This window comes from Agrobacterium vitis, from assembly GCF_014926405.1.
Lineage (GTDB): Bacteria > Pseudomonadota > Alphaproteobacteria > Rhizobiales > Rhizobiaceae > Allorhizobium > Allorhizobium vitis_H.
Window position 1 is genome coordinate 1,381,044 of record NZ_JACXXJ020000005.1, and the last position, 230,686, is coordinate 1,611,729.

Below are 230,686 nucleotides of genomic sequence, written 5' to 3' on the forward strand. Positions count from 1 at the left end.
GAAACCCGGTCATAGGGCAGACAATCCCAGGCGGGCAAGGTCAGCACCGGAATATCAGGCGCACAGAAGCCGAGCATCTGCTCGATATCGTTCATCCGGCTGGAATCCGATAGAAGATAGGCGACAGGCCTGCCCTGCCGCGCCAGTTCCGCCACCAGAAAAGCGTCCATGCCATCAGGCACAGGCGAGAGGGTGACAGCGGACGCAGCCGCTGCCGTCTTCTTTGCATCAAACAGGGAAATCATTTTTCGGTCACAGCACTCGCATCAGGCCTGGACGACAATGCAATGGCCAAACCATCGACAGGCGAAAAATCAGGTCGTGTGGCGGCAATGCGATCAAACAACGGAATCTGCATATGAACAGGCACAGGGGCAGCACCATTGATCCAGCTGATCAGGTCATTGTCTTCTTCGGCCATGATCAGTTCGAGATCATCCAGCTCAGCATCGTTGAGTGCACTGATCTCGGCTTCAGCAAACTGGCCGAGCATCAGGTCCATCTCCCTGATACCCCGATGCCAGCAGCGAAACAGAATACGCCTGCGGCGGGGATCGAGATCGGCGCTGCTGCGAACCAGACCAGTCATGTCATTCACCTTCCTGTTGATGCCGAACCTCTTGGCTTCGCATCGAATTTTCTCGTAGACCGGTTTTCACAAGTCATGACGGAGCAAGCAGTTCGTCACTCCCCCGCCTTCGCTCGGCGGTCCTCGCCTCACTGAAAACGCACTGCACCTGTCGGCTCCATCCCTCTTCTCCCCATCGGGGAGAAGGTGCCAGCAGGCGGATGAGGGGGCGGCGAAGCCGAGAACCCGGTGCTTCCTCACAACATCGCCCCACCGAAAAACCGGTTCCCACTTTTCAGTCCGATGCTTTTCTCTTCGCATCGGATATGCCTGAAAACCGGTTCCCACTTTTCAGTCCGATGCTTTTTTCATCGCATCGGATATCTCTGAAAACCGGTAGCCACTTTTCAGTCCGATGCTGTATACCCGCTCACAATTGCCTTGTCAGCCTTGCAATGCGCCTCATCACACGGCATTTTGCCGCCATCATGCGTCCATCCCTGCTCGATCCCCTGTTTGCCTCCGTTTCCATCCTGCCGGGCGTTGGTCCGAAGCTGGCGCAATTGCTGGCGAGCCTGCTGGGCCGCGAAGATGCCGAGGACGCCCGCGTCGTCGATCTGCTGTTCTTAAGCCCGCATCGCCTGATCGACCGGCGCAATCAGCCAGGAATTGCCCGTGCTCCGCAAGGCGCCATCGTCACCGTGACGGGCCGGGTTGATCGCCACACGCCTGCGCCTAAGGAAAATCGCAACGCGCCCTACCGGGTTTTCCTGCATGACGAGACCGGTGAATTAGCGCTGACATTCTTTCGCGCCAAGGGCAATTGGCTGGAAAAAGCCTTGCCGGTCGATGAGATCATCACGGTTTCGGGAAAAATCGACTGGTTCAATGGCCGCCCCTCGATGGTCCACCCGGATTTTATGGTCAAGGCCAGCGAGGCGGCAGCCATGCCGCTGGTCGAGCCGGTCTATCCGCTAACGGCGGGCCTTTCGCCGAAAGTGCTGAAAAAGGCAATCGACCACGCGGTGGAGCGCCTGCCGGACTTTGCCGAATGGATTGATCCGGCACTGGTGACAAAACAGGTTTTCGACGCTGTCAAACCAAGTTTTGAGCGTTTGCACAGCCCCCGCGACGAAAAGGATGTGGACCCGCAGGCCCCGGCCCGGCGCAGGCTGGCCTATGATGAATTTCTGGCGGGCCAGGTCTCTCTGGCACTGGTGCGTCAACGCTTGCGCAAGGTGGCGGGAACACCGGTTCGCGCCACGGGCGAGTTGAGCGGAAAAATCCTTGCCGCCCTGCCCTTTACCCCCACCAACAGCCAGAAGGACGCTGTTGCCGATATCTTGAAAGATATGGAAAGCGATAGCCGCATGTTGCGCCTGGTGCAGGGCGATGTCGGCGTGGGCAAGACGCTGGTGGCGCTGCTGGCAATGGCGGCTGTGGTGGAAAACGGCGGCCAGGCCGTGCTGATGGCGCCGACCGAAATTCTGGCGCGCCAACATCACGCCACGCTGTCAAAAATGGCGGCTGCTGCCGGAATTGCCGTCGATGTACTGACCGGACGCACCAAGGGCCGCGAGCGCGAAGCGGTGCTGGAGCGAATCGCCTCCGGCGCCGCGCAAATCGTCATCGGCACCCATGCACTGTTTCAGGATTCGGTCAATTATCACAATCTCATGCTGGCCGTGGTGGATGAGCAGCATCGCTTTGGTGTGCACCAGCGGCTGCGACTGACAGCCAAGGGCGTTTCGCCACACATGCTGGTCATGACCGCGACGCCCATTCCGCGCACGCTGGTTCTGGCCGCCTTCGGCGATATGGATGTCTCCAAGCTCACCGAGAAACCGGCGGGGCGCAAGCCGATCCAGACCGTGACCGTGCCGGTGGAGCGAATCGGCGATATCGTTGACCGGCTCCAGGCCGCGATTGCTTCCGGCAAGAAGGCCTATTGGATCTGCCCTCTGGTCGAAGAGACCGAGGAATCGGAACTGATGTCGGTGGAGGAGCGCTTCGAGGTGCTGAAAACCTGCCTCAAGGCGCCCATAGGCCTCGTGCATGGCCGCATGAAAGGCGAGGAAAAAGACGCCGCCATGCTGGCTTTCAAGAGCGGTGAAACACGGCTGCTGGTAGCAACCACAGTGGTGGAAGTCGGCGTGGACGTGCCGGACGCGACAATCATGGTGATCGAACATGCCGAACGCTTTGGCCTAGCGCAATTGCACCAGCTGCGCGGCCGGGTTGGGCGCGGCGCGGAAGCCTCCTCCTGCATTCTTCTTTATAAAGGCCCGCTGGGCGAAACCGGAAAGGCCCGCCTGTCAATCCTGCGCGACAGCGAGGATGGCTTCCTGATTGCCGAAGAAGACCTGAAACTGCGCGGCGAAGGCGAGTTGCTCGGTACCCGCCAATCCGGGACGCCCGGCTTTCGCATCGCCAGCCTGGAACACCACGCCGACCTCCTGGAAATCGCCCGCAAGGACGCCGCCTATCTGCTGGAACGCGACCCCGACCTGACTTCGGCACGCGGCGAGGCGGTGCGCACATTGCTCTACCTGCACCGCCGCGATGAGGCCGTCCGGTTCTTGCGGGCTGGATGAGGAATGACAAGGTAGGCAAACAGGTTTGAGGCACTGCTCATCCGTCGGATTTCGCTTGCTTTTCACCCGGCAATCGCGGCTAGCTGTCATTCTCAACACGGAGGAAACGACAATGGCTAAAGGTCAGGTACGCGGCAACAAGGAAACGCGAAAGCCGAAGAAGGACAAGACGGTTGATAAAGTCGTAGCGCCCACGCTCGGCTCACAGGTCAAGAACAGCGAATCCTCGACAAAAAAGAAATAAGTGCGGAAGGCTTAGCCAAGGCCCGGCAGGACGAACGCCAGTTCTTCGCAATTTATACGTCGCCTTCACCCAAGTTGGCCAGTCGCCACGATATCCGTTTGCGGCGACTGCCTGGCCACAAGTGGCAATCTCGAAGAATTTTGCTCACCGCGTTCCAATGGACACGTGAAAAAACGGCATTGACTTTTCTCGAAAAAAGAACATAAAGAGAACAAAAGAGAGAGGATAGTATCATGTCTGACGCTGAAAAAATTATTGTCGTGCAGTTCAAAAAGAACCGCGCCGGTATTGTGCCGGGCGATATGCGCCAAGCGTCAAGTGTGGCTTCAGCAGAGAAAATTGCTGGTGCGATGGCCACTCGCTATATTGGCGTTGCCGCATACGCAGTCACAATCGATGAGGAAAATGGAAGCATGACGAACCCACGCCTGCTGGTATCGCACGGACAGATCTCTGACTTGATTCCAGACTGATCGAGCAGCGCATCAAACCAAATTTTTAAAAGATCTTGATGTCATTTCCGCTTTTGAGGACATGACATTGGTCATCCCAGAATCCATTTCTCAAAAACGCGCCTTAGTGGGCGGCAGTAACGCCGAACTGAAAGCACTATTCGGCTGGAATTCCGACGCGATGGCCGCGCTTTATACTAAAAAAGCCGACCGTAAGAAACTCTCACAGGCGGCGGCAACGAAACTGAACGGGACCATCCTATCCCCTCACCCTGAACCACAAACCCCTCACCTTAAAAATGAATGAGTAATTTCAGAGCCTTACAAAGTAAATTTTAGAGATTGGCGACCCCTGCAGGACTCGAACCTGCGACAACCTGCTTAGAAGGCAGGTGCTCTATCCAGCTGAGCTAAGGGGCCGGTGTTGGCCCGTATCACGGGCCAGGGGGCTGCAGCAGATGGGATTAATGCGTCCAGGGCTGCAGGCGGCTGAAGCGGAAATTGTCTGTGTAGGAAACCGACTGGCGGCGTGGTTCCTTTGGCTGGATGACGCGGTAATCGATTCCATTGCGCTGAGCGTAGGCTTCGGCCAATTCCTGCGTTTCAAACGTCAGCTTGACCTGCTGGAGCATGTCGCCGGAGCTTGTATAGCCCATCATCGGGTCGATCGTCCGAGGTTCGGATGCATCGAATTCAAGAACCCATAGATGGGTCTTTGCTTTTCCAGATTGCATGGCTGTTTTTGCAGGACGGTAAATCTTAGCGGACATAATTCCGATTCCTCATGAAAACGAAGAGACTATATCTCTTCCCTTCCTCGCCGTCATCTTCCAGCGAAAGGATTCGCCGGAAGAATGGTCGGAGTGGAGAGATTCGAACTCCCGACCCTCTGGTCCCAAACCAGATGCGCTACCAGACTGCGCTACACTCCGTGACCGCCGAATGATGGGGAGATACACGGTTCACTCTTTAATCGCAACAGGAAAAACTCAAAAAAACCGTCTTTTCGATGATTTTGTTCGCAACGTTATGGAGGGGGTGCAATTCCCTGTATTACCATGCTGCCGGGACCGATCCCCAGCGCCTGTGCCCGCCCACCGTTCAGTTCAATCACATAGCGAACCGGACCCGGCGAAGGTATCAAGTCCTCGGAATAGGGTTTTGTACGCGCCGCAACACCGGTCACCACGCCTTTTTCATCAATAAACAGCATATCCAGCGGTAAAGGCGTGTTTTTCATCCACATCACCACATTGCGGCTGTCGCCAAAATCGAAAACCATGCCATCATTCGGGCCAAGCTTGGTACGGCCCATCAGGCCCTGCTCGCGTTGTGCAACGGAGATCGCGTATTCCATCTTCAGACGAAGCTGCTGACCGGTCGGTGTCTGAATGACAGCTGGCCCTTTGAGAAATTGCTCAGCCAGAGCCGGGGATAGCGAGAGTGCAATATAGAAAAAAAGCGCCCAAAAGGCGCTTCTAGAAAAAACCAGCATTCCCATCACTCACAATACGGGACAATCAATGCGCCATAACATGCGGCGCAGGGTTATCCGGGTGAATTTCTGCCGCCATCAGGCCTTTGTCGCCATTGCCGAAGCGTACCAGCACTGTCTGTCCGGGCCGCAATTCTGTCAAGCCGAATCGACGCAGCGTTTCCATGTGAACGAAAATGTCCTCGGTGCCCTCGCCCCGCGTCAGGAAGCCGAAGCCTTTGGTGCGATTGAACCATTTGACCAGAACCCGCTCCAACCCACTCGATGGCGTCACCTGAACGTGGGTCCGCACAGGCGGCATTTGTGAGGGATGCGTTGCCGTCGACTGGTCCATCGACAGAACACGGAAGGCCTGATAACCCCGATCGCGCTTATGGATCAGCGCGACGATCCGCGTTCCTTCCAGGATGGTCTGGTAACCGTCCCGGCGCAGGCAGGTCACATGCAGCAAGACGTCCTGCATGCCATTATCCGGTACGATAAAGCCAAAACCCTTGGCAACGTCGAACCATTTCACCACACCGGTGATCTCGACAAGATCCAGGGGCTCTTCCGAGAGCCCGCTGAATTCCACGAACTCTTTCGCTGAAATTCTATCCGCCATCTCTAAACCGCCCCTCGACACGCCAAACATGGATAACGCTTACTGATTCCCGAAGGCTAGATTAACATTTTGTTAATACTGTTGCGCAAGCCCTAGTTTCAGTTATTCGCATCTGCTTTTTCGCGCCTGGAGCTTGTTCGAAACTGACGAGTGCAGATTTCCCGCTTTCCCCTTTATCTATTCAGTCAATTTTCTTTGGGCCGGTCATTTTCTCTCATGATGTCATTTTTTTCAGGCACGGCCATGACAATGCTTGAAGCTGTCGCCCTCAGGCGACATATGCGGCATGCAACAGGGAGAATTTCAAAATGCGCTATCTTCACACAATGGTCAGGGTCAAGGATGTCGACGCCTCCCTGAAATTCTATTGCGAATTGTTCGGCATGAGCGAGGTTCGCCGAATCGACAATGAAAAGGGCCGTTTCACGCTGATTTTCCTTGCCGCCGACGAAGACAAGGCCAAAGCCAGCCAGGACATGGCCCCTTGTCTAGAGCTGACCTATAATTGGGATGCCGAAGACTATGCGGGTGGGCGCAATTTCGGCCATCTTGCCTATGAAGTGGATGACATCTACGCCATTTGCCAGAAGCTGATGGATAATGGCGTGACGATCAACCGCCCGCCCCGCGATGGCCATATGGCGTTCGTGCGCTCTCCAGACGGTATTTCCATCGAAATCCTCCAGAAAAACGGCGCATTGGCACCAACAGAGCCTTGGCTCTCCATGCCCAATACCGGCACCTGGTAGTCGTACCCGCCGCACGTCTTTCCGTGTAACACACTCATCTCCGATGCCGCCGTGATCGCGGCGGCATCATGCCTGACGCAAGCTCATTGTGTCACGATCGCTCCAACCATAGACACTGCCCACCATCGACAGGTCCGGGCGGTCTCGTCAAGGAGAGCGACATGATGTCCCCAAACCGTCTGTTCGGGCAAAAGCCTTGGACTGCCAATTCCATGCTTTTCAAGTGTGCGCCCAGGCTTTTTATGGGTGCGAATGGCAAGCCAGCGTCAACAAGTATTGCCGTCGTTTTCGGCCTTGCCTTGCTGGCGGGCTGCGCGACCACGAAAACTCCACCTCCCATCGTGGAACAAGGCGCGATTGGCGATGCCGATGTCGTTGAAACGGCAGCGCATCCAGCCAGTGTCTCGCCGCCGCCCAATAAGGGTGGCTTATACCGCGATCCCCTCGTCAATACCGGCCATCGCAAGCCCGGGACGGCGTCTGGCGCTGCTGGAGCCAATGGCAGCGCCACTCTCTCCTCCGGACCGTCAGCCGAACAGGTTGTGGCGATGAACCAGTCCAGACCGGAGCAAACGGCATCGCCAAACTCATCCGGGCTCTATTCCGCATCCCATCCATCAGATGACGGCGCGGCATCGGCCAGTAGCCCGGCAAATAGCATTGTGCCGCCGAACATGCCTGTTCGTCCGTTCCAGGCCACGGTAAACAGCGTTTACAGCGTGCAAAAGCCGTTGGAACAGACACAACCACAAACACAACCTCAGACGCAGGCCAATCAACCGATAGAGCCTGTGGTCGCCCCTACCCCGGCCCCAGTTGTTGTCAAGCAACGCCCGGCCTCAAAAGCGGAAATTCTCGCAGGTCTCGCACCAAATCCGAAGAAGGTTCGTACGGCGCCAAAGGCGCAACAGACAACGATGCCACAACAACAGATGTCACCGGTACCAGCCCAGTTGCAGACGAGCCTGCCGACCGCAGCACCCGGCATGGCCAGTTCGGCGGGAGTTACCGAAATGGAAAAAATCGAGGGTGCGCCTGGGGCTCAGGGCATGACGAAGGACAGTTTCATCAAGAAATTCCTTGCCAAAATACGCAAATGACGGGCTGACTGGCCCATTTTTCAGGCTGTCATTTTTCCGTAAAATTTTGGATTTCAGTGCTTGCCAGCCTCCAAACACGTGATTATAAGGGCGCCACAGCACGCGCCCTTCGTCTATCGGTTAGGACGTCAGATTTTCATTCTGAAAAGAGGGGTTCGACTCCCCTAGGGCGTGCCACTGCTTAATTCCCCAACATGTTTCAAAAATAACGATCGTTTCAAAGATAACGATGGAAATGTTTGGATTCGACCCCTGCACATTACAGCAGCTTTTCGAAGGGTGGGCGCGGAGCATCGACGGTTCTCCACAGGACGAGGAAAATTCGGCAGCAAAGCTGAAAAATTCGCTTGCAGCTCCAGTCGGTTCGCACTAAGAGAGCCGCACGCAACACGCGCCCTTCGTCTATCGGTTAGGACGTCAGATTTTCATTCTGAAAAGAGGGGTTCGACTCCCCTAGGGCGTGCCACTGCGTTTCCCCGGAAAACTCGTTTCTACATCCTGCTTATTGAAGCGGAAAAGACTGCGCGACCTTAGGTCAGCCAGCTGATAGATCGCATGAAAAAAATCACTGAGCCTACGGAAAAAGCTCATTTTTTCGCTTGCCATGAATCATCCGCCTGCCTATAAGCAGCCCCACAGCACGCGCCCTTCGTCTATCGGTTAGGACGTCAGATTTTCATTCTGAAAAGAGGGGTTCGACTCCCCTAGGGCGTGCCACTGACCCTTCCCGATATTGATGTTTATATCGTTGCCAAGCGCAGCGTGAGCTTTACGTTCTCAGCTTAATCGAACCGCTCTGGCGTACTGTTGTTCGCCGCGCTCAAAACGCTGGTGCTGCATCCAGAATTCGGATCTGGATACGACGCGTGCCTTGCCAGAGTTCTGCCCCAAGGCAGCCGGCGACATGCACGGCGTCGCCTCGGCGGCCGAGCAGGAGATCACCGAGCGGTGTTTCCTTGGCGCGAAAGGCAATGCCGTCGATTCGGCTGCCATCCGGCGCTTCCAGTGTGACCTTGACGTGGCTGGTGCCAATCAGCCGAGAATCGCGAATGCGGTGGGCTGGGATGGCAAAGATCGGCTGGGAATGGCCGGAACCATAGGGTCCGGCGGTTTCCAAGAGGTCGATCAACGCAAGCGTCGCACCGGATGCGCCAACCGCACCATCGATCTTCAAGGCCCTGATGGCGGAAAGCGCCATGACCTTTTCCTGCGCCTGTTCATCAAAAAACGCCCGCAACTTGCCGAGATTGCCACGCTCTACCGTCAGCCCTGCGGCCATCGCGTGGCCGCCGCCCTTAACCAGCAGGCCATTGTCCACCGCCGCACGCACCATCTTTCCCATGTCGAAACCGGCAATGGACCGGCCGGAGCCTGTCCCCTTGCCTGATCCATCGAAGGCAATGGCAAAGGCAGGCCGTTGGAATCGCTCTTTAAGACGGGCCGCCAGCAGCCCGACAATGCCGGGATGCCAGCCTTCCCGGGCTGTAAGAATCACGGCGGCATTCTCGCCGGTGCCATATTCCGCCATGGCCTCGGCTTCTGCCTCGGCCAGCATCTGCGCTTCCATCGCCTGACGTTGGCGGTTCAGATCATCCAGTTGGGCAGCGATTTCATCGGCCTCGGCAGCGTCGTCCAGCGTCAGCAACCGGCTGCCCAGCGCCGCATCGCCGATCCGGCCTCCGGCATTGATTCTTGGCCCAACCAGGAAGCCAAAATGATAAGGCGTCACCGGGCCGCCAATCCCGGCGATCTTCAGAAGGGCTGCAAGACCGGCATTTTGCTGATGGCGGGCGGCAATCAAGCCTTTCACCACATAGGCGCGGTTCAACCCTTTCAACGGCACGACATCGCAGACCGTCGCCAGCGCCACCAGATCAAGCCAGGCCAGCAGATCGAGCGAGCGAGCGGCACCATGACCAGCCTCGCGCAGCTTGCGCAGCGTTCCCACCAGCACCATGAACACCACGCCCGCCGCGCAGAGGTGGCCCTTTCCTGACAGATCGTCGCTCCTGTTGGGATTGACCAATGCCAGACAGGCGGGCAAATCCTGGCCCATCTGGTGATGGTCTATCACCACCACATCCACGCCTCGGCGTCTGGCCTCCTCCAGTGCATCGTGGCTTGTCGAGCCGCAATCCACCGTGACGATCAATTGCGCGCCGCGCTCGATCAACTGACCGATGGCACCAGCATTCGGGCCATAGCCTTCGAAAATCCGGTCGGGGATATAGATTTCGGCCTCAATGCCAAAATGCGCAAGAAACCGCCACAAAAGCGCCGACGAAGCAGCACCATCGACATCATAATCGCCAAAAATCGCCACGCGCTCAGAGCGCATGATTGCCGCCACCAGCCGGTCGGCGGCCTTGTCGCCATCGGTCAGGCTGGAAGGGTCGGGCATCAGATCGCGAATAGTCGGATCGAGAAAGGCTTGCGCATCGGCAACCGCCACACCCCGCCCGGCCAGCACCCGCGCCACCAGATCGGGGATGCCATGCACCTGCGCAATCGCCAGCGACCGGTTCAACCCGGCCTGATCCAGCCGAGACACCCAGCGCTGACCGCTAACCGAGGTCTCGACATTCAAAAAGGCGCGTTCGATCGGGTCAGCGGGTTCAAGCATTGATGAAGCAACTCGGTTATCGCCGCTCCACAGTCTGGAGCTAAGCTGTTTTCGGCCGCTCGATGCGGATCACTTGCGGCTCACCCAGCAGATAGCCTTCCTCCTTGATGGCGGCAACGGCCTGGCGCACGGATTTTTCCAGTGTGGCGTGGGTGACAAGGATGATCGTCTTGGTTTGATCGGCGTCAGACGATGTCTGCGAGTGCTGGACAATCGATTCGAGCGAAATGTTGTTTTCCGCCATCTGCGTCGCAATGCTGGCGAAAACGCCGGTGCGATCGACCACGGTCAGGCGGATGAAGTAGCCGCCTTCATGCCGGGTCATCTCGGCCTGAACATAGGGTTCCAACAGATGCGCCGGGCGGCCCAAAACCGGAACCATCTGCGCACCGGGGCGGCTTTTGGCGATATCGGTAATGTCACCCAGAACGGCGGATGCCGTGGCATTGCCACCCGCGCCAGGGCCGACCATCAGCAATTCGCCGAGAATATCGGATTCCAGCGCCACCGCATTCGTCACGCCATCGACCTGGGCAATCACCGAATCGAGCGGCACCATGGTCGGATGGACGCGCTGTTCGATACCGGTGGCGGTCTTTTGCGCCACGCCGAGCAGCTTGATTCGGTAGCCGAGATCGCGGGCGGCGTGGATGTCGTCGATGGAAATATTGCTGATGCCTTCAAGATAGATCTCGTCTGCGGCAATTTGGCTGCCAAAGGCCAAAGTGGTCAGGATCGACAGCTTATGCGCCGTGTCATTGCCCTCGATATCGAAGGTCGGATCGGCCTCGGCATAGCCCAGGCGCTGGGCTTCAGCCAGGCAATCGGCAAAGCTCAGGCCCTCCTTTTCCATCCGGGTCAGGATGTAATTGCAGGTGCCGTTCATGATGCCGTATATCCGCGAGAAATCATTGCCGGTCAGCGATTCGCGCAGCGTCTTGATAACCGGGATACCGCCCGCGACAGCAGCTTCATAGTTGATCAAGAGGCCCTTTTCTTCCGCCAGCTTGGCCAGTTCCACACCATGGCGGGCCAGCAGCGCCTTGTTGGCAGTCACCACATGCACACCACGACCGAGGGCTGCGCGCACAGAGTGTTCGGCTGGTCCTTCCGCGCCGCCGATCAGCTCGACGAACACATCGATATCGGCCTTTTCAGCCATCTCGACCGGGCTGTCGAACCAGGCGATACCGGCAAGATCGACACCGCGATCGCGGGTCTTGTCGCGCGCCGACACCGCAGAAATGGCAATAGGCCGACCGCAGGCGACGGTGAGCGCTTGGGTGCGGGTTTGCAAAATACGCGCCAGTGACGCACCAACGGTTCCGAGACCCGCAATGCCGATCTTAAGGGCATCAGCCATGAGACAATCCTGATATGCTTTTCAATATTCGGAAAAGAGCGGCCACGAATGGGCCGCTCCGATAAAAACTCAACGGTGAGCGTTGAGCGATACGACATTGTGCAGGGTGTCGTCCGCTGTCGACAGGAACCGCTTAAGATTGCGGGCGGCCTGGCGGATACGGTGCTCGTTTTCGACCAGCGCGATGCGGACGTAATCATCACCCTGTTCACCAAAGCCAATGCCCGGCGCAACAGCCATATCGGCCTTTTCCACCAGCAGCTTGGAGAATTCCAGCGAACCGAGATGGCGGAATTTTTCGGGAATTTTTGCCCAGGCAAACATCGTAGCCGCCGGTGGCGGCACCTCGAAACCGGCCTTGCCAAAGCTTTCGACCAGCACATCGCGGCGGCGCTTATAGATATTGCGCACTTCGGCAACATCCGTGCCATCGCCATTCAGCGCATGGGTAGCGGCCACCTGGATCGGCGTGAACGCACCGTAATCCAGGTAGGATTTCACCCGGGCCAGGGCGCCGATCAGCCGTTCATTGCCGACGGCAAAGCCCATGCGCCAGCCGGGCATGGAGAAGGTTTTCGACATCGAGGTGAATTCCACCGCGACATCCATGGCTCCAGGCACTTCCAACACCGATGGCGGCGGGTTGCCATCGAAATAGATCTCCGAATAGGCGAGATCCGAAAGCACGATCAAGTCATGCTTTTTGGCAAAGGCGATCACGTCCTTGTAGAAATCCAGCGAGGCGACACGCGCCGTCGGATTGGACGGATAATTGATAATCAGCGCCAGAGGCTTCGGAATAGAGTGGCGCACCGCACGCTCCAGCGGCGGGAAGAAGGTTTCATCCGGCTCGACCGGGATGGAGCGAATCACACCGCCGGTCATCAGGAAGCCGAAGGCATGGATCGGGTAAGTCGGATCGGGGCAAAGGATCACGTCGCCTGGCGCGGTGATCGCCTGCGCCATATTGGCAAAGCCTTCCTTCGATCCCAGCGTCGCGACAACCTGAGTTTCGGGGTTGAGCTTCACATTGAAACGGCGGGCATAATAGGCGGCCTGCGCCCGGCGCAGCCCCGGAATGCCCTTGGACGAGGAATAGCGATGGGTGCGCGGGTCCTGAACGGCCTCACACAGCTTATCGACAATGTTCTGCGGGGTCGGAAGATCGGGATTGCCCATGCCGAGATCGATGATATCAGCGCCACCGGCTCGCGCGCTTGCCTTCAAACGGTTGACCTGTTCGAAAACATAGGGCGGCAGACGCCGAACTTTGTGAAACTCTTCCATCTCAGACCTCGTTGAACCGCAGGCTCCCCGCCTTGCGGACGATCCGTTTTCCACTGCAGCATCCCCGAAAACGGATCTGGCAAATCGGGGTGCCGTGACAATACCGCAAATTGCAATGATTCGCGGTAGATTTTGGCCAGAAGCACCCTGCCCTGTCCCTCCCGGTCATCGGTTCCGGGGCACATTCGACATGGTAGAATGCAACTGTCACATTGCATTTGCTTTGCGGCCAAATGCCATGCAAGGCAAGGGCTATTTTACAGGCAGGCGGTACGGCTTGTCTTATTGGCCCTGAACCTGTCCGTTGGTCTTGGCGAGCTTGCGCATTTCCTCGACGCGGCGCTCGTATTCGGCCTGGCTGATCTGCCCGGTCTTGCGCAGATAAGAGAGCGAAGACAGGCGCTTACCCATGTCCTTCGCCTCGTCATTGCTCATCTGCACATTGGCCGCGGTCAAGGGCCGTGAAAAATCCGGATAACCATCCGGCGTCGTATAGGCCGCGGCGGCGGGATCGGCCTTGTCGGTCACGGTTACATCGACATGGCCCGGGCGCACCGCAGATTGTGAGCCGGTTGTGCTATTGCAGCCGGCCAGCGCAAGCAGGCAGGCAACGCCAGATCCAACCACACCGGCTTTTGCCAGGCGCAGAGCCGGCTTCATACACGAAGACTGCCCAACCAAAGAGACGATCGAAACCATATTCAAACCCAACCAAATCCGCCCGGCACCGGGAAAAACAGCAGCGCAAGCCGTGTGATTATTCTCACGATGCTTTTCACAGCGCAAACGTGAATAACCTGCGACAAAACGCGCAAACCTTGTAAAACATGTGAGTCAAACCACACCCACACCTTTCATCTGTCTGGAACTTGTAGTCATTTTCAGGCAGGATAGGCAAATATAAAAAAGAGAAGAGCCAAGGGGAGATGGCATTGACCACAGCATCGAAGGACCAAGGTCGCGCCGGTCAATCCCGTCCCGCGTCCGACGCGCCAGAACGCGGGCCGGAAACCAGCCAAGACACCGGGCCGAAAACCAGCAAAACAGCAAACAACGCTGACGGTTCTGAATCCGAAAAGGCCGGTTTCAATCAAATGGGTTTCGACCCTTCCCTGATCGATCCCTATATCGTCAAGGACCCCGAAGCGCTGGCCGTCAATCTTGCCAAGGCGCTTGAAAACCTCGGCAAGGCGGCCTCCTCCTGGATCGCGCCGCGTGAAAAGTCTGGTCTTGTCGATCCGGTGGCGGAGCCCGCCGTCGAACTGGTCAAGACCCTGTCAGGCGTGGCGGAATACTGGATGACTGATCCGCAGCGCAGCCTGGAGGCGCAGACGCATCTGATGACCTCCCTGTTCGGCGTCTGGATGAAGAGCCTGAGCCGCCTTTCCATGCCCGCCCAAACACCTCCACCACCAGAACCGATCAAGGACAAGCGATTCGCGGATGCCGACTGGCAGCGCAACCCGTTCTTTGATTTTCTGCGCCAGGCCTATCTTGTCCTGTCCGACTGGGCCGAGAAACTGGTGGAGAATACCCAGGGCATGGACGAGCATGCGCGCCATAAGGCGCTGTTCTACGTCCGGCAGATGACGGCGGCGCTGTCGCCAGTCAATTTCGTGATGACCAATCCGCAGCTTTACCGCGAGACGGTCGCCACCAGCGGTGCCAATCTGGTCAAGGGCATGAAAATGTTTGCCGAGGACATGGCCGCCGGTCAGGGCGAATTGCGGATGCGCCAGACCGACACCAGCAAATTCGCGCTGGGCACCAATATGGCGCTGACGCCGGGCAAGGTCGTCGCCCAGAGCGATGTCTGCGAGGTCATTCAATACGACCCAGCTACCGACAAGGTGCTGAAGCGGCCCCTGCTGATCTGCCCGCCGTGGATCAACAAATTCTATATTCTCGATCTCAACCCGGAAAAGAGCTTCATCAAATATTGCGTCGACCAGGGCCACACGGTCTTCGTGATTTCCTGGGTCAATCCTGATCAACGCCATGCGGGCAAGGACTGGCTGTCCTATATTCGCGAAGGCGTGGATTTTGCCCTCGACACCGTTGAGAAAGCCACCGGCGAAAAGAAGGTCAATGCCATCGGTTATTGCGTTGGCGGCACTCTGCTGTCTGCTGCCATGGCGCTGCATGCCAAGGAAGGCAATAGCCGTATTGCCAGCGCCACATTGTTCACCACCCAGGTGGATTTCACCCATGCAGGCGACCTGAAAGTCTTCGTGGACGAGGAACAGGTGAGCGGGCTGGAAGAGAAGATGCGGCAGAAGGGCTATCTGGACGGCTCGAAAATGGCCTCGGCCTTCAACATGCTGCGTTCGTCCGAATTGATCTGGCCCTATTTCGTCAACAATTACCTGAAGGGTCAGGACCCGACCGCCTTCGATCTCTTGTACTGGAATGCCGATTCGACCCGGATGGCGGCGGCCAATCACTCCTTTTACCTGCGCAATTGCTATCTGGAAAACAATCTGGCGCGCGGCAAGATGCAGTTGGATGGCAAGACCCTGTCGCTGAAGGACGTGAAAATCCCGATCTACAATCTCGCCACCAAGGAAGACCATATTGCCCCGGCGAAATCGGTGTTTGTCGGGTCGGCGTGCTTTGGCGGTCCCGTCACCTATGTGATGAGCGGGTCGGGCCACATCGCCGGCGTGGTCAATCCGCCCGACAAGCGCAAATACCAGTTCTGGACCAATGGCAAGCCAGAGGGCACATTTGAGGATTGGGTGGCAGGGGCTGAGGAAACCGCCGGCTCCTGGTGGCCGCATTGGCAGAAATGGATTGAAGGATTGGACAAACGCCGCGTGGCGGCCCGCAAACCGGGCGGCACCGCGCTGAATGCCATAGGGGATGCGCCGGGCGCTTACGTGCTGGAGCGCGTCTAAGATTGGCCGGACGATAGAAATCCCATGATGTTCGATCCACCATTGGTCGCGGCCACTTTGGTGCGCCGTTACAAACGCTTTCTCTTCGACGCCGTGTTGGAAGACGGCAGCGAAATCACCGGATTTTGCGCCAATACCGGCTCGATGCGCGGATTGACTACGCCCGGCTCCCGTATTTACCTGTCGCAAAGCGACAAGCCGGGCCGGAAGTATCGCTATGGGTTTGAGTTGATCGAAGCCGATGGCACATTGGTCGGTGTCAATACCAGCCTTCCCAATCGTCTGGCGCAGGAGGCGATCCGCGCCGGTCTGGTCAGCGATCTCTTACACTATCCGCAGATCCGCACCGAGCAGCGTTATGGCGAGAACTCCCGGATCGACCTTCTTTTGTCGGGGCCTGGCAAAGCGGATTGCTATGTCGAAGTGAAGAACGTCCATTTCATCCGTGAAACAGGACTGGCGGAATTTCCAGATAGCGTCACCACGAGAGGTGCAAAACATTTGACCGAAATGGCCAAGCTGGTGACGGCAGGCAAGCGGGCGGCGATGCTCTATGTGATCCAGCGGCAGGATTGCGATGTCCTGGCGATCTGCGCCGATCTCGACCCCGCCTATGGCCGGGCCTTTACCGCCGCCATAAGCCAGGGTGTCGAGGCCTATGCGGTGAAATGCGCAATCACACCGGGCGGGATCATTCCGTCTTGCAGCGTTCCCGTGCGGCTGACCGTTTGACGACATCATGATTTGACTACACCATGAAATGAATGGCCGTCAGCGCAATCGCCGCCAGCGCCAGGATGGAAAGGCTACCCGCCGCCAGCACCCTGCCCCCGGACGCCAGCAGGCTGCGCAGATCAACCTGGAGACCAAGCGCCGCCATCGATAGAGTGGTGAGAAATCCCGACAGATGCTGCGAAGGCTCCAGCAGGACATGCGGCAGGACATCCAGGGATCGAGCCACCATCAATGCCAGAAAGCCGACGATGAACCAGGGCGCCAGTTGCGCAAAGCTGACCTTACGCTCATTTTTGAACCCGGACCCCATTTCCATACCTCTGGCACTCATCTCCAATCCCAGCAGGCCCAGTCCCAGCAGAACAGGCCCCAGCATCATCACGCGGATCAGTTTGACCAGCGTGCCGACTTGCAGGCTGACCAGCCCGAAGGACGCAGTGGCTGCAAGCACTTGCGGAACGGCATAGACCGTCATGCCCGCCAGAATTCCGTAATGGCGGGGGTCCAGACCGGCTTGAAAAGCCACCAGCGGCAGCAGAAGCACAACAAGAATACCAAGCACCGCAGTAAAGGCAATGGACGACGCTACCTCGTCGGCATCGGCGCCGATCACCGGGGCTGCCGCCATGATCGCCGAATTTCCGCAAATCGAATTGCCGCAGGCAACCAACAAAGCCAGCGGATGCGGCAATCCGATAACACGCCCAATCACATAACTGCTGACCAAGCCGCAACAGACCACGGCAATCACAAAAGCTATCAGGGTGAACCCGCTCCCGGCGATCTGACTAATGCTGACCGATGCGCCCAAAAGAACAATGGCAAGTTCCAGCACGGTTTTTGCGCAGGCATGAATGCCTTTGTTCACGACCTGCGGCAGGACAAACAGGCTTTTGACCAGGGTGCCGAGTAAAATGCACCAGACCAGGGCATCGACAGGCGTCAGCCCCGTGACACGCTGAACCGTAAAGGCGAGAGCATAGCCTCCCAAAGCGACAACGCTGGACAGGGCAATCCCAGGCGCAAGCGAGATAACGGGGCGAAACAGGCGCATTTTCATACCTTTCCATCGGTTGGCCTGTTTTGCATGGGAAATTCATTTTACTCCAACGCATAATTGACTACAGTTCATGCAGAATAATTTCACAATCGAGATCACCATGACACTTGAGCAATTGACCATTTTCCTTGCCGTTGCCGAGCGTCAGCATGTCACTCGGGCGGCAGAGGCAATCGGCCTGACGCCGTCCGCCGTCAGCGCGGCTATCCGCGCCTTGGAGACCAATCACGATGTCCTGCTGTTTGACCGGGTTGGACGGGGTATAGAACTTACCCAGGCAGGCCGGATCTTCACCGATGAGGCCCGCGCAACGCTTGATGCCGCAAACCATGCGGCATTGGTGCTGGCCGAACTGGGTGGGTTAAGCCGGGGCAAGCTGACCATCCATGCCAGCCAGACAGTGGCCAGCCATTGGCTGCCACGCAAAATGATGCAGTTTCATGGCCTTTATCCGGATATTGAACTGGCGCTGACCATCGGCAATTCCGCCTCGGTCGCCGCCGCCGTCGAGACGGGCAGCGCGGAACTGGGCTTTGTCGAGGCCGAAATACCTTCTGATATATTGACGCATCTGGTGGTCGCAGAAGACGAAATGGTCATCGTCGTCCCCTGCGGCCATCCGCTGGCTGATCCCGCGGCGGATCTGCCAGCGGCGATTCTGGCCACGCCCTGGATCTTGCGGGAGAAAGGTTCGGGTACGCGCGCCTATTTCGAGCAGGCATTGAAGGCGATGGAGATAGAGCCGTCATCGCTGACCGTGGCCTTGACCTTTCCATCCAATGAAGCGGTGCTATCGGCGCTTGGGGCGGGCGGCTGCGCCAGCGCGCTGTCTCGGTCGGCAGTGCAAGCGCTTGTGGCGAGCGGCATATTGCAGATTGCTCCGATCCCACTTCCGCCTCGTCATTTCACCGCCCTTAGCCACCGTGAGAGGCGCATCAGTGGCGCGGCCCGTGCCTTCCTGCAAGGAGCCACTGACTGCAATTGAAGGTGACCTGGATATAGCAGGCCGGAAGCGGTTAAGAATTGATCGTACTCTGCGGATCGTGATGGACGAACAACCTTTGCCTGCGGTATGTAAAAAACTGAAATTGATTGCGGGATGATAGTGGAATGGTAAATTACATCGACGCGGCAACCGCGCCGCTCAAAAACACCGGTGCGATCCGTCTTTATGGCGCGGATGCTTTCGAAGCGATGCGCAAGGCTTGCCAGGTCACAGCCCGCTGCCTGGACGCCCTGGCCCCGATGGTGAAGCCCGGCGTTACCACCAATGAAATCGACAGGTTTGTCTTTGATTTTGGCATGGATAACGGTGTTCTGCCTGCAACCCTGAATTATCGCGGCTACCGGCATTCAGTCTGCACCTCGATCAACCATGTCGTCTGCCATGGTATTCCCGATGACAAACCTTTGCGCGAAGGCGATATCGTCAATATCGACGTGACCTATGTGGTGGATGGCTGGCATGGCGATTCCAGCCGGATGTATCCGGTCGGCGAAATCAAGCGCGCCGCCGAACGTCTGCTCGAAGTCACCCATGAATGCCTGATGCGTGGCATAGAGGTCGTCAGGCCGGGAACGCGCACCGGCGCGATCGGTGCGGCCATCCAAAGCTTTGCCGAGGCGCAGCGCTGTTCCGTGGTGCGGGATTTCTGCGGCCACGGCGTTGGGCAACTGTTTCACGACAGCCCGAATATCCTGCATTATGGTCGGCCCGATGAAGGCCCGGAAATACGCGAGGGCATGATCTTCACCATCGAGCCGATGATCAATCTCGGCAAGCCGCATGTAAAGGTATTGGCCGATGGCTGGACGGCGGTGACCCGAGACCGGTCGTTGACGGCGCAGTATGAACATACCGTCGGTGTTACCTCGTCCGGCTGCGAAATCTTCACACTGTCGCCTGCCGGGCTTGACCGTCCGGGCCTGCCTCCCTTGCAAGGCTGAGCAATGAACAAGCCTCCGCGCTTTAACGTCGACGAAACCGCCTCCTCGTCCTTCCTGCCGGATCAGGACGAGAGCTTCGATTACGAGCAGGACGAACGCGGTTTTTTTGCCGAACAGGTCCAGAAGCCGAAGGCGATGAAAAAGGCGCCGGACACCAGTGCCAAGCGGCCCGAACATTACCATGGTCACCGTGAACGGCTGCGCCTGCGGTTTAAGGAAAAGGGCGACGAGGCGCTGGCCGATTACGAAGTGCTGGAACTGCTGTTGTTCCGGCTGATCCCACGGCGTGACACCAAACCAATTGCCAAGGCCCTGCTGGACCGGTTTGGCAGCCTTGCGGGAGTATTTGGCGCAAAGCACAGCCTGCTTCAGGAAGTGAAAGGCGTCGGCGAGGCCGTGGCGCTTGATCTGAAGCTGATTTCATCGGCAGCGCAGCGGATGCTGAAAAGCGAATTGAAGGGCAAGCAGATCCTGTCCTCCTGGTCGAGCGTGATCGACTATTGCCATGCCGCCATGGCCTATGAAACCACCGAACAGTTCCGCATCCTGTTTCTCGACAAGCGCAATACGCTGATCGCCGATGAAGTGCAGGGCCGAGGCACGGTTGACCACACGCCCGTCTATCCGCGTGAAGTGGTCAAACGCGCGCTCGAATTATCCGCCACGGCCATTATCCTCGTGCATAACCACCCAAGTGGTGATCCGACCCCATCGCGCGCCGATATTGAGATGACCAAGACCATTATCGATACGGCCAAACCTCTCGGCATCACCGTGCATGACCATGTCATCATCGGCAAACAGGGCCATGCCAGCCTGAAAGGCCTGCGGCTGATCTGAGCTTGATGTTCTAACCGTATCAGCTTGAGACATCCGCTATCTTATTGTTAAGCTTGACTGTTCAGCCTTCGGTAAACCGTGTCCGCTACACCTTGTTATACCAAGCCAAGGACGGACCAGATGAGCATTTCCGGTATTTTGAACAGTGCAACATCCGGCATGTTGGCCCAGCAGACGCGGCTGACCAATATTGCCAGCAATATCGCCAATGCCGATACACCCGGATATCAACGGCTGAACACCACTCTTTCGGCCAGCGGCTCAGGCGTTGCAGCAACCACAACCCGCTCCACGGATGCGCCCGCAACGCAAGACACCTCAAATGTCGATCCCTTGCGTGAGATAACCGACATGATCGGTGCCGAAAACGGTTTCGCCGCCAATGCGAAAGTGTTCGAGACCGGTGCCGATATGTGGGACATGCTGATGAGCGTCAAACGCGACTAGCTCTTTGTTTTACGCATTTCCGAACGGAAAACCGCTTCACACTTTTCCTGGAAATGCTCTTGTTTTACGCATTTCCGGACGGAAAACCGCTCACACTTTTCCTGGAAATGCTCGCCCTCACCCACCCCAATATTGCCGGGCGGCAAGGCCGAGAGAAATCAGGCCGAAGCCGATCAGCAGCACGGCGGAGCCGCGTTGAACCCAGATCGTGAAATGGTCCGGCAATCGGCTTTTCAGCCAGACGACGGCGCCGCACAGCGCAAACCACCAGATCAGCGAGCCGAGAAACACGCCTGCAACCAGAAAGAACGGGCTGACTTCGCCGGTATCGGCGAGACCCGCGCCTGCAAATAATGCTGCGAAACCGAAGATCGTCGCAGGATTGGTAATCGTCAGCCCGAAGGTGGACATGGTGGTGCGGATAAAATCGCTGGCCTTGATCTGTGCTGCCGGTCGCGGTGGTCGCGCTGCAAGCATGCGGATACCAATCAGCAAAATCAGCGTGCCGCCGATCAGTTTCAGCGGCAGCGATATTTCAGCCAGAAGATCCTGCATGGCGGCAAATCCCGCTGCGGCGGCAATGGCGAAGACCATATCGCCGATGGCAGCCCCAAGCCCGGCGGAGACCCCATGCCAAAAACCGCGCTCCATGGTGCGGTTGATACAGAGCGTGCCGATTGGCCCAATCGGTGCGGCCACGGCAATGCCGAGCAACACGCCCTTGAGCAGCAGGATAATCAGCATGTTTTTCTCCGTCACAGAGGCCTTATCCGTGACGGATGAAAGCAGAAACAGTCATGTACCGGCAGCGCGGCGAGCCTTGACGAGGCATAACGTCGAGAACCCCATTCGGTTCGCGAATTATGCCGTGCCAGCACTGCAACGGCCCAAAAGCGCGGGCAAAGAGCTCGGACCAAAGACGCTGTACTGCATAATTCCTCAAACCGGAACCGAATAAAGGAAAAGCTGGAACCGCAATTCCAGCGCGTAACAATGCCGAAGCAACAACCAAAATTTTATAGAATTCCCGTCTTGCGAGATGCCAGCCGACCATGCAACGGTTTTGCCTGTTAAAACATGCCTCCCGAAAGGCTGCAGCAGTTTCGGGAAAAAGACACGCGAAAACAAAAACCTATGGCATATCGGGTGAATCCCGAATCATGCAACCCGCTATAGGGAAGAGAATCGGCACAGGTGAGGAAGCAATATGGCAGAGAGACAAAGCGCACCACCAGCGGGCGAAAATAGCGGTGATATGGCGCGTCGACTGCGCTCCATTTTCAGCGGCTCCATCGGCAATATGGTCGAATATTACGATTTTTACGTCTATTCTGCCTTTTCCCTGTATTTCGCACCCGCTTTTTTTCCCAATAGCGATCCGACTGCGCAATTGCTCAACAGCGCCGGTATTTTTGCTGTCGGCTTTATCATGCGGCCTGTCGGCGGGTGGTTCTTCGGGGTCTATGCCGATAGCAAGGGGCGTAAATCGGCACTGACGCTTTCGGTCCTGCTGATGTGTTTCGGGTCGCTGCTGATCGCGGTCACGCCGGGCTTTGCGACGATCGGTTATGCCGCCCCCGCCATCCTGATGCTGGCCCGCATGTTGCAGGGCCTCAGCCTTGGCGGAGAATACGGCACCAGCGCCACCTATCTTTCCGAAATGGCGACGAAAGAGCGGCGTGGCTTTTATTCGAGCTTCCAATATGTGACGCTGATCAGCGGACAGCTTTGCGCCATTCTGGTCTTGTTGCTGCTTCAAAAGCTGCTGCTAACGGGTGAGGAGCTGGAGGCCTGGGGCTGGCGCATTCCCTTCGTCATCGGCGGCGCACTGGCGATTATCGCCCTCTTCTTACGCCGGAACATGGCCGAAACGGAACAATTCCAGCGGGCCTCAGAAAAGGTGCGGACCAATCCACTGCGCGAACTGATGAAATATCCACGGCAGGTCTTCACGGTCATTGGCCTGACCCTGGGCGGCACTGTCGCCTTCTACACCTATACGACCTATATGCAGAAATTCCTTGTGAACACCGTGCATCTCAGCAAGGACGATTCGACACTGGTGTCGGCAGGCGCGCTGTTTTTCTACATGTGCCTTCAACCCCTTGTCGGATTGCTGTCCGACAAGATTGGCCGCAGACCGATCTTGATCGCCTTCGGCGTACTCGGCACGCTTTGCACCGTGCCGCTGCTAACCACGCTGAGCACCGCTTCCAATGCGCTGGAAGCCTTTTTCATCATTGTCGCGGCGCTGGTTATCGTATCAGGCTATACTGCCATCAACGCAGTGGTGAAGGCGGAACTATTTCCAACCGGGGTTCGGGCGCTGGGTGTTGGCCTGCCCTATGCACTCACCGTGTCGATCTTCGGTGGCACTGCCGAATATGTCGCATTATGGTTCAAGCAGGCTGGCCATGAAAGCTGGTTCTACTGGTATGTGTCGGGATGTATCGCGGTCTCGCTGATCGTCTATGCCGTGATGCCGGATACACAAAAAACCTCCCATATCGACAGAGAAGCAGTGTGACCGGCGGGCTTCAAACCTCCAGGAATTGCCTGAAAGGCTATGAAAAACCCCGCCCGGCATAGCCTGGGCGGGGTAACCAGAGGTTGGGGGCCGACGATCCGGCTCCGATAGGGGGGGGCGAAACCCTCACATCAGCCCCACTCACGAACGAGTGGCGAACCGATAAGTTCCACCTCATTCATCTAGGATTTCCTTAATGATCCTGTTTTATTTTAGCAGAACTTAAAAGCCACGGCTCTTTCGAGATTTTTGGATCGATTATACGATTTGAAATGATCGTAGCGACATGCAACCACGCTTCGCGCACCGGCCGCGATAACCACAATCATGCCTCATGCGGGAGGAGGCCCATCATGACCAAACCGAGCTTTCGGTTCACCCATTACGATCTGAAGGAATTACGGGCGGGCACCATTCTGGAAGTCCAGTTGAATGCCATCAACAATGTCCGACTTATGACCGCCAGTAATTTCCAGCGCTTCAAGGAAGGGCTGGATTACAAATTTGCCGGCGGTGTCGCCAAGAAGGCCCCGGTCAAAATCGTCGTTCCCGAGCAAGCCCATTGGCACCTGATCGTTGATATGGAAGGCCATCATGGCCTGGCGGAATCCTCGGTGAAGATGGTCGCACCGCCAGTGAAATCCAAAAAGGCGAGCTGACACCGCTATAGCATCGAACTCAAGCGCGCGCAGCCCTCAGCACCTCATAGGCCGACTGCATATCGACAAAGCGGGCCGCGCGCCGTGCTTCTGCTTCCATATCGCTGCCCCAGTGCTCGTCCGTCCAGTTCTCGTCCAGATGGGCGAGATCCCAGGCGTCGAACAAGGTCAACTGGCCATCGGCCAGCGCCAGCGCCAGAATGGCGGACCCTGTCAGAGTCGTCATCACGTGCAGGCTGGCGAGCGCCACACCATCGCGATAGCGCTGCAATGCCCGATCAAATGCCTCGATTGCGTCCGATGGCTGGGGTTGGTAGATGATGCCGCTGGTCTGAAGAACCCGTGCCCCATGTGTGTCGGCTAGCCAGTCCAAAACTGGATCCCATTTAACACTCTGACGCTCCACCAGCTCCTGAGGCGCATCGGCCCGGTAGCACAGCATGTCATTGCCGCAGAACCGGACAATATCGTCCAACACCTCTTGAGTATTGACGCTGACGGCATCAAGCGCTGTATTGACCAGCCGGGTAACCGGCATCGTCGCGGGATCGATGAACTCACCTTGCTCCTGCCATTCGCCAGCAACCAACGCAGCCAAAGGCTCGGTCGGCAGCACGAGGGCGTTGCGGGCTGGTGTCTTGACCGTCTTGCCATCCAGAAGCACTGCATGACCGTCCTGCCCCGCTGCAACGGTCACGTCTTTATAAAAGCGCTTCGGCAAGGGCTTTTTCATCTGGATCTGCGCCCGGCGTACCGGATCAGGATCGCTCAATTCAGGCGTCAGGCCCTCGAAAATATCACGCATTATGGGTCACCCCCAAAATATGGGCAAGAAGCGCGTCAGCCCGATCTACGACGAAATGCGCACCGCTGGCCTTCAACTGATCGGTGCTGGCGCTGCCCCAACTGACGCCGATTGCCTTGACGCCAGCGCTTCTGGCCATTTGCATATCGTAGATCGCGTCACCGATCACCACGGTATCTTTCAAATCCATCCCGGTTTCGTCGCAGCACTCCGTCACCATGGCCGGATGCGGTTTTGACGGACAATCGTCCGCCGTGCGCGACACAGTGAAATAGGACTGAAAACCGTGGGCGTCGAGAACATAGTTCAAGCCGCGCCGGGATTTGCCGGTCACAGCACCGATCAGGATCTCGTCTTCCGCAGCCAGCCGCTCGATCAACGCGCGGATACCGTCAAACAGCGGTTCGCTATAGCCGGGTGCCTGGCGCACTTCGGTAAACAGCGATTTGTAATGGTCCCGCATGGCCACCGCTTCGTCATCGACATGCTGCTTGCCGTCGATACGGGCGATGGCGATATCCAGCGTCAGGCCCATGATGCTTTTGGTCGCAGCAAGCGTCGGCTCCGGCTTGCCGAAAGCAAGAAACGTACGGCGCATGCTCTCGTGAATGGTCCCAGCGCTGTCGATCAAGGTACCATCGCAATCGAACAGGACCAGTTTCATGCAAAGTCACCGCCATTTTCCATGTCCAGGCCCAGAAGGTTCCAGGTCTGCACCATATGCGGTGGCAAGGGCGCGGTGATGCGCAGGCGGCCGCCATCGGGATGGGGAATATCGATATGGCGGGCATGTAGATGCAGCCGCTTCTGGACGCCGCCGGGGAAATCCCAGTTGGGATCGTCGATATAATATTTTGGATCACCGATGATCGGATGGCCGATATGCAGGGCGTGGAGGCGCAGCTGATGGGTACGGCCCGTATAGGGCTCCATTTCCAGCCAGGCGAGGCTTTGCGCCGCTGTTTCCAGCACGCGGTAATAGGAAACCGCGTGATCGGCACCGTCTTCGCCGTGGCGGGCGATGCGCATGCGGTCGCCGTCTTCGGTCTGTTCCTTGACCACCCAGGTGGAGATCTTATCGTCATGCTTGCGCGGCACGCCCTTGACCAGCGCCCAATAGGTCTTCTTGGTGTCGCGTTCACGAAAGGCTGCCGTCAGTTTCTGCGCGGCACCACGGGTGCGGGCCACTACGAGCACCCCCGACGTATCCCGGTCAAGGCGGTGCACAAGGCGCGGCTTTTCGCCCTTCTTACTGGTCCAGGCTTCAAGCATCTGGTCGATATGGCGGTTGAGGCCGGATCCGCCCTGCACGGCCAGACCGGCAGGCTTGTTCAGGACGAAGACTTTTTCATCCTCATGCAGCAGCATGCGCGCCAGCAATTCACCATCGCCAGCGTGTTTCAGATCATGGGAGGCAATCGGCCCGGATTTCGGCGTCTTGGCATCGACATCCATCGGCGGTACACGCACCACCTGGCCGGGCTGCACGCGGGCGTCGGTTTTCACCCGGCCGCCATCGACACGGACCTGGCCGGAGCGCATCAGCTTTTGCAAGGGGCCGAAACCGAGGCCCGGATAATGGATCTTGAACCAGCGGTCGAGGCGCATGCCCGCCTCGTCTGGACCGACGGTAATATGTTCTATGCCTGCCATAAGGACGTCTTTCGTTCCCTTGGGCGCGCGCGCGCCAAACCCTGTCAATTCTATTATGGGCTGGCTTTACCCCATTTCTGCGCCCGTGTGAAACCGCGATTGTGAAAAAACGCCTGAAACAGACAGGCCATCAGAAAAGCCAGCGGCCCACTGCAAGTCCTGCAAACACCGCGCCGACCCCAAAGCCGATACTGGCCGCCACATAAAAGGCCGGCCAGAGAAGGTCACCGCGTTCCGCCAGGCTGACCGTATCCAGCATGAAGGCTGAAAACGTGGTGAAGCCGCCGAGCAAGCCGGTGATCAGCAACATGCGCAGATCGGCAGACGCATCAAACTTGCGGGCGATCATTTCGGCAAACAATCCGATGCAGAAAGACCCGATGATATTGACCGAAAACGTACCCCAGGGAAGAAACGGACCGAATAGCCTGATTGTGACGATGCCGATCCAATATCGCAACACCGACCCGACCGCGCCGCCAAGGGCAACATATATCACGTCCTTCATCGTTTTCCGGGCCTCGCTTGTTTCCTGCATCTCTTTGTGCGTCACCCGGCAGGACGGGCAAAGAAAAAATCAACGCAGTTTACAGCTTTCCCGGCATGTTTTTCTCAACACAAACCGCTGGAATCCGGTCGGTCTTTAAAATGCGATTCATTTATTTAAGTCACGATAGAATTTGTCGTGATGAAATGACAACAGCTAAACAGATCATGTGAGTGCCATGGTTCAAGTCCTTTCGGTTTCGGCCACCACGGCCGGCTATATCTCGGATACGTTGAAGCCGGTGCAAAAGCCGGGCCGCTCAACGTATGTCGAACAGATCAACCGGCAGATCAGCGTCAAAAAGGCAATCGCCAAGACGCAAGGCATCAACCGCACGGCCATCGAAACCCTGCGGGATAGCTCGGCCATCGGCTTGCACTTCATGAAAGCGGGTGAAAACAAGCAACCCCGCGCCAGCCTGGAAGAAACCAAACAGGCCTATCAGGAATCCGAGGATGCCGGTCTCAAAGCGTAATCAAGCCTGAAAGCGTGATACCGAACCCCGCGTGCCAATTGTTCCGTGGGGCCTTACCGGAACAACATCACACAGTCCGCGTTTGTCATCGACGCTGCATGCTGCTGCGCGAGTGCGCATAAGTTTCGCAGGATGCAGCGTATAGACCTGGCGCATGATGCCCTCAACCGATCTGGTTAAAGGGATGATGCTGCATAAAGGAGGTTCGCGATGCATAAGGACGCTAAAGCCCGTAACGCTGTCGAACATACGGAAAAACCTATTCCTGCCGGAACGAAGTCTGGCGACACCGGACAAGCGGCTGATAATCTTCCAGCCGGACCGCATTCCAAGGAACATTTGATCGACCGGGAAAAAACGCCCGGCAGCGGAACCCTGCCGGGACAACAAGATGGACCCAATGTCGATGCTGGAACCGGTTGATGCAAGGCTCCGAAAACGCAAGTCCGCAAGTCTCGAATGGTGAGTGAAGACGGACGATTATCGAAATGAACTGGCGCCGCGTCCATTGGCGCGGCGTTTTACCTGCCGCGTATCGTCACCACAGGCATCGCCAGTTCGAGCGTACCAGCCTTCTCGAAGGTTAACGTTACCGGTATAGTCTGGTTCGCCTTGAAGGGCATCTGCACACCCATGAACATCAGATGGTAACCGCCCGGTTCCATTTTCAATGTGGCGCCTGGGGCAATGGCAAAACCATCTGGTATTTTTCGCATTTTCATGATCGTGCCTTGCATGACCATTTCATGCAATTCCACCCGCATGGCACGCGGCGATGAGATTGCAATCAGCTTATCTTCCACGGAGCCGGTATTGGTGATCGTCACGAAACCACCGCCGACGGGTTGACCTGGGATCATCGCTTTCAAATAGCCATCGCTGATCTTAAGCGATCCAAGTGTCGCGGTAATCGCCTGGGCGGGCGCGGCCATATCGCCCTTTGCCGTCATGGCGGCATGATCCATTTCTTCTGACGCAGCCCCGCTGGCGGCAAGCATGATGACAATGGCTGAAGCTAAAAATGTCTTGGTCATTATTGTCTTCCTCTCTCCCAAGTCTGCCGGCGGCAATCTCCGTTGCGCCGAAAGCACTTATCTGGAACCTGAGCGAATTGGCGAGGGAAAGCAAGAGATCTCCGCGCCCGGTGCCCTTTCCGCAGGCTGTATAATAATATTGCTTTATCACGGTCATTGGACGTGCATTTGCCCTGGATCAAACAACGCTGCGCTGCGACAAAAATTTGGCTGAGAACGACCGATGGCCCTTGCCAAGAGCCCCCCACTCCGGATAATTGCGCGATCACCTTGTAGGGAGAATCCGGTTCAGTCCGGTGCCGAAGGAGCAACCGCCCCGGAAACTCTCAGGCAAACGGACCACAAGGCGTAAACTGCACTCTGGAGAGAGGCTTGATTGTAAAACCAAGCCGCGCCGAAGGGATAACAATCTCAGGCAAACGGACAGAGGGGGCTCATGAACCGGCACAACCGTGCCTGAATTTGAGCCTATGCGCGATGCGCATGACAGTGGAGACGCCTCTTGGACGACCATCTCGCCCTCAAACGCACCCCCCTTTATGATCTTCACCTGTCGCTTGGTGCCCGCATGGTGCCATTTGCTGGCTATGACATGCCGGTGCAATATCCCGCTGGCGTGTTGAAGGAACATCTGCACACCCGCGCCAACGCTGGCCTGTTTGATGTGTCCCACATGGGGCAAGTGCGGCTCAAGCCAAAATCTGGTAAGGTGGAAGATGCAGCACTTGCGCTGGAAACGCTGGTTCCGGTGGATATTCTGGCCCTCAAAGAAGGGCGTCAGCGCTATGGCTTTTTTACCAATGAAGATGGCGGCATTCTGGATGATCTGATGATCACCAATCGCGGCGATCATTTGTTTGTGGTGGTCAATGCGGCCTGCAAGGATGCTGATATTGCCCATATGCGGGCGCATCTTGCGGAGAACTGCACCATTGAGGTTTTGGAAGACCGCGCCCTTCTGGCGCTGCAAGGCCCGCGTGCTGAGGCTGTTCTTGGTGAGCTTTGGGCTGGCGTCTCCGGCATGAAGTTTATGGATGTGCGCGAAATTCCGCTTTTGGATACGCTCTGCATTGTCTCGCGCTCTGGCTATTCCGGTGAGGATGGCTTTGAAATCTCCGTGCCTGCTGAGAAGGCCGAAGCGCTGGCCAAAGTGCTGCTGGATCATCCGGATTGTCAGCCGATTGGCCTTGGCGCCCGCGATTCCCTGCGGCTGGAAGCTGGCCTTTGCCTCTATGGCAACGACATTGATACCACCACCAGCCCGGTGGAAGGCGCGATTGAATGGGGCATTCAAAAAGCCCGCCGCGCAGGTGGTGATCGTGAAGGTGGATTTCCCGGCGCGCAGCGCATTCTGGCGGAATTGGCCAACGGAACCTCACGCCGCCGCGTTGGCCTGAAGCCCGAAGGCAAAGCCCCCGTGCGCGGCCATTCCAAACTGTTTGCTGATGCAGAAGGCAAGGTTGAGGTTGGCGAAGTCACCTCCGGCGGCTTTGGCCCCACGGTCGAAGGCCCCGTTGCCATGGGCTATGTGCTTGCCGATCACACCAATGTTGGAACCCAGCTTTTTGCAGAGGTACGCGGCAAATATCTGCCTGTAACTGTTGCCACCCTGCCGTTTATTACGCCCACCTATAAGCGCTGATTGTTGAGCGATGAGCAAGGTTTTACCCCCCTCTGTCCTGCCGGACATCTCCCCCTCAAGGGGGGAGATTGGGTGGGGGTGGCCTGTTCGTCCCAATTTCAGCGTCGGAATGCTATCCTCTTGTGATGCCGCCAAAGATTTAAAACAATCAGTGACATCCCTGATCTCCCCCCTTGAGGGGGAGATGGTCGGCAGACCAGAGGGGGGTATCCCACGGCACACCATTTCCATTTCCAAACCCATCCCAGCTCCCGAAAAGGACCTCCCATGTTGAAATTCACCTCTGAACATGAATGGCTGCAAATTGAAGGCGATATCGCCACGGTTGGCATTACCGCCCACGCCGCTGAACAGCTTGGCGATCTGGTGTTTGTAGAGCTGCCAGAAGTAGGTAGCACGTTTGCAAAAGACGGTCAGGCCGCAACGGTTGAAAGCGTCAAGGCAGCGTCCGACGTTTATTGTCCGCTGGATGGCGAAGTGACCGAGATCAATCAGGCGATTGTCGATGATCCATCGCTGGTTAATTCCGATCCGCGTGGCGCTGGCTGGTTCTTCAAGCTGAAGCTCGCCAATCCTACTGACGCCGAAACCCTCCTGAACGAAGCCGCTTACAACGAGCTGATCGCATGACCACGCCCACAGAATTTCAGTTTACCGATTACCAGCCCTACGATTTTGCCAATCGCCGCCATATCGGCCCCTCTCCGGCTGAAATGGATGAGATGCTAAAGGTCGTGGGCTATGACAGCCTTGACGGGCTGATTGCCGCAACCGTTCCCGCCTCAATCCGCCAATCCACGCCGCTGGTGTGGGGCAAAGCGATGAGCGAGCGCGAAGCGCTGGACAAGCTGCGCGAAACCGCCAACAAGAACAAGGCTTTGACCTCACTGATCGGTCAGGGTTATTACGGCACCATCACGCCGCCAGTGATCCAGCGCAATATTCTGGAAAACCCGGCGTGGTACACCGCCTATACGCCTTACCAGCCAGAAATCTCCCAAGGCCGATTGGAAGCCCTGCTCAACTTCCAAACCATGATCTGCGATCTGACCGGGCTGGATGTGGCCAACGCATCCTTGCTGGATGAGGCAACGGCTGCGGCCGAAGCCATGGCCATGGCAGAGCGCGTGGCAAAATCCAAGGCAAAATCCTTCTTTGTCGATGCCAATTGCCATCCGCAGACCATTGCTGTGATCCAGACCCGCGCAGAGCCTTTGGGCTGGGGCGTCGTGGTCGGCAATCCCTTCACCGACCTCAACCCCGGCGAAGTGTTTGGCGCGCTGTTTCAATATCCCGGCACCCATGGCCATGTCAGCGATTTTACCTCGTTGATCAACGCGCTGCACAATGCCCAAGCCATTGCCGCTGTGGCAGCTGATCCACTGGCGCTGCTTTTGCTGAAATCCCCCGGTGAAATGGGTGCCGATATTGCCATCGGTTCCAGCCAGCGCTTTGGCGTTCCCGTGGGTTATGGTGGACCACATGCTGCCTATATGGCGGTGAAGGATGCCATCAAGCGGTCCATGCCGGGCCGTTTGGTGGGCGTATCGGTGGATTCGCGCGGCAACCGCGCCTATCGCCTGTCGCTCCAAACGCGCGAGCAGCACATCCGCCGCGAAAAGGCCACCTCCAACATCTGCACAGCCCAAGTGCTGCTGGCGGTAATGGCCTCGATGTATGCGGTGTTCCATGGTCCGCAAGGCTTGAAGGCCATTGCCCAGCAGGTGCATCAAAAAACCGTTTTGCTGGCAAAGGGCTTGGAAAAGCTTGGCTTTACCATTGAGCCGGAAACCTTCTTCGACACCATCACGCTGGAAGTGGGCCATATGCAGGGCCTGATCCTGCGCGCAGCCGTGGCTGAAGGCGTCAACCTGCGCAAAGTCGGCACCACAAAAATCGGCATCTCGCTGGATGAGCGCACGCGCCCTGCCACGCTGGAAGCCGTTTGGCGTGCCTTTGGCGGCAATTTCGCGGTGGGTGATTTCACCCCGGATTATCGCCTGCCCACCAGCCTGCTGCGCACCAGCCAGTATCTGACGCACCCGATCTTCCACATGAACCGCGCGGAAAGCGAAATGACACGCTACATCCGCCGCCTGTCAGACCGCGATCTGGCGCTGGACCGGGCGATGATTCCGCTTGGCTCCTGCACCATGAAGCTGAACGCCACAGCCGAAATGCTGCCGATCACCTGGCCGGAGTTTTCCGACATCCACCCCTTTGCCCCAACAGATCAGGCCTTGGGTTATAAGGAAATGATCGACGATCTCTCGGAAAAGCTCTGCGCCGTCACGGGCTATGATGCAATTTCGATGCAGCCAAACTCCGGCGCACAAGGCGAATATGCGGGTCTTCTGACCATCCGCAACTATCACCTTGCCAAGGGCGATACGCGCCGCACCGTCTGCCTCATTCCAACATCGGCCCATGGCACCAACCCGGCATCTGCTCAAATGGCAGGCATGCTGGTGGTTCCGGTGAAAGCGCTGGACAATGGCGATGTGGACTTGGCCGATTTCCGCGCTAAGGCACAACAGCACTCCGCAAACCTGTCTTGCTGCATGATCACATACCCCTCCACCCACGGCGTGTTTGAAGAAACCGTGCGGGAAATCTGCGAGATCACCCACGCCCACGGCGGGCAGGTCTATCTCGATGGTGCCAATATGAACGCCATGGTCGGCATTGCTCGCCCCGGCGATATTGGCTCGGACGTTTCCCACCTCAACCTGCACAAAACCTTCTGCATTCCGCACGGCGGCGGTGGTCCGGGCATGGGTCCTATTGGCGTCAAAGCCCATCTCACCCCTTACCTGCCCGGCCATGTGGAAACCGATGGCCGCCCCGGTGCTGTTTCAGCCGCCCCTTATGGCTCGCCGTCCATCCTTCCCATCAGTTGGTCCTACTGCCTGATGATGGGTGGCGAAGGCCTCACACAAGCCACCAAGGTTGCCATTCTCAACGCCAATTACATCGCTGCTCGCCTGACCGGGGCCTATGATGTTCTCTACACCTCGGCTTCTGGCCGGGTGGCGCACGAGTGCATCATCGACACCCGCCCGCTGGCCGACAGCGCTGGCGTAACAGTCGATGACGTTGCCAAACGCCTGATAGACTGCGGCTTCCACGCCCCCACCATGAGTTGGCCGGTGGCTGGCACGCTGATGATCGAGCCAACAGAATCGGAAACCAAAGCCGAACTGGACCGCTTCTGCACAGCCATGCTGGCGATCCGCGAAGAAGCCCGCGCCATTGAAGATGGCCGGATGGACAAGACCAACAACCCGCTGAAAAACGCACCGCATACGGTGGAAGATCTGGTCGGCGAGTGGGATCGTCCCTACAGCCGCGATCAGGCCTGCTACCCGCCGGGCGCGTTCCGCGTGGACAAATACTGGTCTTCCGTCAACCGCGTGGACAATGTCTACGGCGACCGCAATCTGGTGTGCACCTGCCCGCCGATGAGCGAGTATGCGGAGGCTGCCGAGTAAGAAACTGCACAGCTTAACGACCCTGCCGCCCCGCTTGCTCGGGCGGCAGGAACCATGCTGTATGCAGCCAATTTTACCGCCAAAAGATGCGACTTTTGGTTGTTCTCGAACTGATTTTCACTGAATTCGAAATTATCCCTTCGGTTCGAGATTTAAAAATAAGCTGTTATACCTACCAATTATGTTATAGTAAGCACTTCGTATCATCGACTATCCGCCTACCGGCGTCTTATGTGTAAGCGACAGAATAGGAAGATCCATTGACCCGTTTTCTCACCAGCCTTGCCCTTGCCTCTGCCCTGATCCTCTCTGCTAACCAGGGCTTTGCCCAGGCACCGAACAGCGATCGTTGCGTTAAGGGCGGCATGAGCGATTGCCAATCGAAGCCTGGCAAACCAGTACAGAAGAAAGCTGCCAACCACGAGCGCACGCATCAAAACAAGCTGCCTCCTCAAAAAGCGGCAAAACAGCATCGCGGCAAGTCCGTCGATCCGATGACGACCTGCGGTGTGGGTTCTAAGGCTCCCTGCAAGCCGCAGCGGCCATAAATTCAAGGCCTTCACCGAAAGTGGAGGTTTGAACCGCGACAGCGCCATGCGTTAAAACGCACAAAGGACGCTGTAACACGTTAAATCTACTGCATAATTTTCTCCTCCCATTTAAGGAATGATGCAGTAGAAGCGGCTTTTCTATAAGTTAGCAGGCTCTACTAAAAAGGTCGACAAATTCGGAGCTTTGTCGGCCTTTTCCTATGAAGGAATACCAAGCGCGATCTTCAACGCCTCCAGAGTTTGTCAGGGAAAAGTGGAACCCGGTTTTTCCGAAAAGACAAACGAAAACAAAAGAATCTGGAGTTCGCCTGGTTCAGTGTGAGCCTGACAGACTCCAGGTATCAGCCCCTCTTCCACCAAAGCGGATCGGTATCGGCGACGACGATATCATGGGCGTCAGCCTGCCCCAGCCAATCGGCCACCGATCTGCCCTCTACCACAAGGTCACTGCCGATATCGCAGAGCGGCTGAAGGACGAAAGCTCGCTGCACCATGCGCGGATGCGGGATCGACAGGTGATCCTCCTCGATATTTTGGTCACCATAGAGCAGAATATCGATATCGAGCGTGCGCGGTCCCCAGCGCTCCCGACGCTCGCGTTTCATCACCCGCTCAAGCTCCAGACAAACCGAAAGCAGCGCGGAGGGCGGCAATGTGGTGCTGACCAGCGCGCAGCTATTGAAGAAATCCGCCTGATCCAGCTTTCCCCAGGGCGGTGTACGATAAAGGCGCGAGACCGCCAACACCGTGCAATCCGGGCGCTCATCCAGGGCTTTCAATGCTGCTGCCATGGCATGCGCGGGATCGCCGATATTGCCACCCAGCCCGAGCGCTGCGATCACTGGGGCGCGCTTATCGATGATGGTCAACGGAAACCTCGACATAATCGAGCATGCCAGTAATCGGCGCGCTCGGCTTGCGCACAGTGATTTTCGCCCGCAGGATCTGTTCGAACCGATCACAGAGCGATTTAGCGATATCCAGCGCCAAAGCCTCGATCAGATAGCGCCGTTTGCCGGTGACGATCTCTTCAATGAGGTTGAAGGCCACGCCATAATCCACCGTTCCGGCCAATTCATCGGTTTCCAGCGCCGAGGAAAACCGCAGCTCCAGTTCGGCATCGATGAAAAACCGCTGCCCCAGAAATTTCTCCTGCTCATGCAGGCCGTGACGGGCGAAAAACCCGCAATTCTTCAGGGTGATTGTATAGGTGTCAGCCATCGATCCGTCCTTCCCGCAGCCGCGCCTGCGCGGCGGGCCCGTCATCGGGGGCCATGGTTAGCATTGCATCCGCCACTGCCAGGGCATCGCGATTTGTCCTTACATCATGTACTCTGAATATGGCAGCCCCCTGTAGTCTTAGCAGAACCGAGCTTGCCGCCGTTGCCGCATCACGCCCCGCGGCGTCGCGCCCGGTCAACGTGCCGAGGAAGCGCTTGCGCGACGTCCCCACCAACAGCGGATAGCCCAGATCGAGCAATTCATTGCAACGCGCCATCAGACCGATATTGGCCCCCACGGTTTCCTTGGCAAAGCCGAAGCCGGGATCGAGCACAATCGTCTCTGCTGCTACATCTGCATTACGGGCGATAGCAAGCGAGCGTTCGAAAAACAGCCGCTGATCGGCAATCGGATCGGCCAGCACGTCGCGGCCCCGGCCGGTATGCATGATGCAGAGTCCTGCCCCGGCTGCGGCAGCCACATCGGCAATCTCCGGCTCGCGCTGCAAACCATACACATCGTTGATGATATGGGCACCGGCCGCCAGCGCCAGCCGCGCGGTCTCGGCCCGATAGGTATCTACCGAGATCAGCGCATCGGTTTCGCGTGCCAGAGATTCGATGACCGGCAGGATGCGGTCCTGCTCCTCAGCGGCGGAGACGGCATCTGCCCCCGGCCTCGTCGATTCGCCACCGATATCGAGGATATCGGCGCCATCCTCGAGACATTGCAGCGCAAAGCGCAGGGCCTCGTCACGGCTGGAATGGGCGCCGCCATCCGAAAACGAATCCGGGGTGACGTTGACGATCGCCATCAGGCGGGCCTGAGACCCGAGCGTCAAGCTGCGGCCATGGGCCAGACGCCATTGCTGAGTTGAGATCTTCACGCGGTTTCCTCATGCCTTGCAGAAAAGACCGTTGCCGAGACGGCGCAGGACGCCATATACAAGGCAACAAGACTGGCCGTAACACTTTATGCCAGCTGCATATTTCCTTAAATCCGGTCGGGTTCGGGGATTTATGCGGCCTTTCCTTGAAACGGCTGAAATTCGCAGTGAAGATCACCTTGAAAAACAAGGGTTGTTCAGAATGGCTGGCACATCAGGTCGATGTCGGCGCTGTATGCCCCAAACCGGGACCAAGTTCAATGTCGTGGATACGTTCAATGGTCAAAAGAAAAGGCACTCTGGTTTGTGCCGCGCTCGTCTCCCGCGTGATCGTCTCCGGCGTGGTACTCGTTGTCATCGGCACGGCAGACATGGCGCAGGCGGAAACCATTGTCCGCAAATCAACCGTCTATTTCCCGATTGGCGGGCGGACAGCGACTGATCTCGACCACGAACTGGAGCGCAAGGGGCCGCACACGGTCAGCACCGGAACCCGCCACCCGGGCGCGACCCGCATCCGTTTTGGCGGCACCATGGACTATGTTCGTCATCGGGGCAGCTGTGCGATTGGCAATATCAAAGTGACGGTATCGATCAAGGTGATTGTGCCACGCTGGAAAAACCGCGGATCGGCCAATCCGCAACTGGGATTGATCTGGGATACGCTATCGGCCGATATTAATCGCCACGAATCCCGCCATGCCGAGATCGCCGTGCAGCACGCCCGCGACCTCGATCAAAAGTTAAAGGCTCTGCCCAGCGCCACCACCTGCGAAGAGCTTCAGGAAGAGGTCTCAGTGCTGACCGATCAGGTCACGCAGGAACACGACGCCGACCAGTTGCGGTTTGACCGCATCGAAGCGGTTAATTTCAACGACCGGATCATGAGGCTGTTGAAATATCGCTATACGAAAACGAAAGCCCATCACGACTGATAGAGCAGAAATCCTCCATGTATTCCTGTGAGAAGTCACGCGTTTCTCACAGGGGAAAACTGGATGAGTGGATTAGCCCTGGCGCTCCGGCACATGCACCACAAGACCGGCCAGCGCCGGGCCGATCTTGATCTGACAGGAAAGCCTGGAATTGGGCCGCACATCAGTGGCGAAATCCAGCATATCCTCTTCCATCGGCGCCGGACCGCCGGTCTTTTCCACCCAGGCCTCATCCACATAGACATGACAGGTGGCGCAGGCGCAGGCGCCGCCGCATTCGGCATCAATACCGGGAACAGAATTGCGCACGGCATTTTCCATCACGGTCGAGCCATCGGCGGCATCAAGGTCAAAGCGGGTGCCATCAAAGGCGACAATGGTCAACTGGGTCATGGGATCTATCCGGGGCTTGAAGAGCACGCCGTGCGCAACAGTCAGCACGTCACGGCGATGAAGACAAAGACGACACTCTGACCGGATGAACAAGGCCGCTGATATCAGCGGCCGGCGCAGCCGTCAGGCGCGCAGTCTTCTGACAAATCCGCAGACCAGTCAACCGGTGCATAGCAACCTGTAAGCCTTGACTGGCGCGGACACATCACGACGGTTCAGATACGGCAAAGCTTCAGAATGAAATGCTCGGCTTCAACCACAGTTGCGGTAATCGCCGCAATCCGGGCTGCATCGGGGCCTTTGCCTTCGACTTCGGCAGCAGCTTCTGCCACCTTGAAGGCACCGACGGCACTGGCCGCACCCTTCAGGCGATGGGCGATGGCAACCGGATCAGCGGACGCGTTGGCGAGACCCTGCAGACAGCTGCGCGCCTGCTTTGCAAACATCTGCAAAACCTCGATTTCCAAGGCCTTATCGCCCATGGTCTGCGTGGCAAGATGGACCAGATCGATCGGTCGTGCCTTGGACGGGCTCAGTCCGGATTGTACTTCTGGAGCTTCGAAAGCGATATTGACGGCAGCCATGACCCTTAAGATCCTTTTTGTTATGATACGGTTCTCATATTCAGGATGGTTGTCAATCGTGGGATTGGGGTTAAATTCGGGCCAGACGGCCGCGGATATTTATCCTTATGGTTAATTTCCGTTAAAGGCCGTCAGATTATGTGTTTTCGCGGCCTGAGATCCTTTAAATTGTGTTAATAAGCTTGATATCTCTTTGGGATAAGCCGTGCCGTTAATTGTAACAGTATCTGGAATGTGTCACTACGGAACGGGTAGAAAGGCAGATTTAGCCTTAGGCTTTGCTGCTAGACCCTGTAGTGCTATGGATGACCATTGCAGGCCAGGGAATTGAGCGCAAATCCGGCGAGATCTGCCGAAATTCAGTCCGGATGGCCGGGAAAACCGGCCAAATGGGTGCGGGGACTGGATGATTAAGGTGTTAGCCGCGTTTGCCGGGCCTTATAAGCAATCCGGTCGGGCAATGCGGCCTGAGTAGGCGTAAGCGAGGCGTACCTATGGCGACCAAAAAGACAAGCGAGTCGATTGACGATAGCGCTTTCCAGGCCCTCGAGGCAGCCCTGAGGATCGACTTCGAGGAAGAAGACGATACGCCAGTGCGTGGCCCCGCGCCTGTAGCGGCGGAGGCAAAAGTGTCCGACACACCGAGACAGACCAGGCCTGCACCACGGACCTCCGCGCCGCAAGCGGATACGACAGCCAATGAAAAAGAGCGGCTGCGGGCCGCGGCCCAGGCAAAAGCTGCCAAGGCTCCAAAGCCTGCTTCCGCTACGACCGCCGATCCTGCGCCTAAGTCCCCTTCCCTTGCCCCTGCCAACGATGCGTCCCGCCGCAGCTCATCCGCCGTGTTGAAATCGCTTGATGCCGGATCGATGGGCGGCGCGTTGCGCAATGCCACCATCGTTTCGATTCTCTGGGGCGCCGGTGGCCTGGCTCTGTCGCAATTGCTCTATGGCTCCCAGATCTGGAGCGGCGGCGCTGCCGCCATTTTCGCCAATCCGGGCATTATCGCCATTCTCGTTGGCACTGTCCTGCCGATCTTCGTGTTCTTTTCCTTTGCCATCATGATGTCGCGGGCGCAGGACATGCGCAACGCCGCCCGCTCCATGGCAGAAGTCGCCTTGCGCCTGTCCGAGCCAGAAACCGTCGCCTCCGAGCGTATCATGTCGGTCGGTCAGGCCGTGCGCCGCGAAGTCTCGGCGATGAACGAGGGCATTGAGCGCACCATCGCGCGCGCCACCGAGCTGGAAACCCTGGTTCATTCCGAGGTGACCGCGCTGGAGCGCAGCTATACCGATAACGAGCTTCGGGTTCGCAGCCTGGTTCAGGAATTGTCCGCAGAACGTGACGCCATCGTCAACCATGCCGATCGCATCCGCTCCTCCATCGTGGGTGCCCATGACCAGTTGAAGGAAGATCTGTCGCTGGCGACAGAAGAAATCGGCATTCGACTGGCGACATCAGGCGAGGCTTTTGCCTCGATGATCGATATGCGCGCCGCAACGATCATGGAGAAATCCAACACCGCCGCCACGACGCTTGGATCGCTGCTGACCGCCAAGACCGACGAAATGGTCCAGACATTGGGTGCCGCCGGTTTCTCGCTGTCGAGCGAATTCGACAACCGTTTGCAGGCCCTCACAGGCTCGATGTCTACTCACGGCGAAGAAATCCTGCGCCAGTTTGAAACCCGCGCCTCGACGCTTGACGCCAATACCGAAAAGCTCAATGCGGCACTCAACGATCGCGCTCGTCAGTTGAACGAAACGCTGGTCGCCCGCACCCGCGAAATTGCCCAGAGCTTCACCCAGGGTGAAGCGTCGATCAGCGGCAGTCTGGATAGCGCGCTGTCTCGCCTCAACGCCTCTCTTGAGGAAAAATCGGTTTCGTTCCGCCAGAGCTTGCAAACCAATGCCGAAGATGCGCTTGTTGATATCGACATCCGCTCCGGCCTGTTTGAAGACCGGATGCAGGCGACGATTGGCCAGATCAACGCCACGTTCGACGACCGGATGACTGAATTCGCCACCGCGTTCGATCAGCGTGCCGGCACGCTCGACAGCAAGTTGAGCGAAAGCCTGCTTCGGATCAACGAGACCATGGCGGGTGGCTCGGAAACCATTGATGGCATCCTGACGACCTCGATCGACCGCCTCGGCAATACGATGACCGACCAGTCTTTCGCGCTGGCCGCAACCCTTGGCGGCAACCAGGAAGCGTTGACCGAAGCCCTTTCCAGCCATTCGCGGGAACTGGCGGACGCCCTCGAGCGGCGCCGCCGCGAACTGGACGAAACGATTTCCAACGCCCAGAGCCGCATCGACCAGATCATGGCCGAACGTGGCACAGCCTTGACCGAAGCCCTCAACACCAGCCAGACCCGTTTTGACGAAACGCTGGGCAGCCGCTCGGAAGCGGTGATCAACCAGCTCACTGGCAGCCATGATCGCATTTCCGACCTGCTGCAAAATGCCTCTTCCGGCATTGTCGAAGCTGTCACCTCGTCCGAAACCCGTCTTGCTAACACGCTGGACCGCAAGGCACAGACGATCATAGAGGCCGCCGATGGTGCCGACGCCCGCATCGAGGCCGCTCTCAGCGACAAGGCCGATGCGATCCGTGCCGCCTATGAAACAAACCATGAGCGGCTGACATCAGTTCTCGATGCCAAGGTCGAGCAACTCGAACAGACGGCCCTTGCCGTCGATAGCCGTGTCGAGGCTGCTTTTGGCAACAAGGCGGATGCGATCCGTGCGGCCTATGAAGAAAGCGAGGCGCGCCTTACCCGTACGCTCGACGGCAAGGTTGACCAGATCACCGATGCAGCGACCGAGGCCGATATGCGCATCGAACTTGCGCTCGGCAACCGCATGGACACAATCCGCGCCGTCTATGAAGACAGCGAAAGCCGTTTGGCCAGCACAATCGATGCAAAGCTTGGCGCTCTGACCGAGACACTCGGTAATGCCGATAACCGCATTGAACAGGCGTTTGGCACCAAGGCCGATCAGGTTCTCTCCGCCTATGAGCAAAGCGAAGCGCGCCTTGCCCGCACACTCGACAGCAAGATTGACCAGATCAGCGACGCAGCCTCCGACGCCGACATGCGCATTGAACTGGCGCTCGGCAACCGTATGGACACGATCCGCGCCGTCTACGAGGAGAGTGAAAGCCGCCTTTCGAACACCATTGATGCCAAGCTTGGTGCCCTGACCGAGACGCTTGGCAATGCAGACGTTCGCATCGAACAGGCGTTCGGCACCAAGGCCGATCAGGTTATCTCCGCCTATGAGCAAAGCGAAGCGCGCCTTGCCCGCACGCTTGACAGCAAGATCGAGCAAATCAGCGACGCTGCCTCCGATGCCGACATGCGCATTGAGCTGGCGCTCGGCAATCGCATGGACACGATCCGCGCCGTCTACGAGGAGAGCGAAACACGCCTTTCCGGCACAATCGATGCCAAGCTCGGCGCTCTGACCGAGACACTCGGAACTGCCGATAGCCGTATTGAGCAAGCCTTCGGCTCCAAGGCTGACCAGCTCCGCGCCGTCTACGAAGAGGGTCAGGCCCGCCTGACACAGACTCTTGACAGCAAAGTCGACCAACTCAGCGATGTGGCGGCAGAAGCCGATATGCGCATCGAGTTTGCACTGGGCAGCAAGGTCGATTCGATCCGCTCTGTCTATGAAGATAGCGAAGCGAGACTGGCTGGAACCATTGACGCCAAACTTGGCCAGTTGATCGAAACCGTCGGTTTTGCCGATAGCCGTGTGCAGCAAGCACTTGGATCCAAAGCCGACCAGATCCGTGAAGCCTATGAGGCAAATCACGGTCGTCTGGCCGAAATGCTCGACAGCCGTATCAATCAGGTCATGGATACCGCCACGGAAGCCGATCTGCGCATGGCGCTCGCCTTCGGCAACAAGGCTGATGATATCAGGGCCGCCTATGAAGAAAACCAGGGCCGTCTTGAACAGTCACTGGAAGCCCATTCCAGCCGTTTGACGGAAACCCTTGGGCAATCCACCGACCGCGTCGAGCAGGTCTTTGGCCGCTCGACCGACCGGGTTGAGCAAGTCTTGGGGTCTGGCGTCTCGCGGATCGAGAGTGACATTACCGGCAGTGTTTCGCGGCTGGAAACCACCTTCGAAGACAATCACAATCGCCTGCGCCAGACGCTGGACGAGCGTGGCAATGCTATCACCAATGCCTTGCAGAATGCCCGGAGCGGATTGGAAGAAACCCTCAACGAACAGGGCATGGCCATCGGCGCCTCGATCGCCGCCAGCGCCGGCATGCTGGAAATGTCGCTGGAAGAGCAGCAGGACAATCTGCGCTCCACCATCGACGCTTCAAGCCGTGATCTTCAGGACAGGCTGCGCGGTTCGGCTGGTGCCATCGCCGGAGAATTCGGTCAGGCTGCCCGCGAAATCAGCCGCACGGCAGAAGAGTTCTCCACACGGGTCGAAGGCTCGCTGGACGGCGTCGCCAACCGGTTGTCCGAAACCGGCACCCGGATCGAGACCAGCCTCGGCAGTCTCGAACAGCGTATTCAGGGCAGCCTCGAAGGCGTCGACCTCAAGGTCAGCAATGCCGGTGACAATGTTGCCGCCAAACTCTCCGAAAAAGTCTCCGATCTGGAGCGCGTCACCACGGATGCAACCCAGCGTATCGAGCAGACACTCGGCGATGCCACGCAGCGTGTTGCCGACACATTTGACAGCCGCACGTCTGTTATCGATGAGCGCCTGTCGACCATGGACCGCGCGCTGAATATCGGCTTGCAGAATGTGAACAACACCATCGAGGGCAAGGCTGCGGGTCTCGCCTCATCATTGCGCGAAGCCGTTATCGGTGCCACCCGTGAGATTGACAGCGAGGCGCAGAAATCCGCCGAATTGCTGGGCCGGACAGGCCAGGAATTCTCCGAGACCATGAATGCCCGCAATGAGGAATTCACCCGTTCGGTTCGCGAACAGGCGGAAGACCTGACACGCCGGATCTCCGACACCCAGAACCGGCTTGCCGGTCAGGGCGCACAGATTGCCCAAAGCTTCTCGGATGCTGGCGATGCCATCGTCAGCAAGGTTTCGGCAGCCGAAGCCACCATCACTGCCAAGGCAGGCGCTATCGCCGGGACGTTGACCGATGCCGAAAAGGCCTTGGAAGAGCGCGCCACGGCAATCCGCGCGGCGCTGTCGGCAACAACCGGCGATATGACCGACGCTCTCGACAGTGTTGATAAGGCGCTGGACGCTCGTGGCAATGCCATTCGCACCACGTTGGACGAGCGCACCCGCGAGCTGAATTCGATGCTGTCCGGCCGCACATCGGAATTGGCGCGCCTGATCGAGGAAAAAGCCAAGCCGACCGTCGAGCAATACGCCCAGGTTGGCCGCGATGCCGTCGAACGGATCGCCCAGGCTGCCGACCAGAGTGCGCACAGCTTGCGCCAGGAAAATGCCAAGCTGGCCGATGCTCTGGCAGCCCGTGCCGCCGAAGCCGCTCGCCAGATGAATGCTGCGGAAAACAGCCTGACATCCAGCGCTGGCGAGATGATCGACCGCATCAGCGAAACCAACCAGACGCTGCACGCCGTCGTCGAACAGGCCGCCCAGTCCATGGCCAATGCCGACCGCCAGTTTGGCGCAACGACTGACCGCCTGGCCGCGACCACCCACAAGGCCGCCGATGTCTTGGCGACGTCTGGCCGGTTGCTGGAAAGCAATCTGGAGCGGCTGTCGAATGTCTCCAACCAGGCCCTATCTCAGGTGACGGGCATTGTCGGCCGGTTCGGCGATCATGCGAAAGTGCTTGGTCAGGCGTCCGAATTGCTCGGCGCGGCGCAGTCCAACCTTGCAGGCACGCTCGAGGAGCGTCAGCAGGCTCTGCGCGACCTTTCCATCGGCATCGTCAAGCGGTCGGAAGAGATCGAGAATACCATGAAGTCGCTGGCCGGCATGGTCGATGGCGCCTTCAGCCAGGCTGAGCAGCGCTCCAGCCAGGTAGCCGGAAACCTGCGTCAGGGGATTGAGACATCCTTTGCGGATATCGGCCAGATCCTCGGAGAAACCGAACAGAAAGCCAAGTCCGCCGCGGGCTCCATGCGCGACTCACTGCTTTCGGCTGGTGAAGATGCCACCCGCGCCATTGAGCGCACCTTGGGTGACGCAGAAAAGCGCTCCAGCGAGTTGGCAAACCGCCTGCGCGGTGGCCTGTCTTCATCGCTCGCCGATGTCGACCGTATTCTGGCAGAGGCCGGCCAGAAATCCGATGGCACCGCCAACCAGATGCGCGAAGCCGTGCGGTCGGCTGTCGAGGATGCCCTTGGCCGCTTCTCCGGCGCCACCGACGAGATCCGTCGTTCGGCCCAGGAAATCCGCCAGGAACTTGACCTGACCCGTACCGAACTGAAGCGCGGCGCCTTCGACCTGCCGGAAGAAGCCAAGGAAAGCGCCGGCGCCATGCGTCGTGCTGTTGCCGAGCAGATCAAGGCCTTGCAGGATATTTCACAACTGGTGGGTCGTAGCGCCCAGCAGCTGGAAATTTCCACGCCAGCGCCTCGCGCTGCCGCGCCTGCCCCTGCTGCTGTTCAGCCGCAACCGGCTCGCCCAGCACCGACTGTTCAGGCCCAGGCTCCAGCCCCACAGCCCGCACCAGCTCCTGTCCCTGCCCGTCCGGCAATTTCGGCCGCGCCAGCCCCTCAGCAAACCCCACGCCCTGCCGTCAGCCCTCTTGGCCTGCGTGGCAGCCTGCAAAGCGAACAGCCAGCATCGGCTGCGGGCGAAGGCTCCGGCGGCTGGATCAGCGACCTATTGCGCGGCGCTTCGCGTGAGGAACAGACGATCACCTCGCCTGCCCGCGCCACTCGCCCAGCTGGGGAAGCTCCGCGCAGCAATGACAGCCGCAACCCGCGCCATATGGTCGAATCGCTGAATTCACTTTCGGTCGATATTGCCCGGGCCATCGATCACGATGCCTCGGTCGATCTGTGGCGCCGCTACCAGCGCGGCGAGCGCGACGTCTTCACCCGTCGCCTCTACACGCTGAAGGGCCAGCAGACCTTTGATGAAATCAAGCGTAAATACGACCGCGAACCGGAATTCCGCACTGCCGTCGACCGCTATATCGCCGATTTCGAAAAGCTGCTGTCCGACGTGGCCCGTACCGACCGCGACAAGTCGATCACCCAGTCCTACCTGACGTCCGACACCGGCAAGGTTTATACCATGCTCGCGCATGCGGCAGGCCGGTTTAGCTGAGAGCGATTGAATGCCTGAATATGAACAAAACCCCGGGGGCAACTCCGGGGTTTTGTATTTGTAACGCTCAAATAATTTAGCGGCAGGCTCGAATGTCATCCCTGCCGAACGATAGCGCCAATGACATTGACGACAAGACGTGCTGCGGTCAAAGCGGAGAGGTTATCAATGTCAGCGGGAGGATAGAGTTCGACAAGATCGAACCCGGCAATTCTGCCCCGCTTGCTGATCCCCCCGATCAGGTCGATGACCTGGGTATAGGTAAGACCGCCAGGCGTTCGAGCCGCCACACCCTGTGTTCCGGCGTGCAAAATTGACCCCATTAGCGGGGTAATCGGCGTCCAATTTTGACCCCCTTCGGATTTATCTGACCATCCGTCTTTTGACGGCGGATGGAGAGGGAGTTGAAGCGAGTGGATACGATTGCGCGCGTCCGGCGGGCCTTTCATGTTCAAGGTTGGTCGATGAAGAAGATCGCCCGTGAACTGCATGTTTCCCGCAACACGGTCCGCAAGATATTGCGCAGCGACGAGACCGACTTCTCCTACGAGCGCGAGCGGCAGCCTTTGCCAAAGACGGGGGCCTGGCAGGCGGAGATCGAGCGGTTTCTTGCGACGAACGAAGGCAGGCCATCGCGCGAACGGCTAACGCTGATCCGGATTTACGAGGAGCTTCGAGCGCTCGGATATGACGGCAGCTATGATGCGATCCGCCGTTACGCCAAGGGTTGGGCGAAGAACCGGGGATCAGCGACGGCGCAGGCCTATGTGCCGCTCTACTATGCACCCGGCGAAGCCTACCAGTTCGACTGGAGCCACGAGATCGTGCTGATCAACGGCACGACGACGACCGTGAAGGTTGCTCATGTCCGGCTCTGCCACAGCCGCATGATGTTTGCACGTGCCTATATGCGCGAGAGCCAGGAGATGGTGTTTGACGCCCACGACAAGGCGTTTGCCTTCTTCCGTGGTACCTGCACGCGTGGCATCTACGATAACATGAAGACGGCGGTGGAGGCGGTGTTCGTGGGCAAGGAGCGGCTATACAATCGCCGCTTTCTGCAGATGTGCAGCCACTACCTTGTTCAGCCTGTCGCCTGCACCCCGGCGTCTGGTTGGGAGAAGGGCCAGGTCGAGAACCAGGTTGGCCTGGTGCGCGAACGCTTCTTCACGCCGCGCCTGAGGGTTAAGAGCCTTGAGGAATTGAACGTTTGGCTGCTCGACAAATGCGTCGCCTATGCCAAAGCGCATAACCATCCGGAACAGGCCGACCAGACGATCTGGCAGATGTTCGAAGCCGAACGCAGCAGCCTCGTCCCCTATGTCGGTCCGTTCGACGGCTTTCACTGCGTTCCGGCCTCGGTCTCGAAGACCTGCACGGTCCGTTTCGACAATAACAAATACTCGGTCCTCTCAACGGCTGTCGGCCGCCCGGTCGAAGTCCACGCCTATGCCGACCGGATTGTGGTCAAGCAGGATGGCACGGTCATCGCCGAACATCGGCGCAGCTTCGGCCGCGGCGAGACGGTCTATGATCCCTGGCATTATGTGCCTGTCCTGGCCCGTAAACCCGGCGCTCTTCGCAATGGCGCGCCGTTCCGCGACTGGGTAATGCCGGCGGCGATGGAGAAGGTCCGCAAGCGATTGAAGACAGTCGATGACGGCGATCGGCAAATGGTCACCATTCTCGGATGCGTACCGGGCGACGGTATCACGACCGTTGAGGCCGCCTGCCAGGAGGCGCTTGATCAGGGCGTCTGCTCGGCTGCCGTCATCCTCAACATACTGGCGCGGCGTCGTGATCCTGCTCCGGCTGCGCCCCTGCAAATCCCCGATGCACTGCGGCTGACCCATGAGCCGGTCGCCGATTGCGCTCGCTATGACAGCCTCAGGAGGGCAAGCTGATGGAACGCACACAGGTTCTGGAATTGATGAGCACCTTGAAGCTCTACGGCATGCGCAGCGCCTATGACGAGGTCATGGGCAACGGCATCAAGCGCCAGCATGAGCCGCCGCGTATCGTTGGCGATCTTCTGCAGTCCGAGATCGCCGAGAAGCAGGCCCGCTCCATCCGCTACCAGCTCAGCATCGCCAAGCTGCCGCTCGCCAAGGATATCGACGACTTCGACTTCACCAACACGCCCGTCAATGAAGGCCTTGTCCGCGACCTGGCCACCGGAGCCTTTGTTGCCGATCAGCGCAATGTTGTTCTCGTCGGAGGCACGGGCACCGGCAAGAGCCACCTGGCCATCGCGATCGCCCGCGCGCTCATCCGCAACGGCACACGCGGGCGCTTCTACAATGTCGTCGACTTGGTCAATCGGCTGGAGACGGAGACGCGCAGCGGCAAGCAGGGCCGGACGGCGGACTATCTCAACCGCCTCGACTTCATCATCCTCGACGAACTCGGATACCTGCCATTCGCCCAGGCCGGCGGCCAGCTTCTGTTCCACCTGATCAGCAGGCTCTACGAGCGCACATCCATCATAGTCACCACCAACCTGGCATTCGGCGAATGGCCAACCGTCTTCGGCGACGCCAAGATGACCACCGCGCTCCTCGACAGGCTCACCCATCACTGCGAGATCGTCGAAACCGGCAACGAGTCCTGGCGCTTCAAAAACCGCTCTCAAAGCTAAAGCCGAAGAGCCCCATCACCCGCACCTGTTTCGCCCTCTGCAACCCCGGCCAGCGCCGGGCGATCCAGGTGCTGATCGTCAACACGGGGGTCAACATTGGACGCCGATATGGGGTCAACTTTCCGCGCCGATTGACAACGATTTCGGGTTTACGCCCGCCGGAAAGCCATTCGGGAAAGCCAAGAAATGAAGGTCCATTGCTCATTTACTAGATCCTGGTTCAATGCCCTAAGGAGCAGCCGTCGCGAGGATTTGCAGCATTGCCACGAAATGGCTTGTTCGAATGCCTTTGGGATTTTGTGTAGCGTCGACAATCTGCACGACGACCAAACGTTTTTGAGGGATAATTGCTATAGCCTGACCGCCATAGCCGGATGCCAGCGCCGCTCCTTCGCCGAATACGGCAGGGTTCAATGTCCACCAGAGATAGCCATAGCCCATGCTTCCCCGGTCGGTTTGGGAGTAAGGCTTTGTGGAATCCTTCACCCATGATCCGGGAATCACCTGCCTGCCGTTCCATCTTCCGCCATCCAGATAAAGCTGACCAAAACGAGCGGCATCCCTGGCGCTGAGACTGATCGGGAAAGCAGGATGCTCCGATTGAGCAACCTTTACATAGTGGCCGTCACGCGTCGAGAAATCCTCCATGCCGAGCGGCGCAGCGATGCGCTGCGCAAAGCTGTGGAAAATATCCTCGCCCGTCTGCTGGCGATAGATCGTGCCGAGGGCATTGAAATCCCAGTTGTTGTACCACCAGAACGAGCCCGGCGCATGGCTTCCACGCTCTGGCCGTTTGCGCCGCATCTCGTCGGTTTCGGAGGCTGCCGGATGATAAATTCCTGATCTCGCCATCAGCAAGTCACGGATAGTTGCTTGTTTTTCTGCCGCGGTAAGGGCGGGAGGCTTGTCATCAATCTTCAGATTTTCAAGCGTGTTCTCAAGATTTATGCGGCCCTCGGATATCGCAATTCCGTAAAGCGCACTCAACAAGCTCTTGCGGATCGACGCCACGTTCACTTTGCGCGAAACGTCACCCCAACGCGCAATAGCCTTTCCATCCTGAACCACCATAACGGCTGTCGGTTTCAACCGAGTGGAATAATCTTGAGCGGCTTTCAGCCTGTCGACCTTCCATCCAGCTAACGCCGGATCAATATTCTGCCAAGGCTGCGCATGGGCACGTTCCAGGGAGAGCGCCATTAACAGACACAGGAAGACTTTGAAAAGTAACCGTTTGAGCATCCAGATCAGCTTTCGCACTCATCGCGGAAATTCTATACGTATTTTGCTTTCAATGCTTGAGTGCAGATTTCTATCTTTTCCGCCGTCCAAAAGCAAAACCCGCCTTGCGGGCGGGTTTTGTCTGCATTGTCTTGATGATCTGACGACCTCAAACGAGCCGGCTTTGCTCCAAAGCCGCTTCTACAAAGCTCTTGAACAATGGATGCGGGTCCAGCGGGCGGGACTTGAGTTCCGGGTGATACTGCACGCCGACGAACCATGGGTGATCGGGATATTCCACCGTCTCCGGCAGAAGACCGTCAGGCGACATGCCTGCAAAGACCAGACCGCAGTCTTCCAGCCGTTGCTTGTAATCCACATTCACTTCGTAGCGATGGCGGTGACGCTCGGAAATCTCGGTAGAGCCATAAATGTCGGCAATCCGCGAATCTTTCTTCAGCGCAGCCTTATAGGCTCCGAGACGCATGGTACCGCCAAGATTACCCGCAGCAGAACGCTTCTCAAGCTCATTGCCCTTCATCCATTCGGTCATCAGGCCGACGACCGGCTCTGATGTCTGACCAAATTCAGTCGAGGAGGCCTGTTCGATGCCTGCCAGGTGACGGGCTGCTTCCACCACGGCCATCTGCATACCAAAGCAGATGCCGAAGTAAGGAACCTTACGCTCACGCGCAAACTGCGCGGCCAGAATCTTGCCTTCCGAACCGCGCTCACCAAAGCCACCGGGTACCAGAATACCGTGAACTTTTTCGAGGTAAGGAGCCGGGTCTTCCTTCTCGAATACCTCGGATTCGATCCACTCAAGCTTGACCTTCACGCGGTTGGCAATACCGCCATGGTGAAGCGCTTCGATCAGCGACTTATAAGCATCCTTCAGGCCGGTATATTTGCCGACGATGGCAATGGTAACCTCGCCTTCCGGGGTGCGGATGCGGTTGGAAACCTCTTCCCAGGCATCGAGGCGTGGCTTGGGAGCCGGTTCGATGCCAAAGGCGGCCAGGACTTCATTGTCCAGACCTTCCTTGTGGTAGGCCATGGGTACGTCATAGATATTGGCAACATCCAGCGCCTGAATAACCGCCGACGGGCGGACATTGCAAAACAGCGACAGCTTGCGACGTTCCGGCTCAGGAATCTCGCGATCCGCACGCACCAGCAGAATATCAGGATGAATGCCAAGGGCCTGCAATTCCTTGACGGAATGCTGGGTCGGCTTGGTCTTCAACTCGCCAGCCGCTGGAATGTAAGGCATCAGCGTCAAATGCACATAGATCGCATTGCCGCGTGGCAGCTCGTTGCCCAGCTGACGAATGGCTTCCACGAAAGGCATAGCCTCGATGTCGCCCACTGTGCCGCCGATTTCGCAGATCACGAAATCATAATCGCTATTGCCCTCAACGATGAAGTCCTTGATCTCGTTGGTGACATGCGGAATGACCTGAACCGTTGCGCCGAGATAATCGCCGCGACGTTCCTTGTCGATAATGTTCTTGTAGATCCGTCCGGTGGTGATGTTATCGGTCTTGGTCGCCGAGCGCCCCGTAAAGCGTTCGTAATGGCCAAGATCAAGGTCGGTCTCTGCGCCGTCGTCGGTGACGAAGACTTCACCGTGCTGAGTCGGGCTCATGGTGCCCGGGTCAACGTTGAGATAGGGGTCCAGTTTGCGCAGCCGCACACGATAACCACGTGCCTGCAACAAAGCCCCGAGTGCCGCAGCCGCTATTCCCTTACCAAGAGAGGAAACCACGCCGCCAGTGATGAATACATATCGCGCCATGGGATTCACCGGATACCGTTTCGATTCTGATTCCGCCAGCGTTATTTTTCATGCCGACGACAATACACACAAAGAAAAACCGGCGGACTGTTTAAGCCCGCCGGAGCGAAGACGAACGAGACCGATCAGTTGCCGGTCGGAACAGCGCCGGGCTGGGCCGGTGCGGGCGTTGTCGCAGCGCCATTAGCAGGAGCCGGAGCGGTCGCCGGTGCGCCAGGCAGCTGGTCAAGAATATTGCCGGATGGTGCCTGCTGGCCAGCCGGAATACGATTGAGAATATCGGTCGGCTTTGCCTCGAAACGCGAGAGAATGCCAAGTCCGAGCGAGGTGATGAAAAACAGCGTCGCCAGGATAGCCGTTGTCCGGGTCAGGGCATTGGCCGCGCCGCGTGCCGACATGAAGCCTGAGCCGCCGCCGATCCCAAGCCCGCCGCCTTCGGACCGCTGGATCAGCACGACGCCGACAAGCGAAATCACGATTATGAGGTGAATGACGATCAGTACGGTCTGCATGGACGATCCATCCTGCCCACGTAGGGCCAAGTCAAAACAACATTCGGCGGCTCTCTACACGAGGAGCCGCCGCAAAGAAAGCCCTTTTCAACAAAGATCAGGCTGTCAAATCCGAATAGACACCGTATATGGCAAGGAAATCAGCGGCTTTCAAGCTTGCGCCACCAATCAGCGCACCATCCACATTGGCGACGCCCATCAGTTCCCTGGCATTCGACGGCTTGACGGAGCCGCCATAAAGGATTCGCATTTTAGCCCCCTCATTGCCCAGCCGGCGTGTCAGCTCGGCCCGCATGAAAGCGTGGGCCTCGGTCACGTCTGCGACAGTCGGCGTCACGCCGGTGCCGATCGCCCAGACGGGCTCATAGGCAATGACCGTATCTTCGGCGAGCGCTTCGTCCGGCACGGAACCGGAGAGCTGACGCTTGAGAATATCCAGCGTCTGCCCTGCTTTGCGCTGATCGGCTGTCTCGCCGATGCAGATGATGGCCGTCAGTCCCGCCGCATGGGCCGCAACCGCTTTGGCGCGCACCAGATGGTCGGTTTCCGCGTGATCGGTACGGCGTTCGGAATGACCGACAATCACATGGGTTCCGAAGCAATCGGCGACCATTTCCGCCGAAATATCGCCGGTATGGGCGCCAGATGCATTTTGATGGCAATCCTGCGCGCCGATCAGCAGCGGGCTGTCGTCGCAGAGCGCGGTTGCCACGTAAAGCAGGGTGGCCGGCGGGCAAATCAGACTGTCCACGGTCTCGCTGAGCGGCCCTTTCACGCCTTCGGCCATCGCCTTGATCTGATCCAGCGCGTCGCGGGTTCCGTTCATCTTCCAATTGCCCGCAACAAGCGGACGTACATCTGGTGTCATATTGATCCAACCCACCCTTATTCCATGTTCCTGTTCAGCTGGAGGTCGCTTTTTTGCGCCTCAACCGACACCCGGGAAACCATAAACAATACTCTTCCACATCTAGACACCCTATAAAAGGACGTGGCGGCAAAAAAGGCAAGTTGCAATGCAGCATGCCGTTAATTCATGCAGAGTACACTTTAACCCTGTAATTATAGGGGTAACTACAGAAAGAGATTCGGGGCCGCTGGCGGATCGGAATCGGTATTGGCAAGACTTTTAAATTGTTCCGATGTTTCTCGATAACGGCGCTTCTCCAAAGCACCGATTCGGCGTATGCGGAAAGCTTGTTTCCCCTTAGTCAACCGGAGAGCCGCAATGGCCACCGTATCTCTTGAAGCTATCGACCGGCAAATCGCCCGAGGCTTCAAGGCGTTGCGGTTCAGCCCCGCCGTAGAAGCGGAATTTCTTCAGGAATATGTCGCCAATCGAGTCAAGCTGACACCATTCTGGGCGGTAATCGGCACACTTATTTACGACGCCGTTTTCATCGGCGACGCGACGATGATGGCCGATGTGTTCGACAAACTGCTGATCGTACGCTTCGGAATATTCACGCCTTTCGCAATTATCAGCGTGCTTGCCGTCAGGCGCTGGCGCACGGCCCTTAATTACGAACTTCTGTCGCTGGGAATAGGCACGCTCAGTATTCTCCTGCCGATGTCGGTCACAATCTACAGCCAAAGCCCATACATGTTCGTCTATCAGAACGGCAATGTGGCTGCTTTCCTGTTTTTCGTCATTGCGCTGCGGCCACGGTTTCATATCGTGGTGATTGGCCTGACGCTGATGTGCGGCGTGCTGTTGAAAACCGCAAAACTGAACGGCTCATTCGACGATATCACTTATAGCGGGTTGGTCAGTTTCTACATCACGATCGCGATTTTCCTGGCGCTAGGTGCCTATTTTCTCGAACACACTGATCGAATGAATTTTCTCAACAGGCTGCGTGCTGGCCTACTGCAAAAGCAGTTGGAGCATAACGCCGCCCGTGATGAGCTGAGCGGCCTGCTGAACCGTCGCTCGCTGGTACAGGTCGCGACCGACTTGTGGAAAGGCAGATCACCGGCAACACATGTTTGCGCCATCATGCTCGATATCGATGATTTCAAACTTTACAACGATGTCCACGGCCATCTGGAAGGGGATGAGTGTCTGCGCACCGTCAGCCAATGCATTCGCGACAATGCCGGTGAGAAAGGCTTCGCCTTCCGCTACGGCGGCGAGGAAATGCTCGTTTTGCTACCGAATGCGGATGTCGATGCCGCCTGTGCAATAGCAGAAGCCATCCGCCGGGCAATCGAGTGCATGAACATCCCGCACTTGGGCAAAGGCAGGGGCCAGGTGACAACGGCCAGTCTGGGCGTAGCGGAGGGCCCTACGGCAACGGTTTCGTTGGAAGACCTGCTGAACCGCGCCGACGCGGCCCTTTACGAGGCAAAGCGCAGCGGGCGCAACCGCGTTTGCGTGAGCGGGTCAAAACAGCTCGATCTGGAATTTGCCAGGGAAAATTAAAACCCTGCCTTCTCCAAATGACAGACCAAAACAGCAGATTCTAGCGAATTAGCCAGTTGAGCACGGCGCGCCAGTCGGTCATGCGCACCGGCGTGCCGTGAGAACCGGTCAGAAACAACGTGAAACGGGTTGGATAGCCGGTCCGATGCAGGCGCTCGTACAACGCAATCTGGTCGCCAGCGGCATAGACACTATCGCGGCTGCCGTGCGTGAACCACATCGGTAGCTTATGTTTGAAAGCCGCACTGGCGGTAAAATCCGGATCGCTGGCCCCGCCCAGAATGGCCATGCCTGACAGTTTCGCAACGATTCGTTCGTCACGGGTCAGGCCCCAACAGATGAAACTGCCCATGGACGCGCAGGACAACACCACTGGACGGCCGCCGGAATGGGCCGAGGCATAATCGATCAGGGCGGCAATCTGCGTTACCCCCGATTGGTCGAAAGAGCGCACGGAAGGTGAGTAATAGGTGCCGCCATTGTCATTGGCGAGATTTTTCAGCCGGTTGAAATTGCCGCCGAATTTGTAGTCATCGGCCCCAAGGCGGCGGTCCCCGCCCCGGCCATGAATGAAAATCACCGTGAAGGCCGCACCATCAGCAGGTCCGGTCCTCGTCACATCCAACTTGCCGGCATCACCGAGATCCAGCGTCTCGTCCTTTTGCTGGTGACGTACACCAAGCGAGACGTAGGCGGATTTGACCCGGCGCTCGGGAATTTCGTCGCGGCCATTGATGTCGCGCATTTCCTGATAGTCGATGGTCTGGAAATCGCCCTTGTCGCGGCTTTCCAACACGGTCTGGCCGGAAAACAGCTCGTCCTTGAAAGGTTTGAGGCTAACGGCAGGCGCACTCGTTGCAGGCAAAGAGCTGGCAACCGAGCAGAGAGCGGCCAGAACCACGGGGGCGAACAAATGAACTGTGGACATCCGCATCGGGATCAGGTCTCCTTAACGGCGCAGCCTTGCCACGCCGTCACGAGAAACGCAAAAGTTTTCCTTGAAAATAGGCTGAATGGACATGGTTTGACCAAGTGAGACATAATTCTCCCGCTTCCTTGCCGCAACAGGCAACAAAGGGAATGGGCGCGCATGGACACAATCGGTTGATTGTTGCTGAGAATATGCGCTAATCAGGAACAAACCGGAAACTGCGCCGAAAGCGCCAGGGACGGACGAGCGTAGGCCTAATAGCAAGACAGAATTCTTCACGGCGCTCCGCTGAAGACCACAAGCAAATGACAGACAAGATCATGGACGATAACAACGACCTTTTCGCCGCCCTGCCGTCAACGCCTGCCAAGGCTGCGAAGACGCAGAAAGGTGCTGCCGATGTGACGGCTGCTGGTAGGGCGCCTGTTACTGCCGCCCAACCGGAAACCCCGGCCAAGGCAGTGGCTTTCGGCTCAGCCACGCCCGCCTCCACCGGCAATCCCGACGATTATGGGGCGTCCTCCATCCGTGTTCTGGAAGGGCTGGAGCCGGTGCGGATGCGTCCCGGCATGTATATCGGCGGCACGGACGAAAAAGCGTTGCACCATCTATTTGCCGAGGTGATCGACAATTCGATGGACGAGGCGGTGGCTGGCCATGCCAATTTCATCGATGTCCATCTGGATGCCGAAGGCTTCCTGACGGTTTCCGACAATGGTCGTGGTATTCCCGTCGAGTTGCATCCGCAGGTGCCGGGCAAATCCACCCTTGAAGTGATCATGACCAAGCTGCATGCGGGCGGCAAATTCGATGGCAAGGCCTATGAGACTTCGGGTGGCTTGCACGGGGTCGGCGTATCCGTCGTCAATGCGCTGTCTGATCTGCTGGAAGTGGAAGTGGCCCGCAATCGCAAGCTCTATCGCCAGCGGTTTTCGCGCGGCGTGCCGCTGGGCGGGCTGGAAGAATTGGGCGATGTCCATAATCGGCGTGGGACGCGGGTGCGCTTTCACCCCGATCCGCAGATATTCGGTGATCACGCGAAATTCGATCCGGGCCGGATTTTCCGCATGGCCCGCTCCAAGGCCTATCTGTTCGGCGGCGTGGAAATCCGCTGGTCCTGCGATCCGGCAATCCTGACCACCGGCGGCGATGTCCCGGATAAGGCGGTGTTTCACTTCCCCGGCGGGTTGAAGGATTATCTGGCCGCGACCCTGGGCAAGGAATTTACCGTCACCCGCGAAATCTTTGCCGGCAAGACCGAAAAGACCGGCGGCCACGGCGCGATGGAATGGGCGATCACCTGGTATGGCGGCGATCCGCAGGTTCATTCCTATTGCAACACCATCCCGACGCCCGAAGGCGGCACGCATGAGGCCGGGTTGCGCATTGCGCTGACCAAGGGCTTGAAGAATTATGCTGAACTGACCCAGAACAAGCGTGCCCAGCAGATCAGCACCGATGACGTGATGATTTCGGCAGTCGGCATGTTGTCGGTTTTCATCCGCGAACCGGAATTCGTCGGTCAGACCAAGGACAAGCTGGCGACGGTCGAGGCTCAGCGGCTGGTGGAAAACGCCCTGCGCGATCCTTTCGACCATTATCTGGCTGACAATCCGAATGAAGCCGCCAAGCTGCTGGACTGGGTGATCGAGCGGGCCGAGGAACGGTTGCGGCGGCGCAAGGAAAAGGAAGTCAACCGCAAGACGGCGGTGCGCAAGCTGCGCCTGCCCGGCAAGCTGGCGGATTGCGCCCAGAACACCGCCGAGGGTGCGGAACTGTTCATCGTCGAGGGCGATTCGGCTGGCGGCTCGGCCAAGCAGGCCCGCAACCGCTCCAACCAGGCCATTCTGCCCTTGCGCGGCAAGATCCTCAATGTCGGCAGCGCCAGCCGTGAAAAGCTGATGGCCAACCAGCAGATTGCCGACCTGATCCAGGCGCTCGGCTGTGGCACCCGCACCAAATATCGTGATGAAGACCTGCGCTATGAGCGTATCGTCATCATGACCGATGCCGATGTGGACGGCGCCCATATCGCTTCACTGCTGATCACCTTTTTCTATCAGGAAATGCCGGAACTGATCCGGGGCAATCATCTCTATCTCGCCGTGCCGCCGCTCTACGTGATCCGTCAGGGTGCAAAGACGGTCTATGCCCGCGACGACGCCCACCGTGCCGAACTGATGGAAACCACATTCAAAGGCAAGAAAGTCGAAATCGGCCGCTTCAAAGGTCTCGGCGAAATGATGCCAGCGCAGTTGAAGGAAACCACCATGGACCCGGCCAAGCGGATGCTGCTGAAAGTCGAGATCGACGACGTCGATTTCGAAGGCACCCGTGATGCCGTGGATGCATTGATGGGGACTAAGCCGGAAGCCCGATTCCGGTTTATTCAGGAGCGGGCCGCCTTTGCGGAAAACTTGGATATTTGAACCGTAACGAAGTGTTTTTTCGCTTAGCGATTCAAACGACTGGATTTTCCAGACGTTTTTCCATGAAAAGGCTGAGCGGATCGGGACGATATGAGCCGAAGGGAGGGATTTCCTGAAAACCGGCTTTTCGGTAAAGACCGATCGCTTCCGGCTGGCTAATACCCGTCTCGAGGCGCAACGCTTCAAGGCCAAGCGTTTTTGCCTGGTCTTCCAATGCCGCCATCAGCTTCTTGCCGAGAGACAGGCCTCTTGATCGGGGATCGACAAACATCCGCTTGATCTCCGCCGTGCCATCTCCAGCCTCGACAATGGCGGCGCAGCCCACCACCTGCCCTTGATGGCGCGCCACGAAGAAATGGACATCAGGCTTTTCCAAGGATGAAACATCCAGAAGATGGTTGCTTTCCGCCGGATAGAGTGCAGCCATATAAGCATCGGAGAGATCCAGCAGCCGGATCACGTCGGGCTGGCGGGGCGGTTCAATGGTGATTGCCAAAAGAGGATTGTTCACGGACATCTGTCGATCCTGAGAGGCACCAAACCGGACAAAAACGATTATATGTTATAATTTTTTGTCCGAGGGCCGATTGGTCTTGGTTGCGCCAATCTTGTTGCGTTACTGATAACTTTACTGACTGGAAGGACGAGCCGATGCAAGCCTCACTCGTGATCATGACCATTCTGGGATGCAATGACAGCGTCAGCCAATGCCAGTATATCGCCACCGCCGAGCAGCGCTGGGTTTCGGTGGAATTGTGCAATCGCGATTCGGAAAATGTGCTGGGGCAATATTCCAATGTGAATTTCCCCAGCGTCGTTGCCTTTTGCCAGCAACAGACTGTGACACCTCCCCAGACGACCGTCACAGCGGTCCCAGCAACGCCAACCGATCCTGTGCCGGAAGCTGAAAAGCGGTCTCTGGCAGACCGTGCCATCAACAGTGTAAAACAGGTTCTGCCCGGCAAGGAGGATATCAAGATGGTGTTCACCACCCCGGTGCATGTGGTCACCGATACCTATGCCTGGGCCGCGAAAAAACTGACCAAATAACCCGAAACGACCTCATCCCGGAAGAAATCAGGCGGCATCGACCACAAGATGCGCGGCATATTGGCGGGCCTGTCGACGCTCGTCCTGATGAAGCATGGTTTCCACCAGATCCAGCAATTGCCGCGCCGCCTCGCTAGATGCCAGCTTGCTGCCCTTGGCGAGAAGCGGCTGGCAAATGCTGCCGATTTCACCATGGGTCGCCGTCTGCACGGCATTGCGCCAAAGCAGCACAGCCTCAACGAACAGCGGCGCGATTGTGTGCTCAAGACCGGCGGACAGAAGCAGCGCCCGCACAGCATGCATGCGGCCCGTAGCCAGAATCGAGCGAACCCGGCGCTCCTGTAAGCCACTCAGCGATTCGATGGCGCTGGCAAAGAAATCGACCTTGCCCCGGCATAGCAGTTCGATCAGCAAGGCGGGCGTCAATTGGCCATTGACGCGCATCTGCTCGACAAGATCAGGAATTTCATCGAAGCTGACCTCACCGGCAATCACCGCGGCTGCGCTGACGCCAATTTCGCGGTTCAGCCGTGTGAGTTTGCTTTCTCCAAGGGAAAACCGCAGCAGGCCGGAGGCAGCAAGCGCCTGACTGGCCTGTGAAACCAGCAGGTGCCTCGCCCGGCTCGGCAAGTCCAGGCGCTCCAGCAATACGCCCCTCACCGCCTCATGCGCGCCGTGGCGCTCGGCCAGTCGCAGCAGACTGAAAGGCGAAATAGCGGCAGTGGGGCTATCGAGCAGCACCAGGCATTCCGGCACGTCGCCAATCTCGCTGAGGGCGGCGGCAACGGCAGAGGAAAGCTGGGGACGCGCCGCAATGAAGGCGCGTGTCATACCGCTGCCTCGACCAGCCAGATCGACCAGGTCACGGTCTTGCAGCACGGGCGAGCAGAGAATGACCCGCGAGGCGATCTCCGGCTGGTCTTCACATAGGGACACCAGGATAGCGCGAGGCGCTTCAGCCGAACAGGCCAGAGCCTCAGCCAGTGCCAGCCGCACTTTGGGTGAGGGATCGTCCAGAAGATAGGTCATGGCGACATAGGTGGAGCGCCGATCGTCTTCGCTCATTGGCGAATAGATATAGGCCCGGCCCAGCGCATTGGCGGCCTTTGCCCGGTCGCACGCCTTTGCGGTTTCTGACCAGCGAAAGAAAGCCTTTACAAGCACTGACAACCCCAATCAAAACAAAACCCGACCCATTGCCATTATGGTATGCGAGAAAAGTTTAAGATTGGTTCACCATGTCGATTAACCATGATGATCGGAAGGATCAGCGTTTGCTTTTCTTCAAGGAAAAACTTTGCCAGGTGCTATTGCTGATCGAGACAGAAGAAGGGACCTCACCCGATGCCCCGGAAGCACTGGTTGACGCACTGGTTTTTGGCAGCACCGATCCAGCCGCAGTGTATTCCAGTTGGCGGCATCAAAACCCGTCGTCCACCCTGCCCGTGCTGTTTCATCTCTCTGCCCGGCTGGACCATGATGACTTCACGGCCCTTCTCGCCCAGCTGATAGCGTTGAAGCCGGATGGGTTGCTGTTGACGAATGCCGCAACAGCCGCCGACAGCCAGCGGCTGGATGCGCTCTTGCGGGTCGAGGAGGCAAGAGCCGGGCTTGCCGATGGCAGCACACCCTTCATTGCCCTTCTCGGCGGCGACCCTTCCGGCTTTTTCCAGGCATCCGCCATTGCCGCCAGTTCGGCTCGGTTGATCGGCCTTGGCTTGGATGAAGGAGCGGTCGTCACCGCCATCCAGGCCGAGACGCCGCGCCATGCCCAGCCCGTTCTGGAAACCTGCCGCAGCCTTGTGCAACTTGCCGCCGCCAGCGCCAATCTGCCTGCCATCATCCATCCGTTCAGCCCAGAGGATACTGACACCGCAGCCGATCTGGTCAAGCGAGGCTTCAGCGCCCTGATGGGCGACAGCAGCACAGCGGTCACGATGATCCGTGCCGCCTTGCCGCAAAAATCAGGCCTTTGAGGGCCGCACCATCTGAAACACTTCAGTCACCGCCGCATAGTCCAGATAGCCCAGCCGTGACAGGGGTTGCACCAGCGTCACATCGAACCGGCCATCGCGCATGGCGCTATCGGCCAGATGAATGCCGACGACTTCGCCGAACACCACGAAATTCTCGCTGGGTTCGCCCGAAAGCGTCTTCGGAGAAATCACCTCGGTAACCTTGCATTCCAGCACGGCATAGGCTTCATCCACATAAGGTGCGTCCACCAGCCGGGCCATGACGGGGGTCAGCCCGGCAAGTTCGAATTCGCTCGTGCCATAAGCTGCCGGTGCCGAAGACCGGTTCATGGCCTCGCCTAAGTCGCTGCTGACGAAATTAGCGGTGAAACAACCGGTTTCCTCCACATTACGCAGACTGTCCTTGCGGCCAGCCGAGGAAAACATCACCATTTTCGGCTTGTCGGAAATGGCGTTGAAAAACGAATAGGGCGCCAGATTAAACGATCCATCCCGGCCTTTTGACCCGATCCAACCGATCGGACGTGGCGAGACCACGGCCTTGAACGGATCATGCGCCATGCCATGGGCGTTGGTCTTGGTTTCGTAAAACATCAATCCGTGTCTCCCATCCAACTGACCACGTCATCTATGCTCGGACGCGGGCGCTCGACAATCGGAAATGTCGTGGACCCCATGTGAATAAAGCCCGCCACCTTCTCGCCCGGCTTGATGCCCAGCAAGGGAAACGCTTTTTCATCGAAGGCAAACCATTCGGACAGCCAATTGGCGACATAGCCATGGGCGTTGGCCGCCATCAACAGATTGAGGCACACGGCACCCGCCGACATGACCTGCTCCCATTCCGGCACCTTGGGATGCGGTCCCGCCGTGCTGATCACCCCGATCACCACTGGGGCGCGGGTAAAGCGGGCGCGCTCGACCTTGATCATCTCCTCATCCAGCTCCGGCTTTTTCTCCAGCGCCATGGCCAGCAGCGCCTCGCCGATTTCAACCCGCTTATCGCCGCGATAAACGATGAAGCGCCAGGGGGCGATCTTGCCGTGGTCGGGGACGCGCACCGAAAGCTTTAGGATAGATTCAAGTTCTAATCTGGAGGGACCGGGCTCGCACATCTGAAAAGCCGGAACGGAACGACGGGTGGCCAAATAATCGAGAAGGGTGATATGTTCGTACATGTTAACGTCTTTTCCTTGAAGATCGGCGGAGCCTTGAAGAAAGTCAGATCAGTGGTCGTGAAAGCCCGCCCTGCGAAAGCGTTGGGATTTCTCGCCCGAGGCGCTAAAAACTGGAGTGTAAATCTCAGGAAGTTGCAAGCCTTGAATTTGCCTTGGCGGTCGGATTGTAGTACCAGCCGATTAACACGCCAATCATTGCGGTTGAATCGGTCGGGCATTCATATGATATCTTTTTCCTGCCGTCTTCCCCTGATCCTCGCGGCCTCGCTGCTGGCGGCAAGCGCCGGACCCGGCATGGCCGAGGATGCATTTAAATCGTTCAAGCAATTGGACAGCACGGTGAAAATGCCAAAGCTGAGTGCGTTTTCGACGCCGATTGCCCCTGCCCCTCAGTCCCATTCCAAGCTTATCCGGTTTGAAGCAAAGCTCGACAATGACGGCCAGCCCTTGCAGCAAGGCCTGGAATGGCGGGTCTATAGCCCGATTGCCGGCAGCGATGGCAAATTGCCAATGGTCGCCAGCAGCCAGGGCGGCTCGGCGGAACTGCAATTGGCGCCTGGGGATTATTTCGTCAACGTCTCCTTTGGACGGGCGGGCGTTACCCGCAAGCTCGATGTGCCTACCGACGGCGAAGTGCAAAAGCAGGTCATGGTGCTGGATGCTGGCGGCATGGTGTTGAATGCCGTTTCCGGCCCCGATACCCGGATCAAGCCCTCCAAACTGAAATTCAAAATCTACGCAGGCGATGGTCCTGAGGACAATGATCGCGGCCTGATCATGGACAATATCGAGCCCAACACGCTCGTCAGCCTCAATTCCGGCACCTATCACGTCGTCTCGCAATATGGTGAGGTCAATGCGCTGGTGCGGGCTGATATCAAGGTCGAGGCGGGCAAGATCACCGAGGCGACGCTTCAGCACCGCGCCGCCCAGATGAATTTCAAGCTGGTCTCGGAACCGGGTGGCGAAGCGATTGCCGATACCGCCTGGTCGATCCTGACCTCCTCCGGCGATGCCGTGGCGGAAAGCGTCAGCGCCTATCCGGTTCTGGTGCTGTCGGAGGGCAATTACACTGCTATTGCCCGCAACAAGGACCGGATCTACCAGAAGGAATTTCAGGTCAAAGCCGGGGTAAACGCCGATGTCGAATTGCTGCTGAAAGACAGCCAGCAGAATGTTCAGCAGCAGGCCGGATACGACACCAACTAAATCCCCTCATTCCGCCTCGACAAAATCCAGGCCGATATCCAGCACCGGCGCGCTATGGGTGATCCAGCCGACCGATAGCAAATCGACGCCGCTTTGCGCTACAGCCCTTGCCGTTTGCGGTGTGATGCCGCCGGAGGCCTCGGTGATGGAGCGGCCTGCAACGATTTCCACCGCCTCGCGCAATTGCTCTGGTGTCATATTGTCGAGAAGCACGGCATCGACGCCAATCTCCATCGCTTCACGCAATTGATCCAGCGTATCGACTTCCACTTCGATCTTGACCATATGCCCGACACCGCCCCGCGCCCGCAGGATGGCCTGAGTGACGCTGCCAGCAATGGCCACGTGATTGTCCTTGATTAGCACGGCATCGTAGAGCGCGAAGCGGTGGTTCATTCCGCCCCCCATCCGCACTGCATATTTCTCCAGCGCCCGCAGGCCCGGGGTGGTTTTGCGTGTACAGGCCACGGCGGCCTTGGTGCCGGAAACAGCGTCGACGATTTGGCGCGTCACCGTGGCGATGCCTGAGAGATGACCGAGAAAGTTCAGGGCTACCCGCTCGCCGGTCAGAAGGCTGCGGGAGGAGCCGGAAATCGTTGCCAGAACATCGCCCGCCTTGACGGCAGCGCCATCGTTGACATGGCAGGTCATGACCAAGCCGGGATCGACCAGTTCGAAGGCGATGGCACTGGCATCAAGCCCGGCAATCACCCCGTCCCGGCGGCTGGCGATCTGCACCGTCGAACGATGGTCGGCCGGGATGACCGCCATGGAGGTGATATCGCCGGCCAGTCCCAAATCCTCCGAGAGGGCATTGCGCACCAGTGGTTCAACGATGACACGTGGCAGGGAATGAGAAAACATGTCAGGCGCTCCGGGCATAGGGCTGCAAGGCAGGGGAAACGGTGTCGTGGGCAAGGGAAAGGGAAAGGGAAAGGGAAAGGGCATCATCCAGCGTCATCCGCTGGCGCAAAGGGTCTGGACAGGACTGTGGAAAATCGGTCCTGGCATGAGCGCCTGCGCAATGGCGCCGCGCATGGGCAAACACGGCGACCAGCAGCGCCACCACAGCCGGATCGCTGGCTGGACCGCCTGCTTCAACGAGTGGCAGAATATCCGCTATTGCCGCCTGCAAGCCGCGCTCATCGCGCAAGACGCCAAGCTTGGCCGAGACGATCGCCCGAACCGGCGCAATGTCATCGGCAGGCGGCACGGTTTGCGATCCGGAAGGCATTATCTGAGGGGGCGACATGCGCGCTACATCTTCTGCGACCCGCATACCCATTACCGCCGCCTCCAGGAGCGAATTGCTGGCCAGACGGTTGGCACCATGCAGACCGGTGCAGGCCACCTCGCCTGCCGCCCAGAGACCGGCAACCGAGGTTCTCCCGAAACAATCGGTCTCCACACCGCCCATGTGATAATGCGCGGCGGGGCGCACCGGGATTGGTTGCGACGACGGATCGATGCCAGCCGCCCGGCAGAGCGAGTCGATGGCCGGAAACCGGCTGGAAAAACCGTGGCCAAGCGCCTTTCGGGCATCGAGGAAAACCGTGCCTCCCCTGGCCCGTTCCGCGCTGATCGCCCGCGCCACCACGTCACGCGGCGCAAGTTCGGCTCCGGGGGTGGAGGCCATAAACCGCTCGCCGCGCTCATTGATCAGCACAGCGCCTTCGCCGCGCACGGCTTCGCTGACCAACGGCTGCGGATAAAGGGGAACATCCAGCGCCGTCGGGTGAAATTGCACGAATTCCATATCCGACAGAACCGCACCGGCACGGGCGGCGAGCATGATGCCCTGTCCGTAATTGCCGGAGGGATTGGTGGTGGAATCATACAGCCCGCCGAGGCCGCCGGTGGCCAGCACCACCCGAGAAGCGGCAATCTGCACCGGTCCTGACGCCGAGGCGCAGAACAATCCGTTGATCCCGCCTGCATCGACAAGCAGGCGGCGCACCTGAAGTCCGCTCATCACCGAAATCGATGGCGTCGCCAGCACCGCTGTCGCCAAGCTGCGCATGATTTCCGCGCCGGACCCGTCACCCCCGGCATGGACGATGCGGCGGCGGCCATGGGCGGCCTCCAAGCCCAGCGCCAACTCACCCTCGGCATTCCGGTCGAAACGGACGCCGAACCGTTCGAGCATGGCAATCGCCGCAGGGGCCGCGAATGTGATCATCTCAACGATATCAGGATCACAAAGTCCATCACCTGCCGCCAAGGTATCCGCCGCATGCAGCGCCGCGCTGTCATCACCCCCCATGCTGGCGGCAATGCCGCCTTGCGCCCAGGCGCTGGAGGTTTCCGCACCCAGCGCAGCGCGGGTGACGATGGTGACAGGATGCGGCGCGAGGCAGAGAGCCGTTACCAGACCGGCCAAGCCGCTGCCGATCACGACGATCCGATCTTCTGTAGTATCCAGCCTGCTCATACCGCTAGCATCCTTTCAACCGCCCGGCGCGCGGCATCGGCAATGGCGGGATCGACGGTCACTTCCTGCCGGTTTTCCTCCAGTGCCTGACGGATATTGGCAAGCGTAATCCGCTTCATATGCGGGCATAGATTGCAGGGCCGCACGAAATCCACATCGGGATGATGGACGGCGACATTGTCGCTCATCGAGCATTCCGTCAGCAGCACCACACGGGCCGGTTTGTGATTGGCGACATAATCCGACATCACCGCCGTCGATCCGGCGAAATCTGCCGCCGCAACCACATCCGGCGGACATTCGGGATGGGCAAGCACGACGACACCGGGATTGGCCTCGCGCAGCTCGGCAATATCGCCTGCGGTGAACAGTTCGTGGACTTCGCAATGGCCGTGCCAGGCGATGATTTCGACATTGGTTTCGCGCGCCACGTTGCGAGCCAGATATTCGTCCGGAATCATCAGCACTTTCGGCACGCCAAGGCTTTCGACCACCGCCTTGGCATTGCCGGAGGTGCAGCAGATATCGGAGGCCGCCTTCACCGCCGCAGATGTATTGACATAGGTGATCACAGGCACGCCGGGATGGGCGGCACGCAACAGGGCAATATCCTCAGGCGTGATCGAATCAGCCAGCGAACAGCCCGCTGCCATATCCGGAATCAACACGGTTTTTGTCGGGTTGAGCAGCTTGGCGGTCTCGGCCATGAAATGCACGCCCGCCAGCACGATCACATCCGCATCAACCTCCATGGCCTTGCGGGCCAGGGCCAGACTATCGCCAACAATGTCGGCAACGCCATGGAAAATCTCCGGTGTCTGATAGTTGTGAGCAAGGATAACGGCATTGCGGCGCTTTTTCAGCTCCAGAATCGCTGCGATATCATCCTCGAAAGACATCCACTCGGCCATCGGGATAACCCTGGAGACGCGATCATAGAGCGTTGATAGTGAAGGGGCGGTATTCATCGGCTTTCCCTTTTCTACTCATTTTGAGTATATCCTCAAGCCAAGAGTTATTCTCGATTGGAGTTTATGTCAATCGCGCGACAATTATTTTTATGGACGGGACAAAACGACCCCTGATGCACATCCACACGGAATATTGCACCTCATTAAATCATTTAATATCAGTGATTTATGACCTAGACAGCGGCAGTTTCGAGCCGGACAAGGCGCGCGCTTCCAACACGGCATGACGATAGCGGAAAAGTTTGGCCGGGCGTCCGCCCGTCTCGCTTGCCATGTCGCCGGTCTCCTCGATCAGCTCTTGCTGGTCGATCTGGCGGCGGAAATTCGGCTTGTGAAGCGTGAGGCCAGCCAGCGCCTCGACACAGCGTTGGAGTTGCGAGAGCGTAAAGCTTTCCGGCATCAGCTCGAACACGACTGGCCGGTATTTGATCTTGGCGCGCAGGCGCGCAATGCCGGTCGCCAGAATGCGGCGATGATCGCCAACCATCACACGGCCCGAGGCTTCAGCAGCACCGGCTTCCTGCACCAGACCGGCCTCATACATCAGCTCATAGCGCTGCAACACCAGATCCTCGTTCCAATCCATGCCATTCAGCCCGAAGGAAAAATCGAGACGGCGCTGGCGATGTTCGCGCCGGCTGCTATCGGCCACTGCCCACTCCTGAAGAGCATCGAGAATGCGGGCCAAACTCTGCGGTGGGCCGTTGCGGCGGTCTTCCCAGGGGAAATATTCGTACCAGCCATGCCAGCCGGGCCGTCCGGCGCCGGGCGCGGCCTGTTCGCGCACCAGCCCCAGATAACTGATCGAGATCGTCCGTCCACCGCCTATATCCGTGTCACGATCCCGGTCGGCAAAGGTGTAGAGCTGCTCCAGATAGCCGACCGGATGCCCGGTCTGATCCTCGATCCATTCCCGCAAACCGCCTTGCAAGCTGCGATGGCCAAGCTCGAACGGACCGGATGGCAGGGCATCGCCCCCTCGCACCGTCATGACCCGAGGTTCGTCCCCGGTCACAGCCGTCAAGACGGCAATCAGTTCGGCATGGGCAATGGCATTGAGCAAGGTGCTGGTCCTGCGTGGGATTGGCGAGGGAATAACGGCTACGATGTCGCTGGACAGGCTTACAGAAAACTCTCTTTCTTTTCAATTGATTGACTTCTGAATATCAAACCATTGACGTAGCCGCTCCTTTTTTCTCGAAAAATTGGCAAGCAACCAACTCACAAACCAAACTATCTAAAAGCATTTTTTTGAGATTCAAAGCTCGGCATTTTTCCCATCTATTATCCGATAACAAAATACCAGATCTTTATCGATGTAATTCTACAGTACAAATATTGGATTATTATATGATAGAGAAATTTATATTTTTAACTTTTGTAATGACATCGGTTTTGATGTCATCAGCTGCAAGCCGGGCTGAAAATTGCCCAGCCGCAATCAACGAAGCAGACATCCTACAGGCAGAGGAGAGATGGGGCAAAGGATTGGTCGAAATTGGCGCAGCCGAAGACGCAAGAACGGCGGCAAAAAAATTCATAGCCGACACCTATGGCTATCAGGAAGGAACCGTCCTGTTCAAGCCGACCAAGGCTTCCGTGGTCGAATTTCGCGATACACCGGAAGACGCGCTATCCTATTTCGTCACCGGAAGGCTGGCGGAAGACCACGGATTTGCGCTGACACCCTATACGAATGTGCGGTTTGAAAACCACGCCATCATCTACGACTGCAAAACAGCAATCTCCATGGGCAATTACTACTTTACCGCCAAGGACGGTTCCGTGACCAAAGCCGACTACACAATGGGCTTTATCAAAACCGCAGATGGCCATCTGAAAATCAATATCCAGCATTCATCGCTGCCATACACGCCGAGTCATTGACGGCTATTCACAAGGGGCGGAAACACCCGCCCCTTGCTTTGGAAAACCCTTAAGCCAGCTTCCTGGCCGCCCGCTTGCGCTTCACATCCGGCGGTGTGGCCTCATCGACCAGGTTGGAGATGGCCTCATCCAGCGTCATCGACACCTGATCCTGGCTGCCGAGCCGGCGGATATTGACCGTGCGTTCTTCCGCCTCGCGCTTGCCGCAGACGATGATGACAGGCACCTTGCCGACCGAATGCTCACGAACCTTGTAGTTGATCTTCTCGTTGCGGAAATCGGTTTCCACTTCGAGACCGGCATCGCGCAGCTGTTCAGCTACGTCGCGGCCATAGTCGTCAGCCTCGGAGGTAATGGTCGCCACGACCACCTGCAAGGGCGCAAACCACAGCGGCATGTGACCGGCGAAATTCTCGATCAGAATGCCAAGGAACCGCTCCATCGAGCCGCAAATGGCGCGATGGATCATCACCGGCTGGGTCTTTTCCGAATGCTGATCGATATAGAAGGCACCGAAGCGTTCCGGCAGATTGAAGTCCACCTGCGTCGTGCCGCATTGCCATTCACGGCCAATCGCGTCCTTCAAGGTATATTCGAATTTAGGACCGTAGAACGCGCCCTCACCCGGTAGAATGCCGGTCTTGATGCGCCCACCGGACTGCTCTTCGATGGCCTTCAACACTTCGGTCATTACGCTTTCGGCGCGATCCCAAAGCTCATCGGAGCCAACGCGCTTCTCCGGGCGGGTCGAGAGCTTGACCACCACTTCCTTGAAGCCGAAATCCTCATAGACCGACAGGATCAGATCGTTGATGCGCAGGCATTCCGCCGCCATCTGCTCTTCGGTACAGAACACATGCGCATCGTCCTGCGTAAAGCCACGCACACGCATCAACCCATGCAAGGCGCCAGAGGCTTCGTAGCGATGGACGAGACCGAATTCCGCAAGGCGAACAGGCAGTTCGCGGTAAGACTTCAATCCATGCTTGAAGATCTGCACGTGGCCAGGGCAGTTCATCGGCTTGAGCGCAAACACACGCTGATCGGCCTCCGGGTCATTCGGATTGGTAAACGCATGGGCGGATTTCACCGCAAACATGTTTTCCTGATACCAGCCCCAGTGCCCCGAGGTTTCCCAGAGCGATTTGTCCAGCACCTGCGGCGCGTTGACTTCCTGATAGGTATTGGCCAACCGGCGGCGCATATAGGCGGTCAGCGACTGGAACATTTTCCAGCCCTTGCCATGCCAGAACACCACGCCTGGGCCTTCTTCCTGGAAATGGAACAGGTCCATTTCGCGGCCCAGCTTGCGGTGATCGCGCTTTTCGGCTTCCGCCAGGATATGCAGGTAATTGTCGAGCTGTTCCTGCTCGGCAAAGGCTGTCCCGTAGATGCGCGTCAGCATCGGATTGTTGCTATCGCCGCGCCAATAGGCACCGGCCACCTTCATCAGCTTGAAGGCCGTGCCGATCTGGCCGGTGGAGGCCATATGCGGTCCACGGCAAGGATCGAACCAGTCGCCCTGATAATAGATCTTGATATCCTGATCTTCAGGAATCGCATCGATCAGTTCGACCTTGTAGGACTCACCCTTGGCGGCAAACACTTCGCGGGCCTTTTCACGCGACCAGACTTCCTTGCGGAACGGCTGATTGCGCTGGATGACTTCCTTCATCTTCTTTTCGATCTTCGGCAGATCATCCAGCGTGAAAGGCTCTTTGCGGGCAAAATCGTAATAGAAACCGTTTTCGATCACTGGGCCGATCGTCACCTGCGTATCGGGCCACAATTCCTGCACCGCTTCGGCGAGAACATGGGCCGTATCGTGACGGATCAACTCCAGCGCCCGTGGATCGGTGCGGGTGACGATTTCGATCTTACCGTCAATGACCGGGTCGGCGAGATCGCGCACAACGCCATCGAGCGCAATGGCCACGGCCTTCTTGGCCAGCGACTTGGAAATCGATTCGGCGACATCACGACCGGTCGCGCCAGCCGCGAAGCTGCGCACGGAACCATCGGGAAATGTAAGGGAAACGGTGTCGGACATGTTTAAAGGCTCCTGATCCAGTCCCGCCAACCAATGCGGGTGGTAAAAATGACCGGCGCAATTGGCCGGGATTGAAGCGGCTGAATACTGAAATTCGTCTTTTCAGTAAAGCTTATTCCGCATGGATATCGAAGCGCCAAAACCTGAGCGCCTCAGGCGAAACGCTTTGCAGAAAAGCCTTAAAGCCAGCTTCATCCACGTGACGGCGCAAAACCGTGACTACATCCTCTATCGCATCAGGCGTCGAGAGATTGTGATTGTGGCGAAGCGCCATGACTTCCGCCATCATCTCCTGGGGCGAGTTGAAGGGCAAAACGGGTTGATGACAATCCCAATGGCTGACGAACAGCGCTCTTGCACCAACAGAAAGCAGATCCGCAAAGGCCAGACCCTGCGCCACAGTCAGGCGGCGGCGAAAGACAAGCAAAACAGCTTCCAGCGTCGTATAGGCCCTGTGCGTCGTCCCCAGCATGGCTTGGTCTCGCACCTCGACCAGAATACTCTCAAAATCACGAGATGCCTGACGGTATTCTTCCGGTACCGTCATGAAACATGCCCTGAAGGATGCTTGCGTCCAAACGTCCACAGGCTCCAGACCTGCCAAAACCGAAAGCGGGCGCCAAGGGTATGCGGCACATCATCCACGCCCCAGGTGCCGCCGGGGCCGCAGCGCCCGACCCGAAACAGGGTGAGCCAGCCGCCACTCCACAATCCATGGCGGGCGATGGCCTCGTAGCCATATTCCGAGCAAGTTGGAGAATGGCGGCAATGACTGCCCACCAAGCTGGAGAGCGTCAACTGGTAGAGCCGGATCAGCCCCATGCCCAACATCCGGTCCGGTGTCTTGCGAAAAGGTCCGTGATAATTCCGGCCTCTGTGGCGCGGCCTTTCGTCCTCCTCATCGTCGAGGTTTTCGCAGTGCTGGCACATCGGCGAGACAATCCTAGCCAGCCAGCGCCGATTGGCGGGCCTCGACCTGATCGAGACAATCGCAGAGCGCATCCAGAATCAGCATAGTTGAGGCATGGCGGGCCTTGTAATCCTTCACAGGCATCAGGTAGCGCAGATCCTCAAACCGGCCTTGCGGCCCCTCGCCGCCTTCCTTCAACATATCAAGCATATCGGCCCGGGCCTTGCGGATCTCCGTAAAACTGGCGCCCACCACATGGCGTGCCATGATCGATGCAGAAGCCTGCCCCAGCGCGCAGGCGCGCAATTCCTGCGAAAAATCAGTGACTTTATCGCGGTCCACAGTTACAAAAGCCTTGAGACGTGAACCACACAAGCGGGAGTGCTTTTCAGCCACGGCATCGGCATTGCTCAATGCACCGACGCGGATGATATTGCCGGCAAATTCCAGGATTTTGGTATTGTAAATATCATCCATCGCCAAACTTTGCTCCAAATGCCCGCCCATACGCAAAAACCGACCTGTTGGATTATCCATATTTACGCAACACTGTGTCGCGTTTTGGCGTATGTCGTGATTGTGCGGGTTCTCTATATATCACATCGTATGTCGGTGTAGAAACATCAAGGCGAAAACTTTGAAACACGCCCACGAGGATTGGACTTGCCATTATGGCTCGAATTACGCAATTAAAGCCTGGATCGTCGAAAAGGGCTTCTGCCAGTATGAGTGACCGGGAGAGTAATGGCATGGATGCCACAGTGAAAAAAATGTCGCCTGAAACGTCCCGCCCCAGCCGCGAGGAAGCCGAAAACGCCGTGCGCACATTGCTGCGCTGGGCTGGCGATGATCCGAGCCGGGAAGGCTTGCTCGACACGCCAAAGCGTGTTGCCAAAGCCTATGGCGAATTGTTTGGCGGCTATAATGTCAATGTCGAGGACGTCCTCGGCACGACATTCGAAGAGGTTGGCGGCTATAACGACATCGTGCTCGTGCGCGACATCCCGTTTTTCTCGCATTGCGAGCATCACATGCTGCCAGTGATCGGCAAGGCGCATGTCGCCTATTTGCCGAATGGCCGGGTGCTGGGCCTGTCGAAAATCGCCCGCGTCGTCGATCTCTTCGCCCGCCGCCTGCAAACCCAGGAAACCATGACGGCGCAGATTGCCGATTCCCTCGTTCAGTATCTTCAGCCACGCGGCGTTGCCGTCATGGTCGATGCCGAACATATGTGCATGGCAATGCGCGGTATTCAGAAATCCGGCTCCACGACACTGACAACCACCTTTACCGGTGAGTTCAAGACCGACGTCGCGCAGCAGGTACGTTTCATGACCATGGTGCAAAACCGCTGATCGCCTCAGCGCTTGCCGCATCGCCGTTTTGATGGAATACAATGAAGCACTGCATTGCTGCGGTGCTTTATTTTTGCTTTTTGCGGATGGATGGAATGATCAGCTTTGCAGCTCCTTCGACGGACAAAACCCTTCTGGAAGGCGCTGGCCTGTTGACGCCAAAATTCGATTCTCATGGCCTACTGACCGCCGTTGTGACTGACAACCGCGATGGCGAACTGCTAATGGTTGCCCATATGAATGCCGAGGCCCTGGCGCTGACCATCGAAACCGGCCTTGCCCATTATTACAGCCGCTCACGCAAGAGCCTCTGGAAAAAGGGCGAAAGCTCCGGCAACATGCAGAGCGTCAAGGAAATTCGCGTCGATTGCGATCAGGATGCGATTTGGCTGAAGGTCGAGGTGTCCGGCCATGACGCCACTTGCCATACCGGTCGCAGATCCTGTTTTTATCGCTCCGTTCAGCTTGCCGATGGCGAGGCGAAAATGGTGATTACTGACGACCACAGGCATTTCGATCCTGCGCAGGTTTATGCCGGCCAGGACCAAAAATAGACATTTGCTATTTTAAACATCAAAAAGTCTTTACAGAAACGCTTTGGTAAACAAGGCGGCGCAGACTACCCCGGAAATACCGCATTTGAAGGCAGAGTAAATCTGCTGCATGCTCTCAAAACAGAGTTGGTGGACATGAAAATGCGGGCGGGCGTTACGACGTCGACGGGCACTTGAAGCATGCCGTACATGGCAGCGCCGTGCATCGGACGTGATGCACCACTGTATGGTTTCTGACCTGAGCCAACGGCGGCTTTATGCAATGCAGTTGGGGACTGTTCGGTCGAAAGGGTGTTCTGGAAATGTTGAACTGGAATTTAAGAGGTCAAGGGGCCGGTCGGTCCGCAAAGCCAGGAAACCCATCGGGCGGAAGCACTGTCGCCGAATTGCCACCGCCGGTCGTCAAGCCTAAAATCGCGCTTGCCCTTGGTGGTGGTGCTGCCCGTGGCTGGTCACATATTGGCGTTTTGCGCGCGCTGGATGAGGCTGGCATCGAAGTCGGCATGGTAGCGGGAACCTCTATTGGCGCGCTGGTCGGCGGCTGCTATCTGGCGGGAAAGCTGGACGAGCTGGAGCAATTTGCGAGATCCCTGACCGTCCGGCGCATCGCGGCCCTTCTCGACCTGACCATTGGCGGCGGCGGCCTGTTGGGCGGCATGCGCCTGACGAAACGCATGCAGGAACACCTGGAAGGCCTGACCATCGAAGATCTGCCGCAGCCCTTCGTGGCGGTTGCTTCCGAACTGACGAGCGGCCACGAAGTCTGGATCGATGGCGGCAATCTGGTCACTGCGCTTCGCGCTTCCTACGCATTGCCCGGTATTTTCGAGCCGGTGCGTTGCAACAACCGGACGCTGGTCGACGGCGCGCTGGTCAATCCCGTGCCGGTATCGGTCTGCCGCTCCTATGAGCAGCCGCTGGTGGTGGCGGTTAACCTCCACTACGATCTTTATGGTCGCTCCGCCGTGGTCAAGCACAAGGTCGGCCCGATCGGCCCGGATACCGGCGCGGTAAAACAGCCGAATCGGCTGGGGCTGACCGGCGTGATGGTGCAATCCTTCAACATTATCCAGGACCGGATTTCCCGCGCCCGGTTGGCAGGCGATCCGCCCGATCTGGCGCTTCATCCGCGTGTCAACGATATTGGCCTGTCGGAATTCCACCGCGCTGGTGAATGCATTGCACGCGGCTATGAAGAAACCATCGCCCGTATCGCTGAAATCCGCCGGATGCAGGAAGCTGTGATGCGATAAAGCATCGGACCGAAATATGGAAACCGGTTTTCGGTCCAAAGCTGTGGTGGCATTCTCTCCCCTCACATAAAAAAGCCTGCCCGGACAAACCAGGCAGACCCACTATTCACGCAGAGAACTGGCTATTTATCGCGGAATGTCCGCGCCCAAAACCAGGCACGACACCGGCCTTATCCAGCGATATAGGCCTTGATGTGCTCGGCCTCCAGCTCCACCTCACGGATGCGTTGCTTGACCACGTCACCGATCGAGACGATGCCAATCAACTTGCCGCCATCTTCCACCGGTACGTGACGGAAGCGTTTGCTGCTCATCATTTCCATCAACTGGTTGACGGTGGTCTCTTCGCTACAGCGAAACACATTGGCGGTCATGGCTTTGGATACCGGCATGGACAGGGCCTCGACCCCGCCTTTACCGATGGCCGATGCGAGATCGCGCTCCGTGAAAATCCCGACGATCCGGTTTTCCATGCCGACAACCACCACCGCACCGATCTTATTGTGATGCAAGACCTTGGCGGCCTCGGCCAAACTGACCGTCGGACCAACCGTAATCACATCACGACCTTTTTCGCTGAGAATATTCCTTACTGTCACAGACATATGCGCCTCCTCCTGGCAAATCTCCGGGCATTCAGGATTGGGCGCCTTTCCTCCTCCCGGATCGACGCCCCCTGATCAGGAATGCTGCCTGCATTTGCTAGAGAACGCAACCAATTGGATGCATCGACACAGCTTTTTTTAATCGTCCGCCGTTTTTTGCCCGATTGGGCGGCGGTCAAACAGCGCAAACCCAGAAAACCCAGGGCGAAACCACCCAGATGCGCGTCCCACGCGATGGCCGCGCCCGGATCACCAACCAGCGGAATCCCGAATGCGATGATCACGTTGCCGGCCAGGAACATGATAATGAAGACAAGGACGGTGCGCTCAGACAGGCTGGCCAACACGCTCAACCGGGGTGGCAAGGCATCCTGTTCGCGCAGCCGCAGTCCGGAGCGTCCGGGGCCGAAGGCAAACCGGCAGGCAGCTCCCATCAGGCCGGAAATGACGCCGGAAGCGCCGATCAACAGGCTTGCATCCCCCCAGTTCAGGCAGACATGCGCAACAGCGCCAGCGGCTGACGTCGCCAGCCAGAACAACCAGAACCGCACTGCGCCAATGCGGCGCCAGACCGGCGTGCCGAAGGCTGCGAGCCAGAGACCGTTGAAGCCGAGATGCTCGATACTGCCATGCAGCAACGAATAGGTGAACGGTGTCCACAGCCAGGCCAGATCCTGGTTGGAAAAATCATAGACATAGCGCACCGGCGAAAAGCCGAATTCCACCATGATCCAATTGGAGATTTCATCAGACAGAATCCAGCCGGTCAGGGCATAGATCATCACCAGCAGCATCAGCGCCAGAAGAATGCCGCCCGGCATGTTGAACACCGGTTCGCGTCCACTGGTCGCCGGATCGAGTCCCTCGCCCAGCGGGTCGTCCCCATCTTCAGGCTCGCGGTCCCATTGCCCCTTCGGCCTGTCGTCCATGCATCTCTATTCCTTGTGACCCGTGAGCATCAGCATATAGCGAGAGATCGGCAAAAGGAAATGCAGGAGATCGCCGCTGTCAGAAAACTGTTGCACACAGACCTTAAGCAATCGCCAGCAAGACGGCTTCAGTCCACCAGACCGACGATTGACACGGAAAATTCACAGCTATTAATCTACCACCTTGACGAATAACGTCCGCCGCTGCGCGCACATCTGCGAAAGCCCAGAAAACACAGCCAGAAAACTCGGCAGATCAGCAGCAAGCTCTCGTTATCGCAGGGTTTCCGAAGCCCCAAGAGCCAAAGCCCCAAGAGAAAGGCCATCCATGAAAAAACTCTCTTCAATCGCCGCTTTCGCGGCTGTCCTTTCACTTGCAACAGCGCTGACGCCAGCCTTCGCCGATGGCCTCACCCTGCCCCCAGTTCCAGCCGGTGTCGGCCATGCCGATAGCGCGCCGCCACCGGCAGGCGTTATGGCCTATGTGGATACCGGCGCCACCAACCAGCGCGGCGATGCCTGCCATGCGACACCACAGACCAATGCCGGCGTGCGGGTTCTGTCCGGTTTCCTGGAGCTTTGGACACCTCGTACGCCCTTTGTCGATGCAGATCAGGAAGCACCGGCCAAGGATGGGTGCCCGGCGATTGCCAAATCGGACTGGAGCGGCATTCCCGGCAGCCCGACCGATGGCGTCAAGAAGCTCCCGCAATTACATGAGCAGAATCTCGCTTATTCCATCAAGGTGACTGGCGAACATACGCCGGAACGCGATCTGGCCGCCTATCTCGATGACCGGCGCGGCAAGAATGTCAGCATTACCGATGGTCTTGGTCCCCTGGCCGATGCCTGGCGCCAGGGCGTGCGTCAGACCACGACGATCACCGGCATGCCCGCTGACGCGACCACCGTCAAATATGACGACAAGGGCAATAATCGCGGTGTCGGCTCGAAGGATAATAAAGATCTCGGCAAGGCCGTCGATCTGATCGAGGCGGGCAGTGCCGATGGTTCAACTGAGCCTGCCAAGCGCTATTACAAATATGCCCGTCCCTACCGCGCCAGCGACAAGGTGCGGATCGTGCCGCAATTGGAACTGGCCAAGAGCGACAAACCGGCCTCCGACGGAGGGTTCCCCTCCGGCCATACCGCCGAAGCCTGGCGCGATGCGCTGGTGATGGCCTATCTGGTGCCCCAGCGTTACCAGGAAATGTTGACCCGCGCCGCCATGCTCGGCGAAAACCGCATTCGCGCTGGCATGCATCAGACCTTCGACGTGCTGGGCGGGCGGGTGTTGGCCACCGCCATCGTTGCCTATAATCTAAACCGGCCGGACTATACGCCGATGCGCAGCGAAGCCTATCAGCAGAGCCAGACCTGGCTGATGAAGCAAACCGGCGCAAAAGACGGCCAAGCGCTGCTGGCGACGGCCCATGCTCTTCCGAAATCGACGGATGCCTATGCCGATTACGCCTGGAACAAGCAATTTTTCGAACCACGCCTGACCTATGGCTACAAGCAGATCGGCGATCCATCCTTGGCGCCCAGCGTGCCCAAGGGTGCCGAAGTGCTGCTGGAAACCCGCCTGCCCTATCTTAGTGCCGATCAGCGCCGGGTCGTCTTGAAAACCACGGAAATTGCCTCCGGCTATCCAATCATCAATGATCCGGAAGGCTGGGGTCGTCTCGACCTGTTCCGCGCCGCAGATGGCTACGGAGCCTTCGACGGCGATGTTACTCTTGTGATGGACGCTACCAAAGGTGGCTTCAACGCCGACGACACCTGGAAAAACCCGATTTCCGGCAAAGGCAAGCTGACCAAGCAGGGCAGCGGCACACTGACGCTGTCAGCCAACAACAGCTGGAGCGGCGGCACGGTGATCGAGGACGGTCGCCTTGTTGCACAATCACCGACTGCCTTTGGCAAGGGCGATGTGTATCTTGCTGGCGGCACGATGGACATTGCCTCCGCGCCTCTGACCGTGACCGGCACCCTGACGCTGCGCAAGGATGCGACCCTGGAAATTACCTCCACCAAAGCCACGAAAGCGCCAAGCCTTGTGGTCAACAAGACGCTGTTCATCGACGGTGGAAAACTGGTGGTCAAACATGACGGTCAATGGAAAGCCGGACAGACCATAAAGTTGATCACTGCCACCAGGATTGCTGGAAAATTCGGCGCTATCGAAGTTGATGGCCATAAGGTCAAGGCGGTTTACGGTAAGAAAACCATCTCCCTGCGCATCGAAGGATAAGCCCAATAGCCGGTAGCCTGTCAGGTTCGCATAGAACCAGGCAGGCTACCGTTTCCTTTGTTTTCGCTTGTCTTTTCGAGAAGACCGTTTCATTTCTCTCAGGTCCTATCTTTAGCTTCAGCCCCTGAAGATCTGTGGACAGATCGGTGAAGAGCAAAACACTCTGTTAACGCATAGCGCCTAATATTTCAGGCGACTCAAAGCGTTGAAGAATCGTTGCATGTATTCCTATAATCAGGCTCCCAATAGCGGTTCAGCACGTCCCCCGGTTCAGCGGGCGTTTCAGCGCGTCTCCGTGAGTCTTGAGGGTCGGCTGATGGTGCCGAGCGAGGATGAATATGTCTGCCTGACGGTGGATATGTCGCCGGGAGACGTCCGGGTGATCTGCGCTGCCCGCCCCGTGCCGGGCGAAAGGATCATTGCCTATATCGACCATATCGGCCGCATCGAAGGCACCGTGATCAAGACCACCGATGATGGCTTTGTCATCAGCATTGTTGCAACGGAGCGCAAACGCGAAAAGCTTGCTGCTCAATTGACCTGGATTGCCAACAAGCACGAACTGGGCCTGCCGGAAGACCGCCGTCATGACCGACTGACACCAAAGCAACCGCGCACCGAACTGGTCTTTGATGACGGACGCAAATATAGCTGCCGGATCATGGACCTGTCCCTTTCAGGCGCGGCGATCGATATCGATATTCGCCCACCCCTTGGCACTGCGGTACGCCTGGGCAGCATGCGTGGCCGCGTCGTGCGCCACTTTCTTGAAGGCGTTGCCATCGAGTTCACCACCCTGCAATCCCGCGAGGCCCTGACAGAGTTTCTGTAGGACCCGTCAGGTTCATATTAAGCCGCACCGCCGCTTGATAGTAGCTGTCCTTTCGCGACATCGGGATTCACTTCGCCCTGGCAGTTTCGAGCATGCGCAGAGGATAGAGCCCTCGGCTTTCTGTTGCCTTCCAAATCTCCTGCGTCATCTCGCTCATCCAGCCAAGACGAAAAGCGCTGTATATTTTCCAGCCTTATGCCTGATCCCAATCCCGTTCATCCATCATTCACCAAAACCCATGCATTTTTGGAGGAATTCGAGTATCTCCTACGGTCTTTTGGTGAGAAATCCCTTTTTGGAACCACTCGACATCGACGTTCGCCTAAAGTATTGGGACAACGATGCGCCCTTTCGGCACAACACGCCACAATCTTCCTGGCGTGCCTCTTTTTAAATTTTCGATATTTTTCAAATAGATAATAAGCTTGCTTGCAATACTGACATAGCCGTCCATGCCAGACCGCCTTGTCAATTCCCATAGAAAACAGGAGTAAATTGCCTAAAATTTTATTTTAATTTTATACTTATTTTCTTCGATTTTGTACTTATTACTACCTTCCAATTTTGCCAGACAGCAAAGTATCACTGTCATTGTACTCCCATAACGGGGAGACACCCAATGACGAACAAGAAGACGACAACAGGTTTCGCCATCATCGCCGCTATCGTGGCATTCGCCAGCGCACAAGCGGCTTTTGCCGGCCAGCCTTCGATGAAAATCAATGGCAGAGCCAGCCAGCCGATAGGCCATTACGAGTTCTGCCAGCGTTACGCCAGCGAATGCCGCCCCTCCGGCAGCGACAGAGGTCCGCAACAGCTGACGCCCGCGCTCTGGCAAGACATTCTTGCCGTGAACTACACCGTCAACACCACGATCAAGCCGGAAACCGATATGGATCTTTACGGTGTCGAGGAATGGTGGGAATACCCAACCGTTGCCGGCGACTGCGAAGATTACACCTTGCTCAAGCGCCGTCAATTGATTGCGAAAGGCGTGGACGAATCCAACCTGCTGATAACAGTGGTGCTGCAACCGAATGGCGATGGCCATGCCGTACTGACCGTCCGCACCGATCGTGGTGATTTCATCCTCGACAACATGCGCAACAAGGTACTGCTCTGGTCGGATACGGAATATACATTCCTGAAACGCCAGTCCTCCGACAATCCGGGGCAATGGATGAAGATCCAGGACGGGCGCGCCGCAACGGTTGCCGCCCTTCCGAAAAACTGACCGCCAAGGCGAGGACGCGACCGCATCCACGACGTCTGGCAGATATTGGCCCCGGTCGTCCCCGCATCTCCGTCCGACCAAGGCCAAGAGCCGGTTCCGCTGCCACGGAGCCGGCTCACTTTTTTGAATATTGCAGACGGGCGCAAGGGCACCATTAACGTGCCATTAACCATGCCCTGACCATGCTTCTACGTGCGACTCGGGTCCCGTCTTTCAGGTTGTTGGCCAATGCCTCACCCATGATGACGTGGAAGGGTTGCGCAGCCAAGAGAAGGCCAGTCAAAGCATGGACCAAGCCGTCAAGTTACCCACAACCAACATTGAGAAGCCCCTGATTTCCACCAGGGCGTTGACGGTTTGCTTTGTGGGTCTCGCCCTTCTCCTGGTCTTTTCCCTGGCGCTGTTTCTCGGCAGCGACTGGATTGGCCGGGCGCTGACAAGTGATCGGCGCAGCGAGAGCACGACACCACGAGCGATCACCATTGGCCTTGATCGTCTGCGAATTGAAGACAACGCCATAAGGTTCCAACGCCAGCGCCACGATGGCGCTCTAGCCCGCGTGGATTTGGCCCTGACATGGCCGGAAATGCGTGGCTACAGTCAGGCTGACCGGCTACGTTTCGACGATATCAGCCAATCGAACGATTTGATTTTCCTCCAGATTTCCCAGAGCACCATGTCACGCGACATGTCAGGCCGGATCGAGCCGATCTACAAACAATTGTTCGAAGGAGCGCCGCAGCCAGGCCCCTTTGGCCTGACCGGCCACCGCTTTCGGGCGGGCAGCGGCTATGACGGCGAAATTCTCTATACGGCACCACGGCCGGGTCGCCCGGACTTCGCCATCCGCTGCCTTTCCCCCGATCAAGCCGGACTGCAACAGGACGGCCCAGCCGTCGACACCTGTCAGCGCGACCTCAACGCCGGTCACGATCTCAGTGTGCTTTACCGGTTCTCGCGCCAGAAATTGGCCGACTGGCGGCAAATTGATACCGCCGTCGAAGCATTCGTCGCTTCCCGACTGACCGTGTCGAGTGAGTAGATCCGAACCTTGTCCAGACTTGGCGCAGATTTTTATGGGCATCGGCAAAATTTTAGAAAAATGCAGCAGGGACCGGCAACCTGTTGTTCATCATAAACCACTTGGTAACGCTGTGGTGTTAGCGTCAGGAAATATGTCGCTGGGGGGCGGCCAAAGCAAGAATTCATACGCATAGCACCAGACCGGGCATGTTGCCCCGACCCTATGCGTGATCAGGGCTGGAATTCAGGAAAGAGTGCAGTGGTGAATATGCGAGTTGCTAGCCTCCTTGGTCGAAACATGATTGTTCGGCCTGTCATGCGTGTCTCTCTCACCGTGGCTCTGGTCTGTGCCACGTTGGTGGCTCCGGCTCCTGAGGCTGCTGCTGCATCGCGCTATGCCGACATTGTCGTGGATGTGAATAACGGCAAGGTTTTGCGCGCCACCGATGCTGACAGCCTGCGTTATCCGGCATCGCTCACCAAGATGATGACCCTGTATCTGGTTTTCGAAGCGCTGGAGAAAGGCCGGATCCGGTTGAATTCCTCTGTTCCCGTGTCGGCCCATGCTGCCTCCGAGCCACCATCCAAGCTTGGCCTCAGGCCCGGCGGCAGCTTTACCGTAGAGCAAGGCATTCAGGCCCTCGTCACCCGCTCCGCCAATGACGCGGCCACTGCGTTCGGCGAATATCTCGGCGGCTCCGAGGCCCGGTTTGCCCAGATGATGACATCCAAGGCGCGCGCACTTGGCATGTCGCGGACCACCTATCGCAATGCGAATGGCCTGCCAAACTCCGGCCAGATGACCACGGCCCGCGATCAGGCGCGGCTGGGCATGGCGCTAAGACAGCATTTTCCGCAATATTACGCTTACTTTTCCACCCGCAGCTTCACCTATGGTCGCCAGGTAATCGGCAATCACAATCGCCTCATCGGCTCGGTGCGCGGCGTCGACGGGATCAAGACCGGCTTTACCAATGCCTCCGGCTTCAACCTCGTCACCTCCTTGCAGATCGACGGCAAATCCGTGGTTGGCGTGGTGTTGGGTGGTGCCTCCGGCGCCGCACGCGACAACCAGATGCGCAAACTGATGGCAACCTATCTGCCGGAAGCATCCCGTCGTGGTGGCGCAAGCCCGCTTATTGCCCGCCAAAGCACCGTACCTGAGCCGATGGCACCTGTTGCCCGCGAAACCGCCGTTGCACCGCAATTGCCTCAATCCGGCGTACCCGTGCCCGGCGGACGCTATGACACGGGAAGCCTGAGCGAAACAGCTTATGCCGGTGGCGGAGGCGCCAATGATGCGGTTGCCGCTCTTGCCAAGCAAGCGGAGGCAAGCCAGGCCCCGGAAACGGAATCGGCTCCCATGCCGCAGACCCGCAAAAGTGCGTCGCGCCACTCCAAGTCATCTGGCCCCAAACCGCCAGCCGATGTCGACAACACAGTCACCTTCTCCACTAAGGCCCCAACTGCGGCACCTTCGGGCTGGACCGTCCAGATCGGTGTTTCGGATAGCCAGGAAGCTGCGATGGACCTGCTGAAAAGCGCCCGTGCCAAGAGCGGTATTTCACTCAAGGGTGCGCGACCTTTCGCCATGGCCTATGGCGAAGGAGCATCCCAGGTTTATCGGGCCCGGTTCGTCGGCTTCGATGATCAGAAGTCTGCGGTCAATGCCTGCAATCGCTTGAAAAAGGCAGGCGTCAGTTGCTGGGCCGCAATGCAGTAGTCACTCTGTCTTACCGTGGCCTGCGCAGGTGTTTGCGCAAGGTCCGGTCAGTTCACCTCGAAATGTAATGCGTACGAGGATGTAATCATGGCAAGCAATGAAAACCACCTGAACACCGGCCAGGTCGTTGACCAGGCAGTTGATCGCGCAGTTGGCAGTGATCCGGCATTTCGCTTCAACCCGCGCGCTGGCCTCAACCCGCTGCATGAAGCGGCGATAAGGCTGGCCGATGGCATCAACAAGCCGCGGGCCAAGACGCGGGATCTGATGAACCTGCTCCTCTGCCACGGCGCGCGTGCCTGGCGCTATTCTCAGCCGGAAGCAAGTATTCACCTGCATCTGCACCCGCATTCCCGTCGGGTACCGGTAAAGCTACGGCTGCGGTAAAACCATAGGCCCCGAACGAGCAAGTTTGAGCAGGTCACATGTCCGCTGCCTCGGCGAACATGACCAAGAATTAATCCAATCTCACTCGCTGGTGAATTGGATTTGATCGGATTAAGCGCGAGGATCTCCTTCACCGGCTAACGAGTTTTTCTCGCCGGTTTTGTTCCTGGAGGAGTGAACCCATGTCTTGCACTGCCAAGTCTCGCATTGCCAAAATTTCTCTTGCCGCCGTTCTCGCAACCGCCGCCATGACTGGCATCAGCCATGCAGCCATGTCTGCCGCTGACAGGGCGCTGGCAACAGATCACAATCCCCGCTTCATGATCAGCACGCCGGATGAGATCGAAAAGCATGACACATTTCAGGACTTTCTCGGATCTTTGACGCCGACCAGCCCTGAGGCTCGCGAAGTCCAGGCCGCCATTCGCGAAAATCCGGTTCTGCGCAGGCAATTGCTGTCACAAAGTGTTGAGCTCAAGAATGTGATTTACGCTGACGAAGCATCCGATGGCAGCTTCGTGCTGTATGTCCGCTGACATATCGGCAGTGACAGGGCCGGGCATACGCGCCCGGCCCCAACGGGTTCAAAGCCCTTGCTTTTCTAAGACTTATCCCGAAAGATCGGGGGCAGATCGATAAAAGGACCTGCCACCATGCCACTTTACGCCCTCGGGGATCTGAAACCGCACCTGCCTTCCGCCGACCGTTACTGGGTCGCGCCCAATGCGCAGGTCATCGGCAATGTGATCATCGGTGAGGATGTCGGCATCTGGTTTGGTGCGGTGTTGCGGGGTGATAATGAGCCGATCACCATCGGCGCAGGCTCCAATGTGCAGGAAAACGTCACCATTCACACCGATATGGGCTTTCCGACGACCATTGGGCAAGGCTGCACAATCGGCCATAATGCCATCATTCACGGCTGCACTCTGGGCAACAACACGCTGGTGGGCATGGGAGCGACCGTGCTGAACGGTGCCAGGATCGGCAATAACTGCCTTATCGGTGCCAATGCGCTGATTACCGAGGGCAAGGAATTTCCCGACAACTCCCTGATTGTCGGCTCACCGGCCCGCGCGATACGCACTCTTGATGACAAGGCCGTGGAAGGCCTGAAGCGCTCCGCGCAAAACTACATCGCCAACTGGCAACGGTTTGCCAGGGAACTGAAACCGCTCTGAAGGCGTGATTTCAGACGAGGCACTCTGCACAGACGCCGCGAATCTCGATGGTGGTTTTCTCAGCCTTGAAGCCCTGGCCCTTCGACCAGTCTCCCAGCCGATGGTCAATCGAGTGATCGTGAAACTCCTTGACCTGCCCGCATTTGCTACAGATCGCGAATGCCACGGTTCCGTGGTCGCAGCAATCATGCTGGAGGTGGGAGCATACGACAAAGGCGTTGAGGCTTTCCAGCCGGTGGACAAGGCCGAATTCCAGCAGCTTTTCCAGCGCCCGGTAAACCTGTAGCGGGGCGCGAAAACCGCTGTCGCGTAGCTTGTCGAGGATCGTATAGGCCGAAAGCGGCCCCTCGGCATTTTCAAGCGCCTGAAAGACCAGGCTTTGATTGCGGGTCAATTGCGGTGTGGACATCGGACGATCATCCTTTCTTCACGGCAGCCGTTGAAAAACGGCGTATCGGCAGCAAGCTGAGAACAAACAGGACAAGGGCGGCCACTACGATGGACGGGCCAGAGGGCGTATCATAGGTCAATGATCCGAACAGGCCGCCAACCACGGCAACCGCGCCGATAACAGACGCCAGCACCGCCATGATTTCCGGCGTCATGGAAAACCGCCGGGCGGTGGCAGCCGGAATGATCAGCAGCGCGGTGATCAGCAGGATGCCGACGACTTTCATGGCAATGGCAATCACCACCGCCATCAGCAGCATGAAGATCAACCTGGCCCGCGCTGGTTTCAAGCCTTCCGCCTCAGCGACATCCTCGTTGACGGTTGCCGCCAGCAAGGGCCGCCACAATAGGCAAAGGCAAAAAATGACGCCAAGCCCACCAATCCAGACGGTGGCGATATCCTGCGGCGTCACGGCCAGAATATCCCCGAACAGATAGGCCATCAGATCGACCCGCACCCAGGTCATGAAGGCCACCAAGACAAGGCCAATCGCCAGTGTCGCGTGGCTGAGAATACCCAGCAGCGCATCGGCGGAAAGCCCGCGCCGGTTCTGCAATAACAACAGCAGCAGTGATACAATCGCCGCGACCAGAAACACGCTGAGCGTCAGATTGACGGAAAACAACAGCGACAGCGCCACGCCCAGCAGCGAGGAATGCGCCATCGTATCGCCAAAATAGGCCATGCGCCGCCAGATGACGAAACACCCGAGCGGCCCAACCGTCAGCGCCAGCCCGATACCGGCCAGCAATGCCCGAACAAAGAAATCATCCATCATGACGGTCACCCCTCCCCGACGTCACGGACTGTCCTTCGCCGTGGTGATGATGAGCGTGATGGTTCTCTTCAAGCTCAAGCGTGTCATCGTGGTGGTGATGATGGTGCTCCTCAACCCGGCCATGATGATGGCCGTCATCAGGATGGCAGTGATCTGTCACCGACCCATCGAGGTGCTGGACCCGGCCATCCGGCAGATGCGTGTGATCATGGCGGTGATTGTAGACGGCAAGCGTGCGCGCCGCAGCAGCGCCGAACAGCCGCTGATATTCCGGGCTTTGACTGACAACATCCGGTGTGCCACGGCAGCAGACATGTCCATTCAGGCAAACGACGATATCGGTCTCTGCCATCACCATATGCAGATCATGGGAAATCAGCAGCACGCCACAACCGGTCTTGCGCCTGATATCCGCGATCAATTCGTAAAGGGCGATTTCACCGGCAAAGTCTACGCCCTGCACCGGCTCATCCAGCACCAGCAGGTCCGGCTTGCGGGCCAAAGCGCGCGCCAGAAGCGCCCGCTGAAACTCGCCACCGGACAGATGCTGGACTTCGGCGCGCAGCAGATGGGCAATGCCGACAGAATCCAAGGCAGCCTCGATCTCCGCCTTGGACAGCTTGACAGTCAGGGTCATCAGCCGGTCAACCGTGAGCGGCATGGTCCAGTCGATGCTCAGTTTTTGCGGCACATAACCAACCGTAAACGGCCGCTCGCGCACCACCTCACCCTCATCGGGCTTCAGCACGCCAAGCGCCATTTTCGCTGTCGTCGATTTACCCGATCCGTTTGGACCGATCAGGGTGACAAGTTCGCCTTTGCGGATCGAAAGCTCAACCCCCCGCACCAGCCAGCGTCCGCCGCGCCTGATGCCGGCATTGCGCAATGTCACCAATGGCTTTTCACCCAGCACCTTCAACACGGATACCGAAACTCCACAGATTGAGTGTTGCAACCGGCTATGACACACGTTATAGCGTTACGCAATCAATGTAATAACATTACATACCCCATACAAGGAACCGTCCTTGCTTTGGCTTATATAAATTGGAGACCGCCTTGCCTGTGAAGACAATGCCCTTGCTCAGCCTTATCCCCATGCTTCTGCTTGCCCCCGGCATGGCTGCCGCCGCACCTGATGTGGTTGCCTCGATCAAGCCGGTCAATTCCATCGTCGCCGCGATCATGAAGGGTGCTGGCACGCCACATCTTCTGGTAGAAGGTGCCGGTTCCCCGCATGATTATAGCCTGAAACCCTCCAAGGCCAAGGCACTGCAACAGGCGGATCTGATATTCTGGGTCGGGCCGGGGCTGGAAACCTTTCTCGACAAGCCGTTGGATGCGCTGGCAGGCAAGGCCAAAGTGGTGGCGCTCGCAGAGGCCAAGGGCGTGGAACTGTTGCCCTTGCGCGAAGGTGGACCATTCGAGGCCCATGACGATGGCGATGCGCACGAAGCCGGGCATGGACATGACCACGATAAAGACCACGGGCATGACCATGAAGACGAGCATGGCGCCCATGACATGCATATCTGGCTCGACCCTGATAATGCCAAGGCAATGGCTGCAACCATAGCCGAAGCCTTGAGCACTGCGGACAAGGCCAATGCCCCGCTTTATGCCGAAAATCTTGCCCGATTCCAGGCGCAGGTCGATGCCATGGACAAGCAGATTGATACCATGCTGGCCCCGGTCAAGGACAAGCCATTCATCGTCTTTCATGACGCCTATCAATATTTCGAGCACCGCTACCATGTGACGGTTGCCGGTTCCGTCACCGTCAGCCCGGAAAAAGCCCCGGGTGCCGAACGGGTGTCGGCGTTACAAGCCAAGATCAAATCCCTGGACGCCGCCTGCATTTTTGCCGAGCCGCAATTTGCGCCGAAACTGATCAAAGTGGTGTCTGAGGGCAGCAATGCCCGCACCGGCACGCTCGACCCACTTGGCACGGGGCTGGCCGATGGCCCTGACCTCTATCCCGCCCTGATGACGGATCTGGCAACCGCCATGGCCACCTGCCTGAAGGGCTGACAGACGCAACAACCAAAAAGGCGAGCGCCCTTGCTCGCCTTTTTTAGAACCATCAATGTAATGTTATTACATTAAGGAGTTGAAGATGGACAACAAGCTTCCCGTAACTGTGCTGTCCGGCTTTCTCGGTGCCGGTAAAACCACGGTTCTCAATCATATTCTCGGCAACAGGGCCGGGCTGAAGGTCGCGGTGATCGTCAATGACATGAGCGAGGTGAATATCGATGCCGCCTTGGTGCGTGATGGAGGCGCCAATCTATCGCGCACCGACGAGCAATTGGTGGAAATGAGCAATGGCTGCATCTGCTGCACCCTGCGCGAAGACCTGCTGACGGAAGTGCGGCAACTGGCTGATTCCGGTCGGTTCGACTATCTGCTGATCGAGGCGACCGGCATTGCCGAACCGCTGCCGATTGCCAGCACGTTCGAGTTTCGTGACGAGGACGGCAACAGCCTCTCCGACATCGCCCGGCTGGATACAATGGTTACGGTGGTCGATGCCGCCAACCTGTTGCGCGATTACAGCTCCAGCGATTTCCTCTCCGACCGGGGCGAAACCGCAGGTGAAGACGATAACCGCACGCTCGTTGACCTTCTGGTCGAGCAGATCGAGTTTGCCGATGTGGTCATCCTCAACAAGTCCGAAACCGCCGGCCCTGCCCGGCTGGATGCAGCCCGCAAGATCATCGTCGGCCTCAACCCGGATGCGCGGATCATCGAGACCGATTTCGGTCAGATCGAACCGAAGGACGTGCTGGGAACCGGTCGGTTCGACCTTGGCCGGGCGGAAACCCATCCGCTGTGGTTCAAGGAATTGCACGGCTTCAAGGATCATGTGCCTGAAACCGAAGAATATGGCATTCGCAGCTTTGTCTATCGCGCCCGCCGCCCGTTCGATCCCCTGAAATTCCAGGACTTCATTGATAGCGACTGGCCAGGCGTGATCCGCGCCAAGGGGTTTTTCTGGCTGGCAACCCGGCCCCATCATGTCGGGGAACTGAGCCAGGCCGGGCCGCTGGTGCGCACCGGGCGCATGGGCCTGTGGTGGTCCTCCGTACCCAAGCAGCAATGGCCACAGGACAAGGGTTTCCTCATTGCCATGAAACCCTATCTCGATCCAGTCTGGGGTGATCGACGCCAGGAACTCGTGTTTATCGGTGCAGACCCCATGGATGAAGCCGAAATCCGCGCCCGACTGGACGCCTGTCTGGTGCGTGCGGATCGCTTCACCCCCGGCGTCTGGCGCGATATGCGCGATCCATTCCCCAACTGGGCAGCGCCGCACTTTGCGGAGGCTTGAACCTGCTTGGTTTAAATAAAATACCGCATCTTGAGTGGCAGAAGCGCCGCACCGATGACTGCGGCATCACCCTTGACTTCGCTGAGCACCAGTCGGGCCTCCTTTGGCCCGACGCCGTAACGATGAACCCGCTGCGAGGGCATCGGGCATCTTTCGATCATCATCGCGCCCAGCGCTGGCGGCAATTGACCGCCGAAAACAATGGTCTGCGGATCTATCACAGCGATCAAAACCGCCACCAGCCGTTCGACCTGTGGCATGGTTGCCTCTAGCCACGCCTCCACGCCTGGCCAATCTGGGTCGAATGTCCGGTAAAGAGTATCGACGGAATCAATCTCGATGCCGTGGTCTTGAAGGCTCCGAAGCAAATATTGCAGGGCTGGGCGCCGAGGTGCCTCGGTTGGGTCGTAAATCCCGGATAATTCGGCGGCATTGCCATGAAATCCGTAAAAAGGCTGGCCGTTGAGGATCAGCCCGCCACCGAAGCCATAGTTGAACGACAGATAGGCAAAGGTCTGGCACCATCGCCCCACACCTTGCAAGCTTTCGCCGATAGCGCCCGTGGTCCCATTGTTCTCCTGCCAGACGGGAAGCTGAAACGTCTGTTCAAGGACCGGGCGAAGATCCGTCAGCGACCAGTCCTCCAAGGGTTCCGGCGCATTGAATATCCGGTCATCGGCAACGGAAAAACCCGACATGGCAAAACCCAGCCCCAGCAGCCGGTCGCGCGGCAGATTATGAGCATCAAGCATCTCGTCCAAGGTCCGTGACAAGGCAGCAAGGGTGGCCTCACGGCTGAGCGGCAGGAGATTGAGTTTCTTCTGGGCAATCACGCCGCAGCTGAAATCCGCGAGGCAGATAATCGCCGAATCGGTGTTGATCGATATGCCCAGCGACGCCACAGATTCCACCGCAAGCTCGATAGTCGGGCTTGGCTGGCCGCGTGCGCCCTTCAGCGGCGCGCCGGTGCGCAGCAAACCCCGCTCGATCAGCCCCTCGATCAACCGATGCACCGATTGCTGGGTCAGGTTGGTATGGGCGGTGATGACTGATCGGGCAATTGGTCCGTGACGGCGAACGATGTCCAGAATCAGGCGTTCGTTCTCGCTGGCAAGCGGGTTTCTGTCAAAGCGAGAGGGCTGTTTGGCTTGGGTCGTCATGGTTGAATATCTATCCGGCGTCTCGCGGTCAGGCAATCGCAACTCGACTGCGAGCATAAATTTCCGGCCTGTCACAAATATTACACTCAAAGTGTATTATTACGCCTGCAATTGATCCAGCTCTGATGGAGACCCCAATGCAGATGAAATTCCTGGCCATCGCGGCCCTGACGCTCGCCGCTTCCGTCGCTCCGTGTTTGAGCACCGAAACCAATATGAAAAATCTTGATTTCGATCTCTCCAAGGTCACAAGGGAGAATTTCTACGACATCGTCGTACCCGCCGCCAAAGCCGAGGGAACGGTGACCATGTATAACTACGCCGGTAGCTTCGGTGAAACCTGGAAAAACCTGACTGACAGTTTCACCGCCAAATACGGCATCAAGGTCATCTATAGCGACGTCAACGGCGATCAGGCCAACCAGCAGTTAATCGCTGTCCAAGCATCAGGCCAAGATGCGCCCGTCGATGCCTATTTCGCAGGCGGCGGCGGCTATCCGCTGCTCTCGGCCAAAGGGGTAATCGGTAAGATTCCATTGACGCAAATCCTGCCGAACATGGCAACCTATGATCCGGTCCTGGCGCAGACATTGTTCGGACGGCAGCATGGCGGCACTTTCCCGCTCGTCCATCTCAACCAGACGGCAATTGGCTATGACAGTGCCTTCGTCAAACCCAATGAGGTTCCCAAGAGTTTCGACGAATTGCTGGCCTGGGCGGAAAGCCATCCCAAGCGCCTGGGCGTCACCTTGCCAGCCAAAGGCGGATCGGGTGGTGGCTTCATCTATTCCGTGGCGCTCAATTACCTGACTGGCGATTGCCGCACGGCCCTGACAGACTACAGCAAAACGCTCCAGCAGGCCGAAGACTGGGCGATGTCATCAGAATGCCTGACGCCTGTCTGGGACTATTACCGCCGCCTGCTGAAGGCTGCGGAACTGACCAATGGCAATGCCGATACGCTGAACCTGATCAACAACCAGCAGCTCTATATGGGGACGGTCTGGGAAGATCAGGTGATGAGCTTTCTCGGCAACAAGCAATTGCCCGAAACCTTCCGCCTGACACTGCTGGAAAAGGGACAGGTCGGCTCCGGCGACGCAATGTTCGTCCCCGCCAATGCCAAGCACGTCGCCGCTGCCCTGCTGCTGATCGATATGGCCATGAGCAAGGAATTCCAGACCTTCAAGCTGGAAACCAAGGCATCGCGCTCGCCGCGCACCGATATTACCAACGATCTGATCCCGGCTGCCCTCCAGGATCATGTCTTGCCGAAAAGTGTCTATCCCCGCCTGTCGGTGCCTGCCTTCTGGGACATGTCAACCGCCCTTGCCGAAGCGCTCGATGAAAAAGTCCTGAACCAGTAATCCCAATCGATTCCGACGAACAGGGGCAAAGCCATGAGCGAGCTCGAGATCAACGACATCACCAAGGATTTCGGGTCAGCCCGCGTCCTCCACCCGGTTTCGCTTACCGTCGAAAAGGGCGAATTCGTCACTATTCTCGGTCCCTCCGGCTGCGGAAAATCGACGCTGCTGCGCATCCTGATGGGCATCAGCGAGGCGTCCGGCGGCGAAATCCGGCTGGCGGGCAAGCGGATTGATGGACTGGCGCCCGAAGCGCGCGATATCGCCATGGTGTTCCAATCCTATGCGCTGTTTCCGCATATGTCGGTCGCCAAGAACCTCGGCTTCGGCCTGAAGATGAAGAATGTCCCAAAAGACGAGCGGGCGCGGCGCATCGCCCATGTGCTGGAGATCTGCAATCTCAGCGCCCTTGTGGACCGTATGCCCCGGCAATTGTCCGGCGGTCAGCAGCAGCGGGTAGCGCTGGCCCGCGCCATCGTCATGCAGCCAAGTCTTTTGCTGTTTGACGAACCGCTCTCCAATCTCGATGCCAAGCTGCGTGATAGCCTACGCCACGAGTTGGTCGAACTGCATCGCCGCATCGGCGCGACGAGCCTTTACGTCACCCATGACCAGGCCGAGGCCATGGCGATGTCCGACCGGATCGTGGTGATGAACGGCGGTCAGGTTGTCGAAATCGGCACGCCGCTGGAGCTGTACCGGTCGCCAAAAGCGGCCTTTACAGCCAGCTTCCTCGGCCAGACCAATCTTCTCTCCGTCAAGGCGTCCGGCATGGATGCGCTGCTCCCCTGGGGTCAGAACGTCGTGCTGGACCGTCCCGCTGCCGGACCTATGCAGATTTCGGTCCGCCCGGAAAATATCGGTCTCGAGCGCGACGAAAACGGAACGGCAACCGTCACCTCTGTTTCATTCATGGGTGCCAATATCCTCTACACCGCCGATATCGGCGCGGTCAGGATCAAGATCAGCCAGTCAGGCGGGGCGATACCGATAGAGATGGGTAGCCGGGTCTCGCTGTCTTTCCACGATGCCGTGCATCTGCTCGAAGACCAGCCGTCGATGGAGGCCGCCTGATGCCATCGCTGCTTCGCCGCCGCTCGATCCAACTCCTGCTCTTGCTCCTGCCGGGGGTCGGCTATCTGCTGTTCTTCTTCGGCCTGCCGCTGCTGTCGGCGCTGGTCGGCAGCTTCCGGCTGGAAGATGGCAGCTTTACGCTCAGCTGGTATCAGCGCATCTTCACCCGGCCCTCCATGCTGCGCGGCCTATCCACCTCAATCTATTACGGCGTGATGCCGGTTCTGGTGTCGCTGGCGCTCTCCGTGCCGCTGGCGCTTCTGCTGCGCAAAAGTTTTATCGGGCGCAAGCTGTTCGGCGGGCTTTACAAGCTGCCGATGGCCGTTCCGAGCATTATCGTCGGGCTGATGATCATCGTCGTCTTCGAGCGTGGTGGCTTTTTCGACCGGCTGCTGGCCCCACTCGGCTTTACCCTACCGAAACTGGTCCGCGATGACCTGGGCGCGGGCGTTATCATGGCCAGTTCCTGGAAGCAGATCCCATTCATGACTCTGATCATCACCAGCGCCTTTGCCGCCATTCCCGAGGATATCCGCTTTGCCGCCCGCACGCTTGGCGCCTCCCGGCTTCGAACATTCCTGGCTGTGGACGTTCCGCTTGCCATGCCGGGCATTACCGCCGCCATTCTCCTGACCTTCATCGGCTCGATGGGCTCCTATGCCATTCCTGATATCGTCGGCCCGCCAACGGCGCGCCCGCTTTCGGTGCTGATGGTTCAGGAATTCAAACAGGGACGGTTCGAGCAGGTCTATGCGATGGGCATGGTGCTCAGTCTGTTCGCGGTCGTCGTTCTCCTGACCTATTATGCCCTGACCAGCCGGATCGGCGCTGGCAATGCGCGGGGGAATGCATGATGGCTGTTCTTGAGCTCGATACCCCTGTTGCAGCAAAGCGCCGCATGTTCCGCCCCGAAGACCGCCTGCTGGTTTCCATCGGCCTGTTTGGTACGCTGGCCCTGGCCATCGCCCTGCCGCTTGCTCTGATGTTTGTCTGGAGCATTGCCGATGGCTGGCAGCCGCCGCATGTGCTGCCGCAGGTCTATACGATCAGCCGCTGGGCAAGCGTGCTCAGCGATCAGGGTCTGATCCAGGCCATGGTCACCAGCCTTGCCATCGCCTTCACGGTCACGTTCGCAACGGCAATCATTGCCTTACCGACGGCCTGGGCCATGGCGCGCTTTCCCTTCCGGCTGAAACGGCTGGTGGAGATCTTCATTCTCGCGCCAGTCATCATTCCCGGTCTGGTGGTCGCGGTCGGCATCGGCCAGGTGTTCCTGGCGCTGGGCCTTGCCTATTCGGTGGCTGGCGTCATCATCGTCCAGATCGTCGGCACCCTGCCGCTGATGATCCGGCTGATGACCGCAACGCTTGAGACCATTCCCGACGAGCTGATCCATGCGGCCCGCTCGCTCGGTGCCGGAACAGTTGGCATTGTCGCGCATATCATCCTGCCGCTGGCCGTGCCCGGTCTGCTGGCGGGCGGGCTGATGTCCTTTATCGGCAGTTTCGAGGAATTCGACAAATCCTTCATCGTCGGCGCGCCTGTGGTCCAGACCCTGCCGATCAAGCTTTACATGTATCTCGACCCCTATTCGATGCAGCTGCCGCTGGCTGCCATCGTTTCCTTCATCCTGCTTTTGCCAGCCCTCATCGTCTTCATCATCGCCGGTCGCATCCTGCGCGACGACCTGATGGCGGCAGGCATGGGCAAGATCTGATTCCTTCGATAACCGTAACAGCCGAAAGTCCAACCCATGCCTGTCCAGACGTCCACGCTTGCGCACCAGTCCCCGGCCACCCGTCCCTGCTCGATTGCCGAAATGGCCTCGCGTACCAATCCCACCATTCTGACCATCGCCCATCGTGGCCTATGGAAGAGCACGGCAGAAAACTCGCTGGCCTCAATCCGGGAAGCAATTGCCCAAGGCGTGGATATGGTCGAAATCGACACCCAGTCCAGTGCCGATGGTCGTCTCGTGGTTATTCACGATGCGACCCTGGATCGAACCACGACCGGCAGCGGCACGGTTAGCGAATTGCCGTTCAATGTCATCCGTCAAGCAAAGCTGCGCAGCGGCGCGGGCGGCCCGGAGGCTGATATAACGGAGGAATGCGTTCCGACACTTGAGGAAATTCTCGAAGAAGCTCGCGGTCGTATTACCGTCAATATCGACACGAAATTCACCCGCGATCTGCCGCAGGTGATGGAGACGGTACTGCGGATGAACATTGCCGATCAGGTTCTGGTCAAGACCGACATCAATCTCGACGCGGACCATTTCGCCATTGCCGATGCCGACTGGTTCGGAAAAATCCCGCATATGCCGATGTTTCCCGTACGTCAGGGCCGGTTTACCGAAGACCTGCGCCGCATTGAGAGCCTCAAGGCGCCGATGATCGAAGTGAAATTCACGGATCTTGCCGATATCGCCGATGCGCGGGCCGAACTGGAGCGCCAAAACATCCGCGTCTGGATCAACACACTCGACGTCTCGCATTGCCTCGATTTCAACGATACCCGCGCCCTTGCCGATCCAGATGCGGTCTGGACCGTGCTGGCAGATGCAGGCGTCGGTGCGATCCAGACGGATGAGGTCGAGGCATTCAAGGCTTGGCTGCACGCCAGACAGGCGTAAGATAGAACATCGGACCGAAAGTTAAGAACCGCTTTTCGGTCCGATGCTGTAATTTAAGGTTCAGTGCTATCAACTCGGTCTCTTCTCCCCATCGGGGAGAAGGTGGCGGCAGCCGGATGAGGGGGTGGCGAAGCCCCGAAATCTTTGCGTCGTGTACTGTGATTTCGGTTTTCTACACGATGCTCTAGAAACAGAAACGCCGTGCGTCCAACTTGGATGCACGGCGTTTTACTGTAGAGCAAGTCTGGAGGTAAATTACTTGGCAGTCATGCCCGGCAAGGTCACGCGGAACACCTGGAACATGGTGTCAACCTCAGCGCCGCCTTCAGCCTTGTAGGCAGCACCAACCTGATAGCCATCCTGGGTCAGGAAGTCGTTGTCATTGGCGACGAACAGGAAATAATCGTCTGGGGCAGATGGATCGAGCGCCGGGGCGACCGACATGGCCTCCCATTTTTCAGAGAGATTATCCTTGTCGTTCGGCGCGCCATTGTGCAGGCCGAAACGGGCCAGATCCTTGTCGTCGTTCATGTCGATAAAGGGCGTGACCGCCGCAACCTTGACGGACGCATCTACCACGCCCTTCGGGGCAACCGGCTTCGCATCGTCAAACTCGCCATTGGCAATATCGGTGGCAGCAGACAGATCAACCAGATCGATCTTGCGGTAAACCGATGTATCGCCCTTCATGCTCTGGCCATTATTGCTGTCACGCGCCAGCATCAGGAATGTCTTGTCCGACAGCGCCAGAATTTCGCTCTGAGCGGCGACTGCAACCTTGCCCTTGTTGTCGAAGGTCGGCAGGGGCACGACATATTCATGCACCAGCTTCAGATGATCCATATCGGCGGCATCGTAAACCAGGGCGCGGGTATTCATGCGGGTCGAGCTGCTATCACCGCCATCCTGGCGGGTTGCCGATTGCAGCAGCGCAATCAGGAACTTACCATCCGGTGTCAGCGACATGCCTTCCAGGCCCTGGTTGTTCTGGCGACCGCTATCCGGGTCTTTCGGGTCTGGCTTCTTGCCGCCTTCGCCAACATTGTTGGACGAGAAGTTCAACTCACCCTTGCGCATTGGCAGCAGAGCCTTTGGCGGCTGGGTGGCGGAGAGCAGTTTGCCCGCAGCCGAGAAGTGATAGATATAGGGACCGTATTCGTCGCTGATCATCATCGAGCCGTCCTTCAACAGAACGACGGCTTCCGGATCGAGCGAGATCTTGCCGGTGGTCGCCTGCGGCAAGGCTGGCAATGTCTTGGTCGCGGCGCGAATGCCGGATTCCGGGTCCAGACCGGTCAGGCTCTTGCCCTCGCCGTCCGTCAGCAGGATCGTATCGGCAAGCTTGGCATCAACGCCTTTCTGCTGCTTGTCAGCCGGCGCAGTGGTCCCAACTGGTGTCGGCGCGAGGGTGAAATCAATTCTGTTGATCCGGGTGTTATAATCCGTCGTGCCTTCGACATTGTAGCCACGATCCGGCAGGAGCCAGAGTGAACCGGAATAGCTCTCGCCCTGCTTTTTCCACTGGGTCAAATCCATTGCCATGCCGGAGCCGGAGCCAAAGGTTTCCTTGAACTTGTCGCGCGCATTGGCCGGGATGCGGCCAATGGCGACCAGACCCTTGTTGGCGATCGTTACCCCGTTGGCGCTGACCGTTCCTTCCGCCAGAGTCATTCCCGCCGAAGAAACCACGAATGTTGCGGCCAGAAGCATTGCCTTGCGTGAAAATATCATCATCCCGATCCTTTGCATCAACCGGGGCAGCCCTCAGCCTTTGATGGTGAGGCGGCATTTGTCTGCCGCATCACTGCTCCCCCATCAGGGCCATTAGAAGCTTCCCGTGACAGGATCGTGACAAGATCATACAGGAAACGGGCATTCTGCCGAAAGCCTACAGCCCCGTTTTTCCCTTTGCGACATCCACGACAGGCGGCATGGCAATAGCGCCGGAAGCCGGTTTCCATTCCGGCATGACCAATCCACCGGAAATCAGCAGCTTGGCGCCCTCTTCCGGCGTCATGTCCAGCAGTTTCAGGCGGCTGCGGGGAACGAACATCAGGAAGCCTGCTGTCGGAACCGGTGTCGGCGGCATGAAGACAGCGATCATCTCCTCGCCCTCCTCGTTCAGCCGGGCCGCGATTTCGCCGGTCACTTCGGTGGCGACAAACACCATGGCCCAGGTGCCGGGAGCCGGGAACTCGATCAGCCCGACCTTTTTGAAGGAACTGGACTGTTCCTTCAGTACCGTTTCAAAAATCTGCTTCAGGCTTTTGTAGAGGGTGCGGACCAGCGGCATGCGGTTGAGGATCGACTCCCCGAAATTAACGATGGATCGCCCAACGAGATTGCGCCCCAGAAAGCCGATCATCGTGATGCCGACCACCGCAATCACCAGGCCGGTGCCGGGAATGGCGATATTGAAGTAATATTCCGGATTGTAGCGCTGCGGAATATAGGGCGTCACCCAGCTGTCGGCCCAATCGATGAAGGTGAAGGTCAGCCAGACGGTGATCGCCAAAGGCGCACAGATAATCATGCCGGTCAGGAAATTGGTCCTTAGCCGGCTGGCAAAAGAAATTCGTTCTGGTTTATCCGACATATGATCCGATTTTTCATGAAATGGCCTGCTTCGCCGCATAAACGCACAGCGAAGCAGTATGGCCAAACTGTGCGGCACCTTGCCCGCCAAGACAAGGTGCATCGCAAAAAAATCGATCACTCAACCGTGACGGATTTCGCCAGGTTGCGCGGCTGATCGACATCCGTCCCCATGAACACCGCCGTATGATAGGCGAGCAACTGGATCGGCAGTGAAAACACCATAGGCGCGATGATTTCCGCGACATCGGGCAGAACGATGGTTGCCATGGTTTCCAGCCTGGAGGATGCAGCGCCCTTCTCATCAGTGATGAAAATGATCCTGCCGCCGCGCGCCGCCACTTCCTGCATGTTCGAGACGGTCTTTTCAAAGAACCGGTCATGCGGAGCGATGACGATAACAGGCATGTTTTCATCGATCAGCGCAATTGGACCATGCTTCAACTCACCGGCAGCATAGCCTTCGGCATGGATATAGGAAATCTCCTTGAGCTTCAGCGCTCCTTCCAAGGCCAACGGATAGCTGGTGCCGCGACCGAGATAGAGCACGTCCTTGAATTTCGACAGGTCCCGCGACAGGCTTTCCATCTGCGGCTGGATCAGGTTGACCACCCGGCTCATGATGCGCGGCAGTTCGGACAGATGCCGCACCATCTCCTTTTCTTCTTGGTTGCCGATCAGGCCCCGCGCCTTACCGGCAGCAATCGCCAGCGATGCCATGACCGCGAGCTGGCAGGTGAAGGCCTTGGTGGAGGCAACGCCGATCTCCGGCCCGGCCAAAATCGGAAAGACTGCATCGGCCTCGCGAGCAATGGTCGATTCCTGCACATTGACGACAGCACCGATTTTCAGCCCTGCCTCCTTGCAATAGCGCAGCGAGGCAAGTGTGTCGGCAGTTTCACCCGATTGCGAAATGAACAGCGCCGCCTGATCCGGCGACAGCGGCATTTCCCGGTAGCGAAATTCGGATGCGACATCGATTTCAACAGGCAGGCGCGCATAGCGCTCGAACCAGTATTTGCCGATCAAGCCTGCCAGATAGGCCGTCCCGCAGGCCGAAATCGCCAGGCCCCGCAGGCGTGCGAAATCCAGGCCGATCACATCGCTCTTCACCGTATGGGCAGCCAGATCGACATAATGCGCCAGCGCATGGGAGATCACCTCCGGCTGTTCATAGATTTCTTTCTCCATGAAATGGCGATGATTGCCCTTATCGACCAGATAGGCGCTGCCCTGCGAGACCTGCTTGATGCGCTTGACCGGCTTGCCCGCGAAATCCATGATCTGGGCACTGCGATGGCCAATCACAGCGAAATCCCCATCGACCAGATAGGTAATCTGGTTGGTGAAAGGCGACAGGGCAATGGCGTCGGAGCCCAGGAACATTTCACCCTTGCCATGGCCGATGGCCAGCGGCGGGCCGAACCGGGCGGCAAAAAGCTGGGTCGGATCATCGGCAAACATCACCACCAGCGCATAGGCGCCGGTAATCCGGTTCAGCATCGCCAGCATCGCGCCCTTATGATCCAGCCCCTGACGGCGGAAGCGGGCAAGAAGCTGGGCGACGACTTCTGTGTCGGTCTGGCTGGTGAACGTAGCGCCGTCAGCGACAAGCTCGTCGCGCAGCTCGGAGAAATTCTCGATAATGCCGTTGTGAACGACCGCGACGCCTTCGACGAAATGCGGATGGGCATTGGCTTCATTCGGCACGCCGTGCGTGGCCCAGCGAGTATGGGCAATGCCGATCAAGCCTGGAAGCGGCTGTTGTGCAAGCTTGGTTTCCAGATTGAACAGCTTGCCCTCGGCGCGGCGGCGATCCATCACCCCATGATCGAGGGTCGCGACACCTGCCGAATCATACCCCCGGTATTCCAGCCGCTTCAGGGCGTCTACCAAGCGTTCTGAGACCGGCCGATCACCGACAATTCCGACAATACCGCACATGCAATTCTCCTTCTCGCGCTCACGCGAGGCCAGTCCTACCAATTCCGGAGGATTTCTCAATTCCAGGGATGGTCAATTTGGATATCGTGACGTTACGAAAATATCCGTGATCATGAACCGGATTTTTTCATGGCCTTGATGGCGAGGTTCCGCTCCCGGATCGCTTTTGCCCGCTCTGGTTTGATTTCCTGACGCGCCCTGCCAAGCGCTAGGGCGTCGGCAGGCACATCATCCGTAATCACGCTACCAGAGGCGATCAGCGCGCCATCACCAATCGTCACTGGAGCAACCAGGGCGCTGTTGGAACCGATAAAGGCATGAGCGCCAATCCGGGTCTCATGCTTGTTCACCCCATCGTAATTGCAGGTGATGGTGCCTGCCCCGATGTTGGTTTCCGCCCCGATATAGGCATCGCCGATATAGGTGAGATGGTTGATCTTGGCGCCAGCGCCAATCTCAGCCTTTTTCACCTCACAGAAATTGCCTACCTTGGAGCCCTCGCCCAAATTGGCGCCGGGCCGCAGCCGCGCAAACGGACCGACGGTCGCGCCGGATGCCACATGCGCACCTTCCAAATGCGAGAAGGCATGGATCACCGCGCCGCTTTCCACAGTCACGCCGGGGCCGAACACTACATTCGGCTCGATCAGCACGTCCTGGGCCAGCACAGTATCATAGGCCAGAAACACAGTTTGCGGGGCAATCATCGAGACGCCTGACAGCATCAATTCATGACGCCGACGCTCCTGCCAGAGCTTTTCGATCACCGCCAGTTCGGCGCGATTGTTGCAGCCCGCAAGCTCGGCTTCCGGCGCATCGACAGCAACCGCCTTGCCACCCAAAGACCTGATGATTTCAACCAGATCTGTCAGGTAATATTCACCCTTGGCATTGGCATTGCCGATCCGCCCCAGAAGGTCCAGCGCCTTCGCACCATTGATCGCCATCAAACCGCTATTGCACCAGGTCACCTTGCGCTCTTCGTCGCTGGCATCCTTTTCTTCGCGGATGGCGACCAATTCACCGTCCTCGACCAGAAGACGGCCATAGCCGGTCGGCTTTTCAGTGTGAAAACCGATCACCGCAATGTCATTGCCGTCAGCCAAAGCCGCACGCGCTGCCAACAGCGGACCTGGCGTAATCAGCGGCGCATCGCCATAGGCCACCAGAATATCGTCATAGCCTCGGCCAAGCGCCTCGCGCGCGGTCAAGACGGCATGACCGGTGCCAAGCCGCTCGGTTTGCACGAAGGGTGTGACGGAGAGGCCTTTGATGCTGGCGGCTTGTGTGACCTTATCGGCATCGCGCCCGACGACCAGTGCTACATCGGCAATATCGCTGGCGGCAATCGCCTGCATCACATGGGCAATCATCGGCAGGCCCGCCACCGGATGCAGCACCTTGGACATCGCGGATTTCATTCGCGTGCTATCGCCTGCGGCGAGAATGACGGCAAGACAGGTGCGGCTCATCAGGTATCTCCAGCCAGTATAGGTCCAGCATGCACGGCAACGACCGGCGAGCGCTGTTTACCAGCTTGAATGAAAACTACAAATGGAGAAATATCAGCCGTCTTCGCTACGGGCTGACGGATGGACGGAACGATAAGCTGCCAGCAGCTCTTCAACAGAGATCCCATCGATGGTGGCGTCAGTCATCCGGCAGCCGAAGATTTGCAGGCCGGACAGATTGGCGTCGTGAATTTCCGCGCCAGACAAGTTCACATCATTGACCCGCAGACCCGAGAGATTGGCTTTATCGATCCGCCAGCCGGACAAATCGCCATCGGTGAAGCGGGCACCGGAGACATTGATCTGTTGAAAATGGCTGCCCGAAAGATTGGTATCAAGGAATTCCGACCCAGACAGATCGCAATCCTTCACATCCAGTTGGTCCGTCACGCCACGAAGCTGCATGTTTTGATATCCTAGAGTTTGTCAGGGAAAAGTGGAATCCGGTTTTCCCGAAAAGACAAACGAAAACAAGAGAATCTAGAGTCGGTCTGATTCAATCTGAACCTGACAGACTCTAGTTTGCAAAAAGCCGCCCGGCCTTGACCGAGCGGCTCAATTTAACTGGATCGGACCGTCAGGCCAAGATCACTTCGGCAGCTTATCATCCACGCCTTCGACATAGAAGTTCATGCCGAGCAGGGTCTTATCATCGGCCTTTTCGCCAGCCTTCAGCCAAGCCGTGCCGTCCTGCTTGTTGACAGGACCGGTGAAGGGATGCAATTCGCCGGACTTGATCTTGGCTTCGGTGTCTTCGGCCAGCTTCTTCACATCATCAGGCATGTTGGTGTAGGGCGCCATGGTCAGGATGCCGTCCTTCAGGCCGTCGAAGCTCTGTTCGGATGTCCATTTGCCGTCCAGCAGGGCCTGCGTGCGCTTGATGTAATAAGCGCCCCAGGTGTCCTTGATGGCTGTTAGCTGCGAGGTTGGGCCAGCAGCGATCATGTCGGAGGCCTGGCCGAACGCCTTGATGCCGCGCTCCTGCGCGATCTGCATTGGAGCCGTGGTGTCGGTGTGCTGCGTCAGGATATCGACGCCCTGGTCCAGCAGCGCCTTGGCGGCATCGGCTTCCTTGCCGGGGTCGAACCAGGTATTGACCCAGATGACCTTCATCTTGAAATCCGGATTGACGGATTTCGCGCCAAGCTCGAACGCATTGATGCCCATCACCACTTCGGGAATCGGGAAGGAGGCGATGTAGCCGGCCTCACCCTTCTTTGACAGCTTGCCAGCAATCACGCCGGAAATGTAACGGCCTTCGTAAAAGCGCGAATTGTAGGTCGCAACATTTTCAGCCGATTTGAAACCGGTTGCATGTTCGAATTTCACCTTCGGGAATTTCTTGGCGACCTTGACGGTGGCGTCCATGAAACCGAAAGAGGTGGTGAAGATCAACTTGCAGTCTTCGCGGGCCAGACGCTCGATGGCGCGTTCAGCATCCGGGCCTTCCGGCACGTTTTCCAGGAACGGCGTGTCGATCTTGTCGCCGAAATGCTTCTGCAATTCCTGGCGGCCCAGCTCATGAGCCTGGGTCCAACCGCCATCCGTCTTGCTGCCGACGTAAACGAAGCAGATCTTGGTCTTGTCGGCGGCGCTGGCGCTACCGGCAACGGAAAGCATCGTGGCGACGGAGGCCGCAAATGCGAGTGCGAGTTTTTTCATAGTTTCCCCTGATTGCATGAGAGTGAAGGTTTCATGAGAGTGAAGACGATGGGTCAGCGATCCGGAACGAAGGGCTTTCCCAGAGAAGCGGGTGTATTAATCAACGTCGTGCGCCGATTATGCGAAATCGCGATCAAAACGACAATGGTCGCAGCATAAGGAAGTGCTGATAAAAACTGCGACGGCAATCCGATGCCGAACGCCTGCGCATGCAGCTGGCCGATGGTGACGGCCCCAAACAGATAGCCGCCCGCCAGCACGCGCCCCGGTCGCCAGGAGGCAAACACCACCAGCGCCAATGCGATCCAACCACGACCGGCCGACATGTTTTCCACCCATTGCGGCGTATAGACCAGCGACAATTGCGCCCCGGCCAGCCCCGAACAGGCACCGCCGAACATCACTGCCAGATAGCGGGTGCGGATAACTTTCAGCCCCAATGTATGCGCGGACGCCGGACTATCGCCCACCGCCCGCAGCATCAGCCCGGCCCGGCTTTTGAACAGGAACCAGTGGACGCCAATGACAAGGACAATCGCCAGATAGAAGATCAGATCCTGCCGAAACAGCAGAGAGCCGATGACGGGAATATCCGACAGCAGCGGAAATTCGATGGCCTGAAGCTTGACGCCAGGCTTGCCGACAAAACTCTCGCCCAACTGGCCGGAGACGCCAAGCCCCAGAATGGTCAGCGCCAGCCCGGTCGCAACCTGGTTGGTGACCAGCGTCAGCGTCAGAAACCCAAACAGCAGCGAAAAACCCGCCCCGGCGACAATGCCCGCCACCACGCCCAAAAGCGGCGATCCGGTGGAATAGGCGGTGGCAAAGGCGGCAACCGCCCCCATGACCATCATGCCTTCGACGCCGAGATTGAGCACACCGGCGCGCTCAGTGACAAGCTCGCCAAGGGCAGCGATAACCAGCGGTGTTGAGGCAGTGATAACCGTCAGAAGAATCGCTTCGAGAATCATTTCGCACCCTCTGCCACGGAGGAGCGGGTTTTGGAAAACACCAGACGAACCTTGTAATAAATCAGCGTGTCGCAAGAGAGCACGAAGAACAGCAACAGCCCTTGAAACACCCGCGCCACCTTATCCGAAACGCCAATCGCCAGCTGCGCGCCCTCGCCGCCCAGATAGGTTAGCGCCAGAACCAAACCGGCAACAATGATACCGAGCGGATTGAGCCGACCGAGAAACGCGACAATGATCGCCGTAAAACCGTAGCCCGGTGAAATCGACGGCTGCAGGTGATTGATCGAGCCCGACACTTCCGAAATGCCGGCAAGACCGGCCAGCGCCCCGGAAAACAGCATGGAAAACCACACCATGCCCCTGGAGGAAAAGCCAGCAAACCGCCCTGCCCGTTCCGATTGGCCAAGCACGACGATTTCAAAGCCCTTCAGCGTATAGCGCATCATCAACCAGACGCCGACAGCCGCAGCCAGAGCAAAGACAAAGCCCCAATGGGCGCGTCCTGATTCCTCCCAAATGGCAGGCAGAATGCCCTCCGTGACGAATTCGCGGGTCTGGGGAAAATTGAAGCCTTGCGGGTCGCGCCACGGGCCGCGCACCAGATAATCCAGAATGAACTGAGCGATATAGACCAGCATCAGGCTGGTGAGGATTTCATTGGTGTTGAAGCGGGTTTTCAGCAGCGCCGGAATGGCGGCGTAAAGCGCACCGCCAACCATGCCCATCACCATCATCAGCGGCAAAAGCAACGGCGATTGCCATTCGTAAAAGATCACCGGAATGATCGAGCCGCAAATCGCCCCAACCGTGAACTGGCCTTCCGCGCCGATATTCCAATTGTTCGAACGATAACAGACCGACAGTCCGACAGCGATCAGGATCAGCGGTGCCGCCTTGATCGCCAGCTCATGCAGCGACCAGACCTCGGTGAGCGGCGCAATGAAGAAGCTGTAAAGCGCAAAGAACGGGTCCTTGCCCAGCGCTGCAAACATCAACCCGCCGAAAAACAGGGTCAAAGCCAGCGCCAGCAAGGGTGAGACCAGCGTAAACAGCCCGGACGCGCGGGCGCGCTTTTCCAGTTCAATGCGCATCGGCATTCTCCAGACCATGCAAGCCGCCCATCAGCAGGCCGATCTTCTCGCGGTTCATCACGCCGCTTGGATAGACTTTCGACAGCCTGCCCTCCGAAATCGCCGCAATCGATGTCGAGACTTCAAAAATCTCGTCCAGATCCTGGCTGATGATCACCACCGCCGAGCCTTGCGCCGCAAGATCGATCAGGGCCTGGCGAATACGGCTGGCCGCACCGGCATCCACACCCCAGGTCGGCTGGTTGACGACCAGCACCGCCGGTTTGCGGTCCAGCTCACGCCCGACAATGAATTTTTGCAGGTTGCCGCCCGAAAGCGATCCGGCGACCGGGTCCTCACCGCTCTTTCGCACATCCATCGCCTCGCAAATCTGTCGGGTGGAGGTCTTGATGGCGCTGTGGCGGATCAGGCCGAACAGACCTGAGACATAACGCCCGCGATCCGAGCGATGCCGCGCCAAAAGCAGATTGTCCGACAGAGAAAGCCCGGTAACGGCGGCATGGCCATGGCGCTCTTCCGGCACGAAACCAGCGCCGATCAACCGGCGCCGGTTGATACCTAAACGCCCGACCGGTTGGCCGCATAGCTGGATGGCTTGATGGTCGCGCACGGTATATTCGCCCGACAGCACATCAAACAATTCGCTCTGGCCATTACCGGCCACGCCCGCCAGTCCGAGGATTTCACCCGCCCGGACATTCAGCGACACATCCTTCAGCGCCATGGAAAACGGCGTGCGAGCATCGACGCTGAGATGGCTGATGGTGAGCAGGTCTGCACCAACTGGAGCCGCGATATCCGGCGTCACACCAATGACGTCCGCGCCTACCATCATTCGCGCCAACGTGGCCGGGGTTTCTTGGCGTGGATCGCAGGTCCCTGTCACCTTACCGTGGCGTAAAACCGTGGCACGGTCACAAATGCGCTGCACTTCTTCCAACCGGTGGCTGATATAGAGCACCGAACGCCCTTCGGCCCGCAGTTTTTCCAGCGTTTCAAACAGCTTGTCGGCCTCCTGCGGGGTCAGCACCGAGGTCGGCTCATCGAGAATGATCAGTTTTGGATTTTGCAACAATGCCCGGACGATTTCGATCCGCTGGCGCTCGCCCACCGACAGATCGGCCACATGGGCCGAAGGATCGAGCGGCAAACCGTAAGACAACGATAACGTCCGCGCCTGTTCGGAGATTTCGCCAATCGACACCGAGCGATCCAGGGACAAGGCGATATTCTCAGCCACGGTCAGTGCTTCAAACAGCGAAAAATGCTGAAACACCATACCGATGCCAAGCCGGCGGGCCTCCGCTGGAGAGGTGACCTCGACGGGGCCTTGATGATCCCAATGGATCTCGCCAGCGCTTGGCGTCAGCACACCAAACAACATTTTGACAAGTGTGGATTTGCCCGCGCCGTTTTCCCCCAGCAGGGCATGGATTTCGCCGGGAAGAATGTCGAGATCAATGCCATCGCAGGCGGCAAATGTGCCGAATCGCTTCGTCAGGCTGCGAACCGAAAGCAGCGGAGATGGCGCTACTTCTTTGCTATGCGACACTCGACCCCCTTGCTCCGCCTCGGCTGGGACGAACACCCACAACAAGGAGACGAAACGGATACCTAAACCATTTCAACACCTTCACGTCATGACCCTGCGTGAAGTATAGATTGCTGATCGTATTGATACCGGTTTTATTGCCGCTTACAACTACCGGAAAGGTTATTTTTTGGGTCTTGCCCGTTTTTAAGGCAGAGCATTGTTTTCAACTGCGGCCAAGCGACGGAAAAGCCTGGAGAATTCCACCAATCACATAGAGGTAAATGCCGCTAATAATGAAGGGGATGACCAGGAAAGACGGCGTTTGGAAATGCATCAGCAACGCCGCGCCACCCAGTCCGCACCACAGGAAGAACACCGCCAGATTAAGCGGTCGCAGCCGCTTGACCCGGACGGGATGCAGGAAGCTGATCGGTAGGAAGGTCAGCGCTACGGAAATGCCGACCACGATCATCGCGGTCGTTGCCGAGGCATCGATGACGAACAGGGTAAAAACGATCATATTCCAAACGACTGGAAAGCCGGAGAAGAAATATTCGTCGGTCTTCATGCCCATATCGGCATAATAGATGGCGCTGGACACCACGATCATTCCGGCAGCGACGAAAGACCAAGGCTGGCCGATCATACCGCTCTGGTAAAGCGCAAAAGCGGGTAGCAGCACATAGGTCACATAATCGATAATATTATCGAGCGTATCGCCGGACCAATTGGGCAGGACCTCCTTGACCTTGACCTTGCGGGCGATCGGTCCATCGATGCCATCCACGGCCAGCGCCAGGCCAAGCCACCAGAACATATCGACAAAACGATGCTCTGCGGCAGCCACGACACCCAAAAATGCCAGGAACGAGCCGGAGGCTGTCAGAATATGCACGGAGAACGCGCGCATCTCTGCATAGGGTACGCGCTTATAGTTGAAAATCTTCATAATCCGCCGGTAAAAACCCCTTTGATCGGTTGGGGGATATTCTCTGAATCTGCCCCAAATGCAACCTTTCTTCCAGGCTTTACCTGATTTCCAGCCCCACGCCGCGACACAATGCCATTCGCTAGCGCCACGCAAGCCCATGGATTTTCAGCGTCCGACACCCTATTTTGCACATGAACCTATGCAGGGAGAAAACGATGGAAACGGTCGATGTCACGGTAATTGGCGCAGGTCTGGCTGGGTCCGTCGCGGCACTGGCACTGGCCCGACGCGGGCGCAAGGTAACGTTGGTTGCCGGGGATACCCGCCCGAAAGATCGCCGCACCACAGCGCTGATGGATCAATCCATCCGCTTTCTCGACCGTCTCGGCCTATGGGAAGAGCTCAAATCCCAAGGCGAAGCGCTTTCGACCATGCAGATCATCGATGGCACAAAGCGACTGCTGCGCGCGCCGCCTGTTGCCTTTCGCAGTTCTGAAATCGGGCTGGCCGCCTTCGGCTATAATTTTGCAAACAGCGATCTTCTCGATGTGTTCGACGCTGCCCTGGCGCGAGAACCCAATCTTACCGTTTTGCACCAACAGGCTGCCTCGATTGATTTTACGACCGACACTGCTCGCGTAACGCTTGCCGATAACACTGTTATCGAATGCGATCTGGTGGTCGGTGCCGATGGCCGGCACTCGATGACGCGCGGCGCGGCCGATGTGGCGGTGCGGACCTGGTCCTATCCGCAAACGGCCGTGGTGCTGAATTTCACCCATGCCCTGCCCCACAACAATGTCTCGACCGAATTTCATACGGAAACCGGGCCGTTCACTCAGGTGCCGCTCAAAGGCAACCGTTCCAGCCTGGTCTGGGTGGTCGAGCCAGAGGAAGCGGAACGGCTGAAGTCCTTGCCGCTCAACGATCTCAGCGTTCTGGTCGAAGCGCGCATGCAGTCGCTGCTGGGCCAAGTCACGGTCGAGGCACCGGCCCAGGCCTGGCCGCTTTCGGGCATGAGCGCTAACCGCTACGGCAAGGGCCGCGCCGTTTTCATCGGTGAGGCGGGGCATGCCTTCCCGCCCATCGGCGCGCAAGGTCTTAATCTCAGCCTGCGCGACATCATGGTCCTGGAAGATCTTGTTGGGCATGAGCCGCAAAAACCGCTCGGCTCGACGCTGGGCGACCGCTTCGATCGCCGCCGCAAGGTGGATGTCTGGAGCCGCACCGCCAGCGTCGATCTTCTGAACCGCTCGCTGCTGTCGTCCTTCCTGCCGGTGCAAATGGTGCGCGCTGCCGGCATTCATCTTCTCTCAAACCTGTCACCGCTGCGCCATTTCGCCATGCGCGAGGGCGTTGCACCGGGCCGTGGCTTCGGCGCGTTTCCGCAGATGATCCGCGACAAGATCAAATCGCGATTTTGAACCGTGATTTGGGAAATTGCTGTTTATCCGATCCGTGACAGGATTGGGAAGCTCTGCTGAAACCAGATCGCCAGATCGGATACAAAGCCGAAGATGAAGGCAAGCCCGGTTGCGACCAGAAGCAGCCCCATGAGCTTTTCCACCAAGCCGAGATGGCGGCGAAACCGGGTGAGAAACCGCATGAAAGCCCCTGAAAAGCCAGCGGCGATCCAGAACGGAATGGCAAGCCCCAGCGAATAGACCGCCAGCAACACAGCACCCTGTCCGACCGTGTCACGGGCTGCGGCGACCGCGAGAATAGCACCCAGTACCGGGCCAATGCAGGGCGTCCAGCCGAACGCAAAGGCCAGCCCCATCACATAGGCCCCTGTCAGGGTCGCGGGCTTGCCGCCACCTGCAAAGCGCATTTCGCGCGCCAGCAGGCCGATGCGAAACAGGCCTAGAAAATTCAGCCCCATAACGATGATGATCAAGCCGCCAATCTTCGACAGGAGATCAAGATGCTGACGCAACATCATACCGATGGATGACGCGCCCGCCCCGAGCGCCACGAAGACCGTAGCAAAGCCCAGGGTGAAACACAGGGCCGAAAAAATCACCGCCGAGCGCGCCCGCCGGTCAACCGCCACCGCCTCGCCGCGAAACTGCTCGACGCTGACCCCCGCCATATAGCAGAGGTAAGGCGGCACCAGCGGCAAAACACAGGGCGACAGAAAGGACAAGGTCCCGGCCACAAGCGCCGTCAGAAATGGAATTTCAGCAATCGTCACAATGTCCTCACCGCCCGGCACCAAATTCTATCGGTGTGGTAGCCCCGATGGCAATGACGTGCCAATCACCTTTTTGCCAAAGCCATAAAAACCTCTGGTGAAAATGTGAAAAAAGCTGTTTTTTTGGGTTGACCGAAAACACCGCCCTGCATATGGTCCGCGCACTTCCAGAGGGGCAGTTGCTCCGCTTCGGGAGCGCGTAGCTCAGCCGGTAGAGCAACTGACTTTTAATCAGTAGGTCCAGGGTTCGAATCCCTGCGCGCTCACCACTTTCCTAGAAGATACTACCACATCATCATACCGTACGGATGCTTAAAACTCACCCGCCACTTCGCGGCGTCTCAGGTCAAGTTCTTCGCTGTATCGGCGAAGCGTGTGGCTTTCGGTCAGCAAGCCGATGGGACGGTTCTGCACACGATCATTCATGACGGCCAGTGCTTCGCTCTGGGTGGAATCAAAGATGGCGGCGGCCTGTTTGACGTTCATGGTCGGCAAAAGTACATCCTTGGTATAGCGCAGATAGGTTTCCAGGCTGCGGCTCTCATTCTCACGGTCCATCGGATCGGCATAGATTTCCGGCAAGAGAACGATTCCGGCATAGCGACCGTCGTCATTGACCATGATCACTCGCTGGGTCGAGCCCAATGGAAATTGCTTGCAGAATTCCTCAAGCCCCATGGAGAGATTGGCGGTGCGGACATCGGCGCGCATCATCTTGGCCACCGTCAGGTCGCGTATCCAGCCGACATCCTGGGCGCTGCGAATTGTTTCGCCGCGCAGGTGAAAACGCCAGGTGGCGAAGGAATAGCCGAACGACACCCGCACCACCAGCGAGGTGGTGATAACGGAGGCAAGCACCAGCGCGGTGATCGGAAAGTCGCCGGTCAGTTCCAGAGCCAGGAAGGTCATGGTTAGCGGTCCACCAATGACGGCGGCGGCAAAGGCGCTCATGCCGACCACGGCATAAATCACCGGCGTCAGCGTCAGAACTGGAAACAGCATGGCCGCAAAGGCAAAGATCTTGCCGAGCAGCGCGCCCATGAACAGCGATGCGAAAAACAGGCCGCCACGAAAGCCGGAGCCGATGGAGATGGCACTGGCAATGGATTTCAGCACGAACAACAGAACCAGTGCATAAAGGCTGCTCTGGGTATTGAGGTTGATATGCAGCGCGCCGTGGCCACCGGCCAGAACCTGTGGGGAAACCAGCGCCAGAAGGCCGATGATGATCCCGCCGATCATTGGCCTGAAGGGCTGGGAGATGAAGCTCTTGCGCGCGGTTTCCTCGATGAAGGAGACGGCCTGCATGAGGACGATGCCAACGCCTGCGCAGACGATGCCGAGCATGACGGCGGGCAGGTAATCGATTGGGGTGATGTTACCGACCGCGCCGATATCGATGGACAGGCCCTGCCCGCCGATCTGGCTGGTCACGATTTTGGCGACCAGTGCCGAGACGATCACTGGCGCGAGCGTCACGACCGTATAGGAGCCGATGATCAGTTCAACCGCATAGAAGGCGCCGGTCAATGGCGCATCGAAAGCCGCGGCAATCGCACCGGCGGCCCCGCAGCCGACCAGCAGCCGCAAATCGCCGCGCCGCAGCTTCAGCTTGACGCCAAGCTTTGAGGCAAAGCCGGAGGCGATCTGAGTGTAACCGGCCTCCAGCCCGACCGAAGCCCCGAAACCGTTGGAAATGATGTTCTGCACGCAAACGATGATGCTGTCGGTCAGCGACAGCCGTCCGCCATGCAATGCGTTGGCCTCGATGGGGTCCACCATCGGTTTTTTACGGGTTTTGGACAGAATGAAGACAATGACGCCGAGGATGACGCCGCCGATAATAGGACCGCCCAGCACGATAGGTCCGGTAATGCCGCTGCCACTCAACGTGCCCTCAACGCCGAAGACCAGAAAATGCAGGCTGGCGCTCAGGAAGCTGACCAGCGACACCAGCAACCCCGCGAGTATGCCGATAATGGCGGCCAGCACCACCAGACCCAATTCGCCCCGCCGCAGCAGCGCCTGAAGCCGGGAGGCTTTCAGATTGTTGAGAAAGCTGGCCGTGCTGGGAGATTGAAAGGGCTTGTTCAACATCGTCTATCCTGGCCCGCGCCATGTTTTCGAGAAATCAGGCTGAAAGCGTGACCTCGAATTGCATCTGGTCATAGGCCGGCTCGACATGATCAGGCGTTTCGCGCAGGACGGTCTCGTAATCGAGTGGAATATGCATATGGGTCAATATCGCCCGCTTCGGGGCAAGCCTGTCGATCCATGCCAGCGATTGCGACAGGGACAGATGGCTCGGATGCTCCCTGTATTGCAGGGCATCGATAACAAGCACATCCAGCCCGGCCAGACGCGGCACGGTTTTTTCTGGAAAATCGCTGACATCGCTGCAATAGGCGACATCACCGATGCGAAAGCCGAGTGAAATAATGTCGCCATGCTGCTGTTCCAGCGGCAAGAGCGCAATGCGTCCGCCTGCGCCATCGATCTCAACCGGCTGGTTCATGTCCTCGATGATATGGGGACGGACGATGGGTGGATAATTGCTACCATCAGGGGTCTTCAGGCAGTAGCCGAACCCCGTCTCTATCCGACGCATGGTCTCCGGCTCGGCATAGATCGGAATGCGTCCGCGCTGCATTAAGGAATAGCCGCGAAGATCATCGATGCCGTGCAGATGGTCGGCATGGGCGTGGCTATAAACGACGGCGTCCAGGGATTGGACACCCGCACGGATCATCTGTTCACGAAAATCCGGACCGGTATCAACCAGAACCACGGTCTTGCCGCCATCCGGGCCGATCTGCTCGATCAGAAAAGACGCGCGTGTGCGCCTGTTCTTCGGGTTCGACGGATCGCAATCTCCCCAATCACCATTGATCCGCGGCACGCCCGGCGAGGATGAACATCCCAGAATGGTGAAGCGGCGGAGATAGGTCATCGGTCACTCAAAGCCTTGGCATTTTCGAAAACAGTCTCAATGCATTATCCGTGGTGATCGCGGCGATTTCGGCGTAACTGACGCCTTTGACCTCGGCCAGCACCTCCGCCGTATTGACGACATAGGAGGGCTCGTTGCGTTTTCCACGCCAGCGTTTCGGCGCAAGGTAAGGCGCGTCTGTTTCCACCAAAAGGCGATCCAGAGGAATTTCCTTGGCGATATCGCGCAGCTCCTGCGATTTCGGAAAGGTCAGGATGCCGGAAAAGGAAATATAGCCGCCCAGCTCGACGCCGGTTTTCGCCAAAGCCTCGCCAGCCGAAAAGCAATGCAGAATGAAGGGAAACGCACCCTTTGCCGTCTCGTCGCGCAGGATCTGACCCATGTCGTCATCGGCGCTGCGGCTATGGATCACCAGCGGCAATTGTGTGCGGCGCGACGCCTCGATATGACGCAGGAAGCCGGTTTTCTGGTCTTCAGGCGTTTGGGTATCGTAGAAGTAATCCAGGCCGCATTCGCCGATGGCAACGACTTTTTCATGCGTCTCGGCCAGTCGCACCAGATCGTCCGCGCCAATCTCCAGCTCTTCATTGGCATTGTTGGGATGGGTACCGACCGAGCAAAATACCGAAGGGTAGCGCTCGGTCAGCTCCAACAGCGCCGGAAGCTTGGCGACACGGGTGGAGATCGTCACCATCTGCTTGACGCCTGCGTCATGGGCGCGCTTCACCAGCGCGTCTCGCTCTTCCTCGAAATCGGCGAAATCCAGATGGCAATGGGTATCGATCAACATCACTCAGGCCCTGTCCGCTGCTTTGTCTGCTGCTTTGTCTGCATCTGGGGCAACGTAGCGCGGGAAGACCGGTGACACGGCAGGAAGTTCCGTGCCGGGCGTCAGGCGACCGGCCTTGCCCAGTTTGGCGAAAACCCGATCATCCGGTGCAATGGCCACGAGATCAAGCAGCTTCGCCGCACTGTCGGGCATGATCGGCTGGAACAGGATGGCAATCTGCCGCACCACTTCCGCCGTCACATACAGCACGGTTTCCATACGCGGCACATCCGTCTTGCGCAGCACCCAGGGTGCCTGGGCGGCGAAATAACGGTCGGCTTCGTTGACGATGTTCATGATCGCGCCCACGGCCTTGTGGATCTGCTGGCGGGACATTTCCTCGCGGCAAATGGCAATGGCCTCGTCGGCTATTGCTAGAATAGCATCGTCAGCCTCGGTCAGAAGGCCGGGCTGCGGCACCTTGCCATCGAGGTTCTTGGCGATCATCGACAGCGAACGGCTGGCAAGATTGCCGATGCCGTTGGCGAGATCGGCATTGATCCGGGTGGCGATCCCCTCTTCCGAATAGGAACCGTCTTGGCCGAACGACACCTCCCGCAGGAAGAAGAACCGCACCTGATCCAGGCCGAAGTGATTGACCAGATTGACCGGGTCCACCACATTGCCGACAGATTTCGACATCTTCTCACCCTTGTTGAGAAGAAAGCCATGCGCATAGACCCGCTTGGGCAGCGGCAGGCCAGCCGACATCAGGAAAGCCGGCCAGTAGACTGCGTGGAAGCGAATGATATCCTTGCCGATGATATGGGCGTCTGCTGGCCAGTATTTGGCGCGCGGGCCGTTTTCATCGGTCAGATAGCCGGTGGCGGTGACATAATTGGTCAGCGCATCAACCCAGACATACATGACATGCTTGTCATCGCCGGGCACCTTAATGCCCCAATCGAAGGTGGTGCGTGAAATCGACAGGTCCTTGAGGCCAGACTTGACGAAGGACATCACCTCGTTGCGGCGCTCATTGGGGCCGATGAAATCCGGCTGATCATCGTAGAGTTTCAGGAGCTTGTCTTCATAGGCCGCGAGCTTGAAGAAATAGCTCTCCTCCTCCACCCATTCCACCGGCGTGCCTTGCGGCCCATAGCGAACGCCATCGGCGCGAAGCTCGGTTTCGTCTTCGGCGTAATAAGCCTCGTCGCGCACCGAATACCAGCCCGCATAGCTGTCCTTGTAGATATCGCCGTTCTTCTCCATCCGCTTCCAGATTTCCTGGCTGGCGGCGTGGTGACATGGCTCAGTGGTGCGGATGAAATCGTCGTTGGAGGCATTGAGCAACTTGCCCATAGCGCGGAATTCGCCGGAATTGCGCTCCGCCAGTTCCTCAGGCGTAATGCCTTCGTTACGGGCGGTCTGCTGCATTTTCTGGCCATGCTCGTCGGTGCCGGTCAGGAAGAACACGTCCTTGCCATCCAGCCGCTGGAAGCGCGCCATCGCATCCGTGGCGATCAGTTCATAGGCATGGCCGATATGCGGCTTGCCGTTCGGATAGGAAATGGCGGTGGTGATGTAGAACGTATCTTTCATGGATCGGCCCTTGCAGTCCGCTTTATCGATCAGGAATGTCCGCCGCTCTTAGCGCATGTCGCCGCGTTGCGAAACAACAAGTTTCTCGGCCACGCGCTTTGATGGGCTGTTGCGCCTTGACCGCCTTACCCGGCTTTCGCTAGATCGGCCCTGTCCGAATCCGAGGAGGTGCCGTTCTGACCGGTTTTTCGTTTGACCCCCTGGTGTCGCTGTCGGGCTTTGTCGTCGGGTGTCTGGTTGGCATTACCGGCGTCGGCGGCGCGTCGCTGATGACTCCGCTGATGGTGCTGTTGTTCGGCGTTCATCCGGCAACTGCCGTAGGGACTGATCTGCTCTATGCCGCCGTGACCAAGATGGCGGGTGCCGCTGTGCATCATCGCCACGGCCATATCCGCTGGCGGCTGGTCGGCCTGCTGGCATTGGGCAGCGTTCCCGCGACGGGCCTGACCCTGTGGCTGATGAGCGGCGTTGACCGCAAAAGCGCCCATTCCGTTGATCTACTGACAACCAGCCTCGGCATCATGCTGATGATGACAGCGATGATCCTGCTGTTTCGGGATCTGCTGGTGCGATATGAAATGAACTGGCTCAAGTCCCACCGCAGCCCAAGCCCACGCGCCATTGCAATCGGCACCTTCGTTCTTGGACTGGTGCTGGGTGCTGTCGTTACGCTGACATCGGTCGGTGCTGGGGCCATCGGCGTGACCGTGCTGCTGTTTCTCTATCCCCGCTCCACCATCAACGACATTGTCGGCTCCGATATTGCCCACGCCATTCCACTGACGCTGATCGGCGGCATCGGCTATTGGGTGATCGGCGATGTCAACTGGGTGCTGCTGGGCTCACTGCTGATCGGCTCCATCCCCGGTATCGTGTTGGGCAGCTATGCCGCACCACGCCTGCCGGAAAAGGCGGTGAGAATTATCCTCGCCCTCATTCTGGTGATCGTCGCGGCGAAATTGATCTCGTTGTAGCGACCACCTATGCAGCCGCGACCTCGCCAAGAATTTCCAGCAGCGTCTGCTTACGGTCGAGGTTGTAGGCTCCGGCCACGCCAAGCTTTTCGACGATGGCGCTGGAAAGCCGCGATAGCCGCTCGGCCCGGGAAAGATCGCCCGCCATCGCCACCTGGCGCGCATTGTCCATCAGGAATTCGGACAAATGCTCGATGAAGAAATGGTAGATCACGTCGCTGTCCTTGGCTGACAGCGCATCGGCCAGCTTGTGCATCTGTTTTCTTGCCGCCGGACCTTCACTGGCAAGGATCGCATTGAAGGCAGCAATGATTTCCATGCCGCCATAGTTGATCAGTTTCAACGCCTGCGACACGCTGCCCTTGGAGAGATCAGAAAGCGCCGCCATCTGCTCCACAGGTGGCGAGACCCCCAGATGCGCCAGCGCGCTGGCCAGATCGTCCACGCCAAGCGTTTGTAATTTCAGCGGCATGCAGCGTGAGCGAATGGTGGGCAAAAGCTTGCCGGGCGCATGGGACAGGACCAGAAACAGCGACCGTTTCGGCGGCTCTTCCAGCACTTTCAAAATGGCATTGGCCGCATTGCGGTTCATGTCGTCGGCAGGATCGAGGATGACGATCCGCCAATTGCCACCACCTGAGGTCTGGGAAAAGAAATGACCAGCCTTGCGGATTTCCTCCACGGTAATCGAGGCTTTCGCCCTGCCGGTCTTTTCATCCACCGGTCGGGCAATATGCAGGAGGTTATGCGAGGCCCCGGACGCAATCTGCCGCCCAACCAGCGAATTGGGGTCCGGGTCGGCGAGGACAAAGGGCGCACTGGCGGGGTCGGGATGCGACAGGACATGATGAGCAAAACGGAAGGCCAGCGTTGCCTTGCCGATCCCCTCCGGCCCTTCGATCAGGATCGCATGATGAAGCTTGCCGGACTGGTAGGAACTGGCCAGAAACTGTTCCGCCGCGCCATGGCCAAACAGCCTGTCATTGGCAAAAGGCGCAATGGCACCATCGAGAAGGCCGGGTTTTTCCATTCTAGAGCCTTCCGTCGTTGTGAGGCAGGAGTGGTTTCACCGCTGCAAAAATCTCCTCGGCGATCTGCTCGATCCCGGCTCGCGCATCCACCACCTGGCAACGCGAAGGCTCGGCCCGCGCAATGGCCAGAAAAGCCTCGCGGCGGCGTTCGTGAATGGCGATTTCCTCTTTCTCAAAACGGTCCGGTGCATCTTCTCCCAAAGCCCCCGCCCGGTTTTTGGCCCGCGCCAGTCCAATATTGGCTGGCAGATCGAGGATGATCGTCAGGTCCGGCACCACGCCATCAACGGCAATGGCTTGCAGTCGCTCGATGAAGGCTGAAGAGAGATTGCCGGTCGCGCCCTGATAGACCCGCGAGGAATCCATGAAGCGGTCACAAAGCACCACATCGCCCCGCAGCAGCGCTGGGCGCAGCCGGGCTTCCACATGGTCATTGCGGGCGGCGGCAAACAGGATCGCTTCCATTTCCACCCCGAACGGCTCGGCCGCCCCCGACAGCAGCACATGTCGCAAGGCCTCGGCGCAGGGTGAGCCACCCGGTTCACGGCTGGTGACAACGGCAAAGCCGAGCGCCTCCAGCGTGTTCGCCAGAAGCCTGATCTGGGTGGACTTGCCCGCCCCCTCGCCGCCTTCGAATGTTACGAATAATCCACTGCCAACCGACACTGATCCGCTTTCTTTCCTGTTTAGAGTGTTTCCGGAGGGAAAGCCGGTTCCCACGTTTCGGTCCGATGCTCTAGAGTCTGTCAGGTTCAGATTGAACCAGACAGACTCTAGCTACTCTTTTTTTCGTTTGTCTTTTCGGGAAAACCGGTTTCCACTTTTCCCTGACAAACTCTAGAACCGCTGTGTAACGCAAGCTTGCGGCCTGGGAAACCTCTGTCGGATCAAACCCAGGAAAACAGCAGTTCCACCAATGCGTCACGGGTGCGTTTGACCAGCGAGCCCAGCGTTGACGGCGATGCGGCCTGAAGCGGCATGTCACGCAGCATCTTGTCGCCGAGCATGACCTTCAAATGCCCGACCTGCTGGCCCTGCGCCACGCCGGGGCGCAGCGGCCAGGGATAGATGACCTTGGCTTCCAACTTATCGCTGGCGCCAACCGGCAGATAGACATCAACCGGCTGCGGCGACACCAGCGGCACCTGTGCCGGTTCCCCGCCATAAACGCTGGCCTCACCGATCACTTGTCCCGCTTCGAACAGGCGGCGCTTCTCAAAAGCGGAAAAGCCCCAGGCCAGTGCCTTTGCCGCATCCTCCTGCCGGGATTTGTCGCTTTCGCTGCCCGCCAAGCCCAGATAGAGCCGCACACCATTCTGCTGGGCGGACGCGACGATGGAATAACCTTCCCCGTCGGCAAACCCTGCCGCCAGGCCATCCACACCCGGTGACTGGCCGAGAAGCGGATTGCGATTGCGTTGGAAGATCTTGTTCCATTCGAAATCCGGCTGGGCGTAAAGCGCATAGAAATCCGGGTAATTGGATTTCAGCGCCTGCGCCAGCGTGATCATATCCCTCAGGCTGACTTTATTGCCGGGATCTGGAAGACCGGTTGCATTGGCAAAATGGCTGTCCTTAAGACCAAGCGCCGCTGCCCGCTCATTCATCAGCTTGACGAAACCTTGCTCCGATCCGGCCATGCCCTCGGCAAGGATAAGACATGCATCATTGGCCATCTGCACCATGACGCCCTTCAGCAGCGCCTCCACCGGCACGCGCGAGCGCACGGCAGCAAACATCGTCGCCGTGCGCGACGGCGCGCCACCGGTGCGCCAGGCGAATTCGGAAACGGGAAAGTCCTGGGACAGCGTCAGGCGACCGGATTTCAGCGCATCGAGCACCACTTCCGCAACCATCATCTTGGAGAGAGAGGCCGAGGTGAAAGGTTGATCGCTGTTCTTTTCAAACAGCACACTGCCGGTTTCCGCCTCGATCAGCAGGACCTGCTTGGCCTCGGTGGCATAGACGGCGGGCGTTGCAGCGTCGGCTGCCGCTCCTTGCGCAAAGGCGCCGGTCTGAAGACTTACGCCGTAGAAAAGTGCCGCAAGCAGCACAAGCATCTTTCTATCGTATGATCCAGCATACGCCCAAAAGCGCTTTGTGACCGGCAAGCCGATATGCATCGCCATCCTTCACCAATAATAGGATGCCGGAGAGCGAGAATCGCCACCGGCATCTATAATGGATAGGTTTTATGGAGGAAGGCGTCTACCCTTGAAAACGGCTAGAGCAAGGCTCGAACAAGCCTCACCAGCGCCAGTTGGGATCAGCCTTCATTGGGATTGGAATAGGCATTGGCTGTCACAGGAGCCGGGCCGACATGCCAGCCGGGCGGCAGGCCGCCACCAGACGGTGCCGACACCGGCTTCTGACGGGTCGCAGTGGCCCGAACCGGCTGCGGTGCGGCCACAGGCGCCATCTCCCGGCGAGCCACGCCGGTGCTGGCAGCATTGCGCGGCTGCGGCATCGGCTCAGCGGAGGCAATGGCCGGAGCCTGCCATTCGCGGGTCGGTTCAATGCGGGTCGGTTCTGGCCGCGATACGGCGACCGGCTGACGCTGGACCGGGCGCGGTGCATTGGCACTGGCGGAAACCGGATAGGAGTTGCTGCCGTAAGCCGAGGCTGACGCCGGCGCAACAACCGGTTTTGCCGTTTTCGGCTGCGGTGCAGACGCGCTGGCCGGGCCTGCGAAACGGCCGAAGAAATTCTGCTGCGGCGCATTCGACGCCACCATCACACCACTTGCGATCTGGCCACCACCGAAGGGATCGACGCCGGGAACGCGCTGGCCCTTGCGGACATAAGACGCCATCAGATAGGGCATGTCATGGCCCGTCATATCGGCTGGGCCAACATATTTGACCTTCACATTAGCTGTGCCGTGGCCCTTGACGTCAAGAAGTTCGGCTGCCTTGTCGGAGAGATCGATCAGGCGATTGGCGTGGAACGGGCCACGATCGTTGACGCGGACAATGACCGAACTGCCGGTATCGAGATTGGTAACACGGGCGTAGCTGGGGAGCGGCATGGTCGGATGGGCGGCGGAAATGCCGTATTGGTCATAGACTTCGCCATTGGCCGTGTAGCGCCCATGGAAAGCCGAGCCATACCAGGAGGCAAGCCCGGATGCTTCGTAATTGGGGTTCTCGCGTGGCTTATAGACCTTGCCAGCGACCACGTAGGGGTTTCCGACCAGACGGCGACCGCCGCCTTTTGGCACAGGGCCGTTTTCCACCACACGCGGGCTGGCCTTCACGCCATAGGCAGATTCGGCAAAATATTCCTTGCTGCGTTTCTTGGTCGTGCTGACCTTGCTCACATCATGGTTGGCGCCGCAGGACGTCACCGCCACGCCCGCCAGAACAACCCATGCCATCCGCAAACATCCGGAAACTGAACGCCGCTGCAAAACCATTTTTACCGTCATCGCACCGACACACCAATCAGGACCGCGACGCGGCCATTGCAAAGAATAAATGTCAAATTTTAGTCCCCCGAAGTGACACAGGACTGTGCCACAATAGAAATGGGGATAAAATGGCGAAAATGCGATTATGGTTAAGGCGTTAGGGTGAATAGTTCGCGTTATGGTTAATGAAGGGTTAAACGCAGACCTTCAAATCGACAACCCTACCCATCGTCAGGGAGCACGTCTTGCGCCTCCCGCGGTTATACCGACCGGGTCAGTCCACCATCCACTTTGAGATTTTGGCCGGTGATATAGCCCGCGCCTTCGGATGCCAGGAAAGCGACGGTCGCGGCAATCTCGGCACTTGTGCCATATCGCTTCATCGGGACAGAATCGCGACGATCTTCTGTCTCTGGCAGGCTATCGGTCCAGCCCGGCAGAACGTTGTTGATGCGAATATTGTCTCCGGCATAGGTATCGGCGAAAATCTTGGTATAGGCAGCAAGACCGGCGCGAAACACCGCCGAGGTCGGAAACATCGACGATGGCTCAAACGCCCAAGCGGTGGAAATATTGATGATCGCGCCCGATTTTTGCGCCTGCATGATCGGAGTGACGAGACGCACTGGACGAATGACATTCATCAGATAAACGTCCATGCCTATATGCCATTGCTCGTCGGTGATCTCGATGATCTGAGCGCGCGGGCCGTGACCGGCGCTGTTGACCAATACATCGATCCGACCCCAGGTTTCCATGGTGGTATCGATCAGACGCGCCAGGTCGTCATTGGATTGATTAGACCCGGTTACGCCAAGGCCGCCAAGCTCGCCTGCCAGTGCCTCGCCCTTGCCGGAAGATGACAGGATGGCGACCTTGTAGCCATCACAGGCAAGACGTCGGGCGCATTCGGCTCCCATGCCGCTTCCACCAGCCGTAACAACAGCAACTTTCTCTGCGGACATGATATCTCTCCCAAGGACGAACCGGAAAATTATGCAGTAGGGCAGCCCGCCATAATCCATTCGTGCGGCAGCAACACTGTCGCACGAAACTCGGAACGACAATACAGCGCCGAAAATCAGCCGACGAACGCCCGCTCGATGACAAATTCGGCTGGCTTGTTGTTGGCACCTTCTGTCAGCCCTGCCTTTTCCAGCAGCGCCTTGGTGTCCTTCAACATCGCTGTCGAACCGCAGATCATTCCACGGTCAACAGCCGGGTCCAGCGCCGGGACGCCAAGGTCGGTAAACAGCTTGCCGTTGTCGATCAGGTCGGTGATCCGGCCCGTGAAGGGATAGTCTTCGCGGGTAGCGGTGGCGTAATGCTTCAGCTTGTCACCGACGATTTCGCTCAGCATCTCATCGGCCTTGATCTCGGAAATCAGGTCGAACCCATATTTCAACTCGGCGACATCGCGGCAGGTATGGGTGAGGATGACTTCCTCGAATTTCTCATAGGTTTCCGGGTCCCGGATGAGACTCGCAAACGGTGCAATGCCGGTGCCGGTCGAAAACATATAAAGCCGCTTGCCGGGCGTCAGCGCGTCCAGAACCAGGGTGCCAGTCGGCTTCTTGCGCATCAACACCCGGTCGCCCGGCTGAATCCGCTGCAAATGCTGGGTCAGCGGGCCGTTCGGCACCTTGATGGAGAAGAATTCCAGTTCCTCGTCCCAGGACGGGCTGGCGATGGAATAGGCGCGGTAGAGCGGCTTACCCTCCACCATCAGGCCAATCATCGCGAACTCGCCCGACCGGAAGCGAAAACCGGCGGGCCGGGTCATCCGAAAGCGGAACAGGTGGTCGGTATAATGCGTCACGCTCAGCACCGTTTCGGCATAGACGCCTTCCGGGACGATCAGTTCGGCATTGTCGGTCTTTGCAGGAGCATTCATCAGCGTTCGGATCCTTCAAATCTCACGCCGAACCGCCACGCATAGGGCATATTCGGGCATGCATTATCCGCCTTTTCGGCCTGTTACTGTAAAATCCTGCGCCTGACCAGTGGCCATGCGCAGATGCGATCATAAACCGCAGTGTCGCACGCCTTCCGCAATCGGGAAAACGTGCAACAGACAGTGACGCCATCGATCAGGCTCTGCCATGGGTGATAGTCCGCTCCTCAAGACGCAGACCGGCGGCGCCAGCTATAACCACCAACCTCAGCGGCTGGCTGGGTAGTTGGCTGATAGTGATTGGCAATCCCCGGCAGACGCCCCTCTTCCAGCCGTTTCAGCGCCACCGCATTGGTCACGGCAAAGCTGTCAAAGCCGGTGCGCAGCATCAGCGGAACCTGGTCGATCAAAACGTCGCCCACTGCCCGCACTTCACCCTGATAACCAAGCCTGTCGCGCAGCAGCGAAGCATGGCTAAAGCCACGGCCATCGTTATAGGCCGGGAATTTCACAGCAATGATGGCGATGCGGTCGAGATAGGGTTTCAGCTTCGTCACGTCATCGGCTGGCGCGATGACCACGCCGAGATCGACGGCATTGCTGTCTTCAGCGGCCGCGATAAAAGCATCCAGCGGCAGAAGCGCCTTCTGGCCCTCAGCCGCTTTCATCTCTTCGGTCTCCTCCAGCCAGATGTCCTGTGCGGCGAAACCGGTTTCGGTCCAGATACGGGTCATGATCGCGCTCCTCAGGCGGCTTCGGCGGATGCGCCGCCATACAGGGCTTCCTTGAAGGGCTTTGGCCCGACGCGGCGATAAGCCTCAAGGAAGGTTTCCTTCGGATCGAGCCGCAGCGCCAAATAGGTGTCGACCACCGTCTCCACCGCATCCGTCACCTTTTCAGGCTCAAAGCCGCGACCGATGATTTCTCCGATGGACGATTTTTCATCCCCCGATCCGCCAAGCGTGATCTGGTAAAGCTCCGCACCCTTCTTTTCCACACCCAAGAGACCGATATGGCCGACATGATGATGGCCGCAGGCATTGATACAGCCGGAAATCTTGATTTTCAGCTCACCGATCTCCGCCTGCCGCGCCTGGGAGCCGAAGCGCGAGGAAATCGCCTGCGCTACCGGAATGGCGCGGGCATTGGCCAGCGCACAATAATCCAACCCGGGACAGGCAATAATGTCAGTGATCAGGCCCGCATTGGCGGTGGCAAGATTAGCGCCTGATAGCGCCTGATAGAGCGCTGGCAGATCGGCCATCGCCACATGCGGCAGGATCAGGTTCTGCTCATGGCTGACGCGGATTTCGTCAAAACCAAAACGCTCGGCCAACTCAGCCACCAGATCCATCTGGGCGTCGCTGGCATCGCCAGGAATGCCGCCAATCGGCTTCAGCGAAATTGTCACCATGCCGTAATCGGGATGCTTATGCGGCTGCACATTCTGCGCAAGCCAAGTGGCAAAGCCGTCATCGGCCTTCTTGGCTTTGGCCAGAACTTCCCAGCCTTCCGGGCGCTCGACCAGATCAGGCAGAGCAAAATAGCTCTCGATGGCGCGAATATCGGCATCGGGCAGCTTCAGCACACTGTCCTTCAGGTTTGCGAACTCCGCATCGATCTGGCGGGTCAGTTCTTCCGTGCCGGTTTCATGCACGAGGATCTTGATCCGCGCCTTGTATTTATTGTCGCGGCGACCATGCAGGTTATACACCCGCACAATGGCAGTGATATAGGACAGCATGTCTTCTTCGGGCAGGAAATCCTTGATCTTCTTGGCAATCATCGGCGTTCTGCCCTGACCGCCACCGACATAGACGGCAAAGCCAAGATTTCCGTTTCCGTCCTTTTTCACATGCAGGCCAATATCATGCACCTGGATGGCAGCGCGGTCGCGCTCAGCCCCGGTCACGGCAATCTTGAACTTGCGCGGCAGGAAGGAAAACTCCGGGTGGACCGAAGACCATTGCCGCAGAATTTCAGCGTAAGGGCGCGGATCGGCAAATTCGTCCTGGGCTGCACCGGCAAAATGGTCGGCGGTGACATTGCGGATACAGTTGCCGGAGGTCTGGATCGCGTGCATCTCCACGCTGGCCAGCTCTTGCAGAATATCGGGCGTATCCGACAGTTTCGGCCAGTTATACTGGATATTCTGCCGCGTGGTAAAATGACCATAGCCACGGTCATATTTGCGCGCCACATGGGCCAGCATCCGCATCTGCTTGGCGTTCAACGTGCCATAGGGAATGGCGACGCGCAACATATAGGCATGCAGTTGCAGGTAAACGCCGTTCATCAACCGAAGCGGCTTGAACGCATCTTCCGCCAACTCGCCGGACAAGCGGCGGCCTACCTGATCGCGAAACTGGTCCACGCGGGCCGCAACAAAGGCATGGTCAAATTCATCGTAACGATACATGTCTTTCCTCAGGCTCTAGAGCCGGTCAGGTTCAGATTGAACCAAACAGACTCTAGATCTTTTTTGTTTTCGTTTATCTTTCGGGAAAACCGGGACACACTTTTCCCTGATAAACTTTAGACGGCAACAAAATCGGGATCAGCATGACCATGCCCATCCGCATAGGGAATGGTCGGGCCTGCGGCGCGAATACGCTCACGCAAGCGCAGCGGCCAGAGCTGTCCATCCCGCTCTTCCACATCGACCACGGCGACGTCAACGACGAGATTGTCGGCAAAATCCCTTTTGCCGCTAGCTTCCAGCGCCGCGACCGCCTCGGCATGACGGGCAACCAGTGCCGATTGCAGGTCTTCGACCCATTGGCCAGAAGCATCGAGCCAGACAGCGATGCCATCGCTCAGGCGGTTGGCGGTCAAGACTTTTTCTGCCATTGTCAAACCCTCGTCATCTGCTGTTGATCGACATTCGCCAAGGCAAGACGCGCCTGCGCCAACGGCATCGACCGCTCAAAATTCGCACCCGCCACCGCATCGCCGATAATGACCATCACAGGTCCAGTCAATTCCGTCATGGCTTCCAGACCTGGCAGTTCCCGCAGTGTGCCATGCAGCAGGCGGCGGTCGCCGCGCCCGGCATTCTCCACCACAGCAACCGTCGTATCCTGCGCCAATCCACCGGCAATCAACCGTTCGGCGACGGAAGCCGCCACCGTGCGGCCCATATAGACGGCAACGGTTGCGCCTGATAGCGCCAGCCGCGCCCAATCGGGCAAAACATCGCCGGTCAGGTCATGACCGGTGGTAAAGACCAGCGAAGACGAAACACCGCGCAACGTCAATGGCAATTCGAAATCAGCCGCCGCCGCCAGCGCCGAAGTGACACCGGGCACGATCTCATAGGCGATACCGGCATCGCGCAGCGCCGCCATTTCCTCCCCGGCCCGACCGAAGATCAAGGGATCACCGGATTTCAGCCGCACAACGCGCTTTCCAGCCCGGCCGAGCGCCACGAGGAGATCATTGATCTCGCCCTGCGACTTGGAATGACAGCCTTTGCGCTTGCCGACCGGAATCCGGTCCGCATCGCGCCGGCCCATATCGACCACGGCCTGCGGCACCAGCGCATCGTAAACAATCGCATCGGCTTCCATCATCAGCCTGTGGGCGCGCAATGTCAGCAGGTCTTCTGCTCCCGGCCCTGCCCCGACCAGAAAGATCCGACCTTCCGGCACGGTATTGGCCGCCGTCTTTAACAATTTCGTCGCCCGGCGACGAGCAGCCTTCACATCGCCGCCTTCCATGGCATCAGCCACGTCGCCTTGAAAGAAAGAACGCCAGAACAAACGGCGTGCAACGCCGCGTGGCAACAGCCTGTCAACGGCATGACGATAACTATTGGCCAACCGCCCCAGCTTACCCAGCGACCTCGGCAATTGCCGGTCGATCCCGGCGCGGATCATCTGGGCCAGCACCGGCCCCACGCCTTCCGTGCCAATCGCCACCGCAATCGGCGCACGATTGACAAGAGCTGGCGTATAGAAATCACAATAATCCGGCTGGTCGACGGCATTGGCCGGAATTTTTTGCAGCCATGCCGCTTCAACAATCATCCGATCCGCCGCGCCATCACCGGTGGCGGCAAAAACCATTTTCATCCCCGCCAGCAGATCAGGAGAAAACGGCGATGGATCGATCTCGATGGTTTTACGCTTCAGAAAGGCTGCATATGCAGGGGCTGGATCCCGAGTGAAGGCAATGATGGTCGCGGACGTATTGGCGATCAGCCTAGCCTTGGCAAACGCCTCGTCGCCATCGCCGAACACAGCCAATTTCGCGCCGGAAACGCGAAAAAATGCCGGAAAAACCGCCAGCTTGTCAGACTCGATGCTCAAAGACCCATTCCTTGTTATCTCGCCATTATCTGGGAAAACAGCGCTGTTATGAAGAAACACGAATCTGCCTTCCCAACGGCATCGATATTTCTATCCTAACGCATTTGAGGATAAGAGCAAAACCAACCCCTCCCGGCAATTTTCAATCAATACGCAGAGGAAGGCTTTCCCTTGGCCGCCGCTTGCCGCTAAATGTGCTGCGAGTTTGTCCGGTAAAAGTGTCCACCGGTTTTACCGAAAAGACAAAGACGGATTTCAAGGAGCGCTGCCCATCATGACCGATCAAAATCTCACTGCCAGATTGCTTGACGTGATCGAACAGGACATCATCCCGCTGACGGAAAAAGGCGTGGCCGAGGGCAACAAGATTTTCGGCGCGGCAATCCTGCGCAAATCGGACCTGTCGCTGGTGCTGGCGGAGACCAATAACGAGTTGGAAAACCCGCTCTGGCACGGCGAAGTTCATACGCTGAAGCGCTTTTACGAACTGGGCGAGCGCCCACCGACATCAGAGCTGATTTTCCTCTCCACCCACGAACCCTGCACCATGTGCATGTCGGCGATCACCTGGGCGGGTTTTGACAATTTCTATTATTTCTTCAGCCATGAAGATAGCCGCGATGCCTTCGCCATTCCCCATGACCTGAAAATTCTGAAGGAAGTGTTCGGACTGGAGCCCGGCGGCTATCGCAAACAGAACGCCTTCTGGCACAGTTTCGCGATCAACGACATGATTGAAGTGGAAGACGATGCAATTCGTGGAGAACTGCTGACCCAGGCCCAGAAGATCCGTGGCCTCTATGGCAATCTGTCCGGCCAGTATCAATCAGCCAAAAGCGGTAACGACATTCCGCTAAACTGATCTTTGTTGAATAAGGAAAAACCATGCAGCCCTCACAGGATATCGCCCGGCTGATCGAAATCATGGCGGCGCTTCGCGATCCGCAGACCGGCTGCCCCTGGGACATTGTCCAGACCTTCGAGACCATCAAGCCTTATACGTTGGAAGAAGCCTATGAAGTGGCCGACGCCATCGAGCGCAACGATCCGGACGATCTCTGCGAAGAACTGGGTGATCTTCTGCTGCAAGTGGTGTTTCATGCGCGGATTGCCGAGGAGGCCGGACTGTTTTCCTTCGGCGACGTGGTCGAAGCGGTAACCTCAAAGATGATCCGTCGTCATCCGCATGTGTTTGCCCGCTCAGACGCCGATACGCCTGACGCCGTCAAGCTGCAATGGGATGCGATTAAAAAGCAGGAAAAACAAGAAAGAGCCGAACGCCGCGCCGCACGTGGTGTGGCAGAGGTGTTTAAAGACGGTCATCTCGGCTCAGTGCAGCGAACGTTTCCGGCCCTGACGGAGGCCGTAAAGCTTCAGGAACAGGCTGCAAAGGTCGGGTTCGATTGGGCTGAGGCCGAACCCATTCTCGACAAGATCGAGGAGGAGATCGCCGAACTGCGTGAAGCGCTCCAAACCGGGCAACCAGACAAGATAAAGGACGAGTTGGGAGATCTGATTTTCGCTCTGGTCAATATCGGTCGACACACCGGCAGCGATCCCGAACAAGCCCTGCGGGGAACGAATGTGAAATTCAGGCGGCGCTTCGGCTATATCGAAAAATCCTTGGCCGCCGAAAAATCATCGCTGAATGAGGCCAGCCTTGAGCGAATGGAGCAGCTCTGGCAGGCTGCAAAGCAGCTGGAACGCGGCGGCAAAACTGATGGCTAGCCAAAATCCAATCGTGGACCACACGCCACGATTTTGACTTTAAAACACTCACTGGATTTTCTCAAAAGCGCAATCGTATCGGTGGATGCGATTGCGCACATGGTCGCAAAACTCCATTCTCGCACAAGTTATCATTTATAATTATTTTTAATAAATATTATATCGACAACGCTTGCCTCTGAGCTGGCCAGTCGCTTGTGGAGCTCGCATCATGAACGTACACGTCAAGACCAAGCCACCCGGACAGGCACCGCAGCCAGAAGATATTGCCCATTTCATGCAAATTCTGTCCTGTATCCCGGATGCGCAGACGGCATGTTGGATGGGAACGGAGTTCCTTGCTCAACTGGCGCCGCAGGACCTCCAGGAGGCAACGGTCGCGTTGTCGCACGTTCACCCGTTCTTCTTGCCCGATATCGACAACGATGCGGCAGAAAACCTCAAACTCTGCCTTGGTCGGTTTGCCGAGACGGTCCTTCAGGCGCGATTGACCGCTAACAGGACGAAAAATCTCAACCTGCTTGTGGCTGGCACGCCGGGATCGGCAGACGTTGTCGGACATGCTCTTCGCAGGCCGCTTGGGTTGCGCTCAGCCAATCTCGTCACCATGGCCTATTCGGATTATTCCGCCTCCCTGTTTGGAGCCAATCTCAGCTCAAAAGAGTTGGACGAACTGGCCTTGCAGCGCAATGGACTGGACGGTGTCGGATATGTGGCAGAGCATCCGGTGCTTTGCACACCCTATGTTGCCCAACAAATGGCGCTCTATGGCATCAGGCCCATCGTTATCACCCGCAACTTCTTCGTTTCCCTGATCTGCACGGATGACGCGCTGATGCAAGCAAGAGGCTTGCAGAACAGCATGGGTGAAGGCTTTTTCGATGATGGACTGCCCGCCTGCTATCAGGATCTACCCTTGGAAAAACGTCTGGATCTGCTGGTGGACGCGCAAGCCGTCTGGTACGCGCAATTCGTCGCCAGCTGGCAGAAATGCGAGGCGAGTGGACAGGTGAAGCCGCTCTGGATTTCCTATGAAAAGGATATCCTTGGAGAGGCGTTACCCCTGGCTGAGAAAATTGCCGATTTCATTGGTGGTCATCAGGCTGACGCGACGGCCATTGCCCAGGCACTGACCGATGAGAAAGCTGCCAACACCATTATCGCTGACAAAAGTCTGGCATATCGGGCAAAGATCATACCGGCGCTAATCCGCGACCGCGCCATGACGATTTTTGAACGCTATGCGGGGGACGCTGATCTGAAAAATCTGATTGGAGAATAGATCACAGATCATCTGCGCTATTCAGTTCCAATCCTCGCTGCGAACAGGCTGTATCAGGCCAAGCTTGCGCTCCAGCGCACTGGCCTGTTGCTCCGAGAGGCGTAAATCGAGCGAAACCGAGCCATCGTCCCGGTCCTCCCGGCTGTCCACCATGGTGTTCTCATAGACCCAGGAGATCAGGGAGAGCTTATCTGGCGGCAAAATCACCGTGGTTTCCGTCACCACACCGGAAAGCCACTGAGCGATCTCGGCCATCAGGGCATCGACCCCTTCGCCCGTGACGGCGGAAACAGCCATCACGTTTTGCCGGCCAGTTGCCTTTTCCGCGATAGCCTGATGCGCTTCCGGCTCCAGCCGGTCGATCTTATTCCAGACCTCGATAATGCGTTCGTCACGCTCTTTTTCATCAATGCCAAGGTCGGAGAGAATCCGCATAACATCACCCGCCTGGGCACCATTGTCCGGGTCGGCCATGTCACGCACATGCAGGATCAGGTCCGCTTCCAGCACTTCTTCAAGCGTAGCGCGAAAGGCTGCGACCAGATGGGTCGGCAGGTCCGAGATGAAGCCAACCGTGTCCGAGAGAATGACGGTGCGGCCTTGTGGCAATTTCATACGGCGCAGCGTCGGGTCCAGCGTGGCAAACAGCATATCCTCGGCCAAAACGCCTGCCCCGGTGATCCGGTTAAACAGCGTCGATTTTCCGGCATTGGTATAGCCAACAAGGGCAACGATCGGATGCGGCACCTTGCGGCGTTTGGCACGGTGCAGTTGCCGGGTGCGAACAACTTGCTCCAGTTCGCGCTCCAGCCGCACGATGCGATCCTGCAACATCCGCCGGTCGGCCTCGATCTGGGTTTCACCGGGACCGCCCATGAAGCCCGCACCGCCGCGCTGACGCTCCAAGTGGGTCCAGCTGCGCACCAGACGGCCCTTCTGGTAATTCAGATGGGCGAGATCGACCTGCAATGTGCCTTCCTTGGTGGAGGCACGGCGGCCGAAGATTTCCAGGATCAGACCCGTGCGGTCGATGACCTTGGCATTCCATTGTTTTTCCAGATTGCGCTGCTGCACCGGCGTCAATGGATGATCGACAATGACCAGACCGGCATCATGGCTATCGAGCAGCGCCTTGATTTCCTCGATCTTGCCGCTGCCAATCAGGGTCGCCGGACGCGGCTGGTTGACGGCAACGATCAAGCCTTGCACGATTGTCAGATCGATGGCGCGGGCAAGGCCCATGGCCTCTTCCAGCCGGCTCTCGTGGCTGCGGGTCGTGGTCGGACCAAGCTCAGCCGAGGCCTTTTCACTGGAACGGGCCTGCTTCAATACAGGAACAAGAACCACGGCGCGCATGTCGTCGCGGTGCATTTCCTGTTCGGGAATAATGCTATCGGATGTGGTGTCTCGATTGGCTATAGCCGTTGTCCTGTTGTTAAACGCCAAAAATGGATTGTTCCGCCTGTCCAACGGAAATCAACCCATTCTGTTCCGGCAGGAAGTCTTGTCGAATTTATGATGCGGCTTCTTCGCTTTCGAACATCTGCATGGGCTGGCCCGGCATGATGGTCGAAATGGCGTGCTTGTAGACGAGCTGGGAATGCCCATCGCGACGCAGCAGCACGCAGAAATTATCGAACGAGGTGACGACGCCGGTCAGCTTCACGCCGTTGATCAGAAAAATAGTGAGGGAAATCTTCTGCTTGCGAACCGTATTGAGAAATAGGTCCTGCAAATTCTGAGAACGTTCCGCCATGGCGCCGCTTCTTTCTATCTTGCCGGTCGGGGGTGCCGGTTGCAATTTTCTAATTTTTTTGGACAGGCTTCCCCAAATGCCCATCAGTCATGTTTGGTATCAAATCGGAAGTCGTTCCGCAATCGAGAAAACCCCAAGCAAATTCATTGTCAAATTGCAATGGTTTCCCTTTCCAGCCAATGCCCAGGCCAGCTCAAACGCCCAGGGACTTCAACTTCCGATGTAGCGCCGATCGCTCCATGCCGACAAATTCCGCCGTCCGGGAAATATTGCCGCCAAAGCGGTTGATCTGGGCGATCAGATAATCGCGCTCGAACATTTCGCGGGCTTCGCGCAGCGGCAAGGTCATAATCTGGTAATCGCTGCGACCGGAGACTTTCGGCAGCATTTCGCCAAGATCCGTCGGCAGCATTTCGGCGCTGATCGGTACATCTGCCCCATCGTTCTGGGTCAGGATCAACAGCCGCTCGATATTGTTACGCAATTGCCGGATATTGCCCGGCCAGTCATGGGCCTGCAACACTGCCATCGCGTCCTCGCCGATCTTGCGCTGTCGAATACCAGCCTGTTCGGCGATATGGCGCATCAGCATATCGACGAGGAAGGGAATATCTTCGCGCCGCTCAGCCAACGGCGGAACCCGCACCGGCACCACCGCCAGGCGATGAAACAAATCCTCGCGGAACCGGCCTTCGGCAATCAGGCTTTCGAGATTATAGGCGCTGGAGGAAATGATCCGCACATCGACCTTGACCCGCTTGTTCCCACCGACGCGCTCGAATTGCTGGTCAACCAGCACCCGCAGGATCTTGTTCTGGGTCTCGCGCGGCATTTCGCCGACTTCATCCAGATAGAGAATACCACGATGCGCCTCTTCCAACGCACCGATGCGGCGGGACTGGCCGGGACCACCTTCGGTGCCGAACAGCGCCACTTCCATGCGGTCAGGGGTGATGGCTGCGGCATTCAGCGTCACGAACGGCCCGGCTGCGCGGGCCGAGCGTTTATGGATCATCCGCGCCACCAACTCCTTGCCGCTGCCGGAAGGACCAACGATCATGATCCGGCTATTGGTTGGTGCGACCTTCTCGATGGTCTGGCGCAGTTGCGAGACCGCCACCGAACTGCCGATCAGCTCATTGGCATCGCCGGTGCGTCGTTTCAATTCGGTCACTTCACGTTTCAGCTTAGAATTTTCCAGCGCCCGCTCGGCAATCAGGATCAAACGGTCGGCCTTGAACGGCTTTTCGATGAAGTCGAAAGCACCGCGCTTGATGGCCGAAACCGCCGTCTCGACATTGCCATGACCGGAAATCATCACCACCGGCAGGTCGGGATGCCGGGCCTTGATTTCATCCAGCAATGCCAGCCCGTCCAACCGACTGCCATGCATCCAGATATCGAGAAAGATCAGCCGGGGCGCCCGGTCGGAAATTGCCGCGAGCGCGCTGTCGGCATCGTGCGCCGTGCGGGTTTCATGTCCTTCGTCGCTCAAGATACCGGAGACGATGTCGCGGATGTCTTCCTCGTCGTCAACCACCAGGATGTCAGAGGCCATAAGCTGCTTCCTTATCATGTTCTTCAGTGGCGGCAGAGGCTGCCCCGGCTTGTCGCGGCAGCACAACGCGGATCATCGCGCCACGCCCGCCGTCGAACTCAGCCGGTGCATCATGCAATTCAAGCTGACCACCATGCTCTTCAATGATTTTCTTGACGATGGCGAGACCGAGGCCCGTGCCCTTCTCCCGCATCGTCATATAGGGCTCCAGAATGCGATGGCGATTATCGACCGGAAGTCCCTTGCCGTTATCGATGATATCCACCACGAAACCGTCACGCCCTTCGTCCGTTGTCGCCCTGATCCACACCCGGCCCGGCAGTTTTTCAGCATCGGAGGGAACAGCCTCGATTGCTTCCACCGCATTCTTGATCAGATTGCCGAAGGCCTGGGCCAACATGCGGGCATCAAACGAACCTTCGAGCGGAAACTCGCCAACGTCGCGAATGAATTCACAATCGCTATGGCCCATTTCCCGCAGGAAGATTGCGTCCTTCAAGACGTCGCGCAGGTCAGCCGGCTGCTTGGTCGGCTTCGGCATCCGGGCAAAGGACGAGAACTCATCGACCATCCGGCCGATATCCTCGACCTGACGGACAATCGTATCTGTGCACTGGTCGAAGACCTGCCGGTCCTCGCTGGCAATCTGCTTGCCAAAACGGCGCTTCAATCGCTCTGCCGAGAGCTGGATCGGGGTCAGCGGGTTCTTGATCTCATGGGCGATACGACGCGCCACATCGGCCCAGGCCGTGGAGCGCTGGGCAATCACCAGATCCGTGATGTCATCCAGAGTAATCACGTAGGATTCGGTGGCGTTGCGGGTTTCCTCGCGTGTCACCTGCACCGACAGGGTCCGCTCTTTACCGCTGCGCACCAGATTAATCTGCTTGCGGAAATCACCGCGATGGCGAAGCCCGGCTTCGGCAAACACCGTGTTGATCTCCGGGGCAACCGTTTCAAGCTTCTCGCCCAGCAATTCCTCGGCGCCGCGCGCCAGAAACAGTTCCGCCGAAGGATTGACGATGGTGATCCGACCATCATCCTCGACGCCGATCACCGCTGCTGTCACGCCCGACAGCACCGCTTCGATGAAGCGGCGACGGTCATCGACCTCGTCCTTGGCCTCCAGAATTTCATCGCGCTGGGTGCGGATCTGGGAAATCATCTTGTTGAAGGTGCGCGACAGGCTGCCCACATCGCCATCGGCAACCCTGACCGGCACCACGACGTTCATATTGCCTGACGCGACATTATCGGCAGCGCCGATCAGCAGCCGGATCGGCCGAACGATGCGGTCGGCAACAGCAATCGCGGTCCAGATCGCGGCCAGCAGCACGATCAGCGCGAAGCCGAGATAGAGAACGGCAAAGGCGATTTGCAGCGTGGTGCGTCCCGCCTCCATCGATTTGTATTCGGCGGTATTGTCCTCCATCTCACGCATGGCCCGCATGACCTTCGGATCAACGGCACGGATCGTGTAGAGATAGGCGCCGCTCAGCGAATCCATCTTGATGATCCCGCCGACCAGATTGGTGACACCCGGCGGGATCAGCGTCGGCTGGCCAGCAGCGGCCTTGTCCAACGCATCCTGCGGAATGGCAGGCAGCGGCTTTTCAGTCGAAATATCCGCCTGAAGGATGGGCGTGCCGTCCTTGCGGACCAGAAAGGCACCCAGCAACCCGCGTCCCTTGGCCTGACGGGTCATCAACTCGATAAAACCGGTGCGGTCGAGGAAGAACAACGGGCGGTTTCGCTCCAGATCCGTCGCCATGGAAATCGTCTGACCCTGCAAATAGCTGGCATTTTCCAGCATATAGGCCTGGGCCACATTCATCGATGAATTGATGATGCCTTGAGTACGAATCGAAAACCATCGATCCAACCCGACATTGAGGGTAATACTGGCGAAAATCGCCACCAGAATCGCTGGCGTGATCGCTACGATCGAAAACAGTACGACAATGCGCACATGCAGCCTGGCCGCTGCCCGCCCCCGGCGCCGCGCCTTGACGAGACGGCTGACTTCTCGACCGATCAGAAACAGCAGGCCAAGAACAAAAAGCGTATTGATGACCACCGAGCCGATCAGCACATTCGAGGTCGGCGCAATCGGGGTGAGGCCAAGCAGGACCGGCAGGGTGAACATGGCACAGGCCAGCGCGCCCCCAGCCAGAATTAGGCCTGGCAAGGCAAAGGAGGACTTGCGTTCCTGTAGCAGCGTTAGCGCCGCTTCCTCTTCGGTCTGCCCCGCAGGCCGCCGCGTTTTCATCCAGTCTCGTCTCCGCAAACGGAAAGATGAGAGGCCGTTATCGGCAAACTAGGTCACTGCTGCCTCTTGTCGATACAGGATGCAAACAGAACCGCGACCCACGACCGAAGCCGCAGGAACACGCAACCAAGCTTTACCGTTAAAGCTCTCCACCGTTGCTATTGAGCAACGCATTGTGGCGAAATTGCAACGCTTATAAGACGAATGTCAAGCGCTACGCGAGCTGCGGTAAACCGAAACACCCAATTCGCGGATTTTCTTGCGCAGCGTATTTCGGTTCAAACCCAAAAGATCGGCGGCCTTGATCTGGTTTCCACGGGTGGCGGTAAGGGCCGCCAGAATCAGCGGATATTCCATTTCGGTCAAAACCCGGTCGTAAAGGCCGGGCGGCGGCAGGTTATCGCCGAAGGAAGCAAAGTAACTGCGCATATTTTCCTCGACCGCCTGGGCAATGGTCATATGGCCACCACCCGAACCACCCTTGGTCAGCGGGCTGTCGGTAATGTCTGAGCGTAGTTCCTGCTCGATGATTTCGCGGGTGATAACATCCTGTGGATAAAGCGCCATCAACCGGCGCACCAGGTTCTCCAACTCACGAACATTGCCCGGCCAGGCATAGGATTTCATCACTTCGAGCGCTTCCTGCTCGAATCGCTTGGCATCCAGACCTTCCTTCTCGCCCTGCTGGATGAAATGGCGCACCAGATCGGCAATATCCTCGGCCCGGTCGCGCAAAGGCGGCAGCCGCAGCGGCACGACGTTCAGCCGGTAATAAAGGTCTTCGCGAAACAGGCCCTGGTTGATCGACTGTTTCAGGTCCTTGTTGGTGGCGGCAACGATACGCACATCGGTGCGGATCGGCGTACGCCCGCCGACCGTGGTATATTCACCCTGCTGTAGAACCCGCAGGAGCCTGGTCTGGGCATCCATCGGCATATCGCCAATCTCGTCCAGAAACAGCGTACCGCCCTCGGCCTGCTCGAAGCGTCCGGTGGAGCGGTTCTGTGCGCCGGTAAACGCACCCTTTTCGTGGCCGAACAGTTCCGATTCAATCAGGTCGCGCGGAATGGCCGCCATGTTGATCGCCACGAAGGGACCGTTACGGCGCTTGCCATAATCATGCAGCGCCTTGGCGACCAATTCCTTGCCCGTACCGGATTCGCCAGTGATCATCAGCGTCAGATCGGTCTGCATCAGCCGGGCCAGAACCCGGTAGATTTCCTGCATGGCGGCGGAACGGCCAACCAGCGGCATGCCGTCCTGCATGTCATCGCCCAGCCGCGCCGGCTTTTTCTTTGGCTCGGCCAAGGCTCGGCCGATGATGGCAATCAGTTCCGTCAGGTCAAAGGGCTTGGGCAGGTAGTCATAGGCGCCCTTTTCCGAAGCGCGGATGGCGGTCATAAAGGTGTTCTGGGCGCTCATCACCAATACGGGCAGGTCGGGCCGGGCCTTCTTGATGCGCGGCAGGAGATCGAAGGCGTTTTCGTCCGGCATGACCACGTCGGTGACGACAAGATCGCCCTCACCGGCTGAAATCCAGCGCCACAGGGTTGCGGCATTCGACGTGATGCGCACATCGTAACCAGCACGGCTCAGCGCCTGGTTCAAAACGGTGCGGATCGCAGCATCGTCATCGGCAACAAGGATAGTGGCTGTCATCTTGATCTTCCCACGGATTTCGCAAAGGGAGCGTCGTCATCAACCGTTTCCTTGGAAACCGGCATCAACACGCGGAATAGTGTCCTGTTGCCCTGACTGTCGCATTCAACAATACCGCCATGGCCGCCGATGATCTTGGCCACCAGGGCAAGGCCCAGGCCAGATCCGTTGGTCTTGGTAGTAATGAACGGATCAAACAGATGCGGCAGAAGGTCGGAAGGCACGCCCGGACCATTATCGGCAACGCAGAATTCCAGCGGCAGCGAGATCTTTTCCCGCGATCCGGCAACCGACAGCCTTATGCCGGGGCGATAGGCCGTGGTCAGCTGGATTTCGCCATCGGCCCGGTCACCCACCGCCTCGGCGGCATTCTTGATCAGGTTCAAAAACACCTGCACCAATTGATCCCGGTTGGCAAACACCGGCGGCAGCGAGGGGTCGTAGCTCTCGGTGATCTTCAGATGCCGGGCAAAGCCTGCCTGAGCAATCGCCTTCACATGGTCCAGCACCGAATGGATATTGATCGAGGTGCGGTCCACGGGACGCTCGTCGGAAAAGATCTCCATACGGTCCACCAGCGAGACGATCCGGTCGGTCTCGTCGCAGATCAGCCGGGTCAGGCTGCGATCCTCTGGAGGCACGGAGCTTTCCAGCAACTGCGCCGCCCCGCGAATGCCGGACAGCGGGTTCTTGATTTCATGCGCAAGCATCGAGGCAAGGCCGGTAACGGACCGGGCTGCGGCGCGGTGGGTGAGCTGGCGGTCGATCTTGTCGGCCATCGAGCGTTCCTGAAACACCACGACAACAGTGCCCGGCTCGACAGTGACCGGCGCGACGTAGAGATCGACCAGCTTATCCTGGCCAAGCCGGGGGGAGCTGAGATCGACACGATATTCGTTGACGGGCGCGCGCCGTTCCCGCACCTGGTCGATCAGTTCCAGCAGCGGACTGCCGAACGGAATGAAGGTGGAAATCTTGTGGCGGGCGAGATGGCTGGCGCTGGCGCCGAAAAACGCCTCTGCCTCCCAATTGGCAAAAACGATATGTCCCTCGCCATTGACCATGACCACCGGGTTCTGGATGGCGTTGAGCACAGCCATCGCCAATATGTTGCTATCACCGGGTTTTGGTTCACTGCTCATGCGGCCTCCTCAAGCGGGTTTGGTGCCGCGCCAGCCAGCGCCGCAAACAGGCGGTCGGCGACATGGTCGGGATCTTTCGATGTCATAAGCCCAGTCTTTTCGGCAGGATCAAGCTGCACCCCATGCCGCTCCAGATACCAGCCGACATGCTTTCGCGCATGGCGAACGCCGACATGCGCGCCGTAATGATCCAGCATGGCGCGGTAATGGGCAACGGCAATCGCTGGAATTTCGTTAGCGCTTGGCGGCGCATGACCAGCCAGCACACCCGCATGCCAAGGACGACCCTGGCAGGCGCGCCCCAGCATAATCGCATCGGCACCAGACCGGCGCAGGATCTCCTGCGCATCCTTGAGGGTGTCGATATCGCCGTTGGCAATCAAAGGAATGGAAATCGCATCACGCACGGCAGCAATCGCATCCCAATCAGCCTGGCCTTCGTAAAACTGCATGCGGGTGCGGCCATGCACGGTGATCGCCTGCACACCGGCGTCCTGCGCGCGGCGCGACAGATCCGGCGCGTTGATCGAATCGGAATCCCAGCCAAGCCGCATCTTGACGGTGACGGGGATTGAAACGGCCTTGACCGTCGCCTCGATCATTGCCAGCGCAATCTCCGGCTCTCGCATCAGCGCCGATCCAGCATAGCCACCGATGACTTTCTTGGCGGGACAACCCATGTTGATGTCGATAATATCAGCGCCATTGGCCTCGGCAATTTTCGCCGCCTCCGCCATCCAATGCGGATCGCGCCCGGCCAATTGCACCATATGTGGCGTGAGGCCCGCACCCTTCAGCCGTGACCAGCTTTCCGCTGCGTTGAACACAAGTTCGCGGCTGGCAACCATTTCCGTCACCACCAGCCCCGCCCCATGGCGAAAGGCCAATTGCCGAAACGGCAGGTCAGTGACGCCGGACATCGGCGCAAGCACGACGCGGTTGCGAATGGCAACCGAGGCAATGCTAAACCCTGTCTGGAGATCCGGTTGCTGCAAATGTCTAACTTTCGGGCAAGATACTAATTTGCCCGATTTTTAGACATAAAAAAGATCATTGCCAAGCTCTTTCCAAGCGATACCGACAATTTTTCGGGCAAATGCTGGAAAACTTTTGACCGCACCGATAGACAGGCGGAAATCTGTTTCAAACACTGGAATGACATGGTGCATATTCAAGCGGACGGGGCAAGGTCAACAGCGGTTATATTGGTCGCGGCAGGCCGGGGAGAGCGCGCTGGCGCCTCCAGCGAGGGACCGAAGCAATATCGGCGGATCGGCGGAAAGCCTGTTATTGTCCATAGCCTGCTAGGCTTCGCAGATCTTCTCCCGCAGGCGACCCTGATCGTCGTCATTCATCCCGATGACGAGGCCTTGCTGGCCAATGCCCTTGCCCCTTATCCGCAGCTCGCTGCCTCGCTGACCATTACCCATGGCGGCAAAACCCGGCAGCAATCGGTTCTGGCTGGGTTGAAAGCCTTGCGGAATCAAAAGCCTGATTATGTGCTGATCCATGACGCGGTCCGTCCGTTTTTTCGATCAGCCAATGCTGCAACGGATTATCACCCGGCTTGATGATGGTGCCGATGCCGTCTTGCCCGCGATGCCGGTGGCCGATACGCTTAAGCGTGGCGATGAGGGTGCGCGAGTCGTCGATACTGTGGCGCGCAGCGGACTTTTTGCAGCACAAACACCGCAGAGCTTCCACTTTGCCAAAATACTGGCTGCTCACGAAGACGCCGCAAGCGCTGGACGAGAGGATTTCACCGATGACGCCGCCATCGCCGAATGGGCGGGACTAACTGTCCATCTGGTGGAAGGCTCGCCTGACAATGTAAAACTGACCGTGAAACGGGATCTTGAAATGGCCGATGCCCGCCTCTCTCATAACGCTTTGCCCGATGTGCGCACTGGCAATGGCTATGATGTCCACCAACTCGTGCCGGGCGACGGCGTAACGCTCTGCGGCATTTTCATTGCCCATGACCAGGCCTTGAGCGGCCATTCCGATGCCGATGTCGCCCTACATGCACTGACCGATGCGCTGCTGGCCACCTGCGGCGCTGGCGATATCGGCGACCACTTCCCGCCATCAGACCCGCAATGGCGCGGTGCCGCATCCCGGATCTTCCTGGAACATGCGGCAAACATCGTGCGCGATGCGGGCGGCACGATTATGAATGCCGATATCTCGCTGATTGCAGAAGCACCAAAGATTGGCCCGCATCGCCAGATCATGCGCGAAAAACTCTCGGAAATTCTCGGCATTGCGCTGGACCGTTGCTCGGTCAAAGCCACAACCAACGAGAAAATCGGCTTTGTCGGCCGGGGCGAAGGTATTGCAGGCATTGCCACTGCCACGGTGGTTTTCCAGGGAAAGCCACAATGAGCCTGTTTCCCGACGATCTGGAAAAGGCCGCCCGGACCATCATTGAAGAGTTCGCGAAACGCGGCCTGACCATTGCCACCGCCGAATCCTGCACCGGTGGGCTGATCGCCGGTCTGCTGACCGAAATCGCCGGATCATCCGCCGTGGTGGATCGCGGCTACGTCACCTATTCCAACCAAGCGAAGATGGACATGTTGGGCGTGCCATCGCTAACGCTGGAAACCTATGGTGCCGTGTCGCGCCAAACGGCGCTCGCCATGGCCCAGGGCGCCCTCTACCGCTCCGGTGCCTCCGTTTCGGTTGCCGTGACCGGTATCGCCGGGCCGGGCGGAGGGAGTGATGAGAAACCGGTTGGGCTGGTGCATCTGGCATCGGCCAGCCGTTCCGGCACAATCCTGCATCACGCAATGCGTTATAGCGACCTTGGACGTGAAGGCATCCGGTTGGAAACCATGCGCACGGCGCTCGCCATGCTGGCCGAAATTGCTTAACTGCACAGCGCTTTAAGCGGCCCCATAAACCTTATTGGCCCTGGTCTCGAACGCCTCGGAAAACATCCGGAACGCCCGGTCGAACATCGAGCCCATCAGGGCACCGAGAATCATGCTTTTGAACTCGTAATCGATGTAGAAATTCACCGCGCAGGTGCCATCGCCGAGATCTTCGAAGCGCCAGCGGTTGTCGAGATATTTGAACGGGCCTTCCAGATATTTGACATCGATAGCCCGCTCGTCCGGCTTCAGCAGCACTTGCGAAACGAAGGTTTCGCGGATCGCCTTGTAACCCACGGTCATATTGGCGATCAGCAAAGTCTTGCCATCGCGCTCCTTGCGCGATTGCACGGCAAGTTCCTCGCAAAGCGGCACGAATTCGGGATAGCGCTCGACATCGGCGACGAGCTCATACATGCGATCGGCTGAGTGCTGGACAATACGGCGGGTTTCAAACTTCGGCATAAGCCGCACTTAATCCTGCGCAACGGCAAGATCAAGAAGTCACGCCTGTGGTTTGGAAAATTTACAGGGAAATTCCTCAAAACCGCAGCGTGACATAATATCCTGATAAAAATTCACGGCAAATTGAAACCAAAATTTCCGGTTGGTGGCAACCCCTGACCCGAGATGCTAGCCTTCCCTCATTCAAAGTCATGAAGTCGTTAAACTGTTTTAGAATCGAATTATTTTAGCAAGGAACCGCCAATGGCCGCTCCCTCGACCAACGACAATATAGCCACCCCCAAGCCTCTTCAGGGCAAGGAATTGCGCAAGATCATGCTGGCCAGCGTGATCGGCACAACGATCGAGTGGTACGACCTGTTCATTTTCGCTACCGCCTCGGCTCTGGTGTTCAACAAGGTGTTCTTTCCCAGCGTCGATCCACTGGTCGGCACCCTGCTGGCGTTCAGCACCTTCGCCTCCGCCTATCTGTCGCGCATGGTGGGCGCAGCGCTTTTCGGCCATTTCGGCGACAGGCTGGGGCGAAAATCGACATTGATGCTCTCACTGAGCCTGATGGGTCTTGCCACATTCGCCATCGGCCTTTTGCCCGGCTATGAAACACTCGGAGTATGGGCGCCTATTTTCCTCGTCGTGCTGCGGCTTTTGCAGGGGCTGGCGCTGGGCGGCGAATGGGGCGGGGCCGTGCTTCTGGCGGTGGAACATGCACCGCAAAACAAGCGCGGGCTTTACGGGTCCTGGGTGCAGATCGGCGTTCCCGCCGGTACGTTTCTGGCCAATTCCGCCTTCCTGGTCTTGTCCTCGGTCCTCTCGGAACAGAGCTTCCTGCTATGGGGTTGGCGGGTGGCGTTTCTGATCAGTATCGTGCTCGTCGCCATCGGCTTCTATGTCCGCCTATCGGTGAGCGAAACACCAGCATTCGCCCGTCACAGACAGCAGGCAGAGACGCATCGCCTGCCGCTCGCCGATCTCATGCGGCGGCATTGGGCAAAGGTTCTGCTTGGCGGGTTTGCCACCCTGTCCATTGGCTCGTCTTTCAATCTGATCGCGGTATTCGGGCTGTCCTACGGCACGCAGACGCTGCACTTTCCCAAACAGCAGGTCTTGTCGATGATCCTGATCGCTTGCGCGGTCTGTGTTGTGCTTCTGCCGGTGTTCGGCGCACTTTCGGACCGGCTCGGCCGCCGGAATGTCATTCTCGCCGGGATCTTTGCGGAAATCCTGTTTGCCTTCCCGATGTTCTGGCTGATGGACCATGGTGGTTTGCCGGGCGTGCTTTTAGGCTTCCTGCTGATGATGACCGCCTTTGCCGCCAATTTCGGACCGATTGCCACCTTTCTGTCAGAACTGTTTGAGACTGGCGTGCGCTATACCGGCCTGTCGATCTGCTACATGCTGGCTGGCGTGCTGGGCAGCGCCATGACCCCGATCATCACCGCCTGGCTGGTGGCAACGACCGGCAGCGCCGCGTCCGTGGCATGGTATATCATGGGAGCCTCCGCCGTTTCCGCCGTGACGCTGCTGCTCCTCTCCAGCCGCAGGCAAACGGCGGCAGCGTTCGCAGCATAAAGCGGAAGAAGCGCCCTACCCCGAAGCGCCGATGAGGTCGAGAAGACGTGTGACCTCTCGGCGGGATTTCAGCACCAGAACCGGAACGTCCGGGCCGTGAAGATCGAAATTGCGGACGAAGATCGGTGCGTGCTTGCGCTCGAAATTCCAGATGTAAGAGAGGAATTCCCGATCAGGCAACGGCTCCTTGCAGCCTTCGGCCATGGCAATGCGGACTTTGCCATAGTTACGCCAGACGCGCCCGGCGATGCCGCGAAGGCAAGCCATCCGAGACATTTTTACCCAGATCACCAGATCTGTCCGAGGTAATCGCAAATCGAACGTCGAGGGACTACTTCCGTCCATTACCCAACGTTCATGTGAGACCAGTTCAGCAATAATGTCTCGCTGAGCCTGTCTGTCTCTTTCTCGCCAGCCGGGAAGCCAACGGACATCGCGATCAATCGATTGATAGTCGAGATCAAAGCGAGACGCGAGCTTTTGCGACAACGTGGTTTTGCCACCTCCCGAACAACCGACGACCATGATCCTGTTGCTGCGGCCAAGAAGATCAGCGGCGGCGGACATATCCACGTAACGCACCATGTCTACCTCCGCTGGCACCCGTCTAAAGCCGTTAAAAACTCATTTGTCTGCCGGTGCGACCTGAGAACGACGACCGGCAGATCGGCCCGCGCATTTTCAAACTGTGTCTTAAATTGCGGTACTTCGCGCGCCTCGAAATTCCAGACATATTGAAGAAACGGCCAATCGATCTTTTCAGGACATCCCGGCGCCATCTCTGGCCTGACCGTCCCGCGATGTTTCAGCCAACGCGACAGAACACCGTAAATCGAAACGCGGCGCGGCGGACGCATCCAGATGACCATATCGGCACGCGCCAGCCGGACTGGCAGGCTGCCGGGGCTGTTGCCGTCGATAATCCACCGCTCACCGGCGACAAACTGTTGTATCAGTTCAATCGCTTCCGGCCTGGGCCTCAGCTTCCAACCGGGTAGCCAGAAGACGTCGCGATCCATGGAGATGTAGTCCAGGCCCAGCCGCTCGCACAGAATTTGCGACAGCGTGCTCTTACCGCTGCCGGAGCAGCCGACCAGGCAGATGCGCTTGGCCGAGTTTAACAGTGTAGCGGCATCGTCAAGCTTGTCGATATATCGGGCCATGATGCATCACCCTTTGAGCATGAAAGCCCGACGCTTATAAGCGACGGGCTCCAATATCGGCAAGCATCATATACCGGAAATCTACTCCGCAGCCGCCAGCAGCTTCTTTTCGCGGTTGGCCTTCAGCCGGGCAAAATCGTCACCGGCATGGTGGGAGGAGCGGGTGAGCGGGCTGGAGGCGACCATCAGGAAGCCCTTGGTATAGGCAATATCCTCATAGGACTTGAACTCTTCCGGCGTCACGAAGCGTTCCACCTTGTGGTGCTTGCGGGTCGGCTGGAGATATTGGCCGATGGTCAGGAAATCCACGTCCGCAGTGCGCAGGTCATCCATCAATTGCAGCACTTCGTTACGCTCTTCGCCAAGGCCGACCATGATGCCGGATTTGGTGAACATTGTCGGATCGAGTTCCTTGACCCGCTGCAACAGCCGCACCGAGTGGAAGTAGCGGGCGCCCGGACGCACGGTAAGGTAATTGCCTGGAACGGTTTCCATATTATGGTTGAAGACGTCTGGCTTTGCAGCAACGACACGCTCCAGCGCGCCGGGCTTTTTCAAAAAGTCAGGAGTCAGGATTTCGATGGTCGTGGCGGGCGAAGCTTCGCGGATCGCCCAGATTACCTGTTCGAAATGCTCAGCGCCGCCATCGGCCAGGTCATCACGGTCCACGGACGTGATGACCACATGCGACAGGCCCATCTGGCGCACGGCCTTGGCCACATTGGCAGGCTCTTCACGGTCAAGCGCATTCGGCTTGCCGGTCGCCACATTGCAGAAGGCGCAGGCGCGGGTACAGATCTCACCCATGATCATGAAGGTGGCGTGCTTCTTTTCCCAGCACTCGCCGATATTCGGGCAGCCGGCTTCTTCACAGACGGTGACCAGCTTGTGGGAACGCACCAGTTCGCGGGTTTCCTGATAGCCCTTGGAGGTCGGAGCTTTCACCCTGATCCATTCCGGCTTGCGCAACACTTCCGTATCCGGCTTGTGAGCCTTTTCCGGGTGGCGGATGCGCTTGTCGTCCGGCTTGGTTCTATCGAGGATGGTAACCATCGTGTTTCCTTTGCCGCCGATGAGCGGTTTTAAAAGTCTCTATTTCCGCACCAGCTTGGCGACGAACAGCAGAATGCAGGCACCAATAAAGCTGGTAATCAGATAGCCAACCCAATCGCTGGCGACGAAAATGTCAAAGCGCCGGAAGATGGCATTGGCGATGACCGAACCGATAATGCCGATGACGATGTTCATGAAAATGCCGAAGCGCATGTCCATCAACTTGCCTGCCAGCCATCCGGCCAGACCACCCACGAAAATCGCCGTCAACCAGCCCACATTTTCCATCGTCTATCCTCAGTTGCCCGCCCCGTTGGCGGACTCGCCCGGCCCCTATATAGCGAGCCGGGCAATGTCTCGCAATGTCACTGTCCGCTGCGTCAGGCGTTCAGGACTTTGCCGTAGGCATCAAGCACGCTTTCCTTCATCATTTCAGACAGGGTCGGATGCGGGAAGATGGTGTGCATCAGCTCTTCTTCTGTCGTCTCCAGATTCATGGCCACCACGAAGCCCTGGATCAACTCGGTCACTTCCGCGCCGACCATATGCGCACCGATCAATTCGCCGGTCTTCTTGTCAAAGATCGTCTTGATCATGCCATTGTCTTCGCCAAGCGCGATGGCCTTGCCATTGGCGTTGAAATTGTAGCGACCAACACGAATCTCGCGGCCCTGTTCTTTTGCCTTGGCTTCCGTGAGGCCAACCGAGGCGACCTGCGGGTTGCAATAGGTGCAGCCAGGGATCAGAGACTTGTTCATGGGATGAACATGCGGCAGACCGGCGATCTTCTCGATGCAGACCACGCCTTCATGTTCGGCCTTATGGGCCAGCATTGGCGGACCTGCGACATCGCCGATGGCATAGAGGCCCGGCACATTGGTCTTGCCATAGCCGTCGATGACGATGCAGCCGCGATCCGTCTTGACGCCCAAAGCTTCCAGACCGAGATTTTCGATATTGCCCTGCACGCCGACAGCAGAGATCAGCCGGTCAGCAGTGATCTGCTGCACTTTGCCATCCTTGGTCTCGACATGGGCGGTTATGGAATTGGTACCCTTTTCGACCTTGGAAACCTTGGCGTCGGTGATGATCTTCAGGCCGCGCTTTTCCAGCGCCTTGCGGGCGATGGTGGAGATTTCCACGTCTTCCACTGGCATGATATTGGCCATCAGCTCGACCACGGTGACATCGACACCCATCGAGCGATAGAAGGACGCAAATTCGATGCCGATGGCGCCTGAGCCCATGACAACGATGGATTTCGGCATGAAATCCGGCTTCATCGCTTCGAAATAGGTCCAGATCAGCTTGCCATCTGGCTCAATGCCCGGCAGAGCGCGGGGACGCGCGCCGGTGGCGACGATGATATGCTTAGCCGTATAGGTGCCCTCACCCAGAACGCCCTTGGGAACCGGATTCTGCGGCTGCACGGCGGGCTTGGACGATGCGCCGACGACGATTTCGTTTGGCTTGGTGAGCTTGGCCTCACCCCAGATCACATCGATCTTGTTCTTCTTCATCAGATAGGCAACGCCGCCGTTGAGGCGGGCCGATACGCCGCGCGACCGGGCAACAACGTCTTTCACATCGGCGGTCATAGTGCCGTTCAGCGTCAGGCCGTAGCTCTTGGCGTGATTGGCGTGATCGAGAATTTCCGCCGACCGCAGCAGCGCCTTGGTGGGGATGCAGCCCCAGTTGAGGCAGATGCCGCCGAGATGCTCGCGCTCGACAATCGCGATTTTCAGGCCAAGCTGGGCGGCACGGATCGCAGTCACATAGCCGCCAGGGCCGGACCCGATGATGATGACGTCATAAGCATTCGACATGGGCGCTTCCACTCCTCGGTTTCCTTGGGGTTGCGCCTCTCGGCCCAACCCGTGACGGGACTGGAAGCGCAACCGGCTTTATAATGCCGGTGTCTCGGCCTCCGGTTCATGACGAACCAGCATCCCGTAGATTTCGTCCTTGAGCCGCATCCGCTTCTTCCTGAGGTCTTCCATATGGAAGTCGTCGAGCGGCTCTATATCGGTTTCAGCGCGATGAACTTGCCGGTTGATTTCGTGATAGGCATCGAACAATCGAACGAAATGGCCGTCCGTTTCCTTCAAATGCCGCATCAGAGTCACAAATTCCGGAAATTCCTCTGCCAGTTCATGCGGAGTGTTGGACATGATCTTTCCCCCTTCAAGGTTGCAAGATCATTTTAAACCCGCCACATGGTCATTCATTGATTCCAATCAACCCGCATTACCGTCGATGCTTTTCCTTCACAGGCCCAGCATCATCCGCACCACAGGCTCCAGACCGCGCCCGATGGCGCGGGTATTGTCAGCATCGAGATGAATGCCATCCATCGTCGTGGTCTTGGCCACCGAACCGGCATCAAAAAAGCCACAGCCCAGTTCATCCGCCGCATCGCGGTACATGCTGGCCAGCATTCCGCCCTCCTCGATGGAATGATTGAACATCGCCCCGAACATTACATTGGCGGTCTCGCGGATCGGCGGTGGTGAGACGATCAGTACATCCGGCCCTTCGAAGTCGAAGCCCCAGTCATGCTGATGGACCAGTTTAACCAACCGCTTGATACCGCTCGTCGCGCCAATCGCCGTACCCTGAATGCCGCGCTTCAAATCATTCGTACCCAGCATCAGGATCACCAGATCCAGCGGCTTGTGGGTTTCAAGAATACTCGGCAACAGCCTCACACCATTGCGGTCGCAATCCGCCAGATGATCGTCATAAGCAGTCGTGCGCCCGTTCAAACCCTCGGCAATCACCCGAACGCCATGGCCAAGCGCCTTTTGCAACACGCTGGTCCAGCGGTCCTCATGGGCGTGACGACCAAGGGCAACCGGGTCGTATCCCCATGTCAGACTGTCGCCGTATGCGAGAACGGTTTTCATTCGTGGCCCACCTTGCGGAAACGAGAGGGGAAAGGTGAATAAAGCCACCCTTCCCCAATTTCATCAGACCAGCATGCCCATCGGGTTTTCGATGTAGCGTTTGAACGCACCGAGAAGTTCAGCACCCAAGGCTCCATCGACCGCGCGGTGGTCGGTGGACAGCGTCACTGTCATGACATTGGCGATTTTCATTTCGCCCTTTTTCACGACAACGCGCTCTTCACCAGCGCCAACGGCCAGAATGGTCGCATGCGGCGGGTTGACCACGGCGGCGAAGTTCTTGACGCCCATCATGCCCATGTTGGAGACCGCTGTTGTGCCGCCCTGATATTCCTCAGGCTTCAGCTTGCGGCCCTTGGCGCGTGCGCCCAGGTCCTTCATTTCGTTGGAAATGGTGGACAGGCTCTTCAACTCGGCCTGGCGGATGATCGGGGTGATCAGGCCGCCGGGGATCGACACAGCCACGCCGACATCGGCATGCTTGTGCTTGACCATGTTGGTGTCGGTCCACGAGACGTTGGCATCCGGCACGTCACGCAACGCCAGCGCCATGGCCTTGATGACCATATCGTTGACCGAGAGCTTGTAGACCGGCTTGCCATCTTTTTCGGGAGCGGCGGTATTGAGCTGGGCGCGAAGGGCAAGCAGGGCGTCCAATTCGCAATCCACGGAGACGTAGAAATGCGGAATGGTTTGCTTCGATTCCTGCAAGCGTTTGGCGATGGTCTTGCGCATGCCGTCATGCGGCACAAGCTCGTAGGAACCTTCGGCAAACAGCTTGAGCACGGCATCGTCAGACATGCCCTTGGCCAGCGCCGGAGCAGGTGCTGCGCCAGACGCCGCCGGAGCGGCGGCAGGCTTGGCACCACCGGTGCTGACGGCTTTTTCGACGTCGCTCTTCACCACCCGGCCCTTCGGACCGGTGCCGGAAATCGCCTTGAGATCAAGACCGGCTTCCTTGGCGAGACGACGGGCGAGCGGCGACGAGAATACCCGGTCACCGGAGGCGGCTGCCGGAGCCGCTGCCTGGGGGGCAGCAGCAGGAGCATCTGCCTTTGCAGCGGGGGCTTCAGCCTTCGGAGCTTCGGCCTTGGGTGCGTCAGCTTTTGCTGGAGCGGATGCACCGCCGCCAGCCGCAGCAGCCGACACATCCTCGCCCTCTGCGGCGAGAATGGCGATCAGCGCATTGACCTTGACGCCTTCGGTGCCAGCGGGAACGACGATCTTGGCAACGACGCCTTCATCGACCGCTTCCACTTCCATGGTTGCCTTGTCGGTTTCAATCTCGGCGATCACGTCGCCGGACTTGACGGTATCGCCTTCCTTGACCAGCCACTTGGCCAGATTGCCCTCTTCCATCGTGGGAGAGAGGGCCGGCATGGTGATATTGATCGGCATATGCCTCGCCTCCCCTTATTTGTAGCAGACGGATTTAACGGCCTGGACCACTTCGCCGACATTCGGCAGAGCGAGCTTTTCAAGGTTGGCCGCGTAAGGCATCGGCACGTCCTTGCCAGCCACGGTCAGAACAGGCGCATCGAGGTAATCGAAGGCTTCGCGCTGAATGCGGTTGGCAACGAAATCACCCACGGACGACTGCGGATACCCTTCTTCCACCACGACCAGACGACCGGTCTTCTTGACCGACTCGATTACCGTCGGCAGGTCCATCGGACGGATGGTGCGCAGGTCGATCAGTTCGACATCGATGCCAAGCTTGGTGAGCTCTTCCACCGCCTTGGTCGCATAGGTCATGCCAATGCTCCAGGACACGACGGTGACATCCTTGCCGGTCTTGTGAATCCGCGCCTTGCCAATCGGCAGCACGAAATCATCCAGCTTCGGCACATCAAAGCTGTGACCGTAGAGGATTTCGTTTTCGAGGAAGACCACCGGGTTCGGATCGCGGATCGCGGCTTTCAACAGGCCCTTGGCATCGGCTGCCGTGTAGGGCGAAATCACCTTCAGACCAGGGATCTGGCTATACCATGCGGCATAGTCCTGGCTGTGCTGGGCGCCAACGCGGGCCGCAGCGCCGTTCGGGCCACGGAACACGATGGGCGCGCCCATCTGACCACCGGACATATACAGCGTCTTGGCAGCCGAGTTGATGATCTGGTCAATCGCCTGCATGGCGAAGTTGAAGGTCATGAACTCAACGATTGGACGCAGTCCCGCCATGGCAGCACCCACGGCCACACCGGCAAAACCATGCTCGGTAATCGGGGTATCGACCACGCGACGGTCGCCGAATTCGGCAAGCAGGCCCTGGGTGATCTTGTAGGCACCCTGGTATTCCGCCACTTCCTCGCCGATGATGAATACATCGTCATTGGCGCGCATTTCTTCGGCCATGGCTTCACGCAGGGCTTCACGCACTGTCATCGACACCATTTCCGTTCCGGCCGGAATGGACGGATCGCTGGCAGCGCTGGAAATCGGCTGCGCCGGAACAGGCGCGGAAGCCGAACCAGTTTCTGTCGGCTTTTCTTCCTGCGGAACGGCAGGGGCTGCGGGTGCCGCTGCGCTTTCAGCCTTGGGAGCCGAAACGTCGGACGCGCTTTCGCCATCCTGCAACAGCACGGCAATCGGCGTGTTGACCTTGACATTCTGGGTTCCGGCTTCGATCAGCAGCTTGCCGATCACGCCTTCATCCACGGCTTCCACTTCCATGGTTGCCTTGTCGGTTTCGATTTCGGCGATCACGTCGCCGGACTTGACGCTATCGCCTTCGGCTTTCAGCCATTTGGACAGCGTGCCTTCCTCCATTGTCGGAGACAGGGCGGGCATGAGAATATTGACTGGCATGGGCTAACCCTCCCTCTCGCTTACAACAGGATGTCGGTGTAGAGCTCGGATGCATCCGGCTCTGGATCGGCTTGGGCGAAATCGGCGCTGTCGGCGACGATATCGCGCACGTCCTTGTCGATCAGCTTGAGATCGTCTTCGCTGGCCCAACCCTTTTCCAGAAGACGCAGCCGGACCTGTTCAATCGGGTCATGCTCGGAGCGCATTTTCTGCACTTCGTCCTTGGAGCGGTATTTGGCCGGGTCGGACATGGAGTGACCGCGGTAGCGATAGGTTTCCATTTCCAGGATGACCGGGCCCTTACCGGCGCGGCAATGCTCAACCGCCTGCACGGCAGCCGCCTTGACGGCGCGCACGTCCATGCCATCCACCTTGAAGCCGGGGATGTTGAAGGACACGCCGCGCTGGGAGAAATCCGTCTGCGCCGAGGCGCGGGCAACGGACGTACCCATGGCATAACGGTTGTTCTCGATCACATAGATGACCGGCAGGTTCCACAGGCGCGCCATGTTGAAGCTCTCATAGACCTGACCTTGGTTGGCCGCGCCATCGCCGAAATAGGCGAGAGAGACATTGTCATTGCCGCGATACTTGTTGGCGAAGGCCAGACCCGTGCCGAGCGAAACCTGGGCGCCGACGATGCCGTGACCACCGTAGAAATGCTTCTCCTTGGAGAACATGTGCATGGAGCCGCCCTTGCCCTTGGACAAGCCGCCGCGACGTCCGGTCAGTTCGGCCATCACACCGCGTGCGCTCATGCCGCAGGCCAGCATATGGCCGTGGTCACGATAGCCGGTAATGACCTGATCACCGAGCTTCAGTGCCATCTGCATGCCGACAACGACTGCTTCCTGGCCAATGTAGAGGTGACAGAAACCGCCGATGAAGCCCATGCCGTAAAGCTGACCGGCCTTTTCCTCGAAGCGGCGGATCAGAAGCATTTCGCGATAGGCTTTCAGCTCCTTTTCGCGGTCGAATTCTTCAATCGTCCCCACAGCGAAATCGCCCTTTGCAGGCTTTGCTGCCGGTTTGCGGCTCGAAGCAGTCGCGTTTTTGCGCGGCGCCATTCATCCCTCCCTGAGTTGTGTAAGGGTTTTTGATTGGCACACACCATATGCAAGAATGGGACAGGCCGCAATGCATTAAATGCATGCCTTCCATTCCGTATAAACACCAGATTTTTAATATTTTTTTGCGATTAACTGGATTTCAGTTAATCAACAATCCCCTAAATATGACGGGCATTGTCGCCAAAGATGTGATCCACACTAGCGATTGAAAATCACGATCTCATCAGGACGAGACATATTCAGCTGATAGCGGGCTTTTTCATCGATCATATCGCGTTCAAGCGAGCCGTCGCTGAGCAGTTTTACTTGAGTTTCCAGCTTTTTGCGGTCGTGAATGAGCGCTGCCAGTTCCTTGCTGCGCTCGGCCCGCACCACATCGAAATGCTCACCGGCCTTCAATCCGTAATCACCATGAATGCTGTGATAGCCGAAATAGCCGATAAAGGCGATGGTAACGGCAGGAAGGACCAGGCGTCCAAATTTACGGTTCTTATGGTGACGTGTCCACATTCTCGATTTGGCCTTGCAACGCACAACATCTTTGCAGAGACATTAGAGCCATTTGCTTAACCGAGTATTGACCTTGTTACGAAAAAGTTCGGCATCCCCTCAATGCAAAAAGCCCGCACCGTTTGCGCGGCGCGGGCTTGAGAGAAGGGCGGTTGCGGAACGAGCGGCTCCGCCAGCCAGATCAGGCCTTCAGAATGGACGTACCGGCATAAGCGGCCTGCGGTCCCAGCAGTTCCTCAATGCGGATCAGCTGGTTGTACTTGGCCAGCCGGTCGGAACGCGACAGTGAGCCGGTCTTGATCTGCCCGCAATTGGTGGCAACCGACAGGTCGGCAATGATCGAGTCTTCGGTTTCGCCGGAACGATGCGACATGACGGCGGTATAGGCGGCCTTATGCGCGGTCTCAACCGCATCCAGCGTTTCCGACAGCGAACCGATCTGGTTGACCTTGACGAGGATCGAGTTAGCGACACCCATGCGGATACCGTCGCGCAGGCGGGCGGAGTTGGTGACGAACAGATCGTCGCCGACCAGCTGGGTCGTCGCACCGATCTTGTCGGTCAGGTATTTCCAGCCGTCCCAATCGTCTTCGCCCATACCGTCTTCGATGGAGATGATCGGGTATTTGGCAGCCAGTTCAGCCAGATATTCCGCCATGGCTTCCGGCTCCAGCGTGCGGCCTTCGCCTTCCATAACATACTTGCCGTCCTTGAAGAATTCGGTCGAAGCGCAGTCGAGCGCCAGATACATGTCTTCGCCCGGACGGTAACCAGCCTTCTCAATCGATTTCATGATGAAATCAAGAGCTTCCGGCGCACTTTTTAAGCCAGGTGCGAAGCCGCCTTCATCACCAACATTGGTGTTGAAGCCTTGCGCTGACAGTTCCTTCTTCAGCGTATGGAACACTTCCGAGCCCATGCGGACGGCGTCACGGATATTCTCCGCACCGACAGGCATGATCATGAACTCCTGGAAGTCGATCGGGTTGTCGGCATGCGCGCCGCCATTGATGATGTTCATCATTGGCACAGGCAGGATGCGGGCGTTCGGACCACCGACATAGCGATAGAGCGGCAGGCCGGAGGCTTCTGCAGCTGCCTTGGCAACGGCCAGCGACACGCCGAGAATGGCATTGGCGCCGAGGCGCGACTTGTTCGGCGTGCCGTCCAGCTCGCGCATGATCGTGTCGATCTGGATCTGGTTTTCAGCGTCATGGCCGCCGATGGCGTCATAGATTTCGCTGTTGACGGCTTCGACAGCCTTTTCGACGCCCTTGCCAAGATAACGTGTGCCGCCATCGCGCAGCTCAACGGCTTCATGGGCGCCGGTGGATGCGCCCGACGGAACCGCAGCGCGGCCCATGCTGCCATCTTCCAGATAGACATCGACTTCGACGGTCGGATTGCCGCGGCTGTCGAGAATCTCGCGGGCAATAATGTCGGTAATAGCGGTCATGGTCACTCCCTGCTGTAAAGGCTGAACAAGGCTCTGTTCGCCCTGTCTTAGCCGATGAATTGAAAATTACAATGACATGGTCCAGGCCTTCAGGCGGCCTTGGTGACGGCGTCGAACGCAAGCAGTTTTTCCAGCAAGCGCTCAAGGTCCTTCAGGTAGACCATATTGGGACCGTCGCATGGCGCATTATCAGGGTCCTGATGTGTTTCGATAAACAAACCAGCGACGCCAACCGCCACAGCGGCGCGCGCAAGCGTGGCCACAAACTCGCGTTGACCGCCCGATGAACCGCCCTGCCCACCCGGCTGCTGCACCGAGTGCGTGGCATCGAAAATCACCGGCGCACCCATGTCCGCCATGATCGGCAGCGAACGCATGTCGGAGACCAGTGTGTTATAGCCGAAGGAAGCGCCGCGCTCGCAAAGCATGACATTGGGGTTACCGGACAGCGTGATCTTTTCCATCACGTTCTTCATGTCCCAAGGGGCAAGGAACTGACCCTTCTTGACATTGATCGCCCTGCCCGTTTTTGCAGCGGCCACCAGAAGATCGGTCTGGCGGCACAGAAAAGCCGGGATCTGCAACACATCGACCACTTCGGCCACTTCAGCGCACTGGGCTTCGCTGTGAATGTCAGTCAAGACAGGAATACCGAATTCCTTCTTCAGGTCGGCAAAGATAGCCAAGCCTTGTTCAAAGCCGATACCCCGTCCAGCACCCAACGAGGTGCGGTTGGCCTTGTCAAAAGAGGATTTATAGACGAGGCCAATGCCGAGTTTGTCGCAGATTTCCTTGATCGAGCCCGCCATCATGAAAGCGTGCTCGCGGCTTTCCATCTGGCAGGGACCGCAGATCAGCGAAATTTTCGCACTGTTGGAAAAGGAGACCGTCTTGGCGCCTTCGCCAATGGTGACGGTTGCATTCGGCAGGGCAGAAGCGGTCATGGCGTATTCTCCTCAAACAGAAAGGCAACGCCCTGTCCGGGCGCGGCCGGGACGGTAATGCCGCCCGCTAGTCTCTCATGGGCAACGCCATTAGCAGCCAGAACCGCCGCTGTCACCTCAAGATCGGCAACCGTAAACACCAGGGCCTCCGCCACCAGGGCCTTGTTCTTCGTCTCGCCGGAAATGATTTCCATCGACAGATTGGCGGCGTCAAAGGCCAATCCATTGGTGTTTTCTCTGGCTGCTACGCCCAATATGGTTTGTAACCAACTGGCATAAAGCGCTGGCTTCGGCGCATAGAAAAACACCCGCGTCAAACCGATGACGCCATTGGTATGGGTCTCGAGCGCTTTCCTGTCAGCGGGCAACGGATTGACCCGCTCGCAGGCAAACAGAAAGAACGGCTCAACCTCCCGTGCTGAAAAGGCAAGGTGAAAGCGCGCAACAGTCTCGCTCCCATCCGGCAGCCGCATGGGCCTTGAAAACTCCAGCATGTCGCCACCTGTCATCCCCGCCGCGACAAAGGCCGCATGATCCGCCTTGGCGTCCTGCGATGCGGTGACAATCGCCGAGAGACCCTGACTATACGCCTGCCTGAAGGTGCGATCACGCCCGATGAAGACATTGCCGTTCGCAATGGCTGCGTCCACAGCCTCATGGTCGTTGATCGCCAATGGCTCCAGATAGATCCCATCGGCCAGAAATATGCAGGCATTGACCGTGCCGAAGGGATGGTGGCCATCCGGTGCGACTGTAAAGCCAAGAGCGGTCAGGCGGCTTCGCGCCGCCTCCAGCGTTTCCACCGGAAGCACCAGATGATCGACAAGACGGGCATTTGTATTCGACATGCTAAAAACTCACTATGGAGCGGAGACATTAGTTGGTATCGAGCTTCGGCGGCGTAAAATCAAGCAGGTCGTGGCGATAGGTTTCCACCACCATGCTGATCGGCGTTCCATCCGGGACACTCAGCAATGCCTTGTGCTGGAGAACATATTCAGGCACCGACAAGGGATCGCCGCTGGCCGGTGGCACCACACTGCCCATCTCCCATCCGTCCGGCAATGGCTTCCACAAAAGCTCGGCGGATATCGTGTGCCGCTGGAAATGCAGCGGCTGCACCACGCGGCCAAACGCACCGTCCGTCGTGTCGAGCACCTTGTTCATGTCATCCGTCAGCCGGGCCGGCACATACCAGTTGTCGGCTTCAGACAGGATACGGTCGCCGCATTTCAATCGCACCCGGCGATAGCCGACCTTGTCACCATCCGCGACCTTGAGGGCGGCGCGAATCTCTCCCGTGGCGGGCTTGTCGACATCCTTTACCCGCTCTGCTGTGATTTTTGCTCCATCCGCCAGCTTATGGGTGCTGCACCAGCGGTCCAGCGTCAGCGTGGCACTGTCATGGCTCAGCAGATCGGCATTCAGCGTTTGCAATACGGCCAATGCCTGCAACCGCGACACAGGCGTATCCGGCCAGGAGGCGGGCGCGGCGGCATGGCTCGGGCAAGAAGCGGTCATGGCGGCAACCACAGCTGGCAGGAACAACAAACGCATGCAAACTCCTGAAATAGAAAGTAAATTCCCGATAGAAAGTCGGGCGGACATCAGCACGCAAACATGACGGAGAGATGACCATGAGCAGATATTTCGACGTTACCGATAGAGCTGCGGCGGCTTGCGCTCGAAGGTCTTTACCCCGCCTTTCCAACCAGTCACCGCAGGCGCAATCGTCGCCACGGCCTCGGCACCGGAGACGGCATCAAACAGCACAAGATCAGCCGCAGCCCCGACCTTCAGCTGTTCATCCAGCCCCATCAGCCGGGCCGGATAGCGAGTGATCATCTCGAAGACCTGGTTCAGATCCGCAGGCGTCGCCAGTTGGGCAACATTGGCGTAGAGATTGGCCATGCGCATCAGCGAGACATCGCCAAAGGGCGTAAATGGGTTGAGAACATTATTGGTGGAGATGGTGACATTCACCCCCTGGCGAGCCAGAAGATGCGCGGGTGCAATGCCCCTTGGACACAAGTGATCGATATCCCGACCGGTCAGGAAAAGATCGGTAGCGGGCAGAACCGTCACGGTAATCCCCGCCTCGGCCAATTGCTTTGCCACCCGCTCCACTTCGTCGGGAGGAATAGCAGAAAGCTTGGTGACATGGCCGACGGACACCTTGCCTTGGTAACCCCGCGCCAGCGTCTGGGCAATGACCGTCGGCAGGTTGGACCCTGAAGGATCGAGATCGAAATCGAGGTGGAAATCGACAGGTATATCGAAGCGCTGGGCCAGCTCGAAAATTCGGGAAATATGCTCGGCGGGCCTTGGATCGGTGTAAGGGCAGCCACCAATCAAATCGGCGCCTTGCGACAAGGCGATTTCCAACATCCGCTCGGTTTCCGGCTCATTGGTCAAGCCTTCCTGAGCAAAGGCGCAGATTTCGATATCGATCAGATGGGCGTAATCGGCCTTCAGCTTGCGGATCGCCGAAAATGAGCGGAAACCGGCGCGCGGATCGATTTCCACGAAGGTCCTGATCCGGGTCGTGCCGTGTACAATGGCCCGGTCCACGACATCGGCGGCGCGGGTATAGACATCTTCCTCGGTAAAGGCCTGCTTGGCTTTCGAGGTCTCCGACACAGCTTCCGCCAGTGTTCCGCTACACACCCGGCAGCGCCCGATGATCCCTGCCTTGTCGAGATGCAGGTGGGTTTCGATCAACCCGGCGCAGACCAACCGGCCTGCGGCATCCTCCTGCGGCGCATCACAACGGAAATCCGCTTCCAGCGCAACGATCCGCCCCGCCTCAAAGGCGATGTCCAGCGGCTGCGCCGACAATGGCAGCCTGGCGCGGCGCAACACGAAATCAATCGCCATGCGTTTTCATTCCCCTCTTCGGCTGGCAATCACCCACCCACCGTCTCTGCCGCATGAAATCTATTCCCACCCGCAACCAATATCCCACGCACGGATGACAGTCATGAGGCGACGAGATTGCCATTGCTGGCAATCAGCACACCTGCCTTGAACACCATGCGCTCCATTGGGCGCGCCGCTACGGCTTCGGCAATCGAGGCAACCGGCAGAATGATGAAGTCGGCGGGACACCCTTTGCCGAGTGTCGCATTGCTGCGCCCCAAAACCTCAGCCGACAGGGTGCTGACCAGCGCGAAGGCATGTTCAAGGTCGGCATCGGCGCGAAAGTTCTGCCGGTCACAGAGAATGCTCGCCCGCTCCAAAAGATCGCCATTGCCGAGCGGCGACCAGGCATCGCGGATATTGTCATTGCCGGAAAACACCCGCACGCCCGCAGCCTTCAGTCGCTTGATCGGCGGCATGCTGGTATCGCCGGGACCAGTGGTCATGATCGCCACATCGGCGCGTGCCAGCGCTTCCGCCGTGCGCCCGAAATCCATATCATCCAGCGCGCCCAGGCAATAGGCATGACTGACGGCGCATTTGCCCTGAAGCCCATGTGCCAGAGCGCGCTTGGCGATCTGGCGGATTTCGAACGCACCGAGCGGACCCGGATCGTGCAGATGTAGATCCACCCCGACGCCGTGACGGCCGGCGATGGCAAAAATCGCGTTCAGGTGGCCGGTAATGTCATCGTCTATCCCGGCTGGATCGAGACCACCGATCAGGTCCGCACCCGCCTTGACCGCCTGCTCCAGCAGATCAGCAGTGCCGGGATCGGCCAGCACGCCGGACTGTGGAAACGCCACTGTCTGAATATCGACCAGATGAGCATGGCTTTGCTTCAGGGACAATATGGCTTCTAGCCCTGCCAACCCGACTTCCGTATCGATATCGGCATGGCTACGGCAGGCGACGGTGCCATAGGTGGCCATCTTCTCCAGCAGCTTAGCCCCACGCACCTCGACCGGCAAAGGCAGCGAGCGGCGCAGCGCTTTTTCGGCCCGGATCCGCTCGGCGACCGTGCCTCCGGGAATATGGGGAATGAACGGCATGCCGATCAGCGTTTTATCCAGATGTACATGACCATCGACCAGGCCCGGCAGGACCAGACCGCCACGAGCATCGATGCGTGGCTTTTCCGTTGAAACGCCCTCACCCGCCGCTGGACCGATCGCGGCAATTGTAGACCCGGCAATAACGATATCAACGGGATCACCGAGACCATTGCGGGCATTGAAAACGACGAGAGTGGCGCTCATGGGAGGATCGGCTTTCAGACAGATGGGCAATCGCACGGCCAAACAGACAGGTAAAATACGGGTCGGATCATGGCGTATTTCCTGGCCGGAGGCGAGGTTTAAAGCAAAGTCAGGATTGCGGTAATTTGGTGTTCCGTGTCAGGCTTGGACTTGATTATTCCCCGCCTCTTGCCGGAACGTACCCATGCCCTCTGCATCTCATACCATTTCCCCCACGACACACGCTGCTTCCGGCCCTGACACTGGAATGGTCACTAGCCCGCATCCGCTGGCAAGCGCTGCCGGACTGGCTGTTCTGGAGCGTGGCGGCACAGCAGCGGAAGCGGCCATCGCCATGGCCAGCACCATTGCCGTCGTCTACCTGCATTTCTGCGGCCTTGGAGGCGACTCAGTCTGGATTCTGGCCGACCGGCAGGGCCGCCAGACTTGTTTTATGGGGATCGGTCAGGCAGCCGCAAAGCTACCGGAATTTACCGGTGACAGTATTCCGCTGCGCGGTCCGCTTTCGACCTTGACCACCGCCGCCACTGTTGATGCCTGGGAGGCCGTTCACCGCTATTCCATTGAGTATTGGGGTGGCAAACAGGTGTTCGGCGACCTGGTGCAGGATGCTATTCATCATGCGCAACACGGATTTCCGGTCAGCCGCTCGCAAGGCTTCTGGCTCGATATGCGCAAGGACGTGCTGGCCGATTGGCCAGGCTTCATCAACCTGTTTTTCAACAATGGACGTCCCTTTGCTCCGGGAGAGATCTTTCGCCAGCCAGAGCTGGCCCGCTCCCTGGAAAATATCGCCAGCCATGGCCCGCGCAGTTTTTACCAAGGCCCTCTCGCCCAGCGCATCGCCGAGGGGCTTCGGGCGGCTGGATCACCGCTCACCCTTGCCGATCTGACGGCAACACGCACCCGGCAGGTGGAACCGGCGCGTCTATCCTATCGCGGGTTGGAGCTTCTCGCGCCGCCGCCGCCGACACAAGGGATCTCCACTCTTGCGATCATGGGCATTCTCCAGCATTTCGACCTGTCCGCCCTCACTCCCGGCAGCGCCCAGCATCTGCATCTGGTCGTCGAGGCGGTGAAACAGGCTTTCATGACCCGCGACCGGATCGCCGACCCGGATTTTGCCGATCAACCCGTGCAGGAGTGGCTGTCGGCAGAACGATTGCAGCAGGCCGCCAGGGCCATCGACCCAGACCACGCGCTGGACTGGCCGCATCCCTACCGAACCGGGGATACAGTGTTCTTCGGCGCGACTGACGCTGCGGGACAAAGCGTCAGCACGTTGCAAAGCACTTATTTCGATTGGGGCAGCGGCGTTGTCGTCGGCGATACCGGCATTCTCTGGCAAAACCGCGGTGCGGCCTTCTCGCTTGATCCGAAAAGCCCGAATTTCCTGCAACCGGGAAAAAGACCGTTTTATACCCTCAACCCGGGACTTGCACTACGCGACGGCAAACCGGCCCTGATCTACGGCACCCAAGGTGCAGACGGCCAGCCGCAGACCCTGGCCATGCTGCTGACACGGCTGATCGATTATGCGCAACCTCCGGCGCAAGCCTTGGCCGGACCACGGTTCTTACTGGGCAAAACGTTTTCCGACAGCCGCGACAGTTTGAAAATCGAAGCCGATTGCGGCCAGCCCGTCCTCGATCGTCTCGCCGATCTCGGCCACCAGCTCGCACCCATTGAGCCGCAAAGTCCAATCGCGGGCCAGGCAGGCGTTATCGCCATCGCCCCAGATGGCAGCCTGGCAGGCGCTCACGACCCACGCGGCGAAGGTGTGGCGCTCACCCTCGGCGAGCGTTGACCAATTGCGTTGAGATAATCGACACGGGTTTGGGACAGAATTTCGGAAACAACCGCCGCGCAAGCTAGATCCTATAGCATCGTACCGGCTTCGGTTTTTACACGATGCTATAGGATTCAACCGAAAGGGGGGCTTTTCGGTTGAATCCTGTTTTCATCTATCTGGAGATGTGTCAACGGTTTTTACGTTTTCTAACAAAATTTAGAGGCCTTCAACGCCTCACGGAGACACTGCGTTTCTCTATCTATTTGTTTTTACGAATTTTCGGACCGAAAAACACAACCTAATTCACCGTCCCGGCTTGCCAGTTTTCCCCTTGGTGCGCGTCTTGCGCTTCTGATCACCGGCGTCTTCATAGGAACCGGCGCCCGATTTGGCGCGGATGATCGGACGGGGATCGTCCGTTTTAACATCGCCGCTTTTCGGGCCGGGCTTTTCGGGAAGCTTGCCGGGAACAGGCTTCTCCGTCCGACCGACCGTCATTTCATCCAGACTGTTCTTGCGAAACAGTGGCTTTGCCGTGTCCGTGCCAGGACCCATGTCATCCAGGGATGGCTTGGCGAAATAGGAGCCAGTTTCACTGGAATCCTGACGGGAATCATCGGTTGCAACGCCAGCGGACTGGCCGGACCCGGCTTGTTCTTGCGCCCGGGCCGCTGCCTTTTCGCCGGGATCACCCATGCTGGCCAGTTCGACCTCCTTCAAACGCTTGATTTCGTCGCGCAAACGGGCTGCGGTTTCGAAATCGAGATCGGCGGCGGCATCGCGCATCTGTTTTTCCAGCGCCGAAAGATGGGCCTGGAGATTGTTGCCGACCAGATGACCACCAGCGGCAAAGCCCTTGCCGCTCGCCCCGGAAATATCGGCGCGGACATGGTCACGCTCGTAGACCGAATCGAGAATGTCGGAAATTTTCGACTTGACCGATTCCGGCGTAATCCCGTGTTCGAGATTGTAAGCCACCTGCTTTTCCCGGCGGCGCGACGTCTCGTCCATAGCCCGCCGCATCGAGCCGGTGATCTGATCGGCATAGAGAATGACCTTGCCATCGACATTACGCGCCGCACGGCCAATCGTCTGGATCAGTGAGGTCTCGGAACGCAAGAAGCCTTCCTTGTCGGCATCGAGAATGGCGACGAAGCCGCATTCAGGAATGTCCAGACCCTCGCGCAACAGGTTGATACCAACCAGCACGTCAAAGGCGCCGAGCCTGAGATCACGCAGGATTTCGATGCGTTCCAGCGTGTCGATATCCGAATGCATATAGCGCACCCGCACACCCTGCTCGTGCAGATATTCCGTCAGGTCCTCTGCCATGCGCTTGGTCAGCACCGTTACCAGCGTGCGATAGCCCTTCAGCGAGGTTTCCTTGATCTCGCCCAAGACGTCATCAACCTGGGACTTGGCGGAGCGCACTTCGACCGGCGGATCGATCAGGCCCGTCGGGCGAATGACCTGTTCGGCAAACACGCCGCCCGACTGTTCCAGCTCCCAACTGCCGGGCGTGGCCGAAACAGCAACGGTCGGCGGACGCATGGCGTCCCACTCCTCAAACCGCAGTGGTCGGTTGTCCATGCAGGACGGCAACCGGAAGCCGTATTCGGCCAGCGTTGCCTTGCGCCTAAAGTCGCCCCGATACATGCCGCCGATCTGGCTGACAGAGACATGGCTTTCATCGATAAACAGCAAGGCATTATCGGGAATATATTCGAACAAGGTCGGCGGCGGCTCACCGGGCGCACGGCCCGTCAGGTAGCGGGAGTAGTTTTCAATGCCCGCGCAGGAGCCGGTCGCTTCCATCATTTCGATATCGTAGCGGGTGCGCTGCTCCAGCCTTTGCGCCTCCAGCAGACGCCCGCCCTTTTCCAACTCGGCCAGCCGCAGCTTCAACTCGTCCTTGATCGCCTTGATCGCCCCGTTCAGCGTCGGGCGCGGCGTCACATAGTGCGAATTGGCATAAATCTTCACCGACTTCATATCGCCGGTCTTGTGGCCGGTCAGTGGATCGAATTCGGTAATCGCATCGATTTCATCGCCGAACATCGAAATGCGCCAGGCGGCATCCTCCAAGTGGGCGGGGAAGATTTCGATGGTATCGCCACGCACCCGGAAAGAGCCGCGCACGAAATTGATGTCCTGCCGCTTGTATTGCTGCGCCACGAGATCGGCCAGCAATTGCCGCTGGTCGATCCGGTCGCCAACCGACATCTGGAAGGTCATGGCCGTATAGGTTTCGACCGAGCCGATACCGTAGATGCAGGACACCGAGGCGACGATGATGCAATCATCCCGCTCCAGAATGGCGCGGGTGGCGGCGTGGCGCATTCGGTCGATCTGCTCGTTGATCGAGCTTTCCTTCTCGATAAACGTATCCGAGCGCGGCACATAGGCTTCCGGCTGGTAATAATCGTAGTAGGAAACGAAATATTCCACCGCATTGTCGGGGAAGAAATGTTTGAATTCCGAATAGAGCTGGGCCGCCAGCGTCTTGTTCGGCGCAAGAATCACCGCTGGCCGCTGGGTCGCCTCGATCACCTTGGCCATGGTGAAGGTCTTGCCGGAGCCGGTTACGCCGAGCAGAACCTGACTGCGCTCCCCGGCATTGATACCTTCCACCAGATCCTTGATTGCCGTTGGCTGATCGCCCGCCGGTTCGTAATCCGACACCATGCGGATCGGGATTCCACCCTCGGACTTTTCCGGCCTGGCTGGCCGATGCGGCGCCCAGATCTTGCCACCCTTGAACAGCGGATTGCCGCTTTCGATCAGCGCCGACAGCGCCTCTACGGTCGCCGTCACAGCGCCGGGAGCAAGGCTCTGCGCCTCTTCCAGCGAGGTATCCATCCCGGATACGGGGTTGAGACCGGCAGCGGCGCGTGTGGCCGGATCGGAAGATGCGCCGATGGATACGCCGCGTGAGGTGCGCATGGCGCTGCCGCCGTCTTCGCTCTTGGCCTTGGCAGTGCGACCGGCCTTTACGGGGTCGGCGGCCTCAGTCTTGCGGCCCGTGCTTTTCTCAAGCGCTATCTTTTCGGCATGCCTGCGCGCTTCGATTTCGATCTTCTTGCGATGCTTGCCAGCCTTGGAGGCGAGTTCCCGTTGGCTTTCAATCCCCCCGGCTTCAGCTTCCGCTTCCAGCTGTTTCACCCAATCTGCGACACTCCCACTCAAGGGCGCTCCTTCAAAAGCTGCCTGCGGTGCCTCTTCAAACCCAGCGGCATACGGCGATCCTGCCTCATCCTGCGATGGGTTGTCATTGTTACGGACGGGAGATTTTTTCGGAGATCTGGCCATGGTTCGAATATGGATAAGACCGCAGGCAAAGTGAAGTGCGCCAGACGAAAATCAGAACAAAAAAGCAACAATTTCGTTAAAGTTTTTATCCCTTGTCATTCTCGGAAAAACCAAGGGATCATGCCCCTGACTGGCCTCCCTCAGGCCACGGCGCGCCGTGATTTTTTCTCACTCAGTTGCTTTTTTTTAAAGTCGAGCCACTTGGGCAGCATATCGGCGGGCATAGGCCGGGAGAAATAATAGCCCTGGCCAATCGTGCAGCCGATTTCGGTCAATGTCCTGGCATCTGCTACCGTTTCTACGCCCTCCGCCACGATATCAACACCCAGTGCGCGGCCGAGACCAACCAGGGCGACAACAAGCGCCTTGTTCTTTGGAGAATTACTGATACCGGTGACGAAACTGCGATCAATCTTCAACCGGGTAATCTTCAGGCTGATCAAATAGGCCAAGGACGAGTATCCCATGCCGAAATCATCTACCGTCAGTTTATAGCCGCTATTTTCGAGCCGGGTCAGTTGTTCACCCGCGACCGCCGGGTCCAGAATGGTTTCCTCGGTAATCTCCACTTCCAGAAGGTTCCGACTGACGCCATAGGCAGTGGTAATCCGGTCCAGCATGACAGATACGTCATAGAGCGCAAATTCGCGCGGCGATACGTTCAAGGCGACAGCCGTCTCCGGCATGCCTAGCTCTTTCAGCCTGTTGAGCAGCTGGCAGATATTTTCTGTCACGAAACCGGTCAACGCCTCACACATCTGCATGGCCTGTGCGGCATTGACGATTTCAGGCGGGGCAATCGCCCCGAACTCTGGATGGAACCAGCGAACCAGCGCCTCGAAACCGACGATCTTGCCCGTCGCGAGATCGACCTGTGGCTGGAACCAGGTCTCGAGCGCAGTGTCGCGAAGTGCTGCCGGCAGGTCCTGCTCGATACGCCGTTGGCGATCGATGCGCTGTTTGATCTGATGATCGAATTCCCGCAATTGACCGCGACCGTCCTGCTTGGCATCCGATAAAGCCATGCTGGCACAGGTAAACAGCCCGTCACCATTTTCCGCATGGTCGGGAAAAAACGCAATCCCGGCGCTCAAACCAGGACTGACCTGAGTGCCATGGACGGCAATAGGAACCATGGACGCGGCGATAACGGTCTCAGCAAGCGCTCGGCAATCCTGGCGCACGTCGCCGTTCCGCAACAGAATTGCAAATTCATCACCGCTGATCCGGGCTGTGACGGCATCACCACCGGCGGCATTTTTCAACCTCTGCCCCAGGATCGCCAGAAACTGGTCCCCCCCGCGATGACCAAAAGCATCGTTGATCAGCTTGAACCGATCGACATTGACCAATAACAGGCCAATTTCCCGGTTTCCGACTTTGGCAGCAGCAATTTCCCCCGCGAGCCGTCCATTGAAGTAGATCCTGTTGAACAGCCCCGTCACGGGATCACCGTTGGCCAGAACCTCCAGCCGCAAATTCTTGTGGTGAATGTCCTCATTGGCAATGGTCAGCGATTGCGTCGCGGCCTGGCTGCTCAGCTTGGCCATTTCGCTTTCCATAAATGTCCTGTCCGCCTTCAACAGCAGATGCGACATGAATATGGCCAATACGATGAAATTAAACGTGGAGACGGTCGCAATGATGCCACCATGAATCGCGAAATTCCACACTATCGCTAAAATCATCGGAATACAGTAGCTGAAGGCGACCTGACTGGTGCCGGCCTGGCGGAACATGGCTGTCGCCACCAGACCGCCGATAACCACCAGAATAGACGCATCACGGCCCAGCAAGTCCATATCGACCACCGCTGTCGGCAGTAGAGCCCAGACGATCCCTTGCAGACATGCCGTGATGCACATCAGCCGAAGCACATCATCCGGATTGGAAGAGGCATAGTGACGGTGCAGCAGATGGCGCGACAACAGGAAGCGAAATAACGTTGCGACAGCCAACGCTGTCATCCAGCCGACAACGACACTCACGTTATTCGCCTCGGCCAGAAGCAGAATGGACGTGGATAGCCCAGCCATCACATTGTAAACTGCCGCTGTTCCGCTGCCATGCAATGCCATGGACGCCCGCGCCTTATGGGCAGACGACAGCAAAAATGCTTTTTGATCCGCAGTTTCTGAAAACAAGACTATCTCATTCTTCAAACTAGGCGCAATAATTGTGTTTTTACGAGCTTGGCGCTAAGATTGCGCCTTTTCGGTAAGAAATAATGAACAATGCAGTTAAAAATTGTGCCACGTCTTATAATTATGCGTCACGGGAACCGTCACGCACCCAATGCATCCTATGAGTGCGTTAAATTTCACTTTAGCGCCTTTGTAGTGCCGCATAATTTTCGCCTTAAACCGCAACCGGTTTAAGGGATTGTGCAGCAGGAAAATACAATCCAAGGGAGATGGTCGAGCATGACGCAACGCAACGATCAAATTGATTATATCGAATTCAACGTGCACGACATTTCGGCCTCAAAACAATTCTACGCCACGGCCTTTGGCTGGTCCTTTACCGATTACGGACCGGATTATGCCGAATTCAACGATGGTCGGCTGAAAGGTGGATTTACCACGACGGCCCCGGTCTCGGCAACCGGCGGGCCGCTCGTCATCCTGTTTGCTGATGATCTGGAACAGGCCTTGAGAAGCGTGGAAAGCGCAGGCGGCACGATCACCCGCCCGATCTTTTCCTTTCCCGGCGGTCGGCGATTTCACTTCCGCGACCTGGATGGCTATGAACTGGCTGTCTGGTCGGACAGTGTCTAATATCGGGCACAAAGCTGCAATTGGGATGATGCTGTACTTAGCCTGCCTTCGCCAAACCCATCTTCCTGCAAGATCAAAGGAGAGCCGCCGGAACTATTGAGCCCCGGCGGCTCTTTATCACTCCCCGCCGCCGAGTGAGTGGACGTAGACGGTCAGTTCCTTGACTGTCGTATCGCCTAGACGCGCTGACCATCCGGGCATGACGCCATGCTTGGGATGAGCCACCTGCTGGATGATCTCCTGCTCGCCTTTGACCTTCAGCCAAATGGCGTCGCCGAGATTGGGCGCACCGAGATCGCGGTTGCCCTCGGCCTTTTCACCGTGGCAGGCAACACAATTGTCCATGAAGACCTGCTTTCCAGGCGCAACCAATGCGTCGTTGGACGGCTTGCCCGTCAGGCTGACGACATAGGCGGAGACCTGGCGGATTTCCTCGGGCTTCAGGATGTCGGCAAAGGCCGGCATTTCCGACGCCCGGGTTTCCGGATCGCTCGTGTAGCGAATACCGTGTTGCAGCGTCGTGTAGATGGCATCCACACTGCCGCCCCACAGCCAGTCATCGTCGTTCAGGTTCGGATAGCCGGGGCCACCGGCGGCACCGGAACCGTGACAGGGGGTACAATTGACCTTGAAGGCCGCAGCACCACCAGCGGTGGCGAATTCGGTCAGATCCTTATCGGCCAGGATATCCTTGATCGGCAGGGCGGCGATCTTGTCGGTAAACACCGATTGCGCTGCCTTGGCCTCTGCAAGCTCGGCGGTGACAGCGGCACGGTTGGTGTAACCGAACAGGCCCTTGGTATTGGTGGAGAGCATCGGCCAGGCCGGATAGACCACCGTATAGCCGATCGCCCAGACGATGGTGGCGTAGAAGGTATAGACCCACCAACGCGGCATCGGGTTGTTCAGCTCGCGGATGCCGTCCCATTCATGACCCGTGGTTTCGACACCGCTGATTTCGTCAATGTGTTTGTCAGACATGATCAGTCCTCCCGCAAGGGGATAGAGGCAGCATCTTCCGCCCGCTCTTTGGCGCCCGGACGAAAGACGAAGAGAATGGCGCCCGCGAAGAACAGCAGCATGGCGAGCATGCCCCAGCTGTCGGCGAAATGGCGCATGGCCGTATAGATTTCGGTTCCTTCCATGACGCCCTCCTCAACGGTAGCCGGTTGCGTCGTCATATTTGGTGAAGTCCACCAAAGTGCCGATCATTTGCAGATAAGCGATCAGCGCGTCCATTTCGGACAGGACCGCCGGGTTGCCGTCGAAATCACCGACTTTCGCCTTGGGATAGCGGGCCAGCAACGCCGTGGTATCGGCATTCGGGTCCGCCTGGGCGGCCAGATCGGCCTTGGCATTGTCGATCATGTCCTGGGTATAGGGCACGCCGACTTCGCTGTTGACCTTCAGGTCCATGGAGACATTGGTGATCTTCAGCGGCGTCTCTTTCAGGAACGCATATTTCGGCATGATAGATTCCGGCACCACCGAGCGCGGATCACTCAGGTGCTGGACATGCCAGTCATTCGAGTAGCGATCCCCGACCCGGGCCAAATCTGGCCCGGTGCGCTTGGAACCCCATTGGAACGGATGGTCGTACATCGATTCCGCCGCCAGGGAGTAATGACCGTAACGTTCCACTTCGTCACGGAACGGCCGGATCATCTGGCTGTGGCAGAGGTAACAGCCTTCGCGGATGTAGATGTCGCGACCGGCAAGCTCGAGCGGCGAGTAGGGCCGCATGCCCTCCACCTTTTCGATGGTGTTTTGCAGGTAGAACAGCGGCGCGATTTCGACGATACCGCCTATCGCAACCACCAGCAGCGAACCCAAAAGCAGCAGGCTGGCATTTTTTTCGATGATTTTGTGTTTATCGAGAATGGACATGGTGCCCTCCTTACTCCGCCGGTTGCAGGACAGGCGCCATGGCCGAACCTGCAAGAGGCGCCTCGTTGCGCTGGTGGCCGAGAATGGTCATGGTGATGTTCCAGGCCATGACCAAGCTGCCGGCGAGATAGAGCCCGCCGCCGACGGCGCGCATGACATAGTAGGGGAACATGGCCTTGACGGTTTCCGCGAAGGAATAGACCAGGAAGCCCTGCGCATCGTATTCGCGCCACATCAAGCCCTGCTGGATACCGGCTACCCACAGCACGGCGGCATAGACGACGATGCCGAGCGTGGCGAGCCAGAAGTGCCAGTTGACCATCCGCATCGAATAGAGGCGGTCGCGGTGCCAGAGCTTGGGCGTCAAGTAGTAGATCGCGCCGAAGGTGATCATGCCGACCCAGCCGAGTGCGCCGGAGTGAACGTGACCAATGGTCCATTCGGTATAATGGCTGAGCGAATTGACCGTCTTGATCGACATCATCGGGCCTTCGAAGGTAGACATGCCGTAGAAGGCGATGGCCATGACCATCATTCGGATGATCGGATCGGTACGGATCTTGTCCCAGGCACCCGAAAGCGTCATCAACCCGTTGATCATCCCACCCCAGGACGGCATCCACAGCATGATCGAGAACACCATGCCCAAGGTCTGCGCCCAATCGGGCAACGCGGTATAATGCAGATGATGCGGACCGGCCCAGATATACATGAAGATCAGCGCCCAGAAGTGGATGATCGACAGCCGGTAGGAATAGACCGGGCGACCGGCCTGTTTGGGCACGAAATAGTACATCATGCCCAGGAAGCCCGCCGTCAGGAAGAAGCCGACGGCATTATGCCCATACCACCATTGCGTCAGCGCATCCTGCACGCCGGAGAAGGCTGAATAGCTCTTGACGCCGAGGAAGGAGACCGGGATCGCCAGATTGTTGACGATATGCAGCATGGCAATGGTGACGATGAAGGCGAGGTAGAACCAGTTCGCCACATAGATATGCGGCTCCTTGCGGGTCAGGATCGTACCCAGGAAGGCAATGAGATAGGCGACCCAGACAATTGTCAGCCAGATATCGACATACCATTCGGGTTCCGCATATTCACGGCCCTGGGTGATACCGAGCAGATAGCCGGTGGCAGCCATGACGATGAAGAAATTATAGCCCCAGAACACGAACCAGCCGAGCGTGCCGCCGAACAAACGGCTGCGACACGTGCGCTGCACCACATAAAACGATGTAATGATCAGGGCATTGCCGCCAAAGGCAAAAATCACGGCAGACGTGTGCAATGGCCGCAGCCGCCCGAAATTCAGCCAGGGGCCGAAATTCAGATCGGGAAAGGCCAGTTGCAGGGCGATGACCAGCCCGACAAGAAAGCCGATCACACCCCAGAACACCGTGGCGATGACGCCATAGCGAATGACCTCGTCGAAATATTCAGACTTGGGTTGCGCCGCAGCCCGACTGGAGAGGCCAGCCGCCGCCGGTGCAAACCGGATATGGCGCAACATGACGACAGTCGCCCCCAGAAGCACGAAAAAGGCTACCCACATATGGGCAGCAAACAGGCTGTCATAGGCGAAACCCGCCCCGAGCAGCGCGGCAAAGGCCAGAATGGCCAAAACCATGGTTTCGAAAGTATAATTCATTGTTGGCATCCCCCAACGGCTTTGTGTCGGCACGGCCCCTCCTTAAGGGAAGGGTTCCGCCCTGATTTGTGGTTTGCGCAGTCGCTCCATGAGAAAAGCCATTCCGTTGCCGGAACGTTTTTCTGACAGCACCAGATTATTTCCAGCAAAAGTACGTAAAAACAGCGAGATAGAGCGTTTTGCATTTCGAGGAAAAGCAGTATTGCTCGCCGCGCCATGCCGCCTGCCGGATGGATAGACTTCTGCGTCGAGTCTCTGTTTGACATTCCGCAGCCTCTGCAACCTTGATTCAAATCAAGGCAGTCCATGCAAAGGCGGCGATATATAAAGGACGGCAATGGCATTGTGTCGCAGGCATCGGACAAGCATCCGATGCGGAGACATTGCGAACCGGCAGTTGCGGCGGAGCACTTGATGGCCTGGAAAGGGCCTCTGGCGTTTCCTAAGTGACCCTTTCAGTGCGCATTACGCATTCTGATCGGGAAACGGTCTTCAAGGCGGGATTTTTCGCGTCCTTGCACGATGCCGCATTGCCATGTTCAGAGCCCGGCGCTGCGACCGACGACCATGGCTCTTTTAAAAATGGCCCTGGCATTTCATTTCCGGACATCTCAAGCCCATGATGCATTTGAGATATTCGGCATTCGTGCAGGGCGGAGATGTGGCTCACACCTTCGCGCTTGTCAATAACGCCCTACGCATGTGCCGGGCCGGCAATAGAAGGAGATGCGGAATGCAGAGCAATTTGGACAAGACGGGCTTTCCGAAAACCAGAGACGCTCGGCCCCTTGCTTTGCCGCCATGTGAGACCAGTCTGGAATGGCTGCATCATGCCCATGGGGAGCAAATGGCGCTATGCGCCGAGCTGGAAGAGATCGCCGATTCGCTGCCGAACACTATCAACCGGCAGAAATGCATCTACGCGGCCAAGGCGCTGACCCCGCTCATCAAGGGCGTCCATCACTATGAGGAAAGCATCCTGTTTCCCTGGCTCGAAACATCGACACGCAGCGGCAGCGGCATGCACGAGACGCTGAACCGTTTGCGCTTCGAGCATTGCGAAGATGAGTGTTTTGCCGAGGAACTGACGGATGCCCTGCTCAAACTCGGCAGCGGTCGCGAAGTCAACATGGAGGCCGTGGGCTATATGCTGCGTGGCTTCTTTGAAGGGCTGCGACGCCATATCGCCTTCGAGAGAGAACACATCCTCTGCCAGATCGGCGAAACCCAACTATCCTGACGGGCAAGCTTTTGCCGTTAATCCCAACGGCGACTGCTCGGCTCTCTTCGGTCAATAAAAACCCGTCACTCCGTGAACTGCCCCGGGAAGGTTGATGTCCAACTTTCGGGGGCAGTTCATGCAGTGACGGGTTTTTGGTTTGAGCCTAAACGATCAGGCACCGATTGATCTCAGCCGCTTCTCGTCGCGTCCGCCCTTCATGCGCTCGGCCAGAAGGAAGGCCAATTCCAGCGCCTGATCCGCATTGAGACGCGGGTCGCAATGAGTATGGTAGCGATCCTGCAAATCTTCAGCGGAAACGGCGCGTGCGCCACCGGTGCATTCGGTCACGTCGTTGCCGGTCATCTCGATATGGATGCCGCCAGGATGCGAGCCTTCGGCCCGGTGGATCTGGAAGAAGCTTTCCACTTCCGACAGGATCCGGTCAAAGGGCCGGGTCTTGTAGTGATTGAGCGTGATGGTGTTGCCATGCATCGGATCGCAGGACCATACGACCTTGCGCCCTTCCCGCTCCACCGCGCGGATCAGGCGCGGCAGATGGTCAGCAACCTTGTCGTGGCCGAAGCGGCAGATAAGCGTCAGACGACCCGCTTCATTCAGCGGATTGAGAATGTCGATCAGGTTGAGAAGATCGTCAGCCTGAAGCGACGGGCCGCATTTGAGGCCCAGCGGGTTTTTGATTCCGCGGCAATATTCGATATGGGCATGATCGGCCTGACGGGTACGGTCGCCGATCCAGATCATGTGGCCTGATGTGGCGTAATGATCGCCAGATGTCGAATCGACGCGGGTCAGAGCCTCTTCATAGCCGAGAAGCAGAGCTTCATGGCTGGTGAAGAAATCGGTTTCGCGCAGGCTGGCATTGGTTTCCGCCGTGATGCCGACCGCCTTCATGAAATCCATGGTCTCGGAAATCCGGTCGGCAAGCTTGCGATAACGCTCTGCCTGCGGGCTGTCCTTGACGAAGCCCAGCATCCATTGATGAACGTTTTCGAGATTGGCATAGCCACCCATGGCGAAAGCGCGCAGCAGGTTCAGCGTCGCGGCTGACTGGCGATAGGCCATCAACTGACGATGCGGATCGGGAACACGAGACTCTTCGGTGAAATCGATGCCATTGATGATATCGCCACGGTAGCTCGGCAACTCGACATCACCCTGACGCTCGAAATCCGACGAGCGCGGCTTGGCGAACTGGCCAGCGATGCGGCCGACCTTGACGACCGGAAGCTGGGCGCCAAAGGTCAGGACGACCGCCATCTGCAGGAAGGCGCGGAAGAAGTCGCGGATTGTGTCGGCGCCGTGTTCGGCAAAGCTTTCGGCACAATCGCCGCCCTGAAGCAGGAAGCCGTTGCCATCAGCCACATTGGCAAGTGCCTTTTTCAACCGGCGCGCCTCACCAGCAAAGACCAGCGGCGGATAAGTGGCCAGCTTTTTCTCTGCTGCGGCCAATGCGGCCTGGTCCGGATAGGCCGGAGCCTGCTTGATCGGCTTCTGCCTCCAGCTTGTCGGGGTCCAATTCTGCGCCATCGTCTTCACCTAAACAAAACGCGGCCATGCCTGCGGGCCGCTCGGATTGGCGGCTTATAAACGCTTAATGGAAGCTTGAAAAGCAATACCTTGTTGTCAAATCGGCCTTCCATAGGTGAAAACCATCCTGGAAGGATTTTGGACAACAGGGAAGCAGTAACCTGCCTCCCTGTATCTTAAGGGGGATTGGTGATTTTTAAACCCGCTCGCCATTCCTGACCCGGTAGCTCGGGTTATACATGGTGACCAGCTCCTCAGACGCGGTCGGATGCACGGCCATCGTGCGATCAAAATCGTCCTTGGTGCAGCCAGCCTTGAGGGTAATGCCGAGCAATTGCGCCATTTCGCCAGCGTCATGGCCCAGAATATGGGCACCAACCACTTTTCGGTCAGCCGCATTGACGACCAGCTTCATGATCACTTTTTCGGTGCGTCCCGACAGGGTGGCCTTCATCGGCCGGAATTCGGCCTTGTAGATCTCGATTTCCGGGAACGTGCGGGCCGCCTCTTCCTCGGTCATGCCGACCGTGCCGATTTCCGGCTGCGAAAAGACCGCCGTGGCGATCAGATCATGATCCGGCGAGGTCGGATTGTTTTTGTATTCCGTCTCGATGAAACACATGGCCTCATGGATCGCCACCGGTGTCAACTGCACCCGGTCCGTCACGTCACCCAATGCAAAAATGCCCGGCACGTTGGTGCGTGAGTATTGATCGACGATGATGGCACCGCGCTCATTGACAGCAACACCCGCCGTCTCGAGACCGAGGCCCTTGGTATAGGGATCGCGGCCCAAAGCCAGCATGACCGTTTCAGCAGAAATCACCCCATTATTGCGGGTGCGGACAGAAAGGCCACCCGCGGCCATCTTCTCGACTTCCTCGATCACATCCGTGCAGAGAATACGAATGCCCTTGGCTTCCATGGCCTGGTGCAGGCCACGGCGGATATCCTGGTCGAAGCGCGACAGAATTTCCTTGCCACGATAGATCAGCGTCGTATCGACGCCGAGACCATGGAAGATATTGGCAAATTCCACAGCGATATAACCGCCACCGGCAATCACGATCGAGCGGGGCAGCGTCTCCAGATGGAAGGCTTCATTGGAGGTGATGCATAGCTCGTGCCCCGGCAAGGAGGTATGCGCATTGGCAGAACCGCCGACCGCTATGATGATCCGCTCGGCCGTCACTTCCCGTCCGGTCGCCAGCAGACGGACGCGATTGGGACCGGTCAGCTCCGCACGGCTCTCAATCAGTTCCGCACCGGCGCTGTTGAGACCCTTTCTGTACAGGCCTTCCAGACGTTCGATTTCCTGGTCCTTGGCCGCGATCAGCTTTTTCCAGTCGAATCGGCTTTCGCCCACCGTCCAGCCAAATCCCGCCGCATCCTCGAAATGCTCGTGGAACTGCGATGCATAGACGAACAGCTTTTTCGGCACGCAGCCCCTGATGACGCAGGTGCCGCCAAATCGGTATTCCTCGGCAATCGCCACCCGCTTGCCCATGGAGGCCGCAAGCCGGGCGCTGCGCACACCGCCGGAGCCGCCGCCGATGACGAACAGATCATAATCGAATGATGACATGGAAAACTCCCGCAAGACGGACGGCCAAAGCGTCCCTCGAAAATTTCAGTAGATCGGCCGGACTGGCGAACAATGATGACCGCTGGCCAAGGACCATAAAATCATCCATCCCCTATATGGGAATGGATAATAACAACAACAACGGAATGCAGCTGGATCGTTCCCGACCGGCCCAACAATAAAGCCCGGAACCAGGTCCGGGCTTTTTTTAATCGGTGTTATCAGATCAAGGCTTCGGGGCGGGTGCTGGAGCAGCCGGGGCCGGAGCCGGTTCGGAAGCCGGCATCTGCGCCTTCAACTGTGCACCGGCCACCTTGACCAGGGCATCATTGGTGTTCTTTTCGAGATCACGCGCCACACCGGCAGCCCAGATATCGGCGGACTTGCCAAGCTCACGATTGGCGACCGGCTGGTCCTTGATCAGCTTCTTGCCAGCCGGGCTGGAGAAGAAGGCCGCAATCTGCTTCAACTCTTCCTGAGTAAACGACTTGGCATAAACCGTTGCCGCTTCCTTTTCGAGATCGCCACGGCGGGCAGCCAACGCGATGGCCTGCTGGTCAACAGTCTTGTCGATCTGGTCTTCAAGGTTAGGATAAGCCTGGATGAGCTGTGCCTTCAACCGAGCGGCGACATTCGGCAGGATATTGTCGAATACATTGGTAACGCCCAGCGCCGTGATGGCCTGACGGGCAGTATCGATCTGCGCATCCGTCACATCCTGCGCGCGAGCGGCCGGACCAGCCAGAAGCGAAGCTGCGATAACCGCACCGGCAACCATGTGACCGAGATTAAGGCGACCGAGACCCTGATATTTGCTCATAAAACTCATGCTCCTGTTTGTGTCCCCAGCGCTCGCCTCCAACGGCAGCGCTGAATTGTCATATTGGTATTATCGATGCACATGGCCGGGACGTGAACTTGCGCCTGACCATGACCATCCGGCTGTCAAGCCGCGTCCATCACGCCACAGGCTCGATCACCCGCGCACCATCAGAGCCAGCCACGACGGCCAGCGATGCCATGCCGATGAACAGACCGTGCTCCACCACCCCGGGTATAGCATGCAATGCCTGAGAAAGGGCCACTGCATCAGGAATGCGGCCAAAAGAAGCATCGAGAATATAATGCCCACCATCTGTCATAAACAGATCGTCACCAGACATGCGCAGGCCAATCGTCCCCGACAGGCCCAGTTTGGCGGCAGCCTTTTCGATAGAGATCCGGGTTGCGATGCCGCCGAATCCATTGATCTCGATGGGCAGCGGATAAGCGCCGAGCGTCTCCACCAGCTTTGTTTCGTCGGCAATGACGATCACCCGCGTGGAGGCGGCAGCAACGATCTTTTCGCGCAGCAACGCACCGCCACCGCCCTTGATCAGGGTCAAGTGACGATCAAGTTCATCGGCGCCATCGACGGTTAGGTCCAGTTCCGGCAATTCATCGAGCGACATCAGCGGCACGCCCAGTTCCAGGCAAAGCCTTGCGGTGCGCTCCGACGTTGGCACGCCTTGAACCTTGAAACCGTCGGCGACCTTTTCAGCCAGCAACCGCACGAACTCCTCGGCGGTCGAGCCCGTGCCGATGCCAAGCCGCATCCCATTTTCGACATAAGACAAAGCCAGTTCCGCGGCTTTGATCTTCATTTGACGAACGTCCATGCTGCCCGCAACTCCTCTTGCAACACTCGGCCAAGGCCTTTCGAAACTGCGGGTCAATGAAGCAAACCTTGTCGGTTTGCCAAGCATTCCGCAGAAAGTTCTCGCTGTTTACACGGGTCGCAAGCCAAACGAAAGCCCCTTTCGACGCCGTCCAATCTTGCATTCCGCCCTGAAAAACCTTAGCCCTGCCCACCGAAACCCAAGGCTTTAAAGTGCAAATCATGGAAAGTCAGCCCGTGTCCCCAGCAATCAACGCCGCCCCCGCCACTATTGTCTTCGATCTGGATGGAACCCTGATCGATACGGCCGAGGACCTCGTGGCAAGCCTCAACCATACCATCGCCGCTGCCGATCTGGCGCCGCTGGAGGCCGAGGACCTCAGCCATCTGGTCGGACACGGTGCGCGGGTGATGATCGAGCGGGCCTTCAGCCTGCGCGGCAGGCCGATTTTGGAGGATCAGTTTCAGCCCCTGCTTGAGCGCTTCATCGAGCATTACAAAGACCATATGCCCGGCAAAAGCCAGACCTATCCGGGCCTGCTGGACGCCCTGGATCGACTCGATAAGGCCGGTCACCGGCTTGCAGTCTGCACCAACAAAATGGAGGGCCTCGCCCGGCCCCTTCTCGACGGCATAGGATTGACCCGCTATTTCGCAGCCATCACCGGCGGCGACACATTCGAGGTGCGCAAGCCCGATGCGGCCCACCTGCTCGGCACCATAACCAAGGCGGGCGGCGACCCACGCCGGGCCATCATGATCGGAGATAGCCGCAACGATATTCTGGTGGCCCGCAATGCAGGCATCGCCTCCATCGCTGTGCCTTTCGGTTATTCGGACGTGCCGGTCGCAGATCTCGATCCCGATATGATCATCGGGCATTTCGATGAATTGACCCTGGAGCTTGTCGAAGAGCTCCTCAACAAGGCAGGTTAAAAGCGCAAACGACAAAAGACCCGGATCGACCGGGCCTTTTGCTTATATGCTGTGCTTAAAGTTTATCAGCTCTGCACGCCGCGAGAGGTCGATGTCACGTCGAAGGCCTTGCGGGTCGCTTCATCGCGGCCATAAACGTCGTCGTAATAGCGGACCACTCCATCCTTATCCGGCCAGGCAGTGAAATAGGCGACATAAACCGGGAACTTCTGCGGCACCTGCACGGCGCGGTTCTGGCCGGAGGCAATCTGTGCATCGATGTCTTCAACTGTCGTACCCATCACGGCTGCGGCCATGACGCGGGGCTCGGCAAGACGCACACAGCCGTGGCTGAGCGCGCGCATATCGCGCTTGAAGAAGCTCTTCGCCGGTGTGTCATGCATGTAGATGGCATGGGCATTCGGGAACAGGATCTTCAGGTCGCCCAACGCATTGTCACTGCTTGGCGGCTGGCGCACATCAACATCGCTGGTGGTGTACCAATCGACCTGCGAAGAGGCCACCTTGCGGCCCTTGTAGCTGACTTCATAGCCGAGACGATCGAGATAGCTCGGGTCCTGGCGCAGCTTGGGCAGCATTTCATTGACGATGATCGACCGCGGAACGCCCCAGTAGGGGTTGAATTCCACCGTCTGAATCATGTTCTGGAAGAAGAAGGTCTGGTGCTGGGGCGCACCGACTACGACCTTCATGGCAATCTGCTGCTGGCGGTCGTTGAAATAATAGGCCTCGAAAGCCGGCTGGTTGATGAACACATAGCGCGGCCCCAGATCGGCAGGCAACCAGCGCAATTGCTCCATGGCAACCACGAGCTTTTCGATCTTCTCGGCATTGGAATGTCCGACCATGGTGCGGACCGTTGCCTGGCCAATGACGCCATCGGGCTTCAGACCGCGTTCCTTCTGGTAGCTCTCGACCAACGCCACCAGTTCCGGTGTGTAATCCGGCGTGCCAGTGTAGTCGGTCAGCGTCAGCGCATGCTCGGTCTTCAGCGCGTCGCTGCCATAGGTCTTGATGCCTTCGACGATATTGGCAAGCTCAGGATTGCTGCCGCCGGGCTTCAAAACGCCGGTCAGATTGATCTTGACGGGCTTGCTCTGCTGCTGATTGGCCTCTGCCACCAACTTGGCAAGCTCAGCCTTCAGCGCCTGGAACTGCGGGCTGGCCGGATCGCGGCCATGCAGATAGGCAGCGATATCCGGGCTCGAATGCACCAGATCCAGCACCGGATCGAGATTGACGGTCTTGCGCTTGAAATCGTGATAGCCTGAAATGCGGTTCGGATCGAGCCTGCCGCGCACTGTGTCCTGAACATAGGTCAGGATCTTGGCCGACAGGTTGAGTTCGAAGGCCATCAACGCCTGGCGGCGGGCGTCTTCGGGCATTGTATCGAGACCATCAGGGACTTTCACCGCATAATCGGCTGGCTCAAGCCCTGCCGTATCAGCCGTTGCCAGGGCGGCAACCGCCGATTTCGCCTTGTCGGTTATGGCGGTATCGCTGGCCCAGATCAGCGCGCCCTTGTTGTTATAATAGTTTTCCACAGCCTGCGCCACGTCGGGCGTGGCTTCGACCTTGACCTGCGACATGGCGAGATGGGCGACGGCCAGGGCATGGTCTTCACCGAAAACCGGGATCGGCATTTCCGGTGCCTTGATGGAGATCGCACGCTTGTTCTCGGCCTTATAGGCATAATAACGAGGTGCGGCGACCTTCTGGATCGGCTCTGGATCGCGCAATTGGGCCTGGGGAATGATTTCCGCCGGCGCTGGTTGGCGGCGTTCCTCCGACCTGCCACGCAGCAGATCCATCAGGGTCGTGGCGCTCGCCGTCTGCGGCAGGGCGGCCACAACCGTGGACGTGGTCAGGAGGACTGCAATCAGCGCCCGGTTCAGTGAAGGTTTCTGCAACTGCTTTCCCCATTCAGAAAGGTCAAGGTCGGGATTCGAAATCAATCCCCGAATATTAGCCGGTTCCCTAGCCGATTGCATCGGCTTTGGAAAGTTAACCATGCTAAAATGCTTGAAAAGCAGAGGGTCAACTTTAAGTGACCGATCAGCGCGCAGCCATGGTTAACACGACATCAAGGTTAAGCCGGGAATTGGTTAAAATTCAGTAACCGCAGATCCTTTCTTCCACCAAACTTTGATGACATTACCGCGACTGGACAACCGAACCTGCCTGAGACCGGTAAGCTTTGACGCGGGCGCGAAAACATGTATCAAAGCGTCATGTTTTACGGCGACCGTCATCGAGCCGGTCAACGGAGCCATTGCCTATTCAGACCATCAGTTGGAGACAGATCATGACTGCTAATCGCACCGAAACTGATACATTCGGCCCTATCGAGGTTGCCAGCGATCGATATTGGGGGGCACAGGCGCAGCGTTCCCTGGGCAACTTCAAGATCGGCTGGGAAAAGCAGCCCCTGCCGGTGGTGCGGGCGCTGGGCATCGTCAAACAGGCGGCAGCCCGCGCCAATATGGCGCTTGGCGGGCTGGACTCAACGCTCGGTGAAGCAATCATCAAAGCGGCGCAGGAGGTGATCGACGGCAAGCTCAACGATCATTTCCCGCTGGTGGTCTGGCAGACGGGCTCCGGCACACAGTCCAACATGAATGCCAATGAAGTGATCTCCAACCGCGCAATTGAAATGCTGGGCGGGGTGATGGGTTCGAAAAAGCCTGTTCATCCCAACGACCATGTCAACATGAGCCAGTCGTCCAACGACACCTATCCGACCGCCATGCATATCGCGGCAGCCGAATATGTCGTGCATCATCTGATCCCCGGCTTGAAGCATCTGCATGCGGCACTGGACGCCAAGGCCAAGGCGTTTGACCATATCATCAAGATCGGCCGCACCCATACCCAGGACGCGACGCCGCTGACACTCGGACAGGAGTTTTCCGGCTACGCCGCACAGGTCGCCTCCTCCATCAAGCGGATTGAGCTGACGCTTCCCGGCCTTTATGAGCTGGCGCAAGGCGGCACCGCCGTCGGCACCGGGCTGAACGCCCCCATCGGCTTTGCCGAAAAGGTCGCCGAAGAAATTGCCGCGATCACCGGCCTGCCATTCGTTACCGCACCCAACAAATTCGAGGCACTGGCCGCCCATGACGCCATGGTGTTTGCGCATGGAGCCATCAATGCGGCGGCGGCGGCCTGCTTCAAAATCGCCAATGACATCCGCTTCCTCGGCTCCGGCCCGCGCGCCGGTCTGGGCGAACTGGCCCTGCCGGAAAACGAACCCGGCTCCTCGATCATGCCCGGCAAGGTCAATCCGACCCAGTCGGAAGCCATGACCCAGGTCTGCGCCCATATCTTCGGCAACAATGCCGCCCTGACCTTTGCAGGCAGCCAGGGCCATTTCGAGCTGAATGTCTATAATCCGATGATGGCCTATAACTTCCTGCAATCGGTGCAGCTGCTCGGCGACGCCGCCGTCTCCTTCACCGACAATTGCGTCGTCGGCATCGAGGCGCGCGAGGATAATATCAGAAAGGGCGTCGAAAACTCGCTGATGCTGGTGACGGCGCTGAACAGCAAGCTGGGCTACGACGCCTGCGCCAAGATCGCCAAAACCGCTCACAAGAACGGCACGACATTGCGTGAGGAAGCCGTCGGCGGAGGCTATCTGACCAACGAGGAATTTGACCAGTATGTCCGGCCGGAACTGATGATCGGGCCGAAGTAATCAATCGTCGATTTTTTCGACATCAAATAAATGCGGCTCCCTCCGAGTCATTTTAAATTTTGGAGGGTGCCTCTTTTGCCATGATGCAAAATTATTTTCGATCAACCATTTTCCAATTTCTCGATGTATCAATTCTCGGCAATCACCCCAAAAGGAGTTTTTGTCGATATTAACTTCGATAAGTTTATCTCTTCCATTCAGCTGCAACTTAACCAATTTGGCCGACCTTTCGAAATAATCATCCCTCGCATATGTAGGGATTTTCAAACCGAACCCATTGGGATTTTTATGGTCGGAATTTCCGCCTTTATATCCGGTAGCAATAAAGCTGCTCATGATTTTACCCTCTCATCAAGTCAAGAAGAATCCTAACCAAAAACGAGCAACTTAAAATAACTGAAATTTAAACGCGCTTCGGAACTGACTCTAAAATTCAGAATTTCAAACAAAATGTTGCGTCGCAACCTCCACTTTAGAATCATTTGCAAACTGCGCGTCGCCGAACTAGACCAAATGCCGAAAATCCGTTTGGCAAAAAGGCTCCTTCGATGGCTGACGATCTCTTTCCCCTTGGCGAAGACACGACTCCCTACCGCAAACTGACCGCCGATTACGTCTCGGTCGAAACCTTCAAGGGCCAGGACATTCTGGTGGTCGAGCCGGAGGGCCTGCGGCTTCTGGCCGAAGCAGCGCTTTCCGACATCAACCACCTGTTGCGCCCCGGCCATCTGAAACAGCTCGCCTCCATTCTCCAGGACCCCGAAGCCACCGATAATGACCGTTTCGTGGCCTATGACCTGTTGAAAAACGCCAATATCGCCGCCGGTGGTGTGCTGCCGATGTGCCAGGATACCGGCACCGCCATCGTCATGGGCAAGAAGGGCCGCCGGGTCTGGACGGATGGCGGCGATTATGAGGCTTTGGCCCATGGCGTGCGCGATGCCTATGAAAAGCGTAATCTGCGCTATTCGCAGCTGGCACCCTTGAAGATGTTCGAGGAAAAGAACACCAAGACCAACCTGCCCGCCCAGATCGACCTCTATGAGGAGGGCGAGGATGCCTATAAATTCCTGTTCATGGCCAAGGGCGGCGGTTCTGCCAACAAGACCTTTCTTTATCAGGGTACGCCTTCGCTGCTGACCCATGACCGGATGATCGATTTCCTGAAGGACAAGATCCTGTCGCTTGGCACGGCAGCCTGTCCCCCCTATCATCTGGCGATTGTCATCGGCGGGCTTTCGGCGGAAATGAACCTGAAAACGGTCAAGCTCGCTTCGGCCCGTTACCTCGATGGCCTGCCCACAGAAGGCTCCGAAAGCGGCCATGCCTTCCGCGACATCGAGATGGAACAGGAAATCCACAAGCTGACGCAATCGCTCGGCGTCGGCGCCCAGTTCGGCGGCAAATATTTCTGTCATGACGTGCGGGTCATCCGCCTGCCGCGCCATGGCGCCTCGCTGCCGATTGGCCTTGGTGTCTCCTGTTCCGCCGACCGTCAGGCAATGGGCAAGATTACCCGCGACGGGATCTTTATCGAGCAGCTGGAAACCGATCCGTCGAAATACATGCCTGACATCGATGAGGCCGCCCTCTCCTCCTCCACGGTCAGCATCGACCTTAACCAGCCGATGGAGGCCATCCTCGCCGAACTGACGAAACATCCCGTCAAGACCCGGCTGTCGCTGACCGGCACGATCATCGTCGCCCGCGATCTGGCCCATTCCAAGATCCGCGAACGGCTCGAAAACGGCGAAGGCATGCCGGACTATATGAAAAACCACCCGGTCTATTATGCTGGCCCCGCCAAGACGCCGGAAGGCTTTGCCTCCGGTTCCTTCGGGCCGACAACGGCTGGCCGTATGGATAGCTATGTGGACCAGTTCCAGTCGTTTGGCGGTTCGATGGTCATGCTGGCCAAGGGCAACCGCTCACGCGCCGTGCGTGAAGCCTGCAAGACGCATGGTGGTTTCTACCTCGGCTCCATCGGTGGCCCGGCAGCCCGGCTTGCCCAGGACTGTATCCGCCATGTTGAAGTGCTGGAATATCCGGAACTGGGCATGGAAGCCGTCTGGAAGATCGAGGTCGAAAACTTTCCGGCCTTCATCGTCACTGACGACAAGGGGAACGATTTCTTCCAGGAATTCAACCTCTGATCGTTTAATCCACGTGCAAAGGCAACAATTTGGCTTTGCACGTGGACTACGATAGTTTACTGTGGATTTTCATATAATAAATATCAATTTTACAATTACCGGCGTTCTTTACTTATTGTTTTAAATATTTGCTCACCATTCAGCCCTAATCCTGAGTGGGGATTATCGGATGGGGCTAGCAGGATGAACACCGCAACATTGGCGCGATCGCAGGGGCTCGATATCGCAACGCAAATTTCCTTTGCGATGCGCTCTATGGGCATTTCGCCGCTGCCAAGAAATTACGAGCTGTTCTATGAGGCCTATATCGGGTCCAACCCGGTTCTGACCCGCAGGGTCACCGCTCTTGGAAGCCGTGCCACCCAGGATGACCTCGACCGGATTGCCGAGGAATTTTTCGGCCACAATTCCAACCGCATTATTGAAAATGCCCATTCAAGGCTGGTTTCGGAACTGGACAACCTGCTGCGCCTGATGAAGCAAGAGCAAAGTTCGCTCGAGACCTATAACAAGTTGCTGGATGAAACCTGTTCGCGCATCAACGCCAAGAGCAGCGGCAGTGTCGAGTTGCTGCGCAATGCCATCGCACTCCTGACGCGGGCAACAGACGATACGCTGGCCCATGGCGAAAAGACCGCTGAAAGCTTTACCCAGAAATCTGTTGAAATGGATGCCGTGCGGCGTGAACTGGACGAATATAAGCGGATCGCCAACACCGATTCGTTGACCCGGCTTGCCAATCGCCGCGCCTTCGATGAGCGGATGGCTGGTCTGTTCAACTATCCCTCGACACTGACGACAACGTCGCTCATGCTGATCGATATCGACCACTTCAAAAAGATAAACGATACATTCGGCCATCCGGTCGGCGACAAGATCCTGGCGACCGTTGCTGGCGTGATCCGTGCCAATGCACCGCGTGATGCCTTCGTGGCACGGGCGGGTGGTGAGGAATTCGCCATCATCGTTGAGGGCATGCCGGATACCGAAGTGTTCGGGCTGTGCGAACGCATCCGCACCAATCTGGAAAACACCCTGTTTCGCAACTCCCGCACCGGCGTCAATTACGGTCCGGTCACGGTCTCCATCGGCTTTGCCCTGGCCGCCAATTGCCAGGACCCCGGCGAACTTTATAGCCGCAGCGATATCGCCCTGTACTGCGCAAAGAATGCCGGGCGCAATTGCAGCAGGCCGTTTGAACCGGGCATGCGCAAGGATTTCGCCAAGGGCTGGCTGATCTACAAGGGGTGAGTCTTTTTACGATTGATACGAAGGCTCGTATCAGCGTCTGAAGAGCACGTAAAGCTTATCGCGCGACAGGCCCTTTGCCTCGACGTCGCGCAGATACTCCCCAAACTTCGTCTCACCGGTTTGCCCAAGCTCACGCAGATAGGCCCAGGTGAAGATGCCGGTATCGTGACCATCGTCAAAACCGATCCGTACCGCATAATTACCGGTCGGAATAAGCTTGGCAATCGTCACATTGCGCTTGCCGGGCACGGTGATCTTCTGCCCCGGCCCATGGCCCTGCACCTCTGCGGACGGTGAAAGCACCCGGAGCATTTCCGCCGCCAAACTGATGCTTTCCCCATTATCGAAAACCAGCGTCAAAAGCCGCCGATCCGGTGACACCCTGATTTCCTTCGGCCAAACTTCGCTCACCACATTCTCCCTCTCATATTCTAAAGTACCGCCTGCAACACAATCCGAGCAAACCGCTTCGCACTTTTCGGTCTGATCGATTTCCTCTTCGCATCAGATGAACATTCTAGCCGCTATTGCGGACGCAAAACCGCTTCGCACTTTTACTGCAATAGCTTCGAAACCGCTTCGCACTTTTCGGTCTGATCATTTTCCTCTTCGCATCAGATGATCCGAAAACCGCTTCGCACTTTTCGGTCTGATGCTGTATCACCCGATTCAGTCCGATCCAACTTATTCCAGTCGTCCAGCCTGTTGCCTTGCTTGACGGATCGCAATGCGCGCACCAGATTAGTGAGCAATCATGGAGGTTCGCTTGGATTATGCCCCCCGCCTGCACCAGCTGGCGCCAAACTTGCAGGAAAATCAGACCTTGCAGGCCCATACCGGTCTACAGCCAGTGCAGATGCCAGACAAAATGATCGATCCCTTCGGTCGGGCCGTGACCTATCTGCGGGTATCGGTGACGGACCGGTGCGATTTCCGCTGCACCTATTGCATGGCAGAAAACATGAGTTTTTTGCCGAAAAAGGACCTGCTGACACTGGAGGAGCTGGACCGGCTCTGTAGTGCCTTCATCGCCAAGGGCGTGCGCAAGTTGCGCCTGACCGGTGGTGAACCGCTGGTGCGCAAAAATATCATGTTCCTGGTCCGCAGCCTGTCACGCCACTTGCAAAGCGGCGCGCTTGAGGAATTGACGCTGACCACCAATGGATCGCAGCTCGCCCGCCACGCAGCCGAACTGGCTGATGCTGGCGTGCGCCGCATCAACGTTTCGCTGGATACGCTGGATGCGCAGAAATTCCGTACCATCACCCGCTGGGGCGATCTATCCCAGGTCATGAAAGGTATCGATGCGGCCCAGGCGGCGGGTATCCACATCAAGATCAATGCGGTCGCCCTGAAGGGCTTCAACGAGGATGAACTCCCTGATCTGATGCGCTTTGCCCATGGCCGAGGCATGGATCTGACGCTGATTGAAACCATGCCGATGGGCGAGATCGACGAGGACCGCACAGACCGGTATTTGCCGCTTTCCGAGGTTCGGCAAGGACTGGCAGAGCATTTCACCCTCCAGGATCTCGACTATCAGACTGGCGGCCCGGCCCGTTATCTGCATGTTGAGGAAACCGGTGGCAGGCTTGGGCTGATCACCCCCCTCACGCATAATTTCTGCGAGAGCTGCAACCGCGTTCGCCTGACCTGCACCGGCACGCTTTATATGTGTCTCGGCCAGAACGATGCGGCGGATCTTCGGGCCGCCTTGCGGGCCAGCGAGGATGACGCACTGCTGTCTTCGGCCATTGATGAGGCAATCCTGCGCAAGCCCAAGGGTCATGATTTCATCATCGACCGCACCACTCGCCGCCCCGCCGTATCGCGCCATATGAGCGTCACAGGCGGTTAACAGGTATTTTCAAACCTTTGCATCTATTGGTTTTCTGGATAGAACACCGCATCTAACTCCGGGCAAAGTGGCCGGGTGGACTGTTTGGAAAGCTTTTACTCGATGGTGCTGACCAGAAACATAAAGGGCGCACTGTTCATGGCGGCGGCCATGGCTGGCTTCACCATCAACGACGCCCTGTCGAAATCGCTGACCGAGGTGATGAGCGTTGGACAGATCATGCTGGTGCGCGGAGCGCTGACCACGCTTCTGGTCTATGGCATCGCCCTTCAGGCCCGCGCCGTGATGTCCCCGAAACTGCTCGGCAATCCGCTGATCATGACCCGCGTGCTGTGTGAGATTCTGGCCTCGATCACCTATCTCACAGCCCTGTCTGCTATCCCGCTTGCCAATGCCGCTTCTATCCTGCAATCGCTGCCGCTGGCCGTCACGCTTGGTGCTGCGGTGTTTCTGCGAGAGCCGGTCGGCTGGCGACGCTGGCTTGCCATTATCGCTGGCTTTATCGGGGTGATGATCATTATCCGGCCCGGTCCGGAAGGTTTTACCCTGTCGGCGCTCTACGTGCTGGGCAGCGTGTTTTTCGCCGCCACCCGCGATCTGGTGACGACACGGATCGACAGGGCCACGCCTTCCATCGTCATCACCCTGATGACCGCTGCCGGAAACGCGCTGGCAGGCGCGGCGATCATCCCATTGCAGGGTGGCTGGCAGCCGCTCTCGCTTCCGTCTTTCGGGGTACTGGTCTGTGCCGCTATCTTGATGTTCATTGGCTATCAATGCATCATCCTCGCCATGCGCAGCGCAGACATTTCCTTCATCGCACCCTTCCGCTATTCGGGCCTGCTCTGGGCCATCGGCCTTGGCATTTTGGTGTTTCATGAATGGCCGGACCCCTGGATGCTGCTGGGCATGGCCGTCGTGGTCGGATCGGGCCTTTATACGTTCCACCGTGAAAGGCTGCGGAAAATCCGCGATGCCAGCGCGCTAGCGGTTTGAAACTAGGGAACGCCATGGGAGCCACGGCAACACCAACCGACCTTCCCGGCGTCATTCTGGCCGGTGGACTGTCGCGCCGCATGGGCGCGGATAAGGCAACCACTGTTATGGCAGGCCTTACTCTGCTGGACCATGTCGCCAACCGGCTGTCACCACAGGTCAGCAGTCTCGCCGTCAACAGCAACGACCCGACCCTCGCCACCCATCTACCCCGGATCGGCGACACGATCCTTGGTTACGCCGGGCCGTTGGCAGGTATTGCCCGCGCCATGGAATTTGCCCGGCAGGTCTCATCCTCCAGCCATGTGCTGGTCGCACCCATCGATACGCCCTTCCTCCCGGCGGATCTGACGCAGCGTCTACTGTCCGTGACAGCGGACGAAAAAACCGTCGTGCTGGCGCGGTCACTCGGACGGGTTCACCCGGTCGTCGGTCTTTGGCCGGTCGCGTTGAAAGAAACAATCGAGGACTGGCTGAGTGCGCCAGATAATCGCAAACTTATGCTCTTCCTTGGGAATCAGGCGTGTATCGAGGTCGAATTTCAGGCCATTGAAACCACGCACGGCCCGCTTGATCCATTTTTCAACGTCAACAGCCCGGATGATCTGGCCCGGGCGGAAATCTATCTAAAGGCCCTGCCTCATGACATCAAATGATCGCGTTCCTCAAAGGGTATTCGGCATTTCCGGCTGGAAGAATTCAGGCAAGACGGGGCTGACCGAGCGGCTGGTTGCCGAATTCACGCAGCGTGGGTTCAGGATTTCCACGGTCAAACACGCCCATCATGATTTCGATATCGACAAGCCCGGTGCCGACAGCTACCGGCACCGTCAGGCTGGTGCGGCGGAAGTCGCCATTGTCTCAGGCACGCGCTTTGCCATCATGCATGAGCTGCGGGGAAGCCCCGAACCTGGTCTCAATGACATTTTGCACCGGCTGACACCCTGCGATCTCGTGTTGATCGAAGGCTATAAACGCGAGGCCATCCCGAAAATCGAGGCGCGACGCCTGGACGCAAAGAACGGCGCGCCGCTTGCCCCTGATGATCCGCATATCGTCGCAATCGCTGCCGATCATCAGATCACCGACACAGATCTGCCGGTCTTCGATCTCGACGACACAACGGCAATTGCTGATTTCATCGCCTCGGCTACCGGTCTTTACAATTAAAAATGCCGCCGGATCGCTCCGGCGGCATTGATGATATCCGAGTGTTATCAGCGCGCCGCCTGCACGGGCCGCACCAATGGCGTGACACGGCGGACGGTGACGCGCCGGTTTTGCTGTTCCGGTCCATAGGTCATCACCTTGAGGAACTGCTCACCATAGCCCTGCGTGATCATGTTTTCCGGTGGAATACCGTAAACCTGGGTCAGGACATTGGCGACCGACTCAGCTCTGCGGTCAGACAGCACCAGATTTGACTCAGCCGAACCGACGGCATCGGTATGGCCCTCGATCAGGAAGGTTTCGCCCGGATCGTCCTTCAGCACCCGTACAATGGCATCCGCAACCTTCTTCAACGTGCCAGCCTGGTTCATGGAAATATCGGCGCTACCAGTCGTAAACGTCACGGTATCGAGGTCGATACGGCGCATCTTGTCGCGGATACGGGCGGAATTGCGAACCTCATCAATCGTATAGACACGCTCGACGGGTTCTACCGGCGGCTGCTCCATGAACTTGTAATAATCGCGGTCGGGCGAACTGCCGACATCGATAATATAGTCATTGAGCGGCACCCGCAGGCGCATCGGGGGCAGATCCGCACCCGGATCACGGTAGGCAACGCGCCGGTCGTCGTCGGCGCTATAGAGGTCCGGCGAGTAGAAGAGCACATATTCCTCGCCATTGGCATCGATGCGCGACCTCTGGATCAACTGGCCATAGCGATTGCGCAGGCTGACAATCCGATCACCGTTTTCTTTGAACACGGTGATGCGGACACGCTGGTGATCCACCTGCTCATAGACCGGCGGGCGGCCATATTGGGCAAAGCGGCGGTTGTCGTCGCTGCGGATGACGATCTGGCCACCGTAATCCATCACCTCGCGGTCATCATCGAAGCTGCGCTCGACGCGGACATCGTCAGGGTAGATGAATTGCGGCTGATCGCGCAGACGGCGGCCCTGATATTGATCGATGGATTCGATGCGGATATCCGGGCGCGGACGGTTGCCGTAATAGTCCTGCTGGGCCTGCGCATCGCTTTCGGGAATTGCGTAGCGGTCCTGATCACCGGCCTGCTGACGCAGACGGCGCAACTGATCTTCGGACATGCCACGACGCCAGTTATTGTCCTTGTCGCTATCGAGCACGGGCGCACCGCGATCCACCGGCAGGATGATGGTTTCATCGGTCTGCGACGGCTTGTCGGCCAAAGCGCGCAGACCTCTGCAATTCCTTCGGCGTAAACGGTGCCTGTTCCTGCGGCGGCAATTGCGGACGCAATTGCTGATCACTCACGGCATTATCAGGCGCTCCCGGACGACCGGGTGTCCGGCTGACCCGGCTGTCCATTCTGCCCGGCTTGACCACCCAGACCAGGAGCCCCGCCCTTTCCACCCTGACCGGGAAGACCACCTGCTCACGAGACTGTGTGGCGTTCATTGGCGGCAACAGAGCAGGACGAGGCTTGCCAGCCTCATCATTGCCGGGACCGGGCGGTGGCGGCATGGGAGCATCGGCACGTGGTGCGGCAGGCGCGCCAGGCTGAACGGGCGGTTGCGGCGCCTTCGGTGCACCCGGTGCCTCGGCAGGCGGCTTCGGCCCACCCGGCAACGACGGTTCGGCAACCGGAGGCGCTGGAGGCTTGCCTGCTGGCGGATTGCCCGAAGGGGGCTCCGCGGGCGCGTTAGGCGCAACCGGCTTTACTTGAGGTTCAGGTGTCGTTTTGGGTTCGGGCTTGGCTTGCGGTTCCGGTTCGGCTGGCCGTGGAGCTTGCGGCTTTTGGCCTTCTGTGGTTGGCCTACCGGTGCTTGACCTACTGGGGCTTGACCTTCCGCTTGCGGATTTGGACGCTTCTGGCCTTCCGGGGCTTTTCCAGCCGGAACTTGTTCAGCCGGATTTTGAGCAGCAGGGTTCGCAACGGGCTTCTTGCCAGCCGGTCTCTGGTCTTCCGGTTTCACGGGCTGCGCATCGCCCTTGGGCATTCCAGGTTGAGGGGTTCCGGGCTGGGGTGCAATGGTGCGCTCACCGACCGGCGGTGTCTGTGCGCCTTTCGGCTCACCGGCAGGAGGCACAGGCGGCTGAGATTCACTCTTTTTCGGCTTCACCGGTTTTTCTTGCGGTTCAGCTGGAGGCTCGGCCATTTTCGGCGGCTCCATTTTCGGTGGCGAAGGAGCCTTTTGCGGCTCTATCGCTGGCTCCATCGGCTTTTCATGTTTTTTCTGCGGTGGCGACTCAGCGGAAGGAGCTTCCATTGCTGCCGGAGGCTTTGGCCTGGTCTGTTGAGCAGGCGCTTCTTCCCGGGCGGTTGGCGGGGCTTCGTTGCGAGCGGGTGGCGCTTCAGGGCGTTTCTCTTCTTTCGGCGGTTTTGCGGCCTCAGGTGGGCGCTCCTCACCCGGCTTGCCTTCTTCCGGCGGCCCCTTCTTTTTCTGCTTCGGCAGCTCTTCCGGCGGCGGCTCGGCCTGGGTCATCAGCACGATCCCGTGACCGTCAAGTGTTGTGCCAGCCGACATAGCCCGCATCCGGCCGGCAATATCCTGGCCTTGTGCGAGAGTGTCGGAAGTATAAGAGGCGGCAAAGGATGGTGCGGCAACGAGATTTGCAAGTGCAATCAGCACCGATGCCGTTATCCTGGATTGTACTGCCATGGGTTTTCCTCGCAGTTGAGGCATTTTGCCTCGTTGTTCTTGAATTCGATTCTTTAACGACGTGCTTTTACGCGCCGGATTCTAGGCAGGAAGATGGCTGGATTGGAATGAACGAAGGGTGAATAGCATGTTCACAATATGAGGCGGGGAGTGGCTAGCATTAGCAGTTGCAATTTCCGCAAAAACGGAAAAACTGGCGAAACGTTCCGGCGAAAATTCAAAGAAATGGCCGGCACCTGCGCCAGCGGGACATTCCCATCCCACATGGCAACCAACAGAGAGGATCTCATGCGTATCTCGACCCGTTTTCTGGCCGCCGCCTCCCTTACTGCCCTGTCATTGTTTGCCGGTGGCGCCATGGCTGAAGAAAAGCTCGTTATCGGCACGGAAGGTGCTTATCCGCCCTTCAACAGCCTGGAAGCCGACGGTTCGCTGACCGGTTTCGACATCGATATCGCCAAGGCGCTTTGCGAAGAAATGAAGGTGACATGCACCTTCAAGACCAATGATTGGGATGGCATCATCCCCGCCTTGCAGGCGAAGAAATTCGACGCCATCGTCGCGTCGATGTCGATCACCCCCGAGCGTCTGGAAAAGGTGGATTTCTCCAAGAAATACTACAACACCCCTCCAGCCATCGCCGTGCCGAAGGATTCGCCAGCCAAAAGCGTCGAAGACCTAAAGGGCAAGACCATCGGTGCCCAAAGCTCCACGTCTCATGCCAATTATGCGGAAAAGCATATGGCTGATGCGCAGCTGAAGCTTTACCCGACAGCCGACGAATACAAGCTGGACATCACCAATGGCCGTATCGATGCTGTCATCGACGATGTCGTGGTGCTGACGCAATGGGTCAAAAGCGATGCGGGCACCTGCTGCAAGATCCTGACGCCACTGCCAATCGATCCTGTGATCAACGGCGAGGGTGCTGGCATTGCCGTTCGCAAGGGCGAAACCGCTCTGGCTGACCGCTTCACCAAGGCCATCGCCGCCATTCGTGCCAATGGCACCTACCAGAAGATCAATGCCAAATATTTCGATTTTGACGTTTACGGCGACAAATAAATCGGTTTAAGACGGCGTGATCCGGGGCTACCCGGATCACGCACAACAGACAAAACAAAAACATGCTGCAAAGACCGCAAGGGGAATTGGCTAAATGGGCGGACTCGCTTCCGCGCTCGACGCCTTCTGGGCGCTCGTTTCGCAGATTTTCGATCCCTTTTGCGGCAGCGCCGGGATCTTCACCTGGTTTGCATCCGGGACACTTCTGGCCTGCGGCGACGCTGGCTGGGGCGATGAAATCGGTTTCGGCTTCAAGGTCACCGTCACGCTGGCTGCAGCAACCCTGCCCTTCGGATTGGCAATCGGCTTCCTGATTGCCCTTGCCACGCAAAGCAGCGAGCGCATGCTGCGCCAGGCAGCCGCAATCTATACGACGATCTTTCGCGGCCTGCCCGAACTCCTGACGCTGTTCATCGTCTATTACGGCTCGCAGATCCTGATCCAGGCCGTCCTCGCCTCCATGGGCTTTGAGGAACGGATTGAAATCAACGCATTTTTTGCGGGCATGATCGCGCTGGCTCTGGTGTTTTCGTCCTATTGCGCCGAGGTGCTACAATCGGCTTTTCGCGCCATTCCCTCCGGTCAGTATGAGGCGGGCTTTGCCATAGGCCTGTCGCGCACCAAGACCATGCTGCTGGTGATCGTGCCGCAATTGATCCGCATCGCCCTGCCCGGCATCGTCAATCTGTGGATGAACCTTTTGAAGGATACCGCGCTGGTCTCTGTCATCGGCCTTTCCGACATTATCCGCCAGACCGGCATTGCCGCCCGTGTCACCAAGGAAGCCTTCCTGTTTTACACGATTGCCTGTGCGCTTTATCTGGTGCTGGCAATCCTCTCCTCCATCGCCGTCGGCTATATCGAAAACTGGACGAAACAGTCGGGGGCGAACCGATGAGCCACAGTCTTGAACTGATTCCGCCGCGCCCAGCACCTCCAAGACATGAGCATCGCGTTACCCCTGGCCGGGTATTGGGCGGATCTTTGCTGCTGGTCTGGGCTTTGCTTGGCCTTGGCCTGCTGGCGATGATGATCGGCAATTGGGACCAGGATAAATTCGTCAAATACGGTCCGCGTTTTATTTCGGGCCTTGGGACGACGCTCAGCATCGTCGTCATCTCGATTGCCGCAGGCGCGGTCCTCTCTATCCCAATCGCCTTTGGCCGGATGTCGAAAAACCGTCTGGCCAATGCCGTGACCTATGCCTATGTCTATGTCTTTCGCGGTACGCCGCTGCTGGCGCAGGTTTTTCTGGTCTATTACGGCCTGGGTGGGTTCCGGACGGAATTCGAGGCCGTCGGTCTCTGGTGGTTCTTCCGCGATGCCTGGTATTGCGGGTTGCTGGCTCTGTCACTGAACACGGCCGCCTATCAGGCAGAGATCCTGCGGGGCGCGATCCGCAGCGTTGGACGCGGCCAGCATGAAGGTGCTGCTTCGCTGGGTCTGCCGCGCACCGTCACCTTCTGGAAAATCATCCTGCCGCAGGCGCTGATCGTCGCGCTTCGGCCTTACGGCAATGAAATCATCCTGATGGTCAAGGGTTCGGCCATTCTGTCAATCATCACCGTTCTCGATATGATGGGCGAGACCCGCTACGCCTTCTCGCGCACCTTCGACTACCAGACCTATCTTTGGGCGGCGATCTTCTATCTCACCATTGTCGAAATCCTGCGCCATGGCTGGGCCGCCATCGAGACACGGCTGACGCGCCATCTCAAGCGCTGACAAAACCTGGCAGCACTCAAGGCGATACGCTGCTAACCATATGATTTTTATTTTGAAATGTCATTTATGACAGTTTTGTTAAGCCTCGATTAAGCCTCGCATGGAACCATCTTCCTATCGGACGAACCGATGCGCGACGGGCAGGTCGCACCTGTGCCGCCGGGATCAGAATGGGAACGAAACGAGGTTGCCATGAACACTGACATCAGGAATGACGACACACATAAATCTGGCATGACTTCCGATATGGAAATGATGCTGAAAGGCTATGGCATGACCACAGCGCAAATTCTCTACCGCATGCCTGATCACCAAAACCTGCTGCAAACCTTCATCTGGCAGAATTACGATCTGGCCCCGGATTTTCCGGAAATGCGCGGCTTTCTGAAATTCTGGCAGGAAAAGCTGGATGGACCGCTTCATTCGGTGCGCTATGTCCATCGCAAGCTGATTGCCGCCAATGAATGGCGCGCGCTGAAAGGCGAATTCATCCTGCATTGACAGTGGGCTTTGAAGGGCAGACTGGCGATGTTGCAAAACGCGCCATGAGCCGGTAGACCCTCACGCCAATCGCCTGTTCTCGGCACCGACCATTGACTTTCAATGACGGGCCGAGATCATGCGGATGGATTGAAATTTACGCCAGAGCCTGATGCGCCGGTCCGGTGCGCGGCGGCGTGATCTGAGGGCGACGCAATGGCGAAAATCGATGAAGAGAAGCTGTCTGAGGCTTATAACCGCGCCTTGGCGCTCGAAAAGGCTGGCGATATCGACGCTGCGGTGAAAGCCTATCACGAGGTTCTGGAAATCGACCCGGAAGACCATGGCGGCGCTGCTGTCCGCCTTGCCTCGCTTGGCCGAGGGGAAACGCCGCCGCGTGCCTCCGACGCCTATGTTGAAACGTTGTTTGACCAGCATGCCGAGGATTTCGAAGATATTCTCGTTGATCAGCTCGGCTACGCCGTGCCAGTCATCGTGCGCCAGCGCTTGCAGGAGTTGAAGCTTGGCCCATTCAAGCGCCTGCTGGATCTCGGCTGCGGCACCGGGCTGACCGGCGGCACCCTGCGTGACATGGTGGACGATATCACAGGCATCGATCTTTCGGAAAACATGGTCGAGATCGCCCATGAGAAAGACCTATACGACACGCTTTACGTTGCCGAAGTCGAGGATTTCCTTGAGGACAATGACGAGGACCTGTTCGACGTGATCACCGCCACCGATGTCCTGCCCTATCTCGGCGCGCTTGAGCCGCTGTTTTTCGGCGTATCGGAAAATCTGATGCTGGGCGGCTATTTCATCTTCTCCTCGGAAACCATGGGCGAGGATGTGCCCTACAAGGTCGGGCCGCATCAGCGGTTCGTCCATGCGCAGACCTATATCCGCGAGCGGCTGGCCGCCACCGGCTTCGAGGTCGTCGAAGTCACCGACATCAATGTGCGGATGCAGGATGGTGAGCCTTCCCCGGGCCATCTGGTTATCGCACAATTGAAAACCTTGAACTGATCGAAACCAAGCGAGGGCGAGATGACCGGACCAGATCTTCATCCGCCCTTGCCGCCCTACCGAACCGGCCATCTGCCGGTCACGGACGGCCACCGGATCTATTTCGAATGCAGCGGCAACCGTAAGGGCATCCCGGCCCTTATTCTGCATGGCGGCCCCGGTTCCGGCCTGTCCGAAACCACACGCCGATTCTTCGATCCCGAGCACTATCACATCATCCAGTTCGACCAGCGCCATTGCGGCCGCAGTCTTCCCTTTGCCGGCGATCCGGTGGTCGATCTCAGCACCAATACACTGCCGCATCTGCTTGAGGATATCGAAGCGCTGCGCTTCCATCTTGGCATTCAGCGCTGGCTGGTGATGGGCGGCTCGTGGGGATCAACACTGGCGCTCGCCTATGCCCAAGCGCATCGGACACGGGTTCTCGGCCTGCTGCTGACCATGGTGGTCACGACAAGTGCTGCCGAAATCGAATGGATCACCCGTGGCGTCGGACAGTTTTTTCCTGCAGAACATGCGCGTTTTCTCAGCCATCTACCAAGGGATCAGCAAGACGGTGATCTCATTACCGCCTATCATCGGCTGCTGATCAATCCTGACAAACAGATTCATGAAAAGGCCGCAAGTGCCTGGTGCGAATGGGAATCTGCCATTCTTGCCGTAAAGCCGGACTATAGTCCTCATGCCAGATGGTCGGATGCCCGGTTTCGGCTGTGTTTTGCCCGGCTCGTCACCCACTACTGGTCGCATCGTGCCTGGCTCGCTGACGGAGACATTCGTCAAGGAATCAAACTGTTGGACGGCATTCCTGCCATATTGATTCACGGTCGCCTCGATTTCGGCAGTCCGTTGAAGACGGCCTATGACCTGCATCAGGCCTGGCCGGGCAGTCGGTTGATTATTGTTGAGGATGGCGAACACAATATCAGTGCGCCAGGTATGGCAGCCTGTGTCATTGGGTCCCTGCAACACCTTGCCCACGAATTGAAACACTGATCCGGCACCATCCTCATCAAGGCCGCTTCACCCAAAAATACCTTTTCCTACAGGACGGGCTGCGATACCTCTTGCCGCACGCAATAAGCAAAGGAGTCTTAAAACATGGCCAAGGTGGCATTCATCGGATTGGGCGTCATGGGCTATCCCATGGCCGGACACCTGAAGGCGAAGGGCGGCCATGATGTGACGGTCTATAACCGCACCACGGCCAAGGCCGAAAGCTGGGTGGCCCAGCATGGCGGGGCGCTGGGCCTGACACCGGCAGAGGCCGCGAAGGGTGCTGATTTCGTCTTCACCTGCGTCGGCAATGACGATGACCTGCGCGCCGTCACCATTGGCGCCGATGGCGTTTTCGCTGGCATGAAAGCCGGTGCGATCTTGATCGACAATACCACCGCCTCAGCGGACGTGGCCCGTGAACTTTATGAGGCTGCGAAAGCCAAAGACCTCGGCTTCATCGATGCGCCAGTGTCCGGCGGCCAGGCTGGCGCGGAAAATGGTGTGCTGACGGTGATGTGCGGTGGAGAGGAGTCGGTGTTCGAACAGGCCCGCCCGGTGATCGAAGCTTATGCACGAATGATCGGCCTAATGGGGCCAGCGGGTTCCGGCCAGTTGACCAAGATGATCAACCAAATCTGCATTGCTGGCATCGTTCAGGGCTTGGCTGAAGGCGTGCATTTCGGCAAGCGGGCCGGTCTCGACATCGAAAAGGTCATCGAGGTGATTTCCAAGGGAGCTGCTGGCTCCTGGCAGATGGAAAACCGTCACAAGACCATGGCCGTCGGCAAATATGATTTCGGCTTTGCCGTCGATTGGATGCGCAAGGATCTGGGCATCGTGCTGAACGAAGCCAAGACCAATGGTGCCACCCTGCCGCTTACAGCTCTCGTCGATCAGTTCTATGGGGACGTGCAGAAGCTTGGAGGCAATCGCTGGGACACATCATCCCTGCTGGCCCGGCTGGAAAAATAACAAGTTCGAGGGAGCCTGTCTGTCAGGCTCCCCAACCCTTATTCCTCACCCGATTTGTTATTATCGAGCATCATGTAATCGAGCGGCAATTCGGTCGTGTATTTGATCTGCTCCATGGCGAAGGCAGAGGATACGTCGCGAATCTCGATCTTGGCGATCAGCCGCTTGTAAAAGGCATCATAGGCACCGATGTCAGGCACCACGACCCGCAGCAGATAATCGACGTCACCACTCATGCGATAGAATTCCACCACTTCGGGAAATTCCCCCACCACTTCGGAAAAGCGCTTCAGCCATTCAATCGAATGGGTATTGGTGCGCACCGAGACGAACACCGTCACCTTGGTATTGACCTTAACCGGATCAAGCAGCGCTACACGGCGCTTGATCACGCCATCCTCTTCCATCTTCTGGATACGCCGCCAGCAGGGCGTGGTGGAAAGACCGACCTTCTTGGCGAGGTCAGCAACGGCAAGAGTGGAATCCTCCTGCAGAATACGCAGAATTTTACGGTCCAGACGATCCATGAGCGACACCATTGAAATTTTTTTCCGGTATAGCGCAATTTGGAGCAAACGAAAGCAAAATGCTTTCACCGCAGACAGTGATCCACTTGCTTTTTCAAGACAGGTAGCAATTCTGCCTCAAACCACGGATTGCGACGCAGCCAACCACTGTTTCGCCAACTGGGATGAGGCAGCGGCAAAATCTTCGGACCTGGCCGGTTGGTAAAAAACGATTCGCGCCAGCTTTCCACCGTGGCATGCAAGGTTGGTTTTCGCAGGTCGCCCATATGCCAGCGTTGCGCATATTGGCCGATGGCAAGCACCAGTTCCACCTGAGGCATGACCGCAATGGCGGCATCGCGCCAATGCGGGGCGCATTCGCGCCGAGGCGGCAGATCGTGGCCGCTGGCATCATATCCCGGAAAGCAGAATCCCATCGGCAGGATGGCAAAGTTGTCGCTATCGTAAAACGCCTCCCTGTCCACGCCCAGCCATTGCCGCAGCCGATCGCCGGAGGCATCATTGAAAGGCAGTCCGGTTTCATGCACCCGCTTGCCCGGTGCCTGTCCGGCAATCAGAATGCGGGCGGTGGACGACAGGACCGCTACAGGCCTGGGCTCATGCGGCAGCGCCGTTACCTGCGTCGGACAATCTCGACAGATCCGGCAGGCGTGAATGGCGGCGCGCAATCCTTGAAGATCCCTCGGCAAGCTCACGGTCAATTTTCGTCCTGCCTGCGGATAATATCATTGCGAGGATGCAGCCTTCGCCATTCTTCCGGCCGGTCGAACGCGCCTGCCCAAAGCCCCACTTTGTCGGCCTGGGCCTGCTTTTCCTCATTCTCATAGCCGCCCGCATTCAAAACAAGACCGGAGCGAACCATCTCGGCGCCGACATCGCGGCCCATGGCAGTGCAGGTCACAAGAATACGGTCGTTGTCGATGCGGTCCGACCCCTGGCAGAGGACGCCAGCCTGAGCCATACGCTGGGCCAGACCGAATCGGGCCTGCGCACCGCAAAGCTGGACCACGCCATCCTCGCCCCGGCACCGCTGACCAATTTCGGGTGAATCCAGGCCTTTGAGTTGCAGGCGTTGACCATTTGTCACCAATGTTTCACCATCGGCAATCACGAAAGGGCCATCGAAAGACGGCACCTTGCGGGGCCAGAAGGCGGCGGCAATCATCGTGCCGATGACCAGGCAGACGAAGGCGGCAGCAATGATCCGATGCATGCGTGACACAATCTGGCCCTTTTCAATAACAGCCGGTATCCGAGAATGGCAAATAAAACCTTTCCAGAAAGTAACTCTTAAGACTTCATGGCTAGTCTGAGACGGACCGCGGAAAAAATGCAACCACATCATGGGTAACGGCGTTTCAAACTCTACTGACAAGAATATTGTCGACCTATCGCGTAGCCACCGCAACAAGGCGACGGCGAAAGCCTTGCGCGTGACCAGAGAACGCCTGCATTCCACCCATGGCGGCACACCGGCTTTCGAAAAAGACCTGCTTTCCATGCATACCCAGGCCAGCCTGCAAGGCGCGGCCATCACACCCTTCATCACGATATTGACCGCGGGCCTGACGGCCTACCTGTCGGGAAGCCCGATTTATATCCTCTGGGCGCTGCTGACGCTGAGCATTCACGCCCTGAACATTCTGCTCATCCGCAAGGCTGCCAAGCGCATTCCGGTCACCCATCGCCAGGAACATTGGCGCCATGTTCTGCTGGGCGGGCATCTGGCCATGGGCTGCTGCTGGGCGGCCTTTACCTTCCAGACCTGCGAGGCCTGCGGCCCGACAAGCGACCTGCTGCTGAAAGGCTCCGTGCTGCTGGTGGTGCTCTGCACCACGGCCATGACCAATATTCTGCTGCGTCAGGCCGTACTCTATGCGTTTACCCCACCGATCATTGCGCTTTCCGCACAGGCGTTTGTTTCTCAGCGTGTCGACGACGCAACGCTGGCCCTGGCCTTTACCGTCTCCGTGCTGTTCTTCATCTATATCACCGGCAGGCTCTATGTCTCCAACCTCAAGCTGATATCCTTCCAGAGCGAGAAGGACGACCTGATCGCCGAGCTGGAAGTGGCCAAATCCATGTCGGATGAGGCCCGCCGCCGGGCGGAAGAAGCCAATATGGCAAAATCGCGGTTTCTCGCCTCGATGTCGCATGAGTTGCGCACACCATTGAATGCCATTCTCGGCTTTTCCGAGGTCATGGCCCAGGAAGTGCTGGGACCGCTCAACAATCCGCTTTACCGGGAATATTCCGGCGATATTCACAGATCCGGCCAGCACCTGCTCAATCTGATCAACGAAATCCTCGATCTGTCCCGAATCGAGGCTGGAAAATACGATCTTTCGGAAGAATCGATCTCGTTGCTTGAAGTCGCCGAGGACTGCGTCGGCATGGTGCAATTGCGCGCCAAGGCCAAGGACATCAAGATATCCCAGCAATATGAGATCAACCTGCCCGCCCTTTGGGCCGATGAAAAGGCGCTTCGGCAAGTGGTGCTGAACCTCTTGTCAAATGCCGTGAAATTCACGCCGCCGGGCGGAGAAATCCTCGTCAAGGTCGGCTGGACAGTCGGCGGCGGGCAATATGTCTCCATCAAAGACAATGGTCCCGGCATCGCCGAAGAGGAAATCCCCGTGGTGCTCTCTGCCTTCGGCCAAGGCTCCATCGCCATCAAGAGCGCCGAACAGGGGACGGGCCTCGGCCTTCCCATCGTCCAGGCAATCCTTGCCAAGCATGGCGGCGAATTCAAGCTGAAGTCAAAACTGCGCGAAGGGACGGAAGTGATTGCCATCCTGCCTGCCAAGCGCGTCCTGCAAACGATTCCCGCCGTACAGGGCACCCAGGCCGTGGAACCGAAGCGGCGTTATTTCGCCTGAACAAACGAGTTCTGACCCCTCACCGCTGCATATGGGGCCGACGTTTGCGCCCCAGTTTCCAACCATTTTTTTGAGCCCTGGCAAATTTCAGCCCGGCCCTTCGGCGGAACCGCCGGACCGGCGCGACGTCATGGGACAGGACCAGTACGCCAAGCGGCACCATCCAGAAGCCAAGCACAGGCAGAAAACCAAGGCAGCCACCAACCACCAGAAGACTGCCAACCGTGATCCGCCCGCCGCGAGACTGCGGGATCGGCAGGTTGAAACGCCCCAGATGCAGGCGGCCCTTCTCGGTATCCATATGATAGGTCTTGGTTTTCTTTTCCGTCACAGTCATCCTTCAAGGCCGCTTGAGGCCAGTTTTCCCACAGACATCAGATGGGAAAGAGGGGAAAACAAAACAAGAGGCACTTTTTTTTCAAAAAGGGACTTGGCAAACCATGAAAGCCTGAGTAGAAGCCCACTCACACCAACGGACGCGGTTCACACCGCTTCAAACGGTACATTCCCTGGTAGCTCAGCGGTAGAGCATTCGACTGTTAATCGACAGGTCGCCGGTTCGAATCCGGCCCGGGGAGCCATATTCCAGCTGAATAGCTGACATTATAAAGCCGGATCATTTCTGATCCGGCTTTTTTTCTATCCTAATTCAAGCTGATGGGCTTAACGGCAAACCGTGGTTGTCTTGTAGACCCAACGCCCATGATGACGGAACTTGACCTTCTTGGTCCGGCAGTTATCGCGGTAGGCGTGATGACGCCGCTCGAAATTGCGATGATGCGGACGACGATCGTCACGGCTGTAGTAGCGATCAGGATTATGACCGCGATCATACACCATTACCCTGACATCATCGGCCAGAGACGGCGCCGCCGTTGCTGTGATGCTTCCCAGACCGATCAGACATGCGACCAAAAATTTCTTCATCTTCTATCTCCTGATGCGTTTCACTGGAAACGATGACTGGAGATTAAGCGAAACAAGATGAACGCAATCTGATCCTGTTGTTCATGTTAAGGACGGGTATTTTTCAGCGGTCACAGACCTGCGATTACTCAGGCGCCACGCATTCAAAAAACTGAAATGGCCGACCTTTGTAGTCGCGCTGCTCCGTCTCCGTAAGGCCGATCTTGCGCAGCACGGCCTGCGAGGCCGCGTTATCCACATGGGCGAAGGCGATGAAGGCGTTACCGATGCCTTGCTCAAAAAACCAGTGTTTCAAGCCATCAGCGATTTCCGTTGCAAAGCCTTTGCCCCATTCATCATGGCAGATGGAATAGCCCAGTTCGTAATGCCCGCTGTCCTTCGACCATGAGAAACCAGCGCGCCCGATGAAGCGGCCATCGTCCCGGGCAATCAGCTTGAGCTTACCAACACCATTTGCCTCATAGTCATCCATCCAGCCATCGATACGTTCCGCCGAGTAGGACTGGCTCCATGGCGCTCCCGTGCTGACAAAGCGGCTGGTTTCAGGGGTGGAATGCAGGTCGGACAGCAATGTCTCGTCACCCGCCCGCCATGGGGTCAGCAAAAGCCGCTCGGTCTCGCAGACCAGCGGCATCTGATAGACTCCGCCCGATACCGCCTGGCGCACGCCAGTGGTGCCGGGAAAGGTCAAGGGCAGGCCCTTCAGCGAGCGTACCGCCAGATAGGCCCAGGCCTCCGCCTCCATGGCATCGCCATCGAGCGCCAGATCATCGGCATTGACGATATCAGCCCCTTCCCGCGCCGCCATCTCGCTCAAATCCGCCATGATAACCGCATTCAACCGGCCACCGCCGCAGATCACATAGGTTTTCGGCTTTTTCGGCAAATGCCGGGCCGAGGCGAAAATCGCCGCCGCGGCCACATGTGCCAGCGTACGCGCGCCATCTTCAAGGCTGATATCGCCAGCCTTGGGCGGGGTAAAATCATTACGATCCAATGAGCGGCGCAGATTGGCGGTGAAAAACCCATGGCTGAGATAACGATCCGCCAAGGACTTCACCACCCGGCCCTTGGCAGCAATCCCGCCCCCGGCATCGAAAGCAAGGCCGGTATGGGTCTCGACCCATTGGTCAATCAAGGTATTGCCGGGACCACTGTCGAAGGCGGCGATTTCGCCGTCAGCACCGATATAGGTCAGGTTGGAAATGCCACCGATATTGACGAAACAGGCCGGAAGGCTTTCAGCTCCCAATCCGCCAGCCAGCGCAGCATGATAGGCAGGCACCAGCGGCGCACCCTGCCCGCCATGCACCATATCGTTGGCGCGCATATCATAGACAACTTCAATACCGGTTTCGCGGGCCAACAACGCCCCATCGCCAAGCTGCACTGTCAAAGCCTGATCCGGCCTGTGCAGCACCGTTTGTCCATGAAAGCCGATGACATCGATATCGCGGGCGCGAAGCCCTTTCTGACTCAGAAAGGTCTGGACCGCCTCCGCATGACGCAGCGTCAACTCCCTCTCCAGCGCGGCCAGGCTTTCAGGGCGCTGACGGCGGTCGGTGATCGCCTTGGCATCCTCCAGCCCCTGCTTCAGCCGCTGGCGAAACGCATCGTCATAGGCGACCGCCAGAAACGGCCCCCGCTCCACCACCGTCTCGCCATCCGTGGTGACCAGAGCAACATCGATTCCGTCCATGGAGGTGCCACTCATCAGGCCGATTGCTTGCAGCGTTTTGGTCACGACTCGATGTTCCTTTTGCGGGCGGTCAGAAAGAGCGCCATTGATGGCTGAAATTGATGCACTTTTCAAAAAACAATGATAAAGCCGCCTCGAATTCCAAATTCACAAGACCAAAGTCCGATACCAGAAGGCGTGACGATCATGTCCAAGTTCAAGTCCGATTTCCTCCGTACAATGCATGAGCGCGGTTTTATTCATCAGATTTCCGATGAAACCGGCCTCGATGATCTGTTGTCCAAGGAAAGCGTGACCGCCTATATCGGCTATGACCCCACCGCCTCCTCCCTGCATGCGGGTTCGCTCATTCAGATCATGATGTTGCACTGGTTTCAGGCAACCGGCCATCAGCCGATTTCCCTGATGGGTGGCGGCACTGGCATGGTGGGCGATCCATCCTTCAAGGAAGAAGCCCGTCAATTGATGACCGTGGACAAGATCGAGGACAACATTGCCTCGATCAAGCGCTGCTTCGCGCATTACCTCGATTACGACAAGGGCCCCAAGGGCGGCGCATTGATGCTCAACAATGCCGAATGGTTGCGTGGGCTGAACTATCTCGAATTCCTGCGCGATGTTGGCCGCCATTTCTCTGTCAACCGCATGCTGTCGTTCGAGAGCGTCAAGACCCGCCTCGACCGCGAACAGTCGCTGTCCTTCCTGGAATTCAACTACATGATTCTCCAGGCCTACGATTATGTCGAGCTGAACAAGCGCTACGGCTGCCGGCTGCAAATGGGTGGTTCTGACCAATGGGGCAATATCATCAACGGTATTGACCTTGGCCACCGCATGGGCACACCGCAGCTCTACGCGCTGACCTCGCCGCTGTTGACGACATCCTCCGGTGCCAAGATGGGCAAGTCGGCCACGGGCGCAGTGTGGCTGAATGCAGATCTGCTCTCGGCCTATGATTTCTGGCAATATTGGCGCAACACGGAAGATGCCGACGTCAGCCGCTTCCTGAAGCTCTACACAACGCTGCCGATGGATGAGATTGCCAAGTTGTCTGCGCTGGGCGGTTCGGAAATCAACGAGGTCAAGAAAATCCTCGCCACCGAAATCACCGCCATCCTGCATGGCCGCACCGCCGCCGAAGAAGCGGCTGAGACCGCCCGCAAAACCTTCGAGGAAGGCGCACTGGCCGATAACCTGCCCTCCATCGAGGTCGCTAGCGCCGAGCTTGAATCCGGTATCGGCCTTCTAGCCCTGATCGTCAAAGCCGGCCTCGCCGCCTCCAACGGCGAAGCCCGCCGCCATGTGCAGGGCGGAGCCGTGAAGATCAATGATCAAGGCGTTTCTGATGAGCGCATGAGCATTGGGGCGGGTGAAGTGACGGCTGATGGGGTGATCAAGCTGTCATTGGGCAAGAAGAAGCATATTTTGGTTCGACCTGTTTGAAACAAATATCGGACGCCGCTATAGTCAGCGTCTGACTGCGCTCAGGTAGCGTTCTATGTGGTAAGCCGCAAAGAACGCCATCCATCGTCTCGGTCGCAAAGAACTAAAGAACATTCCTATCAGAAGGATAGGTGAAAATATGTCTGCGACCCCACCCACTTCTATTCTCACGTCCCGGCTTGCATTGCGCGCAGCACGCCCAGAACATGCCGACGCTGTTTTTGAAGCATATACCGGCAGCGTGGAAGCTTCACGTTACCTTCAACGCACAACTCATGCTTCGGTGGAAAGAACGCGAGCCACCATGGAGGCATGGGGTGAGCTGAACTGGCTGAAGATGAGCCGCTTCGTATGGACCATTTTTAACAACGACGAAACGGCAATTGGCCTGCTTCTTCTCTTCATTGAAAGCAATACCGCTGAAATCCACTATGGCATCGGACAATCCCACTGGGGTCAATGTCTTGTTACGGAAGCCGGAATTGCCGTGATGGATTGGATCGTGAACACGTCCACCTTGCCAGAAGTTACGACCTGTTGCGCTGCGGAATATCACGCCAGCTTGAGAGCGCTCGAAAAAATCGGTCTTGAGCGCGCTGCGTTTCTCCCTGCATCTCTCTTTCTCTCCGCCACAAATACGCGGAAAGATGCGTGGCTCTATCGATGGAAACGCGTCGCGCGATAAGGCTATGGCGTGACAAGCAGAAGCATATCCTTGTTCTCCCGCTTTTTTTGTATTGCGAGAACCGGATATAAAATCTCCGCTTTAATTAGTGTCGGCGCAAAATTCGATTTAAATCCTCAGCTGTCTTTATCTAATTCTCGGGTAAGGGAGAGCAACTTGTCCAAAGACGCCCGAAGATGATTGGTCAGCAAGGCAGAGGCTTCATCCGCACATCCTCCAACATAAGCCTCTACAATTGCCTCATGATCATGCAACCATCGCTCCGTTTCTGCGGCGAGCACAGTGTATTTACACGCTTGCACAACACAAATTTTTCGCAGTTCGTCGACAAGGGCCAGTTGCCGTGGCCTATCCGCCGCACTGTAGAGCGCACGATGAAAATCCCAGTCCCCTTTTTGCCAACCCGGCCTACCCGCCTCCAGAGATGACCGCTTGAGCACATACAAAACCTCTGATTTTGCCTCCTCACCAGCGTTCAACACAGCGCGGCGCAGAAGATCACACTCCAACATGATCCTCAACTCGAACACCTCCTCCAACTCCTTGGTCGAAAGGGTGACGACTCGCGCGCCCTTTCCGGGAAGCACTTCGATCAGTTTGTCGGCGGCAAGGCCCAACAAAGCGTCGCGGATCGGTATACGACTCACAGCATACTCTCTGGCGAGGTCCGTCTGCGACAAAAGCGTTCCGGGGGGATATTTCCCCTCAAGAATTGCCGAGCGGAGCTGTGCAGTAATATCCATTTGTCTTTCTTTCGCTTGTTGTGTATACGCGTATACAACAACACCGATAGAAAGGGAAGCCAATGACGCATCATTACACCTCATCCGTGATCTGGACGGGAAATAGGGGAGAAGGCACCGCTAGCTACCGCAGTTACGACCGGAGCTGGGATGTCGCGGTTCCGGGAAAGCCGGTCATTCACTGCTCAAACGACCCTTTGCTTGGTGGTGACCCCAGCAAAATGAACCCCGAAGATCTTTTACTCTCGGCGCTTTCAGCATGTCACATGCTTTGGTATTTGCACTATGCTTCCGATGCAGGGATCATCGTGACCCGCTATGAAGATACACCCCTTGGAGTTGGTGCAATTGAAAAAGGTGGGGCAGGTCGTTTCACCGCCGCTACCTTGCGTCCACGCATAACAGTTTTTTCCGGAACAGATATCGAAGCCGCAACCGCAATTCATCACAAAATTCACGAGGTCTGCTTCATCGCGAGATCAGTGAATTTTCCGATAAGTTATGAGCCGGATTTTCTGTTTGAAGCATGACCTGCGCAAGTCCGCTCCAACGTCAGCCTTGTCCCTGACAAGCGCCCTAGTCGGAGAAATCCTAGAATTTGCGATAGAAGCGAAGGCTCGGACTGAACGCTAAAAAATCCATTGTAAAACTCAGTCGCAAATATCGAGGCTTGGAACTGGATATTTGCGACGTTTTTAGCTCCACAAAGCCAACGGTACACATAAAATTCACGTCTCACTCGGTAACGCGCCACCCCTCCTCAAACACCAAATCCTCCAGCGCCAGACGCTTACGCCACCCTTTCACTTGCAATTCCGGCTCATCATACTGTTCCGCCACTTTGCCAAGACAGAGGTAGCCAACAATCTCAATCCGCTCTGGAATATTGAGAATGGCGCGCAAATCGGCTTCGTGAAAAATGCTGACCCAGCCGACGCCGATGCCTTCCGCGCGGGCGGCGAGCCAGAGGTTTTGGATGGCGCAGACGGTGGAGTAGCTGTCCATGCGGGGGTTATGGGTTCGCCCCAGCACCACGGGGCCTGCGCGGTCTGGGTCGCAGGTAACGCAGATGCCGAGTGGGGCTTTGAGAATCCCTTCCAGCTTCAGATTGCGGTAAAGCGTGGCCTTTTCGCCTTCGAACAGCGCTGCCGCCTCGTCATTGGCCTTGGAAAAAGCCTGCCAAACGGCATGCCGCCGTGCGGCATCGCGCACCAGGATGAAATTCCAGGGCTGCATGAAACCGACGGAGGGGGCGTGGTGGGCGGCGGTGAGGATCCGCCAGAGGGTGTCATCGTCGATTGGGTCGGCTAAGAATTCATCGCGCACGTCGCGACGGGTCATGATGGCCCGGTAGACGGCTGCGCGTTCTTCGGCAGAAAAAGCTCCGGCAGATACCAGAGCATCGTTCACTAAGTCCTGCATCGTTTGGTCCCCAACAATGCGCCCTACGCGATCCCTTGCGAATCGCGATCAAGCAAAACGCACCTGCCGTCCGCGCAAGCGTCGTCTATCGTGTCAGGCCGGTCTTCTGACTGGGCTTCATTTGATTGCCGCACCTTCCCGGTTCTCACCAGTGGCAAAAGCAACAACCATCCACCTCACAGCGTTGGGCACGTTGCGGAATTTCACCGCATTCCCGATTCTCCCGCAAACATGCGGGCACCTGACAAAGGGCTGGTACTGTCAGACTGCGGCGATGCTTAGGCGGCCGCCGGGAAATACCGCACATAGGCAAATTCCTGGCCGTCCGGCGACCAGCTTGGCACATTGATCGTCCCCTGCCCGCCAAATAGTTCGAACAGGGTTTCGACATTGCCACCGTCCATGTCCATCAGGCGCATCCGGACATGGAGATCGCGCGGGTGGTCAAACACATCGGCGTCATAGGAAATGAATACCACCTTGCGGTTATTGGGGCATGGATGCGGAAACCAGTCGCCCTGCCCGTCATCGGTCAGGCGCTGCACATCCCTGCCATCAGCGCGAATGCGCCAGATCTGCATCGTGCCGCTGCGGCTGGAGTTGAAATAAATCCATTCCCCATCCGCCGACCAGTCCGGCCCATCATTGCGGCCTTCGCCATGGGTCAGGCGCAGTTCATCACTGCCGTCAACCGAGATTGTGTAGATTTCGAAGACCTGGTCACGGATACCGCAATAGCAGACCCGTTGGCCATCCGGCGACCAGCCATGCCAGTAGGAGGGCAGGTTCTCGGTGATCTGGATCGGCGTGCCGCCTTCGGCTGGCAGGATGTAGAGGCAGGTTTTGCCATGCTCCACCTTATCGCAGATCGCCAGCCATTGGCCATCCGGCGAAAGCCCATGATCATTGTTGCAACGGGTGGCAAAGCCGGTGCCGATCTTTTCCGGCACCGGCTGCCCGACCAGAGGCAGGCGATACATCAACCCGTCATCATTGAGGATCAGGAACTGGCCATCTCGCGACCAGTTCGGCGCCTCCACCAGCCGTTCCGTTTGCCAGACAATGCGGCTCTGCCGGGTCTCGATATTGTAGATCTCCACAGAGCTTCGCATCAGCACTCTACCTATCTCGGAACCGATTGGTGATCGGATAGCGCCGGTCGCGGCCAAAGTTCTTCTTGGTGATCTTCACGCCCGGAGCCGATTGGCGGCGCTTGTATTCCGCCAGGTAAAGCAGGTGCTCGACGCGGTGAACGGTGGCGATGTCATGGCCGCGCGCCAAAATCTCGTCCACCGACATTTCCTTTTCCACCAGGCATTCCAGAATGTCATCCAGCACCGGATAAGGTGGCAGGCTGTCCTGGTCCTTCTGGTCTGGGCGCAGTTCGGCGGATGGCGCCTTGGCGATGATGTTTGCCGGAATGACCTCACCAGCCGGGCCGAGCGCACCGACTGGCACATGCGCATTGCGCCATGCTGACAGCGCATAGACCTGCATCTTGTAGAGGTCCTTGATCGGATTGAAGCCGCCGTTCATGTCGCCATAGAGCGTCGCATAGCCCACCGACATTTCCGATTTATTGCCTGTTGTCACCACCATCGAGCCGAACTTGTTCGATACCGCCATCAAGATCGTGCCACGGGTGCGGCTTTGCAGGTTTTCCTCGGTAATGCCGCTTTCCGTGCCTTCAAACATATCGGCGAGGCTGGAGAGAAAGCCTTCCACCGGCTCTGAAATCGGCACGATGTCATAATGGCAGCCAAGCGCCTTGGCGCAATCGGCGGCATCCTTGAAGCTTTCTTCGGATGTGTAGCGATAGGGTAGCATGATGGTGCGCACCCGCTCATGCCCCAGGGCATCCACAGCCATTGCCGCACAAATCGCCGAATCAATGCCGCCGGACAGGCCGAGAACCACGCTCTTGAAGCCGTTCTTGTTCACGTAATCGCGAAAGCCCAGCATGCAGGCGCGATAATCAGCCTCCTCGCCCTCGGGAATAGCCGAGACCTCGCCGGGCGCGCAGCGCCAGCCATCTGCGTCCCGCGTCCAATTGGTCAGCACGATGCTTTCCTCGAACTGCGGCATCTGGAAGGCCAGCGTCTTATCCGCATTGAAGCAGAAGCTGGCACCATCAAACACCAGTTCATCCTGGCCGCCAACCTGATTGGCGAAGACCAGCGGCAAGCCGCTTTCGATCACCTGCCGCAGAACGACCTGATACCGAACCTCAAGCTTACCGTGATAGTAGGGCGATCCATTGGGAACCAGCAGAATTTCCGCACCGCTTTCGGCGAGTGTCTCACAGACACCGAGATCGTTCCAGATTTCCTCGCAGATCGGCACACCTAGTCGGACACCCCGGAAGTTCACCGGTCCGGGCATGTCGCCTTCGACAAACACCCGCTTCTCATCGAATTCACCGTAGTTGGGCAGGTCGATCTTGTCGCGCAGGCCGAGGATTTTGCCGCCGTCGATGATCGCCACCGAATTGTGCCGGCCTTTATCGCCCTGGCGTGGAAAGCCGACGATGACACCCGGGCCGCCATCGGCGGTATCGGCGGCCAGCTCATCCGCCGCCGCCTTGCAGGCTTGTAGGAAGGCGGGTTTCAGCACCAAATCTTCCGGCGGATAGCCGGAAATGAACAGCTCGGACAGCAAGAGAAGATCAGCCCCCAGAGAGGCCGCCTTGGCGCGGGCGGTGCGGGCAAGGCTTAGATTGCCTACCACATCGCCCACGGTCGGATTGAACTGAGCCACGGCAATGCGCAGCGTTTCGGGTCTTTGGACTGTGTCGCTCATGGCTCAAGGTTTAACCCGGCCATCGGTGGACTGCAACGGCCCAAAACACCCTGCTGAAACGAAAAATCGTGCGTTCCTGTTTCCTCAAAAGAGCATGGAGGGCGCGGCTCTATTTCGGGCAACAAACCGAGAAGATGGATTTTCGCCGCACGTCCCACCTGATATAATTGACAGCAAGGGTCATCTTGCTCGCGTGAATGCCAATCAAATATGCTTGAAACTATTTCGAAATATTCAATTTCTCGAGGGGCTGCACCGTGCCTGATATCAGCAGGAGAATACCAAAGACAGTTTGTTAAACAGGAATTTTTATTCCCATATATTTTATGGGACAAAGCACGTATGTTTTGAGCATGCTCGTTGCATCGGCATCGCAATGAAAATACAAGGTAGCACGATGATCTTGGATGAAGATTAACCGGAAGTTTCCTGGCTTACCGCTATTCTTGTTGCCATAGAGCGTTCACTAACAGTCTGTTCAAGAATTGCTGCTGGCCTGGCGAAAATGGTGATTTCGAGAACCGGAACGGAGCGTACTTAATGTACGTGAGTACCGGAAGCGCAGAAAGTGCCATTTGCAGACGGCCAGCGGCAATTCTTGGATAGACTGTAAGACAGCCGTCAAAAAACACCTATTGCTCTTTCGTCATTGTCGGGTTCAACACAGATGTTGTCATCTCCGCGTTCACAAATCTCATCCCCATCCCTTCTAAGCCGTGAGGCAATCGCTGCTCATCCGGCTTTTCCGGAAATCGAGCGGGAAATCGCCCGGCACCTGATCGGGATACATCTTAAGACACCGCGCCTTTCACGCCTCAAGGCCTGTCACCGCAAATGGTTGATGTCGCATTCCATGTATGCACTCGCCTTGCAACGTGTGCCAGAAGATCCTCTGTCGGGCCTGACGGCCTCTCGCTTCATGGACGTGGCTATGCAATTGGGCGCGGCAAGCCGCAATACCGCAGCGTCATTTCTGGCCGAACTGTCCGCCTATAAATTTATCGAGGAAATAGAAAACCCAGCCGATCGCCGAATGCGCATCCTGGTGCCAACGGCAGCAACCGAGGCCGCAATGATCTCCTGGTTTCTAGGCCATCTGGATTGCCTTGACCGGCTGGATGACGGAGGCCGCCGTGCGCTGGCCGATGCCAATCCGCTTATTTTCAGGATTGCCCAGCCGATGATCGCCCAGGCTCTGGTGGTGGACCCTGATTGGCGCATACCGCGTGAGACGATTGCTCCGTTTCTCAATTCGGACATGGGTGGCATGGTGTTGCACGGCATGATCAGCCAGATCCCAGATTTGCCCGATGCTGATGGGCTCTATCGGCTTGGACCAATCAGCCTTGCCGCGCTTGGAGAGACCTATCTGATCTCGATCACCAACCTGAAGCGGATGTTCAAGAAGGCACAGGAAGAAGAATTGCTGGGCTGGGAATTGCCCCGCCGCCGTGGCAATGTCTGGCTGTCACAGCTTTTTGTCGATGATTATTTCCATTGGCAATCGACAAAGTTCGAAGCCATCAACACTGCCTTCTGGAAAGCGGTTGCCCAGGTCAACGCTTTGACGCCGCATCAGACTGAACAAACGAGAGCTGAGTTGTCCCAAGCTGAGAAGACCAGAGCGGACTTCAAAGTGTTTTCTTGATATTCCAGCGGTCGTGATACCAAAGCCACTGCTCGGGATATTCGCGCACCCAGCTCTCGACCTTGTCGTTCAGCATTTGCGCGGTCGCCTGCACATCGACCCGGCCTTGACCATCCTTCGGGATGTCAACCTTCGGTTCGATTTCCAGCCGATAGCGATTGCCGGGCAGACGGATACAGCGGGCCGGATAGATATCGCAGCCGAACTGTCGCACCAACTTGGCCAGGAGCGGATTGGTGCGCACTTCGCTGCCGAAGAACGTCGTGGGCTGGCCCTTCTTGAACTTCTGGTCGACCAGCACCCCAACCCCCTTTCCTGCCTCCAACTGGCGCGCCAGATGAAAGGACGAACCGGCATGGGAGGGCACGAGATTGCCCATCCGCGCCCGGCGGAAATCGAACACCATGTCGGCGATATAGGGGTTATTTGGCGGGCGAAACAGCACCGTCACGTAAAGACCGAAGGCAGCGCCCGCCACCGGCAGCATTTCGAAATTGCCGGTATGGCCGGTAAAAACGATGAACGGGCGCGGATTTTCCAACAGGTCCATAAAGATCGGAATGCCGGAAACCTCAACGCGACCCTCTCCCAGCTTTTCCGGGTCGAAATCGAACAACTCATCCAGAAACACATATTCGGCGATCTGTCGGCCCATATGGCCCCAGGCGGCCAGCGCGATGATCTCGATTTCCGCCTCGGATTTTTCCGGAAAGGCATTGCGCAGATTGGTCAGCATCAACCGGTGGCGCTTCAGCTTCGGCCCGATAAACCGTACCAGCCGATCGGCACCGTTCAAGGCTGTATCGGCAGGAAACAATTTCAGCAGCGTCAGCAAGACCAGGATGAACTTGGCCACCAGCCATTGCGGAAATCTCCGCAGGCCCAGCACGACCTTTGTCAGAACCCGACGGAGCATGATCAATCCATTTTCAGGATGATTTTGCCAAAGATCTGGCGGCTTTCCATCCGGGTCAGCGCCACGTCGATATCTTCGAACGTCACCTGCGTATCGATAACAGGATGAACGAGGCCACGGGCCATTTTCTGCATGGCATTGGCCATGTTTTCCATCCGGCAGCCAAACGAGCCGAGCAGTTTCAATTGCTGCTGGAACAACATCATCAGGTTCAGGTCGGTCGAAACGCCGGAGGTCGAGCCACAGGTCACAAGGCGCCCGCCGCGCTTCATGCACAGCATGGAGCCAGCCCAGGTATCCTTGCCGACATGCTCGAACACGACATCAACACCCTTCTTCTTGGTCAGCTTGCGCACCACGCCTTCAAACCGGTCCGTGCGGTAATTGATGACATGATCGGCGCCCAGCGCCCGCGCCCGTTCAATCTTGTCGTCCGAGCCGACGGTGGTGATCACGGTGCAGCCAATCTTCTTGGCCAGTTGTATAGCCGCAGTACCGATGCCGGAGCCGCCAGCATGGACGAGAATGGTTTCACCCGGCTCGAGCTTGGCATTGTCGAACAGCATGTGTTCAACGGTGCCGAAGGTGACTGGCGCAAGCGCTGCGGCGATGGCATCGACGCCCGGAGGTGCCGGCACCAGCAGACGGGCCGGAATATTGATCTTTTCCTGAGCAAAGCCGTCGAGGTGGAATCCATGCACACCACCGACATGTTCGCAGAGATTGTCGCGGCCATCACGGCAGGGCTTGCAGAGACCGCAGGTGCGCGCGCCATAGACCGCCGCCAACTGGCCAGGCAGGATATTGCCGACGCCGGGGCCGATAGCCTCGACCACGCCGGAGGCTTCCGCACCGATCACCAGCGGCATCTTGCGCTTGGCAAAGGCCATGCCACGCCAGCCCCAGACATCGATATGGTTCAGCGCCACTGCCTTGACCCGTAGCGTCACTTCACCGGGACCGGGCGCATCCGGCTCCGGCAGGTCGGTGATTTCAAGCTTACGGTCTTCGATCAATTGCAATGCGCGCATGGCTATCTTCCTTCGCCCGAGGGCTTATTTTATTGTCTTTCCTGTCCCGGTCGTGGCCGGGCCGGGTGAAGCCTTATCAGGCAGGTTCAAGGGTCATGACAAGGCTGGCATTCTGCCCGCCGAAACCGAAACTGTTGGATAGCACAGCCGAAACCTGTGCGTCGCGCTTGACGTTCGGCACCACGTCCAGCTCCACGGTCGGATCGGGATTGGTATAGTTGATGGTCGGCGGCAGCGTTCCGGTTAGCATGGTCTGGATCGAAAACACCGCTTCGACCGCACCGGCCGCCGTCAACGTATGGCCAATCATCGACTTGTTGGACGAAACCGGGATCTGGTCCTTCAACCGCTCACCGAACACCGAAAGCATGGCGCCATATTCCATCTTGTCGTTTTCCGGCGTCGAGGTGCCATGGGCATTGATATAGCCGATGCCGTCATCGGAAAGACCTGCATCTTCAAGTGCTGCGCGGATGGTGGCAATGGCCGGGCCGCCATCCGGTGAGGAACGGGTGCGGTGGAAATGGTCGGCCTTTTCGCCACAGCCCTTCATGATGCCAAGCACCTTGGCACCCCGGGCAATGGCAGCTTCGAGCGATTCCAGCACCAGCGTTGCGGCACCTTCGGCGATGACGAAACCGTCGCGATCCTTGCTGAAGGGCTTGGACGCCTTTTCCGGCGGATCGTTCTGGGTGGACAGCGCCGAAAGCAGAGCGAAGCGGATCAGCGCCTCGGCACCGACGGAACCATCGGTAGCCACCGTCAGCGCCCGGTCCGTGCGGCCCTGGCGGATGGCTTCAACGCCAAGCTGGATGGCCGTCGCGCCCGAAGCACAGGCCGTGGACAAGGTCACTGGCAGGCCGCGTGTGCCGAACCGGTCGGCAAGCCGCTCGGAAATCGAGCCGAACTGTACGGCCTCCAGAAACACTGGATCAGCCTCGGCACGCATGGCAGCCAGCAGCCGCTGATAGGCATGGCCCTCGGCGGTTTCTGCAGGCGCGCGTTCTGCGAGCGCAAAGCGGTCGTCCCATTCCGGCTCGACCGGTGGGGCAGCCAGAAACAGCGGACCTTCGAAATCGCCGGACAGGCCAGCCTGGGCCAGCGCCTCGATGGTGGTTTCCCGTGCCATGGCATAGGAGCGCTCGACGGCGTTGATGGCCGGAATATCGATGAAGTCCACCGTGCCGCTGATGCGGGTATTGAGGCCCTCAGTCGGAAACCGGGTGATCTTGTGGATGCCGGATACGCCACCGGTCAGCTTTGCCCAATTGTCGGCAAGCCCTTGACCGAGCGAGGTAATGACGCCCATGCCGGTGACGGCGATGATCGGACGACCGAGATGATCCTTGAAACGGGACTCAAAACCGGATTGTGTCATGTCTCTCTCCTCACGCCTCAGCCGACAAATGGGCCATGCCTTCGCCACGAACATACCCGACCGTCGTGACAATCGCCTGTCGCGCTGGCTTGGTCATCGCGGCCTCACCGGCAGGATCGAAAGCCGGAACAATGGTTTCTCCATCAAGCGCCAGCGCTGCCAGCGCCAACCCCAACGGAAACTGCGCTTCAAGCGCATGGCCGGTTACACCACCGAAGCCGCGAATGGCCGCACCTGGAAAGGCTTTTTCCAGCGCCGTCTTTTCCCGGGCGGAAATTTCATGCATGCCGCTCGCACCCGACAGGACCAGCGCATCCTCGCCAATATCCTTGCCGACCGAACCTGCCATGCGGTTCAAACGCTTTTCCAAACCGCCATTGGCACGCTGGCCACGGTCGCCCTCGATAGCATCGAGCACAGCATAGATATGCGCGCCGCGCGCCTCAGCGTAAGCGCGCTGTTCCAGAACAAGAAACGCGCCGACCGTGCCGAGAATCATTCCGCCGCCCTCGCCTGACTGGCGCTGCCAAAGTGGCTTCCAGGGGCCGGTCGTATGGGCCTGAATGCCCTCCACCAGCAGAAAAATATCATCACGATCAGCCACGAACGCGCCACCCACCAGCGAATGGGTGGATTGACCGGCGCGAATGCGCGCAAACGCGGTCTCGATGGCGGAAATCCCAGCGGCCTCTTCGCCCATAAAGGTGCGCGAGGACCCGGTGACCTTGTGGACGATGGAAATATTACCAGCCATCAGGTTGGAGAGCTGGGCCAGAAACAGGGTCGGGCGCAGCTCGGTCGTCAGCTTTTCATTGACCAGCTGGGCACGGTCATTGCGTTTCAGACCTTCATTGACGATCAGCGTATCGACATTGATGTCGCGCTCGCCGCCACCGGCTGCCACGATCATGTCCATCGTAGCGCAGGCCTGCACGTCGTCCTTCAGCCCGGCGTCGTCGAGCGCCAGACCAGCGGCATAGACGCCGAGCCTCTGCCAGTTTTCCATCTGCCGCTGGTCGCCACGCTTGGCGATCTGGGTCGACCAATCGATCTGCGGCATCGGATGAATGGGGTAAGGCGCGAATTTTTCCACCTCGACCGGCGGCACGGCTGCCGTCCCAGCAGACAGAAGCGCAAGATGCGGCTCCTTGCCGGTTCCGTGGCAGCTGACAATGCCAATGCCGGTGATCACCACATCGTTGGGCGTCTTATGCATGTCTATAACCTCTTCAGCAATGCCGGGCGATCCGCGCCAGCACTGCGACATACCGTCCATTCCCAGGTCCGAGCCGGAAAGCTCCAAGGCCTGCAAGGGCCGCCATGCCCTACTCCGACAGACGGCTTTACGCAATAAGGCCGCGCACAAAAGCCGCGGCCTTATTGACGAAACTTTAAAGATCTCACTTAGAATCTGCCAGGTTCCTGTTGAACCAGACAGATTCCAACTCTCTTTGTTTGAGTTTGTCTTTTCAGGAAAACCGGAGTCCAAATTTCCCTGATAAACTCTATCCCGCAGCAGCAATCGCCGCCATCAGGCCGATCTGCTCGGCGCGGCTGCGAACGATATCGCCCAGCGGCACTTCGTCAAAGGACATGGTGCGCAGCTTCAGCTGGCAATCCGCCACTTTCTTGCCGGCAGAGGTGATCTTCGCCTTGGTGACGGCAAAGCCGGACCCTTCGTGCTCCAGATGCGCCTCGATATCCAGAACTGCATTCGGCTCGACAAAGCTGCGCATCTTGGCACCGTCTACCGACATCAGGAATGGCATTGAGGCAAACTTCGTCACCGCCAGCACCAGCAGGCCCGATGCCTGCGCCATGGTTTCGATCAACAGAACGCCGGGCACCAAAGGCATGCCCGGAAAATGCCCCTCGAAGACGGGGCTATTTTCCGGCACCACCGATTGGGCCTTCAATGTCAGGGCAGACAGATCCACCGTCTCGACCTTGTCGATCATCTGGAAATATTCCAGCAGCATTCAGCGATCCCCCGGCAATGGCAGTGACAGTCCTAAGCAGATCAAGGCTTGGCCTGAACGGATCAAGCCTTGGCGGCCCTGAGTTCGTCGATCTTGGAGCAGAGGTTCTTCAGCACGAAATATTCTTCCGTGGAAACCTTGCCCTCGTTGACATCCTGGGTCCACTGTTCGAGCGGAATCTTGATGCCGAATTCCTTGTCGATCGCGAAAACGATGTCGAGGAAATCGAGGCTGTCGATTCCCAGGTCATCAATCGTATGACTCTCAGGAGTGATGGTTTCCCGATCGATCTCGCTGGTCTCAGCAATAATGTCGGCAACTTTGTCAAATGTAGCGGTCACGCCAATTATCCTTCAGAATTTCAAATTCAGCGTCCCACATAGGCAAAACTCGGACAAAAGCCAATGGCCTGTTTTGTGCGCCCCTAGCAAAAATGCAGACCTATTCCTCAAACCGCAATAGAATGACGGGCCTTACCGCTGGAAAGGTAGCAATCGAACGTGGCCGCAATGCTGCGGGCAAAGAGCCGCCCGGTTGGGGTCAGAGTAAAACACTCCCGGTCGATCCGGCATAGATCGTCACCGTTGGAAGCCGTGAATATCTTGGCTTCTGCGATCACATCCTCGGCGACATCTGGAAAAGCCTGGCGGATCTCGGCAAAGGAAAAGCCGAACTCGCACATGATCTGCTCGATGACGGCGGCACGCACTCGGTCATCGCCGGTCAGAGCAATGCCTCGTGTCGCGGCAAGCCCGTTTTCGCTGACAAGACGCTGATATTCTCCAGTCGCGGGCATGTTCTGTACATAGCCTTGCGGCAGTTGGCTGATCGAAGAGGCGCCAAGTCCAATCAAGGCATCGGCGCCGTCAGTCGTATAACCCTGAAAATTACGCCGCAGCCGTTTCTGCCGTGCCGCGACAGCCAGACTATCCTCGGGCAATGCAAAATGGTCGATGCCAATGGCATCATAGCCAGCCTCCACCAGCATGGCAGAGGCCCGCACCATCTGTTCATAGCGCATGACGATATCAGGCAAGGCGCTCTCGGGAATCAGCGTCTGATGCTTTTTCATCCAGGGGACATGAGCATAGCCGAATAACGCAATCCGATCCGGCTTCAACGACACGATATCGAGGACGGTTTTCTCCAGACTGTCGAGGGTCTGGTAGGGAAGTCCATAGAGAATATCGCAATTGACCGAGGTGGCGCCGCGCATACGCACCTGTTCAACCACTGATTTAGTCTGCTCGAAGGTTTGAAGACGGTTGATCGCCTTCTGAACCACCGGGTCGAAATCCTGAACACCGAGGCTTGCCCGCGTCAAACCAATGGACGCAAGCGCATCATATCGAGCTTCGTCGAGATCGTTCGGGTCCATCTCCACGCTGATTTCCGCATCATCGGCAAATGTAAAATTTGCCCGGAGCCGGTCCATCAGCGCCACCATGTCCTGCGGGCGCAGCATGGTGGGAGAGCCACCACCAAGATGCACAGCCGTCACCACCGCTTCGCGTCCAACGAGCCTGCCGGTATTTTCGACCTCGCTGAAAAGCGCGGTAAGATAAGCGGTTATCGGCTCATACTTTAGTGTATGTTTGGTATGGCAGGCGCAAAACCAGCAGAGCCTGTCGCAGTAGGGGATATGAATATAAAGTGAGATCGTCTGCCCCTGCCCCAACAGCGATAGCCACTGCGCATAATTGCCACAGTCAACACCGGTATGAAAATGCGGCGCCGTCGGATAACTCGTGTAGCGCGGAACGGCGGCGGCATATTTCGGAAGAAGCGCTTTGGCTGGCATGAACTGAGGCCTTGTCGAGTGGCGGTTGGACTGAACAAATAATCGGTTTCAACGGAACGGACTTTGACTTCGATCAATTCCTTGATAGTCTCGTTCAGGTAGAAACTCCTCATGGGAGCGCGACGGAAAATTCGGCGGCTTTAGATGCGTGTCTGCTGCATCACCGTTTCTGCGTGGCCTGTGTCGTTTTTGAACTTTTGTCGACGCCCTACGGCGCGCAATTGCACAATGACGAACTGTTCGACCGAACCTGGGCGTCACAAGCACGCGCGACGCTACGTGTACGCGCGACTTCACATGTATGGGGCAGACAATGGACATGCATAGTCTTAAAAGCAGCACCAGCGGCGCGGAGACGCCTGCTGTTTGCAGTGAATGCGAAGCAAGGCATGGTGGAGTATGCGCGTCGCTTTCGATTCTTCAATTGATCGAGCTCAACCGTATCTCGACAAAGCGCCATATCGAAGCGGGCGGCGAAGTGATCGGCCAGGGAGAGCAGATCTCCAGCTATAGCAATATCGTCAAGGGCGTGGTCAAGCTGTCGAAAATGATGGCGGATGGCCGCCAACAGATCGTCGGCCTGCAATTTGCCCCGGATTTCATGGGGCGCCCCTTCCTGAAGGAAAGCAGTTTGACGGCTGAGGCTGCAACCGATGCGGAAATCTGCGCCTTTCCCCGTGCTGTCATCGACCGGCTGGTGGCCGATGCTCCTGACTTCGAGCGCAAGCTGCACGAACAGTCCCTGAAGGAGCTGGATGAAGCGCGCGAATGGATGCTGACGCTGGGCCGCAAAACGGCGCAGGAAAAAGTGGCAAGCTTTCTCCATCTGATCGCCACCCATATCGACCCGATGCAGCCGTTCAGCAAAAGCTTCGACCTGCCGCTGTCGCGCGCCGATATTGCCGATTTCCTCGGCCTGACCATTGAAACCGTCAGCCGGCAGATGACCAAACTGCGCAAGGAGGGCATCATCGTCATCGAGAACAACCGCCATGTTATCGTGCCCGACCGTCGCAAGCTGCGCGAGGCGGCTGGCTCCGATTGAGCCGCCTATCGTTCTGTCATGACCCTGAAAATCCTGCGCTACCCTCATCCGCTTCTGGCGAAACCTTGCCAGACCGTGACGGCGTTTGACGACAGGCTGACCAGTTTTGCCGATGCATTATACGATGCCATGCACGCCGCGCCCGGCGTCGGCATTACTGCCGCCCATGTGGGTGAGTTGGTGCGCCTGGTCATCCTCGATCTGCCTGAATTGGGTGGACGGCGTGATTACGTCAATCCTGAAATCCTTTCCTTGTCTCAAAACACTCTGGAACATGATGAAGGGAGTGTCTGCATGCCGGGCATGACCGAGACCGTGACACGGCCGCGCCAGATCACTCTTCGTTACCAGTCGCTGGATGGCACGGTTCACGAGGAGGAGCTTCAGGACTTTGCCGCCATCTGCATGCAGCATGAAATAGACCAGCTCGACGGCCTGTTCTGGATCCAGCGACTCTCCCGCCTGAAACGCGATCGGTTGCTGAAGAAATGGCAGAAGGCAATATCGTCGCAAACATGATCGTCACATGCGGTGTCTGACACCCGGATGGCCTGGAATCCCCAGCCAACCGGGCATATGAACCAAATCAATCCTGAAACGTTTATCCAAAAGAAAAAACCAGGAGAACGTGTGATGATTTATGCCAAGCATGGAAACGCTGCATCCACCGAAGACGAATTGCGGGACCTGGAAGAGCGCGATATCAACGACGGCTGGCCTTATTCCGACACACCGGCAGCAGCCTCGGACGCGCCGGAGAATCGTGCTTACGGAGAGACCGCCGGTAATTTCGACCGTGACAACAATGGCGGCTACCGAATCGATACGGTCGAGGCCGATGGTGAAGAAAAGCCATTGAAGGATAGTTTGAGCCCCGCCACCATCGGTCGTGAAGACAGCGACGACATCGAAAGCCGCATCTCCGAACGGTTCGAGGCAGTCGATGACATGGTGCTCGACAACATCGAAATCAGCGTCGATGGCCATACGGCGACCTTAAGTGGCATGGTCGACACCAATGAAGAAATGCGGATGGCGGCGCGTTTGGCGCTCAGTGTTCCCGGCGTTCGTCATGTCATCAACGAGATCGAAGCCATGGGGGTCGATGCCCATCAGCCCGATGAGGACTGATGGTGCTTGTCATGTCGTGGGTTGAAAGCGCTCTTACACAATTGTGAGGGCGCTTTAAGGGCCTATGCGGGGCGAAAGGCCCAGGCTGCCGCCGAGGTCGAACGCCAGCGCGACATAAAAGAAGAAGCCATCCTTCTGCTGTTTTGACGAAAAGTCGGTCGGAACGATTGTGTTTGGATTGACGATATACGCTGCACCAGCGTTGAGAACGCCCCTGTTGAACAGTCCCGTTCTTGCATGCACATCAAACATGAACGTATCCTTCGACTGGCGCTGATCCAGTCCTGCCATGACCCGCCGGGCGTTTGTTTCATATTGCGCACGTTCCTCGCTGAGGGCGATATAATGGATCGACGCACCTATCGTGGTGAGCGGATTTTCTGGCAGAAAACCCGAATATTCAAGGCCGGCATAGGCTTCCCACGGATAGGCCTGACCGTCCCCCAACGTGTGAAAAACACCACCATAGAACGCCAGATTCTTCGGAACCGGACCACCGTTAGGATCGCTCCACAGGACTTTTCGGACCTGTCCATAAAGACCGTTCGTGCCATTCTTATGGGTGATGACCGTCGGCGAAGCGGAGCTGAATGTCGGGTTGCCTGGCCCGTCGTCGTAAAGTGCATCATTATAGGCGGCTGAGCGGCGATAGGCACCAATCTCGAATTTTAGAGGACGAGGGGTATCTATGAAACTCTCTGCATGAATGATGTTGGCGACCGCAATATACCCATCGGTACTGCCCTTTTCCCAATCCCAACCGTCACCGTCCAGCCAGTTGTCAGTATTGTTTTCAACGATACCGAAGCCTGCCGTTGTGTTGGGCGTCATTTTATATGCCGCCCGCGCACCCCAAACGGCAAGCCCCGCCTCAGGCAGATGGAGGGTTGCCCCTTGTGTGGAGTTGACGCAGGCGGGACCGTCGCAGAACCCCCTGGTCATGAAATTTTCAACAAGCCCCATACGACCAGCCTCGATCAGGAGACGATCATCGAAAAAATCCGCCTGGAATGTTAAGCGGGTGAGATCCGTGTCTGACTTGTCACGAACAGGCCCAACGAAGACATTCGCGTAGCCACCGACATTGTGAGCCGGAAAATTAAACGTTTCCGTCAGCCTTAATCGAAAATCAGGCGACAGATGACCAGTCGCATCAAAGATTAACCCGCCATAAGCCGTCGAGCTGAATCCATATGTGGGGGAACTCTGGTAAATGTTGAAATAGTCCAACCTGAGGTCAATTCCGTTATCATGCAGAGCTTTTCCAACGGACGCCAAAGGGCCTTCGTAAACCGGATCGGGAAGGTTTCCCAGGGCAGATGAAGGCACATCGGCAACCAAAGCAGGCTGGGCCGCCACTGGGACAGCAATTCCAAACAGCACGATGAACCACAATGCACAGAACAGTTTTGCTGCATGGATACTGTATTCGAGCCCTCTCTGCGTCGCCAGACTGGCGACGGCACACGTCCTCTTTCCCTGCTTCAAGGCATCCTCCTCCTCTGGTAGATGGAGCGCGCGGCCTCCTACCGCGCGCTTCGGCTCAGTCAATTGACCGAGCCGTTCGATCAGGCCTGTCTTCCTCCAAACACCGGCCCGACAAACACTGGTCCCCAAAACATTGGGGAAAGGCGCAAGCCCATCAAATGCCGCCCAAATCTCGATTACAGACTCGACCCCTGTCGTTCCACGCGATCCAAAGCCGGGGCAGCCCAAGCCTGTAACGAGGCCAGATCAGCGTCGCGACAGGAGGCAGATTGAAGGGTAGTTGTTTGGCCATATCGCTACAGGTTTTCAGCGCATAATGGAGCGATGCCGAAAAAGATGTGACATAAGCCCGATCTTCCTCCGTAAAAGATTGCTCTTTGCCCGGGATAAAATTGGTAAGGGAGATCGCCGTCATCTCCATGACATGCCAGTCATCGATGATTTCCACCTGATCAGATTGCAACACCATCATGGCTCAACGCCGCTTGTTGAATACTGACCGGTACGCTTTTGCGGTGGACTGTAAAAGTCACGGCAGGATACACATGCGATGTAACCATCAACGGCCGAACACAAGCGCAATTTACCCCCAATTTTATGGGAGCGCATGGTGAGTGCATGCCTCACACAACAGTCTGGAAAAACACCAATAAAAAAGCGCTTCCGGTTTCCCGGAAGCGCTGAAAAATTCAGAAAACAGAGAGAGTTAAAGCAGACCGGTTCAATTGCAACCGGGTGGACCCTAGCGCCATTGCTTCGGGTCGGTGGGGTTTTGGCAGCCATAAGGCGGCAGCATGGTGCTAAAATTGGCTTGCAGCTTGGCGCAGCCCCATTTGTTGAACGGATCCGGCAGGCGGCTGTTGATGTCAATACCGACTTCCTGATACGGGGTTTCCGTATTGGTGACATAGGTATACCAGCGCGAGCCGAAGAGCACGATGGCGGCGATTGCCATGATCAATATCAGGCGCAGCAGGCGTTTCATTCATTCATCCTTGTTGTTTCGGTAGAGTGGCTCAGCCAGCGAAAAGCATTACCCAGCCGATATAGAGCCCGTTGGCAACCAACAGGCAGAACACTGCAAACGATCCTAAGTCCTTCGCATTGCGGGCGACGATCGAAAATTCCGGCGAAATCCGGTCAATCACGTCTTCGATTGCGGTATTTAGTGCCTCGACGGAAAAAAGCACCAGCATCAACAACAAAAAGCCGAGATAATAGACAGGTGCAGCGCCCCTCAGCGCAAGCAGCAGCAGGCCAGCTCCGAACGCCAGCACTTCATGGCGAAAGGCGGCCTCGCGCCACAAGCGGCGCGCGCCCTGCATGGAATAACGAGTGGCAGCAAAAAGATGGGCAAACCCGGTTTTTTTCTCAAAGGGGGCGGGTTTATCGTCTTCTAAACTCATGTTTGAGGCCGTCTCAATACCAGGCTTTTCAATAGAAGATGCCTCAATGGGTGCCAGCATTGGTCACGCCGGCCTGTTCGAAGGTCGCCATGCCCGCATGGCAGGCCGCAGCCGCCTTGACGATGCCAGCGGCAAGGGCGGCACCCGTCCCCTCGCCCAGACGCATGCCAAGCGCCAAAAGCGGCGTCTTGCCCAGCTTGTCGATCGCCTTCAAATGCCCCGGCTCCGCCGAGACATGGCCAATCAGGCAATGGTCGAGCGCCGAGGGATTAGCAGCTTTCAGCAGGGCAGCGGCAGCCGTCGCCACATAGCCATCGATCAGCACCGGAATACGCTCCATTCGCGCTGCAAGAATGGCGCCTGCCATGGCGGCGATTTCGCGTCCTCCCAGGCGGCGCATCACTTCCAGCGGATCAGAAAGGTGATCGCGGTGAAACTCAACCGCCTGCTTGACCACAGCAATCTTGCGCTCCAGCATTTCGCCTTGCGAGCCGGTGCCAGGCCCGACCCAGTCCTCGGCGGAACCGCCATAAAGCGCCAGGTTGATCGCAGCGGCTATGGTCGTATTGCCAATCCCCATTTCGCCAAGGCACAGCAGGTCCGTACCACCGGCGATCGCTTCCATGCCGAATGCCATGGTGGCCGCACAATCACGCTCCGACAGAGCCGGCTCGACGGTAATATCGCCAGTCGGATAATCCAGCGCCAGATCGAAAATCTTCAATCCGAGATCGTGGGCAACGCAAATCTGGTTAATCGCCGCCCCACCGGCTGCGAAATTCTCAACCATCTGCTGGGTGACGGAGGATGGAAACGGAGTGATACCATGCCTGGCTACGCCGTGATTGCCAGCAAAGATCGCCACCAGTGGACGGTTCACCGCTGGCGCACGGCCACTCCAGGCGGCAAGCCACATGGCGATTTCTTCCAACCGGCCAAGCGAGCCCGGCGGCTTGGTCAATTGACGGTCGCGGTCGCGGGCCGCCACTAGCGCCTGGCTGTCAGGCCCTGGCAAATCGCGCAGCAGCACTCGGAAATCGTCAAACGGCAGGCCGGTTACACTCATCAGGCAGGCTTTCTTGTCTTTTGCTCAGGCGGATTTGGCGCCTTTCTTAATGCATAAATTCCCAAATCGGAATCGATTCGCACAAAATTTTATCAATGAGCGAAAAAACCCTGATCTACCTGTTTTCACAAACATGACGAGAAAACGATTTTGCGGAAAACGCGAACAACAGAACCAACCATCCAGCCTTCGCGGCGGCTGGCAAATACCGATAGGCAAACTATATATCAAACCATGAAAAGAGCCGGATTCGGCACGGTTTCCCTCCAGGAAACTCGGGCAAATTCTCAGATATAAAGAGTGGACGACGTTGATGACCCTGACTGCATTTGTCGATGATCTCGCCCGTTCGCTCGGCTTCCTCAGTCGTCTGCCGATAGCGTCGCGGTTTTTCCAAAACCATTCCGGCGAAATGAGCCGCACGCCCCGCGCCTTTCCGTTGGCCGGCGCGGTCATTGCCGCCCCGGCGGGCTTGTTGCTCGCCTTAATGCTAGACCTCGGCGCCAGCAGTTTGGTCGCCGCTTTTGCCGCAATTGGTTTGCAAGTCCTGCTGACCGGCGCTCTGCATGAGGACGGCTTTGCCGACACCGCCGATGGCCTTGGGGGTGCCAACCGCGAAAAAGCACTGGACATCATGAAGGACAGCCGGGTGGGAACGTTTGGGGTCTTGGCACTGGTTTTTGATGTTGGTCTGCGGGTCGCGGCGCTGGCCTCGCTGGTCAACAGTCTGTCTCCCATCAATGTTGCGCTGGTGATGATCGGCATTGCCGCCGTCAGCCGAGCGCTGATGATTTGGCATTGGCATGCCCTGCCCCCGGCAAAACCCGATGGCGTCGCCGCATCACTTGGCAAGCCGGAGGATAACACCCTGTATACAGCCCTGTTCCTCGGCTTGGCCGTCGCGGTTGTCACCATCGCGCCGGCTACCTCTTTTCATCCGCTGGCGGTCATGCTTGTCGCAAGTGGCGCGGCGGCCTTCGCGTCCAATCGGCTGGTCTCGCACAGGCTAGGCGGCCAGACTGGCGATACCATAGGCGCCACCCAACAGATTTGTGAGATCGTCGCGCTGGTCAGTATCGCCATGGCCTTGTAGGACATCAGCATGACAAACGCTCAAGCCTCTTCGCCCTGCGCCACCTCGCCTTGCATTGGCATCTGCACTCTGGACGAGACCAGCGCCTTCTGCCTGGGTTGCGGGCGCAGCCTGGACGATATCGCCAATTGGTCGCGCTATAGCGAGCGGCAACGGACAGAAATCATGCTGAGCTTGCGAGGGTCTCTGCCGGTAGAACAGGATTAGACCATGAAGCTCGGTGGGTTTGGCATTGTCATCGGCATCCTGCTCGCAGGAACTGCGGTTTTAATCATCAACCGCGATAGCGGCCAGAGCTTCGGCATGGATAATGATGACTTCGCCCGTGTCGTTACCCTTCTGCCCTTTGCGCTCATGCTTTCGGCAGGCATTGTCGCCAGCCGCCACAACCTGGGCCAGAACCTGCGATTTGCCGCCGCCTGGGTGCTCATCGCGCTGATCCTCGTAACCGGCTATATCTACCGTAACGATGCGGCTTCCGTCGCAGACCGGGTGCTGGCGGGACTGGTTCCGGGGCGTGCCGTCGTGACCACGACCGGCGATGGCCAGAGCCAACTCGTGTTGCAAAGAGGCTCCTCCGGACATTTTTCGGCAACTGTCAGCATTAACGGTGTCGATATCCCGATGATGATCGATACCGGAGCCAGCGCCGTGGTGCTGCGGGCCGAAGATGCCGCCAGCATCGGCATCAATGTTGATGACTTGAACTATAGCGTCACCGTCAGCACCGCCAATGGCGAGGCGCTGGCCTCCCCCTTGCGCCTGCGGCAGGTGGCCATTGGCCCCGTAATCCGGGAAAATGTCCGCGCCCTGATCACCCAGCCGGGCCGAATGGACGGCAGCCTGCTTGGTATGAGTTTTCTCTCGACGCTAGACAGCATCCAGATCCGCGGCGACGAACTGCGCCTAACGGACTAATACGAAGAGCCATTGAAGCTGACAGCTCGCCTTCCGTTTTCGAATATCTCACGCTTTTGATGCATGAGAGTTTGTACAAGGAGAGTGGAAACCGGGTTTTCCCGAAGGACAAACAAAACATGAGAAATGAGTGCCTGTTTGGTTCAATCTGAACCTGGATAATTCTCGCCGAACAGTCACACGAAGTAGGATGCCCACGCTGCGAAATCAGGGCCATTCAGAAGCCAAAAACAGCACGATCTAAAGCCATCCATCGAATGCTGAAAACTGGTGTTTGGAGCGCTAAAATCTCTTGATGACCACGCTCCGAAACCAGACACGTCAAAAAATTAGGCTGTTGAACAAAAAAGAAAAACCCGGCCTAAAGCCGGGTTCTTGGTGCGGTCGAGACGAATGTAACGTTGGGGGAAGAGACTTAAAATCAGGACCCACAGTGTCCCACATGAGACCCTTGCATATCTCTAAAAAACAAATAGTTAGCTATAGAGTGTCCCACGTAAAAACGAACGACCACGACAAACGATGCGCTATCATCCAAAAAGAAGTACCGGATCGAAACGCTGCCAGAATCCTGGAGTGAGACGATACAAAGGCGGACGTTCTTGATTATATTCAACGCTTCTACAACCCGAACCGTCCCCATTCGATACTCGGCTATCTCAACACCATGGAATTTGAAAACAAGGTGGGACTAGCCTAACTCTGTGTCCGATAAACCAGCAGCGGGCCAAACACCGATTCCGGTGAAAGCACGGCTCTAGCATTCAGACAGAGATATGTTTATTCCAATTTTAGCATCTAATCCGTTGGACCAAATATGTATCCAGATATCGCCGATTATACCTCTGAAAAGCAGCTCGATTTTGAGCGGCTGCGTAATGAAATTGTGACAGATTGTTCCTTTGTTCCATCATTTGGCCTTCACAGTGATATTCGGCAGCAGGTCGAAATGCTGGAACGGGAATTCGCTGGGCAGTCCCGACTCAAACTCGTGCATGCGGTGTTGAACATGTTGGTACGTCGGGGTGTGGCTGTAGATATAGTCTACGATCACTTTTGTGCGCTGTGGGCCGCGCATGCTGATTTTCTACTTGAGACGCTAGACAGCCGCTGGCTGGTTTCGGCTTGCGATACAATCTGCGACTGTTCGCTTGATGAAAGCGAAGGGCAAGTCGCTATTTTGGTCAGCCTTTTTGTTAATACCCTTAAACTTACAGAAACTGAGCGGCTCATGACTGCTTCGGTCGAGGTCGATAAATCTCATATTAAAGGACGAATGCCCCTGTTCGATGGCCTAACAGCCTTTATGCCGGGAAAAGGCGACATGCCCATCAATCTGCTTAGACGGATAGATCGAGCCGTGCGGCCGGAGACATTGAGTGGAAAGATAGGCAGAGAGTTGATTAACCGGGCTCTTTTGAGCGATACGCCGTTTGCACGGTTTTCTAAAATGGCGACGTTCAATAAGTGGCGCGATTACCTTTCGCCAGTCCACCACGCTCCTGCTCCAATACCAGATCCCGCGCAAGTCCCGATGAAACTCGACCGGCCTAGCTATATACTCTTAAATGATACAGGTCGGCTGGGAGGTAGCTTTCACATCGGAACTGTTTATGCCTGCACCGCGATCCGTGAAAGCTTAGCTAACCGCGGGCTCCACGAGATTGGTTGGGCTAATGACCGTGAGAGGTTCAATCAACTCCTTGCCGAAGGATTATCTAAGCCCACGCTAGTCGTTCTGAACGGCGAAGGTACACTCCATCACGGCTCGCAGCGCGCCGCCGAACTATTGGCGATCTGCGAAGATGCAAAAGAGCAAAAAATTGGTGTCGCAGTTGTAAACTCAGTTTGGGAGTTTAATCCCGACAACATGCTTTCCGCACTAAAGGCAGCAGACTTGATCCATGTCCGCGACAGCATCTCATGCGATGCTCTCCCGAGTGAGATGCATGCTGAAGTGACACCTGATGTGTCGATTAAGTTGTTTTTTCGAATGGCGCGCGGTGGACAATTTTTGCCGCCCCAGCACGAGATCGGAGTTATGGACAGCGTCGTGCAAACAGCTACTGATGCGCTTCTTGGTTTTGCAGAAGAAGGGGGCTTTCCATTTTATGCGATGCCTGGAGGTAACCTACGCACTATAAGAACTGCAGTTGCCGCGCGATCAGGGTCAGTTTGGCCTCGATTACTACAACTGACCGATGTTATGACAGCCCAATCTTGGGTCACGGGTAGGTTCCATGGGTTGATTGCTGCACTTTGTGCTGGTCGTCCAGTCTGCGCGCTAAGCTCTAACACTGCTAAGATTGAGGGCTTTCTACGTGATGCGGGCTTAGCTGAGGAATGCCTCCTTGGCACTGATTGGATCTCTGCTCCAGCTGAGCACAAACGAAATGAGCTCGTGTCGCGTTTCGAGATGCAGCGAAGTCCGGCCTTCATACAGCGCCGGGACAGTTATTTGGAGGCGGCTCAAATTCAAATCGATAAAATGTTCGACGCGGTGGCCGGGTTGGCAAACGAAAAATTTAAATTCAACGGTCCGTTGTAGGATTGAGATGCCTCCAATAAATTGACAGGCACCCATAACCCACGTGCGTTTCAACAAACGCCCCATCATCCGCACACCGAATCGAACCCTTGCCGCAAAGGTTCTGGTTTCAATGCTATGGAACAGCCGGTTCAAAGGACGTGAGGATAAGAAACCCAAATTAATCTAGCAGTTTGTTACTGAAAAAATTAGGAAGTTCTTTATAGGAGTCTTTGTGGGAATATGAGGGGAAATGCCATGTCAGATGTTGTTATGGTGCTGGGTATGCATCGGACCGGCACAAGCTCGGTTGCCGGTACCTTGGTTAAGCTGGGAGGGGGCGCACCTCAGCACTTGATGCCAAATAGCGCGTTTAATGAGCGCGGTTATTTTGAATCCAATGTCATTGCTCAGCTCAACGATGAAATTCTAGCTTCTGCTGGGACCCGGTGGGATGATTGGCGCGAATTCAATCCAGATTGGTATAACAGCACCGTCGCACGGAATTTCCAAGCGAGAGCAAGAGAAGCGTTTGCTGAAGAGTTCGACACGGCTCTG

General features: G+C 57.8%; 220 protein-coding genes, 7 tRNA genes, 5 pseudogenes and 2 riboswitches (2 of these 234 only partly in view). Of the genes and pseudogenes, 94 read left to right on the forward strand and 138 right to left on the reverse strand.

What is annotated here, in order from left to right; translation table 11 throughout:
- Together mfd and IEI95_RS17540 are read right to left on the reverse strand one after the other, a co-directional pair.
- On the reverse strand, positions 1-245 hold the 5' portion of the coding sequence (mfd, locus tag IEI95_RS17535; protein WP_156536387.1) for a transcription-repair coupling factor. The gene continues 3,283 nt to the left of window position 1, outside the view; only the first 245 of its 3,528 coding nucleotides appear in the window; the start codon lies at positions 243-245; its stop codon lies off the left edge, out of view.
- Complete coding sequence (locus tag IEI95_RS17540) at positions 242-589, reverse strand: FAD assembly factor SdhE (protein ID WP_156536388.1); 348 nt, start codon at positions 587-589, stop codon at positions 242-244. Before IEI95_RS17540 ends, mfd begins: the two co-directional genes overlap by 4 nt.
- A 467-nt stretch (positions 590-1,056) precedes the next feature.
- Between IEI95_RS17540 and recG the strand changes: the two genes are divergently transcribed.
- The 4 genes from recG (at position 1,057) to IEI95_RS17555 (ending at position 4,165) form a co-directional block, all read left to right on the forward strand.
- Positions 1,057-3,162, forward strand: a complete 2,106-nt coding sequence (gene recG / locus IEI95_RS17545) for an ATP-dependent DNA helicase RecG (RefSeq protein ID WP_156536394.1) — start codon at positions 1,057-1,059, stop codon at positions 3,160-3,162.
- A gap of 112 nt (positions 3,163-3,274) precedes the next feature.
- Entirely contained in the window at positions 3,275-3,406 is a 132-nt protein-coding gene (locus tag IEI95_RS29635) for a hypothetical protein (RefSeq protein WP_267967302.1), read from the forward strand.
- 233 nt (positions 3,407-3,639) lie between these two features.
- Positions 3,640-3,879: a hypothetical protein gene (locus IEI95_RS17550; RefSeq protein ID WP_015916101.1), complete on the forward strand. Its 240-nt coding sequence runs from the start codon at positions 3,640-3,642 to the stop codon at positions 3,877-3,879.
- Between the two features lie 67 nt (positions 3,880-3,946).
- Entirely contained in the window at positions 3,947-4,165 is a 219-nt protein-coding gene (locus tag IEI95_RS17555) for a hypothetical protein (protein ID WP_156536389.1), read from the forward strand.
- Positions 4,166-4,201: 36 nt separating this feature from the next.
- Here the strand turns inward: IEI95_RS17555 and IEI95_RS17560 are convergent.
- From IEI95_RS17560 to IEI95_RS17580, 5 genes are all read right to left on the reverse strand, one after another.
- Positions 4,202-4,278, reverse strand: a tRNA-Arg gene (locus tag IEI95_RS17560).
- Positions 4,279-4,322: 44 nt separating this feature from the next.
- Positions 4,323-4,628 (reverse strand): ETC complex I subunit, encoded by a 306-nt coding sequence (locus tag IEI95_RS17565; protein ID WP_015916058.1) that lies wholly within the window; start codon positions 4,626-4,628, stop codon positions 4,323-4,325.
- Positions 4,629-4,713: 85 nt separating this feature from the next.
- Positions 4,714-4,790 (reverse strand) — tRNA-Pro (locus IEI95_RS17570).
- Between the two features lie 95 nt (positions 4,791-4,885).
- A complete protein-coding gene (locus IEI95_RS17575) occupies positions 4,886-5,353 on the reverse strand; it encodes a DUF192 domain-containing protein (protein WP_337738463.1) in 468 nt (155 codons plus the stop codon).
- A 25-nt stretch (positions 5,354-5,378) separates the two neighbouring features.
- Entirely contained in the window at positions 5,379-5,957 is a 579-nt protein-coding gene (locus IEI95_RS17580) for a cold-shock protein (RefSeq protein WP_015916056.1), read from the reverse strand.
- 308 nt (positions 5,958-6,265) lie between these two features.
- Here IEI95_RS17580 and gloA point away from each other — a divergent pair, with 308 nt between their 5' ends.
- The 5 genes from gloA to IEI95_RS17605 all read left to right on the forward strand — a co-directional run bounded on the left by gloA (position 6,266) and on the right by IEI95_RS17605 (position 8,523).
- Complete coding sequence (gene gloA, locus IEI95_RS17585; protein WP_156535791.1) at positions 6,266-6,706, forward strand: lactoylglutathione lyase; 441 nt, start codon at positions 6,266-6,268, stop codon at positions 6,704-6,706.
- A gap of 161 nt (positions 6,707-6,867) precedes the next feature.
- Entirely contained in the window at positions 6,868-7,806 is a 939-nt protein-coding gene (locus IEI95_RS17590) for a hypothetical protein (protein WP_194416835.1), read from the forward strand.
- A 102-nt stretch (positions 7,807-7,908) separates the two neighbouring features.
- A tRNA-Glu gene (locus IEI95_RS17595) sits at positions 7,909-7,983 on the forward strand.
- A gap of 214 nt (positions 7,984-8,197) precedes the next feature.
- Positions 8,198-8,272: transfer RNA gene (locus tag IEI95_RS17600), tRNA-Glu, on the forward strand.
- 176 nt (positions 8,273-8,448) lie between these two features.
- Positions 8,449-8,523 (forward strand) — tRNA-Glu (locus tag IEI95_RS17605).
- Positions 8,524-8,626: 103 nt separating this feature from the next.
- Here IEI95_RS17605 and recJ read toward each other — a convergent pair.
- From recJ to IEI95_RS17625, 4 genes are all read right to left on the reverse strand, one after another.
- Positions 8,627-10,429 (reverse strand): single-stranded-DNA-specific exonuclease RecJ, encoded by a 1,803-nt coding sequence (gene recJ, locus IEI95_RS17610; protein WP_156535789.1) that lies wholly within the window; start codon positions 10,427-10,429, stop codon positions 8,627-8,629.
- A gap of 40 nt (positions 10,430-10,469) precedes the next feature.
- A complete protein-coding gene (locus IEI95_RS17615) occupies positions 10,470-11,792 on the reverse strand; it encodes a homoserine dehydrogenase (RefSeq protein WP_015916052.1) in 1,323 nt (440 codons plus the stop codon).
- A gap of 69 nt (positions 11,793-11,861) precedes the next feature.
- On the reverse strand, positions 11,862-13,079 hold the full coding sequence (locus tag IEI95_RS17620) for an LL-diaminopimelate aminotransferase (RefSeq protein ID WP_070164838.1): 1,218 nt from the start codon (positions 13,077-13,079) through the stop codon (positions 11,862-11,864).
- A gap of 282 nt (positions 13,080-13,361) precedes the next feature.
- Entirely contained in the window at positions 13,362-13,739 is a 378-nt protein-coding gene (locus IEI95_RS17625) for a hypothetical protein (protein ID WP_156535788.1), read from the reverse strand.
- Between the two features lie 434 nt (positions 13,740-14,173).
- On the opposite strand from IEI95_RS17625, the gene IEI95_RS17630 reads away from it, so the two are divergent.
- Both IEI95_RS17630 and sfsA read left to right on the forward strand, forming a co-directional pair.
- The gene (locus IEI95_RS17630; protein ID WP_156535846.1) at positions 14,174-15,976 is read left to right on the forward strand and encodes a class I poly(R)-hydroxyalkanoic acid synthase; all 1,803 of its coding nucleotides are present in this window, start codon (positions 14,174-14,176) and stop codon (positions 15,974-15,976) included.
- A 24-nt stretch (positions 15,977-16,000) separates the two neighbouring features.
- Positions 16,001-16,708, forward strand: a complete 708-nt coding sequence (gene sfsA / locus IEI95_RS17635; protein ID WP_156535787.1) for a DNA/RNA nuclease SfsA — start codon at positions 16,001-16,003, stop codon at positions 16,706-16,708.
- Between the two features lie 16 nt (positions 16,709-16,724).
- On the opposite strand, the gene IEI95_RS17640 is transcribed toward sfsA, so the two are convergent.
- A complete protein-coding gene (locus tag IEI95_RS17640; RefSeq protein ID WP_420360084.1) occupies positions 16,725-17,771 on the reverse strand; it encodes a YeiH family protein in 1,047 nt (348 codons plus the stop codon).
- Between the two features lie 70 nt (positions 17,772-17,841).
- Here IEI95_RS17640 and IEI95_RS17645 point away from each other — a divergent pair, with 70 nt between their 5' ends.
- From IEI95_RS17645 to IEI95_RS17660, 4 genes are all read left to right on the forward strand, one after another.
- On the forward strand, positions 17,842-18,756 hold the full coding sequence (locus IEI95_RS17645; protein WP_337738462.1) for a LysR substrate-binding domain-containing protein: 915 nt from the start codon (positions 17,842-17,844) through the stop codon (positions 18,754-18,756).
- Positions 18,757-18,881: 125 nt separating this feature from the next.
- Positions 18,882-19,718 (forward strand): type I methionyl aminopeptidase, encoded by an 837-nt coding sequence (gene map, locus IEI95_RS17650; RefSeq protein WP_070164841.1) that lies wholly within the window; start codon positions 18,882-18,884, stop codon positions 19,716-19,718.
- A gap of 3 nt (positions 19,719-19,721) precedes the next feature.
- Positions 19,722-20,558 (forward strand): RadC family protein, encoded by an 837-nt coding sequence (gene radC, locus IEI95_RS17655; RefSeq protein ID WP_234894805.1) that lies wholly within the window; start codon positions 19,722-19,724, stop codon positions 20,556-20,558.
- A gap of 120 nt (positions 20,559-20,678) precedes the next feature.
- Positions 20,679-21,005, forward strand: coding sequence for a flagellar basal body rod protein FlgC (locus IEI95_RS17660; protein ID WP_156536053.1), 327 nt, complete (start codon positions 20,679-20,681; stop codon positions 21,003-21,005).
- Between the two features lie 117 nt (positions 21,006-21,122).
- Here IEI95_RS17660 and IEI95_RS17665 read toward each other — a convergent pair whose 3' ends face one another.
- On the reverse strand, positions 21,123-21,749 hold the full coding sequence (locus IEI95_RS17665; protein ID WP_156536052.1) for a LysE family translocator: 627 nt from the start codon (positions 21,747-21,749) through the stop codon (positions 21,123-21,125).
- A gap of 463 nt (positions 21,750-22,212) precedes the next feature.
- On the opposite strand from IEI95_RS17665, the gene IEI95_RS17670 reads away from it, so the two are divergent.
- Positions 22,213-23,532 (forward strand): MFS transporter, encoded by a 1,320-nt coding sequence (locus tag IEI95_RS17670; RefSeq protein WP_156536051.1) that lies wholly within the window; start codon positions 22,213-22,215, stop codon positions 23,530-23,532.
- A gap of 353 nt (positions 23,533-23,885) precedes the next feature.
- Positions 23,886-24,191, forward strand: a complete 306-nt coding sequence (locus tag IEI95_RS17675; RefSeq protein WP_015916040.1) for a DUF1883 domain-containing protein — start codon at positions 23,886-23,888, stop codon at positions 24,189-24,191.
- 19 nt (positions 24,192-24,210) lie between these two features.
- Here IEI95_RS17675 and IEI95_RS17680 read toward each other — a convergent pair whose 3' ends face one another.
- The 4 genes from IEI95_RS17680 to crcB form a co-directional block, all read right to left on the reverse strand.
- Positions 24,211-24,996, reverse strand: a complete 786-nt coding sequence (locus IEI95_RS17680) for an ATP12 family chaperone protein (protein ID WP_071206290.1) — start codon at positions 24,994-24,996, stop codon at positions 24,211-24,213.
- Positions 24,989-25,660 carry an HAD-IA family hydrolase gene (locus IEI95_RS17685; protein WP_156536050.1) on the reverse strand — a complete coding sequence of 224 codons (672 nt, stop codon included), beginning with the start codon at positions 25,658-25,660 and terminating at the stop codon, positions 24,989-24,991. Before IEI95_RS17685 ends, IEI95_RS17680 begins: the two co-directional genes overlap by 8 nt.
- Positions 25,657-26,649, reverse strand: coding sequence for an RluA family pseudouridine synthase (locus IEI95_RS17690; RefSeq protein WP_015916037.1), 993 nt, complete (start codon positions 26,647-26,649; stop codon positions 25,657-25,659). The genes IEI95_RS17685 and IEI95_RS17690 overlap by 4 nt, the downstream gene beginning before the upstream one ends.
- A gap of 130 nt (positions 26,650-26,779) precedes the next feature.
- Positions 26,780-27,157: a fluoride efflux transporter CrcB gene (gene crcB, locus IEI95_RS17695; protein WP_156547744.1), complete on the reverse strand. Its 378-nt coding sequence runs from the start codon at positions 27,155-27,157 to the stop codon at positions 26,780-26,782.
- 217 nt (positions 27,158-27,374) lie between these two features.
- On the opposite strand from crcB, the gene IEI95_RS17700 reads away from it, so the two are divergent.
- On the forward strand, positions 27,375-27,671 hold the full coding sequence (locus tag IEI95_RS17700) for a hypothetical protein (protein ID WP_041696588.1): 297 nt from the start codon (positions 27,375-27,377) through the stop codon (positions 27,669-27,671).
- Positions 27,672-27,881: 210 nt separating this feature from the next.
- Positions 27,882-28,094 (forward strand): hypothetical protein, encoded by a 213-nt coding sequence (locus IEI95_RS17705; protein ID WP_194416836.1) that lies wholly within the window; start codon positions 27,882-27,884, stop codon positions 28,092-28,094.
- A gap of 98 nt (positions 28,095-28,192) precedes the next feature.
- On the opposite strand, the gene IEI95_RS17710 is transcribed toward IEI95_RS17705, so the two are convergent.
- The gene (locus IEI95_RS17710) at positions 28,193-28,705 is read right to left on the reverse strand and encodes a copper chaperone PCu(A)C (protein ID WP_194416837.1); all 513 of its coding nucleotides are present in this window, start codon (positions 28,703-28,705) and stop codon (positions 28,193-28,195) included.
- Between the two features lie 264 nt (positions 28,706-28,969).
- Positions 28,970-29,056, forward strand: a riboswitch (glycine riboswitch).
- 151 nt (positions 29,057-29,207) lie between these two features.
- On the opposite strand from IEI95_RS17710, the gene gcvT reads away from it, so the two are divergent.
- The 4 genes from gcvT to IEI95_RS17730 all read left to right on the forward strand — a co-directional run bounded on the left by gcvT (position 29,208) and on the right by IEI95_RS17730 (position 34,386).
- Positions 29,208-30,347 (forward strand): glycine cleavage system aminomethyltransferase GcvT, encoded by a 1,140-nt coding sequence (gcvT, locus tag IEI95_RS17715; protein WP_194416838.1) that lies wholly within the window; start codon positions 29,208-29,210, stop codon positions 30,345-30,347.
- Between the two features lie 267 nt (positions 30,348-30,614).
- Entirely contained in the window at positions 30,615-30,977 is a 363-nt protein-coding gene (gene gcvH, locus IEI95_RS17720; RefSeq protein ID WP_156536047.1) for a glycine cleavage system protein GcvH, read from the forward strand.
- Positions 30,974-33,838 carry an aminomethyl-transferring glycine dehydrogenase gene (gcvP, locus tag IEI95_RS17725; RefSeq protein WP_194416839.1) on the forward strand — a complete coding sequence of 955 codons (2,865 nt, stop codon included), beginning with the start codon at positions 30,974-30,976 and terminating at the stop codon, positions 33,836-33,838. The genes gcvH and gcvP overlap by 4 nt, the downstream gene beginning before the upstream one ends.
- 260 nt (positions 33,839-34,098) lie before the next feature.
- Positions 34,099-34,386, forward strand: a complete 288-nt coding sequence (locus IEI95_RS17730) for a hypothetical protein (RefSeq protein WP_156536045.1) — start codon at positions 34,099-34,101, stop codon at positions 34,384-34,386.
- A gap of 344 nt (positions 34,387-34,730) precedes the next feature.
- Here the strand turns inward: IEI95_RS17730 and folK are convergent, their stop codons facing one another.
- The 3 genes from folK to folP are packed head-to-tail and all read right to left on the reverse strand — an operon-like array spanning position 34,731 to position 36,496.
- On the reverse strand, positions 34,731-35,249 hold the full coding sequence (gene folK, locus IEI95_RS17735; RefSeq protein ID WP_273545187.1) for a 2-amino-4-hydroxy-6-hydroxymethyldihydropteridine diphosphokinase: 519 nt from the start codon (positions 35,247-35,249) through the stop codon (positions 34,731-34,733).
- Positions 35,242-35,610, reverse strand: coding sequence for a dihydroneopterin aldolase (gene folB, locus IEI95_RS17740; protein WP_070164703.1), 369 nt, complete (start codon positions 35,608-35,610; stop codon positions 35,242-35,244). Before folB ends, folK begins: the two co-directional genes overlap by 8 nt.
- Positions 35,603-36,496 (reverse strand): dihydropteroate synthase, encoded by an 894-nt coding sequence (gene folP, locus IEI95_RS17745; RefSeq protein ID WP_194416840.1) that lies wholly within the window; start codon positions 36,494-36,496, stop codon positions 35,603-35,605. The genes folB and folP overlap by 8 nt, the downstream gene beginning before the upstream one ends.
- Positions 36,497-36,774: 278 nt before the next feature.
- Between folP and IEI95_RS17750 the strand changes: the two genes are divergently transcribed.
- Positions 36,775-37,431 (forward strand): DUF922 domain-containing Zn-dependent protease, encoded by a 657-nt coding sequence (locus IEI95_RS17750; RefSeq protein WP_234635685.1) that lies wholly within the window; start codon positions 36,775-36,777, stop codon positions 37,429-37,431.
- 72 nt (positions 37,432-37,503) lie between these two features.
- Here IEI95_RS17750 and IEI95_RS17755 read toward each other — a convergent pair whose 3' ends face one another.
- Together IEI95_RS17755 and IEI95_RS17760 are read right to left on the reverse strand one after the other, a co-directional pair.
- Entirely contained in the window at positions 37,504-37,824 is a 321-nt protein-coding gene (locus IEI95_RS17755; protein ID WP_070150787.1) for a 2Fe-2S iron-sulfur cluster-binding protein, read from the reverse strand.
- A 215-nt stretch (positions 37,825-38,039) separates the two neighbouring features.
- Positions 38,040-38,408, reverse strand: a complete 369-nt coding sequence (locus IEI95_RS17760; RefSeq protein WP_015916025.1) for an Hpt domain-containing protein — start codon at positions 38,406-38,408, stop codon at positions 38,040-38,042.
- A 494-nt stretch (positions 38,409-38,902) separates the two neighbouring features.
- Here IEI95_RS17760 and IEI95_RS17765 point away from each other — a divergent pair, with 494 nt between their 5' ends.
- Positions 38,903-45,667, forward strand: coding sequence for an apolipoprotein A-IV repeat region-like domain-containing protein (locus IEI95_RS17765; RefSeq protein ID WP_156536042.1), 6,765 nt, complete (start codon positions 38,903-38,905; stop codon positions 45,665-45,667).
- A 95-nt stretch (positions 45,668-45,762) separates the two neighbouring features.
- Here the strand turns inward: IEI95_RS17765 and IEI95_RS17770 are convergent.
- Positions 45,763-45,960: pseudogene (locus tag IEI95_RS17770) on the reverse strand (arginase family protein); the annotation flags it as partial.
- A gap of 111 nt (positions 45,961-46,071) precedes the next feature.
- Between IEI95_RS17770 and istA the strand changes: the two are divergent.
- Positions 46,072-47,638: pseudogene (gene istA, locus IEI95_RS17775) on the forward strand (IS21 family transposase).
- Positions 47,571-48,305 (forward strand): IS21-like element helper ATPase IstB, encoded by a 735-nt coding sequence (gene istB, locus IEI95_RS17780; RefSeq protein WP_156543945.1) that lies wholly within the window; start codon positions 47,571-47,573, stop codon positions 48,303-48,305. Before istA ends, istB begins: the two are co-directional and overlap by 68 nt.
- On the opposite strand, the gene IEI95_RS17785 is transcribed toward istB, so the two are convergent.
- From IEI95_RS17785 to tpiA, 5 genes are all read right to left on the reverse strand, one after another.
- The gene (locus tag IEI95_RS17785) at positions 48,283-48,510 is read right to left on the reverse strand and encodes a hypothetical protein (RefSeq protein ID WP_194416841.1); all 228 of its coding nucleotides are present in this window, start codon (positions 48,508-48,510) and stop codon (positions 48,283-48,285) included. The two genes, istB and IEI95_RS17785, sit on opposite strands and share 23 nt — an antisense overlap.
- Before the next feature lie 23 nt (positions 48,511-48,533).
- Positions 48,534-49,565: a serine hydrolase domain-containing protein gene (locus tag IEI95_RS17790; RefSeq protein ID WP_234934230.1), complete on the reverse strand. Its 1,032-nt coding sequence runs from the start codon at positions 49,563-49,565 to the stop codon at positions 48,534-48,536.
- 130 nt (positions 49,566-49,695) lie between these two features.
- Positions 49,696-51,333, reverse strand: a complete 1,638-nt coding sequence (gene pyrG / locus IEI95_RS17795; RefSeq protein WP_081363374.1) for a CTP synthase — start codon at positions 51,331-51,333, stop codon at positions 49,696-49,698.
- 116 nt (positions 51,334-51,449) lie between these two features.
- The gene (gene secG / locus IEI95_RS17800; protein ID WP_015916020.1) at positions 51,450-51,836 is read right to left on the reverse strand and encodes a preprotein translocase subunit SecG; all 387 of its coding nucleotides are present in this window, start codon (positions 51,834-51,836) and stop codon (positions 51,450-51,452) included.
- Between the two features lie 97 nt (positions 51,837-51,933).
- Entirely contained in the window at positions 51,934-52,704 is a 771-nt protein-coding gene (gene tpiA / locus IEI95_RS17805) for a triose-phosphate isomerase (protein ID WP_070151074.1), read from the reverse strand.
- A 360-nt stretch (positions 52,705-53,064) separates the two neighbouring features.
- Between tpiA and IEI95_RS17810 the strand changes: the two genes are divergently transcribed.
- On the forward strand, positions 53,065-54,261 hold the full coding sequence (locus IEI95_RS17810; protein ID WP_156538067.1) for a GGDEF domain-containing protein: 1,197 nt from the start codon (positions 53,065-53,067) through the stop codon (positions 54,259-54,261).
- 40 nt (positions 54,262-54,301) lie between these two features.
- Here the strand turns inward: IEI95_RS17810 and IEI95_RS17815 are convergent, their stop codons facing one another.
- Entirely contained in the window at positions 54,302-55,195 is an 894-nt protein-coding gene (locus IEI95_RS17815; RefSeq protein ID WP_156536462.1) for an alpha/beta hydrolase family protein, read from the reverse strand.
- Between the two features lie 302 nt (positions 55,196-55,497).
- Here IEI95_RS17815 and parE point away from each other — a divergent pair, with 302 nt between their 5' ends.
- On the forward strand, positions 55,498-57,621 hold the full coding sequence (parE, locus tag IEI95_RS17820) for a DNA topoisomerase IV subunit B (RefSeq protein ID WP_156536461.1): 2,124 nt from the start codon (positions 55,498-55,500) through the stop codon (positions 57,619-57,621).
- A gap of 31 nt (positions 57,622-57,652) precedes the next feature.
- Here the strand turns inward: parE and IEI95_RS17825 are convergent, their stop codons facing one another.
- Positions 57,653-58,138 (reverse strand): GNAT family N-acetyltransferase, encoded by a 486-nt coding sequence (locus tag IEI95_RS17825; RefSeq protein ID WP_156536460.1) that lies wholly within the window; start codon positions 58,136-58,138, stop codon positions 57,653-57,655.
- 134 nt (positions 58,139-58,272) lie between these two features.
- Between IEI95_RS17825 and IEI95_RS17830 the strand changes: the two genes are divergently transcribed.
- Positions 58,273-58,671 carry a hypothetical protein gene (locus IEI95_RS17830; protein WP_015916014.1) on the forward strand — a complete coding sequence of 133 codons (399 nt, stop codon included), beginning with the start codon at positions 58,273-58,275 and terminating at the stop codon, positions 58,669-58,671.
- 27 nt (positions 58,672-58,698) lie between these two features.
- Here the strand turns inward: IEI95_RS17830 and IEI95_RS17835 are convergent, their stop codons facing one another.
- Positions 58,699-59,835: a DUF2336 domain-containing protein gene (locus IEI95_RS17835; protein WP_234934231.1), complete on the reverse strand. Its 1,137-nt coding sequence runs from the start codon at positions 59,833-59,835 to the stop codon at positions 58,699-58,701.
- 74 nt (positions 59,836-59,909) lie between these two features.
- Between IEI95_RS17835 and IEI95_RS17840 the strand changes: the two genes are divergently transcribed.
- Positions 59,910-60,647: a hypothetical protein gene (locus IEI95_RS17840; RefSeq protein WP_194416843.1), complete on the forward strand. Its 738-nt coding sequence runs from the start codon at positions 59,910-59,912 to the stop codon at positions 60,645-60,647.
- On the opposite strand, the gene IEI95_RS17845 is transcribed toward IEI95_RS17840, so the two are convergent.
- Positions 60,636-61,241, reverse strand: a complete 606-nt coding sequence (locus IEI95_RS17845) for a flavin reductase family protein (RefSeq protein ID WP_015916011.1) — start codon at positions 61,239-61,241, stop codon at positions 60,636-60,638. The genes IEI95_RS17840 and IEI95_RS17845 overlap by 12 nt on opposite strands.
- Positions 61,241-61,825 (reverse strand): nitroreductase family protein, encoded by a 585-nt coding sequence (locus IEI95_RS17850; protein WP_070164689.1) that lies wholly within the window; start codon positions 61,823-61,825, stop codon positions 61,241-61,243. The genes IEI95_RS17845 and IEI95_RS17850 overlap by 1 nt, the downstream gene beginning before the upstream one ends.
- 222 nt (positions 61,826-62,047) lie before the next feature.
- Between IEI95_RS17850 and IEI95_RS17855 the strand changes: the two genes are divergently transcribed.
- The gene (locus IEI95_RS17855; protein ID WP_156536457.1) at positions 62,048-63,034 is read left to right on the forward strand and encodes an RgsD C-terminal domain-containing protein; all 987 of its coding nucleotides are present in this window, start codon (positions 62,048-62,050) and stop codon (positions 63,032-63,034) included.
- A 6-nt stretch (positions 63,035-63,040) separates the two neighbouring features.
- On the opposite strand, the gene nadC is transcribed toward IEI95_RS17855, so the two are convergent.
- The 4 genes from nadC to IEI95_RS17875 form a co-directional block, all read right to left on the reverse strand.
- Complete coding sequence (nadC, locus tag IEI95_RS17860; protein ID WP_156536456.1) at positions 63,041-63,898, reverse strand: carboxylating nicotinate-nucleotide diphosphorylase; 858 nt, start codon at positions 63,896-63,898, stop codon at positions 63,041-63,043.
- Position 63,899: 1 nt separating this feature from the next.
- Positions 63,900-65,465: an L-aspartate oxidase gene (locus IEI95_RS17865; RefSeq protein ID WP_194416844.1), complete on the reverse strand. Its 1,566-nt coding sequence runs from the start codon at positions 65,463-65,465 to the stop codon at positions 63,900-63,902.
- Positions 65,462-66,433: a quinolinate synthase NadA gene (gene nadA, locus IEI95_RS17870; RefSeq protein WP_194416845.1), complete on the reverse strand. Its 972-nt coding sequence runs from the start codon at positions 66,431-66,433 to the stop codon at positions 65,462-65,464. Before nadA ends, IEI95_RS17865 begins: the two co-directional genes overlap by 4 nt.
- Before the next feature lie 169 nt (positions 66,434-66,602).
- Entirely contained in the window at positions 66,603-67,499 is an 897-nt protein-coding gene (locus IEI95_RS17875; protein ID WP_156536453.1) for an NUDIX hydrolase, read from the reverse strand.
- 335 nt (positions 67,500-67,834) lie between these two features.
- Between IEI95_RS17875 and IEI95_RS17880 the strand changes: the two genes are divergently transcribed.
- On the forward strand, positions 67,835-68,323 hold the full coding sequence (locus IEI95_RS17880) for a metal-independent carbonic anhydrase family protein (protein ID WP_234891180.1): 489 nt from the start codon (positions 67,835-67,837) through the stop codon (positions 68,321-68,323).
- 49 nt (positions 68,324-68,372) lie between these two features.
- On the opposite strand, the gene thrS is transcribed toward IEI95_RS17880, so the two are convergent.
- From thrS to IEI95_RS17900, 4 genes are all read right to left on the reverse strand, one after another.
- On the reverse strand, positions 68,373-70,373 hold the full coding sequence (gene thrS, locus IEI95_RS17885; protein ID WP_156536452.1) for a threonine--tRNA ligase: 2,001 nt from the start codon (positions 70,371-70,373) through the stop codon (positions 68,373-68,375).
- Between the two features lie 112 nt (positions 70,374-70,485).
- Entirely contained in the window at positions 70,486-70,920 is a 435-nt protein-coding gene (locus IEI95_RS17890) for a DUF2267 domain-containing protein (protein WP_156536451.1), read from the reverse strand.
- Positions 70,917-71,303, reverse strand: coding sequence for a membrane protein insertion efficiency factor YidD (gene yidD / locus IEI95_RS17895; RefSeq protein ID WP_194416846.1), 387 nt, complete (start codon positions 71,301-71,303; stop codon positions 70,917-70,919). Before yidD ends, IEI95_RS17890 begins: the two co-directional genes overlap by 4 nt.
- Before the next feature lie 13 nt (positions 71,304-71,316).
- A complete protein-coding gene (locus IEI95_RS17900) occupies positions 71,317-71,760 on the reverse strand; it encodes an iron-sulfur cluster assembly scaffold protein (protein WP_156541736.1) in 444 nt (147 codons plus the stop codon).
- Positions 71,761-72,032: 272 nt separating this feature from the next.
- On the opposite strand from IEI95_RS17900, the gene folE reads away from it, so the two are divergent.
- The 3 genes from folE to IEI95_RS17915 all read left to right on the forward strand — a co-directional run bounded on the left by folE (position 72,033) and on the right by IEI95_RS17915 (position 74,445).
- Positions 72,033-72,638: a GTP cyclohydrolase I FolE gene (gene folE, locus IEI95_RS17905; RefSeq protein ID WP_060715530.1), complete on the forward strand. Its 606-nt coding sequence runs from the start codon at positions 72,033-72,035 to the stop codon at positions 72,636-72,638.
- A gap of 95 nt (positions 72,639-72,733) precedes the next feature.
- The gene (hisI, locus tag IEI95_RS17910) at positions 72,734-73,192 is read left to right on the forward strand and encodes a phosphoribosyl-AMP cyclohydrolase (protein ID WP_194416847.1); all 459 of its coding nucleotides are present in this window, start codon (positions 72,734-72,736) and stop codon (positions 73,190-73,192) included.
- 302 nt (positions 73,193-73,494) lie between these two features.
- Positions 73,495-74,445: a patatin-like phospholipase family protein gene (locus tag IEI95_RS17915; protein ID WP_071206657.1), complete on the forward strand. Its 951-nt coding sequence runs from the start codon at positions 73,495-73,497 to the stop codon at positions 74,443-74,445.
- A 170-nt stretch (positions 74,446-74,615) separates the two neighbouring features.
- Here the strand turns inward: IEI95_RS17915 and IEI95_RS17920 are convergent, their stop codons facing one another.
- Both IEI95_RS17920 and IEI95_RS17925 read right to left on the reverse strand, forming a co-directional pair.
- A complete protein-coding gene (locus IEI95_RS17920) occupies positions 74,616-75,050 on the reverse strand; it encodes a CBS domain-containing protein (RefSeq protein ID WP_071206658.1) in 435 nt (144 codons plus the stop codon).
- A 138-nt stretch (positions 75,051-75,188) separates the two neighbouring features.
- A pseudogene (locus IEI95_RS17925) lies at positions 75,189-75,979 on the reverse strand (rhomboid family intramembrane serine protease).
- A 328-nt stretch (positions 75,980-76,307) separates the two neighbouring features.
- Here IEI95_RS17925 and IEI95_RS17930 point away from each other — a divergent pair.
- Both IEI95_RS17930 and IEI95_RS17935 read left to right on the forward strand, forming a co-directional pair.
- Entirely contained in the window at positions 76,308-78,233 is a 1,926-nt protein-coding gene (locus IEI95_RS17930) for an acid phosphatase (protein ID WP_156536445.1), read from the forward strand.
- A gap of 220 nt (positions 78,234-78,453) precedes the next feature.
- Positions 78,454-79,065: a PilZ domain-containing protein gene (locus tag IEI95_RS17935; protein ID WP_015915994.1), complete on the forward strand. Its 612-nt coding sequence runs from the start codon at positions 78,454-78,456 to the stop codon at positions 79,063-79,065.
- 322 nt (positions 79,066-79,387) lie between these two features.
- On the opposite strand, the gene IEI95_RS29640 is transcribed toward IEI95_RS17935, so the two are convergent.
- Positions 79,388-79,519: a hypothetical protein gene (locus IEI95_RS29640; RefSeq protein ID WP_272950906.1), complete on the reverse strand. Its 132-nt coding sequence runs from the start codon at positions 79,517-79,519 to the stop codon at positions 79,388-79,390.
- A 165-nt stretch (positions 79,520-79,684) separates the two neighbouring features.
- Here IEI95_RS29640 and IEI95_RS17940 point away from each other — a divergent pair, with 165 nt between their 5' ends.
- The 6 genes from IEI95_RS17940 (at position 79,685) to IEI95_RS17965 (ending at position 84,613) form a co-directional block, all read left to right on the forward strand.
- Positions 79,685-80,299: a transglutaminase-like cysteine peptidase gene (locus tag IEI95_RS17940; protein WP_194416848.1), complete on the forward strand. Its 615-nt coding sequence runs from the start codon at positions 79,685-79,687 to the stop codon at positions 80,297-80,299.
- Between the two features lie 286 nt (positions 80,300-80,585).
- Positions 80,586-81,341, forward strand: coding sequence for a hypothetical protein (locus tag IEI95_RS17945; protein ID WP_156536444.1), 756 nt, complete (start codon positions 80,586-80,588; stop codon positions 81,339-81,341).
- Between the two features lie 279 nt (positions 81,342-81,620).
- Positions 81,621-83,045, forward strand: a complete 1,425-nt coding sequence (locus IEI95_RS17950; protein WP_234891179.1) for an SPOR domain-containing protein — start codon at positions 81,621-81,623, stop codon at positions 83,043-83,045.
- An 87-nt stretch (positions 83,046-83,132) separates the two neighbouring features.
- Positions 83,133-83,432 (forward strand): hypothetical protein, encoded by a 300-nt coding sequence (locus IEI95_RS17955; protein WP_234891178.1) that lies wholly within the window; start codon positions 83,133-83,135, stop codon positions 83,430-83,432.
- A 182-nt stretch (positions 83,433-83,614) separates the two neighbouring features.
- Positions 83,615-83,968 (forward strand): hypothetical protein, encoded by a 354-nt coding sequence (locus tag IEI95_RS17960; RefSeq protein ID WP_156536443.1) that lies wholly within the window; start codon positions 83,615-83,617, stop codon positions 83,966-83,968.
- 117 nt (positions 83,969-84,085) lie between these two features.
- Positions 84,086-84,613, forward strand: a complete 528-nt coding sequence (locus tag IEI95_RS17965) for a gamma carbonic anhydrase family protein (RefSeq protein ID WP_156536442.1) — start codon at positions 84,086-84,088, stop codon at positions 84,611-84,613.
- A gap of 10 nt (positions 84,614-84,623) precedes the next feature.
- Here the strand turns inward: IEI95_RS17965 and IEI95_RS17970 are convergent, their stop codons facing one another.
- Genes IEI95_RS17970 through IEI95_RS17980 form a run of 3 tightly spaced genes read right to left on the reverse strand, consistent with a single transcriptional unit; the run spans position 84,624 to position 86,764 of the window.
- Complete coding sequence (locus IEI95_RS17970) at positions 84,624-85,022, reverse strand: Fur family transcriptional regulator (RefSeq protein ID WP_156536441.1); 399 nt, start codon at positions 85,020-85,022, stop codon at positions 84,624-84,626.
- Positions 85,023-85,029: 7 nt separating this feature from the next.
- Positions 85,030-85,842, reverse strand: coding sequence for a zinc ABC transporter permease subunit ZnuB (znuB, locus tag IEI95_RS17975; protein WP_156536440.1), 813 nt, complete (start codon positions 85,840-85,842; stop codon positions 85,030-85,032).
- Complete coding sequence (locus IEI95_RS17980; RefSeq protein WP_194416849.1) at positions 85,832-86,764, reverse strand: ATP-binding cassette domain-containing protein; 933 nt, start codon at positions 86,762-86,764, stop codon at positions 85,832-85,834. Before IEI95_RS17980 ends, znuB begins: the two co-directional genes overlap by 11 nt.
- Before the next feature lie 176 nt (positions 86,765-86,940).
- Between IEI95_RS17980 and znuA the strand changes: the two genes are divergently transcribed.
- Both znuA and IEI95_RS17990 read left to right on the forward strand, forming a co-directional pair.
- Positions 86,941-87,873 carry a zinc ABC transporter substrate-binding protein ZnuA gene (gene znuA, locus IEI95_RS17985; RefSeq protein ID WP_156536464.1) on the forward strand — a complete coding sequence of 311 codons (933 nt, stop codon included), beginning with the start codon at positions 86,941-86,943 and terminating at the stop codon, positions 87,871-87,873.
- A gap of 85 nt (positions 87,874-87,958) precedes the next feature.
- Positions 87,959-89,173 carry a GTP-binding protein gene (locus tag IEI95_RS17990; RefSeq protein WP_156536439.1) on the forward strand — a complete coding sequence of 405 codons (1,215 nt, stop codon included), beginning with the start codon at positions 87,959-87,961 and terminating at the stop codon, positions 89,171-89,173.
- An 11-nt stretch (positions 89,174-89,184) separates the two neighbouring features.
- Here IEI95_RS17990 and IEI95_RS17995 read toward each other — a convergent pair whose 3' ends face one another.
- Positions 89,185-90,333 carry an ROK family transcriptional regulator gene (locus IEI95_RS17995; RefSeq protein ID WP_194416850.1) on the reverse strand — a complete coding sequence of 383 codons (1,149 nt, stop codon included), beginning with the start codon at positions 90,331-90,333 and terminating at the stop codon, positions 89,185-89,187.
- 137 nt (positions 90,334-90,470) lie between these two features.
- On the opposite strand from IEI95_RS17995, the gene IEI95_RS18000 reads away from it, so the two are divergent.
- Genes IEI95_RS18000 through IEI95_RS18020 form a run of 5 tightly spaced genes read left to right on the forward strand, consistent with a single transcriptional unit; the run spans position 90,471 to position 95,409 of the window.
- Complete coding sequence (locus IEI95_RS18000; protein WP_194416851.1) at positions 90,471-91,700, forward strand: extracellular solute-binding protein; 1,230 nt, start codon at positions 90,471-90,473, stop codon at positions 91,698-91,700.
- Between the two features lie 33 nt (positions 91,701-91,733).
- Positions 91,734-92,774, forward strand: a complete 1,041-nt coding sequence (locus IEI95_RS18005; protein WP_194416852.1) for an ABC transporter ATP-binding protein — start codon at positions 91,734-91,736, stop codon at positions 92,772-92,774.
- The gene (locus IEI95_RS18010) at positions 92,774-93,628 is read left to right on the forward strand and encodes an ABC transporter permease (RefSeq protein WP_194416853.1); all 855 of its coding nucleotides are present in this window, start codon (positions 92,774-92,776) and stop codon (positions 93,626-93,628) included. The genes IEI95_RS18005 and IEI95_RS18010 overlap by 1 nt, the downstream gene beginning before the upstream one ends.
- Positions 93,625-94,491 carry an ABC transporter permease gene (locus tag IEI95_RS18015; RefSeq protein WP_194416854.1) on the forward strand — a complete coding sequence of 289 codons (867 nt, stop codon included), beginning with the start codon at positions 93,625-93,627 and terminating at the stop codon, positions 94,489-94,491. Before IEI95_RS18010 ends, IEI95_RS18015 begins: the two co-directional genes overlap by 4 nt.
- 36 nt (positions 94,492-94,527) lie before the next feature.
- On the forward strand, positions 94,528-95,409 hold the full coding sequence (locus tag IEI95_RS18020; protein WP_194416855.1) for a glycerophosphodiester phosphodiesterase family protein: 882 nt from the start codon (positions 94,528-94,530) through the stop codon (positions 95,407-95,409).
- Positions 95,410-95,664: 255 nt separating this feature from the next.
- On the opposite strand, the gene IEI95_RS18025 is transcribed toward IEI95_RS18020, so the two are convergent.
- From IEI95_RS18025 to pcsA, 10 genes are all read right to left on the reverse strand, one after another.
- Positions 95,665-97,140, reverse strand: coding sequence for an esterase-like activity of phytase family protein (locus tag IEI95_RS18025; RefSeq protein WP_156535100.1), 1,476 nt, complete (start codon positions 97,138-97,140; stop codon positions 95,665-95,667).
- 157 nt (positions 97,141-97,297) lie between these two features.
- Positions 97,298-98,005: a DUF502 domain-containing protein gene (locus IEI95_RS18030; RefSeq protein ID WP_156535098.1), complete on the reverse strand. Its 708-nt coding sequence runs from the start codon at positions 98,003-98,005 to the stop codon at positions 97,298-97,300.
- A 116-nt stretch (positions 98,006-98,121) separates the two neighbouring features.
- Positions 98,122-99,948 (reverse strand): glutamine--fructose-6-phosphate transaminase (isomerizing), encoded by a 1,827-nt coding sequence (gene glmS, locus IEI95_RS18035; protein ID WP_156538061.1) that lies wholly within the window; start codon positions 99,946-99,948, stop codon positions 98,122-98,124.
- A gap of 110 nt (positions 99,949-100,058) precedes the next feature.
- On the reverse strand, positions 100,059-101,420 hold the full coding sequence (gene glmU, locus IEI95_RS18040) for a bifunctional UDP-N-acetylglucosamine diphosphorylase/glucosamine-1-phosphate N-acetyltransferase GlmU (protein WP_156535097.1): 1,362 nt from the start codon (positions 101,418-101,420) through the stop codon (positions 100,059-100,061).
- Positions 101,421-101,513: 93 nt separating this feature from the next.
- Complete coding sequence (locus tag IEI95_RS18045; protein WP_194416856.1) at positions 101,514-101,864, reverse strand: pentapeptide repeat-containing protein; 351 nt, start codon at positions 101,862-101,864, stop codon at positions 101,514-101,516.
- Positions 101,865-102,047: 183 nt separating this feature from the next.
- The gene (locus IEI95_RS18050) at positions 102,048-103,121 is read right to left on the reverse strand and encodes a BMP family ABC transporter substrate-binding protein (protein ID WP_156535093.1); all 1,074 of its coding nucleotides are present in this window, start codon (positions 103,119-103,121) and stop codon (positions 102,048-102,050) included.
- A gap of 53 nt (positions 103,122-103,174) precedes the next feature.
- On the reverse strand, positions 103,175-104,092 hold the full coding sequence (locus tag IEI95_RS18055) for an ABC transporter permease (RefSeq protein ID WP_060715555.1): 918 nt from the start codon (positions 104,090-104,092) through the stop codon (positions 103,175-103,177).
- Entirely contained in the window at positions 104,089-105,186 is a 1,098-nt protein-coding gene (locus IEI95_RS18060) for an ABC transporter permease (RefSeq protein WP_156535091.1), read from the reverse strand. Before IEI95_RS18060 ends, IEI95_RS18055 begins: the two co-directional genes overlap by 4 nt.
- On the reverse strand, positions 105,176-106,738 hold the full coding sequence (locus IEI95_RS18065) for an ABC transporter ATP-binding protein (RefSeq protein WP_194416857.1): 1,563 nt from the start codon (positions 106,736-106,738) through the stop codon (positions 105,176-105,178). Before IEI95_RS18065 ends, IEI95_RS18060 begins: the two co-directional genes overlap by 11 nt.
- Before the next feature lie 205 nt (positions 106,739-106,943).
- Positions 106,944-107,669 carry a phosphatidylcholine synthase gene (pcsA, locus tag IEI95_RS18070; RefSeq protein WP_015915968.1) on the reverse strand — a complete coding sequence of 242 codons (726 nt, stop codon included), beginning with the start codon at positions 107,667-107,669 and terminating at the stop codon, positions 106,944-106,946.
- Positions 107,670-107,866: 197 nt separating this feature from the next.
- On the opposite strand from pcsA, the gene IEI95_RS18075 reads away from it, so the two are divergent.
- Positions 107,867-109,075, forward strand: a complete 1,209-nt coding sequence (locus IEI95_RS18075) for a UbiH/UbiF family hydroxylase (RefSeq protein WP_156535089.1) — start codon at positions 107,867-107,869, stop codon at positions 109,073-109,075.
- A gap of 23 nt (positions 109,076-109,098) precedes the next feature.
- Here IEI95_RS18075 and IEI95_RS18080 read toward each other — a convergent pair whose 3' ends face one another.
- Positions 109,099-109,845 (reverse strand): cytochrome c biogenesis CcdA family protein, encoded by a 747-nt coding sequence (locus IEI95_RS18080; RefSeq protein ID WP_070150835.1) that lies wholly within the window; start codon positions 109,843-109,845, stop codon positions 109,099-109,101.
- Positions 109,846-110,038: 193 nt separating this feature from the next.
- On the opposite strand from IEI95_RS18080, the gene IEI95_RS18085 reads away from it, so the two are divergent.
- Positions 110,039-110,114, forward strand: a tRNA-Lys gene (locus IEI95_RS18085).
- Between the two features lie 43 nt (positions 110,115-110,157).
- On the opposite strand, the gene IEI95_RS18090 is transcribed toward IEI95_RS18085, so the two are convergent.
- From IEI95_RS18090 to metG, 4 genes are read right to left on the reverse strand one after another with little or no spacing between them, the layout of a single operon-like run.
- Complete coding sequence (locus IEI95_RS18090; RefSeq protein ID WP_156535085.1) at positions 110,158-111,942, reverse strand: chloride channel protein; 1,785 nt, start codon at positions 111,940-111,942, stop codon at positions 110,158-110,160.
- A gap of 34 nt (positions 111,943-111,976) precedes the next feature.
- Entirely contained in the window at positions 111,977-112,795 is an 819-nt protein-coding gene (locus tag IEI95_RS18095; RefSeq protein ID WP_156535083.1) for an MBL fold metallo-hydrolase, read from the reverse strand.
- Between the two features lie 7 nt (positions 112,796-112,802).
- The gene (locus IEI95_RS18100; protein WP_156535081.1) at positions 112,803-113,585 is read right to left on the reverse strand and encodes a TatD family hydrolase; all 783 of its coding nucleotides are present in this window, start codon (positions 113,583-113,585) and stop codon (positions 112,803-112,805) included.
- 3 nt (positions 113,586-113,588) lie between these two features.
- Complete coding sequence (metG, locus tag IEI95_RS18105) at positions 113,589-115,166, reverse strand: methionine--tRNA ligase (RefSeq protein ID WP_156535079.1); 1,578 nt, start codon at positions 115,164-115,166, stop codon at positions 113,589-113,591.
- Between the two features lie 203 nt (positions 115,167-115,369).
- Here metG and IEI95_RS18110 point away from each other — a divergent pair, with 203 nt between their 5' ends.
- A complete protein-coding gene (locus tag IEI95_RS18110; protein WP_194416858.1) occupies positions 115,370-116,140 on the forward strand; it encodes a sulfite exporter TauE/SafE family protein in 771 nt (256 codons plus the stop codon).
- 7 nt (positions 116,141-116,147) lie between these two features.
- Here the strand turns inward: IEI95_RS18110 and IEI95_RS18115 are convergent, their stop codons facing one another.
- From IEI95_RS18115 to cysG, 10 genes are all read right to left on the reverse strand, one after another.
- Positions 116,148-117,170: a DNA polymerase III subunit delta' gene (locus IEI95_RS18115; RefSeq protein WP_156535076.1), complete on the reverse strand. Its 1,023-nt coding sequence runs from the start codon at positions 117,168-117,170 to the stop codon at positions 116,148-116,150.
- Between the two features lies 1 nt (position 117,171).
- Positions 117,172-117,837, reverse strand: coding sequence for a dTMP kinase (gene tmk, locus IEI95_RS18120; RefSeq protein WP_194416859.1), 666 nt, complete (start codon positions 117,835-117,837; stop codon positions 117,172-117,174).
- A gap of 221 nt (positions 117,838-118,058) precedes the next feature.
- Complete coding sequence (locus IEI95_RS18125) at positions 118,059-119,231, reverse strand: D-alanyl-D-alanine carboxypeptidase family protein (RefSeq protein WP_194416860.1); 1,173 nt, start codon at positions 119,229-119,231, stop codon at positions 118,059-118,061.
- 206 nt (positions 119,232-119,437) lie between these two features.
- Positions 119,438-120,547, reverse strand: a complete 1,110-nt coding sequence (locus IEI95_RS29645) for a septal ring lytic transglycosylase RlpA family protein (RefSeq protein WP_156535072.1) — start codon at positions 120,545-120,547, stop codon at positions 119,438-119,440.
- 293 nt (positions 120,548-120,840) lie between these two features.
- Positions 120,841-121,545: an SDR family oxidoreductase gene (locus tag IEI95_RS18135; protein WP_156535070.1), complete on the reverse strand. Its 705-nt coding sequence runs from the start codon at positions 121,543-121,545 to the stop codon at positions 120,841-120,843.
- 116 nt (positions 121,546-121,661) lie between these two features.
- Positions 121,662-122,474, reverse strand: a complete 813-nt coding sequence (locus IEI95_RS18140) for a ferredoxin--NADP reductase (RefSeq protein ID WP_156535052.1) — start codon at positions 122,472-122,474, stop codon at positions 121,662-121,664.
- A gap of 227 nt (positions 122,475-122,701) precedes the next feature.
- Positions 122,702-123,208 (reverse strand): DUF934 domain-containing protein, encoded by a 507-nt coding sequence (locus IEI95_RS18145; RefSeq protein WP_156535049.1) that lies wholly within the window; start codon positions 123,206-123,208, stop codon positions 122,702-122,704.
- A gap of 11 nt (positions 123,209-123,219) precedes the next feature.
- On the reverse strand, positions 123,220-124,893 hold the full coding sequence (locus IEI95_RS18150) for a nitrite/sulfite reductase (protein WP_194416861.1): 1,674 nt from the start codon (positions 124,891-124,893) through the stop codon (positions 123,220-123,222).
- Between the two features lie 116 nt (positions 124,894-125,009).
- Positions 125,010-125,324 carry a DUF2849 domain-containing protein gene (locus IEI95_RS18155; protein ID WP_156535045.1) on the reverse strand — a complete coding sequence of 105 codons (315 nt, stop codon included), beginning with the start codon at positions 125,322-125,324 and terminating at the stop codon, positions 125,010-125,012.
- A 2-nt stretch (positions 125,325-125,326) separates the two neighbouring features.
- Positions 125,327-126,784: a siroheme synthase CysG gene (gene cysG / locus IEI95_RS18160; protein ID WP_156535043.1), complete on the reverse strand. Its 1,458-nt coding sequence runs from the start codon at positions 126,782-126,784 to the stop codon at positions 125,327-125,329.
- Positions 126,785-127,058: 274 nt separating this feature from the next.
- Here cysG and IEI95_RS18165 point away from each other — a divergent pair, with 274 nt between their 5' ends.
- The 3 genes from IEI95_RS18165 (at position 127,059) to IEI95_RS18175 (ending at position 129,794) form a co-directional block, all read left to right on the forward strand.
- Positions 127,059-127,646, forward strand: coding sequence for a deaminase (locus tag IEI95_RS18165; RefSeq protein WP_156535041.1), 588 nt, complete (start codon positions 127,059-127,061; stop codon positions 127,644-127,646).
- 23 nt (positions 127,647-127,669) lie between these two features.
- On the forward strand, positions 127,670-128,512 hold the full coding sequence (gene mazG / locus IEI95_RS18170) for a nucleoside triphosphate pyrophosphohydrolase (RefSeq protein ID WP_156535039.1): 843 nt from the start codon (positions 127,670-127,672) through the stop codon (positions 128,510-128,512).
- Positions 128,513-128,723: 211 nt separating this feature from the next.
- Positions 128,724-129,794 (forward strand): hypothetical protein, encoded by a 1,071-nt coding sequence (locus IEI95_RS18175; protein ID WP_156535037.1) that lies wholly within the window; start codon positions 128,724-128,726, stop codon positions 129,792-129,794.
- 21 nt (positions 129,795-129,815) lie between these two features.
- On the opposite strand, the gene hflX is transcribed toward IEI95_RS18175, so the two are convergent.
- The 7 genes from hflX to dusB all read right to left on the reverse strand — a co-directional run bounded on the left by hflX (position 129,816) and on the right by dusB (position 139,173).
- A complete protein-coding gene (gene hflX, locus IEI95_RS18180; protein ID WP_194417322.1) occupies positions 129,816-131,165 on the reverse strand; it encodes a GTPase HflX in 1,350 nt (449 codons plus the stop codon).
- Positions 131,166-131,307: 142 nt separating this feature from the next.
- Positions 131,308-131,550, reverse strand: coding sequence for an RNA chaperone Hfq (hfq, locus tag IEI95_RS18185; protein ID WP_003539403.1), 243 nt, complete (start codon positions 131,548-131,550; stop codon positions 131,308-131,310).
- Positions 131,551-131,743: 193 nt separating this feature from the next.
- Positions 131,744-133,108, reverse strand: coding sequence for a nitrogen assimilation response regulator NtrX (gene ntrX, locus IEI95_RS18190; RefSeq protein WP_015915945.1), 1,365 nt, complete (start codon positions 133,106-133,108; stop codon positions 131,744-131,746).
- The gene (locus tag IEI95_RS18195; protein WP_156535035.1) at positions 133,098-135,377 is read right to left on the reverse strand and encodes a sensor histidine kinase NtrY-like; all 2,280 of its coding nucleotides are present in this window, start codon (positions 135,375-135,377) and stop codon (positions 133,098-133,100) included. The genes ntrX and IEI95_RS18195 overlap by 11 nt, the downstream gene beginning before the upstream one ends.
- A gap of 207 nt (positions 135,378-135,584) precedes the next feature.
- Entirely contained in the window at positions 135,585-137,036 is a 1,452-nt protein-coding gene (gene ntrC, locus IEI95_RS18200; protein ID WP_015915943.1) for a nitrogen regulation protein NR(I), read from the reverse strand.
- Positions 137,033-138,178, reverse strand: a complete 1,146-nt coding sequence (locus tag IEI95_RS18205; RefSeq protein ID WP_156535033.1) for a two-component system sensor histidine kinase NtrB — start codon at positions 138,176-138,178, stop codon at positions 137,033-137,035. The genes ntrC and IEI95_RS18205 overlap by 4 nt, the downstream gene beginning before the upstream one ends.
- Positions 138,175-139,173, reverse strand: a complete 999-nt coding sequence (gene dusB, locus IEI95_RS18210) for a tRNA dihydrouridine synthase DusB (RefSeq protein WP_156535031.1) — start codon at positions 139,171-139,173, stop codon at positions 138,175-138,177. Before dusB ends, IEI95_RS18205 begins: the two co-directional genes overlap by 4 nt.
- A 165-nt stretch (positions 139,174-139,338) precedes the next feature.
- On the opposite strand from dusB, the pseudogene IEI95_RS18215 reads away from it, so the two are divergent.
- A pseudogene (locus IEI95_RS18215) lies at positions 139,339-140,563 on the forward strand (bifunctional 2-C-methyl-D-erythritol 4-phosphate cytidylyltransferase/2-C-methyl-D-erythritol 2,4-cyclodiphosphate synthase).
- A complete protein-coding gene (locus IEI95_RS18220) occupies positions 140,560-141,054 on the forward strand; it encodes a CinA family protein (protein WP_156535027.1) in 495 nt (164 codons plus the stop codon). The pseudogene IEI95_RS18215 and the gene IEI95_RS18220 overlap by 4 nt, the downstream one beginning before the upstream one ends.
- Positions 141,055-141,066: 12 nt before the next feature.
- Here the strand turns inward: IEI95_RS18220 and IEI95_RS18225 are convergent, their stop codons facing one another.
- Entirely contained in the window at positions 141,067-141,519 is a 453-nt protein-coding gene (locus tag IEI95_RS18225; RefSeq protein WP_070150859.1) for a type II toxin-antitoxin system RatA family toxin, read from the reverse strand.
- 243 nt (positions 141,520-141,762) lie between these two features.
- On the opposite strand from IEI95_RS18225, the gene IEI95_RS18230 reads away from it, so the two are divergent.
- A complete protein-coding gene (locus IEI95_RS18230) occupies positions 141,763-143,088 on the forward strand; it encodes an MFS transporter (protein ID WP_156535025.1) in 1,326 nt (441 codons plus the stop codon).
- Between the two features lie 15 nt (positions 143,089-143,103).
- Here IEI95_RS18230 and IEI95_RS18235 read toward each other — a convergent pair whose 3' ends face one another.
- From IEI95_RS18235 to IEI95_RS18315, 17 genes are all read right to left on the reverse strand, one after another.
- Entirely contained in the window at positions 143,104-143,673 is a 570-nt protein-coding gene (locus IEI95_RS18235) for a P-loop NTPase family protein (RefSeq protein WP_156535023.1), read from the reverse strand.
- 2 nt (positions 143,674-143,675) lie between these two features.
- Entirely contained in the window at positions 143,676-144,251 is a 576-nt protein-coding gene (locus tag IEI95_RS18240; protein ID WP_156535021.1) for a P-loop NTPase family protein, read from the reverse strand.
- Positions 144,252-144,332: 81 nt separating this feature from the next.
- On the reverse strand, positions 144,333-145,304 hold the full coding sequence (gene lipA, locus IEI95_RS18245) for a lipoyl synthase (protein WP_015915933.1): 972 nt from the start codon (positions 145,302-145,304) through the stop codon (positions 144,333-144,335).
- Positions 145,305-145,343: 39 nt separating this feature from the next.
- On the reverse strand, positions 145,344-145,592 hold the full coding sequence (locus IEI95_RS18250; protein WP_015915932.1) for a GlsB/YeaQ/YmgE family stress response membrane protein: 249 nt from the start codon (positions 145,590-145,592) through the stop codon (positions 145,344-145,346).
- 92 nt (positions 145,593-145,684) lie between these two features.
- On the reverse strand, positions 145,685-147,130 hold the full coding sequence (lpdA, locus tag IEI95_RS18255) for a dihydrolipoyl dehydrogenase (protein ID WP_156535019.1): 1,446 nt from the start codon (positions 147,128-147,130) through the stop codon (positions 145,685-145,687).
- 78 nt (positions 147,131-147,208) lie between these two features.
- A complete protein-coding gene (locus IEI95_RS18260) occupies positions 147,209-147,475 on the reverse strand; it encodes an HP1242/YdcH family protein (RefSeq protein WP_015915930.1) in 267 nt (88 codons plus the stop codon).
- A gap of 96 nt (positions 147,476-147,571) precedes the next feature.
- Positions 147,572-148,210 carry an SGNH/GDSL hydrolase family protein gene (locus IEI95_RS18265; protein WP_156535017.1) on the reverse strand — a complete coding sequence of 213 codons (639 nt, stop codon included), beginning with the start codon at positions 148,208-148,210 and terminating at the stop codon, positions 147,572-147,574.
- A 63-nt stretch (positions 148,211-148,273) separates the two neighbouring features.
- The gene (locus IEI95_RS18270; protein ID WP_156535015.1) at positions 148,274-149,608 is read right to left on the reverse strand and encodes a pyruvate dehydrogenase complex dihydrolipoamide acetyltransferase; all 1,335 of its coding nucleotides are present in this window, start codon (positions 149,606-149,608) and stop codon (positions 148,274-148,276) included.
- Positions 149,609-149,623: 15 nt separating this feature from the next.
- Positions 149,624-151,018: a pyruvate dehydrogenase complex E1 component subunit beta gene (locus IEI95_RS18275; RefSeq protein ID WP_156535013.1), complete on the reverse strand. Its 1,395-nt coding sequence runs from the start codon at positions 151,016-151,018 to the stop codon at positions 149,624-149,626.
- A 20-nt stretch (positions 151,019-151,038) separates the two neighbouring features.
- Positions 151,039-152,085, reverse strand: a complete 1,047-nt coding sequence (pdhA, locus tag IEI95_RS18280) for a pyruvate dehydrogenase (acetyl-transferring) E1 component subunit alpha (RefSeq protein ID WP_071206709.1) — start codon at positions 152,083-152,085, stop codon at positions 151,039-151,041.
- A 201-nt stretch (positions 152,086-152,286) separates the two neighbouring features.
- Positions 152,287-152,598, reverse strand: a complete 312-nt coding sequence (locus IEI95_RS18285; protein ID WP_015915925.1) for an FtsB family cell division protein — start codon at positions 152,596-152,598, stop codon at positions 152,287-152,289.
- Positions 152,599-152,779: 181 nt separating this feature from the next.
- Positions 152,780-154,054: a phosphopyruvate hydratase gene (gene eno / locus IEI95_RS18290; RefSeq protein ID WP_156535012.1), complete on the reverse strand. Its 1,275-nt coding sequence runs from the start codon at positions 154,052-154,054 to the stop codon at positions 152,780-152,782.
- An 89-nt stretch (positions 154,055-154,143) separates the two neighbouring features.
- On the reverse strand, positions 154,144-154,998 hold the full coding sequence (gene kdsA / locus IEI95_RS18295; protein ID WP_156535010.1) for a 3-deoxy-8-phosphooctulonate synthase: 855 nt from the start codon (positions 154,996-154,998) through the stop codon (positions 154,144-154,146).
- A complete protein-coding gene (locus tag IEI95_RS18300) occupies positions 154,995-155,846 on the reverse strand; it encodes a VOC family protein (RefSeq protein ID WP_156535008.1) in 852 nt (283 codons plus the stop codon). The genes kdsA and IEI95_RS18300 overlap by 4 nt, the downstream gene beginning before the upstream one ends.
- A gap of 28 nt (positions 155,847-155,874) precedes the next feature.
- Positions 155,875-156,555, reverse strand: a complete 681-nt coding sequence (locus tag IEI95_RS18305; protein WP_156535006.1) for a GntR family transcriptional regulator — start codon at positions 156,553-156,555, stop codon at positions 155,875-155,877.
- 99 nt (positions 156,556-156,654) lie between these two features.
- Positions 156,655-157,875: an amidohydrolase family protein gene (locus IEI95_RS18310; RefSeq protein WP_156535004.1), complete on the reverse strand. Its 1,221-nt coding sequence runs from the start codon at positions 157,873-157,875 to the stop codon at positions 156,655-156,657.
- Between the two features lie 101 nt (positions 157,876-157,976).
- Positions 157,977-159,176, reverse strand: a complete 1,200-nt coding sequence (locus tag IEI95_RS18315) for an amidohydrolase (protein WP_156535002.1) — start codon at positions 159,174-159,176, stop codon at positions 157,977-157,979.
- 247 nt (positions 159,177-159,423) lie between these two features.
- Here IEI95_RS18315 and IEI95_RS18320 point away from each other — a divergent pair, with 247 nt between their 5' ends.
- Entirely contained in the window at positions 159,424-160,983 is a 1,560-nt protein-coding gene (locus IEI95_RS18320; RefSeq protein WP_194417323.1) for a gamma-glutamyltransferase family protein, read from the forward strand.
- A 288-nt stretch (positions 160,984-161,271) separates the two neighbouring features.
- On the opposite strand, the gene uvrB is transcribed toward IEI95_RS18320, so the two are convergent.
- Both uvrB and IEI95_RS18330 read right to left on the reverse strand, forming a co-directional pair.
- The gene (uvrB, locus tag IEI95_RS18325) at positions 161,272-164,277 is read right to left on the reverse strand and encodes an excinuclease ABC subunit UvrB (RefSeq protein ID WP_156535000.1); all 3,006 of its coding nucleotides are present in this window, start codon (positions 164,275-164,277) and stop codon (positions 161,272-161,274) included.
- A 140-nt stretch (positions 164,278-164,417) separates the two neighbouring features.
- Entirely contained in the window at positions 164,418-166,355 is a 1,938-nt protein-coding gene (locus IEI95_RS18330) for a putative bifunctional diguanylate cyclase/phosphodiesterase (RefSeq protein ID WP_156534998.1), read from the reverse strand.
- Positions 166,356-166,700: 345 nt separating this feature from the next.
- On the opposite strand from IEI95_RS18330, the gene IEI95_RS18335 reads away from it, so the two are divergent.
- Positions 166,701-167,054 (forward strand): VOC family protein, encoded by a 354-nt coding sequence (locus IEI95_RS18335; protein ID WP_156534995.1) that lies wholly within the window; start codon positions 166,701-166,703, stop codon positions 167,052-167,054.
- Between the two features lie 117 nt (positions 167,055-167,171).
- Here IEI95_RS18335 and ccoP read toward each other — a convergent pair whose 3' ends face one another.
- Genes ccoP through ccoN form a run of 4 tightly spaced genes read right to left on the reverse strand, consistent with a single transcriptional unit; the run spans position 167,172 to position 170,592 of the window.
- Positions 167,172-168,035, reverse strand: coding sequence for a cytochrome-c oxidase, cbb3-type subunit III (gene ccoP / locus IEI95_RS18340; RefSeq protein WP_070150881.1), 864 nt, complete (start codon positions 168,033-168,035; stop codon positions 167,172-167,174).
- A 2-nt stretch (positions 168,036-168,037) separates the two neighbouring features.
- Positions 168,038-168,199, reverse strand: coding sequence for a cbb3-type cytochrome c oxidase subunit 3 (locus IEI95_RS18345; RefSeq protein ID WP_049777167.1), 162 nt, complete (start codon positions 168,197-168,199; stop codon positions 168,038-168,040).
- A 10-nt stretch (positions 168,200-168,209) separates the two neighbouring features.
- Positions 168,210-168,941: a cytochrome-c oxidase, cbb3-type subunit II gene (gene ccoO, locus IEI95_RS18350; RefSeq protein ID WP_070150883.1), complete on the reverse strand. Its 732-nt coding sequence runs from the start codon at positions 168,939-168,941 to the stop codon at positions 168,210-168,212.
- A gap of 10 nt (positions 168,942-168,951) precedes the next feature.
- Positions 168,952-170,592, reverse strand: a complete 1,641-nt coding sequence (gene ccoN, locus IEI95_RS18355; RefSeq protein WP_156534993.1) for a cytochrome-c oxidase, cbb3-type subunit I — start codon at positions 170,590-170,592, stop codon at positions 168,952-168,954.
- A gap of 88 nt (positions 170,593-170,680) precedes the next feature.
- On the opposite strand from ccoN, the gene IEI95_RS18360 reads away from it, so the two are divergent.
- Together IEI95_RS18360 and IEI95_RS18365 are read left to right on the forward strand one after the other, a co-directional pair.
- Complete coding sequence (locus tag IEI95_RS18360; protein ID WP_156534991.1) at positions 170,681-170,830, forward strand: hypothetical protein; 150 nt, start codon at positions 170,681-170,683, stop codon at positions 170,828-170,830.
- A gap of 495 nt (positions 170,831-171,325) precedes the next feature.
- Positions 171,326-171,832, forward strand: coding sequence for a hemerythrin domain-containing protein (locus tag IEI95_RS18365; protein ID WP_071206720.1), 507 nt, complete (start codon positions 171,326-171,328; stop codon positions 171,830-171,832).
- A 153-nt stretch (positions 171,833-171,985) separates the two neighbouring features.
- On the opposite strand, the gene IEI95_RS18370 is transcribed toward IEI95_RS18365, so the two are convergent.
- From IEI95_RS18370 to rpiA, 4 genes are all read right to left on the reverse strand, one after another.
- Entirely contained in the window at positions 171,986-173,362 is a 1,377-nt protein-coding gene (locus tag IEI95_RS18370; protein WP_156534989.1) for a class II 3-deoxy-7-phosphoheptulonate synthase, read from the reverse strand.
- Between the two features lie 196 nt (positions 173,363-173,558).
- Positions 173,559-174,947 carry a glutathione-disulfide reductase gene (gene gor / locus IEI95_RS18375; RefSeq protein ID WP_156538058.1) on the reverse strand — a complete coding sequence of 463 codons (1,389 nt, stop codon included), beginning with the start codon at positions 174,945-174,947 and terminating at the stop codon, positions 173,559-173,561.
- A 226-nt stretch (positions 174,948-175,173) separates the two neighbouring features.
- Positions 175,174-175,767: a DUF2059 domain-containing protein gene (locus IEI95_RS18380; protein WP_071585096.1), complete on the reverse strand. Its 594-nt coding sequence runs from the start codon at positions 175,765-175,767 to the stop codon at positions 175,174-175,176.
- Between the two features lie 139 nt (positions 175,768-175,906).
- Positions 175,907-176,605 (reverse strand): ribose-5-phosphate isomerase RpiA, encoded by a 699-nt coding sequence (rpiA, locus tag IEI95_RS18385; RefSeq protein WP_156534985.1) that lies wholly within the window; start codon positions 176,603-176,605, stop codon positions 175,907-175,909.
- Between the two features lie 221 nt (positions 176,606-176,826).
- Between rpiA and IEI95_RS18390 the strand changes: the two genes are divergently transcribed.
- Complete coding sequence (locus IEI95_RS18390; RefSeq protein WP_156534983.1) at positions 176,827-177,540, forward strand: HAD family hydrolase; 714 nt, start codon at positions 176,827-176,829, stop codon at positions 177,538-177,540.
- A gap of 65 nt (positions 177,541-177,605) precedes the next feature.
- Here the strand turns inward: IEI95_RS18390 and IEI95_RS18395 are convergent, their stop codons facing one another.
- Complete coding sequence (locus IEI95_RS18395; protein ID WP_156534981.1) at positions 177,606-179,450, reverse strand: L,D-transpeptidase family protein; 1,845 nt, start codon at positions 179,448-179,450, stop codon at positions 177,606-177,608.
- Between the two features lie 395 nt (positions 179,451-179,845).
- On the opposite strand from IEI95_RS18395, the gene fumC reads away from it, so the two are divergent.
- Positions 179,846-181,237 (forward strand): class II fumarate hydratase, encoded by a 1,392-nt coding sequence (fumC, locus tag IEI95_RS18400; RefSeq protein ID WP_156534979.1) that lies wholly within the window; start codon positions 179,846-179,848, stop codon positions 181,235-181,237.
- On the opposite strand, the gene IEI95_RS18405 is transcribed toward fumC, so the two are convergent.
- The gene (locus IEI95_RS18405) at positions 181,238-181,573 is read right to left on the reverse strand and encodes a hypothetical protein (RefSeq protein WP_156534978.1); all 336 of its coding nucleotides are present in this window, start codon (positions 181,571-181,573) and stop codon (positions 181,238-181,240) included.
- A gap of 212 nt (positions 181,574-181,785) precedes the next feature.
- On the opposite strand from IEI95_RS18405, the gene IEI95_RS18410 reads away from it, so the two are divergent.
- Together IEI95_RS18410 and IEI95_RS18415 are read left to right on the forward strand one after the other, a co-directional pair.
- Entirely contained in the window at positions 181,786-183,390 is a 1,605-nt protein-coding gene (locus IEI95_RS18410) for a fumarate hydratase (RefSeq protein WP_156534976.1), read from the forward strand.
- A 183-nt stretch (positions 183,391-183,573) separates the two neighbouring features.
- A complete protein-coding gene (locus tag IEI95_RS18415) occupies positions 183,574-184,641 on the forward strand; it encodes a GGDEF domain-containing protein (protein ID WP_071206728.1) in 1,068 nt (355 codons plus the stop codon).
- Positions 184,642-184,671: 30 nt separating this feature from the next.
- Here the strand turns inward: IEI95_RS18415 and IEI95_RS18420 are convergent, their stop codons facing one another.
- On the reverse strand, positions 184,672-185,055 hold the full coding sequence (locus IEI95_RS18420; protein WP_194416862.1) for a gamma-butyrobetaine hydroxylase family protein: 384 nt from the start codon (positions 185,053-185,055) through the stop codon (positions 184,672-184,674).
- Between the two features lie 442 nt (positions 185,056-185,497).
- On the opposite strand from IEI95_RS18420, the gene moaA reads away from it, so the two are divergent.
- From moaA to mobB, 4 genes are all read left to right on the forward strand, one after another.
- Positions 185,498-186,499, forward strand: coding sequence for a GTP 3',8-cyclase MoaA (gene moaA, locus IEI95_RS18425; RefSeq protein ID WP_194417324.1), 1,002 nt, complete (start codon positions 185,498-185,500; stop codon positions 186,497-186,499).
- Between the two features lie 102 nt (positions 186,500-186,601).
- Positions 186,602-187,495, forward strand: a complete 894-nt coding sequence (locus IEI95_RS18430) for a DMT family transporter (protein WP_194416863.1) — start codon at positions 186,602-186,604, stop codon at positions 187,493-187,495.
- A gap of 14 nt (positions 187,496-187,509) precedes the next feature.
- A complete protein-coding gene (mobA, locus tag IEI95_RS18435) occupies positions 187,510-188,151 on the forward strand; it encodes a molybdenum cofactor guanylyltransferase MobA (protein WP_194416864.1) in 642 nt (213 codons plus the stop codon).
- Positions 188,138-188,665: a molybdopterin-guanine dinucleotide biosynthesis protein B gene (gene mobB / locus IEI95_RS18440; protein WP_156538719.1), complete on the forward strand. Its 528-nt coding sequence runs from the start codon at positions 188,138-188,140 to the stop codon at positions 188,663-188,665. Before mobA ends, mobB begins: the two co-directional genes overlap by 14 nt.
- Before the next feature lie 47 nt (positions 188,666-188,712).
- On the opposite strand, the gene IEI95_RS18445 is transcribed toward mobB, so the two are convergent.
- From IEI95_RS18445 to IEI95_RS18455, 3 genes are all read right to left on the reverse strand, one after another.
- Positions 188,713-189,876, reverse strand: a complete 1,164-nt coding sequence (locus IEI95_RS18445) for an OmpA family protein (protein WP_234934233.1) — start codon at positions 189,874-189,876, stop codon at positions 188,713-188,715.
- On the reverse strand, positions 189,848-190,276 hold the full coding sequence (locus IEI95_RS18450) for a hypothetical protein (protein WP_194416866.1): 429 nt from the start codon (positions 190,274-190,276) through the stop codon (positions 189,848-189,850). The genes IEI95_RS18445 and IEI95_RS18450 overlap by 29 nt, the downstream gene beginning before the upstream one ends.
- Positions 190,277-190,365: 89 nt before the next feature.
- Positions 190,366-191,310, reverse strand: a complete 945-nt coding sequence (locus tag IEI95_RS18455) for a hypothetical protein (RefSeq protein ID WP_194416867.1) — start codon at positions 191,308-191,310, stop codon at positions 190,366-190,368.
- A 288-nt stretch (positions 191,311-191,598) separates the two neighbouring features.
- On the opposite strand from IEI95_RS18455, the gene IEI95_RS18460 reads away from it, so the two are divergent.
- From IEI95_RS18460 to IEI95_RS18490, 7 genes are all read left to right on the forward strand, one after another.
- Entirely contained in the window at positions 191,599-192,375 is a 777-nt protein-coding gene (locus tag IEI95_RS18460; protein ID WP_156534967.1) for an ABC transporter substrate-binding protein, read from the forward strand.
- 94 nt (positions 192,376-192,469) lie between these two features.
- Positions 192,470-193,273, forward strand: coding sequence for an ABC transporter permease (locus tag IEI95_RS18465; RefSeq protein WP_156538721.1), 804 nt, complete (start codon positions 192,470-192,472; stop codon positions 193,271-193,273).
- Positions 193,270-194,100 (forward strand): ABC transporter permease, encoded by an 831-nt coding sequence (locus IEI95_RS18470; protein ID WP_156538722.1) that lies wholly within the window; start codon positions 193,270-193,272, stop codon positions 194,098-194,100. Before IEI95_RS18465 ends, IEI95_RS18470 begins: the two co-directional genes overlap by 4 nt.
- Before the next feature lie 234 nt (positions 194,101-194,334).
- Positions 194,335-194,601: an usg protein gene (locus IEI95_RS18475; protein ID WP_041696536.1), complete on the forward strand. Its 267-nt coding sequence runs from the start codon at positions 194,335-194,337 to the stop codon at positions 194,599-194,601.
- Between the two features lie 195 nt (positions 194,602-194,796).
- A complete protein-coding gene (locus IEI95_RS18480) occupies positions 194,797-195,606 on the forward strand; it encodes a class I SAM-dependent methyltransferase (protein WP_070164593.1) in 810 nt (269 codons plus the stop codon).
- A 21-nt stretch (positions 195,607-195,627) separates the two neighbouring features.
- Positions 195,628-196,602 (forward strand): prolyl aminopeptidase, encoded by a 975-nt coding sequence (pip, locus tag IEI95_RS18485; RefSeq protein WP_194416868.1) that lies wholly within the window; start codon positions 195,628-195,630, stop codon positions 196,600-196,602.
- A gap of 105 nt (positions 196,603-196,707) precedes the next feature.
- Positions 196,708-197,577: an NAD(P)-dependent oxidoreductase gene (locus tag IEI95_RS18490; RefSeq protein ID WP_156538724.1), complete on the forward strand. Its 870-nt coding sequence runs from the start codon at positions 196,708-196,710 to the stop codon at positions 197,575-197,577.
- Between the two features lie 38 nt (positions 197,578-197,615).
- Here IEI95_RS18490 and IEI95_RS18495 read toward each other — a convergent pair whose 3' ends face one another.
- From IEI95_RS18495 to IEI95_RS18505, 3 genes are all read right to left on the reverse strand, one after another.
- Positions 197,616-198,104 carry an Lrp/AsnC family transcriptional regulator gene (locus tag IEI95_RS18495; RefSeq protein ID WP_071206766.1) on the reverse strand — a complete coding sequence of 163 codons (489 nt, stop codon included), beginning with the start codon at positions 198,102-198,104 and terminating at the stop codon, positions 197,616-197,618.
- Between the two features lie 65 nt (positions 198,105-198,169).
- Positions 198,170-198,805: a uracil-DNA glycosylase family protein gene (locus IEI95_RS18500; protein ID WP_194416869.1), complete on the reverse strand. Its 636-nt coding sequence runs from the start codon at positions 198,803-198,805 to the stop codon at positions 198,170-198,172.
- A complete protein-coding gene (locus IEI95_RS18505) occupies positions 198,802-199,326 on the reverse strand; it encodes a thermonuclease family protein (RefSeq protein ID WP_194416870.1) in 525 nt (174 codons plus the stop codon). The genes IEI95_RS18500 and IEI95_RS18505 overlap by 4 nt, the downstream gene beginning before the upstream one ends.
- A gap of 121 nt (positions 199,327-199,447) precedes the next feature.
- Here IEI95_RS18505 and IEI95_RS18510 point away from each other — a divergent pair, with 121 nt between their 5' ends.
- Entirely contained in the window at positions 199,448-200,983 is a 1,536-nt protein-coding gene (locus IEI95_RS18510; RefSeq protein ID WP_194416871.1) for a sensor histidine kinase, read from the forward strand.
- Positions 200,984-201,002: 19 nt separating this feature from the next.
- Here IEI95_RS18510 and IEI95_RS18515 read toward each other — a convergent pair whose 3' ends face one another.
- Positions 201,003-201,314 (reverse strand): hypothetical protein, encoded by a 312-nt coding sequence (locus IEI95_RS18515; RefSeq protein WP_139190284.1) that lies wholly within the window; start codon positions 201,312-201,314, stop codon positions 201,003-201,005.
- Positions 201,315-201,489: 175 nt separating this feature from the next.
- Here IEI95_RS18515 and IEI95_RS18520 point away from each other — a divergent pair.
- Positions 201,490-201,564 (forward strand) — tRNA-Asn (locus IEI95_RS18520).
- Between the two features lie 82 nt (positions 201,565-201,646).
- On the opposite strand, the gene IEI95_RS18525 is transcribed toward IEI95_RS18520, so the two are convergent.
- The 3 genes and pseudogenes from IEI95_RS18525 to IEI95_RS18530 all read right to left on the reverse strand — a co-directional run.
- Complete coding sequence (locus IEI95_RS18525) at positions 201,647-201,910, reverse strand: hypothetical protein (RefSeq protein WP_070164587.1); 264 nt, start codon at positions 201,908-201,910, stop codon at positions 201,647-201,649.
- A gap of 124 nt (positions 201,911-202,034) precedes the next feature.
- Positions 202,035-202,544 carry a GNAT family N-acetyltransferase gene (locus IEI95_RS29470; RefSeq protein ID WP_234891096.1) on the reverse strand — a complete coding sequence of 170 codons (510 nt, stop codon included), beginning with the start codon at positions 202,542-202,544 and terminating at the stop codon, positions 202,035-202,037.
- A pseudogene (locus IEI95_RS18530) lies at positions 202,539-203,654 on the reverse strand (anhydro-N-acetylmuramic acid kinase); the annotation flags it as partial. The pseudogene IEI95_RS18530 and the gene IEI95_RS29470, both read right to left, overlap by 6 nt.
- 141 nt (positions 203,655-203,795) lie before the next feature.
- On the opposite strand from IEI95_RS18530, the gene tyrS reads away from it, so the two are divergent.
- Positions 203,796-205,052 (forward strand): tyrosine--tRNA ligase, encoded by a 1,257-nt coding sequence (tyrS, locus tag IEI95_RS18535; protein ID WP_156538725.1) that lies wholly within the window; start codon positions 203,796-203,798, stop codon positions 205,050-205,052.
- 139 nt (positions 205,053-205,191) lie between these two features.
- Positions 205,192-205,737, forward strand: coding sequence for a GNAT family N-acetyltransferase (locus IEI95_RS18540; RefSeq protein ID WP_194416872.1), 546 nt, complete (start codon positions 205,192-205,194; stop codon positions 205,735-205,737).
- A 116-nt stretch (positions 205,738-205,853) separates the two neighbouring features.
- Here the strand turns inward: IEI95_RS18540 and IEI95_RS18545 are convergent, their stop codons facing one another.
- Complete coding sequence (locus tag IEI95_RS18545; RefSeq protein ID WP_194416873.1) at positions 205,854-206,480, reverse strand: GntR family transcriptional regulator; 627 nt, start codon at positions 206,478-206,480, stop codon at positions 205,854-205,856.
- Between the two features lie 62 nt (positions 206,481-206,542).
- On the opposite strand from IEI95_RS18545, the gene IEI95_RS18550 reads away from it, so the two are divergent.
- On the forward strand, positions 206,543-207,010 hold the full coding sequence (locus tag IEI95_RS18550; RefSeq protein WP_194416874.1) for an OsmC family protein: 468 nt from the start codon (positions 206,543-206,545) through the stop codon (positions 207,008-207,010).
- Between the two features lie 205 nt (positions 207,011-207,215).
- Here IEI95_RS18550 and bluB read toward each other — a convergent pair whose 3' ends face one another.
- From bluB to IEI95_RS18565, 3 genes are all read right to left on the reverse strand, one after another.
- Entirely contained in the window at positions 207,216-207,902 is a 687-nt protein-coding gene (gene bluB, locus IEI95_RS18555) for a 5,6-dimethylbenzimidazole synthase (RefSeq protein WP_156538678.1), read from the reverse strand.
- A 79-nt stretch (positions 207,903-207,981) separates the two neighbouring features.
- A riboswitch (cobalamin riboswitch) is annotated at positions 207,982-208,162 on the reverse strand.
- An 18-nt stretch (positions 208,163-208,180) separates the two neighbouring features.
- Positions 208,181-209,014, reverse strand: coding sequence for a TolB family protein (locus tag IEI95_RS18560; protein WP_156538677.1), 834 nt, complete (start codon positions 209,012-209,014; stop codon positions 208,181-208,183).
- A 7-nt stretch (positions 209,015-209,021) separates the two neighbouring features.
- On the reverse strand, positions 209,022-210,701 hold the full coding sequence (locus IEI95_RS18565; RefSeq protein WP_194416875.1) for an NAD+ synthase: 1,680 nt from the start codon (positions 210,699-210,701) through the stop codon (positions 209,022-209,024).
- Positions 210,702-211,542: 841 nt separating this feature from the next.
- Between IEI95_RS18565 and IEI95_RS18570 the strand changes: the two genes are divergently transcribed.
- Complete coding sequence (locus tag IEI95_RS18570; RefSeq protein ID WP_234934234.1) at positions 211,543-212,349, forward strand: hypothetical protein; 807 nt, start codon at positions 211,543-211,545, stop codon at positions 212,347-212,349.
- On the opposite strand, the gene IEI95_RS18575 is transcribed toward IEI95_RS18570, so the two are convergent.
- From IEI95_RS18575 to hemN, 7 genes are all read right to left on the reverse strand, one after another.
- Positions 212,333-213,265: a lipid A biosynthesis lauroyl acyltransferase gene (locus IEI95_RS18575; RefSeq protein ID WP_156547860.1), complete on the reverse strand. Its 933-nt coding sequence runs from the start codon at positions 213,263-213,265 to the stop codon at positions 212,333-212,335. The genes IEI95_RS18570 and IEI95_RS18575 overlap by 17 nt on opposite strands.
- A gap of 2 nt (positions 213,266-213,267) precedes the next feature.
- Positions 213,268-214,296, reverse strand: coding sequence for a zinc-binding dehydrogenase (locus tag IEI95_RS18580; RefSeq protein ID WP_015915871.1), 1,029 nt, complete (start codon positions 214,294-214,296; stop codon positions 213,268-213,270).
- 76 nt (positions 214,297-214,372) lie between these two features.
- Positions 214,373-215,674 (reverse strand): beta-ketoacyl-ACP synthase, encoded by a 1,302-nt coding sequence (locus IEI95_RS18585; RefSeq protein ID WP_015915870.1) that lies wholly within the window; start codon positions 215,672-215,674, stop codon positions 214,373-214,375.
- 10 nt (positions 215,675-215,684) lie between these two features.
- Positions 215,685-216,890: a beta-ketoacyl-ACP synthase gene (locus tag IEI95_RS18590; protein WP_194416877.1), complete on the reverse strand. Its 1,206-nt coding sequence runs from the start codon at positions 216,888-216,890 to the stop codon at positions 215,685-215,687.
- Positions 216,891-217,179: 289 nt separating this feature from the next.
- Positions 217,180-217,653 carry a 3-hydroxyacyl-ACP dehydratase FabZ family protein gene (locus IEI95_RS18595; RefSeq protein WP_015915868.1) on the reverse strand — a complete coding sequence of 158 codons (474 nt, stop codon included), beginning with the start codon at positions 217,651-217,653 and terminating at the stop codon, positions 217,180-217,182.
- A 62-nt stretch (positions 217,654-217,715) separates the two neighbouring features.
- The gene (locus IEI95_RS18600) at positions 217,716-217,994 is read right to left on the reverse strand and encodes an acyl carrier protein (RefSeq protein WP_015915867.1); all 279 of its coding nucleotides are present in this window, start codon (positions 217,992-217,994) and stop codon (positions 217,716-217,718) included.
- Between the two features lie 107 nt (positions 217,995-218,101).
- Positions 218,102-219,454, reverse strand: a complete 1,353-nt coding sequence (gene hemN, locus IEI95_RS18605; RefSeq protein WP_156534933.1) for an oxygen-independent coproporphyrinogen III oxidase — start codon at positions 219,452-219,454, stop codon at positions 218,102-218,104.
- A gap of 11 nt (positions 219,455-219,465) precedes the next feature.
- Here hemN and IEI95_RS18610 point away from each other — a divergent pair, with 11 nt between their 5' ends.
- From IEI95_RS18610 to IEI95_RS18625, 4 genes are all read left to right on the forward strand, one after another.
- Entirely contained in the window at positions 219,466-219,882 is a 417-nt protein-coding gene (locus IEI95_RS18610; protein WP_194417392.1) for a hypothetical protein, read from the forward strand.
- A complete protein-coding gene (locus IEI95_RS18615) occupies positions 219,774-220,499 on the forward strand; it encodes a Crp/Fnr family transcriptional regulator (RefSeq protein WP_156535114.1) in 726 nt (241 codons plus the stop codon). The genes IEI95_RS18610 and IEI95_RS18615 overlap by 109 nt, the downstream gene beginning before the upstream one ends.
- Positions 220,500-220,517: 18 nt before the next feature.
- Positions 220,518-221,018 (forward strand): peptide deformylase, encoded by a 501-nt coding sequence (locus IEI95_RS18620; protein WP_156534931.1) that lies wholly within the window; start codon positions 220,518-220,520, stop codon positions 221,016-221,018.
- Between the two features lie 114 nt (positions 221,019-221,132).
- A complete protein-coding gene (locus tag IEI95_RS18625; RefSeq protein ID WP_234894866.1) occupies positions 221,133-221,630 on the forward strand; it encodes a BON domain-containing protein in 498 nt (165 codons plus the stop codon).
- A gap of 54 nt (positions 221,631-221,684) precedes the next feature.
- Here the strand turns inward: IEI95_RS18625 and IEI95_RS18630 are convergent, their stop codons facing one another.
- The 5 genes from IEI95_RS18630 to cobT all read right to left on the reverse strand — a co-directional run bounded on the left by IEI95_RS18630 (position 221,685) and on the right by cobT (position 225,590).
- Positions 221,685-223,346: a carbohydrate porin gene (locus IEI95_RS18630; protein ID WP_234934235.1), complete on the reverse strand. Its 1,662-nt coding sequence runs from the start codon at positions 223,344-223,346 to the stop codon at positions 221,685-221,687.
- Complete coding sequence (locus IEI95_RS18635; protein ID WP_156536545.1) at positions 223,273-223,590, reverse strand: hypothetical protein; 318 nt, start codon at positions 223,588-223,590, stop codon at positions 223,273-223,275. Before IEI95_RS18635 ends, IEI95_RS18630 begins: the two co-directional genes overlap by 74 nt.
- 270 nt (positions 223,591-223,860) lie before the next feature.
- Positions 223,861-224,103, reverse strand: coding sequence for a hypothetical protein (locus IEI95_RS18640; protein ID WP_015915860.1), 243 nt, complete (start codon positions 224,101-224,103; stop codon positions 223,861-223,863).
- Positions 224,104-224,134: 31 nt separating this feature from the next.
- On the reverse strand, positions 224,135-224,524 hold the full coding sequence (locus tag IEI95_RS18645) for a diacylglycerol kinase (protein ID WP_071206751.1): 390 nt from the start codon (positions 224,522-224,524) through the stop codon (positions 224,135-224,137).
- A gap of 43 nt (positions 224,525-224,567) precedes the next feature.
- Complete coding sequence (gene cobT, locus IEI95_RS18650) at positions 224,568-225,590, reverse strand: nicotinate-nucleotide--dimethylbenzimidazole phosphoribosyltransferase (protein ID WP_087727905.1); 1,023 nt, start codon at positions 225,588-225,590, stop codon at positions 224,568-224,570.
- A 313-nt stretch (positions 225,591-225,903) separates the two neighbouring features.
- Between cobT and IEI95_RS18655 the strand changes: the two genes are divergently transcribed.
- The 5 genes from IEI95_RS18655 to IEI95_RS18675 all read left to right on the forward strand — a co-directional run.
- On the forward strand, positions 225,904-226,683 hold the full coding sequence (locus IEI95_RS18655) for an adenosylcobinamide-GDP ribazoletransferase (RefSeq protein ID WP_156536543.1): 780 nt from the start codon (positions 225,904-225,906) through the stop codon (positions 226,681-226,683).
- A gap of 9 nt (positions 226,684-226,692) precedes the next feature.
- Positions 226,693-226,890 (forward strand): DUF1289 domain-containing protein, encoded by a 198-nt coding sequence (locus tag IEI95_RS18660; protein ID WP_081355477.1) that lies wholly within the window; start codon positions 226,693-226,695, stop codon positions 226,888-226,890.
- A gap of 3 nt (positions 226,891-226,893) precedes the next feature.
- On the forward strand, positions 226,894-227,601 hold the full coding sequence (locus tag IEI95_RS18665) for a retropepsin-like aspartic protease family protein (protein WP_156536542.1): 708 nt from the start codon (positions 226,894-226,896) through the stop codon (positions 227,599-227,601).
- An 817-nt stretch (positions 227,602-228,418) separates the two neighbouring features.
- Positions 228,419-230,149 (forward strand): polysaccharide pyruvyl transferase family protein, encoded by a 1,731-nt coding sequence (locus IEI95_RS18670; RefSeq protein ID WP_156538673.1) that lies wholly within the window; start codon positions 228,419-228,421, stop codon positions 230,147-230,149.
- Between the two features lie 237 nt (positions 230,150-230,386).
- Positions 230,387-230,686, forward strand: the beginning of a protein-coding gene (locus IEI95_RS18675; protein ID WP_156538672.1) for a hypothetical protein. The gene runs 1,722 nt beyond the window's last position; 300 of the gene's 2,022 nt are visible here — the first part of the coding sequence; its start codon is at positions 230,387-230,389; its stop codon lies off the right edge, out of view.

Coding starts and splice junctions, on each gene's coding strand:
- IEI95_RS18370 (WP_156534989.1), bottom strand. CDS start 173,362: ATGGCGCAGAATTGGACCCCGACAAGCTGGAGGCAGAAGCCGATCAAG.
- folB (WP_070164703.1), bottom strand. CDS start 35,610: ATGGCTGACACCTATACAATCACCCTGAAGAATTGCGGGTTTTTCGCC.
- IEI95_RS17640 (WP_420360084.1), bottom strand. CDS start 17,771: ATGAAAATGCGCCTGTTTCGCCCCGTTATCTCGCTTGCGCCTGGGATT.
- IEI95_RS18225 (WP_070150859.1), bottom strand. CDS start 141,519: ATGCCGAAGTTTGAAACCCGCCGTATTGTCCAGCACTCAGCCGATCGC.
- IEI95_RS17575 (WP_337738463.1), bottom strand. CDS start 5,353: ATGCTGGTTTTTTCTAGAAGCGCCTTTTGGGCGCTTTTTTTCTATATT.
- IEI95_RS17955 (WP_234891178.1), top strand. CDS start 83,133: ATGGCAAGCAATGAAAACCACCTGAACACCGGCCAGGTCGTTGACCAG.
- uvrB (WP_156535000.1), bottom strand. CDS start 164,277: ATGGCCAGATCTCCGAAAAAATCTCCCGTCCGTAACAATGACAACCCA.
- IEI95_RS18380 (WP_071585096.1), bottom strand. CDS start 175,767: ATGAGCAAATATCAGGGTCTCGGTCGCCTTAATCTCGGTCACATGGTT.
- IEI95_RS18145 (WP_156535049.1), bottom strand. CDS start 123,208: ATGACCCGTATCTGGACCGAAACCGGTTTCGCCGCACAGGACATCTGG.
- IEI95_RS17830 (WP_015916014.1), top strand. CDS start 58,273: ATGCAAGCCTCACTCGTGATCATGACCATTCTGGGATGCAATGACAGC.
- lipA (WP_015915933.1), bottom strand. CDS start 145,304: ATGGTTACCATCCTCGATAGAACCAAGCCGGACGACAAGCGCATCCGC.
- znuB (WP_156536440.1), bottom strand. CDS start 85,842: ATGATGGATGATTTCTTTGTTCGGGCATTGCTGGCCGGTATCGGGCTG.
- IEI95_RS18345 (WP_049777167.1), bottom strand. CDS start 168,199: ATGGAAGGAACCGAAATCTATACGGCCATGCGCCATTTCGCCGACAGC.
- IEI95_RS17660 (WP_156536053.1), top strand. CDS start 20,679: ATGAGCATTTCCGGTATTTTGAACAGTGCAACATCCGGCATGTTGGCC.
- IEI95_RS18285 (WP_015915925.1), bottom strand. CDS start 152,598: ATGTGGACACGTCACCATAAGAACCGTAAATTTGGACGCCTGGTCCTT.
- IEI95_RS18300 (WP_156535008.1), bottom strand. CDS start 155,846: ATGTCGAATACAAATGCCCGTCTTGTCGATCATCTGGTGCTTCCGGTG.
- IEI95_RS17590 (WP_194416835.1), top strand. CDS start 6,868: ATGATGTCCCCAAACCGTCTGTTCGGGCAAAAGCCTTGGACTGCCAAT.
- IEI95_RS17995 (WP_194416850.1), bottom strand. CDS start 90,333: ATGACGACCCAAGCCAAACAGCCCTCTCGCTTTGACAGAAACCCGCTT.
- ccoN (WP_156534993.1), bottom strand. CDS start 170,592: ATGAATTATACTTTCGAAACCATGGTTTTGGCCATTCTGGCCTTTGCC.
- IEI95_RS18575 (WP_156547860.1), bottom strand. CDS start 213,265: ATGCTCCGTCGGGTTCTGACAAAGGTCGTGCTGGGCCTGCGGAGATTT.
- metG (WP_156535079.1), bottom strand. CDS start 115,166: ATGAAAGATACGTTCTACATCACCACCGCCATTTCCTATCCGAACGGC.
- IEI95_RS18590 (WP_194416877.1), bottom strand. CDS start 216,890: ATGCATAAGACGCCCAACGATGTGGTGATCACCGGCATTGGCATTGTC.
- IEI95_RS17765 (WP_156536042.1), top strand. CDS start 38,903: ATGGCGACCAAAAAGACAAGCGAGTCGATTGACGATAGCGCTTTCCAG.
- IEI95_RS17625 (WP_156535788.1), bottom strand. CDS start 13,739: ATGAAGCCGGCTCTGCGCCTGGCAAAAGCCGGTGTGGTTGGATCTGGC.
- sfsA (WP_156535787.1), top strand. CDS start 16,001: ATGATGTTCGATCCACCATTGGTCGCGGCCACTTTGGTGCGCCGTTAC.
- IEI95_RS29470 (WP_234891096.1), bottom strand. CDS start 202,544: ATGCCGCTGGTCTGCGAGACCGAGCGGCTTTTGCTGACCCCATGGCGG.
- IEI95_RS18545 (WP_194416873.1), bottom strand. CDS start 206,480: ATGGATATTACTGCACAGCTCCGCTCGGCAATTCTTGAGGGGAAATAT.
- IEI95_RS18615 (WP_156535114.1), top strand. CDS start 219,774: ATGCATAGTCTTAAAAGCAGCACCAGCGGCGCGGAGACGCCTGCTGTT.
- IEI95_RS18275 (WP_156535013.1), bottom strand. CDS start 151,018: ATGCCAGTCAATATTCTCATGCCCGCCCTGTCTCCGACAATGGAGGAA.
- moaA (WP_194417324.1), top strand. CDS start 185,498: ATGCCAGACAAAATGATCGATCCCTTCGGTCGGGCCGTGACCTATCTG.
- IEI95_RS18315 (WP_156535002.1), bottom strand. CDS start 159,176: ATGAGCGCCACTCTCGTCGTTTTCAATGCCCGCAATGGTCTCGGTGAT.
- IEI95_RS18635 (WP_156536545.1), bottom strand. CDS start 223,590: ATGATGGTGTTGCAATCTGATCAGGTGGAAATCATCGATGACTGGCAT.
- IEI95_RS18430 (WP_194416863.1), top strand. CDS start 186,602: ATGGTGCTGACCAGAAACATAAAGGGCGCACTGTTCATGGCGGCGGCC.
- IEI95_RS17550 (WP_015916101.1), top strand. CDS start 3,640: ATGTCTGACGCTGAAAAAATTATTGTCGTGCAGTTCAAAAAGAACCGC.
- IEI95_RS17620 (WP_070164838.1), bottom strand. CDS start 13,079: ATGGAAGAGTTTCACAAAGTTCGGCGTCTGCCGCCCTATGTTTTCGAA.
- IEI95_RS17675 (WP_015916040.1), top strand. CDS start 23,886: ATGACCAAACCGAGCTTTCGGTTCACCCATTACGATCTGAAGGAATTA.
- IEI95_RS18585 (WP_015915870.1), bottom strand. CDS start 215,674: ATGACACAATCCGGTTTTGAGTCCCGTTTCAAGGATCATCTCGGTCGT.
- IEI95_RS18320 (WP_194417323.1), top strand. CDS start 159,424: ATGGTCACTAGCCCGCATCCGCTGGCAAGCGCTGCCGGACTGGCTGTT.
- IEI95_RS18640 (WP_015915860.1), bottom strand. CDS start 224,103: ATGAAACGCCTGCTGCGCCTGATATTGATCATGGCAATCGCCGCCATC.
- nadC (WP_156536456.1), bottom strand. CDS start 63,898: ATGTTTTCTCATTCCCTGCCACGTGTCATCGTTGAACCACTGGTGCGC.
- IEI95_RS18495 (WP_071206766.1), bottom strand. CDS start 198,104: ATGGATCGTCTGGACCGTAAAATTCTGCGTATTCTGCAGGAGGATTCC.
- IEI95_RS17700 (WP_041696588.1), top strand. CDS start 27,375: ATGGTTCAAGTCCTTTCGGTTTCGGCCACCACGGCCGGCTATATCTCG.
- IEI95_RS18025 (WP_156535100.1), bottom strand. CDS start 97,140: ATGATATTTTCACGCAAGGCAATGCTTCTGGCCGCAACATTCGTGGTT.
- IEI95_RS18175 (WP_156535037.1), top strand. CDS start 128,724: ATGAACGTACACGTCAAGACCAAGCCACCCGGACAGGCACCGCAGCCA.
- IEI95_RS18055 (WP_060715555.1), bottom strand. CDS start 104,092: ATGATTCTCGAAGCGATTCTTCTGACGGTTATCACTGCCTCAACACCG.
- IEI95_RS18150 (WP_194416861.1), bottom strand. CDS start 124,893: ATGTATCGTTACGATGAATTTGACCATGCCTTTGTTGCGGCCCGCGTG.
- ccoP (WP_070150881.1), bottom strand. CDS start 168,035: ATGTCTGACAAACACATTGACGAAATCAGCGGTGTCGAAACCACGGGT.
- IEI95_RS18665 (WP_156536542.1), top strand. CDS start 226,894: ATGAAGCTCGGTGGGTTTGGCATTGTCATCGGCATCCTGCTCGCAGGA.
- IEI95_RS17645 (WP_337738462.1), top strand. CDS start 17,842: ATGCAGAATAATTTCACAATCGAGATCACCATGACACTTGAGCAATTG.
- rpiA (WP_156534985.1), bottom strand. CDS start 176,605: ATGGACGTTCGTCAAATGAAGATCAAAGCCGCGGAACTGGCTTTGTCT.
- IEI95_RS18050 (WP_156535093.1), bottom strand. CDS start 103,121: ATGAAAAAACTCGCACTCGCATTTGCGGCCTCCGTCGCCACGATGCTT.
- IEI95_RS17855 (WP_156536457.1), top strand. CDS start 62,048: ATGATATCTTTTTCCTGCCGTCTTCCCCTGATCCTCGCGGCCTCGCTG.
- IEI95_RS18490 (WP_156538724.1), top strand. CDS start 196,708: ATGGCCAAGGTGGCATTCATCGGATTGGGCGTCATGGGCTATCCCATG.
- IEI95_RS17615 (WP_015916052.1), bottom strand. CDS start 11,792: ATGGCTGATGCCCTTAAGATCGGCATTGCGGGTCTCGGAACCGTTGGT.
- pdhA (WP_071206709.1), bottom strand. CDS start 152,085: ATGGCGCCGCGCAAAAACGCGACTGCTTCGAGCCGCAAACCGGCAGCA.
- IEI95_RS17670 (WP_156536051.1), top strand. CDS start 22,213: ATGGCAGAGAGACAAAGCGCACCACCAGCGGGCGAAAATAGCGGTGAT.
- IEI95_RS18165 (WP_156535041.1), top strand. CDS start 127,059: ATGACCGATCAAAATCTCACTGCCAGATTGCTTGACGTGATCGAACAG.
- IEI95_RS18310 (WP_156535004.1), bottom strand. CDS start 157,875: ATGGCGATTGATTTCGTGTTGCGCCGCGCCAGGCTGCCATTGTCGGCG.
- IEI95_RS17825 (WP_156536460.1), bottom strand. CDS start 58,138: ATGTCCGTGAACAATCCTCTTTTGGCAATCACCATTGAACCGCCCCGC.
- IEI95_RS18270 (WP_156535015.1), bottom strand. CDS start 149,608: ATGCCGATCAATATCACCATGCCGGCCCTCTCTCCCACGATGGAAGAG.
- IEI95_RS17945 (WP_156536444.1), top strand. CDS start 80,586: ATGGACCAAGCCGTCAAGTTACCCACAACCAACATTGAGAAGCCCCTG.
- folE (WP_060715530.1), top strand. CDS start 72,033: ATGGATGCCACAGTGAAAAAAATGTCGCCTGAAACGTCCCGCCCCAGC.
- gor (WP_156538058.1), bottom strand. CDS start 174,947: ATGTCATCATTCGATTATGATCTGTTCGTCATCGGCGGCGGCTCCGGC.
- IEI95_RS18335 (WP_156534995.1), top strand. CDS start 166,701: ATGACGCAACGCAACGATCAAATTGATTATATCGAATTCAACGTGCAC.
- IEI95_RS18405 (WP_156534978.1), bottom strand. CDS start 181,573: ATGAGCAGCTTTATTGCTACCGGATATAAAGGCGGAAATTCCGACCAT.
- hfq (WP_003539403.1), bottom strand. CDS start 131,550: ATGGCGGAACGTTCTCAGAATTTGCAGGACCTATTTCTCAATACGGTT.
- IEI95_RS17990 (WP_156536439.1), top strand. CDS start 87,959: ATGGACAACAAGCTTCCCGTAACTGTGCTGTCCGGCTTTCTCGGTGCC.
- IEI95_RS29640 (WP_272950906.1), bottom strand. CDS start 79,519: ATGGACGGCTATGTCAGTATTGCAAGCAAGCTTATTATCTATTTGAAA.
- IEI95_RS18140 (WP_156535052.1), bottom strand. CDS start 122,474: ATGAATGCTCCTGCAAAGACCGACAATGCCGAACTGATCGTCCCGGAA.
- mobB (WP_156538719.1), top strand. CDS start 188,138: ATGACATCAAATGATCGCGTTCCTCAAAGGGTATTCGGCATTTCCGGC.
- hflX (WP_194417322.1), bottom strand. CDS start 131,165: ATGCACCGCGACGACATGCGCGCCGTGGTTCTTGTTCCTGTATTGAAG.
- ccoO (WP_070150883.1), bottom strand. CDS start 168,941: ATGTCCATTCTCGATAAACACAAAATCATCGAAAAAAATGCCAGCCTG.
- IEI95_RS18560 (WP_156538677.1), bottom strand. CDS start 209,014: ATGCGAAGCTCTGTGGAGATCTACAATATCGAGACCCGGCAGAGCCGC.
- map (WP_070164841.1), top strand. CDS start 18,882: ATGGTAAATTACATCGACGCGGCAACCGCGCCGCTCAAAAACACCGGT.
- IEI95_RS18540 (WP_194416872.1), top strand. CDS start 205,192: ATGTCTGCGACCCCACCCACTTCTATTCTCACGTCCCGGCTTGCATTG.
- bluB (WP_156538678.1), bottom strand. CDS start 207,902: ATGCAGGACTTAGTGAACGATGCTCTGGTATCTGCCGGAGCTTTTTCT.
- IEI95_RS17950 (WP_234891179.1), top strand. CDS start 81,621: ATGATTGTTCGGCCTGTCATGCGTGTCTCTCTCACCGTGGCTCTGGTC.
- lpdA (WP_156535019.1), bottom strand. CDS start 147,130: ATGTCGAATGCTTATGACGTCATCATCATCGGGTCCGGCCCTGGCGGC.
- hisI (WP_194416847.1), top strand. CDS start 72,734: ATGATCAGCTTTGCAGCTCCTTCGACGGACAAAACCCTTCTGGAAGGC.
- cobT (WP_087727905.1), bottom strand. CDS start 225,590: ATGAGTGTAACCGGCCTGCCGTTTGACGATTTCCGAGTGCTGCTGCGC.
- pip (WP_194416868.1), top strand. CDS start 195,628: ATGACCGGACCAGATCTTCATCCGCCCTTGCCGCCCTACCGAACCGGC.
- IEI95_RS17915 (WP_071206657.1), top strand. CDS start 73,495: ATGTTGAACTGGAATTTAAGAGGTCAAGGGGCCGGTCGGTCCGCAAAG.
- IEI95_RS18475 (WP_041696536.1), top strand. CDS start 194,335: ATGACTTCCGATATGGAAATGATGCTGAAAGGCTATGGCATGACCACA.
- IEI95_RS18365 (WP_071206720.1), top strand. CDS start 171,326: ATGCAGAGCAATTTGGACAAGACGGGCTTTCCGAAAACCAGAGACGCT.
- tyrS (WP_156538725.1), top strand. CDS start 203,796: ATGTCCAAGTTCAAGTCCGATTTCCTCCGTACAATGCATGAGCGCGGT.
- IEI95_RS17810 (WP_156538067.1), top strand. CDS start 53,065: ATGGCCACCGTATCTCTTGAAGCTATCGACCGGCAAATCGCCCGAGGC.
- IEI95_RS18620 (WP_156534931.1), top strand. CDS start 220,518: ATGACCCTGAAAATCCTGCGCTACCCTCATCCGCTTCTGGCGAAACCT.
- IEI95_RS17920 (WP_071206658.1), bottom strand. CDS start 75,050: ATGTCTGTGACAGTAAGGAATATTCTCAGCGAAAAAGGTCGTGATGTG.
- IEI95_RS18235 (WP_156535023.1), bottom strand. CDS start 143,673: ATGGTGCGTTACGTGGATATGTCCGCCGCCGCTGATCTTCTTGGCCGC.
- tpiA (WP_070151074.1), bottom strand. CDS start 52,704: ATGACACCAGATGTACGTCCGCTTGTTGCGGGCAATTGGAAGATGAAC.
- IEI95_RS17865 (WP_194416844.1), bottom strand. CDS start 65,465: ATGAGCAGGCTGGATACTACAGAAGATCGGATCGTCGTGATCGGCAGC.
- IEI95_RS18135 (WP_156535070.1), bottom strand. CDS start 121,545: ATGTCCGCAGAGAAAGTTGCTGTTGTTACGGCTGGTGGAAGCGGCATG.
- IEI95_RS18030 (WP_156535098.1), bottom strand. CDS start 98,005: ATGTCGGATAAACCAGAACGAATTTCTTTTGCCAGCCGGCTAAGGACC.
- IEI95_RS17690 (WP_015916037.1), bottom strand. CDS start 26,649: ATGGCAGGCATAGAACATATTACCGTCGGTCCAGACGAGGCGGGCATG.
- IEI95_RS18205 (WP_156535033.1), bottom strand. CDS start 138,178: ATGAGCAGTGAACCAAAACCCGGTGATAGCAACATATTGGCGATGGCT.
- IEI95_RS17965 (WP_156536442.1), top strand. CDS start 84,086: ATGCCACTTTACGCCCTCGGGGATCTGAAACCGCACCTGCCTTCCGCC.
- yidD (WP_194416846.1), bottom strand. CDS start 71,303: ATGTGCCAGCACTGCGAAAACCTCGACGATGAGGAGGACGAAAGGCCG.
- IEI95_RS17815 (WP_156536462.1), bottom strand. CDS start 55,195: ATGCGGATGTCCACAGTTCATTTGTTCGCCCCCGTGGTTCTGGCCGCT.
- radC (WP_234894805.1), top strand. CDS start 19,722: ATGAACAAGCCTCCGCGCTTTAACGTCGACGAAACCGCCTCCTCGTCC.
- IEI95_RS18660 (WP_081355477.1), top strand. CDS start 226,693: ATGACAAACGCTCAAGCCTCTTCGCCCTGCGCCACCTCGCCTTGCATT.
- kdsA (WP_156535010.1), bottom strand. CDS start 154,998: ATGACCGCTTCTGCCCTGCCGAATGCAACCGTCACCATTGGCGAAGGC.
- IEI95_RS17935 (WP_015915994.1), top strand. CDS start 78,454: ATGTATTCCTATAATCAGGCTCCCAATAGCGGTTCAGCACGTCCCCCG.
- IEI95_RS18360 (WP_156534991.1), top strand. CDS start 170,681: ATGAGAAAAGCCATTCCGTTGCCGGAACGTTTTTCTGACAGCACCAGA.
- IEI95_RS17940 (WP_194416848.1), top strand. CDS start 79,685: ATGACGAACAAGAAGACGACAACAGGTTTCGCCATCATCGCCGCTATC.
- IEI95_RS18090 (WP_156535085.1), bottom strand. CDS start 111,942: ATGTTGAACAAGCCCTTTCAATCTCCCAGCACGGCCAGCTTTCTCAAC.
- ntrC (WP_015915943.1), bottom strand. CDS start 137,036: ATGACAGCCACTATCCTTGTTGCCGATGACGATGCTGCGATCCGCACC.
- ntrX (WP_015915945.1), bottom strand. CDS start 133,108: ATGGCCTCTGACATCCTGGTGGTTGACGACGAGGAAGACATCCGCGAC.
- IEI95_RS18240 (WP_156535021.1), bottom strand. CDS start 144,251: ATGGCCCGATATATCGACAAGCTTGACGATGCCGCTACACTGTTAAAC.
- IEI95_RS18010 (WP_194416853.1), top strand. CDS start 92,774: ATGCCATCGCTGCTTCGCCGCCGCTCGATCCAACTCCTGCTCTTGCTC.
- IEI95_RS18645 (WP_071206751.1), bottom strand. CDS start 224,524: ATGAGTTTAGAAGACGATAAACCCGCCCCCTTTGAGAAAAAAACCGGG.
- IEI95_RS18265 (WP_156535017.1), bottom strand. CDS start 148,210: ATGAAAACCGTTCTCGCATACGGCGACAGTCTGACATGGGGATACGAC.
- IEI95_RS18410 (WP_156534976.1), top strand. CDS start 181,786: ATGGCTGACGATCTCTTTCCCCTTGGCGAAGACACGACTCCCTACCGC.
- znuA (WP_156536464.1), top strand. CDS start 86,941: ATGCTTCTGCTTGCCCCCGGCATGGCTGCCGCCGCACCTGATGTGGTT.
- IEI95_RS17785 (WP_194416841.1), bottom strand. CDS start 48,510: ATGAGCAATGGACCTTCATTTCTTGGCTTTCCCGAATGGCTTTCCGGC.
- IEI95_RS18565 (WP_194416875.1), bottom strand. CDS start 210,701: ATGAGCGACACAGTCCAAAGACCCGAAACGCTGCGCATTGCCGTGGCT.
- gloA (WP_156535791.1), top strand. CDS start 6,266: ATGCGCTATCTTCACACAATGGTCAGGGTCAAGGATGTCGACGCCTCC.
- IEI95_RS17970 (WP_156536441.1), bottom strand. CDS start 85,022: ATGTCCACACCGCAATTGACCCGCAATCAAAGCCTGGTCTTTCAGGCG.
- IEI95_RS18305 (WP_156535006.1), bottom strand. CDS start 156,555: ATGCGTTTGTTGTTCCTGCCAGCTGTGGTTGCCGCCATGACCGCTTCT.
- IEI95_RS18390 (WP_156534983.1), top strand. CDS start 176,827: ATGGAAAGTCAGCCCGTGTCCCCAGCAATCAACGCCGCCCCCGCCACT.
- IEI95_RS18220 (WP_156535027.1), top strand. CDS start 140,560: ATGAGCCTGTTTCCCGACGATCTGGAAAAGGCCGCCCGGACCATCATT.
- IEI95_RS18330 (WP_156534998.1), bottom strand. CDS start 166,355: ATGGCATTGCATGGCAGCGGAACAGCGGCAGTTTACAATGTGATGGCT.
- IEI95_RS18465 (WP_156538721.1), top strand. CDS start 192,470: ATGGGCGGACTCGCTTCCGCGCTCGACGCCTTCTGGGCGCTCGTTTCG.
- IEI95_RS18155 (WP_156535045.1), bottom strand. CDS start 125,324: ATGGCAGAAAAAGTCTTGACCGCCAACCGCCTGAGCGATGGCATCGCT.
- IEI95_RS18415 (WP_071206728.1), top strand. CDS start 183,574: ATGAACACCGCAACATTGGCGCGATCGCAGGGGCTCGATATCGCAACG.
- IEI95_RS18655 (WP_156536543.1), top strand. CDS start 225,904: ATGACCCTGACTGCATTTGTCGATGATCTCGCCCGTTCGCTCGGCTTC.
- IEI95_RS18525 (WP_070164587.1), bottom strand. CDS start 201,910: ATGAAGAAATTTTTGGTCGCATGTCTGATCGGTCTGGGAAGCATCACA.
- IEI95_RS18550 (WP_194416874.1), top strand. CDS start 206,543: ATGACGCATCATTACACCTCATCCGTGATCTGGACGGGAAATAGGGGA.
- IEI95_RS18060 (WP_156535091.1), bottom strand. CDS start 105,186: ATGCGCATTGAACTGGAAAAGCGCGCCCGCGCGTCCGGGCTGTTTACG.
- IEI95_RS17845 (WP_015916011.1), bottom strand. CDS start 61,241: ATGTTTTACGAAACCAAGACCAACGCCCATGGCATGGCGCATGATCCG.
- IEI95_RS18460 (WP_156534967.1), top strand. CDS start 191,599: ATGCGTATCTCGACCCGTTTTCTGGCCGCCGCCTCCCTTACTGCCCTG.
- IEI95_RS18480 (WP_070164593.1), top strand. CDS start 194,797: ATGGCGAAAATCGATGAAGAGAAGCTGTCTGAGGCTTATAACCGCGCC.
- IEI95_RS17755 (WP_070150787.1), bottom strand. CDS start 37,824: ATGACCCAGTTGACCATTGTCGCCTTTGATGGCACCCGCTTTGACCTT.
- pcsA (WP_015915968.1), bottom strand. CDS start 107,669: ATGAAGATTTTCAACTATAAGCGCGTACCCTATGCAGAGATGCGCGCG.
- IEI95_RS17710 (WP_194416837.1), bottom strand. CDS start 28,705: ATGACCAAGACATTTTTAGCTTCAGCCATTGTCATCATGCTTGCCGCC.
- thrS (WP_156536452.1), bottom strand. CDS start 70,373: ATGTCCGACACCGTTTCCCTTACATTTCCCGATGGTTCCGTGCGCAGC.
- IEI95_RS18470 (WP_156538722.1), top strand. CDS start 193,270: ATGAGCCACAGTCTTGAACTGATTCCGCCGCGCCCAGCACCTCCAAGA.
- mobA (WP_194416864.1), top strand. CDS start 187,510: ATGGGAGCCACGGCAACACCAACCGACCTTCCCGGCGTCATTCTGGCC.
- IEI95_RS18250 (WP_015915932.1), bottom strand. CDS start 145,592: ATGGAAAATGTGGGCTGGTTGACGGCGATTTTCGTGGGTGGTCTGGCC.
- IEI95_RS18510 (WP_194416871.1), top strand. CDS start 199,448: ATGGGTAACGGCGTTTCAAACTCTACTGACAAGAATATTGTCGACCTA.
- IEI95_RS17540 (WP_156536388.1), bottom strand. CDS start 589: ATGACTGGTCTGGTTCGCAGCAGCGCCGATCTCGATCCCCGCCGCAGG.
- IEI95_RS18125 (WP_194416860.1), bottom strand. CDS start 119,231: ATGCTTGTGCTGCTTGCGGCACTTTTCTACGGCGTAAGTCTTCAGACC.
- IEI95_RS17680 (WP_071206290.1), bottom strand. CDS start 24,996: ATGCGTGATATTTTCGAGGGCCTGACGCCTGAATTGAGCGATCCTGAT.
- IEI95_RS18595 (WP_015915868.1), bottom strand. CDS start 217,653: ATGCTGCTGGAATATTTCCAGATGATCGACAAGGTCGAGACGGTGGAT.
- parE (WP_156536461.1), top strand. CDS start 55,498: ATGACAGACAAGATCATGGACGATAACAACGACCTTTTCGCCGCCCTG.
- IEI95_RS18015 (WP_194416854.1), top strand. CDS start 93,625: ATGATGGCTGTTCTTGAGCTCGATACCCCTGTTGCAGCAAAGCGCCGC.
- glmU (WP_156535097.1), bottom strand. CDS start 101,420: ATGAGCCGCACCTGTCTTGCCGTCATTCTCGCCGCAGGCGATAGCACG.
- IEI95_RS18020 (WP_194416855.1), top strand. CDS start 94,528: ATGCCTGTCCAGACGTCCACGCTTGCGCACCAGTCCCCGGCCACCCGT.
- IEI95_RS17685 (WP_156536050.1), bottom strand. CDS start 25,660: ATGAAACTGGTCCTGTTCGATTGCGATGGTACCTTGATCGACAGCGCT.
- glmS (WP_156538061.1), bottom strand. CDS start 99,948: ATGTGCGGTATTGTCGGAATTGTCGGTGATCGGCCGGTCTCAGAACGC.
- IEI95_RS17960 (WP_156536443.1), top strand. CDS start 83,615: ATGTCTTGCACTGCCAAGTCTCGCATTGCCAAAATTTCTCTTGCCGCC.
- IEI95_RS18230 (WP_156535025.1), top strand. CDS start 141,763: ATGGCCGCTCCCTCGACCAACGACAATATAGCCACCCCCAAGCCTCTT.
- IEI95_RS17630 (WP_156535846.1), top strand. CDS start 14,174: ATGGGTTTCGACCCTTCCCTGATCGATCCCTATATCGTCAAGGACCCC.
- secG (WP_015916020.1), bottom strand. CDS start 51,836: ATGCAGACCGTACTGATCGTCATTCACCTCATAATCGTGATTTCGCTT.
- IEI95_RS18115 (WP_156535076.1), bottom strand. CDS start 117,170: ATGGAAAAACCCGGCCTTCTCGATGGTGCCATTGCGCCTTTTGCCAAT.
- IEI95_RS17665 (WP_156536052.1), bottom strand. CDS start 21,749: ATGCTGATTATCCTGCTGCTCAAGGGCGTGTTGCTCGGCATTGCCGTG.
- IEI95_RS18005 (WP_194416852.1), top strand. CDS start 91,734: ATGAGCGAGCTCGAGATCAACGACATCACCAAGGATTTCGGGTCAGCC.
- gcvH (WP_156536047.1), top strand. CDS start 30,615: ATGTTGAAATTCACCTCTGAACATGAATGGCTGCAAATTGAAGGCGAT.
- nadA (WP_194416845.1), bottom strand. CDS start 66,433: ATGAATACCGCCCCTTCACTATCAACGCTCTATGATCGCGTCTCCAGG.
- crcB (WP_156547744.1), bottom strand. CDS start 27,157: ATGAAGGACGTGATATATGTTGCCCTTGGCGGCGCGGTCGGGTCGGTG.
- mazG (WP_156535039.1), top strand. CDS start 127,670: ATGCAGCCCTCACAGGATATCGCCCGGCTGATCGAAATCATGGCGGCG.
- istB (WP_156543945.1), top strand. CDS start 47,571: ATGGAACGCACACAGGTTCTGGAATTGATGAGCACCTTGAAGCTCTAC.
- IEI95_RS18625 (WP_234894866.1), top strand. CDS start 221,133: ATGATTTATGCCAAGCATGGAAACGCTGCATCCACCGAAGACGAATTG.
- IEI95_RS17760 (WP_015916025.1), bottom strand. CDS start 38,408: ATGGCTGCCGTCAATATCGCTTTCGAAGCTCCAGAAGTACAATCCGGA.
- IEI95_RS17750 (WP_234635685.1), top strand. CDS start 36,775: ATGGTCAAAAGAAAAGGCACTCTGGTTTGTGCCGCGCTCGTCTCCCGC.
- IEI95_RS17930 (WP_156536445.1), top strand. CDS start 76,308: ATGAAAAAACTCTCTTCAATCGCCGCTTTCGCGGCTGTCCTTTCACTT.
- IEI95_RS18095 (WP_156535083.1), bottom strand. CDS start 112,795: ATGACCTATCTCCGCCGCTTCACCATTCTGGGATGTTCATCCTCGCCG.
- IEI95_RS18570 (WP_234934234.1), top strand. CDS start 211,543: ATGTCGCATTCCATGTATGCACTCGCCTTGCAACGTGTGCCAGAAGAT.
- IEI95_RS18000 (WP_194416851.1), top strand. CDS start 90,471: ATGCAGATGAAATTCCTGGCCATCGCGGCCCTGACGCTCGCCGCTTCC.
- IEI95_RS17880 (WP_234891180.1), top strand. CDS start 67,835: ATGTCATCAGCTGCAAGCCGGGCTGAAAATTGCCCAGCCGCAATCAAC.
- IEI95_RS18260 (WP_015915930.1), bottom strand. CDS start 147,475: ATGTCCAACACTCCGCATGAACTGGCAGAGGAATTTCCGGAATTTGTG.
- recJ (WP_156535789.1), bottom strand. CDS start 10,429: ATGCTTGAACCCGCTGACCCGATCGAACGCGCCTTTTTGAATGTCGAG.
- IEI95_RS17900 (WP_156541736.1), bottom strand. CDS start 71,760: ATGGATGATATTTACAATACCAAAATCCTGGAATTTGCCGGCAATATC.
- hemN (WP_156534933.1), bottom strand. CDS start 219,454: ATGCCAGCCAAAGCGCTTCTTCCGAAATATGCCGCCGCCGTTCCGCGC.
- IEI95_RS18075 (WP_156535089.1), top strand. CDS start 107,867: ATGGAAACGGTCGATGTCACGGTAATTGGCGCAGGTCTGGCTGGGTCC.
- IEI95_RS18670 (WP_156538673.1), top strand. CDS start 228,419: ATGTATCCAGATATCGCCGATTATACCTCTGAAAAGCAGCTCGATTTT.
- IEI95_RS29645 (WP_156535072.1), bottom strand. CDS start 120,547: ATGGCATGGGTTGTTCTGGCGGGCGTGGCGGTGACGTCCTGCGGCGCC.
- gcvP (WP_194416839.1), top strand. CDS start 30,974: ATGACCACGCCCACAGAATTTCAGTTTACCGATTACCAGCCCTACGAT.
- IEI95_RS18455 (WP_194416867.1), bottom strand. CDS start 191,310: ATGGCAGTACAATCCAGGATAACGGCATCGGTGCTGATTGCACTTGCA.
- IEI95_RS18100 (WP_156535081.1), bottom strand. CDS start 113,585: ATGTTGATCGATACCCATTGCCATCTGGATTTCGCCGATTTCGAGGAA.
- IEI95_RS17840 (WP_194416843.1), top strand. CDS start 59,910: ATGTCGATTAACCATGATGATCGGAAGGATCAGCGTTTGCTTTTCTTC.
- IEI95_RS17890 (WP_156536451.1), bottom strand. CDS start 70,920: ATGACGGTACCGGAAGAATACCGTCAGGCATCTCGTGATTTTGAGAGT.
- IEI95_RS18045 (WP_194416856.1), bottom strand. CDS start 101,864: ATGCAGCTTCGTGGCGTGACGGACCAACTGGATGTGAAGGATTGCGAT.
- IEI95_RS17850 (WP_070164689.1), bottom strand. CDS start 61,825: ATGTACGAACATATCACCCTTCTCGATTATTTGGCCACCCGTCGTTCC.
- IEI95_RS17565 (WP_015916058.1), bottom strand. CDS start 4,628: ATGTCCGCTAAGATTTACCGTCCTGCAAAAACAGCCATGCAATCTGGA.
- IEI95_RS17705 (WP_194416836.1), top strand. CDS start 27,882: ATGCATAAGGACGCTAAAGCCCGTAACGCTGTCGAACATACGGAAAAA.
- fumC (WP_156534979.1), top strand. CDS start 179,846: ATGACTGCTAATCGCACCGAAACTGATACATTCGGCCCTATCGAGGTT.
- eno (WP_156535012.1), bottom strand. CDS start 154,054: ATGACCGCTATTACCGACATTATTGCCCGCGAGATTCTCGACAGCCGC.
- recG (WP_156536394.1), top strand. CDS start 1,057: ATGCGTCCATCCCTGCTCGATCCCCTGTTTGCCTCCGTTTCCATCCTG.
- IEI95_RS18580 (WP_015915871.1), bottom strand. CDS start 214,296: ATGCGCGCATTGCAATTGATCGAAGACCGTAAGCTTGAAATCACCGAC.
- IEI95_RS29635 (WP_267967302.1), top strand. CDS start 3,275: ATGGCTAAAGGTCAGGTACGCGGCAACAAGGAAACGCGAAAGCCGAAG.
- IEI95_RS17580 (WP_015916056.1), bottom strand. CDS start 5,957: ATGGCGGATAGAATTTCAGCGAAAGAGTTCGTGGAATTCAGCGGGCTC.
- IEI95_RS18195 (WP_156535035.1), bottom strand. CDS start 135,377: ATGAAAACGCGGCGGCCTGCGGGGCAGACCGAAGAGGAAGCGGCGCTA.